The organism is Streptosporangium sp. CA-135522 (assembly GCF_050949235.1).
Lineage (GTDB): Bacteria > Actinomycetota > Actinomycetes > Streptosporangiales > Streptosporangiaceae > Streptosporangium.
Genome location: NZ_CP192026.1, coordinates 1,633,086 through 1,862,368, shown reverse-complemented (window position 1 = coordinate 1,862,368; position 229,283 = coordinate 1,633,086). Strand labels below are relative to the sequence as shown.

The following is a 229,283-nucleotide window of genomic DNA, read 5'->3' as shown; positions in this document are numbered from 1 at the left end:
ACCGGGCAGCATGAGCTGCAGGAGCTTCTGCCCCAGCGAGTTGGACCGGGCGTACGGCTCGATCCTGGCGGCGAACTCCGCGATCGAGGCACCGCACTCGTCGATCGCCCGGGTGACGAAGTCCCGGACGCCCGCCTCGTAGGCGGGGTCGGGAGCGGCCCAGGAGATCGAGGTCTTGGCCTCGCGGGCCGCCTTGAACAGGTAGTCGAAGAACCTCTCCGGGCCGATCGGCCAGGCGGCCATCAGGTTCTGCCAGGCCAGATAGTCGAGCGCCGGGTCGAAGGAGACCTTCGAGGCCCACTCCCCGACCGCCGCCGCCCACTCCTCGGGCAGCTCCGACAGCACGGCCAGCCGGGCGCGCACGTCCTCCGAGCGCTTGGTGTCGTGGGTGGACAGCGTCGTCATCGTGGCCGGCGACATCTCCCACGCGAACGCGTGGAATTCGCCGACGGCCCCGCCGAAGTGGTCCGGCTCGCCGCCCACCTCGTTCAGGCACGCCAGCGGATACCACCGGTACAGCGCGGTGTCCTCCACTCCCTTGGCCATCACCGGCCCGCAGGTCTGCTGGAAGCGGGTGACCGCCTCGGCGGGGCCGCGCAGCACCCGGTCGACGACCTCCGCGACCGGGGCGCCTTCGGGCAGCCGGGCCGCGGCGACCCGCCCGGCCGCTTCGACGATCGCGGCCGACGCCTCGGGCACCGGCTCTCCCGGCACCGCGTAGGCCCGGTAGACCGGCATCGCGGCGAGCAGCTCCACCAGTGTCTCGCGGTCGGAGCCGACGACGGCGTGCAGCCGGTCGATCTCGGCGGTGAAGAACAGGTCGAGGACCTCCCGCTTGGACTCCCGGACCACCGTGGCGTAGTCGTGCGGCATGCCGGTCTGTGCGACGAACAGCTCCACCAGCGGCTTGGCGCCGGCGGGGTCCACGAAGAGCCGGGTGATCCGGTTGAGCACGTCGTAGCCGGTGGTGCCGTCGCAGTCCCAGTCGGCGGGCAGCCGCTCGGAGCCGACCAGGATCTTCTCGGCCACGGTCCACACGCCCGAGGCCGCGCGGAGCCGGGACAGGTAACCGCGCGGCTCGGCCAGCCCGTCGGGGTGGTCGACCCGCAGGCCGTGTACGACCCCCTCCTCGACCAGTCCCAGGATCACCCGGTGGGTGGCGTCGAAGACCTCCGGATCCTCCACGCGCAGCCCGATCAGCGAGGACACGTCGAAGAAGCGCCGGTAGCCGGGTCCGGAGCGCCAGTCGACCAGCCGGTAGTGGGTGTCGGGGAAGGGGAACTCGTGGTCGTGGTAGCGCAGCACGTCGCCGTCGGCCACCGGCGCGGTGTCGTCGCCGAGCACCGGCATGCTCACCTTGCCGCCGGTCCAGTCGATGTCGAACCACGACGCGTACGGCGACGCCTGCCCGTCCTTGAGCACCGACCACAGCGGCGCGTTGCCCGACTCGGGCACCGGAATCGTCATGTGGTTGGGCACGATGTCGACGACGATCCCCAGCCCGTGCTCGGCCAGCGTCGCCGACAGCGCCCGCAGGCCCTCGATCCCGCCGAACTCGGCGCGGACACGGGAGTGGTCGGTCACGTCGTAGCCGTGCTGCGACTGCGGCACCGCCTGCAGGATCGGCGACAGGTAGACGTGGCTGATCCCCAGGTCCCGCAGGTAGGGGGCGAGCTCGGCCACCTCGGCGAACCCGAAGTCGGGGGTCAGCTGGAACCGGTAGGTCGAGATCGGCACAGTAGCCGGCGCGGTGGCCGGCGCGGTGGCCGCCACGGGTTCAGGCGCGGTGGCCGGAGCACCGGCCGGCGCGGTGGATCGCTCAGACACGCCGCAGCACCCTCACCGATCTGCCGGTCACCGGCACGTCCTCACCCGCCCGGCAGATCCGGGAGTCCACTGTGATCGGCATCGCCGTGTCGATCTCCGTCAGCCACATCTCGCCGTAGTCCTTGGGAATCGTGAATTCGATGACATCGTGGTGGGCGTTGAACAGCAGCAGGAACGAGTCGTCGGTGATCTGCCGCCCCCGGCGGTCCGGCTCGGTGATGGCATCGCCGTTCAGGAAGACCGCCAGCGACTTGGCGTAGCCGACGTTCCAGTCGGCGTCGGTCATCTGCTCCCCCTGCGGGGTGAACCAGGCGATGTCGCTGAGGTTGTCCCCCGAGCCGCGCACCGGCCGGCCGTAGAAGAAGCGGCGCCGCCGGAAGACCGGATGCTCGGCGCGGAGCTTGGCCAGCCGCCGGGTGAACTCCAGCAGCAGCCAGTTTTCCCGGATGTCGGACCAGTCCACCCAGCTCAGCTCGTTGTCCTGGCAGTAGACGTTGTTGTTGCCCTGCTGCGTGCGCCCCAGCTCGTCGCCGTGGGAGATCATCGGCACGCCCTGGGACAGGAACAGCGTGGTCAGGAAGTTGCGCTTCTGCTGCTCGCGCAACGACTCGATCGCGAGCGTGGCGGGCCCCTCGGCCCCGCAGTTCCAGGACCGGTTGTCGTCGGTTCCGTCCCGGTTGTGCTCGCCGTTGGCTTCGTTGTGCTTGCCGTCGTAGGAGACGAGGTCCTGCAGGGTGAACCCGTCGTGGCAGGTGACGAAGTTGATCGAGGCGGCGGGGCGGCGGCTGTCGTCCTGGTACAGGTCGCTGGAGCCGGTCAGCCGCGAGGCGAACTCGGGCAGGGAGGCGGGCTCGCCTCGCCACAGGTCACGGATCGTGTCGCGGTACATGCCGTTCCACTCGGTCCACCGGGCGGGGAAATTGCCCACCTGGTAGCCGCCCGGGCCGACGTCCCACGGCTCGGCGATCAGCTTGACCTGCGACAGCACCGGGTCCTGCTGGACCAGGTCGAAGAAGGCGCTCAGCCGGTCCACCTCGTGCAGCTCGCGCGCGAGAGTCGCCGCCAGGTCGAACCGGAACCCGTCCACGTGCATCTCGATGACCCAGTAGCGGAGCGAATCCATGATCATCTGGAGCACGTGCGGGGAGCGCATGAACAGGCTGTTGCCGGTGCCCGTGGTGTCCATGTAATAGCGTCTGTCGTTTTCGACGAGCCGGTAGTAGTTGGCGTTGTCGATTCCCCGCATGCTCAGCGTCGGGCCCAGGTGGTTGCCCTCGGCGGTGTGGTTGTAGACCACGTCGAGGATGACCTCGATGTTCGCCTCGTGCAGCGCCTTGACCATGGCCTTGAACTCCAGGACCTGGCCGCCGCGCTGGCCGGTGCTGGAGTAGGAGTTGTGCGGAGCGAAGAACCCGATGCTGTTGTAACCCCAGTAGTTCGCCAGCCCCCGCTCGGTGAGAACGTGGTCGGTGACGAACTGGTGGACCGGCATCAGCTCGATCGCCGTCACCCCGAGCGCCGACAGATGGTCGACGATCTCCGGATGGCCGATGGCCGCGTAGGTGCCACGGATCCGCTCGGGGATCTTCGGGTGGTTGACGGTCAGGCCCTTGACGTGCGCCTCGTAGATCACCGTGTCGTGGTACGGCGTGGCGGGCGGCCGGTCGTGCCCCCACCCGAAGAACGGGTTGATCACGATGGAACGGGGGACGAACGGGGCGGAGTCGGTGTCGTTACGACTGTCCGGCTGCCCGAAACGGTAGCCGTAGGCCGCCTCATCCCACTTGACGTCCCCTTCCACCGCTTTCGCGTAAGGGTCGAGCAGGAGCTTGGCGGGGTTGCACCGCTGCCCCCGAGCCGGGTCGTACGGACCGTGCACGCGATAGCCGTACCGTTGCCCGGGACCGATGCCCGGCAGGTAACCGTGCCAGACGTATCCCTCGCACTCGGTGAACGGGACCCTGGTCTCCCGGTTGTCGTCGTCGAACAGGCACAGTTCGACCCGCTCCGCGGCCTCGGTAAAGAGCGCGAAGTTGGTCCCCGCGCCGTCATAGGTGGCCCCAAGGGGGTAGGGGTCACCCGGCCAGATCTCGATCATTACACCGCCCTTCAGCGGTGAGAAGACATGCCCAATGCTGCCTCAGCCATGCGTGCTTTCCCACCCTCAACACGGTGACCTTCGTCCCCTTTCCCCTTTGGAAGGGCCAAGGATTCCCCGGCACGCCCCATGGAGAGCCGTGGACGCATCGAGCCCCTCCCGCACCACGACGGGTCCGGGCGAGAGACCCGACCGCGACCGCCCGGCCGGGGCGAGCGGGAGACCTGACCGCGGCCGCCCGGCCGAGGCGAGGCGAAGATCGGCGAGACACGTCTAGCCGGGGAGCCCCGCCCGCAGGGCCCGGAGCGCGGGCTCGTACACGCTCACCCCGGCGCCGCGGACGAAATCCCCGGCGGCTCGCAGGTGGGCCTCGGCCCGTTCACGATCGCCTTCCAGCAGGGCGAGCCGCCCCAGGCACAGATCGGTGACCGACCAGCCCAGCAGCCGGCCCGCGTTCGGAGCCAGCCTGCCGTACAGGAGCCGCCCGGCGGCCACGTCGCCGAGCGCCCCGCAGAGCTCGCTGACGGCGTCCGGCACGAACCGGTAGCCCAGATCGGGGCCCACCGGAGCGAAGCCGTCACGGGCGAGCTCGGCGAAGACCGCACGCGCCTCATCGGCGCCGTCCAGGTCGGTCAGGGCCAGGCAACGCAGGATCTGCCAGGGTCGCTGACCGGGGCGCCGGGCCAGCATCTCGTCGGCCACCGCCAGCGCGGCGCCGGCCTCGCCCCGCGCCCGGTGGGCCAGGAAGCGGAACACCCCCTGCCTGAGGTGGGCGTCCCCCCTGCCCAGAGCCCCCTCCGGGTGAGCCGCGCCGGACTCCTTCGCCGCGGTGAGGGCGTCGTCGAAGCGCCCGCCCAGATAGGCGTGGATCGCCCTCTGCCAGGCCGCCAGGCTCACCATCGAGGGGGACCGGAGCCGCTGCGCGGTCTCCCCGAGCCAGGACAGCAGCTCGGCGGCCCGGCCGGCCCGGCCCTGGGCGGTCAGCTCGACGTAGTCGGCCTCGCGGCCGATCCACTCGACGGCCAGGTCGCCGGTACGGCGGCCGATCTCCATGATCTCGTCGATGGCCGCCCGCCTGCGCCCGTGGTCGTGGCCGTGCCGCAGGAGGATCTCCAGGACGATCAGCGCGTTGGCCAGTGCCCGGTCGTCACCGGTACGGCGTGCCAGCCCCACCGCCTCCTGGGCGATGTCCAGGCTGCGCTCGATGGGCCGGACCGTGGAGCCGGTCATCGCGGCGGCGGCCAGCAGCCGGGCCCGCCACGGCGATTCCTCCGCCAGGTCGGAGGCGAGGACCCGGCCGACGCGCTCGGCGAGCCGGTCGATGCCGGTCATCTCCTCGTACATGGCCAGGTGGATCGGGTCGGAGAAACCCAGAACCGCCCTGGCCAGCCGGTTGTCGTCACCAAGCCCCTCGGCGATCTCCGCGGCCGCCTCCAGCGAGGTGTGGGCCGCGATGCTCATGCCCGCCGCCGCCTGTGCCTCGGCCAGATCGAGCAGGAGGTCGCAGCGGAGCGCGTCGTCGGACCTGGGGAGCCGGTCGATCATCGCGATCGCCTGTTCGAGGTTCTCCACCGCGTCCTCGTGGGCGAACTGCGCCATCGCCTGGGCCGCCGCGCGCCGGGTGTAGCCGATGGCCTTGCCCGCCATCCGGGCGGTCACCAGGCCCTCGCGGTAGTGGTGGGCGATCTCGGTGAGGCGGGTCCCGCTCCGCTCCTCCACCACCTCGGCGATCCGCGCGTGCAGCCGCCGGCGCCGCAGCGGCGGCAGCGCCTCGCGCAGCACGTCACGGACGATGTCGTGGACGAAACGGCAGGTCAGGCCGTCACCCTCGGCCAGCAGCCGGGCCCGGACCGCGGCGTCGAGGATGTCGAACACCCGCTCCTCGGGCAGCTCCACCACCCGGAGCAGGATGTCGGTGGACGCGTCCCGGCCGAGCAGGGCCGCGGCGGTCAGCACCTCCTCGGTGTCCGGCGGCAGGCCGGCCATCCGGCCGCGCACGACGTCGGACAGGGCCTGCGGGGTCTCCCCCAGCTGCAGGACCTCTCCCAGGAAGAACGGGTTGCCCGCGGTCAGTCTGCCCATCTCCGCCGCCCGGTCCGGATCGGCGCCGGCCCGGCCGAGATATTCGCGGATCCCCTCCTCCCCGAGACCCCGCAGCAGGAGCCGGCGCACGTGCGGCAGCCGTACCAGCGTGCCGAGGATCTGCTCCAGCGCCCCGCCGGGCCGTACGTCGGTGTCGCGGTAGGTCGCCACCACGGTCAGCCCCGGGCAGAGCCGGGTGGAGGTGAGGAATTCCAGCAGCCGCAGCGACGACGCGTCCGCCCACTGGAGGTCGTCGAGGACGACCAGGATCCGGCCGTGTTCGTTCAGCAGCCGGGCGAACGCCTCGTAGAGCTGGAACTGGCCGGTGGCGGTGAGCCGGGCCGGCTCGCCGTCCTCACCGGCCAGTTCCTGCGCGGCCTGCGTCCACGGCCAGAAGGGCGGCGCGCCGGTGCCGTCCCAGCAACGGCCCCACACCACCCGGCGCCCCCGGGACGGCGCGGTCTCGGCCGCCCACTCGGCCAGGCTGGTCTTGCCGATCCCCGGCTCCCCGGCCAGCAGCACCACCCGGTGGTCCTGCGCGGCGACCGCCTCGTCCAGCGCTCGGGCCTCGGCTTGCCTGCCGACCAGTTCCGAGCTCCGCCCCGCCGCCGCCCGGACCCGGGGCGTGAGCGCGGGATCCTGGGCGAGAATGCGGCGCTCCATCTCCCGCGATCGGGGATCGGGGTCCAGCCCCAGGTCCTCCACCAGGAGCCGGCGTCCCTCGGCGAGTACGGCCAGCGCGTCGGCCTGCCGTCCGGCCTGGTAGAGCGCGTGCGCGCCGAGCACGCGCAGCCGCTCTCTGAACGGGTGGGCGGCGATCGACTGGGCCAGCCCGCCGGTCAGCGCGGACCCCAGGCCGAGTGCGAGGTCGGCCTCGGCCACGTCCTCCTCCAGGGTCAGCCGGAGCTCGGTCAGGTGGGCGATCTCCTCCGACGCCCAGGGCGCGCCGGCGAAGTCGGCGAGCGGCTCCCCGCGCCACTCCCCCAGCGCCAGCCGCAACCGCCTGCCCGCGGCCTCGTGGTCGCCCGCGGCGCCCATGCGCCTTCCCTCGGCCGCGTGCTCCCGGGCCCTGGCCAGGTCGAGCGCGTCGCCGGGGATGTCGAGGGCGTAACCGCCGGGCCTGCTGACCAGGATCGTGGGAGGCATATGCCGCTGCCTGCCGGGCTCGAAGACGCGGCGGAGCTTGGAGACGTAGGCCTGGACGGTGTTGACCGCGCCGGGCGGCGGCTGGTCCTCCCAGAGCGCGTCGATCAGCCGGCTCGGCCCGACCGGGCGGGGAGCGGCGAGCACGCACAGCGTCAACACCGCCCGCTGCTGGTAGGGCCCGATGTCCAACGACGTCCCGTCGTCGGCGACCACACCGACCGGTCCCAGCACACGAAAGTCCATCCGGCCACCTCGCTCGCGAACTCGGCCGATAGTACCTTTCGTACCTGTTCGGCAGTCCTCTCCGGCCCCTCCGGCCGCTCCGGACGTCATGCCTTCGCCGTCGGCATCGGGGATTTCGGCGTTTGACCCGTGCCACGGGGGTAGTGCGGGCGTTCTCACGAGCGGAGGACGCGAAAGATGGGCGGATTCAAGAAGTTCCTGATGAGGGGCAATCTCGTCGAGCTCGCCGTGGCGGTGGTCATCGGCGCGACCTTCAGCGGCCTGGTGCAGGCGCTGGTCAAGGACCTCATCACGCCGTTGATCGCGGCGATCACCGGAGGCGACGAGCCGGACTTCTCGAAGTACGAGTTCACCGTCAACGGCGCCAGGTTCATGTACGGCGACTTCGTCAACCACGTGCTGAGTTTTCTGATCATCGCCGCGGTGATCTACTGGCTGGTCGTGATGCCGATGACCCGGATCATCACCTTCTTCGACAGGGACCGGGAGGCCACCGAGAAGAAGTGCCCGGAGTGTCTCAGCGACATCCCCCTCGACGCCAGCCGCTGCGCGTTCTGCACGGTGGAGCTGTCCCAGGTCCGCGCCGCGGACAAACCTTCCGTGTGAGGCGTCGGACAAGCCTTCCGTGTGAGGCGCGCCCCCGGCCGGACGGGAACCGCTGACGGCCGGCGCGGGAGCGGCGGCGCCGAGGGCCCGGCGTTGCCGCCGACCGCGGGAACGATCTCCGGGACCTCCTGTAGGACGATGAGACCGTGAACGTAGAACTGGCCGTCTGGCACGAGTCCGAGCCGATCACCAAGGAGCGCGCGGAGAACGTCTTCCAGGCGCTCCGCCGCGGAGAGCCCGACGCCGCCGTGCCCCATCCCGGCGTGGCGGCGTTCGCCGAGCGGCTGCCCGAGGCCGAGCAGGCCTCCCCCGCCCACGCCACGGTCGCCGTGGAGCCGGAGCGGGCCGACGAGGTGTCGGGCGAGGCCTTCGCCCTGGCCCGCGCGTGCGGGCTGGTCTGCTACGACCCGCAACGGGGGCTGGTGCACAACCTGGCGCCGCTGGGCGTCTACTCCGGCATGCAGATGCACACGGGCGACGGGATGATCGTGGTCGATCCCGACCTGCGGCTCGTCACCGACGCGCTGACCACCATGTCGCCGCAGAACCCGTTCACGGCGCTGGTCGTCTTCGGCGAGCACTTCATCCAGACCTCTCCCGAGATGACGGGCTACGAGCTGGAGTACAAGGACAGCGTTCAGGACCTGATGTTCCGCACGCACGTCCCGGACCTGGAGACGGTCCAGGACGCCTTCACCGAATACGCCACCGGTGGTCGCGCCTTCCTGGAGCGGCACGCCTGGAGCCGCGTCTGAGCCGCACCCCTCGGACGCGGACCGGCTCCTCACCCCGCCGCACGGAGCACCGGCGAAAGCCTGATCGGGGGACCGGCGGCGGGGAGACACGGGAGGACCGGAGGCGGGGAAAGCGGTCACTCGCCGGGGAAGCGAACCCCCGTCTGCCCGCGGACCTCGTCCATGACGCCCATCACGTCGAGAGTGGCCTGCCAGGGCACCAGCGGGCTCTCCAGCAGGCCCTCTCGCAGGCAGCGCATGGCCTCGACGGCCTCGTGCAGCAGGCCGTTTCCCTCGCGGGGGATGTGGAAGACCTCCGGTTCGGCGTCCCTGCGGCGCAGGGTGAAGGTGTCGGTGCAGAAGAACGCGCCGGGCAGCTCGATCCGGCCGAGCGGGCCGGAGACCGACGCGGTGACGGGGCCGTCGGTGGTGATGCCGCACGACAGCAGTGCCACCGCGCCGCTGTCGTAGCCGAACAGCATGCCGGTGTTCTCGTCCACGCCCTCGGGGGTCAGCCGGGCCCAGGACTGCACCCGGGCGGGGTCGCCGAGCATGAGGTAGGCGAAGGAGATCGGGTAGACGCCCAGGTCGAGCAGGGCGCCGCCGCCGAGCGCGGGATCACGGAGCCGGTGGTCGGGTCCGACGTCGACGGAGATCCCGAAGTCGGCGTGGACGGCCTGGATCGGACCGATCGCTCCCGCCTCGACGAGCTCCACGATCTTTCGGATGGCCGGGAGGCAGCGCATCCACATGGCCTCCATGAGGAAGAGCCGCCGCTCCCGCGCGAAGTCCACCAGCTTGGCGGCCTGGGCTCGGTTGAGCGTGAAGGCCTTCTCGCACAGTACGGCCTTGCCCGCGCTCAGGCAGGTCAGCACGGCGTCGTAGTGGGCGTTCTGCGTGTTGGCGACGTAGACGATGTCCACGTCGGGATCGGCGGCCAGTTCGGCCCAGCTCCCGTGGGCACGGGCGATGCCGTGCCGGTCGGCGAACGCCCGGGCGGACTCCACGGACCTGGACCCGACCGCGACCACCTCGGCGTCCGGCAGGAGTTTCAGGTCCTCGGTGAACGTGGCGGCGATCCCGCCGGTCGCCAGAATTCCCCACTTAATCGTGCTCATGGGGACACATCTCATCATGTACGGCGTGCAGCGGATACGGCCCGCACCGCAGGACGCGGGCCGTATCCGGCCGGTCAGCCGCGGGTGTCGGCGAGCAGGGCCTTGAGCACCAGGTCGGGATAGTCGCGCAGCACGCCGCGCATCCGCCACTCGTCGGTGAACAGCGCCAGCAGCTCACCGTCGAGCGCGCGGGTGAAGACCTCCACGCCGCGCTGGCGCGCCAGGATGGGCGCGGACTCCGCGTCGGTGATGCGGGCCAGGCTGAAGTCCAGCCGGTCCATCGCGATCTCGGTGTTGAACTCCCCGGCCAGCCGGTGTTTGACCACGTCGAACTGCATCGGGCCGACCGCCGCGAGCACCGGCGACTGGTCGCCGCGGATGTCGGAGCGCAGGACCTGGACGACTCCCTCGGCCTCCATCTGCTCGATGCCCTTGCGGAACTGCTTGGCCCGGCTGGAGTCGCGGCAGCGGGCCGTCCAGAAGTGCTCGGGCGCGAAGCTCGGGATCTTCGGGAACTCGACCGCGGAGCCGTCGTAAAGGGTGTCGCCGGGCCGCAGCGCCGTGGCGTTCACCAGGCCGACCACGTCTCCGGGGAAGGCCTCCTCGATCGTGGCGCGCTCCTGGCCGAAGACCGACTGGGCGTACTTGGTCGCGAAGGGACGTCCGGTCCCCGCGTGGGTCAGCACCATGCCCCGCTCGAACCGGCCCGAGCAGACCCGGACGAAGGCGATCCGGTCGCGGTGCGAGGGGTCCATGTTGGCCTGCACCTTGAAGACCAGGCCGGAGAACGGCTCGTCCAGCGGGCGCGGATCGTCCTTCACGTCGGGACGGGGCGACGGCGCGGGCGCGATGTCGACCATGGCGTCCAGCAGGCGGCCGACGCCGAAGTTGTTCAGGGCGGCGCCGAACAGCACAGGGGTGGACTCGTGCGCCTCGAACGCCTTCTGGTCGTGGTCGGAGCCGATCGCCGACAGCAGGTCGACCTCGTCCTTGGCGCGCTCCCAGTCCTCTCCGATCTCGGCGAGGGCCTGCTCGGGGGTGAGGTCGGTCTCGATGGCCTTGGTGGCCCCGCCGGGGGTGCGGGTGTAGCGGACCGCCTGGTCGACGACGCGGTCCACCACGCCGTGGAAGAAACCGCCGGTGCCGATCGGCCAGGTGATCGGGGTGGGCCGCAGGCCGGTCTTCTCCTGGATCTCGTCCAGGAGTTCGAGCGCCTCGCGGCCGGGCCGGTCCCACTTGTTGACGAAGGTGATGACCGGGATGCGGCGATGCCGGCAGACCTCGAACAGCTTCAGGGTCTGCGGCTCCATTCCCTTGGCCGCGTCGAGTAGCATGACCGCGCAGTCGACGGCGGCCAGCACCCGGTAGGTGTCCTCGGAGAAGTCAGCGTGACCGGGGGTGTCGACCAGGTTGAACATGTGGCCCCGGTATTCGAACCGGAGGGCGGCGGAGGTGATGGAGATGCCACGGGCCTTCTCCATGTCCATCCAGTCGGAGGTCACGCCACGGCGGCCTGCCTTGCCGTGCACCGCGCCGGCCTCGGTGATCGCGGAGGCGTGCAGAGCCAGCGCCTCCGTCATGGTCGACTTACCGGCGTCGGGGTGGCTGATCACCGCGAACGTGCGGCGTCGTGCCGCCTCCTGGATGATCGCGGTCATTTCCTGGTCTCCTAGCCATGCGTGAGGTGGGGAGCTTCCCGGCACAGTGCGGGTCGCCGAAACAGCTTACGCGCCACCGCGCCTGTCAACGGATGTGGCAACACTTCCCCAGGCCGCTTGCGTCACCATGGTGTTCAGTGGATCGTGGAACAACTCGCTTCACCCCATGCCCGTCCCAACTGCCCGAAAGCGACTCGCTCGTGCAACTCGACGTTCCAGTGGTGTGCAGATGATCACGCTTCGCTATGCGGCAGGCTCCGATGTCGGCCGGGTCCGCCAGGGTAATGAGGACGCGGCATACGCCGGCGCCCGGCTACTCGCCGTCGCCGACGGGATGGGCGGCCACGTGGGCGGTGAGGTCGCCAGCTCGGCGGCGATCGCCACGGTCGCCGCCCTGGACCACGAGGTCCCCGAGGACCTGGTCGCCGCGGCCGAGGCCGGGGTCCGCAGGGCCAACCAGCGCCTGCGCGAGCTGGTCGAGCAGGATCCGAGCCTCACCGGCATGGGCACGACCCTGACCCTGATGCTCTGGGACGGCCCGCGGGTCGCCCTGGCGCACATCGGCGACTCCCGCGCCTACCTGCTCCGCAACGGTGACCTCTATCAGATCACCTACGACCACACGTTGGTCCAGACCTTGATGGACGACGGCCGGATCACCGCCGAGGAGGCCGCCAGGCATCCGCACCGGTCGATCCTGCTGCAGGTCCTGGACGGCGGCGACGCCATCGACCCCGACCTCTCCCTGCGCGATGCCGAGGTGGGTGACCGCTACCTGCTGTGCTCCGACGGCCTGTCCGGAGTGGTCGAGGCCGACCGGCTGCGCCACGTGCTCGCCGACATCGACGACCTGGAGGCGGTGACCCGGCGGCTCATCGAGCTGGCCTGCGACGCCGGCGGGCCCGACAACATCACCTGCGTGGTGGCGGACGTGGTGGACGAAGCCGCCGGCCCGGACACCCCCGTGGTGGTCGGCTCGGCCGTGCCTTCCTGAGAGACCCCGCGGGCCCTTCAGGTCCTTCGCGACCTCGCCGGCGTCGGACCCGCGAGCCTCTTCAGGAACCCCGTGGACCTCTTCGGGAACTTCGGGAACCCCGGACCCTCTTCGGGAACCCCGCGGGGTCTTCGACGACCGGCCCGACCAGCAGTGGTGGACGGCACATCCTGGCCGCGGCGCGGGGCAGACGCTATCGTCGGATTCTCCGTACTCCTCGCCGTGCGTCGCTCCGGAAGGATGCCCTTCATGTACAAGGAATTCGCCATCGAGGCGATCGTGTGGCTCATCCCCGTCGTGATCCTCGTCGGCCTGGCCATCATGATCACTCGGCCCGCCTGACCTCCCTCCTTCGGCCAGGGAGGCGAGCTCTGCTTCCCCGGTTTTTCTACTCCGCCTGATTTATCGATATTTTTCGAATTTCAGGAACTATCCCTGTTACCTGTTCTTTATCTCTACATAGATCAGGCACGCGCGCTCGGGGGAGCGCCGCATGGCACGCCAGCAGGGGGACTCCGCACGCCGATGGGCCGACTCGTCGATGCCGTATCAGCCTTTCCGACCGTCCTGTTCACCTTTCCCCTCGTGGTGGTCATCGGCTACTGGCTGCTCACGATGGCCGGTGGCGTCGGATTCGACGGCGACGCCGGCGCCGACGGGGCCGAGTCGGGGTTCACCGGGTTTCTCGGCGGCCTCGGGCTCGGCGGGGTGCCGGCCGCCGTGTCCATCTCACTGATGGTCGCCATCGCATGGTTCGTCAGCCTGGTCGGCGGCGTGCTGTTCAGCGGCGTCCCCGCACTGGCGGGTGTGCCGGCCGTGGCGCTCGCCTGCGCCTGGGCCGGCACCCGCCTGATCGTGCCGCTGTTGCGCCGCGTCTCCCGCGGGGAGCGCGCCCCCTCCCGCACCGACTTCGTAGGCCGGACGTGCGTCATCCGCACGGGCCGGGTCGGCGGTGACTTCGGCCAGGCCGAGGTCACCGCCTCGGACGGTTCTTCCGCTCTCGTTCAAGTCCGTCAGACCGGCGATGACGCCTTCGCCGCCGGCAGCACCGCCCTGATATTCGCCTACGACCCCGCGGGCGAGTTCTTCTGGGTGATGCCGTACGACGCGGAACTCGATCCCGACCGTCCTATCTAGCCGAAGGACCACATGGACGTCATCTCCACCGGATTCGGCATCCTCCTGGCCGTCATCCTCCTCGTCGTCATCGGTTCGCTGATCGCAGCCAGCCGCCTGTTCAACAAGGTCGAGCAGGGCAAGGCCCTGATCGTCTCCAAGGTCAACAAGGTTGACGTCACCTTCACCGGCGCGATCGTGCTGCCCGTCTTCCACAGATCCGAGATCATGGACATCTCGGTGAAGACCATCGAGATCGAGCGGACCGGCCGCGAGGGCCTGATCTGCCGGGACAACATCCGGGCCGACATCCGGATCACCTTCTTCGTCCGGGTCAACAAGACCGCCGAGGACGTCGTCAAGGTCGCCCAGGCCATCGGCACCGCCCGGGCCAGCGACCAGGAGACGTTGCAGGAGCTGTTCAGCGCCAAGTTCTCCGAGGCGCTCAAAACCGTCGGCAAGCAGCTCGACTTCGTCGACCTCTACACCCAGCGCGACCGCTTCCGCGACCAGATCATCCAGGTCATCGGCACCGACCTGAACGGCTACAGCCTCGAGGACGCGGCCATCGACTACCTGGAGCAGACCTCGCTGCGCTCCCTCGACAAGGACAACATCCTCGACGCACAGGGCATCAGGAAGATCACCGAGCTGACCGCGATCGAGCACGTGCGGACCAACGAGTTCCAGCGGCACGAGGAGAAGGAGATCACCCGCCAGAACGTGGACGCGCGGGAGGCCATCCTCGAACTGGAGCGCCGCCAGGCCGACGCGGAGATCAAGCAGAAGCGCGAGGTCGAGACCATGCGCGCCCGCGAGGAGGCGGAAGTCGCCAAGGTCCGGGCCGAGGAGCGGCTCAAGGCGCAGGCCGCCGGCCTGCGCACCGACGAGCAACTCGGCATCCAGCAGGAGAACCAGGCTCGTGAGATCGCCGTGGCGGCGAAGAACCGCGAGCGGGTGATCGCCATCGAGTCCGAGCGGATCGAGAAGGACCGCATGCTGGAGGTGATCTCCCGCGAGCGGGAGACCGAGCTGTCGCGCATCGCCAAGGACAAGGAGCTCGAAGGTGAGAAGCGCTCCATCGCCGAGGTGATCCGGGAGCGGATCGCGGTGGAGAAGACGGTCGCCGAGCAGGAGGAGAACATCAAGCGCCTGCGGGTGGTGGAGGAGGCCGAGCGCACCCGCCAGGCCGTGATCATCCAGGCCGAGGCCGAGGCTCAGGAAAGCCTGGTCAAGGACATCAAGGCGGCCGAAGCGGCCGAGGCGGCGTCCCGGCACAGGGCCCGCGAGGCGCTGGTGCTGGCCGAGTCGCGGCAGCAGACCGCCGAACTCGACGCCCGCGCCAAGATCCGCCTTGCCGAGGGCGTGCAGGCCGAGGCGGCCGCGGCCGGCCTGGCCGAGGTGCAGGTGCGCGAGCGGGACGCCGCGGCGATCGAGAAGGTCGGCCGCGCCGAGGCCGCAGTCGAGCGGGAGAAGGCACTGGCGGTCGCCGAGGGCGAGCAGGCCATGGCGCTCGCGAGCGCCTCGGCCGTCGGCGAGAAGCTCAAGGCCGAGGCCGAGGGCCTGACCCGGAAGGCCGCGGCGATGGCCGCGCTGGACGACGCGACCCGCGCCCACGAGGAGTACCGCCTGCGGCTGGAGGCCGACAAGGAGGTCCGCCTCGCCGGGGTGAACGTCCAGCTCAAGGTCGCCGAGGCACAGGCCGCCGTGCTGTCGGCCGGCCTGTCCAAGGCCAACATCGAGATCGTCGGCGGCGACGACGTCTTCTTCGACCGGCTGATGGGCTCGATCAGCATGGGCAAGACCGTGGACGGTTTCGTGCGGCATTCCGACGTCGCCCAGACGCTGGCCGGGCCGTACCTCGACGGCTCGCGGAGCCTGCCCGCCGACCTGGCCGGAGTGCTCGGCTCGTTCGGCGCCGCCGACGTGCGCGATCTCTCCCTCTCCGCCCTGCTGATGAAAATGATCAACGCGGACGGACCCGACGCGGACAGGCTTCGCGAGCAGCTGGACACCGCGCGGACGTCCGACGCCACGTCCCCGGTCGCGGCCGACGCCCGGGTCGTCGCCGAGGCCCCGGCCGCCGCGCTCGACTCCGGCCGGCGGTGACGGCACCCGTGACAGAGGCCGTGACCGGGGACATGACAGCGCCCGCGACAGCGCCCGTGACAGAGGCCGTGGCAACACCTGTGACACAAGCCGTGGCAACACCTGTGGCGGAAGCCGTGGCAGCACCTGTGGCAGCACCCGTGAGACAGGACGCCGACGATCCGGCCGGCCACACCGGGCTGGACGCGGGCACCTACGAGGTGCTCCGCGCCCGGCTCGCCGACCGGGCGGGCGAGCTGGCCCGGCGGGCCGACGCGCTCAACGCCCGGCGCCTTGAGATCTTCGGCGGAGCCGAACTGCGCCTGGTCGGCACCGAGCGGATACGCACCGAGAACAACTGCGTCCCCCGCGACATCGTGGCGCTGGGCGCGACGCCCGGCCCGCGCGGGGGAACGGGCCCGGAAAGCGGGCGCGACCACCGGCGCGGGCTCCTCCTGTTCGGCTACAACGTGTTCATGGGCCTGAAGCCCGAGACGACCGTCGAGGACGTCTTCTCCACGCACACGTTCGTGCGGGGCGCGGCGGACACGGGGAGCCACTCGGGAGACGAGGCGGGCGGCGAGGCGGGCCGCGAGGCGGGCGGCGAGACGTTCCGGTTCGACCCCGCGCCGCCGCTACGCGATCCACGGTTCGAACGGGACTTCGCCGATCTCTACCGTTACTACCGGGAGACCCGGCTGCTGCGGCTGCGCCGCGTCGGCGACAAGATGCTGGCCGTCTTCCGGACGGGCCCGCAGGACACGCGCGTGCTGCGCTGGCAGGTCGGAGCGGACGGCGCGCTCGCCTACATCGACGACCGGGGCGAGCGCGACCACACCTTCCCGCCGTCGCACGACTTCGAGTGGACCCCGGCCACCCGCGACGACCACGTGCTCGGCCGCCATCCACACATCTCGATCCAGGGTGAGGTGTTCGTCGAGACCGTCGGCGGCGACCTCACCGTGAAGATCGAGGACAACACCGAGACCGGTGAGGGCGTCTACCGCGAGCCGGTCGCCGAACCGTTGCAGAGCCTCGCCGACGCCGACGTCGAGCATGCCCGGGTCGGCCCGCTGATCCTGCTGCGGGTGCGGCCCTACAACGAGACCGAGTGGCGGCACCTGGTCTTCAACACCCGCACCAAGGACGTGGTCCGCCTCGACGGCATCGGCCGGGCCTGCCGGCGCCTCCCCGACGATCAGGGGATCATCTTTCCCGGCGGCTACCACCTGTCGACCGGGGTCGGCAAGACGTTCGACACCGACGTGTCCGACCTGGAGTTCGAGCGCGTCATCCGTTCACCCAACGGTGAGGACGTGCTGTACGTCTTCCGTTCCCGGGCCGGGGGCCGGTCGCTGCTGCTGCCGTACAACATGATCCGCAAACGGGTCTCCACTCCCCTGTCCTGCCACGGCTACTCGCTTTTCGACGACGGCACCCTGATCGTCTTCAAGGCGGCCTCCGACGAACCCGTCCGGGTTCACCCGATGCAGGTCTGGCAGACGCCGTACATGTCGGACGTCCACGCGGCCGCCCAGTCGGCGGGGACCGGACCGTTGGAGCGGATCGGCAACGCGGAGCTGGTGCGCGGGATCTCCGACTGCCTCTCGGTGGCCCGGATGATCGAGGAGTCGGCGCCGTCGGTCCCGGTCTTCGAGGCGCTGATCGCGGCCTGCGCCCGGACCTTCGACCACCACCACTGGCTGGACGAGCACGGGCTGCGCGGACCGCTCGCCGAGGTGCGGGCGACCGCCGAGCAGGTGCTGGAGGAGTTCGAGAAGGTCCGCTCGCTCACCGAGCAGGCCGCGACCGCGCTGGAGACGGCCGCCGGCGAGATCTCCTCCCTGGTACGGCGGGCACGCGCGCAGGCGCCGCGCTCGGCCGAGGGGTGGATCGCCCACCTCGCCGAGCTGCGCCGGGCCCGGGGACGTCTGGTGACCCTGCGCGAGCTGCGCCACGTGGACACCGGCCGGATCGACGGGCTGGGCGTCGAGCTCGACGCCGAGCTCGACGCCACGGCGCGGCACGCGGCGGACTTCCTGCGGGGCGAGGACGCCTTCGCCGGGTACCACGGGGAGGTCGAACGGCTGGCCGGCGAGGCCGGCGCCATCGCGACCGTGGCCGAGGCCGGGCCGATCGGCGACCGGCTGACCGGGCAGACGCAGGGCCTGGAGATCGTGATCGAGACCGTCGCGACCCTCGACGTCGCCGACGCGACCGCACGGACGGCGATCCTGGAGCGGGTCGGCGAGGTGCTCGGCGGGATCAACCGGGCCCGCGCCGCGCTGGACGCGCGGCGCGGGCAGCTGCTGGCCGGCGAGGGACGCGCGGCGTTCGCGGCCGAGTTCGCGTTGCTGGGGCAGGCGATCACCGGGGCGCTGGCGATGGCCGACACCCCCGAACGCTGCGAGGAGCAACTCGGCCGGCTGACGCTCCGGCTGGAGGGCCTGGAGTCGCGCTTCGCCGAGTTCGACGACTTCCTGGCCCGGCTGGCGACCGAGCGGGAGGAGGTCCACGAGGCGTTCTTCTCGCGGCGGCAGTCGCTGCTGGACGAGCGCGCCCGCCGGGCCGACCGGCTGACCGGCTCGGCCGCCCGGATCCTGACCGGTGTGCGCCGCAGGGCGGCCGCGCTCGGCTCGCTCGACGAGGTCAACACCTACTTCGCCGCCGACCCGATGGCCGTCAAGCTGCACGGCGTGGCCGGGGAGCTGCGCGCGCTGGGCGACCGGGTCCGCGCCGAGGAGCTCGAAGGCCGCATCGCGTCCGCCCGGCAGGAGGCGGGCCGCGCCCTGCGCGACCGGCTCGACCTGTACGCCGACGGCGGCGAGACGATCCGCCTGGGACGGCACCGGTTCGCGGTCAACACCCAGGCCACCGACCTCACGATGGTGCCGTACGAGGGCCGGATGGCCTTCGCCGTCACCGGGACCGACTACCGCGCGCCGGTGCCCGACGAGGCGTTCGCCGGGACCTCGCCGTTCTGGAACCAGTCGCTGGTCTCGGAGACGGCCGAGGTCTACCGGGGCGAGCACCTGGCCGCCTCGATCCTGGCCGCCGCCGAGTCCGGCACGCTGAGCGTGGACGAGTCGCCCGTCTCCCTCGACGCGCTGCACGAGGCGGCGGTGACCGAGGGCGGTCTGCTGGGGATCGTCCGCCGGGTGGCGCGGACCCGCTACGACGAGGGGTACGAACGGGGCGTCCACGACCACGACGCGGCCGCGATCCTCGACGCCCTGCTGCGCCTGCGCGCGGGTGCGGGCCTGCTGCGCTATCCCCCCGCGGCGAGGGCGGCGGCCCAGCTCTTCTGGGCCTTCGGCGTGGACGACGCCTCCCGCGGGGCGTGGACCACCCGGGTGGCCTCGCTGGCACGGGCGCGCGCCATGTTCGGCCGGGTGGAGGCGGTGGACGAGACGCGTGGCGCGCTCGGCTCGGCCATCGCGGCCTTCATGTCCGGTCTCGGCGGGGAGGACGTCTCCGAGCTCGCCGGAGAATACCTCTTCGAGGAGCTGGCCGGCACGCCGTCCGGGTTCGTGACGAGCGCGGGGGCACGGGCGCTGCTGGAGCGCTTCGACCGGGCGCTGGGGGCCTCGCGCCGGGAGTTCGACGACGACCTGCGGGCGCTCGGGGACGACCTCGCCGGACGCCACCGGCTGGCGCAGGCGTGGCTCGGGGCGTTCGAGCCGTCGGCCGAGCTGCCCGAGGCGGTGGCCGTCCTGCTGTGCGAGGTTCCCCGGCACGACTCCTCGGCGGCCCTGACCGCCTCGGTCGGAGGCCTGCTCGGCACGCACCCGCGCGTCGTCGAACATGGGCTCGACCTGCGCCTGGACGAGTTCCTCCGCCGGACCCGGCATTTCCGCGAGCACCACGTCCCCGCCTACCGGGCCTACCAGAGGCGGCGTGAGGAGCTGGTCACCACCGAGCGCGGGCGCCTGCGCCTGGAGGAGTACCGGCCGAAGGTGATGAGCGCCTTCGTCCGCAACCAGCTCCTCGACGAGGTCTACCTCCCCCTCATCGGTGACAACCTGGCCAAGCAGATCGGCGCGGCCGGTGACGCCAGGCGGACCGACCAGATGGGCCTGCTGCTGCTCCTGTCGCCGCCCGGCTACGGCAAGACCACCCTCATGGAGTACGTGGCCAGCCGCCTCGGCCTGATCTTCGTGAAGGTCAACGGCCCCGCCCTGGGCCACCTGGTCACCTCGGTGGATCCCGCGCGGGCACCCGACGCGGCGGCGCGCCAGGAGGTCGAGAAGATCTCCTTCGCCCTGGAGATGGGCGACAACGTGCTGCTCTACCTCGACGACATCCAGCACACCTCTCCCGAGCTGCTGCAGAAGTTCGTCTCGCTGTGCGACGGCCAGCGGCGGATGGAGGGCGTCTGGAACGGCGAGGCCCGCACCTACGACCTGCGCGGCAAGCGTTTCGCGGTATGCATGGCGGGCAACCCGTACACCGAGTCCGGCAGGCGCTTTCGCATCCCCGACATGCTCGCCAACCGCGCCGACGTGTGGAACCTCGGCGAGGTGCTGTCCGGCAGGGACGAGCTGTTCGCGTTGAGCTACATCGACAACGCGCTCACCTCCAACCCGGTCCTGGCCCCGCTGTCCACCCGTGACCGCGGCGACATCCGCCTGCTGGTACGGCTGGCACAGGGCGACCCGGCCGTCCGGGCCGACCGGCTCTCCCACCCGTACTCCCCGGTGGAGCTCGACCAGGTGCTCGCGGTCCTGCGCCGGCTGCTCCACGTCCAGAAGGTGGTGCTGGCCGGCAACCGGGCCTACATCGCCTCGGCCGCACAGTCGGACGCGTCCAGGACGGAGCCGCCGTTCCTGCTCCAGGGGTCCTATCGGAACATGAACAAGATCGCCGCCAGGGTCGTCCCCGTCATGGACGACGCCGAGCTGGAGGCCCTGATCGACGACCACTATCTCGGCGAGGCCCAGGCCCTCGCCTCCGGCGCCGAGGCCGGCCTGCTCAAGCTGGCCGAGCTGCGGGGCACCATGACGGCCGGGCAGGCCGCGCGGTGGGCCGAGGTGAAGGCGGCCCACCTGCGCGAGCGGGCACTGGGCGGCGCCGGGGACGATCCGGTGACCAGGGCGGTCGGCGCGGTCGGCCTGCTGGCCGACCGGGTGAGCACGGCCATCGAGCAGGCCGCCGAGCGGCTGTCCCCCGAGCCGTGAACCGCCGCCGACCGCCGGTCCTCCCGAATCGTGAACCGCCGCCGACCGCCGGTCCCCCGAGCCGTGAACCGCCGCCGATCAGACCCTTGTTTCGAGAAGTGCGAGGTCGCCGACTACTCTGTTGCCGCCCGGCGTACCCGTACGCGATCGCGCGAGAGCAGGAAAACAGTGAAGCTTCTCCACTCCGGGAAGGTCCGTGACGTATATGAGGACCGGGGGGACATCATCCTCGTGGCCTCCGACCGCGTGTCGGTCTACGACGTGATCCTGCCCACGCCCATCCCCGACAAGGGGAAGATCCTCACCCGGCTCTCCCTGTGGTGGTTCGAGCAGCTCGCCGACATCGTTCCCAACCATGTCATCTCCGCCACCGACGTGCCCGCCGAGTTCGAGGGCCGCGCCGTACGGTGCCGGAAGCTGAAGATGGTGCAGGTCGAGTGCGTCGCGCGCGGTTACCTGACCGGGAGCGGGCTGAAGGACTACCGGGCGCACGGGTCGGTCTCGGGCGTGCCGCTGCCGCCCGGCCTGGTGGACGGCTCCAGGCTCCCCGAGCCGATCTTCACCCCGAGCACCAAGGCGCCGCTCGGGCAGCACGACGAGCCCATCGCCTTCGACGACGTGATCGCCCAGGAGGGCGCCGACGTCGCCGACCGGCTCCGGCAGATCACCCTGGACGTCTACACGCGCGGCGCGGAGCTGGCCGCGGCGCGAGGTGTCATCATCGCCGACACGAAGATCGAGCTGGGCTGGGCGGCCGACGGCACGCTCGTGCTCGGCGACGAGGTGCTGACCTCGGACTCCTCGCGGTTCTGGCCCGCCGACCGGTGGGAGCCCGGACACGCCCAGTTCTCCTTCGACAAGCAGTACGTCCGCGACTGGGCGACCGGCACCGGCTGGGACAAGAAGGAGCCCGCGCCGCAGGTGCCGGCCGAGGTGGTGGAGATCACCCGGGCTCGCTACATCGAGGCCTACGAGCGCATCACCGGCAAGACCTGGTGAACGCGGGCGGGGGCGGGCAGCCGCCCCCGCTTCGCCGGCGGGCCCGCGGCGTCAGCGCGCCAGCTTCCTGTCGGCCGCGGCGCCCACGACGAACCGCTCGGCGGAGACGGGATGGGCGCCGAAGTCGGCCACGATGCAGGTGATGTTGTCGGGGCCGCCACCCCGGTTGGCCAGATCGATGAGCCACCGGGCCGCCTCGTCGGGATCGGCGATCTCCGTCAGCGTGTTGAACAGCGTCTCCGGGCCGACCACGCCGGTCAGGCCGTCGGAGCACAGGAGGTAGCGGTCGTCCGGCTGCGCCTCGCGCAGGAAGAGGTCCAGCTCGCCGTCGCCGGTGCCCTCCAGGACCCTCAGCACCATGGACCGGCGCGGGTGCTCGGCGGCCTGTTCCAGGGTGATCCGGCCCTCGTCGACCAGCGACTGGACCAGGGTGTGGTCGTGGGTGATCTGGTAGAGGGCTCCGTCGCGGAGCAGGTAGGCGCGGGAGTCGCCGACGTGGGCCAGGGCGAAGGCGGCGCCGTCCCACAGCATGGCGGTCAGGGTGGTGCCCATTCCGCGCAACGTGGGATCGTGCTCGCTCATGTCGTGCAGCGTGTGGTTGACGTCCCTCGCCACGCCCTTCAGAGCGGCAACCAGGTCGACACCACTGTCCGGAAGACTCTCGTCCAGTGCGGCCATGGCGGTGACGGCGAGTGAGCTGGCGACTTCCCCGCCCGCGTGACCGCCCATGCCGTCGGCTATGGCGAGCAGGCGCGCGCTCGCGTAACCCGAGTCCTCGTTCGCTTCACGGCGAACGCCTACATCGGAGCGGGCCGCATAACGCAGCGCCAGTCCTTCGTTCAGTGCCATGAAGGCAGTAAAGCATTGGTTGAAGCACTTCACAAGCAAACATGTTGTAGACCGCTAAGGCACAGTGAACTACTGTGGCCCAGTATGGAGGAGAGCCAGGACATCACGGTGAACGCGGGCGACATCGCCCGGCTCGCCTCCGTCGGCCGCGCCGCCGTGAGCAACTGGCGCCGCCGCCACGACGACTTTCCCCAGCCGGTGGGCGGCACCACCTCCAGTCCGCTGTTCTCCCTGCCCGAAATCGCGGCATGGTTGCGTCGCAACGGCAAATCTTTCGAGGTTTCTCTCGGCGACCTGGTCTGGCAGCGGCTGCGGACCTCGGTCGACGACCTGCGTCTGGGCGACCTGGTGGGCAGGGTCGGAGCGTTCCTGCTGTTCCTGCATCGACGGCCGGAGGCATGGCGCAAACACGGCACACAGTCTCTCACCGGCCTGGCCGCCGCGACGAACGATCTTCCCGGTTCTCCCGACCTGCGGGTGGACGATCTGGCCCTGGTGAGGCTGGTGGCCGAGCTGGCCGCCGAACGCGGGCCGCTGGAGACCTTCGAGCTCCTGTGCGAACGCTATGCCGAGGCCCACTCCCGCCGGCTCTCTGTCACCCGGGACGACGTGGCCGCCCTCATGTCCCGCATAGCCAACCAGGACGGAGGTAGCGTCCTCGACCCGGCCTGCGGCGTCGGGACCCTCCTGTTACCGGCCGGCGTCTCGTTCGGTCAGGAGATCAATGAGACGAACGCACTGCTCACCGCGGTCCGAGTGCTGCTGCGCGGGGCCAAGGCGCAGATCGTGGCCGGTGACTCGCTACGCGAGGACGGCCTGACCGGCGAGCTCGCCGACGCCGTGGTCTGCGACCCGCCGTTCAACGAGCGCACGTGGGGCTACGAGGAGCTGACCGGCGACCCGCGCTGGGAGTACGGCCTGCCGCCACGCGGGGAGTCCGAGCTCGCCTGGGTGCAACACTGCCTGGCCCACGTCAAACCGGGCGGCCTGGTGGCCATCCTGATGCCGACCGCGGCGGCCGCCCGCCGTCCCGGCAAGCGGATCCGGGGCAACCTGCTGCGCAGCGGAGCGCTGCGGGCCGTGGTGACGCTGGGCCCGGGCGGTCCCGACCTGTGGGTGCTGCGCCGCCCCGACGGCGAGCGGCCCCCGTCCCGGCTGCTGGTGGTGGACGCGAGCGAGGACCTGTCGATCGTGGAGCCCGCCTGGCACGCCTACCGGCGCGATCCGGAGGCCGAGCTGCCCGGCGACGGCCGTACCGTGCGGATCATCGACCTGCTCGACGACGAGGTCGACCTCAGCCCGGCCCGGCATCGCCCGCAGCAGGGAGGCCCCGACTTCCTGCGCGACTTCAGCCGGACGCTGGACCGCTTCCGCGACACCTCGGCCACGCTTGCGCAGGCGCCTCCCGCCCTCGAACTGCTCGCCGAACGGCAGGACCTGCCGACCACCACCGTCGGCGAGCTGGTCAAGGCGGGCCTGATCGCGATCCTGCAGGCACCGGCCAGGATGTCGGCCGACGAGGGTCCACTGCCGGTCCTGACCGCCGACGACACCGCCATGGGCACCTCCCCCTCGGGAAGGACCACCCTCGATCCCACGCTGGTCATGATCAGGCCCGGTGACGTGGTGACCACGGCCCTGGGCGTGGTCCGGGTGATCACGCGAAGCGGCGCGGCGCTCGGGCCGCAGCTCACCCTCTACCGGGTGGACCCACAGCGGCTCGACCCCGACTTCCTGGCCGGGTTCCTCCGTTCCGCCGACGCGGCCCGCATCCATCCCAGCTCCAGCCGCCTCGACGTGCGGCGCGCGCGGGTGCCGATGCTGCCCCTCGCCGACCAGCGAAGATACGGCACCGCCTTCCGCGAGTTGTTCGCGTTGGAAGATCGGGTGCGTGAAACGACGGCTCTGGGGGAAACGCTGATCCGGCTAGGCTTTGACGGACTGGTCGACGGCCACCTTCGGCCGTGTGACCAAGGGGTGTGATTCCCGCCACGTCCATGGGAGGGTCGGATGGTCATCGGCGACCGATACGTGCTCGATGACCTCCCTCTCGCCCAGGGAGGCATGGGCGCCGTCTACGGCGGCCACGACAGGCACCTCGACCGCAAGGTGGCCGTCAAGTTCCTGCGCCTGCTCACCGGCCCGGACGAGGAGCTGACCCGGCGTTTCCTGCGCGAGGCCCGTATTCTGGCGAAGCTGGAGCACCCCGGCGCGCCGGTCCTCTACGACTTCGGCACCTTCGACCAGCGGCTCTTCCAGGTCATGCAATTCATCGAGGGCGTCACCGTGGCCGACCTGGTCAGCGAGCACGGCCCGCTCCCGATCCCCTGGGCGGCCGCGATCGCCGCGCAGGCGTGCGCCGTGCTGTCGGCCGCCCACGCGCTGTCCATCTACCATCGTGACCTCAAACCGACCAACCTGATGCTGTGTCCCGACGGCAGCGTCAAGGTCCTCGACTTCGGTCTCGCGATGCTCCGCGAGGCGGATTCGACCCGGTTCACGCGGGTCGGTCAGATTCTCGGCACCCCGGCCTACATGGCTCCCGAGCAGATCCAGCGCGGTCTGGCCGGTCCCCGCAGCGACCTCTACGCCCTCGGCTGCGTGATCCACGAGATGCTGACGGGCCGGCAGCTGTTCACCGGGCCCACCGAGTACGCCGTGTTCGAGCGCCAGGTGAAGGAGCGCCCACCCGCCGTCCCCGGCGTTCCCGCCGAGCTGAACCGGCTGATCGACGACCTCCTGGAGAAGGACCCCGACCGACGGCCCGCCGGCGCCGACGTCCTCTACGAACGCCTGCAGCCCTTCGCGGTGAACCTGCCGATGCTGCCCGGCTTCCTCAACCCGCCCTCGGTTCCCAGCCCCGGCCGGATGTACGCCCGGATGGTCGGCCGCGTCCTCGCCTGAGCCCGGCCCGGATCACCCGAATCACCCGAATCACCTGGAGGAAGAAAAGCACGACCGCGATCGCCACCGGTCCCGGCGACCGGTGGAGCGCCGCTCGGCGGACCCGCGCCCGCCGGTCCTCGTGCTGCCGGTACGTCGAGCAGACCTACGCGAGCGAACTCCTGGACTCCGGCGACGGCATCGTGGTGGGCGCCCCCATGGGGAATTCCGTGGAGAATACGGTGGCATGGAAGGTCGATGGGTGGAAGTGGCCGATCGAGTGCTGGTGCGGCGGTACGCCGAACTGGACCTGTCGGTGGGACTGGTCTTGGGTGACGGCGGCTGCCTGGTCGTCGACACGCGCGGGGACGAACGGCAGGGGGCGGAGCTCGCCGCGCAGGTGCGGCGGATCACCCGGGACCCGTGGACGGTGGTGATCACCCACTCGCACTTCGACCACAGCTTCGGCACGCGGCCGTTCCTGGAGTGCCCCGTCTGGGCGCAGGAGGGCTGCCGGGCCGATCTGGCCGCCGACGGCGCCAGGACGAAGGACGCCTGGGCGCGCCGGTACCGGAAGGAGGGGCGGCCCGACATCGCCGACGACATCGCCCGGACGGAGATCGTGCTGCCGGACCGCCTCGTGACCGACCGAGCGGAGCTGACCGTCGGCGGGCGCGGCGTCGTGATGACCTACTTCGGCCGTGGACACTCCAGCAACGATCTCGTGGTCCACGTGCCGGACGCCGGGGTGGTGTTCGCCGGCGACCTGGTGGAGAACGGAGCGCCGCCCGCCTACGGTGACGCCTACCCGCTCGAATGGCCGGCGACCGTCGGCGGGCTGCTCGGTCTGGCCGGTGACGGCACCGTGATACCCGGGCACGGGGACCCGGTGGATCGCGGGTTCGTCGTCGCCCAGCAGGCCGAGATCGCCGCCGTGGCCGGGCTGTGCGAGGAGGTGGTCGCGGGCCGGATGAGCGTCGAGGACGCCCTGCGGCTGTCGCCCTACCCGGAGGAGACCACCGCAACCGCCCTCCGGCGGGCGGGCGCCTAGCCTTCGGGCCCGTGCCGTACGGCGGGTCCCGGCGGGCTCGTGCCGTACGGCGAGCCCCGGCGGGCGTGCCGTACGGCGCGGACCCTCACAGCGCGGCGAAGGTGGGCGCGGGCCCCGGGACGAATTCCGTGTGGATGCGGTCGTAGGGCACGCCCATGCCGAGCAGTCGGCCGGTCGTGACCCGCACCATGTCGGCCGACCCGCACACGAAGACGTCCCCGTCGGGGATGATCCGGTGGTATTCCAGGGCGTCCACGGCGTTCTGCCTGCGCCACTGGTCCGGGTCGTCGGAGACCGCGTGGACGATCCGCAGGCGCCTGTGCTGGGCTCGCAGCCGGTTCAGGTCCTCCCGGTCGTAGGCGTCCTCGTTGCGCCGGACGCCGTGGAAGAGGTCGATGGCGGGGCGGTCGGGCACCCACACCGACTCCTCGATGAGCGCCTTGAGGGGGGCCAGGCCCGTGCCGCCCGCGATGAAGACCAGGTGCGAGGTGCGTGCCCGATCGAGCACCAGTGATCCGCGCGGCGGTCCCAGCAGGACGCTGTCGCCAGGGCGGGTGTGGTGCATCAGCGCCGTGCTGACCCATCCGCCGGGCACCATCCGCACGTGGAAGGTGAGCAGGTTGTCCTGGCGTGGCGCGTTGGCGATCGAGTAGGGACGCCACACGCGAGGCCAGTGCGCGCTCTGCAGGGTGGCGTACTGACCGGCCCGGAACGGATACGGCTGGTCGGGCCGGACGGTGACGACGGCGATCTCCGGGGTGCGGATCTCGTGTCCGACCACGGTGCCGACCCAGGCCGGGGGCGTGTGGGCGGCGTCCTCCTCGGCCGCCTGGATCATCACCTCGGCGATGTAGTTGTAGGCGGTCGTCCACGCCTCGTCGTAGGCGGGTCGCCAGGCGCCCCCGGCGTTGGCGCGCATCGCGGCGACCAGGCAGCTCCCGACGGCGGGATAGTGCTCGGGCCGGACACCGTACTTGCGGTGGTCCCGGGCGAGCTGGCCGAGGTAGTCGCCCAGTCCCTCGCCGTCCTCCAGGTTGAGTACCACCTGGGTGAGCGCGTGGAGCAGGCGGTCACGCTGGATGTCCATCGCGGGCGGGAACATCTCGCGGATGTGCGGGTGGTTGGCGAAGAGCCTGCCGTAGAAGTGCATGGCGACCTTGTCGGCCGCCGATTCGACAAGCGACCAGCTGTGGCGTATCAGTCCGATGTCGATCGTCATGTCGTCACCCGGCCGACTTTCCCGCCTCTTCCCGCTCCCGACCGGCGGCCCTCACCTGCCCGACCCCGAAGTAGTCCTCCCCCGCGGGCCTGCGTCCCTCCGGTCCGCGTTCCCTGCGGTCCTGCCTGACCAGCAGCGGGATGTGCTTGGAGCAGTGGATGTAGGCCTCCTCGACCTCCACCATGACCCAGCGCTCCGCCCGGCGGCCGGGCGCGGTGCGGTCCTCGTCGGCCAGCCCGTGGCGGCGGGCCGCGTCGTAGGCGGTCATGATGGTCGCCGTGCCGTTGACGTGCAGCCCCACCAGATCCTCGAAGAAGTCGACGAACAGCAGGCTGAGGTGGGCGTTCTCCAAGATGTTCCCGAGGCTGGCGAGCACGCCGTTGCCGCGGAACTCCGGATACATCAGCCTCGTGTCGTCCACCACCCGGACGAAGCCGGGCGGGCCCGCCCGGAAGGACGTGTCGCAGTTGCCCTTGGCGTCCGCGGTTCCCACGAAGACCATTTCCTGCCGGGCGACGAACTCCCGCATGTGCGGCGTCAGGCGGTCGACGACCTGCCGCTCGTAGAAGCGCTCGGCCCGGTCCCTGGTGTCGAACAGGCGCTGGAGGACGTGCTCTCCCCTGGATCCGGGAAGACCTCCGCCGTCGTCCAGACCTTCGTACGGTGCGTGCTGCCCCATCAACGTCGCTCCCATTAGTCCCGGACCCAAGGCTTGCGACATGGGCGGACAGCAGCTCGCGCAAGGCGACCCCCGGCGGCGGGACACCGACCCGGATGATCCACCCACGTAAGCGATGGAGCCTAAACCATAGCCCCTATTGCCCAAAATAGTCTTGAAACTTTTCTCTGCCAGTCATGAGGCCTGCTCAGCTCCTGACGTGACCCATGGTGACCGTCCCAAACTCCACCGCCCGCCACCGCCTCGCAAGAAGATTCGTCCTCACAGGTCGCAGGGGTTGACCGACCTTGATTGGCCCGGACCGCGGTGTAAGACTCGAATACGGGGGCAAGGGGGATCGACATGATCGAGGTGAAGAGCACCGGCAAGCCGGATGAGCGCCGCGACTTCCCGATGGGACACATCGACGTGTTCAACCTGCCGGGACTGAGCTTCGGCGTGGCCACGTTCGAACCCGGGTGGCGCTGGTCGGAATCGGTGAAACCGATCGCCGGCACCGATTCGTGCGAGGCTCATCACAACGGCTACGTCGTCAGGGGCAGGATGCGCCTGCGGATGGACGACGGCACGGAGGCCGAGGTCGGCCCCGGCGACCTCTTCGTCGCCACACCCGGGCACGACGCGTGGGTGGTGGGAGAGGAACCGGTCGTGGTCTACGACTTCGCGGGCGCCGCCGCCGACTACGCCAAGGCGAGGGAGAGCTGACCGTCCACCCACCGTCCACTCGCCGTTCAGCCGGCTCGTGAACAATGCGCGATCGGTGAGTACCCGGTTGGAGGTCATGGATGAGCGGCTCGGACGGTGACGCCCGGCGTGGCGACGATCACCGCGCCCGTCCCGTCCACCCGCTGAGAGAGGTCGCCGGGGTCTTCCTGAAACTGGGCGTGATCGGGTTCGGCGGACCGGCGGCGCACATCGCGATGATGCGCGAGGAGCTGGTACGGCGCCGCGGCTGGGTGTCCGACGAGCGCTTCGTCGATCTGATGGGCGCGGTCAACCTCATTCCCGGCCCCAACTCCACCGAGCTGGCCATCCACCTCGGCCACGACCGGGCCGGCCGGCGCGGGCTGATCGTCGCCGGGGTGTGCTTCATCTTTCCCGCGTTCACCATCGTGTTGGCACTGGCCTGGGCATACGTCCGCTACGGCCGGACCCCCGCGGTCGAGGGCCTGCTGTACGGGATCAAGCCCGTGGTCGTGGGGATCGTGGTCTGGGCCCTGGCCGGGCTGTCGAAAACCGCGATCAAGGACCGGCTGACCGCCGCCGTCGCCGTCGTGGCCCTGCCGGTCTACCTGCTCGGGGTGAACGAACTCGTCGTTCTGGCGGCCGGCGGCCTGCTCGTGACGGCCGCGCGAATCGGGAAGGACCGGCTGCCGGGCGGCTCCCCCGCCGCACTGATGCTGCCGCTCCTGGGCGAGCCGCGTTTCACCGATCCCACCGGCGGCCAGCTCGCACAGCTCTTCCTGACCTTCCTGAAGATCGGCTCGGTGCTCTACGGCAGTGGCTACGTGCTGCTCGCCTTCCTGGAGGGCGACTTCGTCGAACGGCTCGGCTGGATCACCCGGACCCAGTTGCTCGAAGCGGTCTCCATCGGACAGGTCACCCCCGGGCCGCTGTTCACCACGGCCACCTTCGTCGGCTACGTGGTCGCCGGGCTGCCCGGCGCGGTGCTCGCCACGATCGGGATCTTCGCGCCGTCGTTCGTCCTCGTCGGCCTGCTCAGCCGCGTGGTCGGCCGCATCCGCGACCGAGCCTGGTCCTCGGCCTTCCTGGACGGGGTCAACGTCGCCGCCCTGGCCCTCATGGCCGGGGTCACCCTCCGCTTGGCGGGTGAGGCGTTCGCGGACCCGCTCACCGTCTGCCTCGCCGTACTGGCACTGGTGTTGCAGTGGCGCACCCGGCTCAACACCGCCTGGCTCATCGCGGCTGCCGCCGCGATCGGCCTGATCCGGACGGCGCTCATCGGTTGACCCGGACGGCGTGGAGCGCGCCGGGCACGAGCGTGACCGCCGGACCCGCCATCGCCGGGCGGGCTCCGCTCCCACCGGGCGTCGGATCACCGCACCGGGTGCACCTCGGCTGAATGGCGGATTCCGGGCTCATGGTAGTACTTGGTACGGTCCGCGGACCGAGGGCGGGACGGGCATGAGCCTGACGGCCCTTCCCGGAGCCGAGTCGCAGACCGTCTCGGCCGCCCGGCCCGCGAAGCCGTACGACGACGCGCCATGCAGGCCGTCGACAGCGTGTTCTCCGGAGGTGCTGGTTTGAAGGTCAGAGGGCAGGCGCTCGTCTTCGACGCCGACGACACGCTCTGGGAGAACAACATCCTCTTCGAGCGCGTCATCGACGACTTCCTGCACTGGCTGGAGCATCCGACGCTCGACAAGACCGAGATTCGCGCGATCCTCGACGACATCGAAGCGGCGAACGCGGTCGTCCACGGATACGGCAGCAAGATGTTCCTGCGCAGTCTCGGCGACTGCCTGGAGCGGCTGCGCGAGCGACCGGCGACCCCGCAGGAGCTCCGCCACATCGACGAACTGGCCGCGGCCCTCGTCGAGGGCCGGGTGGAGCTGGTCCCCGGCGTCGCCGAGACGCTCGCCGACCTCGGCAGCCGGCACGACCTCCTCCTGCTCACCAAGGGCGACACGGACGAGCAGCAGCGCAAGCTGGACGTCTCGGGCCTGGCCCACCACTTCCGCGACATCCACATCGTGGCGGAGAAGGACGTCGACACCTATCGGTGGCTCGCGCGGGAGCACGGGCTGACGCCGTCGACGACCTGGATGATCGGCAACTCCCCGAAGTCGGACATCCTCCCCGCCCGTCAGGCGGGTATGAACGCCGTCTTCATTCCGAACGACAACACCTGGGTGCTTGAGCACACCGAGCTCGACCCCGACGACGCAGGGGTGCTGCGGCTGCGGAGCTTCGCCGAGCTGACGGATCACTTCTGAGCCGACGGATCACTTCTGAGAACAAAGGGAACCTCTCACATGGGTACCGCCCCATCATCGAACGATCACGCCTCCGCACGGGAGTCCGCCGCCGGGCAGGCCCGTAAGGCGCCCTCGGTCTCGTGCGTGTTCATCTGCCACGACGGCCGGGGCCGAGTGCTGTTGGCCCGGCGCGGCGCCGGCGCGCGGGACGAGCCCGGAACATGGGACTGCGGCGCCGGCGCACTGGAGTACGGCGAGTCGTTCGAGACGGCCGTCGCCCGCGAGGTGCGCGAGGAGTACTCGGCGGACGCGCTGGAGATCGAGACGATCGGCGTGCGCAACGTCCTGCGGGAGGAGCCGGCCTCCCACTGGGTCGCGGTGATCTTCGCGGTCAGGGTGAACCCCGCGGACGTCGCCATCGGCGAGCCGCACAAGTTCGATGAACTGGACTGGTTCGCGCCGGACGCGCTGCCGCGCCCCCTGCACTCGCAGCTCCCGGAGAGCCTCGGACTCTTCCACGCCTGGCAGGGGGCGTAGTCCTCGGATTCCACTTCACGGGTCGCCGCGCCGCACGTGTCGTCGCGGCCGGCGACGCGTTCTTCCGCCACGCCCGCTGAGCCGGGCGTGGCTCGATTCAGCGGACATGGCTCGGCCCAGCGGACGCGGCTCGATTCAGCGGACATGGCTCGGCCCAGCGGACGCGGTCGCCGGAAGAGTCCGTCCCTCTTAACTCAGCAATTCAGAAGTTGTCCGGGGATCTTCGCTCGGGCCATGCTTTCCGGATAGTGCGGAACGAGAAACCCATGGCGGTCGTGGCCGCCCCCTCGGCGCCGATCTCTCCGTCTCTCCGTCTCTTTTCCGTGCACAGGTTCCGCAAGCTCGGCAGTTGACGGCCGATGGCCGTACCCCCGAAGAGGACCACGGTGAAACGGCCACGGCCACTACGGCACGCCGTCCCCTTCGGGGCCTTTCCCCGAAACCTCAAGCACCGAGGAGAGCTCCCATTTACGGAAACATCGAAATCCGAGGCGCTCGCGAAAACAACCTGAAGAACGTTTCGCTGGACATCCCGAAGCGAAAGATCACCGTGTTCACCGGCGTCTCCGGGTCGGGCAAGTCCTCACTCGTCTTCGGCACGATCGCCGCCGAGTCGCAGCGTCTGATCAACGAGACCTTCACCGCGTTCATCCAGGCCCTTCTGCCCCGCTACGGCCAGCCCGACGCCGACTCCCTGGCGAACCTCTCCGCGGCGATAATCGTGGACCAGAAACGCCTGGGCGGTAACTCACGCTCGACCGTCGGCACGGTGACGGACGCCTACACCATGCTCCGGCTGCTCTACTCGCGGCTCGGCCAGCCCTCCGCCGGGCATTCCAGCGCCTTCTCCTTCAACGACCCGCAGGGCATGTGCCCTGACTGTGAGGGACTGGGGCGCGTCTCCGCCATCGACGTCAACGCACTGGTGGACCGCGGAAAGTCGCTCAACGAGGGAGCGATCCGGTTTCCGACCTTCGCGGTGGACTCCTGGTTCTGGAACATCGTCGTCCAGTCCGGATTCTTCGACGGCGACAAGAAACTGGAGGACTACACCGAGGAGGAGTGGGAGAAGCTCCTCTACCTGCCCGAGACGAAGATCAAGTTCACCACCCCCGCCGGGGTGATGAACTCCAAGTACGAGGGACTGGTCCCCAAGTTCAAACGCCTCTACATGTCCAAGGACACCGAGCAGATGGCGTCGCATCTCAAGATCGCGTACGAGAAGATCGTCACCGCCACTCCCTGTGAGATCTGCGGCGGGAGCCGACTCAACCAGGCCGCGCTCGGATGCCTGGTCAACGGCAAGAACATCGCCGAATGCGCCGCTATGGAGGTCCATCTCCTCGCCGACTTCATCCGGGGCATCGACGAGCCGTCCCTCGGCCCGATGGTCTCGGCGCTGGCCGCGCGGCTGGACAGCCTCGTCTTCATCGGCCTGGGCTACCTCAGCCTGGATCGGGAGAGCTCGACCCTGTCCGGCGGTGAGTCCCAGCGGGTCAAGATGGTGCGCCATCTCGGGTCGAGCCTGACGGACATGACCTATGTCTTCGACGAGCCCAGCGTCGGCCTGCACCCCCACGACGTGCACCGGCTCAACGAGTTGCTGCAGCAGCTGCGTGACAAGGGCAACACCGTCCTGGTGGTGGAACACAAGCCGGCGGTCATCGCCATCGCCGACCACATCGTCGACATGGGGCCGAACGCGGGCCGACACGGCGGCGAGATCGTCTTCGAGGGCGACTTCGACGGACTGCTGAAGTCGAACACGCTCACCGGCGACCACATGAGCCACCACCAGACCGTCAAAACGGCCTCACGCCGGCCCACCGGACAGCTGTCCATCGAGCACGCCACGCTGCACAACCTGCGTGATGTGAGCGTGTCGATTCCCGAAGGCGTCCTGACCGTCGTCACCGGCGTGGCGGGTTCCGGAAAGAGCTCGCTCATCCACGGATGCCTGCCGGAGCGCTACCCGGACGCCGTCCTCGTCGACCAGAACCTGCCCCGCGGGTCGAAACGCTCCAATCCCGCCACCTACACCGGCATGCTCGACCTGATCCGCAAGGCCTTCGCCTCCGCGAACAAGGTCAACGCGGCGTTGTTCAGCGCCAACTCCAAAGGTGCCTGCCCGCAGTGCCAGGGCCTGGGAGTGACCTACATGGACCTCGCGCACATGGACCCCGTGGCCAGCGTCTGCGAATCCTGCGAGGGCCGGCGCTTCACCGACGAGGTGCTCGGCTACACGCTTCGTGAGCGCAACATCAGCGAGGTGCTCGCGTTCTCCGCCGCCGAAGCTCTGGAATTCTTCGTCGAGCCCAAGATCCGGGCGACCCTGCAGGCGATGGACGACGTCGGCCTGGGCTACATCACCCTCGGCCAGCCGCTGAGCACCCTCTCCGGCGGCGAGCGCCAGCGGCTCAAGCTCGCCATCGAGCTGGGAAACCCGGCATCGATCTACGTGCTGGACGAACCCACGACCGGTCTGCACATGAACGACGTCGACAACCTCATCGGGCTGCTCGATCGGCTGGTCGACAGCGGCAGCACCGTCATCGTGATCGAGCACAACCTCGACGTGATCTCCCGGGCGGACTGGATCATCGATCTCGGTCCCGGCGCGGGCCATGACGGCGGCCGCGTCGTCTTCGAGGGCTCCCCGGCCGACCTCGCCGAAAGCCCGGCGTCCGTCACCGGCCGGTATCTAAGCCGGCACGTGGCGTCGTAGACCCCGAGGTCCGTGGCCCGGCGGTCACCTCGGCCGCCGGGCCGCCGCTCTCCGGGCGAGAGGGATCACCTCTCGTCGACGGGGAACCGGAGCGCCTGCGGGACCCTCAGCCCCGCCAGGATTCCCGGCGAGAGCGAGCACGACCAGAAACCAGCGGGAAGACCGGACAGCGTTCCCCAGGGTGAACCGAATGCGCGGGGTCGTCCGGATTCCCTAGGAGATCCACCCGAAACCCTTCGCCAGGCGGCCCGCCACGGTGATGACGCTTCCAAGAACGAAAAGATCGCATACCGCGCAGACGACATGGGCTCGTATCCGGTTTCTCATGCCGTCGGACCCCGCAGCCTTCATGCGTCGAAACGATTCACGCTGAACGGCGCAGCTTTTCACCGCGCAACCGGCCAACCCTATGATCGCGCCCACGGTCGCGTAGGTTCCGACCAGGTCCGTGACCTTCGCCCCCGCGGGTATCGGCTTGAATCCCATGAGAAGGAACACCATCAACGTGGCCCACAGGGCGCACACACCGGTTCGAGCGAGGACCGCCGCCAGAAGATTTCTTGTGATCGGGTCTTTCCCGAACTCCCCGGAAACGGTCATCGCCTGGAGCTGCGACACCAGGAGAGCGCGCACGAACAACCACACCGAGAGGAGACCGACGAGAATCGTCACATCTCCAAGCCACCACGGCGGGCTCGGACTCATCCAGACACCCGGAACAGCTGGATTCACGAGCAGGAGAAGGCTCAATGCGGCGACCAGGATGACATACGGCGACCGCATGCCGCCACTACTCCTCTGACCGCCGACACTCACCTGACCGTTGACATCAGGCGGTGAGCCGTCTTGCCGCGGCTGCTGCGCCGACCGGCGAATCGGAGCTCTCTCCTGACGTTTACGGCTCATGACAGCTCTCAAAGGGCAAGAGGCGAACGTGATCAAGAGTAACAGCCGCTGGATGGAGCCACGGTAGCGTGTGCGGTCATCGGCGTGCGGGCCAGGCGCATTCCGGCGATAGAGCCGGTCGAGGAAGCCCGTACGCCCCGCGCCGATCCCGCCCGAGCCGGTGCGCCTGCGGCGAGCGCACATCACCCGAACCCTTCACCACGTGTCGAACGCCACCGCAAGACGGCGGAACCGCGCACACGCCGGGAACGCAGAAGACCAGCCCACACGATGTGTGAGCTGGTCCTGTGTCGTGCCCCCTGCAAGATTCGAACTTGCGCTCCCGGCTCCGGAGGCCGGTGCTCTATCCCCTGAGCTAAGGGGGCCAACGAGTGATTAGATTACCAGCATCTGGAGGGGAACCGACACTCGCAGCGCGAAGTAGGTGATCTCAGGGGCGCCGGCCCTATCGGGCGAGCGTTCGGGGAGCCGGGCGGACCGCGCCGCGATAGCGCGAGCGGTAGTAGGCGGAGGCGGCGAAGTTCGTCGTCTTGACGACGTCACCGGTCTTGGGGGCGTGCACCATGACACCGTCCTTGACGTAGACGCCCACGTGGGTGGGGTCTCCGGTGCCGCCTCCGAAGAAGACCAGGTCTCCGGGGCGGAGCTGGGAGAAGGACACGCGGCGACCCTGCCTGAACTGGCTGCCGGTGTAGTGGGTGAGCGTGGCTCCCGCTCTGGACCAGGCGTGCAGGGCGAGACCGGAGCAGTCGAAGCCGCCGCCGGTCGGCCCCGCGCTCGAACCGCCGCCCCAGACGTACGGCCTGCCGACCTGGCCGAGCGCCACGGCCACCGCGGTCTGCCCCGGGGACGGGCGGAGCTGACGCCGGGACGGCGCCGAGGGGCGCCTCGCCGCCCGCGGCTTGGTCAAAGGGGCGACGGCAGGCTGGTGAACCCGCATGGGAGACGCGGCGCCGGGAAGGTCGGAGAGGTCGACGGCTCCGGCTCTGGGAGAAGCGGCGACGTCCGAAGACGCGGCCTCGGGAGAGCCGGGGACATCGGTCTGCCGGACGGCGACGCCCGCGCCGGAGGGATCATCCTCGGCGTCCGCCGGGACGGCCGGAGGCGAGAGTTTCGCGCTCACCCGGCGATCGATCTCGCAGGTGGCGGCGGACACGGCGCGGACCTCCGCCTCGAACCACCTCCGGACGCCGTCCGGCAGATCGGCTCCGGGCAGTGACCGTCTCCAGCCGTCGGCGGTATGTGGGCAGGAGCGGGTCGTGGACGCCTGTGGGATCCCCGCGAGGGAGGCGGCGAGAGCGGTGGCGACGAGGACTGTCGTGATCATGCGTGCCCTCCCTGGGCTCGACGAACGATCGAGGCCTCAGGATCCACGGAACCGGGAATCCGCCAAGGAGCCGAACTGGATTCTGTGGATAACGTTCGGATGCCCGTACACAGGGGGTTGACCTGGGGGTTTACGGCTAGGCAGCCCGAAGTTCGCGTTCTGGGCCCGTGGTTGGCCCGTGGGTTTCGTTTTCGCAGGTCAGCGCAGTGCTAGTGATCGTTTGTTCGGATAGGAGCATGCCTATCTGCGCGTTTGCCGCTTCTTCGCCGCCGTCGATCCAGTGAGCGTAGGTGCTCAGCAGCGTGCGGACAGAGTGCCCCAGACGCCGGGCGATCTCTGCTACAGGCACCCCCGCCAGGATGAGCCGTCCGCACGGCCGGGGGCATCTCTGCATTCACATACTCGGATATGAGTTCCTCCCGTGAGGCTTTTTCATCCTGACGGCCTGGTACGGCAGGCCCGCGGAGAATAGTGCCTCTACGGAGCCCGCAGGAGCGCGCAGCGAAGTGATCCACCGTCCACGGCCAATTCGCGGGGGCCGTGGACGGTGAGTTCCGCTCACCTTGATCCAGGAATGCCTCAGCACAGATAGGTGGACTCCTCCAGCAGCTGCGGCGTCATCGTGATCCCGGTGAGGCGCTCGGCCAGGAGGAACGCCGGCCCTTCGTGGGGGTCGGCGATCGGATAGACGGGGGAGTCGATCCGCTCCAGGGTCTCTGCGAGTTCGTCCGGCATCTCCTCTGAGTAGCCTTCCTGGTGCGGGAACTCGAGCTGGATCTTCCCGTCTTTGATCCAGTGGGAATAGCCTTCCTGGTGCAGGAACTCGAATCGGATCTTTCCGTCGTCGATCCAGTGGAAGTAGTCCATGCCCTCGACATCGAGGTAGAAGTGGGAGACAAGGCGGGTGCCCGCCGACAGCGGCATAATGATCTCTTCGGTGACGCCGAGCCCGCCGTTGGCCTCGACGAGGAGTACCCAGTCTCCAACGGAGACGGCACCGAAGGTTTGCCGCCGGATCAGCTCATCAAGCGTCATGCGAGAGCAGTCTTCAACCCGGACGCCGAGCCAGGTCACCAGTTCCTCAGGTGTCAGGCCGCGGACGTAGGTGAAGCAGTAGGCATCCGCCAGGCCGGGGAAGCGCTCGCGGGAGAACCAGGAGTAGTCGTCAGGAGTCGCGATCATCCCGTCATGCTCGCAGCACCCACCGACACGACAAGAGCCATTTCATCCTGAGTAGCGGCCTTCTTCCACGAGCTGCAGCACAAGGATCGCCTGCACGAGCGCGGTCGCTCGATGCGGGCAACAGCGCAGCCTGGTCAGCACCTTCCAGCCCTTCAAGGTCGCGACGGCACGCTCACCGATGGCCCGGATACGGGCGTGGGCGCGGTTGACGTCCCGCTGTCCGCGCGACAACCAGGGACGATGGCGATGCCGCTTGAACGGCGTCCGAATCGTGCCGCCCACGCCTTGGTAACCCTTGTCCGCGAAGGTCTTCACGCCGGCGCTGGTCAGGGCGCCGATCAGGCCGACCTTCCGCACGGCGGTCACATCGTGCACGGCGCCCGGCAGCGCGGGCGAGGCCCCCACCGGTCGGCCCATGGGGTCAGCCGGCAGCTGCACGTTCATTCCATGCTGCTTGTGTTTGCCGATGTAATACGGCCGCTCGTCGGCGAGGCGGTCGATCGGGATGAGAGTGCCGTCCAGGATGGTGTAGGCCAGCCGGGATGCGCGCTCGACGGCGGGGCGCACGTCGTCGGCCAGGGCGGCCAGGAGATCGACGGCTTCGCGGACGTAGCGCCAGGCCGTGGTGGTCCCCATGGCGAAGCCGGCGGCCAGGCGGGCGTAGGTGTCGCCATTGCGCAAGTGGGCCAGGACCAGTAGCGCCGCCTAGCCGCGCTGGCGGCAAACCCGAGCACCGTTGGAATCGTGATCCGGATGTCGTGCCGTGCCGCGTAGCCGGACAGGGTGACCGTCCGCGCATCGGTGACGGCATCGGGCATGCCCTCACCCGTCGCCGTCCCAAAGACTCGCCTGGCCGCCGCACTAAGGACTCCTAACAAAATGGTGGGCTTGACCTGGTCAGAGGCCGGTGTCGTGCACGAGACCGTCGGGTAGCGGGACGCGGTCAGCCGCGTAATCGCACGCGATAAACCTGGAGACGTCGGCGATCATCCCCGGGATACTGGTCGCCCATGGATGAGGTCAGAGTCGTCGTCGCCCATTCCGAGCGCGCGACTCTGCGCGTCGGTGACGTGTTCTTGAAGGTGGACGCCGATCAGGCGCGCATCGACGTCGAGGTCGAGGCGATGTCCCTCGCGCCGGTCCCGACCCCGGAAGTCCTGTGGCGCAAGCCGCCCGTGCTCGCGATCGCCGCACTCCCGGGGACGACGCTTGGGCGCCTCGGCGGGCCGTCGACCGGGTCGCCGGCGGCGTGGGCCGCGGCGGGCGCCGCCATCCGGAAGCTGCACGACGCGCCCCTGCCGCCCCGGCCGGGCCGGGCCGGGCCGGGCATCGTCGCGCTGGCGGCGGAACTCGACGACGAGTGCGAGTTGCTCGTGACGAACGGTGTCTTGCCCGCTGACCTGGTCACCCGCAACCGCCAGGTCGCCGAGGCCGCGCTCCGGCCGTGGACTCCGGCGTTCACGCACGGCGACCTGCAGATCGCGCACGTCTTCGTCGACGGCGACGAGGTCACCGGCATCATCGACTGGTCCGAGGCGGGCCAGGGTGATGCCCTGTACGACCTCGCCACCTTCACGCTCGGGCACGAGGAGCACCTCGACGACGTCATCGCCGGCTATGGCGCCGACATCGACCTCGACGTGATCCACGCGTGGTGGTCGTTGCGAAGCCTTCTGGCAGTTCGCTGGCTGATCGAGCACGGCTTCGACCCCTTCGCGCCGGGTTGTGAGGTCGACGTGCTGAGATCCCGGATGTGAGGCTGCGCGGGCCCGACTGCTACGTATGGCGTTCTGACGCATCGAGCGGGCCATCGCCTGAGGCGATCGCCCGTCCTTACGCTCAACAAAGTGCGGCGCGCAGTCGTCGCCAGCAGGTCATCCCGGAGCCGAAGCCCAGCTTCTGGGGCAGATGCTCCCAGCGGATCCCTGTGTACAGCACGAACAGGATCCCGTACAGCACCCTGCGACTATCCAGACGCTTACGACCTGGACGCCGCGGATTACGTGGGACGACCGGCAGCAGCGGCTCGATGCGCGCCCACAATCCGTCGTCGATCTCCCACGGTCTGGCAGCGGTCTTCCTCGTCTCGACTGGCTCGAACCCCCTTCGGCCAGCATCAACGAGAACTGACACACCGTCATTCCCAGAGGTCCAGAAGCCTCCTTTTGTTAGGAGCCGTAAGACCGCGACTCATTTGGCGATCTGTCGTTAGATCACTCGTAAATGCGTTCCTTTTCAGGAAAAACCGACCCAGTAAAACCTGAAGCTATTATATGAATCGGAGTTGAGATTCCAAAGGGCCCATTTCTGCCCTTTTCGCACGGGAATCGTATAGCAAGCCGGACTCCCCTTTATGCTTACAGCTACGGTCGCCGCCCCTTCGCCATCCCCTTCATAAACGAAGATGTACGGCACATCATCCCCATAGTAATTGCCCGTATACGTATTCTCGATAACCAGGATACCGTCGTGCTCTGCGTAGATATATTCTGTTCTAATGTTATCAAAAACGGGTTCGAGCTTGATCGCCTCCTCGAACAAGGCGGTGAGATTAGCCTTTCCATAGACGGTGGCGTTATGGTCCACCTGCAGGTTGGCCCGCGCGTACATGTCGCCTTGCGCGGTCAGGCTCCCGGAGACGTTGAGCGAGGACTGCGCGGCCAGGTCTCCGTTGACGATCAAACCGTTGGAACCGACGGTCGTGAGCTTGTTCGTGATCTTCAGGTCATCGAGGGTGGGATTGGTGATGTTGATGGAGAGGGTGGCGTACTGGTCGACCGTCTCGAAACCGGCGGCGTTCTTCTCGGACGCCTTCAGGGTGAAGGTGGTGTCGTTGAGGATCTTGCCGCTGGGGATGGTGTAGGAGGTCGCGGAGCCTTCGTAGAGGGTCGTGCCGTCGCCGTCGTAGAGCTGGAAGAAGCTGCCGTTGCTCTCCCAGGTGAGGTAGACCTCGTCGCCGGCGTTGAACTTCGTCCTGGGGACGGTCGGCTTGTCCGGGGCACTGGACAGGAGGTTGTGCAGGTAGAAGACGGGTTTCGCGGTGTCCCAGGTCAGTTCCTGCGGTGTCTTGCGGGTGTATTTGCCGCTGGCCGTGCCGGAGTTTTCGGTGCTCGGGCAGGTGAGCGTGCTGCCGGGGGTGGCGGCGACGTTGCCGGTGATGCTGATTGTCAGCGGTTTGTCGATGAGGTCGAACCTCGGTATGGGCGGGGCCTGGAAGATGACGTGGTAGTAGTTCGTGGCCGGTTCGAGGCCGAGTTCCTGCCCGGTCTTCATCTGGGCGGACGCGGGGCTCCATTTGCCGGTGATCGAGGATTGCGGGTTCTCGGTGAAGTATGCGCCTCCGTCGTCGGGTGCGCTGATCGGGACGGCGATTTCGATCTTGTTGCAGTAGATGTTCTGGTCGGCCGGGCTGGAGACGGTGATGTCGATGGTGTTGGCGGCGGGTTTGTCGGGGCTGCCTGCCTGAAGGGGTGCGGTGCTGGTGCTGTAGTGCAGCAGTGGGGCGTCGGACATGGGCATGGCCTCCTTGTGGGCGGGTCTCTTCCAGGTGTCCAAAGGGGGTGGGTGACCTCGATGTGTGGCGGTGCGTCCGAAACCCCCGCTGGTGACGCACCGCAGAAGATCACCCTCTAGATCCAATCGCCGGTATTGGAGCGTGGCAAGAGCCCTCCAGGAGGGGCAAGGGAGCGATTTGGTGATGTTCTCTGCGTCTTGACAAGCCTGTGGGCATCGTCGAACCCGGCGTTACGGAGATCCGCTTCATCGCAACGGAGCAGGCGGCTACAACGAGGAGCGCAGGATCAAGACCGCCGGAGGAGGCACCGTCGTAACGTCAGTGTGGGTTAACTGCCGACCGTGCAGAGCAGCGGCCAAATACCCGACAGGAGCTGACCCCCGCCGGCCTTCTGTGGAGAAACGCCGGACCGTCCACAGCCACGACGGGTGATCCAACGTGAGATCAGAGGCTTCCGGCCGTCCTGGCCACGCCGTACGGCGCGCTCGGAGACGAGCGGAGCGAAGCCTCGGGACGTCTCCGGCGCGCCGGCGGGAAACCTGCCGCCGGCGGGAAATCCACCGGAGGCGGCCGGACGTCCGTACGCATCCGCCGAAAACCGCGCACGACCCGCCTTCGAGGAGTTAGCCTCACGGCCGTGGGCGAGGTTCTGGGCAAGGTATTGGTGGTGGATGACGACGAGGTCATCCGGCAGCTCATCGCGGTCAATCTGACCCTGGAGGGATTCCAGGTGGAGACCGCCTACGACGGGCAGAACTGCCTGGATCGGGTGCTCGACGTGATGCCCGACGTGATCACGCTGGACGTCATGATGCCCAGGCTGGACGGCTGGATGACCGCCACCAGACTGCGGGGCGACGAGGAGACCCGTCACATCAAGGTGGTCCTGATCACCGCGCGGGCGCAGGAGGACGACAAACGCCGGGGGCTCGGCATCGGGGTCGACGCCTATCTCACCAAGCCCTTCGACCCGGCCGAGCTGATCCAAGTCGTCCGCGATCTGGCCCTCGCCACCCGGGGCTAGCGCCGCCGCAGGGAAGTCTGGCTCCTGGCCCGTACGAACAGGTCCGTACGAACAGGTCCGTATGAACAGGTCCGTACGAACAGGTCCGTACGAACAGGTCCGTACGAACAGGTCCGTACGAACAGGTCCGTACGAACAGGTCCGTACGAACAGGTCCGTACGAACAGGTCCGTACGAACAGGTCCGTATGAACAGGTCCGTACGAACAGATCCCGCATGCCCAGTGCCGCCGCGAGTCAGGCCACCGGATGGCGCCCCGCAGGGTGTAGCCCAGCATGACCAGAACGCGGAGCGCGGTCCGAGGGTCTTCGTCGACCTCCTAGACCAGACCTTCCCTGCGTGCCACCGCGGCGGCCTGGGTCCGTGAGGACACGCCCAGCTTGCCCAGGATGTTGGAGACGTGCACGCTCACCGTCTTCTGCGCGATGAACAGCCGCTCGCCGATCTCGCGGTTGGGCAGGCCCTCGGCCACCAGCGCGAGCACCTCTCGCTCCCGGCCGGTGAGCATCCCCGGCTGTGCCGGGGTGAATCTGGCGCGGCGGCCCAGCTCCGCCAGGGCCGTGCCCAGCGGCCGGGCGCCCAGCGACGTGGCGTCCTCGACGGCGCGCTCCCACTCCTTCAGCGCCGAGATCCGGTCACCCGAGGTGAGCAGCGCCTCGGCCAGCCGCCACCGCGAGCGTGCGACCTCGTAGACGAACCCGGCGTCGAACGCCTCGACCACCGCCCGCCACGCCTCGACGTCGGCGCGACCGTGCACGCGGTGCCACTCGGCCTCCGCGCGCGCCAGCCAGGCTCGTCCCTCGAACCCCATGCCGGGACGGGCCGCCGCCGTCGCCCGCGCGCGGGCGAGTAGTTCGTCGGCGCCCTCGGTGCGCCCCAGGTCGGCCAGCGCCCACAGCGCGACCGCGCCGATGCGGATGTTGCCCGCGTCGGCGGGGTCCATGGCGTCGAGAACCGCGGTCGCGTGCTCCAGAGCGAGCTCGGGCTCCTGCCGCCAGAGGGCGTGTTCGGCGGCCAGGCCCCGGGACATGTAGGCGACCAGGGAGTCCGACCAGAACGGCCGGAGCCAGGTCAGCCGCTCCTCGACGGCGGGCGACCCCATGGCGACCTCGATGAAAAGCGCGAAGGAGGAGAGGATGGCCTCGGGGATCTTGCCGACGCGCGTGCCGAATCCGGCGGCCGTCTCCTGCGCCCGCGCCCAGTCCCCGGCCGTGTAGTGGATCAGGAACTGGAGGAATCGCAGGTCGGTGCCGTAGGTGCTCCAGGAGAGCCCGCTGTCCTTCGCCAGCCGTACGCCCCGGTCGGCGATCACCGCGGCGGCGGCCATGGACCCGCGCGCGAACTGGACGCGGGCGTGGTGGAAGATCGCACGCAGGTCCATGGCCAGGTCGCCGGAGTCGTGGACGACGACCGAGCCGAACAGCTCCTCCGCACGGGCGAGATCGCCCTCGAACTCCGCACAGGAGGCCAGCGTGATCATCGCGCTCTTCTCCGCGTCGCTCGCTCCCGTCGCCCGGGCGACCTCCAGCGCGTGCTCGGCGAGGGGCCTGACCTCCGCGTGCCGCGGGCTCCAGCTGAACGTGCGGGCGAGGGTGGCCAACGCGCGGGCGAGGACGGGGCTGCCGGGAGGGGCCGCGGCCACGGCCGCCTCGGCGGCCACGACCGCTCTGGGCACGTCGTCGGAGTCGTAGAGATAATAGGCGAGCCGTTCGGAGGTCTCGGCCGACGGCGGGACCTCCCTGAGCTGGGCGACGGCCCGGTGGTTGTCGCCCATGTCGGCCGCGGCGGCGGCGGCGCGCAGCGTGAGGCGGACGCGGTCGGTCCCGGCCAGACGCTCGGCGTCGGGCACCCTGTCCCAGAGGGCGAGCACCTGCTCGAAGTGGCGGTGGGCCTCGGCGGGGGCACCGAGCCGCTCGGCCCGCCGTCCGGCCTCGACCGAGGCGGACAGGGCGTCGGCGAGGTCGTGGCCGGCCAGGTAGTGGTAGGCGAGCTCGGCGGCGGCCCCCTCGCGGGCGGTGAGCAGGCGGGCGAACGCCGAGTGCATCCGGGTCCGCTCGCCCGGCAGCAGGTCGGTGTAGACGGCCTCCTGGAGCAGGGCGTGCCGGAAGGCGTAGCCGTAGTCCCCGCTGAGACGCAGCAGCCCACGCGAGACGATCTCCCGCATGGCCTCCTCGAAGGTCAGCTCGTCCAGGCCGGAGGCCTCCCGCAGCAGGTCGTGGTCGACGCGCCGGCCCGCCACGGCCGCGCCCCGCAGCACCCGCTGGGCGGCGTCCGAGAGCAGCTCGGCCCGGGAGAGCAGCAGACTGGCCAGGCCGTCGGTCATGGCGGAACCCTCGGTGGCGGCCTCCAGGAGCTCCTCGGCGTAGAACGGGTTGCCTTCGGCGCGGTCGACGACCTCGCTGATCACCTGGGCGTCGTCGCCGCCGAGGGCGGTCAGGTAGTCGGCCATCTCGCCGCGGTCGAGCGGGCTCAGCTCGACGGCGGTGACCGAGGGAAGGCGTTTGAGCTCGGCGAGGACCCGGCGCAGCGGGTGGCGCCGGTGGAGATCGTCGGTCCGGTAGGTGCCGACCAGGCAGACGCGCTCGGTCTGCAGCATCCGGCTGAGGAAGACCAGCAGGTCGCGGGTGGACTGGTCGGCCCAGTGCAGATCCTCCAGGATCAGCAGCACGGGCTGTACGGCCAGGAACCCGAGCATCGAGCCGAACAGCTGCTGCTGGGTGAGACCGGAGGCGGCCGCCGAGCCGAGGTCGGTGCCGCCGGGCAGCAGCCTGCCGAGGACGGGCCGGGCGTCGATCGCCGCGCGCAGCTCTCCCTCCGCCCCGCGCAGGGCGTCCGCCAGCGGAAGGTACGGCAGCGCGTCACCGAGCTCGGCGCACTGCCCGACCAGTACGGCGAAGCCGTCCGCCCTGGCCCGCTCGCTCAGCTCCGTCACCAGCCGGGTCTTGCCGATGCCCGCGTCACCTCCGACGAGGGCCACACCGGCCAGCCCACCGGCGGCCGAGTCGAGCACGGCGGCCAAGCGACCGAGCTCTGCCGATCGTCCTATAAGAGCGCTTTGCTCCTTTTGCCACCCCACGTCGGCGAGTATGTCACGACACACCGACCTGCCAGGCACACCGACCTGCCACGGCACATCGACCCGTCAGACGCGCCGACCCGTCAGGCACATCGACCCGTCACGGCACGCCGACCTACCACGGCCCACCGACCCGTCAGACACACCGACATATCACATCTGCCACACCTGTCACGGCTGTCACGGCCCACCGGCGACGGACCGAATGGCCCACGAACCGCACCCGCGAATGGTCCTGACGGCCGAAGGCGGCGCCGTCCTAGGGTTGATCCATGATGCCTCTGTCCACATATCTGGTTTTCGCGCTGGCGTCCCTGGCCCTGGTCCTGGTCCCCGGACCGAACCACCTCTACATCGCCGCCCGGGGCATCGCCCAGGGCCGGGCGGCCGCGATGACGAGCGCGTTCGGCGTGGAGGCCGGCACCCTGGTGCACATCGCCGCGGCGGCGGCCGGACTCTCCTATGTGATCGCCCGGTCCGCCACGCTCTTCAACGTGGTGAAGTGGGCCGGCGTGGCCTACCTGGTCTATCTGGGCATCCGGACGCTGACCGGCGGGCAGGAGCTCACCGCCCGGGAGACCACGCCGCAGCCGCTGCGGGCGATCTTCTTCGAAGGCGTGGTCGTCAACGTGCTCAACCCCAAGGTGATCCTGTTCTTCCTGGCTTTCCTGCCGCAGTTCCTGCATCCGGAGGCGGGGTCGGTGCCCCTGCAGATCATCGTCCTGGGCGGCACCCTGCTGCTCCTGGGCCTGGTCTCCGACCTGGTCTACGCCGCCGGGGCGGGCGTGCTCGGCAGGCGGTTGCGCGGCCGTTCCGGCGTGCTGCGCCGTTTCAGCGGGATCGTCTACCTCGGGCTGGGCGTCGCGACCGCCCTCTCCGGCCGATCGACCTGATCGCACAGGTCGCCCACCAGACGGGCCAGGGGCCCCGGCCCCTTCAGCACGCCCAGGTGCCCGCGACGGGGGATCAGGATCAGCCGCCCGTCCCGGCAGGCGCGGAGGAAGTCGCGCTCGTTGATACGGAACCTGTCACGGGCGCCGTTCACCAGCCACACCCGTCCGGGGTAGGCGGCCAGCGCCGCGAGCTGGTCGTGCCCCGCCACGGCCTCGACGGCCTGCGGCATCACCTCGCATGACAGCCCGCCCGTCACCATCGCCGCGCCGGCGGGACCGGGCAGGAGGCGGCGCAGGAGAAGGGAGCTGATCCGGTTCGCGCGCGACGGGTCACGGGCGGCGAGCGAGGCGGCGAACCGGTAGAGGCCCACCATCGCCGCGCCTCGGGAGGTGCAGCCCATTGCCGCCAGCCCGGCGACCCGCTCGGGGAAACGCTCGGCGGTGGCGATGCCGACATAGCCCCCCAGCGAGAGTCCCACCACCAGAGCCCGGCCGCCGAGCGAGTCGATCGCGTCGGCCACGGCCGACGTCGCCGCGTCCATCGAGAACGGCTCGCCGCGACGGACACCGTGCCCCGGCAGGTCCAGGGCCGTCGCGGGCCGGTCGAGGCGGGAGATGACGGGCTCCCACATGGTCCCGCTGACCCTGATTCCGTGGATGAAGACGACGGGCAGCATCACTGACCTCCAAATGCAACGGTGCGTTGCTTTTCATTTAAACACAACGCACCGTTGCGTTGCTACAGTGGGCTCATGGCACCGCGCAAGGAACAGCAGATCTTCCAGGCGACACTCGAACTCCTCGCCGCCAAGGGCTACGAAGGGCTGACCGTGGAGGGTGTGGCCGAGTGCTCAGGGGTCAACAAGACGACGATCTACCGGTGGTGGCCGTCCAAAGCCGCACTGCTCGCCGCCGCGCTGGTCGAGGCCGACCTGCTCGCGATGGAGCCGCCCGACACCGGCAGTCTCAGGAAGGACCTGGAGGCGCTGGTCCGCGGGATGGCCGAGCTGCTCACGCGGCCCCCCGCGGCCGACGTCGCGGTGGCCGCGCTCGGCGCCGCCGTACACCACCCCGAGCTCGCCGCCGCGGCCCAGCGCTTCTTCGCCGACCGGTTCGCCCGAGAGGAGGCCGTCTTCGAGCGGGCGCGGCTGCGCGGGGAGCTGTCCGTCACGGCCGACCCGATGTTGATCATTGATCTGCTCGCCGGAGCGGTGTGGCTGCGCGCGGTCTTCCGAGGGCTTCCCCTCGACGAGGACTTCGCCACCGAGGCGGTGCGCACGGTTCTCGACGGGGCGAGCTGAACGGGGTCAGCTCCGCAGCGCGCCCGGGATACGGTCGAGGATCGGGTACGGCATGAGCCCGTAGGCGTAGAAGTCGACCGCGTCCGCCCCCGCGGCCCGCACGGCCCGGACCTTGGCGGCGAGCCGGTCGGCCGAGTCGGTGTCGGGCAGGCCGGGCCGGAGCACGACCCGCAGTTCCTTGTCCTTGCCCGTCGAGCGGCGATAGGCACCCACGTCGTCGGCGACCCTGGCGGCGTCGCGGGCGTAGGCGAGCACCCCGAGCGCGGGCACCAGGTCGCCGAGCGCGACCAGGTCCACGCCGAGCTGCCAGGAGTCGTGCGCGGCGAGCCCCGCGGGGGGCAGGCCGTCGATGTAGCCCTTGGTCGAACCGGTCGCGTCGAGGAAGACCAGCTTGGAGCCCTCGGCGGTGACGGCCGTGGAGACCTCCGAGACCAGCGAGGTCACCACCTCCGAGCGGGCCCGCGCGTAGGCGACCACCTCGGGACCGGCATAGGCGGTCAGCGCCGCCCGGGTCACCTCGCCCTGCGCGGGCGGATCGCCGTCGAGCACGCCCCCCACGATCCTGGCGCACTCCTCCCGCGCCACCTCGGCGTTGACGCCCAGGTCGGCGGCGCGGCGCATGCAGAAGTCGCAGAAGCACAGGCCGAGCAGGAAGGTGTCCATCGGCCCGAGCGGGACGAAGCTGCGCTCGTTGTGGTAGCCGCAGCCGAAGGCGCCGAAGTGCAGCGCCTCGGCGACCACGCTGTCCACCCCCTGCCTGGCCACCGCCCGGCCCAGCGCCACCGCGTAGAGGCGGACGTCCGGGTGGGAGGGGCACAGGTCGGCGGGCGAGCCGCGGTCGCCGAAGCAGTTGCGCACGGTCACGTCGGGATTGTCCAGGCCGAGCGTGGTGTTCTGCAGGAACACGGTCCAGCCGTGCAGTTTGAGACCGCGCTCGGCGGTGGCCAGACGCAGGGCCGCCAGCGGCTCCTCCTCGGCGCCCTCCTGGACGGGCGGGACCAGGCGGAGGCCGCCGAACAGGTCTTCGGGCGGTGCGAAATGCGCGCCGTCCCTGCGGACCGTCACGCGGGTGCGGCCGTGGGGGGTGACGTCACGGGCACGGTGGTAGGCCGCGGCCACGGTCACGCCCGCCACGCCGTATCCGGTGATCCGGTCGAGGACCCTGTCCAGGCCCTCCCCGCGCACGTCTTCGACGTAGACGTATAGCGAGCTGTCCAAGCCGCCGCCCTCCCACCCAGTCGATCCGACTCTAACGCGGCTTGTACGCCACGAAGTCGATCTCGACCAGGATGTCCATCAAGTCGGAGCCGACGGTCGTGCGGACCGGATACGGCTGGGTGAAGTAGGACTTGTAAACCTCGTTGTAGGCGGCGAAATCACGCTTGAGGTGCTGCAGGTGGACGGTCGACTTCACCACGTCGTCGAAGCCCAGGCCGTGAGCGGCGAGGATCGCGCCCAGGTTGCGCATCACCTGGTGGGTCTGCTCGGCCACGTCGGCGCCGACGACCTCGCCGGTCTTGGGGTCCAGGGGGCCCGCGCCCGAGGTGTAGACGAAGTCGCCGACCACGAGACCCTGTGAGTACGCGCCGACCGGTGCCGCGCCCTCGTCGGTGCGCAGCTCCTGCTTGCCGCTCATTTCACCACTCCTGCCGCTAGAAATCGTTAGAAACCGAAAAATCAGACATACGGCACACGAAACTCAGAAATAGGTAGTGATCAGATCGACGACGACGTAGTCGTCGTCGACCACCGGCATGACCCGCCACTTGTCGAAGGCGGTGCACGGGTGGGAGATGCCGAACGACACCAGATCCCCCGGCTTCACCGCCGAGTCCGGCGCGAGCCGCAGGACGGCGTGCTGGTCCTGCACCTTGAGCACCGTCGCGCCCGCGAGCGCCCCGCGTGGCACCGGCAGGCCCTCGTCGAAGGGGGCGTCCCGCTTGCCGAACCCGACGATGGCCAGGCCGGGTTCGGGAACGGACAGCACGTGCGCCCAGACCTCCAGCGCCGCCCGCAGCTCGCCCTCGATCCGTGTGTAGGGCGTGCGCTCGCGGTAGTAGCCGTCGTCATGGGAGACGTAGGCTCCGCTGCGCAGCACGATCTTGGCCTGGCAGGTCGCGAGCTCCCGGCCGATCACGTCGAACCACTGGCTGCCGCCCACCGACAGGATCGGGTCGGGCACCCGCAGGTGCTCCAGCGCCTCCAGCAGCCGGTACAGGTAGGTTCGTACCTCGCCGGCCGACGTCAGCGCCCCTTCGTAGCCGGCGACACCCGCCAGTTCCACGCCCTGCGCCGCCTGCGCCGCCGAGGCGACCTCCAGCAGATCCTCGAGCGTACGGCTGCCGCCCCGCCCGCCCTCGTGCCCGAGCTCGGCCAGCACCCGGAACGGCCTGGCCCCGGCGTGTTTGGACAACACCTCCACCCCGGCCACCGAGTCCACGAAACAGAGGAACTCGAACGACGGGTCCGCGTCGAGCTGGGCGGCGAGCGCGGCGAGTCCGGCCGGGTCGAAGACCTGGTTGGCGAGGAGAATCCGGGAGACGCCGAACTCGCGCAGGGTGAGCGCCTGGCTGGGCGTGGCGATCGTCATCCCCCACGCGCCCGCGTCGAGCTGGGCCCGGACCAGCTCGGGCGACATGGTCGTCTTGGCGTGCGGCGCCAGGAGCAGTCCGTGCTCCCCGGCGAAGGTCGCGAGCGTGGCGATGTTGTGCTCCAGCGCGCTGCGACGCGCCACCATCACGGGGAAGCTGAACCCCCCTCCGAACAACGACGAGCCGACTGCCCTCTCGGGATCGAGGATCCCCTTCACGCGATGCCCCCTTCGGTTGCTTTTGAGGACCCTATCCTCAGGGGCGCAGCGCCCTGCCGGGGGTGGCCCCGGTGGACTCTCCCCCGGTGAGGACGGGGACGCCGGAGACCAGAACGTCGTCGATGCCACCGGCCAGGGTGCGCGGGGCGGCGTAGGTGGCCCGGTCGGAGACCTCGGCGGCGTCGAGGACGACGACGTCGGCGGCCTGCCCGGCGCGGATCAGGCCTCGGCCTGCGAGACCGAAGCGGCGGGCCGGGTGGGAGGCGAGGTGGACGGCGGCCTGTTCCAGAGTCCAGTCGCCGCTCTCGCGGACGTGGTGGCCCAGCATGCGGGCGAACGCGCCGTAGCCTCGCGGGTGCGGGTGCCCGCCGACGTAGATGCCGTCGGAACCGCCCGTGTGACCGGGATGGCGCAGGATCGCGCGGATCGATTCCTCCCCCTCGGGACCCTCGTCGGGACGGGCTATCACGCAACCCGCCTCCAGCCGGGTGTCGATCAGGACACGGCGGCAGAACTCACCCGGCTCGACCCCGGCCTGGGCGGCGGCGTCCGGCAGTGACAGCCCCTCGGCCCACTCGGCCCCGGGAACGTGGGAGAAGGTGATCCTCGGCCAGAGCGTCTCGTCCCACTCGACCGGCTCGGACTCCAGCAGCTCCAGCGCCCGGCCGGTGTCGGCGGCGGGGATCCACGACGGCAGCGCGACCATCGCCAGGATCGTGCTGCCCCGCAGGTAGGGGTAGGTGTCGAAGGTGACGTCCAGCCCGTCGAGGCGGGCCTCGTCCACCAGCGGCAGCAGGGTGGACGCCGGGCCGTGGTAGTGCGAGACGTGCACGGCGACCCCCGACCGGCGGGCGATGTCGGTCACCTCGGCCATGCCCGTCTTGGCCAGCGCGCCGTACCCGCGCATGTGGGTCACGTACGGCAGGCCGCCCAGCGGCGCGCAGAGCGCGGCGATCTCCTCTGCGTCGGCGTAGCGCCCCGGCGCGTACTCCAGGCCGGTGGACAGGCCCACCGCCCCCTCCGACAGGCCGCGCTCGACACGGGCGAGCATCCCGGCCAGCTCCGCGGGGGAGGCGGCCCGCTCGGCGGCGCCCATCACGTCGTAGCGGATCGTGCCGTGCGGCAGCAGGTAGGCGGTGTTGAGCGCGGTCGCGCGGTCGTAGCCCTCCAGCAGCTCCCGCACGCTGAGCGGCCCGTCGGCCGAGGGGTGGATGCCGTTGACGGCCGCGAAGTAGCGCGTGGCGTAGGCGAAGGTCTCCGGGGTGGAGGCGGGGGCGAAGGACAGGCCGTCCTGGCCGAGGACGAACGTGGTCACGCCCTGGCGAAGCGCGGCGAGCTGCACCTGCGGATCGAACACCAGGGCGTCCCCGTGGGCGTGGCAGTCGATCAGGCCGGGCATGACGTGCCGGCCGGACGCGTCGATCACGGTCGCGGCCTGCGCGCCGGCCAGCCGGCCCACCGCGGTGATCCGGTCTCCGGTGATGGCGACGTCCGCGCGGAAGGCCGGGGCGCCCGTACCGTCCAGCACCTGGCCGCCCCTGATCAACACATCGAATGACATGGTCGAATTCAACCATTCAGGGGAATCCTGCGCACCGGTGCCCGCGGCCGGGCCCGCCCGGAGGCCGCGCCGGCGCCGGCCGTTCCTCCCGGGTTCTCCCGGGCCGCAGCGGTTCGCAGCAATTTGGGCCCCTCACCCCCTTGACCCTCACACGATGGGGATGATGACATCGTGCCCTAGTTAGGAATCTTTCCTAACTAGTTGATCGCAGAGAGGGCAGACCCTGTGCATGCGAGACCCCGTCTCCGTCACCCCTCGACCATCCTCGTCCCTGCGCTCGGGCTGACACTGATCGCGTCGGTGCTCGTCCTGGCGGCTCCGGCCGGCTTCGCCGCCGACTCCCTGCTGTCCCAGGGTCGCCCGGCCACCGCCTCCTCCAGCGAGGACTCCACGCTGGGCCCGGCCAAGGCCTTCGACGCGAACGGCTCGACCCGCTGGGCCTCCGTGGAGGGCCACGACCCCGAGTGGCTCCGCGTCGACCTCGGCCAGTCCGCCACCATCTCCCGGGTCAAGCTGACCTGGGAGGCGGCGTACGGCAAGGCGTACCGGATCCAGACCTCGGCCGACGGCTCGGCCTGGACCGACGTCTACTCGACCAGCACCGGCGACGGCGCCGTGGACGACCTCGCCCTGTCCGGCACCGGCCGCTACGTGCGGCTGTACGGCACGGCCCGCGGCACCGCCTACGGCTACTCGCTGTACGAGATGGAGGTCTACGGCAGCACCGGCGGCACTCCCACCCCCACCCCCACCCCGACGGTCACGCCGACTCCCACCCCGACGCCGACCCCGACCCCGACGCCGGGCGGCCCGGGCGTGCCCTTCGGCAGCCACACGATCCCCTACGCCTCCGGGATGCTGCGCCCCAGCGGAGACCAGGCCGCGCTCGACCAGAAGGTGATCGACTACTACAAGCGCTGGAAGACCGCCTTCGTCAAGCAGAACTGCGGCAACGGCTGGTACGAGATCATCTCCCCCGACGCCGACCACCCGTACGTGGCCGAGGCGCAGGGCTACGGCATGGCCATCACCGCCACCATGGCGGGCGCCGACCCCGACGCCAAGAAGATCTTCGACGGCCTGCTGAAGTACGTCCTGGCCCATCCCTCCTCGATCACCCCCGGCCTGCTCGCCGCCGAGCAGGACGCCTCCTGCAAGAGCGTCGACGGCAGCGACTCGGCCACCGACGGCGACCTGGACGTCGCCTACGGCCTGCTCCTGGCCGACCGGCAGTGGGGCAGCTCCGGCGCCTACAACTACCGGCAGCTCGCGGTCAAGACCATCAACGCCATCAAGGCCGGCGAGGTCAACCCGACCACCAAGCTGATGAAGCCCGGCGACTGGGCGAGCTCCGGCGACCCGCTCTACTGGATCAGCCGTTCCTCCGACTGGATGATCGACCACTTCCGGGCGTTCCGTAAGGCCACCGGCGACGCGGCCTGGGACACCATCCGCACCAACCACCAGAACCTCATCGCCTCCCAGCAGGCGACCTACGCCGCGAACACGGGCCTGCTGGCCGACTTCGTGGTCAACACCAACACCACCCCGAAGCCCTCGTCGGGCAAGATCCTGGAGGACCCCAACGACGGCAAGTACTGGTGGAACGCCTGCCGTGACCCCTGGCGGATCGGCGACGACGCGGTGACCAGCGGCGACGCCAAGTCGCTCGCCGCCGCACGCAAGCTGAACACCTGGATCAAGGGCAAGACCGGCGGCGACCCGAACAAGATCGCCATTGGCTACTCCCTCAGCGGCACGCAGATCTCCAGCGGCAGTGAGCCGGCCTACTTCGCGCCGTTCGCGGTGGCGGCGATGACCGACTCCGGCAGCCAGGCCTGGCTGGACGCCCTGTGGAACAAGATGCTGAACACCCCGTTCACCACCGATGACTACTTCTCCACCAGCATCCAGCTCCAGGTCATGATCACGGTGTCCGGCAACCACTGGGTGCCCTGACCCCCCGGCGGTGCCGCTCCCCTCGTCCGTGGGAGCGGCACCGATGGGATCGCGAAGGATCAGTCCTGGGAGGGAATGTCCAGTCGCGAGAGAGCCGGGGAGCAGGTGACGTCGCCGAGCACCGGTCGCCGCCGCAGCAGTTCCCGCGCCTGCTCCCTGGCGAGATTCCAGCCGTTCCAGGGATCGGGCGCGTCCAGGCCGTTGGCCCGGACCACGTCCCGCAGCACGCAGCTCCTGGCCGGTTCGGGCAACCGGCCCAGCGCCGGTACGGCCTCCGCTCCCAGATCGCCCAGATAGTCCTGATCGACCTGCTCCAGGGACCGGACGGTGAGCTGGGTCTGCGCGACCCTCAGATCCGGATTCCACACCGCGAACGCCAGCAGCGCCGCACCCGTCATCACGACGAGTGTCCTCGGGAACCACCCGGCGTTCCCGCGCCGCGTCAGCCGTACCGCGCCGGCCACCAGAACCAGCGCGAAGACGGCGCCCAGCCACCAGATGGCCGCCTCCACCGAGGCGCGCAACCGGGAGAACCCGTAGGCGTCGACGTACAGGTCCAGCCGGTGCAGCGCGGAGACCAGGATCACCATGGTCAGCGCGCAGAGCAGGCCGAGCAGCCCGGCCAGCAGCCACCGGTCCCGCCCGGCGAGCTCCAGCGCCCCCGAGGCGACCGCCACGATCGCCAGCACGAACACGCTGACCACGACGAGCTGGAAGAACCCCGAACGGGCGTACTCGGCGTAGGTCAGGCCCGTCGCCGACACCACCCACCGGGTGCTGCCGAACAGCACCGTCAGCTGCATCGCCACGAACACGGCGAACAGCAGGTTGAGCGCGGTGAGCGGGGTCGCCCAGAGACCGCGGCCCACCTTGATCCGCAGGTTCGGCGCCTTCGGTTCGGCCGGGGGCCGCAGGCCCACCAGTACGGCGGAGGCGACGAGGACCGCGAAGACCGCGAAGAGCAGGATCCTCAACGGCAGCGACGCCGCCCAGTCCTGCGCGGTGAACACCCGCTCGACGGCCTTGGCGAAGACCGCGTCCGCCGAGGCGAACAGCGCTCCGAACACCACCACCGACACGACGGTCAGTCCGCCGCCGAGCAGCACCGGAACCATTCGCCTGCGCAGCGGCACCCCCTTCATCGGAACCGCCAGGAACCATGGCACCGGCAGCAGTCCCAGCACCACCGACGCTCCGCCCCTGGCCACGGCGAGCCAGCCCCGCCCGGCCCCCGACAGGGCGAGCGCGGCCAGCAGGAAGCCGGCCAGCAGGAGCAGTCCGACGAGCCAGTCCGCGTCCCTGAACATCGCGACCGCGACCAGGCCGTACGCGATCACTCCCAACGTCGCCGACCAGGGGGTGAGCCTTCGGCGCGCGGCCGGCAGCACCGCCGCCCCCATCGCGACGGCGACCAGGACGAATCCCAGCCCCATGGCGCTGTCCGGCAGCGCGAGCGCCGCCAGCAGCCCCGCGGCGACGCACGCCGGCACCGCCCACCGGGGAGTGGCCGGCAGATCCGGCCGGGGGAACACCGGCGGCGCCACGTATCCTCCGGGCGGTGCCGGTGCTCCCCCGCCCCCGGCCACCGGCACGGCCCCGGGCTCGAACCCCGGAGAGACCGAGACTGCCGGCACGGCCCCGGATGCGAGACCCGGAGAGACCGAGGCTGCCGGCACGGCCCCGGATGCGAGACCCGGAGAGACCGGGGCTGCCGGTGAGAGCGCCGTGCGGTGTCCGGCGGGTGCCTGACCGTTCCGGGTCTCGCCGGAGGCGGTGGCGCCGATGACCGTGCCGACGAACCCTCCGACCAGAGTGAGACCGGCGCCCGCCAGCATGCCCAGCGCGGGCTCCACGACCGCGAAGACGATCCCCACGCCCACCCCGCACAGGAGACCGAGCAGGCCGCCGACGAAGACCCCGGCGAGCGCTCCGGCCCAGTTGCGGGTGGGAGCGCGCCCGACGACCGCCGGCGTGTGGCGGAGCACGGGTGCGGGAGGGAAGGCCGGGAGGGGCACGGGCTCCTCCCTCCCGGCCACGGCCGGCGCGGCGGCGCCCACGTGTTCCGGCGCCGGTTCCGCCGAGGAGACCGGCGTCCGCTCCGTCGCCTGTTCCGCCTCTTCGGGGCCGGACGGCGACGGCTCATCGGCGGACGGCTCACCGGCGGCTGGAGAGCGTCTGGGGAGATCATGTGCGTGCGGGGAGTCGTCCATCGTGATCCTTCCGGGGAGATCGACCACGACGCGGCAGCCGACACCCTCTTCGACATGGACAGAGCCGCCGTGGAGTTCGACGATCTCTTTGGTGATGGCCAGTCCCAGGCCGGTTCCTCCCTCGTCGGCGGCCCTGCCCGCGTCGAGGCGGGAGAAGCGCTCGAAGGCCCGTGCCCGGTCCTCCGCCGGGATGCCGGGACCCTCGTCCGTGACGCGCAGCCGTACCCCGTCTCCCTCGACGACCGCCGTCAGCATCACGACCCCGCCGTCCGGGCTGTGCCGTACCGCGTTGTCCAGCAGGTTGGCCAGGACCTGCGCCAGCAGATCGGGATCGGCGCGGACGCTCAGCTCGCCGGGCACCTCGCAGCGGGCCGTGACACCGTCCCTGGCCAGCACGGCCTCACGCAGCGCCTGATCGCACAGCGGTGCGAGCTCGACGTCCTCAAGCTCGATCAACCGGGCTCCCGACTCCAGCCGGGACAGGTCGAGCAGCTGGGCGACCAGCCGGCCGAGCCGCTCCGTCTGGGCCAGAGCCGTCTCCAGTGTCACCTGGTCGGGCGCCGAGACGCCGTCCACCATGTTCTCCAGCACCGCGCGCAGCGCGGTGATCGGCGTGCGGAGCTCATGGCTGACGTTGGCCACCAGCTCGCGTCGTTGCCGGTCCACCTCGCCCAGGTCCGTCGCCATCGCGTTGAAGGCGCGGGCGAGCTCGCCGACCTCGTCCCGGGAGGTCGCGGTGACCCGCAGGTCGTAGCTTCCCTTGGCGACGGTCTGCGCGGCGGCGGCCATCTCGCGCAGCGGTTTGGTCATCCCTCGCGCGAGCAGCTGCACCATGATCAGGGCCAGTACGACGGCCACCGCGACGCGCACGTTGCGCGAGTAACCGGCGTTGATGCCTACCTCGTTGACGACGAACGCGGCCGCCACGGCCAGCAGGATCACCATGCCGAGCTTGGTCTTGATCCGGCCCAGGAAGTCGAGGGGTCTCAATGGTCGGCGCATCCCAATGTTCGAGTGACGAAAACGGAAGCCGGTTCACCGGCGGACGAGGGCGTAGCCCACTCCGTGGACGGTCCGCACGACGCCGGGGCCGAGCTTGCGGCGCAGGGCGCGCACGTGGCTGTCGACCGTGCGGGTGGCGGCGGCCTCGGAGAATCCCCAGATGTCGGACAGCAGCCGTTCCCGCTCGAACACCTGGCCCGGCCGTTCGGCCAGGCGGCAGAGCAGATCGAATTCCGTCCGGGTCAGCTGGGCCTCGACGCCGCGCACGTAGACCCTGCGCTCGGCGGTGTCGATCTCGACCTCGCCTGCGCGGATGACCGTGTCCACCACGGCGAGCTGGGAGGCCCGCTCCACCCGCCGCAGCAGCGCGTGCACCCGGGCGACCAGCTCGCGCATGCTGAACGGCTTGGTCATGTAGTCGTCGGCTCCGACCCCGAGCCCCACGAGCAGGTCGGTCTCCTCCACGAGCGCGGTCAGCATGAGCACGGGAACCGGCCGGGCCGCCTGCATCCGCCGGCACACCTCCAGGCCGTCGAGGCCGGGCAGCAGCCGGTCGAGCACCACCACGTCGGCCCCCGTCCTCGCGTAGGTCGCGAGCGCCCCCTCGCCGTCCCCCACGATCTGGACGTCGAAGCCCTCGGCCGCCAGCCGGTGCCCTACGGCCCGCGCGATCGTCTCGTCGTCCTCCACCACGAGGACACGTCGTTGCTGAGGGGTTGTCATGTCCGGCAGCGTAGACGGGGCTTGTGCAGACGGACCTGGATGAATTGTGAAGGTTTTGCGCAGCCGCCCGCTTCCCGCGCCCCGCGAGACGGGACGCGGGACGAGGCCCCCGCCTGGGCGGAGGCCCCGTGGAGGGTCAGATCATGATCAGCCTGCGACCGACGACCCGGTAGCCGATCCGGGCGAACGAGGCCGCCATGGGCGTGTTGCCCACGTCGGTGGAGTCCCTCACCTCGGGTTCGCCCTCGGAGGTGAAGATGTGCAGCGTCTCGGCGACCAGGTCGTCGGAGTAACCGTGGCCCCGGTGGGCCGGATCCACCCCGATGTAGCCGATCGTCGCGAACGTGGAGTTACGGGTGGGCATCACGATGCCGACCAGATCGCCGGAGGCGTCGTGGGCCAGCCGCCACCGGCCACGCCCGCCGGGGAACCCCGCGACGTCGACCAGGGTCCCCTTCGCGGTCTCCCTCACCCCCTTCTCCGCGAGGGTCCGCCGGTCCCAGGCGTCCAGGCTGCCCTCGGTGATCCTGGCCAGCAGGTCCACCACGACCTCGTCGTCGTCGGCGGGGGTGAAGGTGAGCCGGGTGGACCTGGGCGGCAGGCCGTACTCGGGGATCCAGCGGAGGTTGAGCCGCTCGACGGAGTGGCGCAGCCCGGCCTTCTCGGCCGCCGTGACCCGGTCGGCGACGTCGGCGACGGCGTCCGGCCGCTCATGCCAGTCGGCCGGCAGGAACAGGTGGAAGTCGGGCCGCTCGCCGGCGGGCGACGAGTATTCGGGGGTGACCAGCGCGGCGTAGGCGGCCCTCAGCAGGGCCGCGCCGATCTCGATCCGGTCCGGGCCGGTGCCCGGGTCGAACCAGTCGAGGCTGAAGGGGTGCTCGGAGCCCGGCGGCCCCCAGAACGCGGCCCGGGCGACCACCTCGTCGCCGCGCAGCGCGACCCACAGCCAGTCCGGCCGATAGCCGAGCTTGTCGAAGGGGATGCCACGTGCGCCGACGCCGGAGGCCGGCCGCGGACCGTAGCTGTGGAACAGGTCGAACTCGCCCGCTTCGAGCGGACGGAAAAACAGATCAGACAAGTCGGAACTCCAGAAAGCGTGCGCTTCCCGGGTCTCAGGCGGCCTTTCGCCCGAGGCGGGAGCGCATGACCAGGTTGGCGAACATCTACTCCTCACCTCCTCCTGCTCGTAGGGGTGGTCAGACTATCGGCGATTTCATCCGGATATCAACCGGACAGTAAGCCGTTATGGTGACGACGTGATCGACGTTACGGCGTATCTCCGCAGGATCGGGGTCAGGATCGACGGGCCGCCGAGCGCGGAGTCCCTGCGTCTGCTGCACCGGGCACACCTGGAGCGCGTGCCGTACGAATGCCTGGAGATCTGGCTGGGCCGGCCGACGACCGTGGACCCCGTGGAGTCGGCGGCGCGGATCATCGGCGGCCGCGGCGGTTACTGCTTCCACCTGAACGGCGCGTTCTCCCTGCTGCTGGAGGCGCTCGGCTACGAGGTGACCCGCCATCTCGGCGGGCCGCAGCATCGCGTCGCGGACCCGGCGGGCGCCGACGGCGGCCATCTCTCCCTCACGGTCTCCGGCCTGCCCTCCGAGGACAACCCCGGCGGCGGGTGGATGGTCGACCAGGGCCTCGGCGACGGCTTCCACGAGCCGCTGCCACTCGTGGAGGGCGTCTACCGGCAGGGCCCCTTCGCCTACGGCCTGCGCCCTTCCCCGGCCGAGCCCGGCGGATGGCGGTTCGACCACGATCCGCGCGGCACCTTCCTCGGCCTGGACTTCCGTGCCGAGCCGGCCGAGATGGCGGAGTTCGCCGCGATGCACGAGTTCCTGTCCACCTCGCCCGAATCCGGTTTCGTGCGGGTGGCCACGGTCCAGCGACGCGACGCGGGCGGGGTGGACATCCTGCGGGGCCTGGTCCTGACCCGCCTCGGCGACCACGAGCACGCCATGACCGCCGAGACCGAACGCGACTACTTCGAAATCCTGGCCGACGTGTTCGGCCTCCCCCTGGACGACGTCACCCCCACCGAGCGGGCCAAGCTCTGGGGGCGCCTGTGGACCGCCCACGAGCGGTGGGGCGCCCCGCGCTGATCTGCCGCTCTGCCGCCCGTCGAGAACGCGGACGGCGTCCCGTCGGCCGGTAGGAGCCGATGTTCGTGCCGCCGCGGATGTTCAGGTCCCCGGCTCGGTCCGCGTAGCGCGGGTACCGCTCCTCGTCCCCGGCGACCTCGAATACGTCGCCTCGTCCCCGGCGATCCCCAACACGTCGCCGGTCATGAGATAGCGGGCGATCCGCTCTCGGTGTACAGGCGCTTCATCGTGGCTCCAGGCGCCAGGGGCGGCGCCCGTGGCACTACGAATACAGAAGCCAGGGGTCAATGGGCGAACGATGATCGCCATTCTTTGGTCCATAAGGCACTAAGTGGCTATGTTTCTGTCCGCGATGGGACATTGAACGGGGTGAGCAGGATCGACACTCGAGTGCTAGCGGGCCGCTACAGGCTGCTCAATCCCCTCGCCGAGGGCGGGACGGGCACGATCTGGCTCGCCGCCGACGAGACGCTCGGCCGTGACGTGGCGGTCAAGGAGGTACGGCTCCCGCCGGACCTCGATCCCGTCCGGCGGCAGGAGATCTGCGCCGCGGCGCTCCAGGAGGCCAACCTGGCCGCCCGGCTCAAGCATCCGTCGATCGTGACCGTCCACGACGTGATCGTCGAGCAGGAACGGCCCTGGCTCGTCATGGAGCTGCTGTCGGGCGCCTCCCTGGAGCAGACCGTCCGCGAGAGGCAACCGCTGCCGGTGCACCAGGCGGCCCGGGTCGGCGTGGGCATCCTCAGCGCGCTCACGGCCGCGCACGCCGCCGGGGTGGTGCACCGGGACGTCAAACCGAGCAACGTCTTCCTCACCAGAACCGGCCGGGCCGTCCTGACCGACTTCGGCATCGCCGTGGTCGAGGACGAGGCGACGGCCGAGCCGACCAGCCGGCTGGTCGGCTCGCCCAACTACATCGCCCCCGAGCGCCTGCGCGGCGAGCGCGGCGGCCCCGCCTCCGACCTGTGGTCCCTGGGGGCCACGCTCTACTTCGCCGTCGAGGGAACGCCCCCGCACCCGGCGGAGACGCCCATCTCGGCGATCAGCCGGGTGCTCACCGAACCGGCCAGGCCACCGGAGCGCGCGGGCACGCTGGGTCCGCTGCTGATGCTCATGCTCGCCTCCCGGCCCGAGGACCGGCCGTCCTTCGACGCCGTCGCCCAGGCGCTCGGGGAGCTCGCCCTCGGCCGTCCGGCCCCCGCGCTCGCCGCGCCGTCCCCGTCGGCGGGCGTGCTCGCCGTACCGGGCCGGCCCGAAGCGGCACCGCACTCCGCGGCGCCCGCCCCGCGCAGGGGGCGGACGGCCCTGTGGGCCGCCGCCGAGGTGGCGGTGGTCGCGGTGGTCATCGGGGCGACCATGGGCGTCACCCACCTGGCCGCCGGTCGCACGGCCCCCGACAGGCCGGCGAAGCTCGGCGAGAAGCCGGGCGCCTTCGCCACCCCGGTGAACCCGTGCAAGCTGGTCCCCGCGGCCACGATCAAACAGCTGCTGCCCGCGCTGAACACCGAGGGACAGCCGACCAACGACGGCGGCTGCCAGTGGACGACCTCCGGGATCGGCCTTGAGGTCTACCCGTCGGGCTCGAACAAACAGTGGGGCAAGAGCCCTCGCCAGGCGCACGAGCTCTTCGTGAACCAGCGCAACGGCACCCTGCCCAACGGTGAGACCGCCTGGAGCTGGTCGGGCATCAAGGCCGGGAGCCGCTCGGCGCGGGTCACCGCTCCGCTGGAGGTCAAGCCCGTCGGGGACGAGGCGTTCGGCTACGACCTGTACGAGAACCGCAAGACCGGCAGGCTTGAGAAGAGCCACGTGGTGTTCCGCGTCGACAACCTCGTCGTCGACGTCACCTACACCGTGGTGGACGGCAGCAAGGACGGCTCCGCGATCCAGGCGGGCGCCCACACCGCCGCCACCTGGTTCGCGAACGCGCTGAACAAGCAGAAAGCGACCCGATGAACCACCCAGACGTCCCCCGATCGCAGGGCAGGCACGCCGGCGGGCCCGCCGGCGTGGAGTCGGCCCTCGCCGGAGCACTGAGCCCCGCGGTACTGGAGCAGTCTTCGCTGGAGCAGGTGATCGGGCGGCTCGGGCCGATGGCGCCCCGCCAGGCCGCCACCGTCGGCCTGGCCGTGCTGGACCAGCTCGTGGCCGTGCACAACCAGGGGATGCTCCACGGCGACGTGCGGCCCGGCTCGGTGCTGCTCGGCCCGTACGACCAGATCATCCTCGGCACCCCGACCTTCCGGTCCCCGACCTTCACCGCCCCCGAAGGCGTGACGGGTCCGGCGGCCGACCTGTGGTCGCTCGGCGCCACCCTCTACACCGCCGTCGAGGGCCGCCCGCCGTCGCCCGGCGGCGCCTTCGACAACGCGGGGCCGATCGCCCCGATCCTGTTCCAGCTGCTCTCCGGTGATCCCGCGCAGCGGCCGGACCCCGGCACCCTGCGCAACGCCCTGCTCGACATCTCCCGCAACGGTGGTGAGGCTCCCGCCTCCCCGGTGCCCTCCTCACCGGCCGACCCGCAGGCCGGTCCTTCGGGGGCGCCCTCCCCGGACGCGCTGTCGGGCCCCATCGGCGCCGACGCGCTGTCCGGCCCCATCGGCGCGGGGACCGCCGCCCCGCTTTTGCCGGGCACGCCGCCGGCCGTCCCGCCGTCGCCGGCGCCTTCCGAGCCGGAGCCCATCGCCCCGGTGCTGACCGCACCGGGGGTGGCGCCCTCCGGCGCGACGTCCGCCGAACCCTCCTCGCCCTCCTCCGGTCCGGGGACGCCTCCACCCGGTCCGGGGACGCCTCCACCGCCTCCGCCCGCGTTCGACCCCGCGGACACCATGCCGCCCCAGCCCGCCTTCGACCTGTCGGCTCCCCCGGACCCCCACGGGCAGCGGCCCGTCCTCCAGACCTCCTCTTCCCCCGGGGCCTCCGCCGCCGCCTCGCGCGAGCTCGTCCCGGTCTCCGGCACGCCGCGGGAGGCTCCCGCCTCCGCGCCGCGGGGCGAGCCGACCGGCCCGACCGAACGCTCCGGCCGCCGGGCCGGAGTGCTCGTGCCCCGCTCGATCGTGGCGCTGACCGGCGTCCTGCTCGTCGGCATGGCCGTCACCATCGGGGTCCTGCTGACCACGGCGTCCGGCGATTCCGGCCAGGAGGACCCCGCCGAGCCCGTGGCCGGGGGGAAGGGCCTGTTCGCCACGGTGCCCCGCGCCTGCAGCCTGCTCGACGACAAGCAGGCGGGCCAGGTCGTCCCCGGGTTCAAGAGCTCGGAGGTCGAAACCGGCGCGTGCGACTGGCTCAACCAGCACGACTGGCGCAAGCCCAACACGGAGAAGTTCGACCTTCGCGTACGGCTGGTCGCCCAGAAGCCGGACGCCTCCGGAGTCGGGCGGGCGAAGGAGTATCTGTCCGGCAAGAGGACCGACTTCGTCAACAACGGCAAGTTCGCCACCCCCAAGCCCGCCGCGCCCCAGAACCTGAAGGGGATAGGCGAGGAGGCCTTCGTCACCGGCGTCTACAGCCCGCTCAACATCTACGGCGGCTCCTACAAGGCGACCGTGGTCTTCCGGGTGGGCAACCTGATCGCCCAGGTCGACTACGAGCGGGGCGGCGTCAAGGCAGACGGCGACGGCAAGATCGCAGCGGGCGCCCAGCAGGTCGCCCGCTGGCTCACCCAGTCCCTGAAGACCGATGGCTGAACCGCCGCTTCCCGTGCTCGCGGGCCGCTACCGGGCGGTCGAACGGCTTGGCGCGGGCGGAATGGGCGTGGTCTGGCGAGCCCAGGACGAGCTGCTCCACCGCGAGGTGGCGATCAAGGAGGTCAAGCTCGACCCGACCCTCCCCGAGGGGCAGCGAGCCGAGATGCGCGAACGCACCCTCCGCGAGGCACGGGCCGCCGCCCGGCTGACCCACCCGTCGATCGTGGCCGTGCACGACGTCATCGCCCAGGACGGGCGTCCGTGGATCGTGATGGACCTGATCCGGGGCCGCTCCCTGGCCCAGGCGATCCGCCAGGACGGGCCGCTGCCGCCACGGCGGGTGGCCGCGATCGGCCTGGCCGTGCTCGACGCGCTGTCCCTGGCGCACAGCCGGGGCATCATGCATCGCGACGTGAAACCGGCCAACATCATGCTCTCCCACGACGGCGCGGTGCTGCTGACCGACTTCGGCATCGCCACGCTGGAGGGCGACGTTCAGCTCACCTCGCCGAACGCGCTGGTCGGCTCCCCCGGCTACATGGCTCCCGAACGGCTGCGCGGCACCGGCGACGGGCCGGCCGCCGACCTGTGGTCACTGGGCGTGACCCTCTACGCCGCCGTCGAGGGGCAGAGCCCGTTCCAGCGCGGCGTGCCGGTCGCCACCCTCGGCGCGGTGCTCACCGAGCAGGTCCCCCGCCCCTCCCGGGCGGACGACCTGACCCCCGTCCTGCTCGCCATCCTGACCAAGGACGCCCGGGAGCGCCCGGGGGAGGCCGTCATCCGTACGGCCCTGCACCGGGTCGCCCAGGGGCTGCCCGCCGGCCCGATCGCCCCGCAGGCCCCGCCGCAGGAGACGGCTCCCGCCCGGCCCCGCCGTACCGGATGGCTCATCGGGGCGGGAGTGGCCGCGGCGGTGGCGGCCACGGCCGCCGTGGCGTTCGTAACGGTCTCGGGCGGTTCCGCCGACCCCGCGGCCTCTCCCGCCGCTCCCGACCCGCGGGCCGGGCGGTTCACCGCCGCCCCCGACCCGTGCACCCTGCTGACCGAGCCCCAGAGCCGGGCCGTGGTGCCGAACGCGACTCCGATGAGCATGAAGGCCGGCCAGGACCGGGAGGCCTACTGCAGTTGGGAGGGGCCGGCGGACGTGCGCCGGCTACGCGTCTCCCTCACCCACCAGGCGGCCGTGCCGGGAAAGGCCGGCCCCGAGGCGGCCCATGAGTTCTTCGCCGCCGAGCGCACGAAGACGAAGGCCGACGAGGGGACGAACCCGCTCGGCTCCGTCGGCCCGCCGAGGAACGTGGGCCGGGTCGGGGCGGAGGCGTTCTCCTACGATCTCGTCTCCCTGGAGCGGGTCAGCTCCGTCATCCGCTTCCGGGTGAGCAACCTGCTGATCGAGGTCAGCGTGTCGGAGAAGGGTGAACGCGCCGGTACGGAGCTGCGCAGACAGGCCCTGCACACCGCGCGCCAGGTCGCCGAGGAGCTCAACAGCCGTGACTGACGCGTCCCTGTCCCCCGATGTCCCCGATCTCCTCCCGGAGCGACCGGCATGACCGATCCCAGTCTGCTCGCCGGGCGATACCGGCTGCTGGAACGTCTCGACCGCGCGGGCGCCACCTGGCGGTCCCGCGACGAGTTGCTCAATCGCGACGTCACGATCGCCGAGGTACGGCTGCCGCCCCCGAGCCCGCACCGCGACTGGCTCCTCGGTCAGATCCGCGCCGCGGCCGATCTCCGGCATCCCGGTGTCGTCACCCTCCACGACGTGATCTCCGCTCCGGATCGGATGTGGCTGGTCCTGGAGGCGGTCGAGGGCCGTTCGCTGCTCCAGACCGTCCGCTCCGACGGCCCGCTCTCCTCCGAGCGCGCGGCCGAGGTGGGCCTGCGGGTGCTGGACACGCTGACCGCCGCCCACGAGCGGGGCATCCACCTCGCCGCCACTCCCGACACGGTGCTGCTGGCCTCCGACGGCCGGGTGGTGCTGACCGGCGTGGCGGCCCCCGTTCCCACCCGCGACCTGCGAGACCTGCGAGACCTGGGCGCCACCCTGTTCACCGCCGTCGAGGGCCGGGCGCCGCACACCGGCTCCCAGACCATCCCGCACATGCCGGACGGAACACCCGTCGCCGCTCTCGCCCCCGCCGCTGACGGCCCGACCGGTTCCGGCCCGCTGGCCCCACTGGTGGAAGGCCTGCTGGCAGCCGATCCCGCGCACCGCCCCGACGCCACCTCGGTCCGCCTGTCCCTGGAGAGGATCGCTCCCAAGCCGGCCGTCTCCCGGCGCAGGCCGCTCATCATCGCCGTGGCCGCCACGGCCGCCGTCGCCGTCGCGGCGGGCGCCGCCTTCTGGCTCCGGCCGCTTTTCTCGGATCCGGCCCCGACGGCCGCGCCGCGTCCGCTTCCCGCCTCCTTCGGTAAGGCCCCCGATCCCTGCGCCGTGATCTCGCCGGAGCAGGCGGCCGAGCTGTTCTTGGACACCGGCCCGTCGAAGGAGGAGGCCGGCCGGTGCTCCTGGGACAGCGCCGACACGGGCCAGCCTCAGAGCATGCGTTACCGGCTCTGGATCCAGGTCATACGCTCCTCCTCCGGAGAGAAGGCGCATGCCGACTTCACGCGCTTCTTCAAGCAGGAAAGCGCCCCGGCCACGTCGGCGGCGGGCCTGCCGGTGATCGCGACCCGGCCCGCGACGCCCCTTCCCGGAATCGGCGCGGAGGCCTACACCGTGGAGGCCACGAACAAGCTCACCTACTACACCGGGGTGGTCTTCCGCGCGGCCAATCTCGTGGTGATCGTCCAGTATCAGCGGGGCGGCGAGAGCGACCCCCGGGGCGACACCCGTCAGGGCGCGCTGCGCGCCGGCGGATGGGTCCTCGACGCCCTCAGCCGGGCGGGCTGACCAGGGAGAAGCGGACCTCGCGGCGGTGCAGCGCCTGACCGCAGGCCGTACAGAGCAGGACGGGGTCGAGGGCGGCGCCGCAGGGGCGGTGGGTGATGGCCAGGGCGGAGCCCTGGGGGGCGGGGAGTTCCCGCTGGGCCCAGTCGACCAGGAAGGCGAAGACCTCGAAGAAGGCCAGGCCCTTGTCGGTGAGGCGGTAGGAGCCGTCGGGCCGCGGGTCGAAGACGTCGAGCTCGACGAAGCGGCGCAGGCGGTCGGTGAGGACCGAGGGGGCGATGCCCAGGCCCGACTGGAAGTCGACGAAGCGGCGGGTGCCGAGGAATGCCGCGGCCAGGACGGTGGTGCTCCAGCGGTCGCCGAGGATCTCCATCGAGTCCGGGCAGTAGCCGATCAGGTCCGGCGTGGCGCCGGGACGCACCGTGCGGCGGTGCTGGCGAGGTGGGCCGATCCGGGCGAACGTGGCCAGCGGGCCGGGCTCGGTGCGGGTGTCGCGGGCGCTCATCGGCCGCCGGCACGCGCCGCACCCGAGGTACGGCGTGGCGTCGGCGCCGCACAGCTCGTGCAGGAGCGGCGGCAGCCCCCGGTCCGTCCAGTCTCGTTCCCACGAGTGAATGGCCACCAGCAACGACCACAGGCGCAGCCCCCGCTCCGTCAGCCGGTACTCGTAGCGCGTGCGCCCGTTCCGGTAGGCCGCCAACTCGAAGATCTCGTGGCTGACCAGCTCCTTGAGTCTGGCCGCGAGCACCGACTCGGAGATGCCCAGCGCGTCGCGCCACCCGGCGAAGGTCCGGATGCGCAGCAGGAACGCCCTCTGCAGGATGAGCAGCACCCAGCGATCCCCCAGGATCGCCAGTGCCTGGCCGATCGCACTGAGCTCAGCCCGCGCCGCCCCCCGCTCGGTGCCGCTCACGACCCGTCCTCCGGTGCTCGATCGAATCCGCCTGTGAAACCGCCAAACTAACCAACTTGATCTTGCCTTGAATAGTTCGGCCGCGCACCGGGGCGATCCTGACGGAACAGCCATTGACCAGCTGACTTCTTTTATCATAGCTTCCCGGATATGGCGGAACCTGTGATGGTCATCGACGAGTCAGGCGAACCGAACCCCTATCTGATGGGCGTCCACGCCCCGGTGCGAGACGAGATCACGGCCGAGAACCTCACGGTCATAGGGGAGATCCCGAAGGACCTCAACGGCGTCTACCTGCGCAACGGACCGAACCCGCGCCACCCGATGAAGGGGCGCTACCACTGGTTCGACGGAGACGGCATGGTGCACGCCGTGCACTTCGAGAACGGCCGGGCCCGTTACCGCAACCGGTACGTCAGGACCCGCGCCTTCGAGGCGGAGTCGGTCGCCGGGCGGTCGCTGTGGACCGGCGTCATGGAGAACCCCAAGGGCAACCCGTTCGGCAACACCCGCGGGCTCGGCCTCAAGGACTCGGCCAACACCGACGTGATCTTCCACCGCGGCAGGGTCCTCACGACCTGGTACCTGTGCGGCTCGCCGTACGGCATGGACCCCCTCAGCCTGGAGACGCTGGGCGTGGAGACCTTCCTCGACACGTTGACCGGCGACTTCATGGCGCACCCCAAGGTGGACGAGCGGACCGGGGAGCTGTTCTGGTTCGACTACGGGCCCCGCAGGCCGTACCTGCGCTATGGGGTGGTCGGCGCCGGCGGCCGGGTCGAACACTGCGTGGAGCTGGACCTGCCCGGGGCGCGGCTGCCGCACGACATGGCGATCACCGCCGACCACGCGATCCTCATGGACCTGCCCCTCTACCAGGACATGGACGCCGCCCGGCAGGGCCGCTACAAGCTGACCTTCGACCGGGAAACGCCCTCGCGCTTCGGGATCCTCCCCCGCCGCGGCCAGGCGCACGAGATCCGCTGGTTCGAGGCGAAGCCCTGCTACATCTACCACGTCGTCAACGCGTGGGAGGAGGGCGAGGAGATCGTCATGGACGTGTGCCGGGTGTCGCGGCCCGCGCCCGCGGGCAGCGGCAGCCCGCTGGCGCGGATGATCTCTTACCTCAAGCTCGACGCGCGGATGTACCGCTACCGGTTCGACCTGCGCACCGGCCGCACCAACGAGGAGTTCGTCGATCCCGACCACAACACCGAATTCCCGTCGATCGACGTCCGCCGGACCGGCCACCGGTCCCGCTACGCCTACAACGTCTCGGTCAAGGACGCCGACACCAACCTCTTCGACGGCCTGGTCCGCTACGACAACGTGACGGGCGCCAAGGAGACCTACCGCTACGGCGAGCACCGCTACGGCAGCGAGGCCCCGTTCGCCCCGCGCGACGGCGCCACCGCCGAGGAGGACGGCTACCTGGTCAGCTTCGTCACCGACGAGCGTGAGGGCCTCTCCGAGGTGCAGGTCCTGCACGCGGCGAACCTGAGCGCCGGGCCGGTGGCCAGGATCCTCCTCCCCCAGCGGGTGCCGCTCGGCTTCCACGCCACCTGGGTGCGCGCGGACCAGCTCAAGGGCGCGAACGCGTGAGGCCGCCACGCGGGAGCGGCCGGATCGCATCGCGCGAGCGCCTCGACGCCTACGCCGAGGCGGGCGTGGAGGAGGTGGCCCTGGTTCCCGTGGCGACCGGCGCCGATCCGGGAGGCGTCGCGACGCTCAAGACTCTGGCCGGATAATCACGATTTATCAGGAGCCAACTAAGAACGCGATCAGTGCGCTGACCTGCCAATACAGTCGTTCACTGCCTAATCTCGCATGCGTACTTAGTTGGCTCGCCTGATAATCGCCGCCCTGGGTGATAACCCGAGCGGACAGGAGAGCCATGCCCGAGCCAGCCCCCGACAACGTCGTCGCGTTCGCCCCACGCGCCCAGCGCCCCCACAAGAAACCGGCCCGCCGACCTACGCCTGACGTCCCCCCAGGCGCCGAACTAGAGCCGCTCATCGACTCCTGGCAGCTGGCGCTGGAGGCAGCCAACAAATCGCCCCACACGATCCGCACCTACCTGCGCAGTGCCCGCGCGCTCACGCGATGGCTAGCCGAGCATGGGTCGCCCACCGACGCCGAACGCGTCCGCCCCGAGCATGTACGCGCGTTCCTGGTGGCCGAGAGGGATCGCGCCAGTGCGGCCACCGCGAAAACCCATCACGCGAACCTCGGCGTGTTCTGGGGCTGGCTGATCGCTGAAGAGGAGCGCAGCAGCGCCTCGCCCGTGCTCAAGGCCGACAAGCCGCAGGTGCACGCGAAGGCCAGCAAGTATCTGTCCGACGACGAGATCCGGGCGATGCTGAGCGGATGCAAGGGGCCCGGATTCGACGACCGCAGAGACACGGCGATCGTTCGGCTGTTCAATGACACTGGCATGCGCGTCGGCGGCATGAGCGGGGCGTTGCTGGCCGGCCTCGACCTGAAGGGGCGCACGTTGCGTATCCGACTCAAGGGCGGCCGCGAACACCTGGCGCCGTTCGGCAGCCGAACCGCGCAGGCGTTGGACAGGTATCTACGCGTTCGCAAGAGTCACACGTTCGCGGATTCGAAATGGTTGTGGGTCAGCCGCAGGTCTCCCCATTTCACCGAGGACGGGATCCGGGAGATGGTGGAGCGCCGCGGCGAACAGGCAGGCGTTGCCGACGTGCACCCGCACCGGTTCCGGGCGACGTTCGCCCACGAACACCTGAAGGCCGGCGGGAGCGCCCGCGGGGCGATGGAAGTGGCCGGCTGGCAGAGTGAAGCGATGCTGCGCCACTACACCGAGGAGCTTGCGGGAGAGCGTGCCCGTGAGGAGCATGCGCGCTTAGCCCTGGGGGATCGCATCTGAGCAAAAGAAAACCCCGCGTCGGGTCTGTCGTGTCACTGATCACGCAGACCCGTTGCGGGGAACGGCCACGCGCCCGCGTGGCTGGGGTGGTGGCGCTAGACGCGTTCGGAATCCTGGCTGCTCTGCTGTGAGCGCTCCTGGTCGTATCGCTCGCGGTCTGCGTCTACACGACCCTGGCGGTAACCGATGCGGTACTCTTCGCCTCGGTGCGTGATGATCAAGAGGATGGTGGCAGTGATAGCACCCAGCACCATCAACGGCTGAGTGCTGTGGGGTATGGGGGAGGTGAACAGGATGTCGAGCAGGACGTATGCGACGTTTGCAGCCCACAAGAGAATGACAGCGGGTATGAGCAGGCGCGACATTGAGCCCCTTAGTAGTCTCTTGGTGCGTGTTCATGCGGTGTGCATCGTTGAATGATGCACTGTTACACGCACCGCGAAACCCTCTGGTTGACACAAATCGCGCACGATCCGCTAAACGCCTCAAAGCGAGACGCTCGCCCCACGTAGCACTATCGTGATTGAGCGTGCACACTGGGCGTGACAGTTCTCTCTCCCTCCGTGTCGTCGTCGTCGTCTCTGGATAGCGGCTTTCGGCCATGCTCTATCTCCCATTGAATTTCTTCCTCAATGCGCTGGATCGAGCGCCTGTAGTCCTCCCGCGCCTGGGCGAGCTGACGGTTGAACCGTTCTCGCTCCTCATCGCGGATCTGCTCAAGTCGTCTTCGGCGTCGTTCTGAAACCCCGGCTAGCAGTTCTTCCAAGCGTTCGATGTCAGCATCTGTCGCATTTAATGCGATTTCTTCCTCTGAAGCTTCCCTTTCGGGGGCCTCCGACGGATCCAGGCCGGCCAGCCGGTAGGCCTCTTTCCGCGGGATGTCGAGGACGTCGGCCAGCTTGTTGACCGTTCTCGCCAGCGGTGGCCGGCGGTTGGTCTTCATCAGGTCGACCGTGTTGCGGCCGAGGCCGGTTTGCGCGGCTAGCTCGATCTTCGTCCAGCCGCGGATGTTCATCTCGTTTATGACGCGCTCCCACAGTGCGCGCGCCGGGGGGGTGGCTGCTCCCTCGCTCATGCTTCACGTTGTACCACGATGCTCGATATCGGGCACACTCCGATCATTTAAATCACTGACAAACCGCTTGACCAGGCATGACCGAATGTCCGATCTTGCACTGCGATGCACTGTGATGTAGTTTCATTTCGCACGATGCACCACGGAGCACCATCGAACCGAGGTTTTCATGCAGCAACACATGACATTGCCTGAGGTGATGAAAGGCCTACGCGTGTCCCGAGGGACCGCGCTACGGATGATCGGCCGGGGCGACCTGGTCGGCACGAAAACCCACGACTCGCAGCAAGGCCGGTGGCGGATCACCGTCGAAAGCTACGAAGCGTTCGTCAGGCCTGAGAAGCAGGTGGGTTGATGGCCTCCACCCCGCAGCAGCGCAGCGAGGCTGCGCGCAAGGCAGTTGATATCTCTTGGGCCCGTACACCCAACTGGTCGGCCCGGACTGAGGCGGCACGCGCAGCATCGCCGGTGTCCCTCGGCTATTGGGTGAAGAAGATCACCGACGAGGGCCAGGTCCGCGAGGACGACATCGAGAAGGCCGCGAAAAAGGCATACAGCCTCTACATGCGGGAGCTGCGCGCCAAGGGCGTCCGCAAGGCGCGGGCAGCGAAGGCCGAGCGCGAGCAGCTGCGCCGCACCGCGTAGAACCGGACGCCGGCCGAGCACCCGAAGGCAGCGACTTCATCCCATCACACCTCGGAGGCCTGATGTTCCCCCCAATGATCATTGTTGACCTGCTCGGCAAGGTTCGCGCCTGCCAGGAGCAGGTCACCCTCGACGAGGCTGCCGTGACCGCGTCGCGCGCCGAACTCGCCGGGTATACCGCGCTTCTCGCGTACGCCGAGGCGCACGCCGACCCGACGCCGTCGGCCGAGCTGGTCGCCGAGGATCGAGCGACCCACGGGCCCGGCTGGTGCGACTGCGGGCTGCCCGGGACGCCCGGCGTGGTGCACGGCATCGGCCGCTGCGAGGTCGGCGAGCCCGGCCCGACGCCGAGTCTCCCCCGGCCTTACACGGAGCGGGCCCCGTTCCAGCCGTACACCCCGACCAGCGTGACCAAGCAGGGAGAGACCTCGTGATGGTCGTCTCCCTCACTCTTCTGATCGCGTTGGCCGCCGCCCTCCTCGGAGTGGCGGCGGCCCGCCGCGGCTGGTGGATCCACGCCACCATCACCGGTGTCTGCACCCTCCTCGCCGTCTACGCCGCCGCCTACCTGGCTGGGTCCCCCGTGGTCGTCACCCCGCCTGTGTGGGTGTCCGTCCTGATCGCCTGGCTGATCGTTGACGCGCTGATCCTCACCGCATGGTCTGTGCTGCGTGCCGCCGAGAAGACTGCGGAGGCCAGCCGTGGCTGACCTCGCCGCTTCCCTGCTCGCCGAAGCCAGTTGGAGCGGCATGCTCGCCGCGCCGACTGGCCGCACCTGGACGATCAGCCTGCCCGCAGGAACCCCACTCCTCAACGCAAATCAGCGCCTCCACCATGCGCCGAAAGCAAAGCTGACCGCAGCGATCCGCGAGGAAGCACGGAAAGCCACCGAGGAGGCCCGGGTGCCTGCGCTGCGGTGCGCCCACATCTTCGGCATCTTCTGCCCACCCACCAAGCGCCGTCGCGACGTCGGCAACCTGTACCCCTCGTTCAAAGCCGCGATCGACGGCGCCGTGGACGCAGGCATGCTGCCAGACGACAGCGACGATTACCTGCTCGGCCCGGACATGCGGATAGGCGAGACCATCCGCGGCGGACAGTTACATCTGCTCGTCATCGAGCTGGATCCCACGGGGGCAGCCGGATGATCCCCCTCATCTCCGAACTCGCCGCTGCCCGCCGGGCAGCCGGAATCCAGCAGCAGCAGATCGCGAAGATGCTGCGCCTCGGCGCCTCGGCCGGACCCAGCGTGGTGAGTGCCTGGGAATCCGGGGGCATGGTCCCCAATGTCGGCCACGTCTGCGGATACGCGACCACGGTCGGCCGACGTGTCATCGTCACCCGGGGCACCCAGGTTCAGGGTGACCTGCTGGACATCGTCCCCCGCCTGGGAGCACTGCGCCGTGCGACGGGCCTGACGCAGGCGGACGTGGCCGCCTGCCTGTACGTCACCCCGGCGGCCGTGGTCTCTGCGGAGCGTCACGCGGGCCCCCGAACCCGGCTCACCACCGCGAGGCAGCACCTCGGCGCGGCCGGCTACGCGCTCGCCCTGATGCCGATCATGGCGGCGACGGCATGAGGCGTGCACCGCACCCGGTCATGGCCGCGCTCGCCCGCCGGCGGCGCGAGCTCGGCGTCACCCAGGGCGCGCTCGCGCGGCGCCTGTTCGTCTCCGAAAGCGCGATCTGCTTCCGCGAAATCGGCCGAGCTTCCCCGTGCTTGGCCGAGCTTGACCAGCACGCGCGGGCCCTCGGTCTGCGCGTCGCCCTGGTCCCCCTTGGAGAAAGGAACGATGCCGCATGAGCACACCCACCACTCCCCCCATGCCTGAACCCCGATGCCCGCTCACCGAGTTGATCGTCGCCCAGTGTGGCCACTGCCGAGAGGTGCTCGACATTCCGTTCTCTGACCTTCTGCCCGCGGGGCCGGAACGCCTCGGCCCGTACGTGACCGCGCGCTACTCGGGTGAGTGCGCCGACGACGGCGAACCATTTGAGGCCGGCGACCTGATCCGCGCCGACGGGCACGGCGGTTGGCTCGCCGAATGCTGCGGGGGTGACGCATGATCCGCGGCTGGTTCCGCACCACCGCAGCCCTGACCCGCGAGTTCGACAAGCTCCGGACCCGCGTCGCCGAGCTCGGCGCGGAGCTGGAGGAGGCACGCGACGAAGCTGTCGAGCTCGCGACCGAACGCGACGACCTTCGCGAGCGGCTGGCCCTAGCCACCCGCACCGCTCGGCTGGCGCGGGAAGGCGTGAAGTTGTGGAACGCAATCGACCCGCGGCGCCGGCCGCTGACCACACCCGAGCGGGCCGAGCTGCTCCTGCTTCGCCACACTCACCGCGAACTGGAGAAGCGGCTCGCCATCCTGCAGCAAGCCAACATGGACAAGGACGTTGCTGAATGCTCGGCGTGAAGTACATGACGGCTTCCGAGATCGCAACCGCGATGCGCGTGTCCAAGATGACCGTGTATCGGCTCATCCACTCCGGCGAGCTGCCAGCTACGCGGTTCGGCCGATCGTTTCGCGTCGCCGAGGACGCGGTGATCGATTACCTGAAGGCGCACATGGGGATTTAGCACGCCTATGCATGCCCTGTAATTCACTGTCTTGCACTGTATTTACTGATGAGATAGCGTCTACAGCATCGCGTGCAGTGAATTACAGGGCATTGCATGGCATAGGAGTAAAGGGGTTCGGCGAGTGACCATCGACCCGCATGTGCAGGCGCTCGCCGAGGAGCTCGACCAGCTGATCGAGGGCGCGATCACCAACGCGCCTCGTAGCCTGCAGACCCGCATCGGACCGTCCGAGCTCGGCATCCCCTGCGACCTGAGAATCGGCTACAAGCTGGCTGGGCACCCGCCGACCAACACCGAGCAGGCCGTGAAGTGGAAAGCGTGGGTCGGTACGAACGTTCACGCGGGCATCGAGGAGCTGCTGACCAGGGCGAACTACTCGCTTCCCGGGTGGGCGACTGACGGGCAGGTCCGCTACGCCCTGGAAGAGCGCGTCACCGTCGGCCAGGTCAACGGGATCGACGTCAACGGCAACTGCGACCTCTACCTCGACCGCGTCGTGTGGGACTGGAAAATACCCGGCGGCAACCGGCTCCGCGAATACCGAAAGAACGGGCCCGGCGACCAGTACCGCGCGCAGGCGCACCTGTACGGCCTCGGCTGGGAACTGAAGGGCTACCCGGTCGAGCACGTCGCGATCTACTTCTTACCGCGCGACCAGGAGTGGAAGCAGCGCTACCTGTGGTCGGAACCGTATGACCGCAGCGTGGCCGAGGCGGCGCTGTCCCGCGCTGACGGCATCTCCAAACTCGTCGCCGCCCTCGGCCCCGACGCCTTCTCCATGCTGAAGCGCCGCGAGTCGTGGTGCGGCTCCTGCGCGTACCGCTTGCCCGGATCCAAGAACCTCGCCGAGGGCTGCCCCGGCGACCCGGACGCCATCGCCAAGGCGGCCGCCGGCCTGCAAGACCTCATCGCCTGACCACATCAACCCCAGGAGCACAGACACCGTGAGCACTGAGCACATCGACCCGAACGCGTTCCTCCTCGGCAACGGAATCCCGAGCGCGAAGTTTCCCAACCAGGCGTTCGGAACCACCGTCACCGGGACCATTTGCGCTGAGCCCGAGGTCACGCAGCAAACCGACCTCGACTCGGGCGAGCTGAAGTTCTTCGCCGACAGCGGCAAGCCCATGATGATGCTGGTCATCACGGTGCAGACCGACGAGCGCGACCCGGAGATCCCCGACGATGACGGCAAGCGCAAGTTCTACGTCCGCGCCAAAATGCAGGACGCGGTGAAGAACGCCGTCAAGGCGTCCGGCGGGAAGCTCGGCATCGGCGGCGTCCTGTCGATTACCTACACCGGCGACGACGCGGTGAAGAAGCGGGGCCACAACCCGCCGAAGATCTACAGCGCGACCTACACCCCGCCGAGCACGGCCGCCGCGAATGCGTTCCTCTCGCCGCCCGCACCCGTGCAGGCCGCGCCGTTCACGCCGCCTCCCGGGATGAGCGCCGAGCAGGCCGCCGCGTTCGCCGCGCTCACCCCCGAGCAGCGTGCACAGCTCCTCCCCCAGGCCTGAAGCCACCCCTTTACAAAGGAAGGTTTCAGCCCGTGAGCGGTCACAAGCTCAACCTGCCCAGCGCCGACACTCCGTGGCCTCGCTACGACGACGGCACCCCCGTCCCCATCGAGGTTCTCAACGAGGAGACCCGCGACGAGTGGGCCGAGGACGGCGGCCACGTCGACGACTTCGACGGCTACTACGACCCGGACGCGTCCTGACCCTCTGAACCAGCCCCTGCGCGCCGAAGGGAAGCGGCACGCAGGGGTTTGCACCACCTTTTCCCAGCCCCACAGGCAGACACCCGGATTCGAGTCCCGGGATGGGCGCGCAGCACCGAACCATTGAGAGGGGCCACATATGAGCAGCGAGAGAACGCATAACCCTCTCCCGCGCCCCAGCACGGTGGCCGCGCAGTGACCAACGCCCCCACCCTGCTCACACCCGACACCGACAAAGTCGCGGCGATGCTCGCCTACGCCGCGCACGGCTGGCACGTGTTCCTGCTGTCCGGCTCCAAGACGCCCGTGCGTAACTGTGCGCCGTGCGCCGAGCAGCACGTCACCGCCGAGCAGCGCGAAGCCTGCGAATGCCTGCAGTGCCACGGATTTTATGCGGCCACGACCGACCCGGAGCGGATCCGGGAGATGGTGCGCCGCACCCCCGGCGGCCTGGTCGCAATCCGCACCGGCGCCCCGTCCGGCATCGTCGTCATCGACATCGACACCGCCGACGGGCACGGCGTCGACGGCGTCGCCACGTCCGCCCGCCTCGACGAAGCCGGAGTGCTTCCCGGAACCATCACCGCGGTGACCGCGTCCGGCGGCGCCCACCTGGTCTACGCCCACCCTGGCGGACGCATCAAGGGCGGCGCCCACAAGCTCGGCCCCGGCGTCGATGTCAAAGCCGACGGCGGCTATTTCGTCGTCGCTCCGTCGCGGAGTCCGAAGACGCGCGTCCCGTATCAGTGGATCGGCGGCCGGTTCGATCTGCCGCTGACTCCGCTTCACCCGCGCATCGCCGCGCACCTCGCCGACACGCCCCGCGTGCCCGCGCCGCGCGCCGCGCAGCCGCACCGGCCGCGCACCGACGGGCAGGTGCATCGGCGCCTGGCCGGCCTGGTCGACACCGTGCTCCGCACCACCACAGGCCGAAACGACGCACTGAACTGGGCTGCGCACAAAGCCGGAGCGATGGTCGCGGCCGGCGAAGTCGACGAACACACCGCATACGAAGTGCTGCGCGACGCCGCATTGCACGTCGGGCTCACCCCCGGCGAGATCGGCCACGACAGCAGCCACGGAACGCTCGGCTCAGGCCTGCAGGCCGGAATGAGGACCAGGTGAGCACAGCCGAGGACATCCTGTTCGCCCACGGGGCGCCCGGATCGCAGGACGAGCGCGGCCGCCGCCGCATCGACATCACCCGCGAAGACGAAGCGCTGCTCAACATCTCGGACGCGATCAACGCCCGCGTGCTGCCCGACACCTACGTTCGCAGCGGCCAGGTCACCCAGGTAGCCGAGGTCGACCACGGGCAGGGGCCCCGGTTGATGATCCGCGAGATGGGGCCCGCGGCGTTGCGCATGCAGCTCGCCCGCCACGCGGCCGTGTTCCGCACGAAACTCGTCAAAGAGGAGCTGATCGAGACGTCGGCGTTGCCGTCGGTCGCCGCCGCCCAGTCCGTCCTGTCACAGGCCGAATGGCCCGGCCTGCCGCCGCTCGCCGGAGTGACGTCCATGCCGATGATCCGCCCCGACGGCACCACGCTGACGACACCCGGCTACGACCACGCGACCCGGCTCTACTACCGGCCCGCGTTCGCTGTGGCGCCGGTGGCTGATTGGCCGGCGCCCGCAGCTGTGGCCGAGGCGAGGCGCTACGTGCTCGACTATGTGCTCGCCGACTTCTCGTGGGACTCGGACGCGAGCCGCGCGAACTATTTCGCGATGCTCCTCACACCGATCATGCGGCTGTACATCGACGGCGTAGTGCCGTTCGGCCTCATCTCGGCCACCACCCGCGGGTCAGGCAAAAGCCTACTCATGGAGATCATGAAAGCCGTCTACGGGCTGCGCATGACCCCATGGGTGCGCAAGGAAGACGAGATGACGAAGGTCATCACCAGCATCTTGCGGGACACCACCGAGCCCGTGATCGTGTGGGACAACGTCAACACCTTCGACACGATCGACCACGGCGTCCTCGCCGCGCTCCTTACCTCCACAGAGTGGAGCTCCCGCCTGCTCGGTGCATCCGACATGGTGTCGGCGACCAACGACCGGATGTGGCTCGCCACGGGCAACAACCTCGCGGTCGGCGGCGACATGGCGTCCCGGTCCGTGCTTGCCCGCCTCGACCCTCAAATGGAGCGGCCCGAGGAACGCGACGGATTCCAGATCCGCGACCTGTGGGCGTGGCTGGCCGTCGACACCAACCGGGCCCAGCTGCTGCGCGCCCTCCTCATCCTCGTACGCGCGTGGATCGCCGACGGAGCGCCGCGCGACACCAGCATCAAGATGCGGAACTTCAGCGCCTGGGCCCAGGTCATGGGCGGCTTGACCGCGTTTCACGGCGTCGACGGGTTCCTAGCCAACAAGGATCAGATCGTCACGGGTGGCGACGAGGAGGAGACGTCCACGGCCGCATTCGTCGCGAAGTGGTTCGACAAGTACGGCAGCGCGCCGAAGCGCACCACCGAGTTGGTCGACTCGGCGCGCGGCGACCACTTCGGCGGCACCTACGTCGACCCGTGGGACGGCACGTTCCCGAGCAGCTACAAGGACGGGCGCAACGTCCCGTTCTCGTCCAAGGGGCTCGGCAAGTTCCTCGCTGCCCGCGACGGCAGGATCTTCGGCGGCTTGAAGATCGTCCGCGAGTACAACTCGGCTAGCAAGATTTTCGCGTACCGGGTGGTCCAGCATTCCCCGGAGGCGAAGGGGTGAACTCAGTTCATACGTACCCCGTTCAGTCCCGCCCGGGAGTGGACGGGGTTTACGGGTTTTACGTCCACGGCTCCCGCGGCGCCTTTCGCGCTGGTCACGATGCTGCCGCCGGGCTCATCTACGGGGTTTACGGGGTTTGGCTCGGCGAACTACGGGGTTTGGACGGGGTTTGGAATCGGACATTTTCGCTAAACCCCGTAAGCATTTTCGCAGGTCAGACTATCTGCAACACCCTTCTACGGGGTTTAACGGGGTTTGTTGTTAGGTCCTACGCATGTGTGCGCGCGCACGCACGCACGCGCACACACGTGAGAGTCCAACCGCAGCGAAACCCCGTTAAACCCCGTAAACCCCGTGGCGACTGCCTGACCAGCGGAAACACGTACGGGGTTTGGCTCGCAAGCCGGATCCCAAACCCTGTAAGCAAACCCCGTACATGCAGCCTGACCTGGGCGAATACGCCCCAGGGTTGCCTGAGCCAAACCCCGTACGGGGCGGTGGCGGCATGACTGAGCACTTCATCGACCGCCCGCTCGTGCTCGGCAGGTGCACGCGTTGCGGCGCGTGGATCCTCGCCGGCCACAACGCAGGCCTGCGCGTCCTGGTCGACCTCGACCACCTCGACGCCGCGGCCGAGCTGCTCGCCCTGGCGGCCGGCCGCCACACCTACAACCTGCTGACGCTGCGCCGCGCTGTGTGGGCCGAGTGGCGGTGCTCGTTTCGCATCGCCGCACCCAGGCGCCACCCGGTTGTCGCTTCGCACCCGTGCTGGCAACGCGGCTTTACCCCGATGCCCGCCGTTTCCGCCCCTGAGAGCCCTGTGGAGGCCACCGATGAGCGCATCCCCTTCTGAGCGTGAGCTGGCCGAGGTCGTCGCCGACCTGGAGTGGGCCATGGCCTACTGGCCCGACCTCCTCGACGCCCGGCTGCCGATGGCGACGCCGCGGCCGTGGCGTCAGCTTCGCCTGTCCCCCGAGGCGCATGCGGAGCGCGACTTCGAGGCTCGCGTCGACTGGGCGCTGCGCAGCACCCGCGCACTGGCCGAAGCCCCGGCCCCGACGGACGTCACCATCTGGCAGACCGCGCTCGACATCCTCGTGGACGCCGACGACCTCGCGGCGAAGGTGGCCGAGACTGTTGGCCTGCCGGTGCTACCGCCGCCGGGCCCCGGCGAGCTCAACGCGTGGCCGTACCTCGCGTACGCGGCCGCGCACCTGCCTGCGGAGCTCGCGGAGTGGGCGGCGCCAATCGCCCGCCGCATGCAGGAGAAGATCGCTCAGGCGCTCTGTATGGTCTACGACGGCCACACCCTCGACTTGACATGCCCCTGGTGCTCTGAGGCATCCGTGTGGCGCGTACAGACGCTTCCCGGCGGCATGATCGCCATCGTCTGTGGAGGCGTGTGCGAGCCGCCGGCCCGCGAGGTCGGCACCTGGTGGCACGGCCAACCGTGCTGGCCGATGTCGGACTGGGAGCGCCTCGCGAAGCACGTGCGCGTGGTCGAAGAGCGGGAGAGGATGGCATCGTGACCGAGCTGATCGAGTTCCTCCACGCCCGCCTCGACGAGGACGAGCAGGCGGCGCTGGACTGGCAGCGCCACAAGCGGATCCTGACGGACCAGTTCATGAACGACCCACGCAGGAAGCATGTTCGACTGCGCCGCGAGCCTGTGACGGACGCACAGCTGGCCGAGTACGCCTACGACTCCCGGTTCGATCCGGTCCGCGTGCTCCGCGAGGTCGAAGCCAAGCGGCAGATCCTGAGCGCCCACGCGCCCGGCAATAACCCATGTGACGCCCACGACGCCAGCATGCGGAGCGTCCCGTGCGACACCGTCCTCCTGCTCGCCCTGCCGTACGCCGACCACCCCGACTACCGCGAAGAATGGAAGTCATGACCTGGCTTGACAGGGGTTATCCACAGGCCCCATGATCGACGCACGCGCAGCATGCGCACACCAGCCCCGCCACCGCGCGGGGCTTTCGCATGTTCAGAGGCAGAGCCTCCGAAGGCCATGGGGATGAGCCTGCGGAAGGCGGGGAAGCAGGCGAGCGATAAGGGCTTCCATCGCTCGCCTGTGCCCGAGGGGGTGATACTCATGGCCAGGAGCAAGGGCCGTGCTGGACGCCCCTGGCGACGCGTATGGAACCAGCTGCGCAACAGCCCGGGCAGTGGCGTGTGCTGGCTATGCGGTCACATGATCGACAAGTCCCTACCCGCGCGACACCCCATGAGCTGGACAGCCGATCACGTCGACCCGATCAGTAAGGGCGGCGCCGAGCGTGACATCGCGCTACTGCGTCCCGCACACATGCGATGCAACAGCAGCCGCGGCAACCGAACAGGTGCGGCCGCTCGACCTATGCAGACGTCCGAAGCCTGGTGAGCAAGCACGGCCGATCACCGGAAACCCAAACGGCCCGAGCGTTCCTACATTTCCACAGGCCTGGACATTTGGGCAGGTCAGCGCGTTTTTGACCATGGAGTGGGGGACCCCGCGCAGCCGCTCCCGTTTCTCTCCCCGAACGGCGAAACCTGGGAGTGATCATGACCGAGCGACGCGTCCAGGGCCCCCAGGAGCGGGCCGTCCGTAAGGACATCCGGCGTCTGGCCAGCCTGGACGGAGCCGAGAGCTACGCCGCGATGGCAATCGAGCTCGCCAAGACACTGGACGCCGGAGACCTGGAGGCAGCCGAGCGTAGCCGGCTCACCTCCGAACTCCGTAAGACGATGATCGAGCTCAGCCGGACCGCTCCGAAGAAGCCCGCAACCGATCACCTCGACGAGCTTCGCCAGCGCCGCGAGCAGACCCGGGCGACGGGCACATGAGCGCGTCGATCCTCGGCGTGCAGTATCCGCGGATCCGGTCAGTCCCCCCGTACGCGCGCACCTCCGGCCCGGACGTGGCCGAGCTCGCCGAGCGGGCCGGCCTGGTCCTGGACCCCTGGCAACGGCTGTTCCTAGACGACGCCCTGGCCGAGGACGAGCGCGGCAAGTGGGTGTGCTTCGAGTGCGGCATCATCGTCAGCCGGCAGAACGGCAAGGGCGGAATCTTCGAAGCGCGCGTGCTCGGTGGTCTGTTCCTGTTCGACGAGCGCCTGATCCTCTACAGCGCGCACGAGTTCAAGACCGCGAGCGAATTCTTTCTGAGGATCAAGAGCCTGATCGACGGCAGCGACGACCTTCGCCGCCGGGTCCGGAAGGTCATCACCAGCCACGGCGACGAGGGCATCGAACTGCTGTCCGGGCAGCGGTTGCGGATCATCGCCCGATCGCGAGCGAGCGGCCGCGGTTTCTCCGGCGACTGCAACATCATGGACGAGGCGTTCAACCTCGGCCCGGCTCAGATCGGCGCTCTGATGCCCACCATGAGCGCCATGCCCAACCCGCAGTTGTACTACGGCAGCTCGGCCGGGTTCGAAGACAGTTTCCAGCTCGGCACGGTGCGGGCCCGGGGCATCACCGGCGGCGACCCGTCCCTGTGCTTTTGCGAGTGGTCGGTGCCGGACGACACGCTGTCGGCCCTGGAAGGCAAGCCACTGGCCGAGGTCAGGAAGGCACTCGCCGACCCCAGGTTGCACGCGATGGCCAACCCTGCGTTGGGCATCCGGATCAGCTCGGAGTTCGTCCTGAAGGAGCTGCGCTCCATGGACCCGGAGACCTTCGCCCGAGAGCGGCTGAGCATCGGCACCTACCCCACCGAGGACGCCGGCTGGCAGATCATCTCTGAGGAGACCTGGACCGCCCGCGAGGATCCGGAGTCGCGCCGCACCGGTCGCGTTGCCTTCAGCTTGGACATCACGCCAGACCGCACGATGGGCGCGATCGCCGTCGGCGGCCGCCGTGCCGATGGGCTGCTGCACAGCGAGGTCATCGACCACCAACGCGGCACTGGATGGATGGTCGAGCGCGCTGTCGAACTGGTGGAGCGGCACGACCCGATCGCCGTGGTGGTCGACGCTGCGGGCCCGGCCGGGAACCTGATCGCGGACCTACAGAACGCGGGGATCGAGGTTCTCGTGCCGACTGTGCGCGAGGTCGGCCAAGCCTGTACCGGCTTCTACGACGCAGTCATGCAGGATCGGGTGCGCCATCTCGGGCAGGCAGCGCTGACTGCTGCGGTGGCCGGCGCCGGCAAGCGCACCATCGGCGACGGTGCATGGGCGTGGGACCGGCGGCACGCTGCCGTCGACATCTGCCCGCTGGTCGCTGCGACCAACGCCGTCTGGGCCGTAGTGACACAGCCGGAATCCGATCCGCTGGACAACATCTGGTGAGAGGAGCTCGTATGAATCCACGCTTGCGCTCTCGCCTGGCCGCGCTCGGTGTACGGCTGGCCAGCCCGGCCGGCACCCTCGTGCGCATCGTGTCGGCCGCTGGCCCGGGCCTGCTGGGGTTGGGCTTGGTGGCGTACGGGGCGTGGTTGGCCTGGCCACCCGCCGGGCCAATGTCCGCCGGCGCGCTGCTGCTGGCCGATCAGGCCTATGCACGGGTGAGGGGCGACCGGTCGTGAGCCTGTTCTTCGGCGCCGAGCGCCGCATCTTCGACGCCTCCCTGTGGACGATCCCACCCAACAGCCAAGCCGGCACCGCGGGCACCAGCGCCAACCTGGCCTCGACCGAGGCATCCCTACAGAAGATCGCCGTCTGGGCGTCGGTGGCGCTACTCGCCGGGACCGGCGGCATGCTTCCCATCGACGCCTACACCGGCAAGGGCGCCGCCAAGCGCGAGATCGACCTGCCGAACTGGATGGAGGATCCGGCCGGCGACGGGCACGGCCTGGGCGACTGGATCTATCAGCTGATCACCTCCTACGCGCTGCGCGGCAACGGCTACGGCCTCGTCATCGGCCGCGACCGAACGGGCCTACCGACCCAGGTGGTGCTGCAGCACCCCGACGACGTCAGCGTGCGCCGCGACCAAACCACCGGAATGCCGCAGTGGCGAGTGTCCGGCGAGACGGTCAGCGCCGCCGAGATGTGGCACTCACGCGCCCATCCGATGCCGGGCCGGCTGCTGGGCCTGTCGCCGATCGCCCACCACATGCTGACCATCGGCCTGGGGTTGTCGGTGCTGCGGTTCGCCAACCAATGGTTCGACGACGGCGCCCACCCCACCGGTCTACTGAAGACCACGGGAGCCCTGGACGAGAAGAAAGCCCGGGTCGCCAAGGCGCGGTTTCTGGCCGCGGTCGCTGGCCGGCGCGAACCGCTGGTGCTCGGCGGCGATTGGGAGTTCAAGCCGATCCAGATCGCGCCGGAAGAGTCGCAGTTCCTGGAGACGTCGGGGATGACCAGCGCGGAATGCTGCCGCATCTTCGGGCCAGGCCTGGCCGAAATCATCGGCTACGAGACCGGCGGATCGATGACGTATCAGAACATCGAGCAGCGGAACCTGCAGCTGCTCATCTACGCCCTGGACCCGCACCTGACCCGCATCGAGCGGGCGCTAACGCGCATGCTGCCGCCGGGCATCTACGTGCGCTTCAACCGCGCGGCGCTGCTGAGGACGGACATCATCACCCGGTTCCGCGCCTACCAGCTGGCGATCCGCAATCACATCCAGGCGCCGTCCGAGGCCCGCGAACTCGAAGATCTGCCGCCCATGACCGACGCGCAGCACGCTGAGTTCACCGCGCTGTTGCCTGCCGCCTCTGACGACACGGCCAGCGACCCGGGAGGTACGCAGTGAACAAGAGCGACCGCGCCAAGACCGGCGGCGCCGAGCGCCGGGTCTACCCGGTGCAGTTGGAGGTACGCGCCCAGGCCGGTGGTCCTACCGTGGTGGAGGGCTATGCCTCAGTCACCGAAGAGCCCTACGCCATGTACGACATGTACGGCGCCTACACCGAGGTGATCCGGGGCGGCGCGTTCACCAAGACCCTGTCGGAAAACCCTCAGGTGCAGCTGCTGCTCAACCACAAGGGTTTGAGCATGGCCTACACCAAGGCCGGCACCCTGGTCCTGTCGGAGGATGCGGGCGGCCTGCACATGCGGGCCGAGGTCAACCCGGCCCGATCCGACGTGCGAGACATGCTGCTGGCCCTGGAGGATCGCGACGTCGACGAGATGTCGTTCGCGTTCCGGGTGCCGTCCGGCAAGAGCCAGTGGAGCCCGGACTTCGACCAGCGCGACATCCTCGAAGTCGACATGCACCGCGGTGATGTCAGCGTGGTGAACTTCGGCGCCAACCCGGCCACCACGGTGGACGCGGTGCGCGCCGCCATGTTCGACCAACTACCCGTCGACGAGGCCCGCGCGCTGATCGCGCGGCTGCAGCGCCGCCTTCAGGCGCCGCCCGAAAACCTGCAGCGGGGCTACCCGCTGTCGCTGGCCGAGGCAGAGGCCCACGCCCTACTGCTCGGCTGACACCCCTTCGCCTGCCCACCGACGCGCCGGAGCACAGCCGGAGCGCGCTTTCGCGCGCCACCACTGCCGCCACCACCGACCGGACCGCAGGCGCGACCCAACGAGAAACCGAAGGAGGACTCCCGATGCTGGAGTTCCTGCGTCAGCAGCTCAAGGACCTGCTGACCAAGCGGGCCGCGCTCGCCGCCGATGTGAGCGCCGTTCTGGACAAACCCAAGGCCGAGAGCCGCAACCTGACGGACGAGGAGTCGGCGACCTTCGCCGAGCGTACCCAGGTGCTCAAGGCCCACGACGAAGCGATCACCGAGGCGCGCGGCCGCCTGGAGGAGGCCGAGGCCGCCGAGGAGCGCGCCAAGGCCAACGGCGAGCTCGCCGCCCGGCTCGGCCAGACCGGCCCGCAGGATCCCAACCCGGGCGGCCGAGTGAAGGTCGGCGCCGAGCCGATGGTCTACGGCCGCGGGTCTGGGCACTCCTACTTCCTGGACATGGTGCGCTCCGACCTGGGCCGCGGCGATGGCGACGGCGGCGTATCGGCCGCCCGTGAGCGGCTGCAGCGGCATGCAGCCGAGCTCGCGGTCGAGCTGCCGGCGCGGGAGGCTGCGCGCGAGCAGCGGGCCCGCGAGGCGCTGCTGACCATCCCGGGTATGAGCCAGCGCGCCGCCGAGTCGGCGTTCGAAAAGCGCGTCAACCCCAACCGCACCGACGGCCAGGGCGGCTACTTCGTGCCGCCGGTCTGGCTGATCGACGAATACATCGACTACGCCCGTTTCGGCTCACCGATCGCCAACGCGGTCCGGAACCTGCCTCTGCCGGCGGGCACCGACTCCATCAACATCCCGAAGATCGCCACGCCCGCCGCGGTGGGCATGCAGACCGCGGACGCGGCCGCGGTCACCAGCCAGGACCTGACCGACACCTCGGTGACCGCGCCGGTGCGCACGATCGCCGGCCAGCAGGACATCGCGATCCAGCTGCTGGACCAGTCGCCGGTCAGCTTCGACGACATCGTGTTCGCCGACCTGCTCGCCGACTACGCGATGAAGAAGGAGATCCAGGTCATCAACGGGTCCGGCACCTCCGGGCAGCTGAAGGGGTTGCTCAACGTGTCGGGTATCAACGCGATTACCTACACCGACGCGACGCCGACCCTGCCGGAGATGTACATCCCGTGGGTTCAGTCGATCTCGAAGATCTTCACGGCCAGAAAGATGCCGGCGACGGCGACGTTCACGATTCCGGCGATCTGGTACTGGGCGGCTTCCCAGCTCGACACCAGCAACCGGCCGCTGATCATGCCGACGCAGGACGGCCCGTTCAACCCGATGGCGCTGCAGACCGGGGCCATCGCCGAGGGGCCGGTGGGCCGTCTGGCCGTGGGCGTCCCGGTGCTCCTGGCGGGCAACATCCCGACCAACCTTGGTGCCGGCACTAACGAGACGCGCACCATCACCCTGCGCACCTCCGACCACTTCCTGTGGGAGGGGTCGATGCGCACCCGGACCCTGACCGAGGTGCTCTCGGGCACGCTGCAGGTGCGGCTGCAGGTCTACAACTACGTGGCCTTCATGGCCGACCGGCGTCCGGAGTCGACCTCCGTCGTGTCCGGTACCGGCATGATCCCGACCGCCGGATTCTGATGATCGTCCCCGGGCGGCTGCGGAGTCGAGCGCGGCCGCCCGGGGCAACCACATCCGAGAGGGGAAACCCGTCATGAGTCATGACCTGCTCGCCGAGCTGACCGGCTACCAGGCCGAGCTCACAGGCCACGAGCAGCACGGACGCGACGAGCGCGCGGCCGCCGTACGAGGCGAGATCGACCGCGTGATCGAGGCGATCAAGACGCAGATCGACCAGCAGCTGGATGCGGCCGAGGGACACGAGGACAACGGTCAGGACGTGCTCGCCGCCGGCGCCCGGGTGGAGGCCAAGCGGCTGGCTCGGACCCTGCCGGACGAGCACCGGCCCGGACGACTACGCGCGCTGTACCCGCAGACGGCCGGCGCGGAGAGTGCCGACGCTGCCTCGCTGCCGGATAAAGCTGTTCACCCCAGGCGCAGCGCCAAGGCCACCACGAAGGGCGGTGAGTGATGTCTGACACCCCGTATCTGGTCGCCGCGATCCGTATGAATCCAGAGCACAGAGAGAGCCCGGGCTACCGGTCCTTTTGGCAGTGGCTGCTGAATCAGCACCTGGAGAATCAGGGCTACCCGATCGGCACCTACAGCACCATCACGGTCTACATCGATCCGCTCCAGGGAGTGATCGACGTCTACGACCTCACCGCGGCCGGTGAGCGCGTCGACGACGGCGTCGGCGGCTACGTCACCCACGAGGTGCCCGTCACGCTCGTCTCCCAGCCGCAGAACTCCGGCACCATCAACGACGCCGAATAGGGAGAGCTGAGATGGCTATCCGCTTGCCCACCACCGTCCGCAACATCGCAGTGGACGCCGTGGTGGATCTACTGGATGCCGGATCGGGAGCCGCAACGATCGAAGTCCGCACCGGCAGCCAGCCGGCCAGCGCCGACTCTGCCGCAACCGGCACGCTGCTGGCGACGTTCACACTGGCCGACCCGGCATTCGGCGCCGCCTCCTCCGGCACCGCAACACTGGCGGGAACCCCGCGGAGCACGACCGGCGCGGCCGCGGGATCAGCCGGCTGGTTTCGCGCCAAGGACAGCTCCGGCACCACGGTGTTCGACGGCAGCATCACGGCGACGGGCGGCGGTGGTGACCTGGAGCTGAACACGGTCACCATCTCGGTCGGGGTGACCGTCAACCTGACCGGCGGAACCGTGACCATGCCCGCGGGCTGACCATGGCCACCCGCCGCAATCTCTGCCTCAACCCCGCGGTCGGCGTGGCCGTCACCGGCTGGGGCGGCGGCAGCACCCCCACTCGTGTCGACGTCACCGGGGCAGGGTTCGGCCGAGATTCCGCGGCCGAGTACACCGCAGGAACCTTCGCCTCTACGGCCTCGACCGCGACCGGGGCAGTCACCGCCGGCCAGACCTACACCTGCTCGGTGTACCTGCGCACCGGCTCGTTCGCGGTCGCATCCGGCACGATCTACATCGAGTGGATTAACGGCTCGGGCGGTGGGTTCGGCTACCCGTCCGCCGGCTACTCGCTGTCGGCCGCCACGATCGGCCGCGCCTCGGTCACCGCCGTCGCGCCCTCCGGCGCCGTCGCCGCTCGAATCGTCGTCGACGGCACTAACTTCTCGATCAACTCCATGCGCGCCACGACGGCGCTGATCGAGGAATCCGGCACGCTGGGCAGCTACTTCGACGGAACGTTCCCGGCCGCGTCCTGGGACGGCGCCGCCGAGTTGTCGTCGTCTACTCTGTCCGACGCCGTGCCGGTCTCCGGCACGATCACCTCCACCCTGCCCGCCTTGACCGCAGGCCTCGCCGGTGCGGCGATCGCCAGCGGGCAACTCGCCGGCGTGCTGCCTGCTCTAGATGTCGACGCGGTCGGGGCTGTCGTAGTCGTCGGGGCGGCCGCCATGACCCTGCCTGCGCTCGGTGCGAGTTTCAGCGGCGCGGCCGTGGTCGCCGGGGCGGCCGCGGTGGTGCTGCCGCCACTCGCCGCCGGCCTGACCGGGGCGGTCGCCCCTTCGGCGATGCTGGCGGCTCGCCTGCCCGCTCTGACCGCCCATCTGGTCGGGGAGTCGGACGCTGTCGAGCTCGGCCCGGCGCACCTGACATCGGGATCCGGTGCACCGCTCTCGCTGCGGTCAACGGGATCCAGTCCGATGGTTTCGCTTCGAGGAGGTGCAACGTGATGTACGCCTTCGGCGCCGCTGCCCGCCTGTCGACGGAGGTCCGCTCCGGCGGTCAGCTCATCACCCCGGCGTCGATCACGCTGATGATCCTGCTGCCCGACGGGACGATCACGGCGCCGGTCACACCGATCAGCGACGGCCTGGGGCTGTACCACTACGACTACACGCCGACCCTGGCGGGACGCCACGTGGCCCGGTGGGTGACGGCTGGCCCGGTGGGGGCGGACGAAGAACCGTTCGACGTCGCTCCGCTATGGGGTGAGGCGGGCATCATCTCCCTGGCCGACGCCAAGCGGCAGGTCAAAATCGCACGCACCGACTCCGACGACGAGCTGGCCGAGTTCGTGCGCGCGGTCAACGAGATCTGCCAGCGCCACGCCGGGACCGTGCTGCGCACCACGGTGACCGAGCGGCGCCGCGGTGGCGGCCGCGCGCTGCTGCTGGATCACCGGCCGATCATCTCGGTGACCTCGGTGACCGTGCCCAGCGATCAGGCCCTGGCCGCCGACGGCTACGAGCTCGATGCCGAGGCCGGCGTGCTGCTGCGGATGACCGGAGACTACGAGCGGTGTTGGGAGACCGGGCGGATCACGATCGTCTACGTCGCCGGCCGCACCGAGGTTCCCGCGCACATCCGCCAGGCCGCCCGCATCATGCTCCAACATCTGTGGGAGACCCAGCGCGGACGCATGGGCGCGGTGCGCACCCCCGGCGCTGACGAGGTCTGGGATCCACGCTGGGGTTACTCCATTCCCCGCCGGGCGCTGGAGCTGCTCGGCGACAACCCGATGGGAATCGCATGACGTTGTCTTCCCGAGTGCCCGCCGTCCTGGACCGGCTGACCGCCGTGTTCTCCGGTGCGCTGCCCGTCGACGTGCTCGTGCATGACGGGCCGGTCATCACCGCTGACCCAGCCCAGGACGTGGTGTGCATCGGCTGGGACGGCGACGACGACGGCGACGGTCAGGCCGTCGAGTGGTCCCAGGTCTGGACCGGGCTGGGCGCCGGCCACAAGAACGAGGCCATCGACGTCACGTGTGTGCTTATCACCTGGGACGGCGACGATGACCTGGCCGCCACCCGCACCCGCGCCTATGAGCACTTCGCGCTTCTGGAGGCGGCGCTGCGCGCCGACGTCGGTCAAGGGTTCGCGCCGCCCACCACGGTGGCCATCACCGGCGGCCGCCTGCACCAGGAGCAGACCAAGTCCGGGACCGAGGTGCGGGTGCCGTTCACCGTCTCGATCCAGATCCGCATCTGAAGGAGGGCCGTATGGCCAAGAAGCTGACGTTGCGCAACGTCTCCGGTGATGACCTGCACCTCGGGCGCCCCGACGGGCTACCGGTCAAGGCCGGCGACGTCGTCGCGATCGAAGGACAGGTAGCCGACGAGCTCGACGATGCCTACGTCATCGGCGAGGGCGCGCAGACCCGGGCCTGGCCCAAGAGCACCTGGAAGTTGATCACCAGCGGCGCGGCCGCGACGAGCTCGAAAGGAGCTGACTCATGACGACGGGCACCGGCCTGGATAGCCAGGTAGGCATCGCCGCCGAGAGCGTGGTGGGCACCGCGGTCACGGTGACGAAGTTCGTGGAGTACACCAAGGAATCGATGAAGTACTCACCCGGCTTCCTGGAGCCGAGCACGCTGCAGGCGGGCACGAAGTACAAGCGCGCCTCCCGGGTGACCAAGAGCAGGATCACCGCCGGCGGGGACCTGGAGTTGCCGATCGCCAGCCGCGGCATGGGCCTGCTCTTCAAGCACATGCTCGGCAGCACGGGGACCGCAACACAGATCGCCAGCACGACGGCCTACCGGCAGGTACACACCCCGGTGGGCAAACTCGGCCTCGGCCTGACCCTGCAGGTCGGCCGTCCCGAACCGTCGACCGGGACGGTGCGTCCGTTCACCTTCAGAGGCTGCAAGATCACCGAATGGGAGTTCAGCCTTTCCGACAACGACGTCGCCAACCTCAAGCTGTCGATCGACGCGATGGACGAGGCGACCGTCACCGCGCTGGCCACCGCCTCCTACACCACGGCGAACCTGTTTGGCTTCCAGCAAGCCACGCTCAAGCTGGGCGGCACCGTGGCCACCACCACCGGCGTGACGGCCGTCACCGGCGGCACCGCAGTCGCCACCGTGGTCAACAGCATCTCGATCAAAGGCACGTCTCCACTGGCGACCGAGCGCTACGGCATCGGCAACGGCGGGGTGAAGTCCGAAGCGCTGGAAAACGACATCCCGACGATCACCGGATCGTTCAAGGCCGAGTTCAACAAGACCGAGCTGTATGACGTCTTCAAGGCCGGCACCGCGGTGGCGGTCGAGCTCGTGCTGACCGGCGCGGCGATCGGCGTATCCGGCAACAACGACACCCTGTCGTTCATCTGCCCGGCAGTGATCTTCAAGGAGGCGCCGCCGGTGGTCGACGGGCCCGGCGTGGTGATGATGGATGTGTCCTGGGAGGCCTATCACGACGGCACCAATCCGGTCATCCAGCTCATGACGATCTGCGCTGACACCACCCTCTGAGCCGGCCGGAGTGGGCCGATGACCGAGGTACGCGTCGCCGGAGCCGAGCAGATGCGCAAGCTCGCCGCCGATCTGAAGAAGGTCGACCGCAAGCTCGCCACCAAGCTCCGCAAGGCCATTCGGGACGCCGCCCGGCCGGCGGTGGCTGATGCCAAGACCGCGATCACCACGCTGAAGGTGACCGGCTCCCGGGGAGGCGGCACCAAGCAGCGCGCCGATCAGCACCTGCAGCGCGCCAAGGACCCCACCAACGAGCGGGCGATTGCCCGGGCCCGGGCGCGCGCCGGGCTGCGCCGCACCATCGCCGCGGCGATCAAGACCGACATCCGCGACGGCGGACGCCGAGCAGGTGTGCGGATCGTCGTCGACGCCAGCAAGCTGCCGGCCGACCAGAAGACGCTGCCACGGCGAATGAACAACCGCAAGGGCTGGCGGCACCCGCTGTTCGGCAACCGGGACCGCTGGTATGCCCAGCGCGGCCGCCCATGGTTCGAGCCATCCATCAGTCGGCACGTGAACAAGGTTCGCACCACCATCCTCGCGGCGATGGACGAGATCGCCGCCGAGCTCGACAAGTAGGAGATGACCATGGCCAATGTCCGCATGACGATCGAGGGCGAGACCTTCGAGGTCGACGTCAACAAACTCGGCCTGCACGAGGGCATCGCGATCCAGCGCGCCACCAGCCTGACCGCCACCGACCTGGCCAACGGGCTCAACAACGGCGACATGATCGCCATGGCCGCTTACGTGTGGATCGTGCTGAAGTTCCGCAAGGGCGAGGACATCTCTTGGGAGCAGATCGAGTCCGGGGAACGCTACGTCGACCTGGCCGCCATCAAGATGGAGGTCATCGAGCCGGGCCCTACCGAGGCCGGCCCGGCTCCGGAGGAGACCTTGAACGTCGCCGACTGAGCTACCTGCCGATCCTGGCGCACCTGTGCCACCTGAAACCGGCCGACGTCGACGCGCTGACCGTCGAGGAGTTCGAGGCGTTCACCGCGTTCGCCGATGAAGTGATCAAGGCCAACAAGGCCGCAACCTGATCGAGCAGCCATGGGGGGTGATTCCCCGTGGCTCAGATGTCGTTTGCGATCTTCGCCCGTGACTACGCCAGCCAGACCTTCGACCGGGTCGGTGACTCGGCCGAGCGGCTCGGCCGCCGTATCGACTCGGTCGGCAAGGCCGCCGGCGGGGTGCGCGGGCATGTCGAGGCCGCCGGCAGCAGTCTGGCCGGCCTCGGCTCGAAGATCGGCACGGTCGGGCTGTCCTTGGCCGGCACCACCGTCAAATTCGCCGGCATGGCCGCGGCCGCCGCCTCCGCGGCGTCGTCGGCGATCTCTCTGGGCGCGGCGTTGGCGCCGGCCGCCGGTCTCCTGGCCGCGCTGCCGGGCGCGATCGCCCTCGGCCAGGCCGCGATGCTCACGCTGAAGATCGCCACCCAGGGGGTGAGCGAGGCCTTCGGCGCCGCACTCGGCGACGACGTCGAGGCCTTCGAGGAGTCGATTAAGAACCTGGCGCCGGCCGCACAGGCCGTAGCCCGGGAGATGCGCGCTCTCAAACCGGAGATCGACGACCTGAAGGCTTCGGTGCAGGGCGCGCTGTTCGGTCCGCTGCAAGGTCAGCTGTCGGCGGTCGCCGCTGCGCTGCTCGGCCCGGTCAAGGAAGGCATGACCGGCGTCGCCGACGCCTTCGGCCAGGCCGGCGTGCAGGTCGCGCAGTTCCTGCAGAGCAGCCGCGCCGTCAGCAGCATCGGCGCGATCTTCAACTCGCTGCGCAACACCATCGTCGCCCTCACCCCGGCTATCCAGCCGGTGCTTTTGGGCTTCGTTCGGCTCGCCGCGGTGGGCGCCAACTTCACTTCGCTGCTCGCGCCGGGCCTGGCCGACGCCGCAGCGCGATTCGGCGAGTTCCTCACCGCGGCGGTGGAGTCCGGGCGCGCGTTCGGCTGGATGCAAAACGGCTTGGAGGTGTTGCGGCAGCTGGGTGCGATCGCCGCCGATGTCGGCGGGATCCTCGCCGGCGCCTTCCGCGCCATGCAGGCCGCCGGTGGTGGAGCGCTCGGCGTGATCGGCCAGCTGCTGGACGGCATGCATGCCTTCGTCGACTCGGCCGAGGGACAGCAGACGCTGATCACCGTCTTTCAGGCGTTGCACACCATCGCCGCCTCATTCCTGCCGGTCATCCAGGCGATCGTCACCGGCATCGGCGGCCTGGCCCCCACCGTCGCCACCCTCGCCACCGCGATCGGGCCGATCCTGACCACCGCGATCGGCGCGATCGGGCCGGCGATCACCGCGATCGGTCCCGGCATCGTCGCCGTGCTGACCAACATCGGCACTGCCGTCCAGGCGCTGGCGCCGGCCCTGCAGCCGCTCGGCGAGGTGATCGGCGCCACGCTGGCCACCGTGGCGCCGCTGTTTGCCGTGCTTGGCCAGGCCATCGCCGCGCTGGCGCCCAGCATCACCACGGTGATCGGCGCGATCGGCCCGGCCCTGACGAGCCTGGCGCCGCTGATCGCCGCGATCAGCGCAGCGTTCGCGGCGCTGGCTCCTGGCATCACCGCTGTGATCGGCGCTATCGCCACCGCGGTGGGCGGCCTGGCGCCCGCGTTTCAGCCGATCGGAGCGGCCATCGGTGGCGTGCTGTCGGCGGTGGCGCCGCTGCTGCCGGTCATCGGCCAGCTGGCGACGCTGATCGCCGCCAGTCTGGCCGGTGGCGTGCAGGCCGTACTGCCGGCGCTGAGCCAGCTGGTCGCCGCGTTCGCCGAGGGCCTGCAAGCGCTGTCACCGGTCGTGCCGCTGCTGGTCGACCTGGCCGCCGCGTTCGTCAACGCCCTGGTGCCGGCGATCGCGCCGCTGCTGCCGATCGTCGCTCAGGTCATCGCGCAGTGGTCGCAGGCGCTGATGCCGGCGCTGACGTCGCTGATGCCGGTGCTCGGCCAGCTGGTGACTACCCTGGGCGGCGCACTGATCCAGGCCTGGACCCAGCTGGCCCGGGCCATCGCGCCGCTGCTGCCGGTCGTCGCCCAGCTCGTGCAGTCCTTCATCGGCGCGCTGCTGCCCGCGATCATGCCGCTGATCCCGATCATCCGCGAGCTCGTGACGACGATCGGCGGCACCCTGCTGACCGTCTTCGCGACCCTCGTGCAGGCGATGCTGCCGCTGCTGGCGCCGCTGGGCCAGCTGGCCCAGGTCCTCGGCGGCGTCCTGGTCCAGGCGGTGCAGTTGCTCGCGCCGTTCATCGTGCAGATCGCGCAGATGATCGCCGGGCTGATGCCGGTCTTCACCCCGCTATTGGAGCTGCTGGCCCAGGTCGCCGGTCAGGTCGGGCAGATCCTGGTCCAGGCCCTCGGCATGCTGCTGCAGGCCCTGACACCACTGCTGCCGATCATCGCGCAGGTGGCCGAGCAGGTCGGCGCCGCGCTGCTGCAGGCGCTGACCGCGCTGGCGCCGTCGCTGATCACGCTGCTGGAGGCGTTCGTCTCTCTGCTGCCGGTGATCACCCCGATCGTCGGCATCGTCGGCGAACTACTGGCCGCGTTCGCGCCGCTGATCACGGCGATCCTGCCCGTGGTCACCCAGCTGATCCAGGCGCTGGTGCCGGTCGTGGTGATGATCGTCCAGGCGCTCGGCGGGCTGCTGCAGGCCATCATGCCGATCATCAAGGTCCTGGCCGATCTGATCATCGCGCTGATGCCGGTTATCACTTGGCTGGTCCAGCTGGTTTCCACCGTGCTGCAGGCTGTGATCCCGGTGATCGGGCAGCTGATCAAGTGGATCGTCGACCTCGCCGCGAAGATCATCAGTGCGATCACCCCGGCTCTGTCGTGGCTGGTGGACAAGGTTCCGGCTGCCTGGGAGTGGATCAAGGACGCGATCGGCAAGGCCGTCGACGGCATCAAGAAGGTGATCAGCTGGTTCGGCGAGCTGCCCGGCAAGCTTGGCGGCTGGATCGGCGAGGCCAAGGACTGGGCTGTGCGCAAGTTCGGCGAGCTCGTCGACTGGGTCAAGGGTCTGCCCAACATGATCCTGGGCGCGATCGGCAGCCTCGGTAATCTGCTCGGCGGTGTTGGCCGTGACCTGCTGGTGGGTTTGTGGAATGGCATGGTCGGCATGTGGCAGTGGTTCAAGGACAGCATCTATAACTTCTTCGCCGGGATCATGCCGCAGTGGGTCAAGGACGCGCTCGGTATCCACAGCCCGTCGCGGGTGTTCGCCGCGATCGGCCGCCAGTTGCCCGCTGGCATGGCCGCCGGTATCGACGGCGCCGCCAGCCTGGTCCGCTCGGCCACGGAGCGTCTGGCCCGCACGGCCCGTATCGGCGTCTCCCCCGTCATAGCCCCCGTCATGTCGCCGGCCGTGGTCCCGGTCGGCGCGGCCGCCATCGCCGGCGGCGCCGGCGGCGTCACAGAGCTGCACCTGCACTTCTCGGGCCAGCCACTGGTCGGCCGAGAGGAGCTTGCCCGGCTGGTGATCGAGGGAGTCAATGAGGCGCAGCGCAGAGGGTTCGGCCTGGGCGTGTTGGGAGCGGCGACATGACGCAGATGCCACAGGTGTGGTGTGAGATCGCGTTCACCACGGACGCCGGCGACGGCTCACCGTTGTGGGTCGACGTCTCCCCTTATGTTGAGTGGCAGCTTGGTGTGCGGATCGCCCGGCGCCGCTCGCACGAGCTCGACCAGGTCGGTCCCGGCACGATGAACCTGCTGCTGCTCAACGACGGTCGGTTCACCGTGGCGAACTCCTCAAGCCCGTACTACCCGTACGTGCTCATCAATCGGCCGATCAGGGTCCGCTCCCGCTGGCCGGTCAGCGCCAACCTGCTGCAGCCCGGCCAGGCTGCCGGGGTGGACGTGGCCCTGTTCTCGGCGACCACCGGCGCCCTGGCCGCGGACGTCGGCGTGGTCCCGGCCGGACAGACGTCCTCGATCCGGTGGACCGCCACGCTCAGCAACGGCGATTTCCTGCGAGTCGGAGCGGCCTCGACGAGCTCGCCCACCGACCAGGCCACCCCCGTGCAGAGCGGGCTGACGTACTCGCTGCAGTTCCAGGCCCGCCGCGGCGCCACCGGCAACGCCACCGTCGCGGCGATGCTGCGCTGGTACGACATCAGCGGCAACCAACTCGGCGACAGCGTGGGCACGCCGGTGTCGCTGACCACGACATTCCAGACGGTCTCTCTCTCCGCGGCCGCGCCAGCCGGCGCGGTGAGCGTGCGGGCGGTGCTGAAGAGCACGGCCGCCTCCGGCGGCTCGGTCCAGGTCTACGTCGGCGCCTGGCAGTTGGAGCAGGCCGCCGCGCCGAGCGCCTGGGCGGCCGCCGGCACCGACAGCATCCGCTACCGCGGCGTCGTCGACCAGTGGCCGATCCGCTGGCAAAACGGCGTGCTCGCCCAGAGCTCGATCAACTGCACCGACCGCATGAAGCTGATCAGCCGAGCGCGCCTGAGCACGACGCTGACCGACAACCAGAAGTCCGGCGCCCGCATCGTCGCCCTGCTCGCCGATGTGGGCATCACCGACGTCGACCGCATCGACCCGGGCCTGTCGGTGCTGCGGCTGACCGGCAACGAGGCCGACCAGCCGATCCTGCAGCTGATCCGCCAGGTCGAGATCTCCGAGGCGGGCCTGTTCTTCATCCGCCGAGACGGCAAGCCCGCCTTCCACGACCGTGCGCGTCGGCAGACGCCGGCGGTGACCGTGCTCACCCTGGCCGGCGACCAGGTCGGCCCCGACCTGTCGTTCCTGGTCGACGACGCGCTGTTGATGAACGACGTGACGGTCACCGGCTACGACGGCAGCACCTCTCATCAGGTGCTCGGCTCGACCAGCATCGGCCTGTACGGCCGCTACAGCAGGAGCATCGACACCCTGTTGCCGACCGGCACGACCGATCTCGCCAACAGGGCGAACTACCTGTTCAACGTCTACAGCGACCCCAAACCGCGCGCCGGCCAGATCACGATCGAGATCCGCAGCCAGCCGGGCCTGTGGCCAAACCTGCTCGCGCTGGAGATCGGCGACCGGGTGCAGGTCACCAGCCTGCCCGCCGAGGCTCCCACGCCGGTGCTGGACCTGTGGGTAGAGGGCATCGCCGAGACGATCACCGACCAGTCATGGACGGTCACCCTGGACCCATCACCGGCATCGGCGACGACCGCGTTCATCCTCGATGACCCGGTGTACGGCGTCCTGAACACCAACACCCTGGGGTGGTGACATGCCTTTCAAGGACTTCACGGCCGGCGACATCCTCACCGCCTCGGATGTGGACACCTACCTGATGGGCCAGGCCGTGATCGTGTGCACGAGCACGAGCCGGCCGATCTCACCGGTGACCGGCATGCGGATCTGGCAGACCGACACGCTGAGCACCTACGTCTACAGCGGCGCCTCCTGGCGGTTCCTCAACGGCCTGAGCCAGTTCGTCAGGAAGTCGGTCGACGAGTCGTTGACCAGTTCCACCACCGTCCAGGACGACGACGAGCTCTTCGTCGCGGTGGTGGCCAACGCGGTCTATCGGATCCAGACCTTCATCCGGTACAACTCACCGACCGCGGCTGATATGCGGCTGACCTGGTCCGGGCCGAGCGGGACCGTACTGCGGTGGGGCACCTTCGCGCCACACATCGCCCAGACCAACCGGGACTCGGTGACCGTCGGTTTCGGCGTCTTCAACCTCACCGACGGCGCCGATGTCGGCGGATTCGGCGGCAACGCGGTGGCGATCCCCATGGGCCTACTCACCACGAGCGGCTCCGCGGGCACGCTCCGGCTCCGCTGGGCCCAGAGCACCTCGACCGCCTCGGCCACCACGGTACGCGCCGGCTCATGCCTGTACGCCGAACGGCTCGGATAGAGGAAGGGGGACGGTATGCCGATGAAGACGTGGGGCACCGAGGTGCTCAGGGCCGACGACGTCGACACCTACCTGATGCGCCAAGCCGTCATCACGTGCACGAGCTCGACTCGGCCGGCCGCGCTGGTGGAGGGCATGCACATCTGGGAGACCGACACCCAGAAGGGATACGTCTACAGCGGCGGCGCCTGGCAGTTCAAAGAGGCGCCTGCCTCGGTGATGTTCGTCCGCAAGACCGTCGACGAGTTCGTGACCAACTCCAACACCCTGCAGCCGGACGACGAGCTGGCGGTGACCGTGCCGGCGTGGAGCCGCTGGCTGATGGAGATCTTCATCATCTACAGCTCGTCGACCACGGCCGACTTCCAGATCGGCATGGACCCGGCCTGGTCATCCTGGGCGTCCTTCGGCCCGAACACCGGTGAAACCAACAAGGACTCCTCCCTGGTGACCGTCAAAGCCTTCGTCACCCCGAGCCCGATAGCAGGCTACGGCTCGGACGCCTGCTGGAGAGGACGAGGCGTGATGATCTACAACAACGCCGCCACCCCCCAGACAACGACGTTCACCTGGGCGCAGCTGACCGCGGACGCCTCCAGCACTGCCGTCCGGGCAGGCTCTTACCTGTATCTACGGCTGGTGGATGACTGATGCCGTTCAAAGACTTCGGCATCGAGCTGGCGCTGTCGGCGGACGTCAACACCTACCTGATGAACCAGATGGTCATCACGTGCACGTCGTCTACTCGGCCGGCCGCGCCGGTCGAGGGCATGCACATCTGGGAGACCGACACCAAGGCCTTGATGGTCCGGGTGGGCTCGGCGTGGAAACTGCTGAACGCGATCCCCACCTGGGCGCAAAAGTCGACCACCGAGACGGTGACGAACTCGACGACCCTGCAAGACGACGACGAGCTGTTCGCCGTGGTCCAGCCCAACGCCACCTACCTGTGGCAGCTGTCCATCAGGACCTTCGGGCCGCCGGCCGCGGACATTCGACTGTCCTGGAGCGTCCCGTCCGGCACCGTGATGCACTGGTCGACCCAGTCGCCGCATACCGCCCAGACCAACGCGGACGCCTCGACGATCAGCGTCAACTCGCTGGAGGCCGCGACAGACGGCGCCGACATCGCTACCTACGCCACATCCCTCAACCCGGGACAGTCGATCCTCGTCGGGGCGTGCGTCGTCGGGAGCACTGGCGGCACGGTCCAGCTGCGCTGGGCGCAGACCACGGCCAACGCCACCGGGTGCCAGATAACCGGCGGGACCGCCAGCAACCTGCTGTTTCACCGCGTGGCCTGACAGGAGATATGACCATGGCTGGGATCTACAAGCACGGGTTCCCCACGAACACAGACCCGGAGCTCGCCACGGAGGCGGCGCTGCGCGCGATCCGTGAGAGCGGCGACAACGACCCGGTCCTCGGCGAGGCGACGAGGATCGAGACGGACGCGCACCGGGAGGCCGGCGAGTACCTCGTCAGGATCGTGACCGGGCAGACGGACCCGGGCGCCTCCTGACTACTGCACCTGTCAGTGGTGCCGGGTCACCTTGGCCGGATCTGACCATCCCTCAATTCCCAGGCGTGAGCCACATCAAAGATCGGAGCTCCGTGACCGACATCCTCGCCGTTTGCGTGGCCCTGGCCGTGCTCGCCGGAGGCGCCGCCGTCGTCGCCAAGCTGCTCAGTGTGATCAAGCGCGTCCACAATGCGCTCGATGACTGGCAGGGCGAGCCCGAACGTCCCGGCGTCCCCGCCCGGCCTGGAGTGATGGAGCGCCTGGCCGCAATCGAAGCGCAGCTGAAACCGAACGGCGGCCACTCGACCAGAGATGTCGTCAACCGGGTCGAACAGACAGTCCGCCAGATCGAGCACGCGCTCACCGCCCCCGACTCCACGGAGGTATGACCATGTCCAGAATGCTCAGCGCCACTTGGAAACCGATCAGCGGCAACTTCACACCTGACGGTCAGGTCGAGGTGCGCGGCGTGGTGCTGCACATCATGGCCGGCACGTTGTCCGGCACCGACAGTTGGTTTCGGAACCCGCGTGCGCAGGCGTCCTCGCATTTCGGCACCGGCAAGCAGGGCGCCCTCTACCAGTGGGTCGACACCCGCGACCGGGCGTGGACGCAGGGCCAGGGAAACCGCTCCTGGGTCTCGATTGAGAACGAGGGCAAGGGCGGCGACGAGCTGACCGACGCCCAGCTCGACCGGTGCGCACAGGTCCTCGCCTGGGCGCACCACGAGCACGGCGTGCCGCTGCAGGTGGCCATCGACCCGGACGGGCGCGGCCTCGGCCACCACTCGATGGGCGGCCGGGCGTGGGGCGGGCACCTGCAGTGCCCAGGTGCGCGGATCATCGCGCAGAAGCCCGAGATTGTCCGCCGGGCTCGGCTTCTCGTCATCGGCAGGCCCCAACCGAAGCCGGCCCCGACGAAAAATTGGACGGAGACCCTCTTGGAGGCCTTGCCCCTTCTACGCCTGGGCTGCGAGAAGGATCCGGCATTGCGCCGGCACATCAAGACGGCACATCGGCTGCTCGACGCCCGCGGCTTCCCGATCCCCGCCGGTGTGGACGACCAGACGTTCGGCGCCCCGATGCGGGACCGCGTCATGACGCTCCAGAAGGCCAAGGGCCTGGATGACGTCGACGGCATCATCGGCCCGGATACCTGGGTCGCCCTGCACTAACCCCCATTCGCGGCCGCCACCGTGGTGGTCCTGACCTCTCCGGAGGAACCATGTACGACCTGTTTCTGTCCTGGGTGCGGACCGCGGTCCCGGCCGCCGTCGGCTCCCTGATCGCCTGGCTGGCCACCAAGGGCCTCGTTCTCGACCCTGCGGAGGCGACTGGGCTGATCCTGGCCGTCGGCGGCATCTGCGTCACCCTCTACCAGGTGACTGTGTCCACGCTGCAGAGGCGTTGGCCGATCGTCGGCGTGCTGCTCGGCAGTACGAAGTTGCCGACCTACCAGTCGGGTACTTCGCAGGGCCTGCACTCGGATCGGCCACTGTCCAGCCTGTAGGATGATCACAGATGCTTTCGTCGTTTTAGCGGCCTAAGACACCGAGCGCCCGCAAGGGACTCGGCAACGTCGGTTCGAATCCGGCCGAGAGCATAAGAGCGCCCCTGCTCACCTCTTCGGAGGTGAGCAGGGGCGCTTCTGCGTTTTCCTGAAATCAGCCGATGGTCGCTTTCCACCGACCGCGCTGGAGATGGATGACGCCATCTGGGGTGATGCGCACGGTGGCCCCGTAGACGGGCAGACCACCCGTCATGCTCTGCCGGTGGCGGATCTCCTCCAGCACGTCCCACAGGCGGCGTGGGCCGCCCTGGTGCACGGTCGGCGGGTCCCCTCGGAGGCCGGTGGCCCGCGCCCATGACCCGTCCGCGTGGACCATCACCGCGGTTCGCCGGCCGTCCTGGTCACGCTCATAGTGGTGCTCGATGCCGGGGCAGACCACCTCAAGCATGGAGGCGATCTCCCATGACTCTCTGACCTCGAGCACGCCGTATCGGCCCTGGGTCACGTCCTCGCCCTCCCGTGCGCGGGCGATCGAGAACAGGTCGTCGAGGCCGGGCAGGTAGTTCTCGCCGGTGCGGGTGTTCATGAACATCGCCCAGTCCCGTTCGATGACGCCGGCGGCGCCGCCGTCATCGGTCTTCCACGCGGTGACGATCATTGACGTGTTCGCGATCACGGTGACGAGCCGGCCGCCCGGTCGCAGCGCCGTCAGCCAGCTCGCGGGGATCGGCCGGACCGACACCATCGACACGATCCGGTCGTACTCCCCGGGAATCGGGCCGGTCGCATCGACGGTGACGACCTTCGGGTGCAGCCCAACCTCATCCAGGCGTTCGGTGGCTGCCTGCACCAGGTAGGCGTCCACGTCGATGCTGGTCACCCGATGCTCCCCGAGGAGCTGGGACAGCAGTGCGGCGCTGTAGCCGGACCCGGTGGCGACGTCGAGCACGTCGGAGTCATCGTGGATTCGGCCGTACCGGAGCATCTGCACGACCAAGCTGGGCAGCGTGGACGATGACGTGGGGCGGCCCGCTGGTCGATCGCCGGAGTCGGCATGGTCGGCGTGGAGCCCTCCCACCTTGGTCACCAGCGTCCGGTCGCTGTAAGCGGCGCGAGTCCAGGCGTCCGAGTCTCCGGGGCCGTCATGCACCGCGTAGCCGTCACCATCGGAGGTGAACCAGTGGGGAACGAATACGTGCCGGGGGGTCGAGGCGACCGCTGCACGCCAACGCGAGTCAGGATGGGTGATCGCGTCGGCCAGGGCTTCGGCGTGAGAACTCCAGTCCATCAGTAGTCCGCGTCGGTCTCGGCGGGCGAGCAGTCGTTACCGTCGCTGTCAGGGTTACAGCCTGTACTACGGTGGGCCGACAAGCTCACCGGCGCCTTGTAGTCGGCGTCGGTCTGGGCGGGAGAGCAGTCGTTACTGTCGCTGTCGGGGTTGCAGCCTTGACCGCGGCGGGGGGCGGGGACGGTCGCGACTGCGGCCTTCCATTCCGGGCTAGTGACGATCTCGGGGAGAGGCTGATCCTTCACGTTTCCTATCTTCATCCATCGAGACAGGACGCACGGCCACACTTCTCCAGTCGGGCCGATCGCGGCTTTGCCTTGCCCGCAGTGTCCGCACAGCTGGGACACGTCCGGTTGGAGCCGGGTGGCGCGCCCAACACCGCGCACCTGATCGACTTTAATCTTTCCCGGTAGGACACCCAGGCCGATGATCTCGGCGCGGGCTTCCTCGACGCGCTGGCCGTCGCCCAGGTCGATGATCCCGACCCGGATCGGGATGCCCCATTTCACGGCACGGTCGATGTTGGCTCGTGTCTGGTGGTGGCTGTTGGCGCTACCAGTGATCGCGCCGTGCTCGGCCTTCCGGTCGGAGTAGTAGCTCGTCGCCAGGCTGACGTTCGGCAGCCGGAACAGTGACCACCACTCGTCGTGGATGGCGACCAGGTTGGAGAACACCTCCACCGGCAGGCCGGTACCGGCCGCGTGCCCGAGCAGCTCGCCGAACGCGGGGTGCCGGGTCGGCTCGCCGCCGATGAACTGGAGACGCGACACCCCGAGCTTGAGCGCGTCAGAGATGAGCCCGTGCCAGTCCGCGGCCGTCAGGGTGCCGTGGCCGGCGCCCGGGCCTGAATCGGCATAGCAGTGCGCGCACTGGAGTTGGCATTCACCGGTGATCTCCAGTTCGAGCCGCCAGCCGAGCATGGCCGGCGCTTCGGTCGCCTCGGAGAGTAGTACCGCTGTCATGCGCTTTCCCCTTCTATGAGTGGTCGGGTTGAGCGGTGCCCCGCGATCGGGGGTGGTGCGCGACGGCACGGGAGGCGCGCTCACCGTGCCGCCGCGGGCTCATGAGGTGGTGGTGAAGCGGTGGGTGGCACGCAGGTTGTGCGTCAGCTCGATTTGCATAGCCAACGACGAACCAAGGCGCTCGGGGGAGGAACGGACAATCACATATTTGATGCCGGCCGCTTTTTCTCGCTCGCTGATGGGTGCACGCCGAGTGGCGGTCCACCGGCCGAGGAGCCGGTCGCGTTCTATGTGATAGCCGGGATAGGTCTGCCCCAGCACGGCGAGTTGACTGGTCCCGTTGTCGCTCGGTTGGTGAGGCGCGTTATCCAACGGGGTGGTCATGATGCTCCAGGAGGACGTCGACCAGCAGTGAACCGGCGAGGGCTGCGTCGATCGGCGCTCGGCCGCATAGTTCGCGGTAGTGCTCGGCCAGCCGGACCGCGGCCGAGTCCGGTGAGGAAGCGTACGTCCACAATGGTTTACCCCGGTCCCGCGTACTGTCGGGGATAACCCACCGGATCAGCTGCCCATTGGCGCGGGCCAGCAGCCCAAACCAGATGGAGATCACGGCTTCGCTCGGGTGGAAACAGTGAACTTCGGCGGTGATGGCGTGATCACGCTTCAGCACCGCAGCGAGGCGCAGAGCCATTTGTTCGGCCGGGCTCCGGGCCTCCACTCCTGACGATGAACGCAGTGGGAAGGACACACATGTGACGTTAAGCAGTGGATCACGCACCAGGGGACACACTTTGTGTCCCCTGGTTGCGGTCAGACCAGAAGCCCGATTCGGTCGGCCAACGCGCGTGCTTGTGGCCGGAGGGACGCCGGACCGTCAATCAGCTCCATCGTCATCCGGCGGGCATATCCGTTGTACTTGATCGTGTCGGGCGCAGTTTGCTGAGCAAGCTCCAGTGTTCCGAGCACGGCCGCGTGGTCACGCTGGAGATGATGGGCGCGGGCGACCTCGATCAGATGGCGGCCTCGGCGCGGTCTGGAGGGAATCGGCGCGGACAGTGCTGGGCCGGCCTGTCGCGCGGACTCGCCACTCTGGTGAAGCTCCACAGCAATCGTGACCGCGTGTGGCGCCATGATGACCCGGGAGAAGCTCGTCCACGGCTGGTAGTAGGTCGCGGGAAGTCGCTCGGCAACCCGCGCTGCCTCTTCCCAATGCATCCAAGCTTCTCCAGCCTCACCGAGCCGGGCGGCGGTAAATGCCAACTCGAAGGACAGGGCGCCCCACATCGCTCTCAGATCCACGCTGGAGTTGTCCATGGCCGGTTCGATGGCGGCCAACCCCTGCTGGTTGATGTCCCGGGCTGCCTCGAAATCGCCGGTGTCGCGGTGGACGGCGGTCAGGAACCATACGGCACATGTGAGCGCAAGCGGGTCCTCGGACTCCTGTGCGGCCAGCAGTGCACGGTCTGCGACTCTCCACAGCAGATCCTGAGCTGGCTGATAGGCGAGGAACATTTGAGTCAGGCCGTAGGTCTCGGTGAGCAGGGCGAGCGCTCGCCGCCGATCGGCATCCCGGTACAGAGCCGCAGCGAGTTGCACATCCCGCAGGAGGTCCGGCAGGAGTTCCCCCAGGGCGGTTCGGTGGTCGGGGGATGCATGTCGTGTCTGCCAGGCAGCATCCAAGCGAGCTCGCAGGTTGGCCAGCGGCTGCACCGTGCCGGTGGGCAGGAGAGCTGTGGAGTTAATTACCGACCGCACTGCTTCGAGCGCGGGATGGCCGGGCCCGGTGAACATCCGCACCGGCATGGACTGGTCTCCTGTCAGCTCAGACAGGTCACGAACGCGGAGCGCTTCAGCGAGCTGAAGCAGGATCGGCAGTCGCGGATTCTGCTGGAGTCGTCCGCTCTCGACCTGCTTCAGCCACGACTCGGATTTGCCGACTAGGCCGGCCAGGACTTCTTGTGTCATGCCTCGTCGCATCCGTAAGGCGCGGATTCTCTGCCCGACGGTGAGTGTCGGAGTGGGGGGTTCATTGGTAGCGTTGTCCATAGGGCCCTGCACTTCCTGAAGACTCGACATCCTCAGGCTAAGCGTGCGGGGCTCATTCATGTCTAGGGCTGGACGTAAGTATTTCAGGCCGCCCTCAGGACGTTCTCGTCATCAGTACCACGGTTGTAGTTTCCCGGCGTCGAGGCGGATGCGCTCGACGGGGTGATCTGGGCGATGGCGGTCATTTTGTTCTCCTTGCCCTCTGCCAACACCTTTGCCGTATCATAAAACATGCAGTCATTGCAACTAAATAAGGGCAGTCACCAGTGATGTTACGCTGCCGTGATCTTATAGATTTAGATGCAGTCATCGCACTCTATGTAGTATGGTCGCGCCATGGATCCACAGGACATCGTTGGGGCACTGGAGATCGTCGCCCGAGCTCAGGAGGAGCTCGGCGCGGCCATTCCCATCGGCACCGTGCGCAGTTGGGAAAAGCGTCGGCGCGCGTGGGTGGACGCCGGCCGCCCGGCGCGCAGCGCGTCACGCCCCTGGGAGGAGCCGCTACCTGACCCCATCGGTACAGCCAACGGGGGAGCCATCTGGAGCTGGGCCACCATCAAGGCCTGGTTGAAGCGCACCGGCAAAGGGGCGCCCAGCACCTGACCGACATACCCCCATAAACGAAGAAGGCCCGACCAGCGCGCCAACGCCGGCCGGGGTCCTTCAAGGCCAGACATCCAAACGAGACTTGGAGTCCGAACCATGCATCACCCTATCGGGGCTGACACCCCGGAGCCCAACCCCGAAGACGTTGCCCGCGGGCTGGCCGAACTGGAACTGCACCTCGCCGGGCAGGTCCCTGCCGAGCAGCCTGCGGTCGACCTCTCCCGGGGCGAGACGAAGCGCGTGAAGGCCTTGCGCGCCGAGGTCGCAGAGGCGCACCTGCTCGCGCAGTTGCAGGACGACGACACACCGCTCCTGCTCGACACGGTCAAAGTCCGGAAGCGCCGCAAGCAGGCTGGCGAGGCCGCTCGGCTTCACCAACTCGCCCAAGACCCGACGATGCGCGCCTGGCAGGCCGCACGGATGCGGCGCCTCTTGGTCGCCGGCGCCATGGTCGCGCTCGCCCTCGCGCTCGCCTGGTCCACCGTTGGCGTGCAGAAGTTCGCCGCCGACGGGGCGTCCCTCTGGTCGCCCGCGTGGATCATCGCGTGGTTGGTCGAGCCGTTCCTGTCGCTCGCGCTGATGGTCGTCGTCGGTGCCCGCGCCTACATCGGCACCCACGGGCAGCCCATCGAGTCGCCCACGCTGGCCCGCATCGAATACCTGTTCCTGGCGCTCACGCTCGGCATGAACGCGTGGCCACACCTCGCCGTATCGAGCTTCGAAGAGTTCAGCTTCTCTCAGCTGATGCTGCACATGCTCGGTCCGATCGTCACGGTAGCCGTCGTGACCGCGCTGCCGATCATCCTCGCCGCGTTCAGTGATCTTGATCATGGGGGTACCGGTACCCCCCGTACTGGCCCGTCGTACAGGGCAAACGTCGAAGCGCTGACTGTCCGGGCGCGCGCCCTGATCGACGCCGGAGAGCTCCCCGCAGACGCGGGCGCGGGTAAGATTCGGGCGGCGCTGGGGTGCGGCATGGATCCCGCTCGCGCGGTGCGGGACGCCCTCACCCGCGGCCAGGCGTCGGGCGGTGCGGCATGAGCGCCCCCACCATCGACCGGCCCGCCGCCGGAGCGTTCGTCCGCCGGCAGACGCCTACCGAGTTCTGGGAGCGGCCTCGCGCCGGAACCCGTCCGGCCGTACGCGTCCGGATGGCTGCACGGCGCGCCGCGTCGGGCGGCGCATGGACCGCGCGCATCGCCTACCGCACGGCCACCGCGCCTGTCGACGGCACGGCGCTGCTCGCCCGCACGTACTGGCGGTGGGTCAAGGCCGACGACTACAAGGGCGCCGACGACCTCAAGTTCCTGGAGTCCGTCCGCACCCGGCGGCGCCGCACCGCGTGGTGGGTCGGCGGCGGCTACATGCTGAGCACCGCCGCAGGCGCGTATGTCACCGGCGGATCCGCGGCGCTCCTGGCCGCCGGCGCCGTCGCGACTGTCGGCACGGTGGCCGAGGTGCGCAAGCGCGTCAAGGACCGACCGGTCCCGCTGAAGTTCCCCGGCATGGGCGGCAAGAAGACGCCCGGCGAGGACATGGTGGTCCGCGCGGCCATCGCCGCGAAGCTGGGCAGGGCCGACGGGATGCGGCTCGCCTCGCCGGTGCTGGCCGAGGATGGCGGCTGGTCCACCGTCCTGCAGCTGGCGCCCGGCGACCGGGCCCGCGCAGCCCTGGGCAAGGAAGGCGCCTTCGCTTCCGCGCTTGGCGTCGGCGAATCCCAGGTGGTGTTTGAGCTGCTGCCTTCCAACGCCGGGCAGCTCAATGTTTTCGTCGCCAAGGCCGATCCGTTCCTGAAGGTCTACCCGTCGCCGCTGATCGGCCGCACTGAGCCGCTCGACTTCTGGGCAGGGATTCCCGCCGGGGTCAACGGCCGCGGCCGGCTGGAGATGCTTCGCCTGGTCGACGCATCCCTCCTGGTCGCGGGGGAGCCGCGCGCCGGGAAGTCCGCAGCTGTGAACGGCATCATCGGCGCGGCCGCCCTCGCGGTCACCCCGAAAATCCACCTGTGGGACGGCAAGGGCGCCGGAGATCACCGGGTATGGAGGCAGATCGCGCACACTGCGGAGAAGCGCAACGCGGCCGGCCTGCTCGCGCACCTCAAGCGGATGCAGGCGCAAATGGAGCACGTCTTCGACCTGCTCGACGAGGCGGGCGGATCCACCAAGCTCACTCCAGAACTGTGTCGGCAGTTCGACGTGGATGTGGAGCTCACCGTGGTCGACGAAACCCGCTACTACGTCACCTCTCCTCATGGTGAGGAGATCGTGGAGCTGATGGTGGACATCGCCAGTCGGGGCCCGGCCGCCGGGGTGCTGCTGGTCCTCGCCTCGCAGCGGATGACCGTGGACGCCATCCCCGGGCCACTCAAGGGCGTGTGCTCGCTGCGGTGGGCGATGCGCTGCCCGGACAAGACCGCATCCAACGCGGTGCTCGGCCAGGGCGCCGCGGGCGCCGGATACGACGCCTCGGAGATCCCCCGGAGCCACCGGGGCGTCGGCATCCTCGACGCAGACGGATATGACCCGTCCAAGCTCCGCTCCTGTTTCCTCGACGACCCGGACCTCGTAGCGGTGGCCGACGTCGCCTACGAGCTGCGTCGCGCCGCCGAACGGCTGCCCGTCCGGGAGACGGCGGCCGCCGTCATCGAGGAGGAGACGATCCTCGCCGCGTTCGGCGACGCCGAGCGACTGCACACCGTCGACCTGGTCGAGGCGCTCGGACCTGGCTGGACTCCGGCGCGCATCGCCGAGGCGCTCAAGCCGTACGGGATCACCCCGGGGCAGGTCGTGATCGACGGCCGCAACCGCAACGGCTACAAGCGCGGCGACCTCGAAGCGGCGCTCAACGGCTCCTGAGACGCCTCTACCGAAGCTCTATCGCTCAATCCGGGTCTACCCCGCCTCTACCGCCCCTGAGCTGCGAGGTAGGCCCGGTAGACGCTCTCGCATCACCCCCGAATACAGCCCTGAAAGGGCTGTACAGCAGAGAGGCGAGGACATGGAACTGATCCTGATCGGGTTCACGGCCGCCGTGATCTGGTGGAGCTGGGACCGGCGCCGGCACCCGCTCAAGCAATGCCAGTCATGCCGCGGCACCGGCAAGAAGATGTCGAGCTGGAATGGCAGCGCGTACGGCGCGTGCTTGCGCTGCGGCGGTAAAGGGGAGGTCCACCGGTAGCCCCGTACGATCGACACCCCACTCGGCCATCGCCGGGTGGGGTGTCGGTGTTAGTCCTGATAATTGTTCCGTACACAGTCTTAGCGCGAGCTGGCTATCCTGGGCTTCCAACATAGTCGCCCTGGGTGTAATCACGATATATCTCGGATGGAACCCCGGCGGCGCGCCCGCGCGTTGAACGGACGACGCAGAATGAACACCAGGCGGGGCGTCGGCTCCGCGTTCGGAGGATGTTGAGGATGTCGCCCATCCAGAAATACGCGGTCGGCGCCGGGATAGCGGTGGTCCTGGCATGGCTGATCCTGCCCGGCTGGCTCACCTTGCTGGTCGTCCTGGGCGTCGTCGCCGCCCCGGTCGTCGGCTACCTGATGCTCGACCCGTCCCAGCGCGAGCGGCTCAAGCGCGCCCGCAGGCGCGGCCTGGGTCGCTGACCCTCCGCCGCGAAGGCCCGATCCCCGCGGGGAGCGGGCCTTCGCGGCCGGTGGGCGGCCCGCCCTTCGCGGCCGGCGACTCAGGCCGGCACGGCCGCGAGCTCGGCCTCCACGCGGTGGGTGACCTTGCGCTCGAACACGAACGACAGCAGCGGCACGGTGCCCGCCAGCATCACGCCCACGACGTACGGCCACGACCAGCGGGCCTTCATCCCGAGGTTCATCGTGGCCACCAGATAGAGCATGTAGAGGAAGCCGTGGATCGGGGAGACGATCTTCGACGGGCCCTCGACGTCGAACTCGTACCTCAGCACGATGCACGTGACGAGGACGAGGAGCATCACACCGACGACGTACGCCAGGATGCGAAAGGGCTTGAGGGCGGATTCCACGGTCATCTACCTCGGTCTGGGAGTTCGGACACGGAAACGATATGCGGGTTCAGGCGGCCGCCGGTTCGGGGCCGGGCTTGTGCTCCTGTTCCCGCTCGGCCGCACGGCCGCGCAGGATGTCACGCACGAAGTGCCACCACATGAAGACCGCGAACAGGCCGAAGATCCACCACTGGGCGGCGTAGGCCAGGTTGCGCCAGGTGAGGCCGCCGGCCTCGGTCGGCGGGGGCGCGTTCACCGGCTTGGCCGCGACCGCCGGGGGCGGGGACTGCGTGGTGGCCACCACGAACCCGTCCCGCAGCTTCGCGCCGCGCCACACGTTGATCAGTTCGGCCGACGACACGGTCAGCACCTGTCCCTGCGGCAGTTGCCGGGCACGGCGCCGCACGCTGTCGGTCGCCTCCGACGGCTGCAACCGGCCGGTGACGGTCACCTTGCCCGCCGGTACGGCGACGGCCGGATCGTCGGCCCTGGACACCCAGCCGCGCACGATGGGGATCGAGGTGCCGTCGCCCAGGTCGAGTGAGGCGAGCAGCCACAGCCCCCCGTCCCGCTCGGCCACCAGGACCTGCCTGGACGGGTCGAAGGTCCCCTCCGCCGTCACCCGCCGGCCGGCCGCCTCACTCGTCATGTGCCTGCCGGGCCGGGTGAGGTCGCCGACCGCCACCGGGGCGGGGTCACGCGTCGCGTGGGGCCTGCCGGAATCCTCGAAGACGCCGAGCTGCCAACGGCCGAGCAGCCCGCACGCGACAAGCGCTCCGATCGCGAGCAGGTGCAGCGCCAGCACGCGAGGAGAGAACAGGATCCGGAGCATGACACCACGCTATCCGCCCCGGTCGACGGTCCTGTCCGCAGGACCGCGCCTCACGTGTGCCATCGGTCCCATCGCTCACCACCGTTCGCGAAATGGCACAAATCGGTGCCGACAGGCTTCCTCTCTCGCTAAAGTCGACCCATGTCTGATCCGCAGATTGACCCGGCCGGCAACACCCAGCAGTTCCGCGCGTTCGCGCAGCGGAAGGAGCCGGAGGCCGCGCCCCAGAAGCGCTCGCTGGTCGTGCCGATCGCGGTGGTCGCCGCGGTGGTCGTCATCGCCGCCGTGGCCGCCTACCTGATCCTCTAAAAACCGGCCGACCGACCGCGCCGACGGCATCGCCCTCGGCGCTTTTCGCGTTCCTGAAGCATACATACCGACCGGTCGGTGTGAGGCGGCTCACCCGCTCTCGGTATGGACGGCACGGTGATTCGCCGACTACATTGGACGAGACGTCCAATAGTGCGGAACACCCTTCGCCGTGGCCGAGCCGTGCGTCGGTCGCACGCCGGGGGCTCCCATACCCGTGCGCCGCCAGGAAAGTCAGCAGGGAGACCGTATGAGCATGCGTCCCGGGATAACGATCATCGGCTCCGGCTTCGCCGGGCTGGGCATGGCGATCAAGCTGAAGGAAGCCGGCTATCACGACTTCGTGATCCTGGAGAAGGCGGCCGACCTCGGCGGCACCTGGCGGGACAATACCTACCCCGGCTGTGCCTGCGACGTCCCCTCGCCCATGTACTCCTTCTCCTTCGAACTCAACCCCGGCTGGTCGCGCATGTTCTCCCCGCAGGCCGAGATCTGGGACTACATGCGGGCCTGCGTCGCCAAGTACGGCCTGGCAGCGCATTTCCGATTCGGCAAGGAGGTCGTCGGGCTGGAGTACGACGACGACGCCAACCGGTGGCAGGTGAGCACCGGCGACGGTGAGACGTTCACCACCAACGCGGTGATCTCGGGAATCGGCGCGCTGCACGTGCCGTCGCTTCCGGAGATCCCCGGCCGGGAGAGCTTCCGGGGTCCCTCCTTCCACTCGGCAGGATGGGACCACTCGGTGGACCTGACCGGCAAGCGGGTGGCGGTGATCGGCACCGGCGCCTCGGCCGTGCAGTTCGTGCCGCAGATCGCCGGGCAGGTCTCCCGGCTTCACCTGTTCCAGCGGACACCCCCGTGGATCCAGCCCAAGCCCGATTTCCCCATCTCGTCCCGGATACGGAAGGCGCTCGCCCTGCCCGGGGCGGCACGGGCGCTGCGCAACTCGATCTACTGGGTGCTGGAGACCCGCGCGCTGGGCTTCACCGTCGACCCGCGCCTGATGAAGGCGCACGAGACGATGGCCTCGCGCCATCTGGCCAGGCAGGTCCCCGACCCGGTGCTGCGCGCCAAGCTGACCCCGGACTACACGATCGGATGCAAGCGCATCCTGATTTCCAATGACTACTATCCCGCGCTGACCAGGGACAACGTAGAGGTGGTCACCGACGGGGTGGCCGAGATCCGGGAGAACTCGATCGTCGACTCCACCGGCAGGGAGATCGAGGTGGACGTCATCGTCTACGGCACGGGCTTCAAGGTCACCGATGCCCTGAACGAGCAGCGGATCGTCGGCAGGAACGGGCGGAAGATCCAGGAGGCCTGGCAGGACGGCATCGAGGCCTACTACGGGATCACCACCGCCGGCTTCCCGAACCTGTTCTTCCTGCTCGGCCCCAACACCGGCCTCGGCCACAACTCGGTCGTCTTCATGATCGAGTCTCAGGTCCGTTATGTGGTCGACTGCCTGCGCCTGCTGTCGAAGACCAAGGCACGGGCCCTGGACGTCCGTCCCGAGGTGCAGCGCGAGTTCAACGACCGTCTCCAGAACCGCCTGCACGATCTGGTCTGGAACGAGGGCGGCTGCAAGAGCTGGTATCTGGACGAGCGCGGCGTGAACCGGACGGTCTGGCCCGGCTTCACCTTCGAGTACTGGGCCCGCACCCGGAAGGTACGGCCCGAGGCCTACGAATTCATCCGCTGACGGGTTCGTGCGGCGCGGATGTTCGTCCACTGACGAGCCCGTGCGGCACGGGTGCTCCTCACCGCTTCCCGGAGCCGAGGCGATCCCAATGAGCTGACATCACCAGCGATAGGCATAGTTTTTACAAAAAAGATGGATTATTAATAAGTAAAGTTGATCAGGGCCACGTTATGGATATAGGCCCGCTGTTGTTGTTCGTCGTGGTCGCGACGGCGTTGGTCTTCGCCTTCACCAACGGCTTCCACGACACCGCCAACGCGATGGCGACGTCCATCGTGACCGGGGCGCTGCGGCCGCACACGGCCGTCGCGCTGTCGGCCGTACTGAACCTCCTGGGCGCGTTCCTGTCGCTCAAGGTGGCCGCCACGATCGCCCGGGGCATCGTGATCGGTGACGCGATCACGCTTACGGTCGTCTTCTCCGGCCTGGTGGGCGGCATGGTGTGGAATCTGGTGACCTGGTACTTCGGCCTCCCATCGAGCTCGTCGCACGCCCTCATCGGCGGGGTGGTGGGCGCGACCTTCGTCTCCGCCGGCGCCTCCGCCGTCCACGGTCACAGGGTCGTGTCGGACGTCCTCGTCCCGGGAGTCCTCGCGCCGCTGGCGGCCATGTCCGTGGCCGCCCTCGGCACCGCCCTCGTCTACACGATCACCAGGAACGTGCCCGTCCACATCCGCGACCGGGGCTTCCGGATCGGGCAGATCGGCTCGGCGTCGCTGGTGTCGCTGGCCCACGGCACCAACGACGCCCAGAAGACCATGGGCATCATCACCCTCGCGCTGATCGCCAACGGCACGATCGGCGACAACGCCTCCGCCCCGATGTGGGTGATCGTGAGCAGCGCCGCCGCGATGGCGCTGGGAACCTACGTCGGCGGGTGGCGGATCATCCGAACCATGGGCAAGGGGCTGACCGACATCGAGAGCCCGCAGGGCTTCGCCGCGGAGAGCTCGTCGGCCGTGATGATCCTGGTCGCGTCGAGCTCCGGGTTCCCGCTGTCGACCACCCAGGTGTCCTGCGGCTCGATCGTGGGCGCGGGAGCGGGCAAGCGGGTCACCGCGGTCCGGTGGGGCGTGGCGGCCCGGATCCTGGGGGTGTGGCTGATCACGTTGCCGGTGGCCGGCCTGGTGGGGGCGGCGGTGTGGAAGGGCGCCGAGCTCATCGGGGGATTCCCCGGCGTCGCCGTGATGTTCCTGGTGGCGATGGCCGGAGCTCTGGGGATCTACGTGGCGGCGGACCGCGCTCCGGTCAACGCCTCCAACGTCAACGCCACCTGGACGGACGCGGGGATCCCTCCCCCTACCTGCCTCAAGGAGCCCGTGCCGGCCGAGGAGGCGCCACCGGCCGATCCGTCGCCGGCGCCGATGGCCGAGCGGACATCGGCACGTGGGCACACGCTGACCTCCGACCAGACGCCGATGCAGGACCAGGCGTCTTCCGACGGGACCGAGCCGAGCAGGGATCCGGCGCCCTGACCGGATCCGGCGTCCTGACCGGATCGCCGGCCCGAGCCGGTGAACCCCGTTGCCGCCCGTTCGCCGGCTCGCCGGTTGAGGCCGGTGAACCCGTTGCCGTCCTCGCCTGCCGCGCGCACGGGCACGCCGGGAAAACCGCTCGCCGCCCGTCGTGCCGGTGGGCACACTGGTCCGATGGATCGAGCATCGGGCCGCACCGTCAGCGCCCTGGTCACCGCAGACGAGCGGCGGCTCGGCGTCATCGGCCCGTTTCCGGTGGACAGCCCCTGGTGGGCCGACGTCGAGCCGGTCGTCTCGCACCTGGAGCAGGCGCTCGGCGTGCCCGTGATGGTGCTGCGCCTGCTCAGTGTCGAGGGCGGCGAGGGCGCCCGGGACGGGCACGCCACCTACCACGTCGAAGCCCTGCGGCACCCCCGCCGCGAGCTGCCCGCCCCCTGGCCCGCCGGCCCCGGCGACCCGGTGGGTCCGGCCGCGCGGCGAGCCGGCTGGGCCACGGCCCCGGGGGTGCGGGCGGCGCTGGACTGGGCGGACCGCGCGCTGCGCGCTTCGGGCCGGCCGGCGAGCGGGCCGGTCGAGCAGGTCAAGACGTGGAACCTGTCGGGGCTGTTCCGGATCCCGACCTCGCGAGGCCCCGCCTGGCTCAAGACCACCCCCCGGTTCGCGGCCGGCGAGTCGGCCGTGATCGAGGCGTTCTCGCGGGTGGCCTCGGAGATCGTGCCCGTCGTGGTGGCCGCGGATCCGGCGCGCCGGTGGATGCTGCTCGACCATGTGCCCGGCGTGGACTGCTGGGACGCCGCCGAAGACGTCATCGGCGACGCGGTGACCGGACTGGTCGCGGCGCAGGCGGCGATCGCCGAACGGGGAGAAGGGATCCCTGCCGGGATCCCGGACCGTACGCCCCGCGTCCTGGCCGGCATGGTGAACGAGCTTCTCGACGGTGAGGTGGCCGCGGAGCTGAGCGCCGGCGAGCTGTCCGCGGCTCGCCGGCTGGCCGCACGACTGCCCGAACTGATCGCCTCGCTGGAGGCGTGCGGCCTGCCGTACACCCTGGTGCACGGCGACTTCCACCCCGGCAACATCCGCTCGGACGGACGGCGCACGGTCATGGTGGACTTCGCCGACGGCCACTTCGGGCATCCCGTGCTGGACGGCCTGCGGTTGCACGACTTCACGCACGACGACGGCCGGTCCGCCCTGGTCGCCGGTGTCTGGGCCGAGGCCTGGTCCGCGCGCGTCCCCGGCTGCGATCCGGCCCGCGCGCTGAGCGTGGCCGGTCCGCTCGCGCATCTGGCGTACGCCGTGCGATACCAGGAGTTCCTGGACAACATCGAGCACAGCGAACGGCTCTACCACGCGGGCGACCCCGCCGGTGAGGTCCGTGCCGCGCTGGAGTGCGCCCGGCGGACCGGCTCCTGACGGAGCCGAACCGCCGAGCCGCCGGGCCTGCGGGACAGGCCCCGAAGGACATGCCTCATGAGGCGGCCGTCAGGAGACGGGCCTCATGGGACGGGTGTCACCCCTACCGGCGCTCGCTCACCACCAGGGCGCTGCCACCGCCTCTCCTGGCGGGTTCGGCGACGGCCTGGAGCCTTCCGTCGCGCAGGAACTCCACCGCGGTGGCCGCGCCGATCTCGGGGTTCGGCACCAGGCTGTGCCCCCTGGAGGTCAGCTCGGCGCCGTAGCGGTCGATGAAGGCCGGCTCGGCCTGGGTCTGAGCGGTGTTGCGCTGGGTGGCCCGGGGGGCGGCCAGCGCGTCGGGCAGCGACATGCCGAGGTCCCAGCGGTTGACCAGGATCTGCAGCACGGTGGTGATGATGGTGGAACCGCCCGGCGAGCCCACCGCGAGCAACGGCCTGCCCCCTGCCAGGACGATCGTCGGAGCCATCGAGGAACGGGGGCGCTTGCCGGGGCCGGGCAGGTTGGGGTCGCCGGGGGCCGGGCCGAAGGTGAAGTCCGTCAGCTCGTTGTTCAGCAGGAAGCCCCGGCCCGGGACGACGATGCCGTTGCCTCCGGTGGACTCGATGGTGATGTTGTAGGCGACCACGTTCCCCCATCGGTCCGTCACGACCAGGTGAGTGGTCTCCGGGCCCTCGGCGGGCGTCGGCGTGGCCTGCGCCGGCGGCGCGGCCTGGCAGGGGCCGTAGGCGCCGTCGGGTGTTCCGGCCGGAGCCGGGTGGGGCATCGCCCGCTCGCCGATCAGGCAGGCCCGCTCCTTGGCGAACCCGTCGGACAGCAACTCCTCCAGCGGCACACCCGCGATGTCGCCGACGTACTTGTTCCGGTCGGCGAACGAGAGCCGGGACGCCTCCAGATACTCGTGCACGCCCACCTCGGGAAGGGCCTCGAGGATATTGAGCGCCTCGCCGACCGTCGAGCCGCCCGAGGACGGGGGCGCCATGCCGTAGACGTCCATGCCCTTGTAGGTCATCTTCGTGGGCGGCCGTTCGACCGCCCGGTAGGCCCGCAGGTCGGACAGCTCCATCAGGCCGGGCCGCACGTTGCGGGTGGCGCCGGGCGTGACCGGCGGGCTCTTCACCGTGGCCACGATCTCGGCGCCGAGCCGTCCGCCGTACAGCCAGTCGCCGCCCTCCCTGCCGAGCCGGCGGTAGGTGTCGGCGAGCTCGGGGTTACGGAAGGTGGAGCCGACGGGCGGCGGGGCGCCGCCGGGGAGGTACAGCTTGGCGGTGGAGGTGAAGTCCTTGAACCGGGCCGCGTTGGCGGCGGTCTGGTCGTGGAAGGTCTGGTCGACGGTGAACCCCTCGGAGGCGGCCTTGATCGCCGGCTTGAGCGCCTGCCCCAGCGAGATCGTGCCGAACCGGCGCAGGGCGAGCTCCCACTGGGCCACGCTGCCCGGCACGCCGGCCGACAGCCCGCTGGTGACCGCGTCGTCGAACGGGATGCCCTCCAGAGAGGTCGCGGTCATCGCCCGCGGCGCCGTCTCCCTGCCGTCGACCGTGTGGACCTTCCGGTGCCGGGCGTCGTAGAAGACGAGGAAGCCGCCCCCGGCCAGCCCGGCCGAGTAGGGCTCGGTCACCCCCAGCGTGGCCGCCGCCGCGACCGCCGCGTCCATCGCGTTGCCGCCCCGGCGCAGGATTCCCAGCGCGGCCTGGCTGGCGTCCACGTCGACGGTCGAGACCGCCCCGCCGTATCCTTCGGCGACGGGCTTCTTCGCCACCGGCGGCGATGCCGCCGCGGGCTGCACGAACAGGACGGAACCTCCGGCCAGGATCCCGGCGAGCGGCACGGCCAAACGGCGAGTGATCATTGTGACCTCCTGCAGACAGCTTCTCCCAGCTCGCCTGCCCTGTCAGCCCCTCCGCTACCACCGGCGTCGTAGTGCCCGCTGCCTCCCATGGACGACGCGCTGGTCAACGCGGTGAGCGTAGGGTTTCGGACGTGCGCGCCAAACCACGATGGATCGACCCGCTGCTGCCCCTGTTCGTGGGGATCCTGCAGGTCATGATGACCCAGGGAGCGCAGTGGACCCAGCGCGAGCGCGTCCCGGTGGACCCGCTCGGCAACGTGCTGCTGGTGGCCGGACCACTCGCGCTGGCCGTACGGCGCCGCCACCCGATCCTCACGCTGATCGTCACGATCACCGCGACCTGCGCCTTCATCGTCCGGGGTCACGCCTACGGCCCGATCTTCTTCAGCCCGGTCATCGCGCTCTACAACGCCGTCGTCCTCGGCCACCGGCGTGCCGTCTGGGCCGTCTCGGCCGCGACCTACGCGTTCTTCGTGGCGTACACGACCTGGCTGGCCCCGGTCCCCGACTCAGGCCTGTGGCACATGTTCGCGATAGCGGCGGTCATGGGGGTCATCCTGGCGGTGGGCGAGTTCACCCGGGCCCGCAGGGAACGGGCGGCCGAGCACGAGCGGGTGGAGCTGGAGGAGTCCCGGCGGCAGGCCAGCGAGGAGCGGCTGACCATGGCCCAGGAGCTGCACGACGTGCTCGCGCACAACATCTCCCTCATCCACGTGCAGGCCTCCACCGCACTGCACCTGATCGACGACCACCCCGAGCAGGCCCGCACCGCGCTCACCACGATCAAACAGGCCTCCAAGGACGTGCTGACCGAGATGCGCTCGGTGCTCAGCGTGCTCCGCGACGGCGCGCCCCGCTTCCCCACCGCGGGGCTGGAGCGGCTGGACGAGCTCGTCGAGCGCAGCGGCCTGCCGGTGACCAAGCGGGTCGCCGGGGCGGTCAGGGCGCTGCCGCCGGGGGTGGACCGGGCCGGCTACCGCATCGTCCAGGAGGCGCTGACCAACGTCACCCGGCACGCACCGGGCTCCACGGTCACGGTCCTGCTGGAGTACGGCTCCCGTGAGCTGCTGATCCGGGTCACCGACTCCGGCGGCGGGACCCCCGGGGAGAGCCTGGGCAGCGGTAACGGCGTCCCCGGCATGCGGGAGCGGGCGACCGCCCTCGGCGGCTCGCTGACCGCCGGTCATCATGGACAGGGTTTCCGCGTCGAGGCGCGGCTGCCGATCCCGGAGGAACCTGAATGATCAAGATTGTGCTCGCCGACGACCAGGCACTGGTCCGGGCCGGTTTCCGGGCTCTTCTCGACGCACAGCCGGGGATGACCGTGGTGGCCGAGGCCGCCGACGGCACCCAGGCCCTGCGGCTGGCCGCCGAGCACAAGCCCGACGTGGTCCTGATGGACATCCGGATGCCGGGCATGGACGGTCTGACCGCCACCCGGCGGATGCCCGCGGGACCGAAGATCATCATTCTGACCACCTTCGAGCTCGACGAATACGTCTTCGAGGCCCTCCGCAACGGCGCCAGCGGCTTCCTGGTCAAGGACACCGAGCCGGCCGAGCTGATCCAGGCCGTCCGTGTCGTGGCCGGCGGCGACGCGCTGCTCTCCCCCGGCGTGACGCGCCGCCTGATCGCCGAGTACGCCAGCCGGGCCAAACAACCCTCCTCCTCCCACGACCTCGACCTGCTCACCGACCGCGAACGCGAGGTCCTGTCGCTGGTCGGCACCGGCATGACCAACGACGAGATCGCCGGCAGGCTCTTCATGAGCCCGGCCACCGCCAAGACCCACGTCAGCCGCACCATGATGAAGCTGCACGCTCGCGACCGCGCCCAGCTCGTCGTCATCGCCTACGAAACCGGGCTGGTCCGCCCCGGCTGGGTCTAGGGACGCCCCGGCGCCTTCACCGAGCCCTCGCCCCAATGGCACGTTTACGATGCTCACCGTGCTTGCGCAGTGCCGAGCGACCCGTGAGGCGAGCCCGCGCGGCCCCGCCAGGTGGGGCCCACGCCGCCTTCGTCCCCTTGGCAGAGCGGCCCCGGGAAAACAAGTCTTGATTACCCTCCGCTTCCACGTGATTACATGCCACCCTGTGCATTGTCTGCGAGGAGGGTGACATGGGGTGGTGGCCAGGTGACCGGGAGACGACTGGTGTCTTGGTGCCCGCGCCCCGGGGCAGGGAGCACGAGACCGATGCGGACGGCGAGACCGATCTGCTGCTGGCCGCACACGGCGGCGACGCCCGGGCCGCGCACCTGCTCGGCCGCCACTTCGCGCAGCAGGGCGACCGGTCGGCGGCGCGGCACTGGTGGGAGCGGGCGGCGTCCGCGGGCAACATGGACAGCGCCTACAACCTCGGCGTCTGGCACGAGAAGCACGGCAGCCTCCGGGAGGCCGTGAGGTGGTACGAGCTGGCCGCGGGCGTCGGCGACGTCGAGGCCGCGGTGAACCTGGCGACGCTCCTGCTGGAGCAGCGCGGCGACGTGCCCGCCGCCCGGCGCTGGTTCGAGACGGCGGCCAGGGCCGGCTCCCGGACCGCCGCCCGCCGGCTCGCGCTGATCTGCGAGGACGGTGGCGAGACCAAGGCCGCCGGGGAGTGGCACCGGCGGGCGGCGACGGACGGCGATCTCGCCTCGGCCCATGACCTGGGCTTTCTGGCCTACGCCTTCGGCGAGGAGGATGAGACGCTGCGCTGGTGGGAGCTGGCGGCCCGGGGCGGCCACACCGACGCCGCCTACCACCTGGGCCTGTTCCTGCGGGCCAACCAGGATCCCGAGGGCGCCGAGGCGTTCTATCGACTGGCCGCCAGGAACGAGCATCCCGGGGCCGCGTCCCAGCTGGGCGGGATCGCGCTGTCGCGCGGAGACCTGCGCACCGCCCGCGCCTGGTTCGAGCGGGCCGCCCACACAGGGCGGATCGACGACCAGCGGACCGCCGGGTTCGTGTGCGTGGAGCTGAGCGATCCCCGGGCGGCCAGCCACTGGTTCGGCCGGGCGGCGGCCGGCGGCGACCCGGAGGCCGCCTTCAACTACGGCTTGCTGCTCATCGCCGAGCACAACGACCTGCGCGGCGGCCAGCACTGGTTCCGCCAGGCCGCACAGGCCGGGCATCGCCGGGCGGCGGCGGAGCTGGCCTCGTTGCTGTCGGCGGCCGGATTCCCCCGCGAGGCCGAGCAGTGGCTGTCGGATCCGCCGTCCCCGGCGTGGGACCGGGCGGCCGAGCCGGAGCTCGTCGCTCGCGCGGAGCTGACCGCCGCCGCGGTGGCCCGGCGGGGCGGCGCCCCCCTGAAGGCCTGCGACCTGACCGAGATCCTCGGAACCTGGGATCTGGTCACCCGGCCGCTGCGCGACCACGCCGACGTCATGGCCTGGCTGACCAGGCAGAGTGGCCTGCACCCGGGCGCGGTCGAACACCTGGCCTCGGTCCGGGCCACGCTACTGCGTCCCGGCACCGCTCCATGGCCGACTCCGGCCGAGGTCGAGCATGTCCTGGCCACCGCCCGTGACCTGCGCGCGCGCCTGGGACCACGGTAGGGCGGCGGAAACGGACGGCGCCCCGCTCCCGAGGTGACGCCGTCGGCGAGTCCGGCCCGGCGCGACAGCCCGACAGACTAGAACTTACCGGCATTATGTCCGATTCATGAAAAAGATCTTTAATTTAGCATCAATAGTCACAAATCAGACTTCGTGTTATAATTAGTAGCAATCAGCCCAATCGGCAACAAAGATGAAAGCCTTTTACATTGCTCGATCGCTATCTTTTGGTGGACCACGTTTTCATTAGTTTCGTTTTGGGATACTGTCCAAGGACAGAGGAGAGTGGCGGAGGACTTGCATGGGCGACCAGTCATTTGCCGCAGCCGACTCAAGGACGTTCTTACCTGAAGAGGATCCTCAGTCCCAGGCTGCCATCGTCGACTTCGTGGCCGAGCTGCGCAAGCGAGGCCTTGGGGTGGCCGATTGTCCTGCCCTGCTGACCGGGCCGGATGGATCTCCCCGCATACCTCTGCCTTTACCGGTCTACGAGGCGCTGCTCAAAGTGGCTGAGGCACTGTCGCACGGCTTCGCGGTGACGGTAGCCCCCCAGCACGTCACCATGTCCACCTACGAGGCGGCGGAGTTACTGGGGGTTTCGCGACCCACGCTGGTGCAACTGCTCGAAAGCGGCGAGATCCCGTACGAACGCGCGACCAACCGGCCGGGAGCCCATCGCCGGGTAAGACTCGAAGATGTCCTGGACTTTCAGAAGCGTCGGCGCGCTACGCGGAAGCACCTCCTCGATGAGCTGACCGCGGATTCGATAGAGATGGGAATGTACGACAAGCCCGCTTCCGAGTTCTGACGGGCCTATGCTGTTCGAATGCCTTTCTCCGCCGTGCTCGACGCGTGCGTGCTATACCCCAACACGCTCCGCGACACACTCCTCCGAATTGCGGAACAAGGGACATATCAGCCCTTGTGGAGTGAGAAAATCCTGAACGAGGTGCGCGGCGCACTGGTCCGGAACGGAAGGTCCGAGGAGAAGGCAGACTACGCGCTGGGATGCATGAAGGCGGCCTTCCCCGAGGCGATGGTCAACGGGTGGGAGTCGCTGGAATCTGCGATGTCGAATCACCCGAAAGATCGTCATGTCCTCGCAACCGCCGTGCGAGCGCATGCGGACGTCGTCGTCACGGCCAATATGCGTGACTTCCCTGCCAGCGCATGCGAGCCTTTCGAGATCAGTGTCCAGCACCCGGACACCTTCCTCTGCTACGAACTGGAACAGGCGCCGTACGCGATCGTCCAGGTTCTGCGGGAGCAGGCGAACGCGACGGGAAGAAGAACGCACCGCCCCATGTCGATCGAAGACCTCTTGACTTCCTTGGCGAACTGCGGGGCCCCGGTCTTCGTGTCCGCGGTCGAGAACTGGTTGCCGACCCAGCCGAATGAGACGCGGGCCACAGGCTGAGTGCGGGGCGCGAACCGGGTGAGGGCGGGTGCGGCCGTACGGTGACCGGGCCGCCCCGGCGGCAGCGGGCGGGCCGGGCCCGTCCTCCGGCGGCGACGGGCGGGCCGTACGGCGGGCCGGGCCCGTCCTCCGGCGGCGTCCCGCCGTGGCGGGTGTCCGCGGCGCGGAGGACGGGTGTGCGGCGAACCTAGGCGGCGATGACCTGGGAGACCGGCACGAACGGCAGGTCGAGGGCGATCGCGACCTGGTCGTTGGTGAGCTGACCGGCGTGGGTGTTGAGGCCCAGCGCGAGGCCGGCGTCCTGCTGGAGCGCCGACTTCCAGCCCAGGCCGGCCAGCTTGACCGCGTAGGGCAGCGTCGCGTTGGTCAGCGCGTAGGTGGAGGTGTTGGCCACCGACCCCGGCATGTTGGCCACGCAGTAGAAGATCGAGTTGTGGACCTGGTAGGTCGGCTCGGCGTGCGTGGTCGGGCGGGAGTCCTCGAAGCAGCCGCCCTGGTCGATGGCGATGTCGACGAGCACGGAGCCCGGCTTCATGCGGGAGACCAGCTCGTTGGAGACGAGCGTCGGGGCCTTGGCGCCCGGGATCAGCACCGCGCCGATGACCAGGTCGGCCTCCAGGACCTCCTTCTCGATCGCGTAGGAGGTCGAGACGAGGGTCTTCAGGCGGCCCTGGTAGATGGCGTCGATGAAGCGCAGGCGGTCGACGTTGAGGTCGAGGACCGTGACGTCGGCGCCCATGCCGACCGCGATCTGCGCCGCGTTGAGACCGGAGACGCCGCCGCCGATGACGACGACCTTGGCCGGGGCCACGCCGGGCACGCCGCCGGGCAGCACGCCGCGGCCGCCGTTGAAGCGCATCAGGTTGTAGGCGCCGACCTGCGGGGCCAGGCGGCCCGCGACCTCGGACATCGGGGCCAGCAGCGGCAGGGTGTTGCCGACCTGGACGGTCTCGTAGGCGATGCCGGTGACCTGCTGCTTGAGCAGGGCGTCGGTGCACTCGCGACCGGCCGCCAGGTGCAGGTAGGTGAACAGCACCTGCCCGGCACGCATGCGGTGGTACTCCTCGGCGATCGGCTCCTTGACCTTGAGGATCATGTCCGCCTCGCCCCACACGTCGTCGGCGGTGTCGAGGATCTTGGCGCCGGCGAAGAGGTAGTCCTCGTCCGGAAGGTGCGAGCCGAGGCCTGCGCCGCGCTGGACGTAGACGTCGTGGCCGTGGCGGACCAGCTCGTGCACGCCCGCCGGGGTGGCGGCGACGCGGTACTCGTGGTTCTTGACCTCGGCGGGCACGCCGATCTTCATAACGGTTCCTTTCGGAGATTCAACGGGGGTTTCACAACACGGGTCGAACGCGCGTGGGCGGGGGGTTGGAGCGGGCCGTACACGGCGGCACACGGCGCGCCGTGTACGGCGGGGCGCTCACAGACGGGTCCACGCCTCCGTCAGCACGGAGCGGAGAATCGACTCGATCTCGTCGAACTCCTTGGGGCCGCAGGTGAGCGGCGGGGCGAGCTGGACCACGGGGTCGCCGCGGTCGTCGGCGCGGCAGTACAGGCCCGCGTCGTAGAGGGCCTTGGACAGGAAGCCGCGCAGCAGACGCTCGGACTCGTCGGCGTTGAAGGTCTGCTTGGTGTCCTTGTCCTTGACGAGCTCGATGCCCCAGAAGTAGCCGGAGCCGCGCACGTCGCCGACGATCGGCAGGTCGTGCAGGCGCTCCAGGGTGGAGCGGAAGACCGGCTCGTTGCGGGTGACGTGGCCGAGCAGGTCCTCGCGCTCGAACAGGTCGAGGTTGGCCAGGGCGACCGCGGCGGAGACGGGGTGGCCGCCGAAGGTGTAGCCGTGGGCGAACATCTCGGTGCCGTTGCTGAACGGCTCGAACAGCCGGTCCGAGGCGATCATGGCACCGATCGGCGAGTAACCGCTGGTCATGCCCTTGGCACAGGTGATGATGTCGGGGACGTAGTCGAACTTCTGCCCGCCGAACATGGTGCCGAGGCGGCCGAAGGCGCAGATCGTCTCGTCGGAGACGAGCAGGACGTCATACTCGTCGCAGATCTCGCGCAGGCGCTGGAAGTATCCGGGCGGCGGCGGGAAACAGCCGCCGGCGTTCTGCACCGGCTCGACGAAGACGGCGGCCACGGTGTCCGGGCCCTCCATCTCGATGGCGCGGGCGACGCGCTCGGCGGCCCAGTAGCCGTACTGCTCCGGGGTCATGCCGGCGACGCCGGTGATCTCCTCGGCGCGGTAGTAGTTGGTGTTCGGCACGCGGACCGAGCCCGGCACCAGCGGCTCGAACATCTGCTTGAAGGCCGGGATGCCGGTGATCGACAGGGCGCCCTGCGGGGTGCCGTGGTAGGCGATCTGGCGGCTGATGACCTTGTGCTTGAGCGGCTTGCCGGTCAGCTTGAAGTACTGCTTGGCGAGCTTCCAGGCACTCTCGACGGCCTCGCCGCCGCCGGTGGTGAAGAAGACGCGGTTGAGGTCGCCGGGGGTCTCGGAGGCCAGCCTCTGGGCCAGCTCGACGGCCTTGGGGTGGGCGTAGGACCAGAGCGGGAAGAACGCCAGCTCCTGGGCCTGCTTGGCGGCGGCCTCGGCCAGCTCGCTGCGGCCGTGCCCCGCCTGGACCACGAACAGGCCTGAGAGACCGTCGAGGTAGCGCTTACCGTGCACGTCGTAGACGTATGCGCCCTCGCCGCGCACGATCATCGGGATCTCGGCGCCCGGGGCGGAGCTGTGCCGGCTGAAGTGCATCCACAGGTTGTCCTGCGCAGCCTGCATGAGCGAGGTCACGTCGGTGTTCTCGGGGTGAGTCATGGCTATCTTCCCTCGGTGGTCTGAGCTCTCCTCAGTGTGCATGCCCCGAGCGCGTCTTGCCAAGTGAAAACGTGGCAATAGAGTGCAAGAACTTCGGAATCCGCAAAACGACCATGTAACAACAACGAAATCCGCGACCAGAATTCGGGAGTGTCCGGGCTGGTACAGCCCTTGGTTCCGCTGGACGGAACCTCGATGTGCTGAAATCGGGATGAGCACGGCCGCATATCGGCTGTGATCAAATAGGACGACCAGATATTGAGATGCGAGGGAACGTCGTGACTCCTGACGAGATCGAAGGCGCCGTCGCCGCGGGCCTGCCCCAGGCGGTCGAAGACCTCAAGCGGCTCGTCGCCATCCCTTCGGTGGCCTTCCCCGGCCATCCGGAGGAGCCGGTGCGCGCCGCCGCCGCGGCGACCGAGGAGCTGCTGCGCAGCGCCGGACTGCCGCATGTCCGGCAGGTCGCGGTGGAGGGTAGCTTCCCCGCCGTCTACGCCGAGGCCCCGGCCCCGCCCGGCGCGCCGACCGTGCTGCTCTACGCGCACTACGACGTGCAGCCCGCGGGCGACCCCGCGCTGTGGCGCACTCCGGCCTTCGAGCCGACGGAGATCGACGGCGCCATCTACGGCCGTGGTGCCGCCGACGACAAGTCCGGCGTCATCTCCCACGTCGCCGCGCTCCGCGCCTTCCGGGGCGACTTCCCGGTCGGCATCAAGGTGATCATCGAGGGTCAGGAGGAGTACGCCGGGGAGCGCTTGGAGGCCTTCGTCGAGCAGAACCCCGAGCTGCTGCGCGCCGACGCGATCATCGTCGCCGACAGCGGCAACCCGAGTGTGGGCGAACCGGCGGTGACCACCTCGCTGCGCGGCATGGGCGCCTTCACCGTCGAGGTGCGCACCCTGAAGGAGTCGCTGCACAGCGGCTCGTTCGGCGGCGCCGCCCCGGACGCCCTCGCGGCGCTGATCCGGATGCTGGCCGCCCTGCACGACGACCACGGCGACATCCGGGTCCCCGGCCTGCCGCGCGGCAGCTTCCTCGGCTCCGGCCCGTCGGAGGAGGAGTTCCGGGCCACCGCGGGCGTGCGCGACGGCGTCTCGCTGGTCGGCTCCGGCACGCTCGCCGACCGGCTGTGGGCCTCCTACGCCATCACGGTCACCGGCCTGGACGTGCCGACCGTCTCCGGCGCCATCAACGCGGTCCAGGCGGTCGCCCGGGCCCGGGTGACCGTGCGCGTGCCTCCGGCGGGCGACCCGAAGACGACCGTGAACGCCGTGGTCGACTTCCTGCGGCAGGTCGCCCCCTGGGGCGTCGAGGTGCACGTCACCGACTACGCGCTGGGCTCCGGATACCTCGCCGACTCCGGCGGGAGCGCCCGTGCCGCGCTGAACCGGGCGATGGAGCGCGCCTTCGGCCGCCCGCCGCGCGACGTCGGCGCCGGCGGCTCGATCCCGCTGGTCTCCACGCTCGTCAAGCAGTTCCCCGCCGCGTCGATCCTGCTCTTCGGCGCCGAGGACGAGGGCGCCTCGATCCACGCGCCCAACGAGCGGGTCAACATCGAGGAACTGCGCCGTACCGTCCTCACGGAGGCGCTCTTCCTGCAGGCGTACGGCTCCGCGACGGCCTAGCGAGGTCCTTCGAAAGGACCCGTCCCATCCGGCGTGACCGGCGGGGGCGGGTCCTTTCCACATCTCTGCCGAGTTCTACCCGGCGCGCTCGCGAAGCCAGGCCATGGCCACCGTGGCGGGCTACCGAATCTTGGCCAGGTCGATCACGTAAAGGTCGTCCCCAAGCGTGTAGCTGAGGAGCCTGCCGGTCGGATCCTCGGACGGCAGATTAATGGAGGAGTCTTTCCCCCGGATGCCCAGGTAGCCCGATTTGCCGGTGTTCAGGTCGTACAGTCCCACGCCCTCGGGCTTCCTGCCGCCGTACGGCGAGACGTAGAAGCGGTCCTGGGTCGGCGGTCTCCCGGTGGCCACTCTGACCGGAACCATCTTCTGCGAGGAGCCGTCCCGGTGTCGGAAGAAGGTCTCGTCTTCCGAGGTACTGCCCAGACAGATGGTCACGCCGCAGAATTGGATCACCTCGCCGGGGTGGGTGACGGTGGTTCTGGTCTCGCCGGTCTCCACGTTCAGGATTCGGGCGAACTCGGTGCCGTGGGGCTCGCCTCCCTGCCCCGGCGTGCCGATCCACGGCCACGCCAGCAGATGCATCCCGGCGCCTCCCTCGACCGGCTCCACTGTGCCGCCCTTCAAAGGGACGGCGAAGACCCCGCCCGTGTAGAGCGAGAAAACGATTTTGCCATTGGCCACGGTGAGCGAGTCGATCCCGCTGCCGTCCCCCTCTTTGATGCTCTGGTCGGCGACGAGCTTCGCCGACCCGCCCTCCACCGGCACGGCCCAAAGGTGTGCGATGCGATCCTTCGTCACGCTCCACCACACCACGTGTCCGTCGCCCACGGCGAAGCCGTTGAAGCCATCCGTGCCCTCGGGCGACGGCAGGTCGGCGATCTTGCGTCGCGAGTTGTCGTCGAGGTCGTAGGCGTAGACGGCGGTCGGCTGGTCGAATCCCGCCGGGGCCGTCACGAGCAGCGTACGGTCGTCGATGAACGTCTGCGGTCGCCACGACGCCCCGTCGGGCCCCTTCGCCGGGACCTTCCGCACCGCCTCCGGCCAGACCTTCTCCACGTGCTCGGCCGGCGTCACGGAGTGCGCCTCCGAAGCGGGCGCGGCCGTTATGGTGTCGCCGGGGGCCATCACGGCGACGGTCCCGCCCGTGACCAGCACGACCGCCGCGGCGGCCAGCACCACCCGGGCTCGCCGCCTCCTGCGCCGGTGGATCCGTTCGAGCCGCTCGGGCAGCAGGGCGGGCAGCCGGGGCGCCTGCCCGGCGGCTTGGCCGAACGTCCTGCGGAGAGTCTCCTCAACCTCGGTCATCGTACGTTCCCCCTGGTCATCGGATTAGTCGGGACGGCGTCGCGGAGTTTGTCGAGCGCGCGGGCGGCCTGGCTGCGTACCGTGCCGCGTGAGATCCCGAGCACGGCGGCGATCTCGGCGTCGTCGAGTTGCTCGTAGTAGCGCAGCACCAGCACCGCGCGCTGCCTGCGCGGCAGGCCGGCCAGTGCCTGCCACATTCTTCGCTCGTCGCCGCTGGGCAGCGGGTCGTGATGCTCGCGCTCCGGCAGGTCCCAGGCGAGCTGCTCGCGCCTGCGTAACCGCCAGGTGGCGATGTGCAGCCTGGCCATCGTGGTACGCACGTAACTCTCCGGGTTTTCCTTCGAGCGCAATCGAGGCCAGGCTCCGCGCAGCTTCAGCAGCGCCTCCTGGACCAGGTCGGCCGCGTCATGCGGATTGCCGGCCAGCATGTAGCCGTAGCGCAGCAGCGCGTCGCCGCGTTCGGCGACGAACTCCGCGAAATGGGGATCAGCTTCCAACAGTCCTTGCCCTTCGTCATTCCTTCACCTCTGAGAGGAGCCAGGGGCGGAAACTGTTGCATGAGGGGATCCCCGTAGTAGTCGCCGAAAATCCAACGGGTATCGCCGACCGACGTCGACACGGAGCACCTGGGCGGGGTCAGCGGCATCCTCGCCCCAGCGCGCCGCATCCACCAACCGACACACCACCCCTGCGCCGCCCTCACATCGGTGGCGCGCAGGGACGCCACGCCGGAGGTCGCCATGCTCGTGAACCAGTCGAGTCCTTCGGCGCCGAACGGGGCCGGCCCGACCATGCTGACCACGCATCGGGCGGGTGTCGGGCCATCTGCGCGTACGCGCGAGCCGCGAGCGCATGTAGCGCCACGGTCGCGTGTCCTAAGGCGCTGAGGGGACTCTTCGGCCGAGCCGGTCACTCACTGGCCAAGCCGGGAGTGACCGGCTTTCGTGAGAATCGCCACCTTTGACCAGCCGGTCACCTGCATGACGCTTTGGCGTGATACTTTTTGCACTGACTGGTCAGTTTAAAGATTCGGGAGGGCGCGGTGTTCCACGGGGTCGCGGTGCACACGGTCGGTCTGTCCCTCAAAGGCGAGCACGGGTGGGTCTACCGCGGCGTCGGCGTCACCGCCGAGCCGGGCAGCCTCACCGCGGTCACCGGACAGGCGGGCAGCGGGCGCACGAGCCTGTTACTGACCCTGGCGGGACGGATGAAACCCACCGAGGGCACCCTCACCGTCGGGCGGTACGGCAAGCCGAGGGCGATCCGCCGCGTCGCCGCGCTCGGCCTGATCGACGGGGTCAACGACCTGGAGAAGGCGCTGACGGTCCGCGAGCACCTGCACGAGCGGTCGCCGGGCATGTTCTGGGGCAGGCGGCAGGAGTCGCGGGCCGGGACCGCGTTGGCCCTCGCGGGCCTGGAGTCGTCCCCCGACGACCGCACCCTCGTCCGCGACCTGAGCCGGGAGCAGCGGGTGCGCCTGGGGATCGCGCTCGCGCTGCTCGACACCCCGGGGCTGCTGGTCCTCGACAACGTGGACACCGGCCTGTCCCGGGACCGTCAGGAGGCACTCTGGGCGACTCTGGGAGAGTTGTGCGGCCTGGGACTGACCGTCATCGCGGCCTGCACGGAGAGCGACCTGGCGACGGCGATCCACCTGCCCTCCGGGAACTCCGGGAACTCCGGGAACTCCGGGAACCTCGACGACACCGCGCGCACCTCGAACTCCCCGGAACGCGCGCGACCGGCGGAGCCGGGGACCACGGCGGACGGGCGGGACGAGGAATCTCTAGCGCATGTCCTCCTGGGCCCGGCCGAGCCGGAGCCCGTACCGGACTCCGAGGAGCCCGAGGACACGGCCGACTCCGGCGGACCTCGGGAGACGGCGGACGGGCGGGACGGGGAATCCCTGCCGCACGCCGCTACCGAGCCGGAGGCCGTATCCGCCCCCGAGGGATCCGAGGCTCCGGACTCCGAAGAACCCGAAACCGTTCCTGACGCCGAAAAGCCTGCGGGGGCCGGCGAGCAGGACGGTGAGACGGTGGCGCGGGCCGTACCGGCCGAGGAGGCCGAGAAGATCGAGGAGACCGAGGAGAGGGACCGATGAGATCGTTGCGGCTGGGACGGCTGGAGCTGCGACGGTTCACCCGGTCGCGGCTGACCCGGGCCGCGCTGGCGGGCGTGGTGATGCTGCCGCTGCTGTACGCGGGGCTGTACCTGTGGTCGTTCTGGGATCCGCAGGGCAACCTGGGCAACATTCCGGTGGCCCTGGTCATGGAGGACAGGCCCGCGACCGTCGACGGCAAGACGGTGGACGCCGGCCGCGAGCTGGCCGAGGAGCTGCGCGACCGCAAGGTCTTCGGCTGGCACACGGTCGACGCCCGGGAGGCCGCCGACGGCGTCAACGACGGCAGCTTCTACCTGTCCCTGACCATCCCCGCCGACTTCAGCGCCCGCCTGGCCTCTCCCTCCGGCGACGGCACGCCCACCCCCGCCGAGCTCGGCGTCCAGGTGGACACCGGACGCAGCTACATCATGAGGACGATCTCCGACGCGGTGTTCTCCGAGGTCAAGGACGCGGCGAGCCGTACCGCGCTGAAGGACTACTGGGACAACGTCTTCGTGTCCTTCGGCGAGCTGCACGACGCCACAGTCAAGGCCGCCGACGGCGCCGACCAGCTCCATGACGGTACGGCGAAGGCCGGCAAGGGCGCCTCCACCCTGAACGCCGGCCTCGGCCAGGCCAAGAACGGCACCCACCGGCTCGCGGTGGGCCTGGGCAGCGCCAACACCGCCACCGGCAGGCTCGCGGCCGGGGCGGACAAGCTGACCGCGGGCCTGGGCACCGCGGAGAGCGGCTCGCGCAAGCTCGGCCAGGGGCTGACCAAGCTGGAGAAGGGGGCCAAGCAGGTCGCCGACGGCAACGCGCGGGTCTACGACCAGGTGCACCCCCAGGTCGCCAAGCTCAACAAGGTGGCCGACGAGGTCGTTCCGGTGCTGAAGGAGAACGGCGCGCGGCTGCAGTCGCTCGCGCAGTCCGTCGAGGAGGGCGCCAACGCGGTCGCCGACGGCGCCGGAGCGTTGCCCGGCGCCGTCCAGCAGGGCGCGGAACAGGCCCGTCAGCAGGCTCAGCAGCTGCAGAACTGGCTGGAGGCCAACCCGGACGCCGACCCGCGGCTGCGGGCCATCGCCGAACGCCTCACCCAGTCCACCCAGCAGGTGGCCGGCGGCCTGACGGGCGCCGGCGGCGGCGCCGACGGCGCGGCGGCCCGGCTGCAGCGGGACGCCCGCAGGATCGCCGAGATCGCCGGCCGCACGGCGGAGGTCGCGCCGACCGCCGGGCAGCAGCTCGACCAGGTCAGGGACAAGGTCAACGAGCTGGACGAGGGACTCGGCAAGCTGGCCGACGGCTCGGCGAAGCTGCACGCCGGCCTCGGCGACGCCGCCGCCGCCAACCGCAGGCTCACCTCCGGCCTCTCCCAGCTCGGCGACGGATCCGCCCAGCTCGGCCGGGGGCTCGCCCAGCTCGGCGGTGGAATCGTCAAGCTGAGCGACGGCGCGACCAGGGTGGACAGCGGGGTGGGGCGCCTGCACGAGGGCGCCGGGGAGCTCAAGACCGGCATCCACAAGCTGGCCGACGGGTCCAAGGAGCTGAGCGACAAGCTCGGGGACGGGGCGGAGCAGATCCCGGACTACGGCAAGGGCGAGCGCGCCGACCGCAGCGACATGATGAGCGAGCCGGTCAGGCTGGCCAACCAGGTCCTCAACGAGGTGCCCAACTACGGCACCGGGTTCGCGCCGTTCTTCGTCCCGCTGGCGCTGTGGGTCGGCGCGATGGTGAGCTACATGGTGTTGCGCCCGCTCAACCCTCGCCTCCTCGCCGGTACGGCTCCCGCCTGGCGGATCGCGGTGACCGGCTGGCTGCCCGGCCTGGCTCTGGGCTCCGCACAGGTGGGCGTGCTGCTGGCGGTGATCAGGTTCGCCCTCGGCATGGAGGCCGCGCACTGGGCCGGGATCGTCGGAGTCCTGCTGCTCACCGCGGCGGCGTTCCTGGCGATCGTGCAGGCGGTCAACGCCCTGCTCGGCGCGCCCGGACGGGTCGTGGTGCTGGCGCTGCTGATGCTCCAGCTCACCTCGGCCGCGGGAACCTACCCGATCGAGACCTCGCCGGGCTTCTTCCAGACCATCTCGCCGTGGCTGCCGATGAGCTGGGTGGTCAGCGCGCTGCGGCGGCTGATCAGCGGCGGCGACCTCACCGTGGTCTGGCAGACCTGCGGGGTGCTGGCGGTGGCCACGGCGGTGGGCCTGAGCCTGACCGTCTACGCCGTGCACAAGGGGCGCACCTGGTCGATGCGACGGCTCCACCCCGAGCTGGCGCTGTGACTACGGTTACCCCATGACGCAACAGCGGACCGGGGCCCCGAACACCGAGCGCGACCGTCGGGGCCCCGGCACGGGGGCGACCACGAAGGATCCCGGGACGGGCGCGGCCGCGAAGAGTCCCGGGACGGGCGCGGCCGCGAAGAGTCCCGGGACGGGCGCGGCCGCGAAGAAGGGGGACGGCCGCCGGGCGGAGACGAGGCTCAGGCTGTTCACGGCGGCGGTGGAGGTGATCGCCGAGCAGGGCTACACCGCCGCTACGGTGGACGCGATCGCCGAGCGGGCCGGGGTCGCCAAGGGCACCGTGTTCTACAACTTCGGCAGCAAGGAGGCGCTCTTCGCCGCGCTGCTCGAACACGGCATAGAACGGCTGGCCGCCGCGCTGGACGAGGCCGACACCGAGCGGTCCGCCGCACTGGACACGGCCGGCACCGGGCGGCTCCCCGCGCTGGACGCCCTCGACGCGGTGGTCATGGCGCAGCTGAGGTTCTTCGAGGAATACGGCGCGTTCGCCCGGGTGCTGCTCGCCGAGATGTGGCGTACGGCCTGGCAGGACGCGGTGGCCAGACTGCGCGAGCAGGCGCTGGGCGTCTACGCGGGCGTGCTGCGGCGGGCGGTGGCCGAAGGCCTGATCCGGGAGGACCTGGACGTCGACACCGCGGCGACCGCGGTGTTCGGCATGGTGCTGACCGTCTCGATCGAGCGCCGGGCGCTGCATCCGGACCGCCCGATCGAGCAGCTCCACGCCACCCTCGTCGACCTCCTGCACAGGCGGGTGTCCGGCTGAGTCCCGCCTCGGGCGATCTCCCCCGAGAACACGGCATTTATGGGAACGGCAGGTCGGCGGTGTCACCGACCCCGACGACGGCGGCATTGAACTTGGCCAGGTTTCGCCGGGCGATCTCCAGGTTCGGCGGCCATGACTCCGTCGCCGCCAGGACCGGCGGAGCGATCGGGATCGAGGCCGGTACCTCACCTCCGCCGGTCTGAATGTCGAGCGCCGCTTCGGCCTTCGCCATTCGGTCAGCAAGCAGCTTCGCGTAGCCCCGAGACGGACGTTGCTCAGTTGCGCGACCGGCGAACCAGGAGAAGTCCCAGCCCTCGGTTGGGACGGCTTCTCCTTCGGCTACAAGGTCTTCAAACGTGGACATGGGCTGAGGATTGCGGGCGGCGGTGATGCCCGCATCAAGATTACGGGGGTGTCCAGCACCAGAGCCGTCCGGCCTGAAGCGTGCCCCGCCGCGGCGCTGCCGCCTCGGTCGCCGCCTGCCGAGAGGAGACCACCCGCCTGGGCGACCCCGCATCTGGAGAAGGATTCGGTCCCGGTCCAACCGGCTCAACACTGACATCAACCGGGCGCTCCATATCGGCCACCGCCCGTCAGGCGGTGGCCGACGTGGTTTGACGATGGGGATTTCACCTGTCAGTCTTATATTACAGGTGGAAGGTCAACAGATTGTGGATGAGATTCTGACCGGTGAGAAGCTGCTGGCGCTGCTCGCCGCCATCGGCCACCCACTGCGACTGCGGATCATCGCCGAGCTGTCCGGCGGCCGGGTGCACGTCAGCGAGCTGGCCCGGCGACTCGACATATCTCGACCACTGCTCTATATGCACCTTGAGCGGATGGAGAAGGCCGGTCTGGTCACCGGCGTTCTGGAGCTGTCGACGGACGGCAAGGCGATGAAGTATTTCGAGCTGGTGCCGTTCGACGTGCGCCTGACGGTGGACACGATCCTCGGCGCGCTGCGAGCGGACGAACAGGAAGGCCCCGACGTGCAGGAGATCCAGAGATGAAAGAAATCGTCCTCCCCCTCGGGATCATCTTGATCCTCACCGTCGGCGCCGCGGTGGGCTTCATCTCCTGCTTCCGTCTTCACCGGGCGGCGATGTCGGAGTATCGGGAGGCCACCGAGCGGACGGCACGGAATCAGGAGCAGCTCAACACCCAGCTCACCGAGCTGACGACACGGGTCGCCGCCATCGAGCAGATGCTGCGAAGCGTCGGATGATCCTCCGCGTCCCGTGACGCCACCACACCACCTCAGGCGGTGACAGGCCCGGGGCGGCGAGCGGCAACTCGCCACCCCGGGAAACGAAAGTCGCGCGACCACGCCGCAAGCGGCGTGCCTTCAAGCGCACGACCTCCAAAGAAAGGAGAGCAGCTCATGCTGCTCCAACGCAAATCCCTCCGCGGGCGGATCGAACCCGCGGAGGTAGAGGCGCCGTCGTCCCGTAGCCGGACCCGGCATGAGCACGACTCCAGCGACCGGACCCGGCATGAGCACCGCTCTCGCATCCGGGCACACGGACTCGGCGGGGTGACCCGATGAGCGCACGGGCCGGAAGGCGGTCACCGACCGTACGAGTGGCGAGCTGGAGCGCCGCCCATCCATGGCGGGCGATCATCGGATGGTTCCTGTTCGTCGCCCTGTGCCTGGGGGTCGGCTCGACGATCGGCACCAACAAGGCCACCAGCGAGGACTACCGGGTCGGCGAGGCCGGCCGCGCCGAGGCGATCGCGGCCGAGGGGAACCTGCAACGCAGGCCGACGGAGCAGATCCTGATCTCCGTCAGGTCCGGCCCTCAGGACCCTGCCGCGGTCAACGCCGCCGCACGGGACATCACCGGCCGGATGAGGAAGCTGCCCGAGGTCGAGGACGTCGCCGCCCCGATCCGCTCGAAGAACGGCAGGATCCTCATGGTCGAGGTGACCATGAGAGGGGCGGAGCTGGACGGCGGCAAGAAAGTCGACTCACTGCTCGCACAGACCGCCGCCGTGCAGAGAGAGCATCCGGACCTCCTCGTAGAGGAGACCGGCAGCCCCTCCATCAGCAAGGACCTCAACAAGCAGCGCGGCGACGACCTCGCGCTCTCCGAGGCGATCACGCTGCCGATCACACTGATCACCTTGCTGGTCGTCTTCGGTTCGGTGGTCATGGCCGGTGTACCGCTGCTGCTGGCGGTGTCCTCGATCGTCGCGGCCATGGGACTGTCGATGGTGGTCTCGCACATCGTTCCGGACGCCGGTGTCGGCAGCAACGTCATCCTGCTGATCGGCATGGCGGTCGGCGTCGACTACACGCTCTTCTACCTCAAGCGCGAGCGGGAGGAACGGGCCCGCTCGGACGGCAGGCTCGACTCGGTGGCCCTGGTGGAACTGGCCGCGGCGACCTCCGGCCGGACGGTCGTGGTCTCCGGCCTCGCGGTGATCGCCTCCAGCGCCACCCTGTACCTCGCCTCTGACGTCATCTTCTCCTCGCTGGCCACCGGCACCATCGTCGTCGTGCTGGTCGCCGTGATCAGCTCGATGACCGTGTTGCCCGCCCTGCTGGTCATGATCGGCCGCAGAACCGAACGCCGTGCGGCCCGCCGTACCGCCCGGGCGGCGAAGCGGGGCCAGCCGCGCGAGCCGAAGAAGGCGAAGGCCGAGATCGGCCGGGTGTGGAGCACCCTGCTGCGGCCCGCGAGCAAGCACCCGGCGATCACGCTGTGCGTGTCGGTGCTCGTCATGATCTGTCTGGCGCTCCCCATGCTGGGCATGCAGCTGAGGGTGCTGAACAAGGACAGCCATCCGCGCGACGTCCCGGCGATACAGGTCTACGATCGGCTGACCAATGCGTTCCCGGAGCTGCGGGTCCAGCACAGCGTCGTCGTCCGCGCCGACCTCGCCCACGCTGGAGAGGTGGCCGAGGCACTGAAGGATCTCGGCCGGCGCGCCCAGGCGGACCCGCTGTTCGCCAAGAACGTGCGGCCGACGCTGCGGACTTCGGACGACGGCCGGATCAGCCTGCTCAACCTGGCCGTTCCGTTCCGGATGAGCTCCGACGAGGCGATGAAGTCGCTGACGCACATCCGGGAGGACTACCTGCCTGCCACGGTCGGCAAGATCCCCGGTGTCGAGGCGCACGTCACCGGGGACGTCGCCCGTGACGCGGACTACCTCGCCAATCAGAACGAGAAACTGCCGCTGGTTCTGACGGTCCTGCTGTTGCTGACCTTCGTCATGACGGTGGTCGTGTTCCGCTCGGTCGTCATCGGGCTGATCGGGGTCCTGCTCAACCTGCTGTCCGCCGCGGCCTCGTTCGGCCTGCTGGTCATGGCCTTCCAAAGCAGTCTGGGGGAAAGCCTGTTCGGCGCCAACGCCACCGGCGCGATCGGATCCCGGGTGCCGCTGTTCCTCTTCGTGATCCTCTTCGGGCTGTCGATGGACTACCAGATGTTCATGGTCAGCCGGATCAGAGAGGCGGCGCTGCGCGGCGTGCCCACCCGCGAGGCGGTGCTCAACGGCATCGGCCGCTCGGCCGGTGTGGTGACCAGCGCCGCGGTCGTGATGGTGACCGTGTTCGCCAGCTTCGTCTTCCTCCACCTGGCCGAGATGAAGCAGATCGGCTTCAGCCTCGCGACGGCCGTGCTGCTGGACGCCTTCGTCATCCGGGTCATGATCCTGCCGTCGGCCATGACGCTGCTCGGCCGGGCGAGCTGGTGGCCGTCACGCACGATGCGGCGCGCACAGTCCGCACGGGGGGAGGACGCGGCACCTGTCCCGGTGACGCTCTAGCCGTGTCCACGGCGGCAGACCCCGGAAACGGGTAACCCCTTGTCGGGGTAAATCGATTCTTCCTACGATCATCGGATGGCCTACTCCCCCGCACGACCTCACCGGCGAATCCTGCCTTACCTCCTCGCCGTGGTGCTGGCCATCGGGCTGATCGCCGGGCTGCGCTGGTTCTTCGGCCAGGGCGGGGAGAGCGGGCAGGACGGACCGAGCGCGTGCTCCGGCGAATCGGTGAAGATCCGGGTGGCGTCCTCCCAGGACAAGATCTGGATCCTGCGCGAGGCGGCCAAGGACTACAGCGGGCGGTCCGTGGCCGGGCGCTGCGCCGAGGTGGCCGTCGACGAGGCCAACTCCGGCACCACGATGCGGGCGCTGGCCAGGGGGTGGAAGGAGCAGACCGACGGCAAGCGGCCGGACGTCTGGTCCCCCGCCGCCTCCGCGTGGGTGACGCTGCTGCGCCAGCAGGCGTCCAACGCCGACGGCACCGTGCCGGTCGCCGACGGCGCGCCGGCCCCGATCGTGACCGCGCCCCTGGTCTTCGCCATGCCCAAGCCGATGGCCGAGGCGCTGGGCTGGCCGGGCAAGGCGATCGGCTGGGCGGAGCTGGCCGAGCTGGCGGCCGACCCGAAGGGCTGGGCGAGGTACGGTCACCCCGAGTGGGGCCAGTTCAAACTGGGCAAGACCAACCCCAACTTCTCCACCAGCGGCCTGAACGCCACCATCGGCGCCTACTTCGCCGCCACCGGCACCACCTCCGACCTGACCGCCGGTGACGTGGCCGACGCCAAGACCAGAAACTTCGTGCGGGGCGTCGAGCAGTCGATCGTGCACTACGGCGACATCTCCATGACGTTCCTGGGCAACCTGCTGCGTGCCGACGACCGGGGCGAGGCGATGGCCTACATCTCCGCGATCACCGTCGAGGAGAACTCGGTCATCGCCTACAACCGGGGCAACCCCTCGGGCAACCCGGCCACCCTGGGCAAGCACGCTCCGCCGCGCACCCCGCTGGTGGCCGTCAATCCCAAGGAGGGAACCCTCTTCTCCGACCATCCCTACGTCCCGCTGACCTGGATGGACCCGGCCAAGAAGGCCGTGGCCGACGATTTCCTGGCCTACCTGCACAGCGCCCCGGCACAGGCGAAGTTCCAGGAGTACGGCTACCGCGGTTTCGACGGCAAACCCAGCCCACAGGCCACCAGGGAGAACGGCGTCATCGCCGACGCGAAGATCACCACGCTCAGCCCGCCCACCCCCGCCGTCCTGGACAAGGTCCTCAAAAGCTGGTCGGAGCTGCGCAAGCGGGCCAACGTGCTGATCGTCGTGGACAAGTCCGGCTCGATGGAGGAAGAGGCCTCGGGCACCGGTGAGACCCGCCTGGAGCTGGCCAAGAAGGCCGCGGTCAACGCGCTGCCGCAGTTCCGGGGGGACGACAAGGTCGGCCTGTGGGCCTTCTCCACCAGGCAGGACGGTGACAAGGACTACCGGGAGCTGGTCCCGATCGACTCGGTGGCGAAGTCCGGCCGGGCGCTGCGCGACCAGCTCAACGGGCTGACCGTCGGGGGCGGGACGGGCCTGTACGACACCACGCTCGCGGCCGTCGAGCGGATGCGCGGAGCCCGGGACCCCGGGGCGATCAACGCGGTGGTCTTCCTCACCGACGGCAAGAACGAGAAGTCCGGCGGCATCGACCTGGACAACCTGCTCGGCAGGCTCAAGCCCGATGTGCGACTGTTCACCATCGGCTACGGCGAGGGCGCAGACCAGGGCGTGCTCAAGCGGATCGCCGAAGCCACCGACGGAGCCGCCTACGACTCCTCCCGGGCCGACACCATCGACCAGGTCTTCACCAGCGTCATCTCCAACTTCTGATCGCACCCCCTTCCCGGCGAACTCTGGCGGGAGCTCATTCGTCGGATAAGTACTGACACCACCGGGAGGCCGGGTTGTACCAGCAGCCGCAGCGATCGCGCAGGAACTTCGCCCCGTTCGTCATCGCGGTCATTCTGGCCGGAGCGCTGATCGTCGGCCTGCGGCTGTACGTCGGGAGCAAGGAGGCGGATCGGCCCCGAGGCGCCGGCCAGACCGCCGAACAGACCAAGGCCTGCGGCGGCGACGGGATCACCCTGACCGTGGCGGCGTCGTCGGAGAAGGCCGAGCTGCTGCGGACGATCGCGGCCGGCTACAACGGCCGGAAGGTCGGCGGGCGCTGCGCCGACGTGGTCGTCGAGACCAAGGCCAGCGGCGGGGCGATGCAGGCGCTGGCCCGCGGCTGGGACGAGCGTCAGGACGGCCCGCGCCCCGACGTCTGGTCCCCGGCCAGCAGCGGCTGGGTCGCCCTGCTCCAGCAGCGCGTCGCGCAGAGCGACGCGGCTTCCCTGGTCGCCGTCGAGAACCCGTCGATCGCCAAGACGCCGCTGGTCATCGCGATGCCCAAGCCGATGGCCGAGGCCCTGGGCTGGCCGGGCAAGGAGCTCGGCTGGTCCGACCTGCTGGACCTGGCGGCCGGGTCCTGGGCCAAGTACGACCATCCGGAGTGGGGCCAGTTCAAGCTGGGCAAGACCAACCCCAACTTCTCCACCAGCGGCCTGAACGCCACCGTCGGCGCCTACTTCGCCGCCACCGGTCTGTCGGGCGACCTGTCGGAGAAGAACGTGGCCGACCCCAAGGCGAGAGATTTCGTGCGGGGCGTGGAACGCTCGATCGTGCACTACGGCGACACCACTCTGACCTTCCTGTCGAACCTGCAGCGGGCCGACGACGCGGGAGCGGGGCTGAGCTACATCTCCGCGGTGGCCGTGGAGGAGAAGTCGGTCTGGGACTACAACCAGGGCAACCCCACGGGCGACCCGAAGACGCTGGGCAAGCACGGCAAGCCCAAGGTGCCGCTGGTGGCGATCTATCCCAAGGAGGGCACGCTCTCCTCCGACAACCCCTACGCCGTGCTGGCCGCCCCCTGGGTGGACGACGCCAAGCGGCAGGTGGCCGCCGACTTCCTGAAGCACCTGCAGGCCCCGGAGCAGCAAAGGCGCTTCGCCGAGTTCGCCTTCCGCTCCTACGAGGGGAAGCCGGGCGAGCTGATCACCGAGGCGAACGGCCTGCAGCCCGCCGAGCCGAAGACGACGCTGAGCGCGCCCGCCCCGAACGTGCTGGACAAGGTGCTCGCCAGCTGGGCCGACCTGCGCAAGCCCGCGAACGTGCTCATGGTGATCGACGTCTCCGGCTCGATGGGCGCCTCCGTGCCCGGCACCGGCCGCAGCAAGCTGGACCTGGCCAAGCAGGCCGCGATCAACGCCCTGCCCCAGTTCGGCCCGCACGACAAGGTCGGGCTGTGGATGTTCTCCACCCAGCGGGACGGCGCCAAGGACTATCTGGAGCTGGCTCCGCTGAACACCGTGGACACCGCCCAGCGCAAGGACCTGCGCTCCCGGCTCGAGGGACTGACCCCCGACGGCGGGACCGGCCTGTACGACACCGCTCTCGCCGCCTACCGGCACGTGCGCGACCGGCACAGCGGTGACGCGATCAACGCGGTGGTCTTCCTGACCGACGGCAAGAACGAGGACGCCAACAGCCTCTCGCTGGAGAACCTGCTGCCCGACCTGCGCACCGAGTCCGTCGAGGAGTCGGTGCGGATGTTCACGATCGCCTACGGTCAGGACGCCGACCTCGACGTGCTCAGGAAGATCTCCGAAACGACCAGCGCGGCCGCCTACGACTCTCGCAAACCTGGAAGTATCGACCAGGTGTTCACCGCGGTGGTATCCAACTTCTGATGTCCCGATTCATCGATGAGTTACGAGATCCTTGGGGTCTGTTGCTCGGCGCGACCGCCGGGGGCGCCGCCTGGGCCGTCAGCGTGCACCCGGCCGCCGCCGGATTCGTCGGGCTGACCGTCTGGCTCGCCAAGTCGGGAATCGCCGCCCTTCAGGGTCGTGCCGGCCGTACGGCCGCGGCCATCGCCCCCGGCAGCAAGGAGGCCTACTGGCTGCGGCGGGCCGGCTCGGCGGCGCGCGGCTTCGGCGAGCTGAGCGCCTCCATGGAGCACGGCCCGCTGGCCGAGCGCATCGCGCTGATGCGCCCCCAGGTGGACGACTCGACGGCCACGCTGGAGCGCCTGGCCGAACAGGCCTCGCTCACCGGCACCGCGCTGGCCAGGTTCGACCTCGACCGGCTCGGACAGGAGCACGCACGGCTGACGAGCGCCCGGAAGAAGGCCAAGAAGGAGCTGGTCCACGACATCGACCGGGCGCTCACCTCGCTGGCCTCCCAGCAGGCCGTGGTCGACCGGCTCACCAAGACCCGCGACCGGGTGCTGGCCCGGATGGAGTCGAGCACGATCAGCATCGAGGGGCTGGTCGCCCGGGTGGTGGAGCTGTCGGCGATGTCGGCGACCAGATCGCTGGAGTCGACCCGGATGCTCGACGAGCTCGCGGACAACCTCGAAGGGGTCCGTCAGGGCCTGCACGAAACCGAACAGATCACTCGCGACGCGCTGGATCGCTAAGGAGCCCCCCATGTTCAAGGTCATCCGTCGCGCCTGGCGCTATCTGGCCTTCGCCCTGTCCGGCCGGTTGAACGAGCTGGCCGATCCCAGGGTTCAGATCGAGCAGGCGATCCAGGAGGCCAAGGAGCAGCACCAGCGGCTGAGCCAGCAGGCGGCCGCGGTCATCGGCAACGAGCGCGAGCTGGAGATGAAGCTCACCCGTTCGCTGGAGGAGGCCGAGAAACTCCAGGCCAACGCCCGCCAGGCCGTGCTGCTGGCCGAGCAGGCGCGGGCGGCGGGCGACGAGCGCAAGGCGTTGTCCTACGAGGACTCCGCCCGAGCCTTCGCCTCCCGGCTGGTGGCGGCCGAGACCGCGATGCAGGACGCCCAGCTCATGCACGAGCGGGCCCGGCAGTCCTCCGCCCAGGCCCGCGCGGCGGTCGAGACCAACGCGATGGCCCTGCAGCGGAAGATCGCCGAGCGGATGCGCCTGCTCTCCCAGCTCGACCAGGCGAAGATGCAGGAGCAGCTCAACAAGGCCATGGGCGACCTGTCCGGCCTCACCCCCGCCGGGGACACCCCGACCATGAACGAGGTCCGCGAGAAGATCGAGAAGCGCTACGCCCGCGCCCTCGGCGAGGCCGAGCTGACCTCCAACTCCGTCGAGGCCCGGATGATCGAGGTCGAGCGTGCCGCCATCGACGTCGAGGGCGCCGCCCGCCTGGAGGCCATCAAGGAGAGCCTGCGCCGTGGCGACCGCCCCGAGGTCCCCAAGATCGAGGGCTGAGGTCAGCGGACGGGCAGATCGTGCGCCGCGACCGCCCCGAGGCCCCCAAGATCGAAGGCTGAGGTCAGCGGACGGGCAGATCGTAGACCCGGCGAACGCTGCTCGGGGCGGCGCTGAGGTCCGCGCCGTAGATGTGGAGGGAGATCGCCGTGCTGTCGCCGGTGTTGAGGACCCGGTGGATGTCCCCGGGCGGGGCGAAGCCGCTGACCTCTCCCACCTGGTTGGCCGTCCGGCCGATCTCCGTCAGGTGGTCGCCGTCGAGACGGTAGAGCGTCTCGTACTCGACCCCCTGCAGGACGCCGAACGCGCACCAGGCGATGTGGTCGTGGATCACGGTTCCCTGACCCGGCCGCCAGACCACCGCCAGGATGGAGAAGGCCGCCTCGGTGTGGAGGGTGTGACCGATGTAGTGATCGGGATCTCCCAGGCGCTCCTGCTCGGTGAGGATCTCGGGAGAGGGCAACCGTTCACGCAGCATGTCGGCCACGGCGAAGGCCGTGGTCCGGGGGGCGTCGGATCGGGCGGTCAGCTCCCGGACTCCGGCGACCAACTCCGCCAGGCCGGGACGGGCGAGCGTCAAGGTTTCCATGTCTCAAGCGTGCGCCGAACTATCCATAACGTCTAATGCCTATCTTTCCGCTTATTAATAGATAATGTTGATACATGCTTGATGTCGTACGGCTTCGTGTCCTCGCCGCCGTGGCCAAGCACGGATCGGTCACCGCCGCGGCCAGGGAGCTGCACTACTCCCAGCCCTCGGTCAGCCACCATCTCGCCCGGCTCGAGACCGAGACCGGCGCCAAGCTGATCCAGCGGGTCGGCCGGGGCATCCGGCTGACCGAGGCGGGCCGCCTGCTGGCGGAGCGGGCCACCGAGATCGTCGGCCGCATCGACTCCGCCTCCGCCGAGCTCTCTGCCCACGTGGGCCTGCGCGCGGGCCGGGCCAGACTGGCCGCCTTCCCCTCGGCCCTGGGCACGTTCGTGCCGGAGGCCGCCGCCCTGCTCGCCAGGGACCACCCCGGTCTGCAGCTGCGCCTGACCGAGACCGAGCCACCGGAGGCGCTGCGCATGCTCCGCGCGGGCTACGTGGACGTGGCGGTCATCTTCCGCTACGACGACACCGCCCCGGAGGACGACGGCATCCGGCTGGTCCACCTGCTGGACGACCCCAGTTATCTGATCACCTCCGGCCGGACCGGTGATCTGCTCGCACACCGCGACAGCCGCTGGATCGGAGGCTGCGACCGGTGCCGCAGCCATCTGCTGGAGCTGTGCGCCAGGACGGGATTCGAGCCGGAGATCGCCTTCACCACCGACGACATCGTCGCCGTCCAGGCCCTGGTGGCGGCCGGGATCGGGGTGACGGTCCTGCCCGCCCTCGCTCTGCAGTCGCACCGCCACCCGAAGGTCAACGCGGTCGAGCTGCCCGGCTCGACCCGGCACGTCTACGCCGCCACCTACGGCGAGCCCCCCGATCCCCCGGCGACCACCGCCCTGCTGGCCGCCCTGACCTCCGCGATCCGCGCGTAGGCCGCCCTCCTCGGATCGCCGAGGGCACGGGCAGGTCCCCGGCCGCCCGAGGCACCGGGACGGGCGGTGTCCGCCGGGCTTCGCCGGTTTTCGGCCGGGTACGGCGGCCGCCGTACCCGGCCGAAATTCGAAGGCGCTCAGAAAACGGCCAGGTTTATGATCCAGGTATGCCGGATCTAACGACAATTGCGCTTTTCGCCGCCGCGACGCTCGCCCTGCTGCTCGTACCGGGCCCCGCGGTCCTTTACATCGTGACCCGCAGCGTCGCCCAGGGCCGCGGCGCCGGACTGGTGTCGGTGCTGGGCATCCACCTCGGCTCCGTGGTCCACGTGGCCGCCGCCGCCCTGGGCGTCAGCGCCCTGCTGGCCGCCTCGGCGACCGCGTTCGCCCTGGTCAAGTATCTGGGCGCGGCGTATCTGGTCTGGCTGGGCATCCGCAAGCTGATGACCCGAACGGACGGGGCCGAGGCCGCCGAGCCGCCGACCGCCACCCGGTCCCGGATGTTCTGGGAGGGCTTCGTGGTCAACGTGCTCAACCCGAAGACCGCGATCTTCTTCCTGGCCTTCCTGCCGCAGTTCACCGACCCCTCCAAGGGCCCGATCGCCCCGCAGATCCTGCTGCTCGGCGCGGTCTGGATCGCGCTCGGCCTGTCCAGCGACGGCGCCTTCGCCCTGCTCTCCTCGGCCATGGCGGGCCGGCTGCGCCGCTCCGCCCGTGCCCGCCGCCGCCTCGACGTCACCAGCGGCGTGGTCTATCTGGGCCTGGGCGCCGTCGCGGCCCTCAGCGGCGAGAGCGCCAAGGCCTGACAGGCCCGCGGGCGAGAGCGCGCCCGTCGCGCCTCCCGCCTCCCGTGATCGACCGCGCAAAGAAATTCGATAATACATTTTATGGCATTTCTTGATAAATATACATATGCCATTCGGCGCGGCCGGCAATCGCCTTCGTATTCTCCGTTCACGGGGTGGCCAGGACGCCGAATACGAGCGACGATCGAACGGTGCCCGGTCCGAATCCACGGCTGACGGCCGTCTCCCCCCTGCAGGCCCTGCTCGTCTGCACCCGGCTCTGGTCCGCGGGAGCCGTGATCGACGAGGACGCGGCGGCCCGGATGCGGGAGGCCGCCCTCGTCGACAACCATCGTCGCTACGCCACCGCGATCCCCGCGTACGCCGCGCTGGTCGGCGGATCGCCCGCCGCGACGACCACCCTGACCGACATCCGCGATCGTTTCCTGGTCACCGACGAACTCTTCAAGAGCTATGACCCGGCCTGGTTGGAGGGAGGGTCGGCCGAGCTGTCCCGCTGGCTGGGATCGATCTTCATCGAGCGGCTCACCGACCTGGAGACCGACGCCGGCGACCTCGGCCGGTGGCGTGCCGCGCTGAAGCGGCAGGGGGTGTACGTCACCTTCTCCAGCGGCACCGGAGGACGGCCGTCCATCGTGCCGCGAGACCGCCCGACCCTCGCCGCGCTCCGCGCCGCGTCCGGCGTGCGCCTGCCGTGGGCGCTGGAGGCGGGCGGCTACGACTTCCTCCAACTCCTCGCCCCCGGGCTGGGCCTCGGCATCCAGTCGGGAGCGACCGGCCTGGCCGCCGGGGCGGTCCGCGTCCATCACCTGCGGGCCACCCCGTTCGACCTCCGCTCCCTGACCGGGCCGGCGCCACCCCGGCCCGTCCCCGACCACGACGCCGCCGCCGACTTCCTGGCACGGTCGGAGCGGCCCGTGCTCGTGTTCGGCACCCCCTCGGAGGTCTCCGACCTCGTCGATCACCTCTCGTCGGCGGGACGGCGGGTCCCGTTGCCGCCGGGCAGCCGGGTCGTCACCGGAGGCGGCTGGAAGGGGCGCACCGCGATCCTGCGGGAGGCCCTGGTCGAGGGGGTGGCCGGCCGCCTGGGCGTGCCGCCTGACCGGTGCGTCGACGTCTACTCCACCTCGGAGCTGAACACGGTCTTCCCGACCTGCGTCAACGGCCGCTACCACGTTCCCCCCTGCGTCGAGCCCGTCGTCGTGGACGATCTCCTGACCCCCGTGGGCGGCGATGACGCGGAGGGCAGGCTGGCCGTGCTGGATCCGTTCGCGCTGTCCTATCCGGGATTCATCGTCACCGGTGACGCCGTACGGCTCCGCCGGAGCCGGTGCGGATGCGGCCTGACGGGACCGACCCTGGCCGCGCCGATCGTGCGTGCCGCCGGCGCCGGAGAGCGCGGATGCGGCACCGTGGACGCCGCCGTGGACGCTGTGGACGGCGCCACGGACGGCACCATGGACGATGCCGTGGACGGCATCGTGCGGGGCACCGTCCCGTGATGATCGACGCCCGCACGATCGCCGGAACGCAGCTCGTCCGGCTCCCGGCCGTGGTCCGGGGAAGCGTCGTCATGCCGCCCTGGCCCCGGGTGGGGGACGTCCGCCGGGTCGTCGCCGAGCGGGAAGCGCGTCGTGCGCACGGCCCGACCGACGACGGCTGCTATCTGATCGGGCGGCCGGTGGTCGACCGCGACACCCTGGAGCTCACCGGTGAGACGCAGGTGCTCGTCCTGCCCGCCCCGGAGGCGTCCTCGCTGCTCGAACCGGATCCGGCGGGGGCTCTGCTCGAACTCGCGCGCACCCCGGTGCCGGACGTGCTCGCCTTCGTGGACGCGGTCGGGCGGGCACTGGTCTCGCGATCGGCCGAGATCGCCGAGGCGGGGGCACTGCTGGCCGCGACCTCACTGGTCACCGACCGGGCGCACCACGCCTTCCTCGCCCAGTTGCCCGCGCTCTTCGACGGTGCCGCCGTCGGCCGCATGATCGAGCGCGACCTCGGAACGGCCGCCCTCGACGCCTGGTCGGAGATCGGCGAGGGGACCGTCTCGGGGATGACCGCGCGCTTCGTGGACCACGCGTGCCGGACGCCGGCCGCCCTGCGGGCCGTACCGACCCGGCAGCTCCACCTGACCGCGGGAAACGCGCCCGTGGTCCCGGTCGTCTCCCTGCTGTGGGCATGGGCGACGAAGGGCGCCGCCGTCATCAAGCCGGCCGCCGAGGCCGCCGCGCTGATCGTCGCGCTGGGCGCGGCGCTGCGGGCCGCCGATCCCTCCCACCCGCTGGCCAGGCACACGACGCTCGCCTACTGGCGTGGCGGGGACCGGCGGGTGGAGACGGCGCTGCTGGCCGACGGAGCCTTCGACCGGCGGGTCGTCTGGGGAACGGCCGAGACGGTGGGCAGCGTGACGGCCCGCGGCGGAACCACCGACACCCTGATCATGGGCCCCCGGTTCTCGCTGAGCCTGATCGGAGCCGAACTGGTCCGGTCGGATCCGGAGGCGGCGGCCCGCCGTGCCGCGGTCGACTCGCTGATCGCCAACCAGGCCGCCTGTACCTCGTCGCTGCTGCACGTCGTGGAATGCGACGCCGCCACGGCCGACGACTACGCGCGCACGCTGGCGGGGGTGCTGGCCGGTTGGGACAGGGCGCTCCCGCATCACCCCTCGCGGCGGGCGCAGGAACGCCTCACCCGGTTGCGCAGGGGGTTGCTCGGCACCGCACGCTGGTATGTCAACGGCGACTGGCCCGAGGTGTCGTCGGCGGTCGTGCGGACCGACGGCGCCTTCGACCTCGCGCACCACCCCGGTTCCCGGCTCGTCCTGGTCCGGGCGGTCGACGACCTTCGGCACGCGCTGCCCTGGCTGGGGCCGGGCGTCTCGACCGTCGGCGTGGCCCCCGAGGAGGTCCGGCTGAGCCTGCGGGACGCCGTCGCCGCCCGCGGGGTCGACAACGTCGTCCCCCTCGGCGCGGCCGAGCATGGATACGCGGGGCGCCCGCACGACGGCATGCGGGTGCTCAGTCGGCTGGTCCGGTGGGTCAACGGCTGACGACCTCTGCCGGACCGTAGCGGCCGCTCACCCGTCACCGGAGGGCTCTCCCCCGCCGGAGATCTCCGCGCCGGCCGGGTACGGTGACCGGCCGGGGTCGGCGCCGGCGAGGTGCGCACCGACGATCTCCAGGGCGGCGCGCGGCTCCTCCAGCAGGGCGAGATGTCCCGTGCCGGGAAGGGTTCGCAGGAGCCCGCCGGGCGCCGCGGCCGCGATCGTCTCGGCGCAGGCCCGGTGCGCCGGGATCTCGCCGTCGCCCACCAGGACGAGGAAGGGCGCGGCCACCGCCGACAGCCGGGTCACCGGCTGCCTGGGCTCCAGCAGGCGGCGCATGCCGATGCCGTCGAGCTCGTCCCAGGCGTGTCGCCCGATGACGTCGGCGAGCGCGGAGTGCGCCGTGGGGCGCGCCGCGATCCCCCCGAAGATCGGACGGCACGACATCCACAGTGCGGTCATCGGCGCGTCGGAGCCGGCGTTGCGGCGCAGGAGCGCGAGATCGAGGTAGTGGCGCTCGATGGCCCGCTCCTGCGGCCCGCCCGCGTAGGACGGCGCGGCGAGCGTCCACGAGCCGAACGCGCCGGGATGGCGCAGCGCCATCTCCAGGGCGAGGACGGTGCCGAAGGAGAGGGCGACGATGTGCCGGACGCCGGCCTTCAGCGCGCGGTCCACCAGCAGGTCGGCGAGCGCGGCGCGGTCCTCTCCCGCTCTCAGCGGCCTCGACCGCCCGTGCCAGGGAAGATCGACCGCCACGTGCCCCCGATCCGGCAGGTGCCGCCAGAGCCGTGGCCATATGGCGGAGCTCATCGTGTAGCCGTGCAGCCACAGCACGCCGGCGTCTCGCCCCTGCCGGGCGGTGACGGCCAGTCCGTCCCAGTCGTCGGTGGTCGCCGGGGCGTCCCGGCCCCCGGCCCCATCGCCCGCGAGGCCGTCCTCGGTGCCCGCCGGGTGGTTCCCACCGCCGTTCCCGGTGCTCGCCGGACCGCTCCGGTCGCCGCTCATCTGATGCCGCCGAACCGGCGGCAGTACGCCCGGTAGGCGCGCACGAGCTCGTCGCCCTCGGTGTATCGGGGGACGACGGAGGTGTCGAGGTGCTCCCAGATCACCGCGTCCTGCTCGAATGCGGTGCGGCTGCCGCTGACGAGTGAGGCGATCTCCCGGACGGTCGGCGGCCCCGAGGCCCTGCGCCTGGGGACCGCGACCGTCACCCTGATCACGCAGGCGCCGTCGCTCGCGGGGGTGGCCGCGGTGATGACGACGTTGGGCTCGTCCGGCGACCCCAGCTCCGTCGCCACCAGGTTCGGGCTGAAGACCAGGGCGTGGAACCGGGCCCTGGCCGGGTCCTCCCGTGGATCGCCGGCCTGCCAGCGGTTGGGACGGACCATGTCGAGATCACCCTCGACGCTGAGCGACCCGCCCTCGGCCGGGCGGATGCTCAGCCGGGGGCGCCTGTCGAGCCCGTGGACCGGGGCGAAATGGTCGGCGTCGAAGACGTTCTCGATGACGTATTCCGCCGGGACCTTCACGCGCAACGAAAAACCCGAGACGATTCGATGGCTTTTTTGTAGGTTCGTCAGGAAATCTTCTAGCCCGGTGTCGCACGAGGGGTCAGGCAGGACGAAAAGGCCACCGGCCCGCACCATGGAACGATGACCGCCGACCCGGAAGCGCCCGGTTCCGCCGTTTCCCAAATGCACCCGATGGCCATGGAAAGGGCAAATAAGAGCATTTCCATCAATCTTTCCGCCATATCCGAGATGCGCCCCTCTGTGTGGACATGTCGCGTCATAAACCCCAAGGCAGGAGCCGTTGCGGACGGCGATCAACGGACGCCCACCGCAGTCGAGAACGGTGACGTCCTCGCCGAGATCGGATTCGAACGCCACCTGTGACCATCCCGAGGAGATCAACGATCGCCACCCCTTCCATCGATTAACGGCCGCGGCCGCCCCGCCGTAAAAATCAGTTGGAAGAATGATTATTGTTTATTGCTTGTTAAGTGTCGAGAGCTTATGGTAAGGGCACGGCGACCGACCGAGAGAGGTAATTCGAATGACCGAGAACAATCCGTTCAAAGATCCGTCGGCGGGTTCGGCGGGAGAGCCCGACGACCTCCAGCTCGGCGAGAATCTCAAGGGCAAGGAGCAGCTACGGACCGTCAGTGACCTGGGCCTGGTGACCCCCGAGCGGCTGCAGCAGCTGCCCAGGATCCGCGACCTCACGGTCCACGACCTCAACGACCTCGCCTCCGAGTTCAGCGGCATCGCCACCGGAAACGACCGCGTCTCCTCGCTGTCCCTCGACGACCTGCAGGACCTGGAGGGGGTGTTCTTCGAGTTCAAGCGCAACGTCGGCAGTGGCCTGGTCAGGCGCAACGGCAACATCCGCAGCGTCGACGTCTCGTGCTGCTGCTGCACCCCCTGCTGCTCGTGCGCCGCGGCCGACATGAGCCCGGTCTCCTAGCGCCTTGGCCACTTCAGAGCCGTTGAGCGCACGGGAGCTCCAGGTGGCCCACCTGGGCCCGGACGAGGCCATCGTTAAACGCGGGCTGACGGAGGTGCGGCTGACCGCCCCGGGAATCGGCGCCGTGCTCAGCCGGGTGATCACTCTCGCGGACGGATCGCGTTCGCCGGACGAGCTCGTCGGCGCCTTCCCACCGCAGGAGCGGCAGAGCGCCCACGAGGTGATCCTCACCCTGACGTCCCGGGGCATGCTCGGCGAAGACGCCGGGCACGACCCGATGGCGCGATTCTGGGAGAGCGTGGCCCGGCTGGCTCCGGACGGGGCGGGCGAGGTCGCGAAGTCGGCGGTGCTCGTCACCGGAACCGGCCGGGTCGCCGAGTCCCTCGCCCGGTCCCTGACGGCCTGCGGCGTGGGCCGAGTCGAGAGCCGGCCCGCGCCCGCGGCGGACGAGGACGGCTGGGACCTGTGGTGCGCCGCGGCCGACGGCCCGGCCGACCCCGCTCTCGTCGAGGTGGCGCGGCGCGCGCTGGAGGCGCGGGCCGTGCTGCTGCCCGTCTGGATCGACGACCTCGTCATCCGGGTCGGCCCGCTCACCCATCCCTTCGACACCGCCTGCCTGCGCTGCTATCTCCTGCGGACCGACTCCGATGACGTGTGGCACCAGGCTCACGCGCTGCTGCGCGCCCAGCGGTCACCCGGCGCCGGATTCCTGCCCTCGATGCCGGCGGTGGCCGCGGAGGTGGCGGCCACCGAGGCCGTCAAACACCTGTGCGGGTTGCCGGTGACCGCGTGCGGCCGCGTCATCGAGGTCAGCCTGGTGCCCTTCCACACGGCCGTGCGCCGGGTGCTGCGCGTGCCGCGCTGCCCTGACTGCAGCGGGACCGCCCGGCAGGGCGCCCCCGTGATCAGTCACGGCTCCCAGCTGGTGGAGTGACCCCGTCAGATAGGAGATGCCGATGGACCTCCTCGACGCGTGGAACGATCTCGTGGATCCGCGTACGGGCATCGTCCGCGAGATCACCGAGCTCCGGGTCGACGACGACGAACCACGGTTCGTCCACTACCTGTCCGAGGCCTGTTCCACGGAGGCCATGGGCTTCCTGAAGAACTTCGGCAACAACGGCGGTGCCGCGGCGGACCGGCGCAGAGCGCTGGCCAAGGCGATCGGCGAGGCCGTCGAGCGTTACTGCTCGGCCTGTTTCTCCTACGACGACTTTCTTCCGGCGTCCTACGACGAGCTGGGGCGGCCCGCCACCCCGCCTGCCTCCTATGCCCTCTACCGGCGCGAGCAGTACGACACTCCGGGCTTCCCCTGGCGGCCGTTCGCCTCCGGCACGCGGGTCGCCTGGACCCGGGGACGGTCCCTGGTCACCGGGGAGGAGGTCCTCCTGCCCGCGGCCTTCGTCTACGTCCCCTACCACTACCGGGCCGAGACGCCGATCGCCCAGCCCATCTCCACCGGCCTCGCCTGCGGCTCCTCCCTCCGGGAGGCCACCCTGTCGGCCCTGTGCGAGGTCGTCGAGCGCGACGCGTTCACGCTCATGTGGCAGGGGCGGCTGAGCCGCCCCCGCATCCGGCTCGGCAGCCTGCCGGCTCCTCTCACCGACCTCGTGCGACGCTTCCAAGCCGTCGGGCTGGCGGTGCACGTCGTCGACATCACCACGGACGTCGGCTGCCCGTCCGTCATGACGATCGCGGAGGGCTTCACCCCGATGTCGCCCGCGCTCGCCTTCGCCGCGGCCTCCCATCCGGACGCCGAGGTCGCCTGCCGTAAGAGCCTGGAGGAGCTGGCGCACACGCGGAAGTTCTCCGTCCAGGTGATGGACTATCTGCCACCGGTCCCCGTCGAGGTGGAGGCCGGGCATCCCGCCGTCGACGGGCAGCGGGCCCATCTGCGCTACTACTGCCCCCAGGAGTCCAAGGAGTACGCCCGCTTCGCCTGGGCCTGCCCCGACGAGATCGACCTGGACGTCTCCGCCGGCCGCGACCGATCCCTCGACGCGCTCGTCGCGGCGGTGGCGGCGACCGGCGAGGACGTGATCGCCTGCGACCTCACCACACCCGACGTCGCCGAACTCGGGCTCTCGGTCGTGCGCGTGGTCGTCCCGGGCCTGCACCCGCTGCACATGGGCCACTCCAACCGGGCCACAGGAGGACGTCGCCTGGCGGCGCTCCCCGGCTGGTCCCTCGCCGACGACAACCCCCATCCCCACCCGTTTCCCTGACGAGAGCCTGACGGGGCCCCTGACGAGAGCCCTGCCGGGGCCTTTGACGGGGCTTCTGACGGGGCCTCTGACGGGCCCCGGCGAAGACATCGCCCGACATCGCCCGACGAGGAAAGGCCGCCATGCATCCGGTCGACGCGTTCCTGATGGAGGAGAGCGAGGAGGCCGTCTGGGAGAGCTTCCACGAAAACTCCAAGACGACCCGGGCCACACCGCACCTGTACTTCGACCGGCATCCCTCCGACAGCACGGTCGTCGCGATGATGAATCGGTTGCGGGAGGTGAAGCCGTACCGCGACCGGCCTCGGATCGTCCTGCCGTACGAGCTTCCCGTGTCGGAGATCGACCTCGACGAGGCGTTGACCGGCCGCGAGTCGGCCCGGGGGTTTTCAAGCGGACCGGTCGGGCTGCCGGACGTGTCGAAGATCCTGCACTGCGCGTACGGCGTGACGCGGTCCAATGCGGACGGCGGATATCCGCGGCCGTTCCGCACGGTCCCCTCCGGCGGCGCCCTGTATCCCCTGGAGCTGTACCTGTGGGCACGCGAGGTGTCCGGGCTGGAGCGTGGGCTCTACCACTACGACCCGACCACGCACGAGCTCCACGAACTGGGCGCGTTCGAGGCCGGCGGCTGCTTCGTCCAGCAGGAGCTCGTCGCCGCCGCGTCGGCCGTCGTGCTGGTGTCGGCGGTCTTCTACCGCTCGGCCTTCAAGTACGGCGAGCGCGGATACCGGTTCGTGCTCATCGAGGCCGGGCACGTCGTGCAGAACGCGGTACTCGCCGCGTCCGGGCGCGGGCTGGCGGCGGTGCCCGTCGGCGGTTACTTCGACCGCGAACTCGACGAGCTGATGGGCTTGGACGGCCTGCACGAGTCGGTCGTCTACGGCCTGCTGCTCGGCCCTCGGGAACCACGATGAGCGATGGGTGGCCGCTGACCGTCACCGCCCCCGGGCCGGCGCGGGAAGACGCGTCCGCGCTGGCCTCGCTGGTGCACCCGCTCGACCCCGGCACGTTCCGCGCCGCCTACTGGCAGCGCCGGCCGCTGCACGTCCAGGGCCCGCCGGACCGCTTCCACGACCTGTTCACCATGGCGGACCTGCGTGAGGCGATCAGCCGCCAGCGGGAGCTCGGACTGCTCATCCGCGTCAGCGGAGACCGCGACGGCGACGGCGGGGGCGCCGGGGCGCACGTCCCCGTCGAGGCCGCCGACGTCGCCGCTCGCCTGCGCGACGGCGCCTCGATCTGCGTGGAGCCCATCGAGCGGGCCGCCCCTCGTGTCGCGAGCCTGGCCGCCCGCCTCAGGCACGAGCTCGGCCATCACGGCGACGCCGGCGTCAAGTGCTACCTCTCGCCGCACGGCTACGGTTTCAACACGCACTTCGACGCCCACGTCGTGACGACGCTCCAGCTCGCCGGGCACAAGCGGTGGCGCCTGTCGCGAACGCCGGGGGTGCCGTTCCCGCGCGGCAACGCCTTCGCCGACGCCGACGGCAACGTGCGCTACATCGGGCGCGCACCCAGCTCGGTGCGTCCGTGGGAGCGTCCGGAGATCGCGGAGGAGACCTTCGCCGAGGTCCTGCTCGGACCGGGGGACGTGTTGTGCCTTCCGGCGGGGACCTGGCACAGCGCGAAAGCGGTGGGACACTCCCTCGCCGTCAACATCGCCTTCGCCCCGGTCGACGTCCTCGCGCTCCTCACCAATGCCGTCAGGACCCGGCTGGAGGAACGGCAGGCCTGGCGCTCGGGTCTGCCCGCGTCCGGAGAGGCGGCCGGCTTCCTGCTCGACCGGCGGGAGGAGCTGATCGACGAGCTCAGAGCGCTCGCGCTGGACGACGACCTGCTCTCGGCCGCGGCCCCGGCCCACGTCCCGGCCGCTGCCCAGGCCTCCGCCCCGGCCCCGGTCACGGCCGCTGCCCCGGTCTCGGCCGGAACCGCCGCCACCCGGATGGCGGCGCTGGCTCGGCCCACCGGTGTCCCGGAGATCGACGATCGCGGCCTGCAGTGCGTACTCACGGTGGCGAACGCCGAGGTCGCCGCCGAATGGTACCGGCGAGTGCTCGGCTGCCGGGTCCTGGCGGCGATTCCGGAGTTCGGCTGGATGGAGCTGACGTCCCCGATGCCGGGGGTGAGCATCGGCCTGTCGGAGATACCCACCGCCGGGGTGGCCGGCGGAGCGGTGCTTGACTTCCGGGTCGACGATCTGGAGCGGACCCGCGAGCTGCTCGACCGCGACGCGGCGACCCCACCGGCCAGGATGCGCGCCGTCGCCGGCGTCGCGCGCTTCCTGGAGGCGTACGACATCGACGGCAACCGGTTGATGTTCTTCCAGCCGGACGACCAGGGGAGGACCTGATGGGACGGCTGGACGACAGCGTCGTCATCGTCACGGGCGGAGCCAACGGCATCGGCCGGTGGTATTGCACCGCGCTCGTCCGGGAGGGCGCCCAGGTCGTCGTCTGCGACGTCGATCGGCAGGGCGCGGCCGACTTCGCCGACTGGCTCAACGAGCGGGCGGCGGCCGAGCGCGCCCATCCCCTCGTCGTCGACGTGACCTCGCCGGAGCAGACCGCGCAGATGGCCGCCACCGTGCTGGCCAGGTTCGGAACCATCGACGTGCTGGTCAACAACGCGGGCAGCTACCCGCACGTGGCGTTCGAGGACATCGACCACGACGCCTGGCGGCAGGTGGTCACCCTCAACCTCGACAGCGTCTTCCTGTGCTGCCGGGCGGTGCTCCCGGCCATGCGGAAGCAGGGCGGCGGCGCGATCGTCAACGTGGCGACGAACCTGGTGTGGTCGGGGCTGGCGAACATGGCCCACTACATCGCGGCCAAGTCGGGGGTGATCGGCCTGACGAAGGCCCTCGCCCGCGAGTACGGCGAGCACGGGATCCGGGTGAACGCGCTGGCGCCCGGAGCGGTGGTCCCCGACCTGCCCGACCGGCCGCTCAGCCCGGCGGGCCGGGAGGCCGTGGACGAGATCCTGCAGTACCAGTCCGTGAAGCGGCACCAGCACCCCCGCGACCTCGTCGGCACCCTGTTGTTCCTCTGCTCTCCTGACTCGGGGTTCATGAGCGGCCAGGTGCTGACGGTCGACGGCGGCCTGACCATGCACTGACGGCGATGACACGGCCCGCCTACGATCCCCGCGCCCCGCAGATCCACGCCGACCCCTACCCGGCCTACCGGCTCCTGAGGCAGAGCGATCCGGTGCATCTCGTCCCGGGCGCCCGCCTGTGGTTCCTCACCCGGCATCGGGACTGCCTCGCCGTACTGTGCGATCCGCGCTTCTCCGCGCGCCAGGGTCAGCGGCTGCGGCAACGCCACACGGCACTGCCCGTCTCCATGCTGAACACCGACCCACCCGAGCACACGAGACTCCGGCGGGCCATCGCACCGGCGTTGCGGCCGCCGGCGCTGCGAGAGCACGAACGCTGGCTCACCCCTCTCATCGGCACGTGGGTGTCGCGGGTCCGGGCGGCGGCGCGAGCGAGTCGTGAGACGGATCTCGTCGCCGAGTTCGCCCGGCCCCTGGCCCTGCGGGTGCTCGCCGGTTTCCTCGGCCTGCCGGAGGAGGACCTGGCGGACTTCGGCGGCTGGGCCGGCGCCGTGGCGGGCAACCTCGATCCGTTCGCCGATCCGGTGCGGGACGGGGATGCGGCATCGGCGATGGCGGCGATGCACGACCGTTTCGCCGACCACCTGTTCGCCCGGGTCACCGCCCCGCGCCACGACGCGTTCACCGTCCTGGCCCAGGGGCACGCCGAGGGGCTGCTCGCTCCGGCGGAGGCGATGGCGACCGCGGGCCTGCTGGTCGTCGGCGGTGTCGAACCTCTCGGCGACCTGATCGTCAACGCCGCCGCCCTGCTGGCCGAACCCGGCCGGTGGCGCGACCTGGCCGATCCCGCCGCGTCATCGGAGAGAGCCGCGTCATCGGAGAGAAGGGCCATAGAGGAACTGCTGAGGATCGACCCGCCCATCCAGTTCACCGCCCGCACCGCCGTACAGGACGTCGTCGTCGGCGGCCGTTCGATTCGCCGGGGCGACGGCGTCGTGCCCCTCCTCGGCGCGGCCAACCGCGACGACGCGAGATTCGCCGACCCCGACCGGCTCGACCTGGGCCGGCGCGTCAACCCTCACCTCTCCTTCGGCGCGGGTCCGCACGCCTGCCTCGGCGCGCCCCTCGTCAGGCTGTTCGGGCGGCTGCTGATCTCGGCGGTGCGGGACTGCCCGGCCGAACCGCGTCCGGGCGAGGCCCCTGCGGTCCGCCGGCCGGGGACCGTTCCCCGCGGCTACGCCTGCCTGCCGTTGCGCTGGTCATGACCCCCCGTGCCGCCGTCCTCGCCGTCCCCCCGGTCTCCGCCGTCCTCGCGGGCCTCGTGGTCCTCGCCGCCTTCGCCGGACAGGCGAAGCGTCACCTCCCGCGCCGCTCGCCTCCCGCTCTCCAGCGCTCCCTGGACCAGGCCACGCAGGTCCGGCCGGGCCGAGGCCTCTCCGGCGAAGAAGACCGTCCCGCCGAGTTGCTCGGCCCACGCGGCGCAGGCGTCGTCGGCACCCGTCACCGGCACGCTGTAGGCGCCGCGAGCCCACGGGTCACGCCCCCAGTCCATGACGAGCACGTCGTCCACCGCTCCCAGGCGAGGTCCGAGCGACCGCAGGAGATCGGCGGTCCACCCGTCACCGCGCGCCAGACGCGCCGCCGGGCCCTTGATGTGGCCGGTCGTGAGGCGCGAACCGGCCCGGCTGGTCCAGAGCCCGCCGGGCGGGTCGGCCAGCAGGAGCCACCCGGAGCGCGGCGCGGGCCGGGCGGTGACCAGGACGACCGCGACGGCGTCGCACGAGGCGAGGACGGTGGCGGCGGCGGCCTTGCGCGGCGGCAGGGCCGGATCGAAGGTGAGCGCACCGCCGGCGACGGCCCCCGGGGGCGGGGTGACCACGGCCGCCCGCCCCCGGATCCGCGTCGAGGCGGTCGTGACCAGCACGCCGTCCCGATCCCAGCACACCCGCTCGACGGGCGACGCCGTACGGATCTCCAGGCCCCGGGCCAGCGCTTCGACCACCCGGTCGAACCCCTCCACGACCACGCGCTCGCCGCCTCGCCCTCGCCCGTGGTAGGTCGCGGCCGTCCCGGCCAGGTCGAGCAGCGCCGGGTCCTCACCCACCACCTGTTCCAGCCAGCACCGGGCGAGCTCGCGGGCGGGCGGGGCGAGTCCGGAGAGCGCCTGGTCCAGGGTGCCGGCGAGAGGGGACCCGGTCAGAGAGGACGACGCGTACAGCCCGTCCTCGACCGCCCACGGCAGCGGCCGGACCCGTGCGGCGAGCGCGGCGGGCTCCCAGTGGACGCCGTCGGAGACGACCACGAGCTCGACGCCCGTCGCCATGGGCGCGGTGCCGATGCGGGCCTCGCGCAGGAGCCGCTCGAAGGCGTCGCATCCGGCCGGGTGCACGACCTGTGCGCCGAGCTCGATCACCTCTCCCGGACCCGCCCGGAGCGTGCGCACCCTGCCGCCGATCGTGGGCCGGGCCTCGACCACCACGACACCGAACCCGCGCGCGGACAGCTCGCGAGCGCACGCCAGACCGGCGATCCCGGCTCCGACGACCACGACGTCAGCTGTTTCGGCCGTCACCGCGCGCCCCCGTCCGCCGCTCACCCGCCCCGCTGCCCACCCGCCCTGAGGAGACACCGAGGAGACAACCGTGGCCTCCATGGACCCCACCCCGACCATGCGGCTGGCCGCCGCGTTCGGCGAGCTGGCCGTACGGCTCGGCGTCCGCGACGACTCCGCCGCCACCGCGGCCGAACTGCTCAGAATCACCGGACAACCGCGCCGGCACTCCATTCTCACCGACTCCGCCGTACCGGTTGAGGTTTCCCTGAAACTCGACGAGCGGGGTGAGCCGTCCCTGCGCTGCGTCATCGACATGGTCGAGCACCGTGCCGGAGATTGGGAGGAGTCCCTGGCGCACGCCCGCTCGGCCACGGGATCCTCCACCGAGGAGCACGCCGCTTCCCTCCTCGACCTGTTCCGGACCCACCTGACCGGCGCCCCGGCCGACCTTCCGGCTCCGCTGATGCTCGGCCTGGGTTACGGGGCCGGGGGGCGCAGGCGCGGCACGGTCTACTTCAGGACCAGCTGGCTCGGCCCGCAGGAGCTCGCCGCCAGGTTTCCACTGCGGATGAAGACGCTCGCGCAGGCCGAACGCCTGCACGGCTGTGGGCTTCCCGCAACCGTCGAGGTGATGGGGTACGACCTGGCCGACGGCGAGCTCACGGCCTGGAAGAGCTACAAATGGCTGCCCGTCGACCCGGCCCGCGCCTTCGACGTCCTCGCCGGGACGCATCCCGACCTGGTTCCCGCCAGGCGGCTGCACGACCTCTTCGTCGCCGGGTCGCCGCCCAGTCCGCCCGAGCGGTCGCTCTTCCTCCAGCTCACCCACGACCGGACCGGGACCCGGCAGAAGGTGTTCTTCTTCTGCTCCGCGTGGGGCTGGGACACCCCGGAGGGGCTGGCACTTCTTCTCGGTTTCCTGCATCGGACGTTCGGCCACGACCTCGGCGCGCTCCTGGAGCTCCGCGAGGTGACGGCGGCTCACGGCATCGGCGTCAGGCTGGGCATGGTCGCGCTCGGCGGAGACTCGCGACGCCCCTGCCTCACCTTCTATTTCTGGCCCACCGGGGCTTCGGGAACCCGGTAGTCCGGGGAGCCGGAGGCTCGGGCGTACGGCTCCTGGCCGGGACCATCGACACCGATCGGACCTGCGCCGACTGCACGACGGGCGGCTGCAGCCTGAAGGCCTACCTGGCCGCCGACGATCCGGCGGTGTCGGGAGCCGGTCAGTCCCGGCCGGCCGGATCGGCGTCGATGTCCCCTGCGATGATCCGCAGTGCCTCGGCCATGTCGCGGCCCGTCGGCGCATGCTCCGGGTCGACCAGCCACTGCACCAGCACGCCGCCGAGCATCGTCTGGTAGAACGAGCCGACGACCCGCGCCCTGTCCTCGCCCTCCGCCTTGACGCCGGCGAGCTGGAACATCTCCATGAGCCCGAGGCGGGCGGCGTTCATCGAGGCGACGAACTGCTCGCGCATTTCCGGAAGGCGGTCGATCTGGGCGATGAGCTCGAACTGGGTGACCCAGATCGCCCGGTGGGCGGCGAAGGAGGCGATCACCCGGTCCCAGGTCGTCTCGAAGCGTTGTGCCGGTGTGGTGCCGGGGTCGGTGTCGGCGCTCAGGGCTCGTTCGATCTCCTCGCCCCACTCCTGCATCGCCTGGTGGAGAGCCGTGTTCAGCAGCACTTCCTTGGACCTGAAGTGGTAACCGATGGCCGCCAGGCTGACGCCGGCGGCCGTGGCGATGTCGCGCGCGGTCGTACGCGCGTATCCCTTTTCGTACAGGCAGCGTTTGGCACCGGCCAGGAGGTCCTCACGGTTTCCCATATCTGGGAGCCTACCCAATTCGAGACGACCGTCTTATGCATTTGTATCAGACAGATTTGCCAGATTTCGTACCGCCTGGGCGATAAGGCGGCAGTCCGGAGTCGAGGAACAGCATGCATGGGCTGCCGCCGACTCCCACGTGGAGTTCGGAGCGTCGTCGAAGACCGGCCTTCAGGGGCGGTGAGCTGTTGGAGTAGGAGGAACGGCGGAACGGCCGTTCCTCAACCCCGAGGTCCCCGCTAACCCCGAGGTCCCCGCTCTCACCGCCGGAGCCGGCCGCCGCACGGGGACTTGACCGGCGGCCGCGCTGACGGCCGATCCAGGCCCTGGGCGGGAGCGGGCAACAGGCGGGAACGCACCGGAGTTTCGGGAGGGGTCTTACGCGCGTGCGCGCGAGGCCTCGGCACCGGTCGACGACACCGCGCTGGCGGTGACCGACACCGGTGGGCCCGGCCGTTGCGTGGTCTATCTCAATGGCCAGTTCGCCAGTCAGCGGTACTGGCGGCGCGTCGTCGCCGAACTCGGCAGCGACTACCGGCACATCGTCTACGACATGCGGGCCCGCGGCCGATCGAGGCGGCTCGGCCCCCGCCGACCGGCCGGGCTTTCGGCTCTGTTCTGGACTCACAGGACTCTGTACGGCCGCTTCGAACTTGATAGGTATCGCCATCTTGAGCTGAAAGCCGTCCCCGTCGCTCGGAAGCGCCGTGGACGCGCACGCCCCTGGCGCTGTTGCCCCTCGCCGCCTCGCCGACGAGGGAGCGTCGGTGTGCTTCTATGGCCGGATGGCGCGGACGTAGTACAGCAGGTACGGCAGGTTGCCCTCGGCTTCGACCTCGAAGCCGGCGTCCGGGATGAAGGTGCCGAGCAGGTCACGGGGGTCGTGGCGCATGGCGGGGCCGGACAGGGCGCCGACGAGGTGCCGGGCCGCCGGGTTGGCCGGTGGGCGGAACTCGGCGAGGAGCAGCCGTCCGCCGGGCCGCAGCACCCGGAACATCTGCCGCAGCGCTTCGGGCCGGGCCGCGGCGGGCATGTGGTGTACGGCCAGGCTGGAGACGACCAGGTCGAACGAGCCGTCCGGGAAGGGCAGGTGCTGTCCTTCGCCGACGAGGTAGGTGCAGTGGGCCGGGGCGTGCCGGGTGGCGTAGGCGATCATCGCGGGGGATGGGTCGAGACCGGTGACATGGCCGCCGGGCATGACGACGGGGGCCATGATCCGGCTGAGGTAGCCGGTGCCGCAGCCGACGTCCAGGACCCGATCCCCGGCCCGTGGCCGGGCCGCGGCGGCCACGCGGGTGAAGGCGGCGCGACGGCCGCCCAGGAACGCGATCGAGCCGAAGATCTCGTAGGCGCGCGGGCGGTCGATGGTCCCGCCCGCGTCGGCGTGTTCCTCATGGTGGTGCAGCAGCTTTCCCAGCCCCATGGCAGCCTCCCAAGTTTCCGAACTACCTGTTCGGCTATGAATGATGCGTTCATGCTTAGGGAGGGTCAACGAGCAGATCTGCCGCGTTGTGCCGTACCGAACAGGGAGCGGGAAAGTGTCCGGAGATCGGCGGGTGCGACGTACGCGGCGGATGGTCCAGGAGGCACTGGTGGCGCTGATCCTGGAGAAGGGCTATGAGGCGGTGACCGTCACCGACATCATCGACCGCGCCGACGTGGGCCGCTCCACGTTCTACTCCCATTTCACCGACAAGCAGGACGTACTGCTCAGCAACCTCAACGAGCTCGCCTTCCTGCATCGGCCGCCGGTCGGCGGGTCGCGGGAGCTGTTCGCGTTCAGCCGGCCGATGTTCGAGCATGTGCGCGAGCAGGAGCGGCTGATGAGGGCGCTGCTGGGGCGGCGCGGCGGCGGGCCGGTGCACGCGTATGGCGAGCGACTGCTGGCCGATCTCGTCAGGCAGGAGCTTCTTGCCGCGGGTGCGCCGGCGTCGGCCGCACTCGATCTGCTGGTGGTCTGCGTGGTCGGGGCGTTCATGGGACTGCTGCGGACATGGGCGGACGGCGAGTGTGCCGCCTCGCCCGCCGAGTTGGACGCCGCTTTCCGCGCGGCCGTCGAGCCGGGTGTGCGCGCCGTGCTGGCTCAGCCATAGCGGAGGTCGAGGGGCGCCGTCCAGGGGCGCGAGAGCGGCCCGGCCCGAACGCGTCCGCTCCTGAGGCCGGGCTTTGGAAGCTCACTCAATCGTGGCGGGGGATGCCGGACACCTCGTGGTCGGCGTGGAAGAGCGCCTCTTTGATGAGGGAGCGGACGTGGACGTCGCGTGCCCGATACAGCACCCGGCGTCCATCCCTGCGCGTCTGGACCAGCCCGGCGAGACGGAGTTTGGCCAGATGCTGCGAGACCGAGGGGCGGGCGACCGCGATCGCCTCGGCGAGGCTGCCCACGTCATACTCGCCGCCCGACAGCAGCCACATCAGCCGCAGCCGGGTGCCGTCGCTGAGCATGCGGAACGCCTCGACGGCCGCCTCCATCTGCGCGCTGGTGGGTTGCTCCTGCACAGCACTTGCACCTGATCCGTTGTCGCGTGCATACATGGCTACATAAAATACGAGCAAACGGGTCAAAGGCAAGCGAGAGGGACACGATGAGCGAACTCGACCCCCCGCAGCACGGCCACGGTCATGGGCATGGGCATGGGCACGGTCATGGGCATGGGCACGGTCATGGGCGGGCCAGGGGGTTGCTGGCCGAGATCGCTCACGTGTTCACCCCGCACAGCCATGACAGCGCCGACAAGAGCGACGAGGCGCTGGAGTCCAGCAGCCGGGGGATGCGGGTACTGAGCATCTCCTTCGCCGCGCTCGTGGTGACTGCCATCATCCAGGCGGTGATCGTCGCCTACTCGGGTTCGGTGGCGCTGCTCGGCGACACTTTGCACAACTTCGCCGACGCGCTGACGGCCGTCCCGCTGGCTCTGGCCTTCTGGGTGGGCAGGCGGGCCGCGACCCGCCGCTTCACCTACGGCTACGGCCGCGCGGAAGACCTGGCCGGGATCGTCATCGTCGTGCTCATCGCCGCCTCGGCCGCCCTGGCCGGCTACGAGGCGGTCAAGCGGCTGATCAACCCCCAAGACGTACAGGCGCTGGGCTGGGTCGCCGCCGCCGGCGTGGTCGGCTTCCTCGGCAACGAGCTGGTGGCCCGCTACCGCATCAAGGTCGGCCGGCAGATCGGCTCGGCCGCGCTGGTGGCCGACGGGCTGCACGCCCGCACCGACGGCTTCACCTCGCTGGCCGTGCTGATCGGCGCCGGCGGCGCGGCGCTCGGCTTCCCGATCGCCGACCCGATCGTGGGCCTGCTGATCACGGCCGGGATCTGCTTCGTCCTGCGGGACGCGGCCCGGGAGATCTATCACCGGCTGATGGACGCCGTCGACCCCGCTCTGGTCGAACACGCCGAGCACATCCTGGCCGAGGTGCCCGGCATCGAGCGCGTCGGCACCGTGCGACTGCGCTGGATCGGCCACGCGCTGCGCGCCGAGGTCGATATCACCGTGCGCCACGACCTGACCCTCATCCAGGCGCACGCAGTCGCGGTGGAAGCCGAGCACCGGCTCATCCACGACCTGCCCCGGCTGCGCGCCGCCACCGTGCACGCCGACCCCGACGGCCCGGCCGGCACCGACCATCACGCCGTCCTGCTCACCCATCGCTAGAACACCAGGGCAGCGCTCGCGCCAGGCGGGACTGTCACCGGCGTTTGCGAGAATGACTGCTTATGCCCCGGTGATCTCCCGGGGACAGTTTCACCTGGATGGAGGAGAATGCGCACTTCGCTACCCGCGGCAGCGCGGACGCTGGTGTGGGTGCGCGTTCTCAACCAGCTCGGCGCCTACGCGCTGTCGTTCCTGGCCGTGCTGGCCGGGCCGAACCTGGCCGGCGCCGCGCTGGTCACCTTCGGCGTGAGCGCACTGGCCTCGCGCTGGGCGGGCGCGTTCCTACTGGACGGCTTCGCCCCTCGCACCATCCTGGCCGCCGGGCTGGCCGCCACCGGCGCCGCGCTGCTCGTGCTGACCCTCGCCCGCGGCCCCGTCCAGATGATCGCCGCGATCGCGCTGGTCGGCCTGGCCTTCGAGATCTACGAGCCCGCCAGCCAGGAACTGCTCGCCCGCGCCGCCGAAGGCGAACAGCGCCACCACACCTTCGCGGTCATGGGCGTCGCCCTGTCGGCCGCCGGCGCGCTCGCCGGGCTGCTGGCCGCGTTCCTGCTCCCGCTGGGGGTGCGCTGGCTGGTGGCCGCCGACGCGCTGACCTGCCTGGCCGCCGCCGCCATCGCCCTGGCCTGCTTGCCCCGCCAGGCCCGCCGGCCGTCCCGCACCGACACCAGGCGCGGGGCCCGCTGGAAACCGCCCGCGCGGCTGTGGCGGCTGACCGTGGCGGGCACCGCCTTCGCCATCGGCTACCTGGCCGTGATGATGTACCTGCCACTGGCCCTGCTGGAACGCGGCGCACCCACCTGGCTACCCGGCCTCACCCTGACCGGCGCCGCCCTGCTCGCGCCCCTGGCCCTGTGGGCGGCGGACGGCCTGCTGACCGGCCGCTCCCACACGATGATCCTCGCCACCGGCGCCGCCGCCCTGGGCATCCTGGCCCTCGCCATGGCCGTGGCCGGCAGCCCGCTGCTCACCATCGCCGCCTACCTGGCCAGCTCCGCGGTCAACAGCGTGCTGCTGGGCCGCTGGCAGTCGATGATCTCCGATGCCGCCCCCGAGGCGGAACGGCCTCGCTGGTTCGCCTTCCACGGCTCCTCCTGGGGTGTGGCCCAGCCCCTCGTCCCCCCGCTGGCCGCCCTCGCCACCACCCTGGTGGGCGCCGTCGGCGCCGGCGCCTTCCTCACCGCAGGCGTTGCCTTTCTCCTGGCGCCCCTGGCCCTGCGCGCCCGAACCCGGCAGAGCTGACGACGGTCAGACACCCGATGCCCAATGCCTGATGCCCGAATCCGACTGGCGACAGCGCAGCTCAAACGCTGTTTGGCGGTTCATCGCCAGGACCGCAGCCGCCTTAGGCTCGACGGACAGGCCGCCGGCCGGCGGGCGCAGTGGACGCGGTCGGCGTCCTCGCACGGCCCATTCATGTGACGAGACGGTAGCGGATCGCGTTCACACCGGTCTGCATGATCATGCATCGGGGCTGCATATTCGCCCGGAAAATCGGAATGAACCAGACAGATGGCCGCCCGGCTATCGGTGCCCCGTCTCACGCCGGGCGTTTGCACAGGTCGGGGCGTCGCGCGCCGATTGCTGTACCGGACAGAATCAATGCACTGTCCGGTATGGCCAAAGGGCACCGCCGGCTCGCCGCCCCCCGGTCAGGCGCCCTGGACTGGGTCGCCATCGGTCTCCTCCCGGACCAGACGGCCCGCTCCCTCCGGCGTCGTCTCCAGCCGCCACCCCTTCGGCCACACATGATCGGCCGCTGGATCGTCCACCACAGCCCCGTCCAGCTGGGCGTCCCCGGTGAAGGTCGTCCCGTTGAATCCGGCGTCCCCGGTAAAGGTCGCCTTGTCGAACCGGGCGTCCCTGTGGAAGGTCGCCCCGCCGAACTGGGCGTCCCCGGTGAAGGTCGTATCGTCGAAGACGGCGTTCCCGGTGAAGGTCGTCTTGTCGAAGACGGCCTCGGTGACATGGCCGCGGACCAGGTCGAAGTCGAGGAGGGTGGCGCCGGTCAGGTCCAGGCTCATCCCCTCCCAGAAGGCCGGTGCGGCCGGGAGGGTGGAGCGCTGGTCCGCGGGGCGGTCGTCGCGCAGGTGGAGGCTGAGGATGCGCTGGGCGGTCAGCCGTACCTGCAACTCGCCCTCCCGGTCGTCGCTCTGCTGCCGCGGCGCGGCCTCGGCGGGCGGGGTGACGCCGGCGCGGGCGGCCTGGTAGCGGCGCCGGGCCGCGCGCAGCGCGGCCGTGCGATCCCCCTCGGGATCCGGGGCGGGTGCGGGCTCGGGCGGGGTGTACGGCATGCGCAGGTAGGAGCAGATCACGTTCACGATGGTCTGCCGGTGGCCGGGGTTGTCCTGGGCCAGGCGCTCCAGCGCGTACAGGCCGGCCAGCCGGACGGCGGCCTTGTCGCTGCCGAGCTGTTCGGCGGCCTTGGTGTACAGCTCGGTCACCCGCCGCTCGGTGGCGTCGTGGGTGGCGTGCGCGGTGGCGATCTCCTGATGCCGCTGCCGCCGGAAGGCCAGCATCAGCGTGACGGCGGCCCCGACCCCGGCGCCGGCGGCCAGCGCGGTGCGCAAGATCTCCCCCCGCGCGGTGCCGGCCCCGGCCGGCCCGGACGGCCCCGGGGCCGGGGTGGTCAGGGCCGGGTCGGCCAGCAGCCACCACAAGGTGCCACCCACCGCCACACCGACCAGCACGATCACGGGGATGATCCACCAGGCCGCCGGGCGCGGCACGCGCATCGCCGGCGGAGCGGCAAACACGACGGCGGGACGGCGGGCACGGCGGCGCGGCGGTAACGGCATCCCTCCATTCCAGCCGCCCGCGGCCCGCATCCGACCGGACGCTACATGATCGTTATCAGGCGGGTCGGACAGTGCAGGCGCGCTGTCGGGTATGCGTCGCCGGCCCCGCACCACGCTGATCACCCGCGAGCGCTGGGAATGGGCCGCACTGGTCCCGCTCACCGAGATCGCCGGCCCGGTGACGGGCCTGCCCGCCTGGCCGCTGTCGGGGGCCCGCGCCCACCCACCGGCCCCAGAGGCCGGCCCTGTGCCGGCACCACGAGCACGGATGGAGCTGGGCCGAGCTCGGCCCGGCGACATCGGGACCTCCATCGCCGCCCAGATCACCGCGCTGGCCCGATCCACAGGGCCCCGCAGCCCCGGCGGCCTCTTGATCGCGGCCGCTGACCTACCTGCCCGCCCGACCCCTCGCACCGCTTCTCACCCCTGCGCGCCCGCCTGTACCCGGCGGCCGTGCGACTGGCTCCCCTTCCTGCCATGTGATCGGCTGCGGAGGCTCGCGGGGATCGACGGGGATCTGCGGAACCGTACGGTCACCACCGATGGCATCTGGCACTCACGTCAGCTCCGTCCCGCCAAGCGGGAATGTAGTCACATGAGGCCGCGGCCCGGCGTTGGAGGGCGAGCACGAGCCTTGGGATGTCTCACTGTTCCGGGGTTGAGGAACCTGAGGACAGCCGTTAGCGCTGAGAACGATCATGGAGCCTCGACACTGATGGGCCGGCCCGACAGTGCGTCAGCTCTGCCCGGTCTCCGGAACCGCATCGCCGCAGGTCACCGTCTCGGCGCCGGTTCTTGCACCATTCCGGTCCCGTGCGCCGCACGGTGGCCTCTCACCGAAACCCCGGCCTACCGGGGGCGCGAACCCTGCCGACAGCTCGTGGCAAAGCGGCAGGCCCTCCGCTCGGGTCGGCGTCACCAAGGGAAAAAGTAGCTCTACTCAGAACCTTTACCAGCGTTTCGCACTCAAAGTAGAGCATGATGAAGACGATGATCGGAGCCTCGCTCCTCGCCGGTTCGCTACTGGTCTCCGGCGCCGCCGCGGCGGACGCCCAGACGAAGCCGACGCTGGGCCCCCACGGTTATGGCGCCGTCACGTTCGGCATGACCGTCAAGCAGGCCACGACGACGGGGGACGTGGTCAAGAAGCTGCCGGGCAACGGCGGCTGCTCCGGCTGGGACCTGAAGAAGTTCCCGACCCCCAAGGACTCGGTCGGCATCTACATCTCGCCGAAGGTGGGACTGGCCGCCATCTTCGCCGCGAAGGGCATGAAAACCCCGGAGGGCATCAAGATCGGCTCCACCGTCGAGCAGGTGAAGGCCGCCTACCCGCGCATCAGGAAAGACGTCCACGGCCTTTACGTGATCACGGTCCCCGGCAACAAGGAGGCTTACTACACCTTCGGCGTCACGCACGGCAAGGTCACCGAGTACGGCATCGCGCTCAACAAGCAGGACTGTTTCAACTAGCGGGGCGAGTCTGCCGGGTCAGGTCCTTCGCTCGGGCCGGCGCGATGAGGCGCGAGGTAGACCCGTCTCCCCCAGGTCGGGCGCCGCGAAAGCAGCTGTCGAATTCCTTCGCCGAGCCGGTTGTCGAGGTTGGTTCCCGACCCGGGTCCTCGATGCCCACCACCTGCGACCTGTGATCTTCCGACCCGGTCACGACAAACGAAGCGGGCGGTTCACCGAGAGCTGCTTCGCCCCGGGCGGCACGGACCCGAGTGGAAGGCCCGGAAACTCCAGGGTTCCCGTGAACTCAAGGGTCGAGACCGTGCCGTTGGGATGGTTTGGGAGGCTGTGCGCCCTTGGGTTCGCCGGAACCCAAGGGCGTCTACGGTCAGCCGGTCCCGGGGCGGCACCGGGCGGTGCCCAGGACCCGGCGACCGGCCCGGCCCGGCGAGCGGTTGAGGCGCCTGAACCGGTGTACGGAGCCGACCTCCGCGCGAGCAGGCGTTCTCCGTCAGGGCGGCACTCGGCACCGGGCCGAGCCGCCCTGAACCGAACCGTCCCCGCCCCGCACGTCACCCTTCGAGTGCCATGTACAGGCGGGTGCCTTGGGGCTTGTAACCGACGCGTTCGTAGACGCGGCGTGATCCCTCACCCGAGTACTCCAGCCACACCGACTGTGCTCCCTGGGCGAGCATGGTCTCGGTCAGTGCGGCGGTGACCGAGGCGGCGATGCCACGGCCGCGGAAGGCGGGGCGAGTGCCCACGCCTGACAGCTCCGCAGTGCCCACGGCCGGTGCGGAGCAGGAGGCTCCACCGGCACAGCCGCCGTCGGGTGCCCGGATGAACCGCACCGCCCCGCCGTTCTCCTGGGTGCGGCGCAGCCGGGCGGCGCCTTGCGGGGAGGGGGTGACCTCGCCGGCGAACGCCTCGGACAAGGCCGCGTCGATCGACGCGTAGTCCTCGTCCGTGGAGGGGGTCTCCACAAGGAGCGCGGCTGTGGCCATAACCGATGTGGGCGCATCGGTGACGGGCGGCATCGTCAGCATGGCCGCAGTGCAGACCAGGTACTCGTGTACCTCCTCCACGGTGAATCCCGCCCTGCGCAGTACGGGCTCCACGGCGGGCGCGGCATCCGGCGCGAACTCGAGCCGGGGCTTGAGGCCGCGCTCGCGGAACGCCTCGATCAGCGCTGCGACATCCCGGCCGGTCGGCTGGGCGCCGGGCACAGGGGTCGCGTAGTTGATGTAGGGGCTGGTGGTGCCGGGGTCGAACCCTGCGACGAAGCCACCGGTCTGGACGACCACGGGGCGGCGACGGAGGTTGGCGACGGCGAAGCTTTGGACCTTGGTGTCCATGATGAGTTGACCTCACGTAGATGACATGGTGGAGCGCGCTCCCGCCGCGCGGGGCGGATCGGTGAGCCGCGCAGGCTTGTCAGACCCGGTGTTGGGCCAGGGCCCTCCCCGGACAGGGAAATGGGGCGGTGTATCAGGCACCGCACGTGGGGCCGCCGTGAGGAGACGGGCGTGGCATCGGTGGTGTTCGGTGCTACCGGGAGAGCAGACCGGTCAGTGCCGACGGCGGCCGCTGAAGGACGCCGGGACCATTGGCTTCAATCCTTTGCTGTGTGCATGTGCTGCAAGCCTTTGCTGTGTGCATGTGCTGCAAGGCGCGGCCAACTTTCCCACGACACCCGAGAGTGCGCAACGGGAAAGGGCTCCTCGGCGCAAAGCAGGACAGGCGAGGTGCAGCAGTACATTCACCCGGCACGTGGCTGAGTTCACCGATGGTGCCGGCCTGCGCAGAGCCGATCGTCTCAAGATGAGATCAGCGGCTCGGCTGGACGTGACCTGGCTGGTGGCCGCCGGTGAGTCCGGACGGGATCGGCCGGGTGTCTTCCCCTGACCTCGTTCCAGACGATCTGTGGAACCGGCCTGCGGCATCATCTGCCTCCGCCGCCTCTGCAGGTCATTTCGAAACAATCAGTTAGTACGACGCCGAGGGGCGGCCCCACGTCCGAGCAGGGAAAACACAACAAGATCTTTCTCGCCGCCAACGGCTGTTCCACCGTTCCTCAACCCCTGTCTTCTCTCAGTGGGGTGGCGGTGTGCTCGCTCACGAGCGGCGATCAGGTCGCCCGCACTCACATGCGTGCGGTTTCGGCTTGCACCTCAGCTATTCAGTGTTGCTACATACTAGTAGTCGGTGTTACTGTGTACCGGTAGTCAGCATCACCAAATAGCTGAAGGGGGTGTTCCATGGGCAAGCAGGTGACGGAGATGCTCAAGGGAACGCTGGAGGGCATCGTCCTGGCGACCCTGTCCGGCCGGCCCGCCTACGGCTACGAGATCACTGCGTGGCTGCGGGATCAGGGCTTCTCCGACATCGCCGAGGGCACCATCTACGCGCTGCTCGTCAGGATCGAGCGGCGCGGGCTCGTCGACGTGGAGAAGGTCCCGTCGGAGAAGGGGCCGCCGCGCAAGGTGTACTCACTCAACGCTCAAGGACAGGAATATCTCGAAGAATTCTGGAGGACCTGGAGCTTCCTCGCAGAACGGCTCGAACAGCTCCGCGAAGGAGGCAGATGACCATGTCCGACGCTGAAAAGGGCGGCTTCATCTCAAAGGTGATCGGCCCCAAGCGGCGGTGGCGGCAGTACAAGGCGCGCAGGGAGCAGCTTCCCGAGAGCTATCGCACGGCGGTCGAAGCGATCGAGCGGTACATGATGCACTTCGTGCCGACCGACGGCGACAGCAATGCGTCGATGTTCGAAGACCTCGCCAACCTGTTCGAACAGGCCGCGGCGGACGCAACGCCGATCCGCGAGATCGTCGGGGAGGACCCGGTGGAGTTCGTCGAGGCGTTCGTCCAGAACTACTCGGAGGGTGGCTACGTCCCCGCCCGTGCGCGGAAGCAGCTGACCGACGCCATCACGCGCGCCACCGGCGAAGGCACCGGAAAAGAAGACTAGACAGTCTGATAACGACGCAGCACATCGCGCCCGGGGCCGAGCACCACATTCATCGACTGTCTGCACTACGCGGCCCCGGGGTCATGCCCGGCCGGCTACTTCCCGCCGCGTGTCAGCGGCGGCGTCAAGACGGCGACAGCCGACATCAGAGCGGTTGGCGATGGCGGATGCCATGAACGGTTCAGCGATTGCGCCCTCGGGGCTGCGAACCGGGCCACGCCGAGCTCACCCCCCGACCCTCGTGCGTCGCCCGTGCGAAGCCCATGAGCGCCACGCCGTGACGAGTCTCGCAAGATCAAACACTTTGTGCATCGAACACTGCATGTAAGGAGATTCATGGTGGGAAGAGGCAATAGCGGCTTGTCCGAAGCAGGGCTGCGCAGGCTGCGTGAGGTGCTGGCACGGCATGTCGAGTCCGGGAAGATTCCCGGACTCGTCGCCCTGGTCGGCCGGGGCGAGGAGACACACGTCGAAGCGCTCGGGACGATGCGCCATGACGGTGGCGCGCCGATGCGCCGGGACACCATCTTCCGGATGGCCTCGACGACCAAGCCGGTCGCGGTGGCGGCGGCGATGGTCCTGCTGGACGAGTGCCGGCTGCGGCTGGACGACCCGGTAGATCGGTGGCTGCCCGAGCTCGCCGACCGGCGGGTGCTGAAGCGGGCTGACGGCCCGCTTGAGGACACCGTGCCGGCGCGGCGGCCGATCACCGTGCGGGACCTGCTCACTTGCACCTTCGGGCTCGGACTGGATATGACGGCGCGGACCGCTCCGATGATGGGCGCGTTCTTCGAGCAGGGGGTTTACGGCCAGGCGGATGGATGGCTGTTGCCGGCACCGGAGCCGGATGAGTGGATGCGCCGCCTTGGCACGCTTCCGCTGATGTACCAGCCCGGAGAGCGGTGGCTGTACAACGTCAGCGACGACGTGCTCGGCGTGCTGGTGGCCAGGGTCACGGGCCAGTCGTTCGAGGCGTTCCTGCGCGAACGCGTCTTCGATCCGCTGGGCATGAAGGACACCGGTTTCCACGTGCCCGCCGACAAGATCGACCGGTTGCCGCCCCTGTACGCCCCCGATCCGCAGACCGGAGAGTTCATCGTGGCGGACAAGGTTGAAGGGGGACACCACAGCCGGCCTCCGGCGTTCCAGTCCGGCGGCGGCGGACTCGACTCGACCGTCGACGACTATCACGCCTACTTCCGGATGCTGCTCAACCACGGGATGCACGGGACCCAGCGGATCCTGTCCCGGCCCGCCGTCCAGCTGATGACCACCAACCGTCTCACGCCCGAGCAGACAGCCGCCCTACAGGCCTGGGCCCGCGGCGTCGTCCATTTGTCGCACGGCCAGGGGCAACACGGCGGCTGGGGCTTCGGGATGGCGGTGCGCACCTACCGCGGCGACTACGCGCCCATCGGCCAGTTCGGCTGGGACGGCGGAACCGGCACCACGACCTACGCCGACCCGGCCAACCAGCTCGTCGGCATCCTGCTCACCCAGACCGGGATGTCCACCCCGGATTCGGCGCGGGTCATCCACGACTTCTGGACCACCCTCTACCAGGCGATCGACGACTGACCCGCCTACCTGGTCGAGGCCGGTCAGGCAGAAGACCTCGACCAGGCTCCGGCCTTCGACGCCACCACGTTCTGCGATCAGCTGCATGACCGGCTCAAGACAGTCGCTGGCGCCGCCCTCGAGGGGGCTCGGCGCCGCTGAGCGCCCGGCCCCATCGCAACAGCGAGGGAAGCCAGGCCTCAAGGGCATCGGTAACGATCATCACGCGACCGGTGTTCATGGTCGGGGTCGAGGAACGGCTGTTCCGCCGTTCCTCAACCCCGGAACAGCCCATTGCCCCTTTGGGCCTTGTCTTGTCTGCCTCCTGCACAGCCAGAACGTGCTCGAACCTCTCGTTCCGAGGGTCCTGCGGCTTGTGACCGAAAGAAGCGGGCGGTGTCGTCATCGGCGGGAAAGTACGCCTCGACGGCGATCTCTTCCAACGTGACATCGAAGGCGGCACCGAACGTCGTAACGGTGTTGATGAAACACAGCTCCGCTCCGCGATGGCGGATGCGGATGGGCAACGCGATGTCGGCGGGATCGGGCGGCGCCAGATCACCTTCCGGACCGTAGGACAGCAGTTCCTCATACAGGGCGCTCAGCTCCGCATCACCCGTCTGTGCCACCTGGCGGGCGAGCCGGGGCAGCAGGTGGGCGCGGACCTGCCCGAGATTGCGCAGCCGCGGCGCGAACCCGCCCGGATGCAGGCCCAGCCGCATCATGTTGACCGGTGGACGCAGCAGCGATGCGTCCACGTCCTCCAGGAAAACGTCGATCGCCGTGTTAGCCAGCAGCATGTTCCAGCGACGGTCCACGGCCAGCGCCGGATACGGCTCGTGTCCCCGCAGGATCTGCCCCAGGACCTTCCGGGCCGAGGCCAGGTGCGGATCGTCCAGCGGCCGCTCCCGGACGACGGGCGCGTGCCCGGCCGCGACCAGCAGGCGGTTGCGTTCCCGCAACGGGACGCATAGGTGCTCGGCCAGGCGCAGCACCATGGCGCTGCTGGGCATGGTGCGTCCGGTCTCCACGAAGCTGACGTGCCGGGCGGACACCTCCGCCTGGATCGCCAGATCGAGCTGGGTGAGCCCTCTGCGATGCCGCCACTCGCGCAGCAGTTCACCGACCGGCCGGTCCTGCGTCATGCGGGCGATTATGGCCCCGCCTCGTCGATCACCACGATTACATGGCTTGTAATCGACAGGGCCGACCGGCGGCTGCGACGGTGGCCCGCATGAGCGAAAGCAGCGAGGCCGCACGCAACAAGCAACTCGCCGTCCACGGCTTCACCCAGTTCGCGGCGGGCGACATCGACGTGCTCCGTACCCTCCTGCACGAGGACTTCATCGAGCACAGCCCGGGAAACCCCTCCGGGCGTGAGGCGTTCATCACGTTCATCACCGAGGCCCCGGTGGCCCGCGCCCGGCTCGACCTCAAACGGGTCATCGCCGACGACGATCACGTGGTGATGCACTACCACATGGCCACGGACGACGACCCCCGCGGTATCGCCGTCGTCGACATCTGGCGGCTGGACAACGGGCAGATCGTCGAGCACTGGGATGTCGTCCAGCCGGTGCCGGAAGCCGCACAGGTTCCCCACGGAATGTTCTGAGCCGACGGTACGAAGCAGATATCCACCTCGATCGAGATCAATCGGCGGGCGCCGCCGTGGTGAGCGGCCTGGTGCCGTGTTCCTCCAGACGTACGGGAGCCACCGAGGCCCTACACCGCCGCCCAGATCACCGCGATGGCCGGCCACATCCGCACCTGGGGAGTGCGGCGCCGACACCTCGATGGGCGGCTACGACGAGTGTCTCCGTGACTGAGCTGCCCGATCCCCTGCCGGCCGTCGAACGCGGACCGGCGGTGTTCGCGCTACCGCAGGGGAGCCCGATCAGGCCTCCAAAGTGGCCGGCGGGAGAGTCCGGCGACGACGACCTTACGGATCGCCATCGTGAGCGCCGCCACGGCGATCGCCGTCCATGCCTGCACGAGGGACAGACGCAACAGCCCGGCCGCGACGAGGAAATCCAGCAACACCGCCATCGCGTTCCGGGGACCGCCGCCGAACAGCAGGGCGGTGAGCGCCGCGACCAGCCCCATGGCGGCGAGCAGGGCGGCCGCCGCCCGGACCAGCTCAGCCACCCCCGCCACCCGGCACGGCACGCGGGCGAGCCTCCCCCACCCCGCGCCCCTCCCGCTCGATCTCCCTGCTCAAGAAGAAGTTGAGCGCGGTCCTGATCGCCGCGATCGCCGCCAGTTGCCCGATCTGCGTGAAGCCCGGCGAGATCGCCGTACGCAGCACGTCACCGGCCAGCTGGAACTCCAGACCCAAGGCGAGGAACCGTCCCAAGAACAGCCGCACGGCGATGAACCCGTCATCGCCCCGCCGCCGGACGGCGACCAGGAGGAAACGAACGAAGGCCACGACCGCACCGGAGAAGATGACGATCGCGCCGGCCGCCTCGACGAGGCGGACGAACAGGTCCACGACCTCCCGGAGAGTCTCCTCGGGCAGAAGATCCAGCATGTGCTGCTGTTACCCGGTGGCTTACGGCCTAAGCGGCGCCCCGCGCCCGCCGCTCCGGGAAAGCCCGCACCCGGGAGGGACCGGCCGGCGGGGAGACCTTCGGCGTCCGGGTCCCGCAGGCCGCCACCGCGGCTCACGTCAGGTCAGGACGCCGTCGACCCGGCGCGGGACGCCCAACGGGTTGTCCTCGCGCAGTTCGGGCGGGAGCAGCTCGGCGGGCCAGTCCTGGTAGGCGGTGGGAACCAGCCATCGGCGGATCGCGGCGGCGCCGACCGAGGTGTGGGCCGCGGCCGTGCTGGCCGGCCAGGGACCGCCGTGGTGCATCGCCCAGCGGACGGCGACCCCGGTCGGCCAGCCGTTCCAGATGAGCCGTCCGGCCTTCCGCAGCAGCACCTCGGCGACCTCCCCCGCCTCGCCGGGGTCCGTGGCGTGGATCGTGGCGGTGAGCGAGCCTTCCAGCCGGTCGAGTACGGCGGGCAGTTCCGCCGGGTCGCCGTAGGTCACCACGACCGCGGCGGGGCCGAAGCACTCCTCCGCGAGACCGGGAAGGCCCTCGGCGAACGTCGCGAGGTCGGTGGCGAACACCTGGGGCGTCACCGCGAAGGCGCCCTCGCCGGCCCGCCCCTCGGCCAGCGAGGTGAGCTTGCCGAGCCGGGCCAGCCCGTGCAGGAACCCGTCCCGGATCCGCTCGGTCAGCATCGGGCCGCCCACGGCGGCAGCGACCGCCTCGGAGAGGGACGTCAGCAGCTCCACGTCGTCGGGCACGAACAGCAGGCCGGGATTGGTGCAGAACTGGCCGACGCCCAGGGTCAGCGAGGCGGCGAACCCCCGGGCGAGACCGTCACGGCCGGCCGAGGGCAGCACGACCACGGGATTGACGCTGCCCAGCTCGCCGTAGAACGGGATGGGGTCGGGGCGCTCGCCGATCAGGGCCTGGACGGCCTTGCCGCCGGGGATGGACCCGGTGAACCCGACGGCCGCCACGGCCGGGTGCCGCACCAGCCGCCCGCCCGCGTCGAGCCCCCGGACCAGGCCGAGGAGCGCGGGGTCGGGCAGAGCACTCTGAATGATCTTCTGTGACAGCTCCGACGTGCGCGGGTGCCCGTCATGGGCCTTCACCACCACCGGGCATCCGGCCGCGAGGGCGGAGGCGGTGTCACCACCCGCGACGGAGAAGGCGAACGGGAAGTTGCTCGCCGCGAAGACGCCCACCACCCCGGGCAGCGGGTGGTTCATACGGCGCAGATCAGGCATCGGCGGCTCGGCCGTCGCATGGTCGATCACCGCTTCGACGTGGCCGCCGTCCCGCAGCACTTGGGCGAAGAGCCGGAACTGCCCGGCGGCCCTGGCGACCTCGCCGCGCAGCCGTACCTCGCCGAGCGCGGTCTCGGCGTCGGCCGTCCGCCACAGCTCCTCGACGCTCTCCTCCAGCGCCGTGGCGACCGCGTCGAGCACGGTGGCCCGCTCGGCCGCGCGCCAGGCGGGAGCGGCGGCGCGCGCCGCCAGGACGACGGCGTCCACCTCCCCGTCCGTGGTCGCGGCGAAGGGAGCTCCAGCGGGTTCGCCGGTCCGGGGATCATAGGAGTGGATCAACGGGAAAGCCTTTCGTCACCGGAGGCGGCCACGCCGGGACACGGGGGCCATCCCTAAAGTAAGCGCTCTCCCTGACGGGAGCCAATCCTCTCCGTGAAGATCCCGGTCGGCGCCACGGCGATCAGGTCCGGGCGGCCTGGGCGGTCTCCCTGGCCCAGCGGTAGTCGGCCTTGCCCGCCGGGGAGCGGACCATCTCGTCGACGAAGGCGAAGGTCCGGGGCACCTTGTAGCCGGACAGCCTCCCGCGGCAGTGCGCGTCGAGCTCCCGCGCCGAGGGCGTCACGCCGGGGCGCAGCTCGACGACGGCGGCGACCCGGCTGCCCCAGCGCTCGTCGGGAATACCGGTGACGACGGCGTCGAAGACCGCCGGATGCCCCTTGAGCACCGCCTCGACCTCCTCGGGGAAGACCTTCTCCCCACCGGTGTTGATGCAGACCGAGCCACGACCGAAGATCGTGATGGTGCCGTCCTCCTCGACCTTGGCCATGTCGCCGGTGAGCAGCCAGCGCACGCCCGCCCGGTCGGTCACGAAGGTCCGGGCGGTCTTGGCCTCGTCCTTGTAGTAGCCGAAGGCGATCCGACCGCTCTTGGCGACCGTGCCCAGCTCGTCCCCGCCGGGCTTGACCGGCTCCAGGGACTCGTTGAGCACGACCAGGCCGGCGGAGGCGTTGGACTGGAACCGCTGGCCCGCCTCGGGAGAGGAGCCGGGGACCGCCGAGGCGGTGTAGCCCGACTCGCTGGAGCCGAAGCTGTCAATGATCATCCTGCCGGGCAGCAGCTCCTGGAGGCGGTCACGGACGGAGCCGGACAGGATCGCGCCGGTGGAACTGATCACGAGCAGCGACGACAGGTCGTAGGTGCCCGCGGCGATCTCGTCGGCCAGCGGGCGGGCCATCGCGTCACCGGTGATGTTGACCGTCAGGACCTTCTCCCGCTCGATCGCGCGCAGCACCTCGGCCGCGTCGAACTTACGGACGTAGACCATGGTGCCGCCCATCCACCAGGTGATGAAGGTGGCCATCTGTGCCGCGCCGTGCATCAGAGGGGCGGCCGCCAGCATGTTCATCGGCCCGGAGGCCACGGCCGCCTCGATCACCTCCCCCGGCGTGGCGCGTGGCTCCCCGTAGGGGTTGCCGCCGCCGAAGGCGAAGAACAGGTCCTCGGTCCGCCACATCACTCCCTTGGGCATCCCGGTCGTGCCGCCGGTGTAGATGACGTAGACGTCGTCGCCCGACCGTTCGGGGAATCCCCGCGTCTCCCGCCCGCCCGCCAGCGCGTCCCGGTACGGCACCGCCGCCTCGATCCCGGACGGGCCGCCCACCGCGATCAGGTGCCCGAGCCGGGGAGCCCGCGGGGCCGCGGCCGCCACCCGGTCGTCGAACTCCACGTCGAACAGCAGGGCCACGATGTCGGAGTCCCGGTAGAGGTAGAGCAGCTCCGCCTCGACGTAGCGGTAGTTCACGTTGACCGGCACGGCCCTGATCTTGAGCGTGGCCAGCAGTCCCACGACGTACTCGACGCCGTTGTAGAGGTGGATGCCGACGTGCTGGCCGGGGCGCACTCCCCGGTCCGCCAGGTGGTGCGCGAGCCGGTTGGCCGCCGCGTCCAGCTCGGCGTAGGTCATGCGGTCGCCGCCGCAGATGACGGCGGTGCGGTCCCCGATCGCGTCCGCGAGCCCCTCGAACAGATCTGCGTGGTTGAACTCCATCGGCCCCTCCCGGGGGATCAGGGTTTGTCGCTGCCGACCATCCACATCGCGAAGAACTGCGCGCCCCCGCCATAGGCGTGCCCCAGGGCCCGCCTGGCCCCGTCGACCTGGTGCTCCCCCGCCATCCCCCGAACCTGCAACGCCGCCTCGGCGAACCGGATCAGCCCGGACGCGCCGATCGGATTGCTCGACAGCACCCCGCCCGAGGCGTTCCACGGGATGTCGCCGTCCAGGGCCGTGGCCCCGGACTCGGTCAGCTTCCACCCCTCCCCCTCGGCGGCGAAGCCGAGGTTCTCCAACCACATCGGCTCGTACCAGGAGAAGGGCACGTACACCTCGGCCACGTCGATCTCCCGGCGCGGATCGGTGATCCCCGCCTGCCGGTAGACGTCGGCCGCGCAGTCCTTGCCGCCCTGCGGATTCACGGTGTCCCGTCCGGCCCGGAAGATCGGCTCGGAGCGCATCGCCGTACCCAGGACCCAGGCGGGATTGCCGCCGGTGACCTTGTCCTCGGCGGACAGGACCATCGCGCACGCGCCGTCCGAGGAGGGACAGGTGTCCAGGTAGCGGATCGGCTCCCAGAGCATCGGGGTCGACTCGACCATCTTCCGGTCGATTCCGGGGATCTTCAGGTGGGCGTAGGGGTTCTTCAGGGCGTTACGCCGGTCCTTGACCGCCACCAGGTGACCGATGTGCTCGGGCGCGCCGGACCTGCGGATGTACTCGCGGATGTGCGGGGCGAAGTAACCGCCCGCGCCGACCACCAGCGAGGCGCTGAACGGCAGGTGCGTGGACAGGGCCCAGGTCGCGTTGGACTCCGACTGCTTCTCGAAGGCCACCACCAGCACCCGGTCGTGCACGCCGCCCTGGATCAACGAGGCGCCGACCAGAGCCGTGGACCCGCCGACCGAACCGGCGGTGTGCACGCGCATCATCGGCTTGCCCGCGGCGCCGAGCGCGTCGGCCAGATAGGCCTCCGGCATCATCACGCCCTCGAACAGATCGGGCGCCTTGCCGATGACGACGGCGTCGACGTCCTTCCAGGTCAGGCCGGCGTCCTCCAGCGCGCGCAGCGCCGCCTCACGGACCAGCCCGGCGATCGAGACGTCCCGCCGCGTGGTCGTGTAATGAGTCTGGCCGATCCCGATGACCGCACAAGGCCTACCCATGGTCGCTCACCGCTCCTCGCCCGCTCCGCGGGCCGCTCGTACCTCACGGACCACTGCGCTCACCACGTCGGATTCACTCCGGCCCATGGTCGCTCACCGCTCCTCGCCCGCTCCGCGGGCCGCTCGTACCTCACGGACCACTGCGCTCACCACGTCGGGTTCACTCCGCCTCATCGGTCAGGCCTCCAGCACCGTGACGAGGTTGTGCTGCAGGCAGGGGCCGCTGGAGGCGTGTCCGACGGTACGGCTCGCGCCGCCGTCCAGGATGCGCTGGGCGGCCTCACCGATCCTGATCAGTCCGGTGGCCATGACCGGGTTCGCCGCCAGCGGCCCGCCGCTCGGGTTGACGGCCGTGGCCTCGGGAAGCTCCAGCGCCTGGCGGAGGATAAGCTCCTCGTGGCTGAACTGGGCGTGGAGTTCGGCCACGTCGACATGACCCTTGCCGACCCCCGCCGCTCGTGCGGCTTCGGCGGCGGAGGCCGACCGGGCGAGGTCTCTCATGCCCAGGTAATGCGGTTCTATGCGATGGGCCAGGCCCGTTATCCACGCCGGGCGCTCGCACAGCTCTCTGGCCAGGTCCCCGGCCGCCAGCACCACCGCGGCGGCGCCGTCGGTGATCGGGGCGATGTCGTACGGCCGCAGCGGCTCCACCTCGAAGGCGTCCCCGGCGGGATCGGGCAGGTCGAGGGCGTAGGGGTTGACCCGGCCGTCGGCGCGGCTGCGCCGTACGATCTCGTCCAGCGCGGCACGGTCGGCCCCGGCCGCCGAGGCCTGGAGCGCGGCGAAGGAGACCTGGTCGAGTCCGAGCGGGGCCAGATAGTAGGGGTCGAGCTGGAGCGTCATGATCTCCCGCAGGTCCCCCTGGGAGGACTTGCCGAAGCCGTAGACGAGCGCCGAGTCGACGTCGCCGTGCTGGAGTCTGACCCAGGCCTCGTACAGCGCCCAGGCGGCGTCCATCTCCACGTGACTTTCGGAGATCGGCGGCCAGGCGCCGAGGGCGTCGAGCGCGGAGACGAAGGAGAACGGCGCGCCCGCCAGGTAGTCGCACGACCCTGAGCAGGTGAAACCGAACTTGCGCAGGCCGGTCTTCCGCCTGACCTCCTCCAGCGGGGGGAGGATCAGCTCGGACTCGCTGTGTCCCTCGTCGGTCGCGCTGTGGTGGGTCTGCGCGAACGCGACGACCGCAATCTCACGCATCTACAGCTCCGCGTCCGGCTCGCCGGTGGGGGCGAACCACTTGATGTTGTCCATGGACGGCGTCCACTCCCCCTCGGGGATCCACACGGCCCGCACCCGCATGCCCTGCCGTACCTCGTGGGCCGGCACCCCGCCGACCAGGGCGATCATGGGGACGTCCGAGCCGTCCAGCAGGATGTAGGCCGAGACGAACGGCACCTCGGGGGCGCGCGGATCGGGCAGGTTGTTGATCGCGAAAGTGGTGATCGTGCCGGTGTCCGGCAGCTCGACCTCTTCGGTGATCGTGACGCCGCACTCGGGGCAGGAGAGCCGGTGGGGCACGTAGACCTTGTGGCAGGAGCCGCACCGGCAGCCGATGAACACCCCTTCCGCGACACCCTCCAGGAAGCGGCTGAGCGCCAGGCCGGGTTTGAGGACGTACTCGCCGCGAACCGGGGAAACGATCTTGGTGATCTCGGGGACGAAGCTCTCGATGTCGGTGATCTGCCCGGTGCGCTCGGCCCGCCAGCGAGGACGGACCCGCAGGCCGGGGCGCATGGCCTTGACATCACCGGCGTCCACCGCGTGGACGAGCGCGGTGTCGGCCCCGTCCAGCCGGATCATGGCCCAGGCGAAGGGCCGGTCCAGCGGGTGACCCTTTCGCGGGGTGTGCACCCACGACCAGCTCTCGACCGTCCCCGCCGGTCCCACTTCGACGAACTCCCCGGTGACCGCGTCACCGGTGTCGGGGTCGTACTCCAGCGGGGGCACCAGCGTCCGGCCGCCGGCCGTGCGGACCCCGACGACGCGCCCGTCCCGCAACTCGGTGAGGAAGCGCCCGATCACCGGCCCCGTCGTGCGGGTGTAGCCGCCGGGGAACTCGAGCACGTGTCGTGCCTGCAGGGTCATCCGCGCTCCCCCTCCTCCACCGGGTGCCGCGGCCCCGCGGGCGCGGGACCGTCCTGATCGGGATGTCTGTCAGATCGCACGGTCTCGCCCTTCCCAGTACGGGTCGCGCAGCTTGCGCTTGAGGAGCTTGCCGTTGGGCTCGCGCGGCATCTCCTCGATGAAGTCGATGGATTTGGGCCACTTCATCTTCGACAGGCGGCCCCTGAGCGATTCGATGAGCTCCGCGGCGAGCTCGGGCGAGGGGGCGATACCGGGTGCGGGCTCGACCACCGCCTTGATCTGCTCGCCCCACTCCTCGTCGGGAATGCCGAACACCGCCACGTCTGCGATCTTCGGATGGATCATCAGCTCGTTCTCGATCTCGGCCGGGTAGATGTTGGCCCCGCCCGAGATGATCATGTCGGCCTTGCGGTCACAGAGGAACAGGAAGCCTTCCTCGTCGAGGTAGCCGATGTCGCCGACGGTGAAATGGTCCTTCAGGCGGTTGGCCTCGGTCTTGTCCCGGTCGCCCTTGTACTCGAAGCGAACGCCCGTCATCTTCATGTAGATCGTCCCCGGGGTTCCGGTCGGGACCGGCTCCAGGTTCTCGTCCACGATGAGCAGTTCGCTGATCGGCCAGGCGGTTCCGACGGTGCCGGGGTGCTTCTTCCAGCCCTCCGGGGTGGCGATCGTGCCGCCGCCCTCGGTCGCGGCGTAGTACTCGTAGATGCAGTCGCCCCACCACTCGAACATCGCCCACTTGACCGGGACCGGGCAGGGCGCGGCGGCGTGGATCATCCATCTCAGGGAGGACAGGTCGTAGCGGCTCCTGACCTCCTCGGGCAGCGCGAGCAGGCGTTTGAAGTGGGTGGGGACCATGTGCGAGTTGCTGACGCGATACCTCTCGCAGAGCCGGAGCGTCTCCTCGGCGTCCCACCTGTCCATGTAGACGAGCGTGTGGCCCATGTGCAGGGCCGTGCCGCCGAACTGGGTGACGGCGGTGTGGTAGTTCGGCGAGGTGACCAGGTGGGCGTTCTCCTTGCCCGGGGTGATGCCGAACATGCCGAGCAGGAACGTCATCATCTCGGCGGCGTCGTCCGGGTCCAGGCCGCTGAGCGGCCGGCGCACGCCCTTGGGTTTGCCGGTGGTGCCCGAGGTGTAGTGCATGGTGGCGCCCGCCGTGCGGTCGGCGGGAGCGGTGACGGGCCGGCCGCCGGTCAGCTCCGAGACCGGACGCACCCCCTCGGCCGGCCCCAGGCGCCGGAACTCGGCGAGCCGCCCGAACGCGAAGACCCGGTCGCGGGCGATGCCCGACTCGGCGACGCCGCGCAGACCTTCCTCCGCGTGACGCTCGTCGATGAAGAACGCCCGGGCCTCGCTGTCGGCGACGATGTAGCCGATCTCGGGACCGGTGAGGTGCCAGTTGACGGGTGTGTAGTACCACCCGGCCTGCAGCGCGGCCAGGTAGAGCACCAGCCCGTCGGCGCCGTTCGGAACCAGGCCGCAGAACCCGTCGCCGGGCTTCAGTCCCAGTTCCCGCAGGCCGTGCACGAGCTGGTTGGCGCGGGCGAGCAGGTCCGCGGCCCGGTGTTCGGTGCCGTCCGGGTCCACCGCGGCGATCCATTCCGGATCCGCCTGCGCCAGCCTCCAGAAGCCGAGCGTGCCCATCGGAAATCCTCTCTCGTCGAAAGGCCCCGGATCGCCGAAGTGAATCACGTTCTAGATATTTGGGAAAGACTCTGGCGGTACGGGAGGAATGGAACAAGAATCTGTTCTCGTACGCAGGGGCAGACTAACCCGTCGAGACATACCTAGCAAGCGCTTGATCAAGGATTTGGGCTCGGCCGTGATTCCGGCACCACCCCTCTCCGAACAGCCTGAATCAGCGGAGATGAACGGGCAAGGACCGCTTGCGGCCATCACCCACCCGGCCAGCACGACCAGCCAGCGCCCGCACGCACACCGCGAGTAGCGCACCTCCCCTTCGGAGGTGTGATGGACGGACGCCGGGGCGTCCACCGGACGTTCACATGACGGACAACCGAGCCGCCGTACCGCCGAGATGTCGATGGTCATGCCCTCAGGGTGGTGTCACGGTTCAATACGCTTCAACCCTTACAGCGAGCTGGCGGCGCGGGCGCGGTCGGATCTAGGATCACCTAACAAGCGCTTGCTAAAACAATGGAGGCCGTCATGCAACTGCTGCCGATCAGCACGCCGCACTGCCGGATCGAACGCGACGGCCACGTCGTCGTCGTCACGATGAACCGGCCGGAGGCGAAGAACGCGCTCTCCTCCGACATGCTGGTCGGCCTGGCCGACGCGTGGGCCTACGTCTCGGACGAACCCGAGGTCCGCGTCGCCGTGCTGACCGGCGCGGACGGGACCTTCTGCGCGGGCGCCGACCTGAAGGCCATGGGCACCCCGTCGAGCGACCCCGCGGTCCGCAAGCGCGCCGCGGAGATCCCCGACTTCCACTGGAAGGGCCTGCTCCGCGACTCCGACGCGCTGCCCGCCAAGCCGATCGTCTGCGCGGTCGAGGGCCATGCCGTGGCCGGAGGCACCGAACTGCTCGTCGGCACCGACCTGCGGGTGATCGCCGAGTCGGCCACCCTCGGCCTGTTCGAGGCCCGCCGCGCGCTGTTCCCGATGGGCGGCTCGGCGATCCGGCTTCCCCGCCAGATCCCCTACGCCTTCGCCATGGACATCCTGCTGACCGGCCGGGCCGTCACCGCCCGGGAGGCGCTCGGCATGGGCCTGGTCAACCGCGTCGTCCCGGACGGCCAGGCGCTGGCGGTCGCCCTGGAGATCGCCGCCCAGGTCGCCGAGTGCGGGCCGCTCGCCGTACAGGCCATCCTGCGCACCTACCGCGAGACGCTCGGCCTGCCCGAAACCGAGGCCCTGAAGGTCTCCGACGCCATCGGCTGGCCGGTGATCGGCTCGGAGGACGCCAAGGAGGGCTCCCGAGCTTTCAAAGAGAGGCGTCCGGCCGTCTACCGCGGCAAGTGACCCGGGGGGCGTGACCGTCCGGGATCCCGGCCGTCTACCGCGGCAGGTGACCCCGGGGCGTGACCGTCCGGGGACGTCCCGGCCGGCGGCGGGAGGAACCGGGCCTCGGAGGGAGGCGGGCCCTCACCTGATCCGCGACCGGCGACGCCGGGCCGTGATGCGACACGACGACGGCTACGGGGCGTGACTCATCGATACGGCGGGTCACTCATGCTACGAAGAACGAGTCGATCTTCCAAGCGCCCCAGGAGGCCTGATGACACTCGTTCGCGCTGGTCACGCCATTGCCCTTGCCGCTTTTCTCTTCGCCGGACCACTCATGGCCCCGGCGGCGAACGCCGACGCCCCAGGGACACCCGAGGCCAGATTCTCGGCGACCCTCGTGGCCCGGCACAGTGACAAGTGCCTGGACGTCTACGGCGGCAGCACCCGGAACGGGGCCGACGTGATCCAGTGGACCTGCACGGGCGGCCTCAACCAGGACTGGAGCCTGGTGGCGACCGACAGCGGCTACTACACCATCGAGGCCGCGCACAGCGGCAAGTGCCTGGACGTGTACGGCGGCAGCACCCGGAACGGGGCCGACGCGATCCAGTGGACCTGCGCGGGCACCCCCAACCAGCAGTGGAAGCTCGTCCAAGAGGACGACGGCTACTTCAGCGTCGTCGCCCGGCACAGCGGCAAGTGCCTGGACGTCTACGGCGGCGGCACGTCGGACGGGGCCGACGTGATCCAGTGGACCTGCGCGGGCACCCCCAACCAGCAGTGGAGGCTCGCCTGAGCCGACGGCTGGAACGCGGCACCGCCGGCACCCGCTTCCGGGTGCCGGCGGTGCCGCCGGCCGTCCGGCCGGAGACGACGCCGTCCGGACAGTGACGACGCCGTCCGGACAGTGACGATGCCAGCCGGACAGTGACGACGCCGACCTGACGATGACGCGTCACGATTCCCCTGTGACCTATGTCACCTGGATGAAAAAGGTCCCGCCGGGGAGAGGTCCGGCCGCCGAAATCCCGCACATCTTTCCTGATTTCCAATGAAGGCATGACCTGGGTTGTCGCGGCGAAAACGAGCTTCCCCGGTCACGCGTCGCCCATTTACGGTCGCGGGGCCGGTTCATAAGAAATCTCTTTTTCTATTGAATCATCAACGAGTTGGCCGAATGCGGACAGCCGTCGAGTTGCTCGATAGATATTCTCGTTCTAGCATCACGAAGCGAAAGGATCTACGGCCTACCGGCGACGGATCCTCGGCCCTTTCCTCCTCGGGATGAGGCGGCAATTCACAGATCCGCCGCCTCGTCAAACCGAATACCGCGACCGCGGTAAACATTTACTGGAGGCAACAATGCGAATCTGGCGACCCATTAACGGTCGCGTCAGGTGGCTGTCCCTGGCCGCCGTGGCGAGTCTGGTGCCGCTGCTCGGCGCCGCGCCGGCCATGGCCACCTCCTCGGCGCCGCACGACCCCGTCGGTGCCTATCTCCTGACGGTGGCCCCCGAAGACGACGCGAACACCGATCCGCTCAGGACGGCGACCCTGGTGTGCGGCCCGGACGGGGGCACGCACGTCAACCCGGCGACCGCCTGCGAGCAGCTCCGCCGCGCCGCGGGCCGAGTGGGCGGCGTCCCCGAAGAGCCCGGCCCGTGCACCCGGGAATACGCCCCCGTCCGCGTCACCGCCACCGGAACCTGGAATGGCCGGAAGCATCGATACACGCGGACATATCCGAACCGGTGCACCGCGATACGCGCCACCGGAGGCGTGCTCTTCGCTTTCTGAGTCGCAGGCCGCCGCGAACGCGGGGCATCCTTGCGACAATTCCCACGTTACCGGTGCGTGAACAACCGGTTTTTGCGCCGACGGCGCATGTTCTATTTCGTGATGCCTCGGCGCGAATTCATCAGAGAATTCACCGGCGAGCCCAGAGATGCTCGCATTCGTCGAAAGGACATGTTCATGTTGAAGCACATGGTCGCGATGGCCGCCCTGGCGGTGGCGACGATCGGCCCGGTGACGGCCTGGGCCGAAACGGCGCCGGCCGTGACCGACCTTCCGGCGGTGATGGCCGACTACGAGAAATCAGGCGGCTTCGCCGGAATCCACCACACGATCACGATAGATCGGTACGGCAAGGCCCATGGCGTCGCCGCCACCACGGCCGCCGACTTCCAGCTCACCGCGGAGGAGCTCCAGTCCCTGCGGCGCGGGCTCGGCGGCATCTCGACGTGGGACTCCTCACAGGCGGGCTGCGACGTCTCCGATCACTTCACCTACACCCTGAGCTACCGCGGCCGGCACGCCACCCGCTGTCACGAGCTGCCGTCCGACTGGCGACCCGCGATCGCCCAGTTCGAGGAGATGGTCGCCCGTCACCTCACCATCCGCTCCACGGCGCACGGCCACTGAGATCCGCGCAGGCGGACGGACGACCGCCGCAGACGGGACCGCCGAGCGCCCGTTGCCGGAGGCGAGGGCCGGCAACCGCGCACCACCCACGACGGTGGACGGCGCGCATGAGGTGATTTCCGCGGCAGGACGGTGAGCGTGCTTTCCGCCTCACCGGCGTGCGTCCTTGGAATGCGACGGTTCGGGCCCCGAAGGGCCCGGCGGTGGCGCCGCCCGGCGACCCGACCGATGATCTCGGTCTCCGTCCGGGTGGCGTCACCGCACCGGGGGACTCCGGGATCCGTCCGGGTGGCGTCACCGCACCGGGGGACTCCGGGATCCGTCCCGCCGAGGGACGGGGCCCCGTGGTCACCACCCGCCTCACGGCCAGGTGATCATTCGCGGACGGTCCGCTCGGAAGCCGCTCCGCCGCCGGTACCGGGACGGTCGGTCGACTCCCTGATCACCAGCCGGGTGGGAACCCGAAGCCCTCCCGGCTCCCCTCCGTGCAGGACATCGATGAGCGCGGCGGCGGCCACGGCCCCACGGCGCTCCGCCTCGAAACTGAGCACGGTCAACGGGACCTCCCAGTGTTTGTCCTCGGCGGTCTCGCACATGATCGTGACCAGCAGGTCTCCGGGAATGGAGAGACCGAGCCTGCGGGCGGCGCCGAGCAGTGCCTCGCCGTACGTCTCGTTGAGCCCGTGCACCGCGTCGGGCCGGTCCGGGCGTGACAGCAGCCGCTCGGCCGCTGCGGCGGGGTTCTCTCCGGGCTGGAGCGCCTCGATGATCACGGGATTGCCGTGCGTCCCGGACCAGGATCGATACGCTTTATCGGTGTCGAGGGTGTAGGAGTCGGGTTCGGTGCCGGTGAGCAGCGCGATGCGTGAGGCCCCCGAGTCGCGCAGGCGGCCGAGCAGGGTCTGCAGGGTCCGGTCGGAGTCGCTCTCGACGACGGGCACGTCGGCGAAGTCCAGGTCGAGGGGCTTGCCGTCGGCCACCACGGGTTTGCCCCGCCTGCGGCACTCGGCCATGATCGGGTCGCCGTGCGCGGGGTCCACGACGATCACACCGTCCAGGGGGACCTTGCCCCAGAGGGTGGTGGGCAGGACCACCACCGCGTGGTCGCGCTCGACCGCGAGCATGGTCGCCCCGGAGATGAACGCGGCGTAATAGGGCCGGTAGGTGTGCTCCCAATGCCGCGAGCTGACGTGCTCGACCAGGATGCCGATCACGCCGACCCTGCCGGAGGCGAGCCCGGCCGCGATCGGGTCCGGCTGGTAGCCGAGCCTCTCCGCCGCCGCCCGCACCGCGTCTCGCGTGCTCTCCGAGACCCGGCCCTTGCCGCTCAGGGCGTGGGAGACCGTCGTGATCGACAGCCCGGTTGCCCGGGCGACGTCACGGATGCCGATGCGAGTGACCATCTAGGCATAGTGCCACGGGTGAGAAAACGTTTTGGCAACATTCCTTGACTCTGCCAAAACGCTTTTGCAATGGTTCCGCCAGGCCCCCAATCCAGGAGAGATGTGCCAATGGTCACTACTCGTTCCAGCATCGTCGCCGTAGGCCTGCTGGCACTGCTGCTCACCGCCGGATGCGGCGCGTCGTCCACCTCGGCCAACACGACCGAGGCGAGCGGCGACTCGTACGGAGACTGCAAGGTCACCGGCAAGCGCGGCGAGTTCACGCTCAAGCCCGTCGTCGCGGACACGCTGAGCGTGCAGGGCGACCTGCCCTCTCCGGGCTGGTGGAACGGCGACACCGTCGCCGCCATCAAGGACGGCTACGAATACTGCATGGCCGCCAACATCGCCTACCGGGCAGGACTGTCCAAGCTGGCGATCGAGAACACGCCTTTTGACGCCCTCGTCTCGGGCCGCACCCAGAACTTCGACATGGCCCTGGCCGAGATCTCCATCACCGACGAACGCAAGAAGGTCGTCAACTTCTCCGCGCCTTACTTCGCCTCCAACATCGGCGTGATGGTGAAGAAGGGGGCGTCCGTCACCGCCGGGAACATCCGGACGCTCCGGCTCGGCGTCAAGCAGGGCACGGCGGGCGCGCTGTGGGTGGCCGGCACCCTCAAGCCGGAGCAGCAGCCCAAGGTCTTCGCCAACGACGCGGAGATGAGCGCCGCGCTCCAGGCCGGCCAGATCGACGCGGCCTTCCAGGACGTGGCCATCATGCTCGGCTCGGCCGTCAAGTCGAACGGCCTGCTCGATGTCGTCGGCCAGTACAGCACCGGGGAGTCCTACGGCGCCCTGTATCCGAAGGACTCGGTGAACGCCGAGACGATCAACAAGATCATTGAGCAGATGAAGGCCGACGGGACCCTCGACCGGCTCTCGTCGGCATACCTGTCCAAGGCCTTCGGCGGCGACCCGGGCCGGATCCCGCTCTGGCAGGCGTCGTGACGGCGACGGCCCAGCCCGTCCCGACACCGGGCTGGGGAGCGGCCCTCGCCGGGCTCGCGGCGGCGACGGTCGCCACGGTGGCCACCTGGTCCGTCGCGGCCGCCCTCTTCGAAGCGGCCGGTCCCGGCCTCTGGCGATGGACACTGGGCGCCGTCGCCCTGGCGGGCGCCGTGGCCGTGCTGCTCGTCTACCGCCCGGCGCTGGACGCCTGGCGCTGTTCGAGCCGGTGCGCCGCCTCGGCGGACGTCGTGGAGAAGCGGGGCCTGGCGGCGCGCGTGCGCGAGTCCGCCTGGACCGCGTCCGGCACGTCGTTCGCCATCCTGTGCGCCCTCGCCCTGCTCGTCTTCGTGCTCGCGAACGACGCCGCCGTGCAGCGGACGTTCTTCCAGGGCGAGCTGATCGGCACGAGCACCCTCGACATCGTCCGGGCCTTCGGCACGAACCTGTTCATCGCCGTCGTGGCACAGGTCATCGTGCTGGTCTGGGGACTGGTCCTGGCCCTCGCCCGGCTCGCCCCCGGCCGCGTGGGGCGGCCCATCCGCGCTCTGGCGATCGTCTACATCGACGTCATCCGGGCGGTGCCCGCGATCATCGTCATCTACCTCATCGGCTTCGGCCTGCCGATCGCGCAGATCCCGGTGCTCTCCGGCCTGAGCCAGACCTGGTACGCCATCCTCGCGCTGACGGTCGTCTACGGTGCCTACGTCGCCGAGGTGTTCCGCTCGGGCATCGAGAGCGTGCACCCGAGCCAGGTGTCGGCCTCGCGTTCCCTCGGTTTCTCCCATCTGGCGACGATGCGCCACGTCGTGGTGCCGCAGGCGACCAGACGGGTCGTCCCGCCCCTGCTCAACGACTTCATCGGCCTGCAGAAGGACACCGCGCTGGTCAACGTGATCGGCACGATCGACGCCTTCAACCAGGCCAAGATCTTCTCCGCGAACCACTTCAACCTGTCGTCGGTCACGGTCGTCGCGGGCCTGTTCATCCTGATCACGATTCCGCAGGCGCGCCTCGTCGACCGGCTGATCGCGCGCGACAAGGCCCGGGGGGCGTGATGGCGTTCCTTGAGATCACCGGACTGCGCAAGAGCTACGGAGAGCACGAGGTCCTGCGCGGCATCGACCTGTCGATGGAGCAGCACGAGGTGGTCTGCCTCATCGGAGCCTCGGGCAGCGGCAAGTCCACTCTTCTGCGCTGCGTCAACGCCCTGGAGACGATCGACGGCGGCCGGATCAGGCTCGACGGCGAAGTCGTCTCCGGACCCGGGGTGGACGTCAACCTGCTCCGCCGCGACGTCGGGATGGTCTTCCAGAGCTACAACCTGTTCCCGCACATGAGCGTGCTCGACAACGTCACGCTCGCACCGATCCGGCTCGGAGGGCTCTCCCGCGAGGAGGCCACGAAGAGGGCGATGGCACTGCTGGAGCGCGTCGGCCTGGCGGACCGGGCGGGCGCCTTCCCCGACCGGCTCTCCGGCGGCCAGCAGCAGCGCGTGGCCATCGTGCGCACGCTCGCCATGGAGCCCCGGGTCCTCCTGCTCGACGAGATCACCGCCGCGCTGGACCCCGAGCTCGTCGCCGAGGTGCTCGGCATCGTCCGGCAGCTCGCCGCCGAGGGCATGACCATGCTGCTCGCCACCCACGAGATGAGCTTCGCCCGGGAGGTGGCCGACACGGTCTGCTTCCTTCACCAGGGCAGCCTCCTGGAGCAGGGCCCACCCGAACAGATCTTCACCGAACCCGCAGAGGAGCGCACCCGAATGTTCCTGAAGTCGATCATCGCGGCAGGCCGCCTGTGATCCTCGCGATCCAGCACGAGGACGGCACCGGACCCGGCCTGGTCGGCGAGCGCATCGCGGCGGCCGGCGTCGCGCTGGACCTGCGGTGCCCCTTCCAGGGCGACGACCTGCCCTCGACCCTTGAGGGGTACGAAGGACTGCTCGTCCTCGGCGGCACCCCGGGCACCTACGACGTCGACATCGCGCCCTGGCTACCGCACGCCCGTGACCTGCTGCGCGAAGCCGTACGCGATCAGGTGCCCACGCTCGGGGTCTGCCTCGGCGGGCAGTTGCTCGCCGCCGCCTGCGGCGGCGAGGTCGCGGTCGCCGCGCGGCCCCAGGTCGGGCTGTACGGCCTGCGCGCCCATCCCGCCGCCGCGGACGACCGGCTCTTCGCCGGCTTCCCCGCGGACGGGCAGGCCGTCCAGTGGCACTGGGACGAGATCACATCGCTGCCCCCGGGGGCCGTGCCCCTGCTGTGGGACGCGGACTTCCCCTTCCAGGCCTACCGGCTGGGTCCGGTGGCGTGGGGCGTGCAGTTCCATCCCGAAGTCCTGCTCGACTCGGCTCGGGCATGGGCCAAGGACGAGTCGGGCAAGCTCGCACGGCTGGGAGTGGACGTGGCCGGGATGCTCTGTCGGATCGAGGCCGCCGAACCGGCCCTGCGGGCGCTCTGGGGCGGCGTGGCCGACCGCTGGATCGGCGTCGTCGGTTCTCACCCTGCCGCGCCCGGGGCCGATCATCGGGAAACCGCGATGAGGCCGGCGGAGTAGGCGATGATCACCGGCTGAACCCGGTCACGGGCGTCGAGCCTGACCGGCGGGCACCAGGTCACCGGCGTGAGATCTGGCCGGCGGGCACCAGGTCACCGGCGTCGAGCCTGACCGGCGGGCACCAGGTCACCGGTGTCAGACCTGGCCGGCGGGCACCCGGCACGGATGCCCGCCGTTCCCGGCGCGATGCGGCCCGTCACGCGGGCTGGTCCCAGATGCTGGTCGCGTCCGTCTCCCGGCGTGCGGGCGCGGACTGCTCCAGGGGCCATTCGAGCACCGAGCGCGCGTTCTCCAGGTCGTCGGTGGCGATGACGATCCGCACTCCCCCGAAGGTGGTGTAGGCGAGGTCGATGTTGACGTTCGCGTCGGCGAGCTGCCGGACCAGCTCGCCGAGCGTTCCCGGCCGATCCTCGATGTCCACCACCAGCACCGGTCGCTCGTCGGCGATTCCCATGCCGGCGCCTTCGAGCGCCTCCCGGCATCTGGCCGCGGCCGCGTCGTCGACGAGCAGGTGAACGATGCCCTTGCCCTCGCCCGTGAAGGCCGCCAGGCCCTGGATGCTCACGCCGCACTCACCGGTGACTTCCCCTAATCGGGCCAGCTCCCCCGGTTGATCGCTAAGAATGACGGCTATATCCGTGGGCATCGCCCCTCAATATTCTCATTAACTCACAAAAACGACAATCCACCCCTCGCCTGCCGTCGTCGCCCGGTCGCCGCACCGGGAGGCCCGCGGGATCCGTCTGCGCGTCCACATTTATATAAGGGCTGTTATATTAGCGCTGTGATATTTTTTGGCCCCATCGCGCCACCTGGACGACGGCAGGCGCTTCACGTCCGGCCGGCCTCCACACCGGCGGAGCCGCGCCCATGACCTGGCGCGAGCGGCTGATCGATGTCCGCCCCCTCCGCACCAGCCGGCCGTTCCGCGATCTGTGGATCGGTTCCTCCCTCGCCTCGCTCGGTCAGCAGATCGCCGTCGTCGCCGTCCTTCTGCAGGTCTGGGATCTCACTCGTAGCCCGCTCTGGACCGGAGCCATCGGCCTTGCCACAGGCGTACCTCTACTCGTCCTCGGGCTGGTCGGCGGATCATTGGCCGACGCCGTCGACCGCAGGACCCTCGTCCGTGCCACCGCCGCGGGCCAGGTGCTGACAGCCGTAGGCCTCGTGGTGCAGGCCGCCGCGGGAAACCGGTCGGTCCTGCTGCTGCTCGCCCTGGTCGCCGCGCAGTCCGGCTGCGCGGCGCTCGGGGCCCCGGCGCGGCGCACCTTCCCCGTCCGGTTGCTTCCCGCCGACCAGGTCGCCGCCGGGCTCGCCCTGCAGAACGTCGCCTTCCAGGCCTCCATGCTCGCCGGGCCCGCCCTCGCCGGCCTCGTGCTCGCGCAGTGGGGCCACCCCGCCGCGTACGCGATCCAAGCCCTCGCCGGCGTCGCTTCGCTGGTCGCCGTGGTCCGGCTGCCTCCGATGGCCGCCCCGCGCACCGGCGACGACCGGCGATCAGTGCACGGCACGCGTCGACGTCGTGGTCCGGCCCGGGGAGGCTGGCGAATCATCCTCCGGAGCCCCACCCTGTGGGGCTCCTTCGCCACCGACCTCGCCGCCACCGTCCTGACCATGCCGATCGCGATCTTCCCTCTGATCAACGAGATCCGCTTCGAGGGCAACCCCCGGACCCTGGGGCTCTTCCTGTCCGCGATCGCAGTCGGCGGGCTCAGCGCCGGCCTGCTCTCCGGGACCGTCACCCGGCTGCGCCGCGGCGGCCTCGTCCAGCTCGTCGCGGCCACGATCTGGGGTCTGGCCCTCGCCGGCTTCGGCCTGGCCGGACCCCTCTGGCTCGCCCTCTGCTGCCTGGCGATCGCCGGTGCGGCCGACACCATCGCCGTGATCACCAGGGGCGCGCTGGTCCAGCTTGAGGCACCCGACCATTACCGCGGGCGGATCTCCTCGGTCGAGCACGTCATCGGCATCGCCGGTCCCGAGATCGGCAACTTCCGTGGAGGACTCCTCGCCTCCCTCACGTCCGCACCCGTAGCGCTCGTCGCGGGCGGCCTGGCGGCCGCGCTCGCCGTTGTCACCGTCGGCCTGATCAACCGCCCCCTGCGCGATCACCACGCCCCGTCCCGGCACGAAGGCTCGCCACCGCCCGAAGTGCCGCCGGCGAGTCCCTCGCGGGAGGTGGCCTTCGCCGACGAACCACGATGAGGCGACGCCGGAGGGCGCGGAGTGCTACTCCCGGGTCAACCGGCCGAGACGCTCGGTGGCCTCGATGTAGTCCTCCACCATGCCGAACACGACGTCCTTGGCCGACCTCACCTGGTTCATGGTCCCGATGATCTGACCGGCCGGGAAGGTGGCCAGTTCGGCGGCGTCGGAGCGGCCGATCCGGCGCAGCGCGTCGGACACCAGCATGAACTGCAGCGGCATCGGCAGGGTGCCGGGCGAGTCGGCCGCCTCCCACGCGTCGGTCCACTCGTTCTTCAGCAGGCGGGCGGGCTTGCCCGTCCAGGAGCGGGAGCGCACGGTGTCACGGGAGGTGGCCTCCAGGATGCGCCGCTTGGCCATCTCCGGGGTGTCGGCCTCCTCGACGGTCAACCAGATGGACCCGGTCCACACGCCCTCGGCGCCGAGCGCCATGCCCGCGGCCATCTGACGGCCGTCGCCGATGCCGCCGGCCGCCAGCACGGGCACGTCCACCGCGTCCACGACCTGCGGGATGAGCACCATCGTGGAGATCTCGCCGGTGTGCCCTCCCGCCTCGGTGCCCTGCGCGACGACGATGTCCACGCCGACCTCGACCTGCTTGACCGCGTGCCGGGGGGTGGACGCCAGCGCCGCCACCTTCACCCCCCGGGCGTGCGCCAGCTCGACGACGTCGGCGGGGGGCGGGCCGAGGGCGTTGGCCAGGAGCGCGATCGGGTGCCTCAGCGCCACCTCGACCTGGGGCCGGGCGGTGGCGTCGGTCCAGCCGAGCAGGACCTTGCCCGCGTCGGAAGCCGACAACTCCGCGACGCCGTGCGCGGCGAGCAGGTCGTCGACGAACCTGCGGTGGCCGTCGGGGATCATCCCCTGCAGCCGCCCCACCAGATCCTCGGGAGAGTCGACCCCCAGGTCGGCTCCGGCGTAGGAGGCGGGCATGACCACGTCGACGCCGTACGGCCTGCCGTCGACGTGGTCGTCGATCCACTTGAGCTCGATCTCGAGCTCTTCCGGAGTGAAGTAGAGGGCGCCGAGCACCCCCATCCCGCCGGCGCGGCTGACCGCGGCGACGACGTCCCGGCAGTGGCTGAACGCGAAGATCGGAAGCTCGATCCCGAGCATGTCCGTGGCACGTGTCCGCATGCGCCCACGGTACGGCCGACCGTCAATAAACTGCAACGCGTTCTAGTCCAGAATATTTCGTCGGTATTGATGGGCCCCTACTCGGTATTGACGGACCCCTATACGGGCCCCGATAAGGGAAACACGTTTCACCGGGGCATTCTTCGCCAGATCGCGCGAGGCAGCACGCGCATCACCGCGAAAACCGCCCGCAGCCTCCCGGGCACCCACACGACCTCGGCCTCCGAGCGCAGCCCGGCGATCACCGCGTCGGCGACCTCTCCCGGCGTGCAGGACATCGGCGCCGGAGACATGCCCTCGGTCATCCTGCCGACCACGAAGCCGGGCCGCACCACCATCACCCGGGCGCCCGAGCCGTGCAGCGCGTCGCCCAACCCCTGGGCGAAACCGTCCAGGCCCGCCTTGGCCGAGCCGTACACGAAGTTGGCCCGGCGCACCCGCACCCCCGCCACCGAGGAGAGGACCACCAGCGTGCCGTGGCCCTGCTCGCGCAGCCGCCGGGCGGCGTAGAGCCCGGCCGACACGTGCCCCCCGTAGTTGACGGCGACCGCCTCGGCGGCGGCCACCGGATCGGCGTCATAGACGGCCTGGCTGCCCAGGACGCCGAAGGCGGGGATGACCACGTCCAGGTCGCCGACCAGCTTGGCCGCGGTCTCGATCACCTCGCCGTGCGTCTCGGGACGGGAGGCGTCGAAGTCCAGCAGGTGCACCTCGGCGGCCCCGATCACCGGGGGTGCGCCGCCGGCGCCGCGGGCCGCGAGCACGACCCGGCGGGCGCCGTCGCGGACCAGCCGCTCGACGATCGCCAGCCCGATCTCGCTGCGCCCGCCCAGCAGCAGCACGGTGTCCACCGAACCCAGGGCGTTCTTCACAGCACGAGCCTCCTGGCCAGGTCGGAGCGGAACACCCGGCGGGGGTCCACCTCGTCACGGATCCCACGCCACTCACCCAGTCGCGGATACATCGCGGTCATCGTCTCCGCCGCCATCCGCGAGTCCTTGGCCAGGTATACCCGGCCGCCCGCCTCGGCCACCCAGCCGTCGAATTCCCGCAACAGCACGGCCAGCCCGCGCCGCCCCGCCGGGATGTCCAGGGCGAGCGTCCAGCCGGGGACCGGGAACGACAGCATCCCCGGCGTGCCCGGACCGAACCGCTTCAGCACGGTGAGGAAGGAGACCACGCCCTCGGCCGACAGCCGGGAGACGATCCGCCGCAGCGTCGCCTCCTCGCCGAACGGCACCACGAACTGGTACTGCACCAGGCCGCGCGAGCCGTAGACCCGGTTCCAGCCGTCCACGAAGTCCAGCGGGTGGAAGAACGGCCCGAGATCCTGCACGAGACCGGTCCTGGGACGGGCCCTGCGATACCAGGCCTCGTTGAACGCCCGCACGGTCACCGGATTGAGCAGGCCGTTCGGCGCCCAGGCCGGAGCCCTCACCGCGGGGCCGGGGGCGAACGCCAGCGGGTCGGCGCCGCGCGGCAGCTCCTCGCGGCCCGCGTGGTCACCCCTGGTGAGCACGCTGCGGCCCATCCGGCCGCCGCGGGCGAGCAGGTCGATCCAGGCGACCGTGTAGCGGTGACGATCATCGGTGGCGGCCATCGTCTCGAGCGTCTGGTCCAGGTCACGGGTCCGCTCGACGTCCACCCGAATGCGCGAGGTCTCGATCGGGACGCACCCGAACACCGCCTCGGTGATCACGCCGGTGAGTCCCATCCCGCCGACCGTGGCCCAGAACAGGTCGCTTTCCGGCGTGAGGGTACGGCGGGCGCCGTCGGCCGTGACCAGGGTGAGGGAGCGCAGGTGCGCGCCGAAGGAGGAGTCGGCGTGGTGGTTCTTGCCGTGCACGTCGGCCGCCACGGCCCCGCCGACGGTCACATGCCTGGTGCCCGGGGTGACCGGGACGAACCAGCCCCGTGGCACCAGCGCGGCCATGAGGTCGTGCAGGCTCAGCCCGGCGGCGGCGGTCACCAGCCCGGTGTTCTCATCCAGGGACCACGAGGTCAGCGCGGTGCAGTCGAGGACCAGACCGCCGGAGTTCTGCGCGGCGTCGCCGTAGGAGCGGCCGAGCCCCCGGGCCGCGACGCCCCGGCCGGGAGCCCGCCGTACCAGCTCGGCGACCTCCTCGGCCGAGCGGGGGCGGGCCAGGCGGGCGGGGGTCGGCGCGGTACGGCCCCAGCCGGTCAGGAAGGTCATGTCAGATATATACCGATAAGGAGGGAGGAGAGCAGGAGGGCGATGAACACCTGGAGGTGCCGGTCACGCAGGGCGAGCTCTTCGGGCTCCTCCCCCACCCCCCGGTCCACCAGCAGGTTGTGTCGCAGGACGATGAGCACGAAGGGAACGATGCTGATCCCGTAGAACGGCCCGGGATGGTCGTTGAGCGCCCACAGGCAGTAGGTCACGATCATGGCGCCGGAGGACATCGCGCGGACGCCGGCCAGGTAGCCGGGGGTGTAGGCGGCCAGGATGGCCCGCGTGGAGCCGCCTCCGGAGGCGCGCAGCTCCACCTCGCGCTTGCCGGCCACGAGCTGGAGCGAGCCGAGCGAGACCACCACGAGGAACCAGCTCGTCACCGGCACGTCCACGGCGACCGCCCCGGCGAAGGCGCGGATCACGTGGCAGCCCGCCACCGCGACCAGGTCCACCACGACCTGGTGCTTGAGCCAGTAGGTGTAGGAGAAGGTCAGCGCCAGGTATCCGGCGACGACGGCCGGCAACCGCCAGTCGCCGGACAGCGCGGCCAGCGCCGGAGCCAGCACCACGAGCAGGACTCCGGCGGTCCGGGCGAGCCGTACCGGGACCAGACCCGCCGCGACCGGGCGATGGCGCTTGCGCGGGTGGCGGCGGTCGGCCTCGACGTCGGCCGCGTCGTTGAGCAGGTAGGTGCCGCCGGCGGCCAGGCAGAACGCCGCGAAGGCGATCAGCGTGTCCAGGAGCCCCCGGGGGGTCACCAGCACGCCGGCCGCCGCCGGCGCCGCGAAGACCAGGGCGTTCTTCAGCCACTGGCGCGGGCGGCAGGCCCTCAGGAGAGCGACCGGTGAGAACCTCCGGGCGGCGACCACGGCCGCCGCCTCCCCGTCCGCCGGCCGCCCGGTTCCCGGGTCCCGATCGCCCGGGCCCGTGGGGGTCCGCATCGTCGAGTCCTGGTCATCCAGACCCGCCGGACCTTGATCGTCCAGACCCACAGAGCTCCGGCTCACCAGGTCCCGGTCGCCCGGGTTCACCGGATCCCGGTCCGCCGGGCCCCGGTCACCGAAGCTCACCGCGTCTCGGTTCGTCAGGCCCGGGCCGTGCCGCGGACCGCGACGAAACCGCCGACCAGCAGGACGAGTCCCAGCAGGAGCAGGATGACCGGGATCGTCACCTTGAGCAGGGTGATCTGGCTCTTGCCGTCGGTGGCGTTCTTCACCAGCTCACCGACCGTCTGGGGGGTCATCTTGGCCGTCGCCGAGAAGGCGACGATGCTGTGCTCGCCGTCCTGGGTCTTGAGGACGTCGTGGCGCTGCTGTTCCTGCTTGACCGGCGAGCCGGTCGTGGGCTCGATCCAGAACGTGTTCTTGCCCTCGTAGAGCCGGTCCACCTGCACGTCGCCCGTCGTGTCCGTCACCCCCATGATCGAGGCGGGCACGCTGCGGGTCTCGATCTTCGTCGTTGGGGCGACCTGCTCGAACTTGTAGACCGGCAGCCCGTTGACGTTGTCCTCGCCGACGAACTTGGCGTCGAACGTCATCCCGGCGGTGGAGTTGAAGACCCGGTAGGTCTTCTTCTCGACGTCGAACGGGAACTTGTAGATCTGGCCCTCCATCTTGGCGGGCTTCTTGTCGAGGTTCACCGCGCAGCAGTCGACGCCCTCGCCGGTGTACTTGTTGAAGGCACTGCGCCGCTCGTTGAGGGCGATCATCGGGTTGTTGTTGGTCACGTCGTTGACCGCCATGACCTCGTCCCACACGACCCGGTCACCCTGGGCCTGGGACACGTCCCCGCGGGTGGTCACGGTGATGCCGAGGTTGCCGGTCATCACCTTGAGGTCCTTGGCGCTGAAGTACTGGGCTCCCTGCGCCTCCAGCTTGGAGATCCCGTACTGGGCGGCGGGGGCCGCGATGAGGCTGCCTCCGATCTGGAACCGCACGAGCGGTGCCAGCACGATGAGGAACGCCCCGACGGCTAACAGGACTGCTCCGACGACCCGGCGCATCTACCCTCCTGGGGGAACACAGCATGGGGGGTTTAGGGGGAGATTTGTGGATTAACAAAGCTACTGGCCAGTATGTTAGGGGCCGAAAGTGACCGGCGTCACCCAGGGATGCGGAAAAGTGACCGAAACAGGTTCTAGATCGAGTTCCCTCCCCCGGCAGGCGCCGCCGGAGGTCGGCGGGCACGTGGACACCCTCGACGGCGTGCGCGCGGTCGCCTCGTTCGCCGTGCTCGTCTTCCACGTCGCCAGCGAGTCCGGCGCCGCGCTGCGCGAGGGCTTCGGCGGGGCGCTGCTCTCCCGTGGCGACGTGGCCGTGCCGATCTTCTTCGCGCTCTCCGGGCTGCTGCTCTACCGGCCCCACGCGGCCTGCCTGCTGCGCGGGGACGCTCCCGTCCGCACCCGGGCCTACCTGTGGAAACGAGCCGTCCGCATCCTTCCCGCCTACTGGCTGGTGGTCGTCACGGCGATGCTCATCTGGTCGGACGGTCACCTGTCCGACGGCTGGAGCTGGCTGGCGCTGCTGACCCTCACCCAGAACTACGTGACCGAGCACTGGTGGTTCGGCCTGGGCCCCAAGGGCCTGGCCCAGATGTGGAGCCTGTCGGTGGAGGCGGCCTTCTACCTCCTGCTCCCCCTGATCGCGGCGGCCCTGGCCGCCTTCGCCCGGCGCGGCGGTGGCGACGTGCACCGGCGGGCCCGGCGGCTGCTGGCGGGCGTGGGCGCGCTGGCCGCGCTGTCCTTCGCGTGGACGCTGCTGATCTACTACCCGCAGTACCGTCCCTTCCTGAACAGCTGGCCGCCCCGATCGGCGGTCTTCTTCGCCGCCGGGATGGCCCTGGCCGTGCTCCTGGCCTGGGTGCACGCCGACCCGGACGAGAACTCCCCGGCCCGGCGCCTGCGGCGGGCGATGTCGGCCTCCCCGGGTTCGTGGTGGCTGATCGCCGCCCTGGCCTACGCGGTCGCCGCCTCTCCCGTGACCGGGACCCGCTTCCTCGGCATCGACGGCGTCTGGTCGGGCCTGTTCGAGCTGGCCCTCTACACCGTCGTCGCCTTCTGCCTGCTCGTCCCGGCCACGCTGCCGCCGCCGGGCGACTCGATCGTCCGGACCCTGCTCGCCAACCCGGTGATGAGCTATCTCGGCCGCGTCTCCTACGGCGTGTTCCTGTGGCAGTTCGCGGCCATCTACCTCTGGTACGGGTTCACCGAGCAGCAGCAGTTCACCGGCAACTTCCTGGCCAACCTGGTGCCCATCACCGCCATGACGCTCGCGATGGCCGCCCTGACCCACCGGTTCGTGGAACGGCCCCTGCGCCACCTCAACCGCCTCGTGCGCGGCTGAGCGGAGGCCTCTCGGCGACGGCGACACCGACCGGCCCTGTCTGAGGCTGGTGCCCGGGCTCGTTCGCCGCCCACGTGGTCGTGTGGCTCGCGGAACCGGCGCGCGTGGTCTTCGCGAGTGGCGCGGGGAAGGAACCTGTTTTCACCATCCGGATAAATACAGACGTGAAATCAATTGAGGCCCTCTCGGCAGGTGGTACGGCAGGGTTCGGGAGGCCGATTCCTGTTGACGACTCGACGATCATCGATGCGTCCCTGCGAGATCCCGAGCGTTTCGCCGAGTTGTTCGACCGGCATGCCGCCGTGCTGCACCGCTACGTCGTCCGGCGACTTGGCCCAGACCACGCCGAGGACGTGGTGGCCGAGGCGTTCACCAGGGCGTTCGCGAAACGGCACAGGTACGCCCTCGACCGTTCCGACGCCCTGCCGTGGCTGTACGGCATCGCCACCAACATCATCGGTAGCCACCGTAGGGCGGAGGTGCGCGGCTATCGGGCCCTCGCCCGTACCGGGGAGGACCCGGTCGCTGCGGCCTTCGACGACCGGGTGGTCGCCAGGGTCGCCGCCTCGGCCACCCGCGAACGGCTCGCCGCCGCCCTTGCCAAGCTCGGCCGGGGCGAGCGCGACGTCCTGCTGCTGATCGCCTGGGGCGACCTCAGCTACGAGGAGACCGCGCGAGCGTTGGACGTGCCCATCGGGACCGTCCGCTCCCGGCTGTCCCGCGCCCGCCGCAAGATCACCAATGTCCTTGGTGGCACCAATCCGACCGACTTGATCGAGGAGACACCGTGAACGACCTGGACCTCGTCCGCGACCTGCGCTCACAGGTACGGCTGAGCGAAGAGCACGATCTTCACGGTGCCCGGCGGCACTTGCTGGCCGCGATGGCTCCCTCGCCAAAGAGCCGCAGGACGGTACCTCGTATGGTGCTGCGTGTGGCAGCGGTCGGCGCCCTCGGCCTCGCGATCACCGCGGGCGTCACAGTCGTGCAGAACATCGGCACGGACGGCCGTGGGAAGGGAATTACCAGTGCCCCGGCGTGGCTGCCCGTCGCGAACGCGGAGATACTGGCCAAGCGGGCGACCGCGGCGGCGGGGGGAGCCGAGGATACCTATCCCCGCGCCGATCAGTGGATCTACTTCAAGAACGACATCTACTCCTCACCGAAGGCGACGCCCAAGTCGAAGGTGCCGCCCATCGGCGGAGGGAAGAGCGGCTCGCGGTACACGATGGAAGGATGGGCTCGGGGCGACGGCAAGAAGACGGCACACCGTGCTGAAGACGGCACGCTGATCACAGCAGCCGTCAATCAACCAGACCGTAAGCCACTGCAGCACGACCTCGCTTACCTACGCTCGCTTCCCTTGGAGCCCTCCGCCTTGCTCGAACGCCTGAAAAAGGGCGACACCACGAGCGGCTCTTCGCGATTGGAGGCGATCGCGGTCTTCCACCAAGCCCAAATGCTCCTCCAGGAGGTCACGCCGCCGCCCCGCCTGCGTGCCGCTCTCTACACCACTATCGCGCGTCTGGACGGCGTCGGGATGGAGGAGAAGGTGCGCGATCTGGCGGGCCGAGAGGGGATCGGGATCTACCTGGATGATCAGGGGTTCCGTCACGAGATCATCGTCGACCCGAACACGTACGCGTTCTTTGGGGTGCGCGGGCTCTATCTGAGTGGGAAGCGGACGCCGGACGGCCGCATGTTCTCGAAAGGGGAAGTGGTCTACTCAACCGCTCGCCTAGCCGACGGGATCGTGGACCACGCGGGGAGCATCCCGTAAACCAGGGTCGCAGCAGGTACAGGACCCCCTCCACCGCGGAGGATCAGCCGAAGTAGTCGTACGCCTGCCGGATCCGTCCGTTGTCAAGAGTCAGGACGCGCCATCTCTTGTACACGGGGCCATGAGAGCCGCTACCAAGGCGGGCGATCAAACGACTCGACGTGAATCCCGACGACTTCCAAGTCCTCGCCACCAAGGACCTAGGAGGGCTGCTCGCCCTCGGCGTGCGGCGCCCCGAGGGCGACGCCGGTCAGGCAGACCGGAGCCGTCGGGTCGTCCATCACGACCCGCATCCCCCTGCTCAGCGCCGTCACCGGGAAGTGGATCAATCCCATGGACGTCTTCCTGAGGCTGAGCACGATCCGTTCGTCGCCGACCTCGACGCTCACCGAGACCGGGCGGTCGGCCGTGTAGGCCAGCGCGCCCGCGGTCGCCTGGCCTCCGAAGGAGACCGCGTCGGGGAAGACGGCGGCGCCGTTGACCACCGGGATGCATCGTTCGCCCTCGCCCCGGGCGGCGAAGAAGCCGAAGACGCTCATCCGCGCCAGCCTGCCGTCACGGTCGAAGACGCGGGCGTTCTCGGACGGCTCGGGATGGGCCATCCTGACCCGCACCGCCGGGCGGGCCAGCGGAGCGAGCAGGTGGCTGCTGAGCCGCCGGTCGCCGTTGACCGGCAGCACGATGTCGGCGGGAAGCGGGGTCGGGTAGATCACGACGTCGTCCGGCGCGGCGGCGAGCTGTGCGGCGGCGGTGTCGAGGTAGGCCCGGACGCGGTCGCCGGTGAGGGTCTCCCGGTAGGTCCCGATCGAGATGACCGACAGCACGAGGTAGGCCACCGCGACCGGTCCCGCCAGGAGGAGGAGCCGGGACCGGGCGGGCGGCGGGCGGCGGTAGGCGCCGCTCTCCCCGCGGACCGGCAGCAGCGCGAGTCCCAGGCAGATCGCGAAGACCACGACCGCGTCGGCGACGTAACGGCTCTCCATGCCCACCAGCGACGTGTAGCTGCCCCGGGCGATCACCGTCGGGACGGCGTCGGCGAGGAGCAGGTAACCCCCCAGGACGACCCACGCCCGCAGCGCCCGGCGCCGGTGGACGACGCTGACCACCAGCAACGCCACCAGGACCGTCCACGCGACCGCGACGACGGCGGTGGAGGGGCTCGCCAGGCCGCCGGCCGGGGTCGGCACCCACGCGAGCGGGCCGCCGACCGCCCCGCTCGGGAACGTACGGCCCAGCATGAGCGAGACCAGGTCCACGGCCACGTCGGATCTGGGCAGCGACGCGCCCTCCCCCGGAGCGGTGTCCATCCTGGCGAGATAGGCGATCGTGTAGGCGGCCAGCGCCATCACGTGCACCGACCACAGCCGCCAGTGCCGCCGTACCTCGCCGAGCATCGACCGCGCCCAACCCGCCTTGCGGTCCCGCAGGAAGGCCGTGGTCAGGGCGAAGAGCAGGAAGGTGACGAAGACGCCCTTGGTGCTGAAGGCCATGCCGGCCACGCACCACGCCAGCGCGCGGCGGCCGTACCGGTCGCCCTCGCCGCGGGTGAAACGGACCTGGTCGGTCAGCGCGAGCACCAGGACGAGCTGGAGCGGGATCGCGTTGATGGCGGCCGCCCACCAGCCGAACGCCGGGATCGTCAGCGGGGAGAACAGCAGCAGCGCCAGCGGCGCCAGGATCGCCGGCCGGGTGCCGAACAGGGTCCGAAGCAGCCGGAGCGCCAGCACGCTGAGCAGTGCCTGCGCGACGAACGTGACACCGGCCACCAGCAGCCAGTCGTAGGGGGCGATGCGCGAGAGCACCCAGGTCAGCGCGATCGCGCCGGGCATGAAGTGGCCCTTGTGCACCCGGGTCACGAAATCGAGGGTGAGATCGTTCTCGTAGGCGTTGCCCACGAACAGCAGGTCGTCCTCGACGAAGTAGGAATCGCTCAGGACCAGCACCCGCAGGCAGAGCGACGCCACAATGATCAGGAGGGCGCCGAGCAGCACCGGACCGCGCAGCGCCGCCAGCCAGCCGGGCAGCGCGATCCGCAACGTCGGCGACTCTGGCCGCTCGGTCTCCGTGGCCTTCACCGGCCCTCTCCCTCTGATCCCGTGCTCCGGCGGAACACCCTACGAGCAGGACAAGATTGCCACCAACGCGGTGTTATGCTCCGGCGCACCTGGTTTGTTCGACCCCGCGGACACCTGATTTGTTCTACTCCGTAGAGGAGCAGCGTTGGAGACCCCTCAGGCACCGTTCCGGGCCACTCTGGGCCGGTCGGTCAGGCTGCTCGGCGCCTTTCGCAAGGAGCAGAGCGATCCGGACTTCTTCTACGGCATGCTGGCCCGCGACACGGTGGCCCAGCTCGCCTCCTACACCGAGCTGGACGGCGCGCTCGTCGCCGACGTCGGTGGCGGCCCCGGTTACTTCACCGACGTGCTGCGGACGGCGGGCGCCCGGCCGGTCTGCGTGGACTGCGACGCCGGCGAGATGATGGCCCGGCAGGGTGCCGCTCCCGAAGGGGCGGTGCTGGGCAGCGCGCTCGACCTGCCGCTGGCGACCGGTTCGGTGGACGTCTGCTTCTCCTCCAACGTGCTGGAGCACGTGCCCGACCCCTGGCGGATGGCCGACGAGATGGTCCGGGTGACCCGGCCGGGTGGCGTGGTCTACCTGTCCTTCACCAACTGGCTGTCCCCCTGGGGCGGCCACGAGACGTCTCCCTGGCACTATCTCGGCGGCCACCGCGCCGCCGCCCGCTACACCCGCAAATATGGCAAATCCCCGAAGAACGTCTACCGCACGAGCCTCCACCCGGTCTCGGTCGGCGCGGCGCTGCGCTGGGCCAGGCGGCAGCCGGACGCCACCGTCCTGGACGCGCTGCCCCGCTACCACCCACGCTGGGCGACCCCGGTGATCCACGTCCCCGGGTTGCGCGAGATCGTGAGCTGGAACCTGCTGCTCATCCTGCGCCGCCACTGACCGCCCCCTCCGCGCCACTGTTCGCGCCACCGTCCGCGCCCGCCCGGGCGCCGACCGCTCCAGCGAAAGCGCCACCGTCCGCGCCCGCCTGAGCACCGGCTACTCCGGCGAAGCCGCCACCGTCCGCGCCCGCCCGGGCGCCGACCGCTCCGGCGAAGCCGCCACCTCCGGCGCCCGCCGGGACACCGCCGTCCGGTACGGCCGCGCCGAGCACCACCGCGCGCAGGCATGCCCGGTCCCCCTGGACCGAGATCCGTACCGGCCCCGGGACGATCGCGGCCGGCAGGTAGACCCGCTCCCGGTCGGCCCGCAGCAGGACCTCGCTTCGCCGGTCGCCCCTGAGCACGGTCGCGCGCGTGTCGCGCGGCACGCGGTAGTCGAGGCGGACGACGTTGCCCTCGCGGGCGGCGGGGAGGTCGGCGACGGCCGTGCCGCCGCGCAGCGGCAGGCAGGAGCCGGCCTCGGCCGCCACGTATCCGCCGAAGACGGTGGCGGGCACCAGGTGGCCGCGATCGTCGAAGGTCACCGCGCGGTAGGACGTCCCCGGCCGCCCGACCCTGTCCCGCAGCGCGCCCTCGACCAGCGGGCTGAGCGCCCGGGAGGTCAGCCGGTCCTCGACGGCCTGCCAGGGGAACAGCATCCTGTCGGGCACGAACGAGGGATACACGCCCGTCTCGGGATCGAGCGCGGCCAGATCCGCGCGGGCCGCCGCGAAGTAGGCGCGGTTGCGCTCGCCCGGCAGCCCCTGGGCGAAGCCCGACGCCGATACGAGGGCGAGCGCCACGTAGGCGCACGCGGCGGGGAGGACGAACGGTGACGCCGCCCGCGCGGCCCCGCCCGCCCTCGGCGGATCCCGCCGCGGGATCTCGCCTCCCCCGGAGAGGTCCCGTCGCGAGACCACCGCCTCCGGTGAGCCCCGCACCGGGGCCCCGCTCTCCTCAGGACCCTCCTCGGGCTCCTCTCGCCACGGCATCAGGGCCAGCGCCAGGCAGACCGCGAGCACGGGCAGGGCGTCGGCGACGTAGCGGCTCTCGAAGGCGTGCTGGGCCGACCCCGACCTGCTGACCATGATCAGCAAGCTGTCCACGACCAGGAGGTAACCCGCGGCCAGGGCCCAGGCGGCGGACGCGGTGGGACGCCTGCGGCAGGTGCCCGCCACGACGGCGGCCAGGACCAGCCAGGCCACCGCGACCTCGACGGCCCGGTGGGCGACCAGCGGACCGGCCGTGGTCTCCTGCCCCCAGCTCAGCGGGCCGCCCACGAGCAGGGTCGGCACCGTGCCCCCGAGGAAGCTCCCCAGGTAGTCCATCGCCGCGTAGAAGTCCGGGACCGCGAACCCCGGCCCGCCGGCCCGTCCCGTGAGCAGGACGTAGCCGGTCAGATAGGCGCCGCCCACCGCCAGGTAGGCCAGCCAGAGGACCAGGTGTCTGCGCACGGCCCCGGCCACGCCGTGCTCACGCGCCAGCAGCACCGTGAGCAGCAACAGCACCGGCGGGATGAAGAGCGCCTTCTCGAAGAAGAGCAGGCCGGCGAGCGTCCAGGCGATCCCGGCGAGGGCGTGCCCGGCCCTGCCGGTACGGATCAGCAGCACCTGGGAGCACATGGCCATGAGCATGGCGATCTGCAGCGGCAGGATGTTGAGGGCCGCCGCGAACCAGGTGGCGGCCTGGAAACCGGCGGGCGCGAACAGGAAGAGCGCGAACGGGACGAGGATGAGAGGCCGGGCGCCGAAGAGCAGGCGCAGCAGCCGGTGGAGCGCCAGGGCCGCGCCCGCGTACAGCGCCATGATCACTGCCGAGACCAGGCCCCAGTCATAGGGGGAGACCGCCGTGACGGCCCGGACCAGGGCGAGCGCGCCCGGCATCAGGTGGCCGATGTGCACCCGGAGGAGATGGTCCCGGCCGAAGGGCTCGGCGACGGCCCGTCCGATGAAGACGATGTCGTCCTCGGCGAAGAAGGAGCGGCTGAGCAGCCATCCCTTGAGCGCGAGCCCCGCGAGCAGCAGGAGCGATACCGCGACCGTGAGCCCGTGCCGCCGCACGAACGGGCTCCGCGTCCACCCCGGCAGTCGCAGCTCCACCTCGATCGGGCCGTCGCCGCTCACCCGCGCTCCCGCCCGGCCCGCTCCGGCTCGCCCTCGGGCCCCGGGAGAACCGACCCGGCCTCAGGACCCCGGAGGACCGACCCCGCCTCGGGGCCCGGCGACTCCGACGGCTCCGGCGCTTCCACCGGCTTCACCGGCTCAGGCGGCTCCGGCGCTTCTACCGGCTTCACCGGCTCAGGCGGCTTCACCGGCTCAGGCGGCTCCGGCCCGATCCTCTCCGTCGCCGGCGCGTCCGGTACGGCGGGGCCGGGCCCAAGGCCTCGGGACGGTCTGCGGGAGCGGACGCCCAGGAAGGCCAGCAGAAGCCCGGCTGCGAGGAAGACCCCGGGGAGCAGGTCACGGACGAGGAGAACCCAGCGGGTGAAGGCACGCGCGTCGGCGACCTTGGCGGCGACGTCCTCCGGGGACATCACCAGGTCCGCCCGGAGGCTCATCTTGCGCTCGATCCCATCGGGGGTGCGCAGCCCCTGCCGGTGCCGTTCGCGGGTCTTCACCGTCAGGCCGCTCTCCGGCTCCACCCAGAGGGTGCGGGTCACCTCGGCGTAGCGGGAGACACCGATGGCCCTCCACTCGGGCAGGCCCAGCACTTTTCCGGGGAACTGCCCGGGGAGATCCTCGATCTTGATCGGGCCCGCCGCGTAGGCGTAGCGATACGTCAGCAGGCCGTCCACCTGCTCCTGGCCCTCGTAGCGGAGCGGAACCGCCGCCCGGAGCATCGTGTCGTACATCGGGTAGGAGCGCGGCTCGGCGCGGAAGGGCAGGCGGAAGGCCAGTCCGGACTGCCGGGCGTCGGGGTCGTCGTCGACGTACTCCTCGCAGCAGTCGACCGTCATCCCCGTCCTGCGGTCGAAGGCGGTCCTGCGCTCGTGGTAGTCGATCCGGTCGCCGGAGGCCGTGGTGAGCGAGACGAACTCCACCCACACCGCCGTGTCGCCGCCGCCGGCGCCGGCGTCCCCGCTCAGCGTCCTGGTCGACACCAGCGGGACGCCGGTGTGGGAGGTGAGCGTGCCCGTGTCGAAATAGTCGGCGTCCGCCGCGACCAGGCGGTAGGTCCGGCCCTGCTCCAGCGGCAGGACGAGAACGCTCTCGTAGACGTAGAAGCGCAGGAGCGCGGCGAGCGTGATGAGGAAGGCGCCCGCGCCCGCGAACACCGCGCGGGGAATCCCGGATCGGGTCACCGGCCCACCCCCACCGACTCGGACCCGGACCCGGACTCGGACGCTGTCCCTTTCCCGAAACCGGACCCGACCCCTGCCCCGGCGACCCCGGACCCGGGCTCGGACCCGGGCTGCCGGGTCAGGGCCCGGCCCGGTGAAGGCGGCGCGGCCGCGGGGCGCCGGGGGATCGACGCCATCAGCCACGCCAGCGTCACCAGGCAGAGCACCTGCGGCACGACGCCGGTCAGGGGCCGGGCGAGCGCCTCCGTCGCGTCGGCCCCGCCGTACAGGGTGCCGGCGGCGAGCGCGAGACCGGCCAGGCCGGGTGGCGCCAGGAGCGCCCAGGGCGTGGCCGCCGCGCCCGCCAGGCCGGGGAGCGTGCCGAGGTGGGCGTGCCTGGCCCGGGCCACGGCTCCCAGCCAGGCGAACAGCGCCAGCGCCCCGGCGGCGATCGCGGCGCCGGGGAGGCCCCCGGTCCACAGGCCGACGAGCGGGGCGAGCGGCCAGACGAAGGCCGCGCGGACCGCGGCGGGCGCCGCCGCCGGCGACCGGACCGGCCGGGAGGGGCGGATGGACGCGAGCGCCACCACCAGGAGCACCAGGGTCCAGCCGCCGAGCAGCGCCGTGCGGTAGGCGGAATCGGGCTCGTAGCGCATGGTCACGACGCCCTGCCCGGAGGGCAGCTCCCAGGCCTGCCGCCAGCCGTCCAGCCTGGCCGGCGTCAGCCGCCTGCCGTCGAGGTAGGCCTGCCAGCCGGCGTTGTGGTTCTCGTTGACCACCAGGTAGGAGGGGGCCGTGGTCGCCACACGGACCCGGCGCTCCTCCTGCCCCCACGACTCGGCGACGGCGGGTGCGGCCCTGACCGCGCGCCGGGTCTCCTCCGCGGGAGCACGCACGACCACCGACTCGATCCTGAAGGCGTCGCTGGGAGCGGCGGTGACCCGCGCCGTGCCGGTGCCCAGTTCGACCGCCTTGCAGGCGCGGTAGCCGAGCGGGCGCCCGTTGACCGCGTCGTCCAGCGTGCCGCGCACGATCTCGGTGGGCACGGCGTTGCCGTTCACGGTGAGCGTCGGGCCGTAGCCACAGGGCAGCCTCAGCGGGAACGGCGCCAGCGAGCCGGGCGGCTTCACCCCGGGGATGGTCAGCTCCGAGACCTCGATGGGCCGGGACGCCGGAGCGGTGAAACCGATCTCCAGGCGGTCGGTGCGGATCGGCGTGAAGGAGACCCGCCCGTCGGAGCCGACCCAGCCCTGCGCCGCGCGGCCTCCGCCGCGCACGCTGACCTTGACCGGCGGCTGCCCCAGGAAGGAGTCGGGGAACAGGACCATGATCTGCGAGATCGTGGTCTTCCTGCGGAGCTTTACGGTCAGGGTCGGGTGGCGGTCGAAGGTCTGGGCGTACCAGACCGTGTCCAGGTTGCCGTCCATGGCCGCGCGGCCGAGCACGGCCGGGTGGTCGGTCAGCGTGGAGGAGGCGGTCACCTGGGGATAGACGCCGGGGACGGTGGTCAGCAGCCGGGCGGAGACGGGGTCGGTGAGCACGGCCCGGCCGGTGACGGCGCGTTCCCCGCCGTCACCGACGGCGAAGGTGCGGTCGAAGCCGGAGCCGTCCTCACCGGTGATCGTCAGGGACGGCGAGCAGGTCCACGTCGAGGACCCGTGCATGCACATGGGCGCCGAGCCCTGGCGGGTCAGCAGCACCGTGCCGGGATCCTGCCTGCCGTCCGGGGGGACGACGATGCTGCGCATGGGCTTCACCCCGGGAACCGCGACCTCGGTGATGCCGACGCGGGTGCCGAGCCTTGACCGGGGCTCGGTGGCCAGCTTGGTCACCCGGATCCGCAGCCAGGAGGTACGGCCGACCGGCGGGCGCAGCAGCTGCGGGTCGGCCGAGTCCCCGACCGGCGCCAGGCGCCTTCCGGCCGCGGTCTCCAGGGCGACCTCCGCCACGGGAGGTCCCAGCGCCCCCTTCTCGAAGGCGACGGTGATCTGCGGCATGTCGATGCTCTCGACGAAGCGCACCTCCAGCCACTGCCCGACCGCGCCGTGCCAGCCGTCGGAGCGCCACCCGGTGCGCGGGTCGGCGTCGAACGCCGCGTACGGCTGCCGCCCCGGGTCGCGGCGTTCGCCGGCCCCGACACCGGACTCGGCGGAGGAGGCCCGCACGTCCTGGACGCCGGAGTAGCGGGCGGTCGCGGTGGCGCCGGTCCAGGCGGGGTCGGTGAGGTCGCTGTCCCCGCCGCGTTCCAGCGGCTGGTCCTCTGTGAGCGTGGCGGTGCCGATGCGGCGCAGGTCGCCGAAGACGATCTCACGTCGGCGCAGCGTGTCGGTCACCACCCGGTCGGCGGCCGGCGTCGTGGCCGTGCCCGGCTCGTCGCCGACCATTGTGGGCCGGTCGTCGTCGAGCAGGCCCTCCTCGGCGAGGGCCAGCGCCGCCTCGGGCGCCCCGGCGACCCGGAGCGTCCCGTCGCGGGGCACCGTGGCGACGAGCGGTGCGGGGTCGGGCACCGCGTAGATCTCCAGCGCGGGATAGGGCTGCTCGAACCAGCCGGAGGCCGTCGAGTTGGCCCTGGTCCCGATCTGCGGGCCGAAGGCGGCGACCCGTTGCAGGCCGGTGGACTCCTCGATGGTCTCGTGGACCCGCGCGGGCCAGGCCGTGCCCAGCCCCTCTCTGGCGAGATCGTTGCGGACGAGCAGGTAGGTGACTCCGATTCGGCGCAGCGCCGAGGTGAGACCCGGCGAGCCCCGGCCGGTGGCGAAGCGCTCGTCCATCGCCTGGACCAGCCGGGCGAGCCCCGGCGAGCCCCAGGGGACGTTGGTGTGGGTGGCCCAGCGCACGGTCAGCAGCGACTGCATGGGCTCGTCGATCGGCCGGCCCCACAGGTATTCGCCCCGGCGCGACCCGGGCGCGGCGAGGACCATGCCGCTGCCGGTGTTGCGGTTCAGCCAGGTCGCGGCGTCCTTCCAGTAGGAGGGCACCTCGGCGAAACCGCCGGCGGGGGTGATCCCGGCGACGGCGACGGGCAGGGCGGTGAGGGCGACGAGGGCGGCCGAGACCGCGAGGACGGGCCTGCGCAGCCGTACCGGACCGGCCAGGGGCAGGGCGGCCAGGCCGAGGGCGAGCGGGAGCCGGATCAGCGCGTCGAATTTATGCAGGTTGCGGAAGGGCGCGAGGGGGCCGTCCAGCAACGCCCGCACCTGCTCCGTCCACGGGTGGGCGAGGGCGTCGGCGTGCCCGGCGGAGACGATCACGACCCCGGCCAGCAGGCTCGCCGTGAGGAAGGTCCGCTCCGGGGTGGACCGGGCGGCGATCCCGGCGAGGCCGAGGCCGGCGGCGAGCGCGGTCAGCACGATCATCACGGGTCCGGTCGCCTGCTCGAACGCCGCGGGCAGGAACGGCTGCCCGTCCACCGGCAGGAAGGCGAGCCAGTCCGAGGTGCCCCGCAGGATGTTGATCAGCGAGGTGACGCTGGTGGTGGCGTCGGCGGTCTCGATGAACGGCAGGAAGGAGAAGATGTAGCGCCCCATCACCAGCAGGGGCATCAGCCACCACATCGACGCCGCGGCCACACAGCCCAGCCACCACAGCAGCAGGTGCCGCCTGCGGCGCCCGCCACGCCGGGTCAGCAGGTACAGCAGCGGCACGACGAGTACGGCGAGCTCGGCCACGGCGTTGACCCCGCCGGCGAACAGGAACGCCAGCGCCGACAGGGCCGCGGTCCTGCGCGGGCTCGCCTGCGGTCTCGTGCCGTGCACGAGCGGCAGCAGGATCCAGGGCAGTGCGGCGCTCGGCTGGAACTCCGAGGAGTTGACCCCGATCAGCGTGATGGCGTGCGGGGCCAGGGCGTAGGCCAGACCGGCCAGGACACGTGTGGCGGGGGTGCCGATGTCCATGGCGCGGGCCACCCGCTCGACACCGAGGAAGGCGGCGCACAGGACCAGGGTCATCCACAGACGCTGGATGTTCCACGGGGGCATGTCGAGCGCCTGGAAGAGCGCGTAGAACGGGCCCATCGGGAACAGGTATCCGTAGGCCTGGTTCTGCAGGTGGCCGAAGAACGCGCCGTCCCACAGATGCACCGCCCTGGCGAGGAAGCCGAGGGGGTTGAGCGCCATGTCGAGCTTGGTCTCGGAGATCACCTGGCCGGGCGAGGTGTTGAACGCGATCGCCCCGAGAAGGAGGCAACCCGCCAGCAGGTGCAGCCGGTGCCGCAGCCGGGCGGGCCCGGCGTCCGTGCGGTCAGGGGTCAATGCGGCACTCAAATGGGGTCGGTCTCACCTACGGCGAGACGGAGGTCGGAGGTCCGGGCCGGCGAGCCCACGGAGCTCGCGTGCCGGCGACGGCGACCGACCGGGGGGAGTTCCGTGGTGATAAGTCTGGTTATAGTAGCGCCGGTTCTTCCCCAGGTGAACTCGCTCGCCCATGACCTGCAGGCCTGCTGGATCTCCGCGCGCCGTACCGGGTCGGCCAGCTCCCCGATCGCGCGGTCCACCACGTCCGCGAGCGCCTCGCCGTCACGGACCAGCCAGCCGGTCACGCCGTCGCGGACCGAGTCGCGCAGCCCGGCGACGTCGTAGGCGACCGTGGGCACGCCGAAGGCGGCCGCCTCGATCACGGTGAGGCCCCAGCCCTCGAACTCCGAGGCGGTCACGTTCAGCAGGGCCGAGCCGAGCACGGCGTTCTTCTCCGGCTCGGTGAGGAATCCGTGCAGGTGCACGCGGTCGGCGACGCCGAGCCCGGCCGCCGCGGCCGCGAGGGCTCCGGACTCCGGACCGCGGCCCACGACGTGCACGTGCAGGCCGGGACGGCTGTCGCCCAGCTCCGCCGCCAGGGCGACGACGCGCTCGACCCGCTTGTGACCGACCAGCCTGCCCAGGTAGACCACCGCGGGGTCGCCGGGCAGGGCGTGCTGGGCGACCGAACGGACCGCGGGGCTGCCGTTCGGGACGACCTGGATCGGCGCCAGCCAGCGCAGCCGGGTGCGCAGGTCGTCCCTGGACGACTCCGAAACCGTGATCGTCGTGCGCCGTCTGTAGAGCAGCCGGGCCACCGGGCCCTCGACGAAACAGCCGATCCTGGCGAGCCACGGGCGGAAGAAGGCGTGGAACTGGCGGTCGTGCACGTGGTGCACCAGACAGATCACCGCGGTGCGGCGGCGCACCACGAGGGGAGAGAAGAAAGGGATGCCGTTCATCGAGTCGATGACCACGTCGAAGCGGCGGCGGCGCAGCAGCAACCACAGCGGCACGAGCAGGTAGACGAGGTAGCGGTTGCCCATCCTGCGCAGCTCGACGCCGTTGCGCCGCTCTAGTCGGGGCTGGCCGGGCTCGCGGCTGGTCACGAAGTGGACCGAGGCGCCCTGGGCGATCAGATATCGGCTGACCTGCCAGGCGTACTCCTCGGCGCCGCCGGCCACCGACTGCTGCGGCTCGCGGAAGTTCAGCATCGCCACCCGGACGCCGTGCAGGGGCGCCTCCGGAGTCGCGGTGACCTCCACGCTCAGGCCGGGCCGCGGCGGGTTCGGCGAACGCGATCCGGCGTTCACGCCCCCGCCGGAAAAGGCCACCGCTCCGGCCACCGCACCGGCTACCGCGTTGGCTGCTGCACCGGCCGCGGTGTCGCCCAGGGTGTCGGCCAGGGTGTCGGTCACGGTGTCTCCTCGGTCCTCTACGGCGACGCGCGCCCGACTCGGGGCATGGCGGAGCCAGACCCCGTTCTGATGACTGTGTTCAGCCCGTGCGGGCTGGGGAAACGACGTCCGAGGGACCGTCAGACGGCCCCTCGGATCACCTGTCGCCGTAGTTGTACAGCGGCCGGTTGGGCGGCTCGGGAGTGGGCGAGGCCACGTTCACCACGGCCACGGAGGCGCCGACCGCAAGGACCGCCCCAACGGCCAGGGCCGCGATCACTCGTATCACTGAGCTCTCCCTCCAGAATCCGGACAGTGTGCCGAGAGTAGAACGTGATTCATCTCATAGGCCATAGGCTTAGTGAAACCGTGACAAAGAAAGTTACCGTCGGGTACTTCCAGGAGCTGCGGGGATGCGCAGCTCAAGAAGGCGGGTCGAGGCGCAGGAGGCGGATCTCCCGCCCCTGGAAGACGGTCACGGCATCGTGAAACGCGTTATCGCTCGCCGGGCCGAGCACGTAACGGACCCCCAGCCTCGCCAGCGCCGCCGCCCGAGCGTCCGATCCGGCGCGCAGTGCCGCCTGCGCCGCGGCGACCGCCGGGTCCTCCGCGGCGACCCGCAGCACGCCTCCTCCGGGCAGGCCCACCAGCAACGCGTCGTTCCACAGCACCCGGCGCCGGAACATCTTGGTCGCGGGATCGAGGATCACCCGGCGGTCGTTCCACCCGAACGCCCGATGCGCCCCCCACGGCAGCGACAGGAGCGCGCCCGGCGCCGGATCGGCGTTCACGATCGACTGGACGCGGCGCCACTCGTCCGGGTAGTCGACCGCTGACAGCCTGCCGAACGCGCCCAGCGCGAAGGTCGGCAGGACCATGACAGGAACGGCCACCGCGACGGCCGTGACGGCGCGCGAGTTCCAGCGCGCGACGGCGGAGGCCAGACCCACCGCCTGGAACAGGACGAGCGGGGCGATATAGAGCTGTCCGTCGCGGAGCGGCCCGAACCCGGGCCACCGGGCGATCAGGCCGCCCAGCGCGCCCGGCGCGAAGGCCCCCGCCAGTGCGACGGCCAGTCCGGCTCCCGCCGCCACCGCCAGCCCGATCCGGTACGGCGGAGCCTCCCCCGGGCCGGGCCGCCCCGGCGCCGCCTGCGCCACTTCGTCCCGCGCCGCCTCCGCCGCTCCACCCTCCGCCGCTTCGTCCCGCGCAGCCTCCGCCACTCCGTCCCGAGCCGGGTCCGGCGGCTGCGTGCCGGGCAGCCGGACGAACCCCCAGACGGCGACCGCCGCGAGCGCCAGCCGGACGATCGCCGACCACCACGCCCCCTGACCGGGGACGACGGCGTTGGCGTTCCAGATGCCGCCGAGCGACAGCAGGCTGCCGACCGTTCCGAGCGGCCCGTCGGCCCTGGCCGCGAACGCCCGCGCCCCGGCGGGATCGGTCACCGCCTGGCTGAGCAGGGCGGGCGCCAGCCACGGCAGGCTCAACCCGCCCAGCACCAGCGCGACCGTCACCACCCGCCGCGCCCGCGCCGTCCGGCTGGGAGCCGGCGCGGTCGCCGCCACCGGGAGCAGCACCACCCCGGAGACCAGCATCGCCTGGAAGCCGCCCACGGCCGCCGGGAGCAGCGCGGCGGCCAGGCGCGTCCGCCCGCCGGACACCACGGCGCGCACCGCCCAGGGCAGCCCCGCGACGCCCAGCAGCAGCGCCCACTGGCCGAGCAGGAGCCGCTGGGCGAGATAGGCGTTCCAGGCGTAGAAGGCCGCCGCCACCAGGCGCGGGCCGAGGCGGCGCGAGGGCGCCAGGGCGGCCGCGCCGGACGCGGCCAGCACGAAGATTCCGATCAGGATCGCCTTCTGGACGACCTGTGCGGGCGCGATCCGGGACAGCAGGGCGACCACCAGGTCGCTGGGCACCGCCCGGGGGAAACCCGCTCCCGGCAGGTTCAGCGGCGGGTCGGGCACGAACACCATGTCGTACCTGAGCACGAACCCGGGCCCCAGGGCGGGCCCGAGGGCGAGCACCCCGAGCAGCAGGCCGAGCAGGGCGGGCGCGAACCGCTTCGCCGTCTCGACCCGCTCGCTGCGCATAGTGACCGACATTAAGGGGTGCCCGCAGTCATGACCGACTTCAAGGGGTGCCCGCGGTCATGTCCGCGGGCACCGCCTCGTATGCCTACTTGCCCGGCTCGGGATCGCGGGGCAGGCCGAGCATGCGCTCGCCGATGATGTTGAGCTGCACCTCGGTGGTGCCGCCGTAGATCGTCATCGCGCGAGTGGCGAGCACGGCGCGGTTCCAGTAGCCCGCGTCGCCGAGCTTCATGTCGGCGGCGACCACGGCGGAGGCGCCGAGCAGCCCGACCGCGCACTCCGAGACGTGCTGGGCGTGCGAGGTGGACAGGAGCTTGCGGACCGAGGCATCGGCACCCGGCTCGGCACCGGTGAGCTGCTTCAACGTCACCCGCAGGCCGAGGGCGTTGATCGAGTGCCCCTCGCAGACCACATGGGCCAGCTCCTGGCGCTCGGTGGGGGTGAGCTCGCGGCCGAGCCGACCGGCCAGCCCGATCAGGTCGGGGACCGACGAGCCGGTGCCGCCGGCGCCCGAGGAGAGCGAGACCCGCTCGTTGGACAGGGTGTTGCGGGCGACCTTCCAGCCCTGGCCGACCTCCCCGACGACCAGCTCGTCCGGGACGAACACGTCGTCGAGGAAGACCTCGTTGAACAGGTTCTCACCGGTCATCTCGGTCAGCGGCCGGACTGTGACGCCCTGGCCCTTCATGTCGACCAGGAAGTAGGTGATGCCGTCGTGCTTGGAACCCGCCGAGGAGTTGCGCGCGATGCAGATGCCCCACTCGGCGACGTGGGCGACCGAGGTCCAGATCTTCTGGCCGTTGAGCCTCCAGCCTCCCTCGACCTTCTCGGCCTTCATCTGCAGCGAGGCGAGGTCGGAGCCGGCGCCCGGCTCGGAGAAGAGCTGGCACCAGATCATCTCGCCGCTCAGCGTGGCGGGCAGGAAGCGCTCCTGCTGCTCGGGCGTGCCGTAGGCGGCGATCGACGGCACCACCCAGGCACCGATGATCATCTGAGGCAGCCTGACCCGGGCGGCCTTGAGCTCCTGGAAGATGAGCACCTGCTCCAGCGGCCTGGCGTCGCGGCCCCACGGCCTGGTCAGGTGCGGCATGACGTAGCCCGCCCTGGCCAGGGCCCGCTTCTGCTCCTTGCCCTCCAACCCGGCGATCTCGGCGATCTCCGCGCGGATCTCCTCGCGCAGCGCGGCGGCGTCGTCCGGGAGGTCGATCTCCATCTCCCGGCTCACGCCGCGCAGCGCCAGCGAGGCGACCGACTCGGCCCAGTCGGCGGAGGGGCCGAGCAGCGCGCGCAGGGTCAGCGCGCGACGGTAGTAGAGGTGGGCGTCGTGCTCGTAGGTGTAGCCGATGCCGCCGAAGATCTGTATGGCGTCCTTGGCGCACTGCACCGCGGCGTCGGGGGCGATCACACCCGCGATCGCGGCGGCATAGGCGAGCTCGTCGCCGGCGCCGTCGGTCGCGTCCGCCCCCTCACCCGCCGGCCGCTCGGCGGCACGGGTGGCGTCCCATACGGTGGCACGGGCCTGCTCCAGCGCGACGAGCATTCGGGCGGCCTTGTGCTTGACACCCTGGAACTGGCCGATCGGGCGGCCGAACTGCACCCGCACCTTGGCGTAGTCGGACGCGGCGCTCACACACCACGACGCGACACCCGCGGCCTCCGCGCCGAGCAGGACGGCGGCCAGGTTCAGGACGTCAGGGCCCTGCAGGCCGTCCAGCACCCGCCCCGCCGGCACGGTCACCGCGTCCAGCTCCACCCTGGCCACGCCGCGGGTGAGATCCAGCGACCGGACGGGGGTGACGGTGGCCTCGGAGGCGTCCAGCGCGACCCACTCCTCACCGCGGTCGGTGCTCACCGGGAGCACCAGGACGTCGGCGAGCGCGCCGCCCAGGACCGGCTCGACGACGCCACCGATGGTCAGCGCACCGTCCTCCCCGCGGGTGCCGGTGACCGAACCGGTCAGCGCGACCGCGCCGGTCAGCATGCCGTCGGCGAGGCCGGGCAGGAGCTCGGCATGAGCCTTGCCGTCGGAGGCCAGGATGGCGGCGCCGGCCAGGACGGTCGGGACGTAGGGGCCGGGGGCGACCCGCTCGCCGAGGGCCTCGACGGCGATGGCGGTCTCCAGCAGGCCGTATCCGCTGCCGCCGTGCTCCTCCGGCAGATGCAGGCCGAGCAGTCCCTGGTCGGCCAGGCCGGACCAGAAGGCGGGGCGCTCCTCATGCTCGGCCGCGATGGCCGCGCGCACGACCTCGGACGGGATGTTCCGCTCGGCCCAACCGGTCACCGACTCGCGGAGCGCCTCGTGCTCCTCGCTCAACCCGATCGCCATGACAGCCTCCAGACACGGTTCAGTGGCAGAACCATATTCTAGAATGTACTTCCATCACAACGCGCGGGCGCTTGCCACCAAGGGTGCGATATCAGCCCAGAGTTGCTTGCGCGTGTCCGGCACGGTCACGAAGAGCACGGCGGGCTTCCTGCGGCCCACATCCAGCAGGGTGAGCGCCGCCTCGGAGCTGTGCCGCTCCCCCTTCACCCGGTAGGTCACCCGATAGCCGAACATCCACCCCTTGCCGGTGGCCGGCGCTTGCGAGGCGGTCCAGGCCACCTTGCTGCCCGCCGGATAGTGGTTGCGGATCGTCCACCTGACCGCGCTCAGCGCCACCCTGCGGAAATCGGCGCCGGTCCTCGGCGCGACGGCCGGCGCCGCACCGGGAAACGGGCCGGAGGCGACCATCGTGCGCGGCAGCCGCGCCGCGCCCACCTGCTGGCCGACGGAGAACTGTGGGATGGCCCTGATCTGCCACGGCCCGCCCAGCTTGACGTAGGTGATCGCGGCCCTGGTGTCACTCACCGCGCCCAGCACCGGGCTGGGCGTGCCGGGTAACGGCTGCAGCGCCTTCACCTTGGGCACGCCGGGCAGCGTGATCGTGGGCACGGCCCGCGGGAGCATCGGCTCGGTGGCCGCGTCGGCCCGCGGCATCGGCACCGGGTCCTCGGATTCGTCACCGGCGAACAGCAGGAAGGCCACGACGACCGCGGCGACGGTCAGGACGGCGGACGCGACGCCGACGACCGCCCGGATCACCCTGCCTCCGGCGCGGGCCGGAGGGCCGGGCCGTACGGTAGCGCCCGTGTCACTCAGCGTGCCGCCGGCGCCGAACGCGCCGGTGGCACCGGGCCGTCCGGCGTCACCGAACGTGCTCACGGCGCCGGAGGGCGAGAACGGAGGGAACGGTCCACCGGCGTCACGTCGCGGGACCAGCGGCGTCTCCTCGCCGTCGCCGACGGGGAATCGCCGGGGCACCCGAGTGCCGATCATCGTGCCGTCTTCGTCACGCACGACGGGCATCGGTGCCGTGAGCGCCTCATAGGACGGGACGTGTCTCTCGCGAGAGCGCCCGGAGGAGTTTCCGCCAACGTCCGCCATAGGCGTCACATTACGTCACCTGTCCCGATCGATACACCGCGTCACAATTACACTTACGCCACGAGGTGACCATTTTCCCTGATGACGGCACGCCCCTTCCATGAACAGAATGTCGTTCTGTATGGTCGCGCCCATGAGGGGCTTCTATGAGCTCGCCGCGGCCGATCCCGGTCGCGTCGCCGTCGTCGCGGGCACCGCCGTCATGACGTACGGCGAGCTCCACGACCGGGTCAACCGGATCTCCAACGGCCTCGTCGCCCGTGGCACCCGCCCCGGCGACACCGTGGTGACGGTTCTGCCCAACGGGATCGACGCCGTCGCGATGATGCTCGCGACCTACCAGATCGGCGCCTATCACGTGCCGGTGAACTGGCATTACACCGCCGAGGAGATCGGTTACGTCATCGCCGACAGCGCGGCGCGCGTGGTGGCCGGCTCCGAGCGTCACGCGCGGACCCTGCCGCGTGGCTTCCTGGAGGTCGCCGAGCTCGCCGCGGGACAGCCCGCCGACCCGCCCGCGGAGCGCCGGGCCGGATCGATGATGCTCTACACCTCCGGCACCACCGGCAAGCCCAAGGGCGTCCGGAGACGGCTGATCGAGCTCGGTCCCGAGGATCTCCATCCGATCCTGATGCGCAAGAGCTGGCGGCACTTCGGGCTGCCGTTCGACGGCGTGCACCTCCTCCTCTCGCAGCTCTACCATTCCGCCCCGTACGGCCAGGCCATGATGGCGCTGCAGTTCGGGCACGCGGTCGTGGTGACCGAGCGGTTCGACGCCGAGGAGACGCTGAAGCTGATCGAGCGGCACCGGGTGACGAACGCGTTCATGGTGCCGACCATGTTCCACCGGCTGCTCGCCCTGCCCGCGGAGATCAGAGAAAAGCATGATTTATCATCATTGACCCACCTCTATCACGGCGCCGCGCCCTGCCCGCCCGCCACCAAACAGGCGATGATCGACTGGCTCGGCCCGGTGTTGTGGGAGTACTACGGCTCGACCGAGGCCGCCGTGGCCACCATGGTCTCCTCCGCCGAGTGGCTGGCCCGGCCGGGCACGGTCGGCCGGGCGATCGACGGCATGGAGTTCACGATCGTCGCCGACGACGGCGCCGAGCTGCCGCCCGGCGAGCCGGGTCTGGTCTACATCGGCGGCGTCAACCGCTTCGAGTACCACCGGGATCCGTCCAAGACCGCCTCCGCGATGCGCGGCCGGCTGTACACCCCGGGCGACATCGGCTACCTGGACGAGGAGGGTTATCTGTTCCTGTGCGACCGGCGCACCGACCTGATCATCTCCGGCGGGGTGAACATCTACCCCGCCGAGATCGAGGCGGTCCTGCTGGAGCACCCCTCGGTGGCGGACGTGGCCGTGATCGGCGTGCCCGACCCGGAGTGGGGGCAGCGGGTCGTCGCCCTGGTCCAGCCGGTGCCCGGCGCCGAGCCGGGTCCCGGCCTCACCGCCGACCTGCTGGCCCACTGCGCGCCCCGGCTGGCCCGGCTCAAACATCCCCGCGTGATCGACTACCGCGACCGGCTGCCGCGCACCCCCACCGGCAAGCTCAGCCGCAGCAGCCTCCGGGAGACGTATCTTCCGTCGTGAGCTGGGAAGATACCCCCGCATGGGGGGATCGACTTCACGTGTCGCGCTGTTCGCCGCCGTCGCCGTAACGCTCGCCGGCTGCGCCCAGACGGCGCGATCACAACCGTCCGTCACGACCACCGGCCCGCCCGGCGCCTCGTCCGAGGCGTCACCTGGGCAGCCGTCCGGCGGGTCGCCCTCGGCCGCGGAGGGCCCGCTCGCCCTGGAGAACAGATACGAGCAGGTCATCGTCAAAGTACTGCCGTCCATCGTGCAGATCACCACGGGGAACGGCCTCGGCTCGGGCATCGTCTACGACACCTCCGGGCACATCGTCACCAACGCCCACGTGGTCGGCCGGGGCACGCGGTTCGAGGTGACGCTCGCCAGTGGCGGCACCCCCCGGGCCGCCAAGCTCGTCGAGTCCTTCGCCATCGGCGACCTGGCCGTGATCAAGGTCGATGATCCCACCGGCCTCAAACCCGCCGTGTTCGGCGACTCCGGAAAACTGCGGGTCGGTCAGATCGTGCTGGCCATGGGCAACCCGCTGGGCCTGTCCGGCAGCGTCACCAACGGCATCGTCTCCGCGCTGGGCCGTACGGTCAGCGAGCCCACGAACGGCCAGTCCCCCGGTGCGACGATCAACGGCGCCATCCAGACCTCGGCCGCGATCAACCCTGGCAACAGCGGCGGCGCCCTGGTCAACCTCTCCGGCGAGGTCATCGGCATCCCGACCCTGACCGCCGTCAACCCCGAGCTCGGCGGCGGGACGGCGCCGGGCATCGGCTTCGCGATCCCGTCCAACACGGCCGTCGACATCGCCCAGCAGATCGTCAAGACCGGCAAGGTCACCAACACCCACCGGGCCGCCCTCGGCATCACCGTACGGACCGTGATCGGCGTCGAAGGTCAGCCGATCGGCGTCGGCGTCGCACGCGTGAGCCGGGGCGGCGGCGCCGACAGGGCGGGCATCAGGGCGGGTGATGTGATCGTCTCGATCAACGACACACCGACCCCGACGACGCAGGCCCTGTCGGAGGTCCTCGCCGAGCTCAACCCCGGCGCCGAGGTCAAGGTCGAGGTCCTGCATCCCGACGACTCCACCTCCACCGTCACCGTGCGCCTGGGGCAGCTGCCCAGCAGCTGATCGACGACCTCGGCCGCGGAAGAGGGTGCCGACCGCCTCCCGCGATCACTTGGCGGTGAAGACGATCTCGACGCGGCGGTTCCTGGCCCGGTTCTCCTCCACCGGCCGGCCGTCGATGACGTTGGGCAGCTTCGGCCGCCGCTCGCCGAAGCCGACGGCCTGGAAGGTCACGCCCTGCCCGGCCAGCAGTCTTACCAGCCCCTGCCGTACGGCCTGCGCCCGCCGCAGGGACAGCCGGTCGTTGTAGGCGTCGGCCCCCTGGTCGTCGGTGTGCCCCATGATCTTGACCACGCCGCCGGCGGACTCCGTCCTGATCCTGTCGGCGACCCTTCGCAGCCGCACCGTCGCCCTGGGGGTCAGCGCGGCCCGGTCGAGGGCGAAGAGCACGTCGCTGGTGAGCGCCAGGGTGACCGTCTCGCCCTGCTTCGACTCGCTCTCGCTGCCGTCCAGGGACTCGGACTCGGCCAGGATGTCGTCGACCGGCAGGACGAGGTCGTCCACCGGAGCCATGGCGTCGGCCGGCGGGTCCGGCTCCGCCCACGCCGCCGGCCCGCCCCCGGCGACGAGTCCCCCGGTCAGCAGCACGGCGGCCAGGACACGCCGGGCGCCCTCAGGAGATCGGGACATCGGTGAACACCCCGAGGACCGGGAACTCGACGTTGATCTTCTGGACGTCCGGCGGCGGCGCGGCGTACGTCGCGTACAGCGGGAGGACCTCCCCGGGCTCGGTGTTGACGTCGTACTCCGAGCACACGCACTTGGTGGCGCCGCCGGTGCCGGTGCGGGCGACCCGGTAGCGCTTGGCGTTGGCGGGATCGACGAGGCTCACCCCGGCCACCGTCAGGCCGAGATAGGCCGGCGTGTCCCCCAGGTTGCTGCTCATGTTCCAGGTGGTGTCGCCGGTGTTGGTGACGGTCCAGCTCAGCGTGATCAGCCGCCCCTGCCGCCGGAGACCGGTGACGTCCACGGTCAGCTCCGCCCCACCGGCCTTGACGCCACGGGTGGCGATCACCTTCCCCTGCTGCGGTGGCGCGCTCGCCTGCGACTCGGGCGGGGCCTGCTCCTGCGAGGGCTCGGACGGGGCCTGCCCTCCCTGCGACGGCGCGCGGGAGGGGACCGTCGCGTCCGCCTGCTGGGACTGGCGTTCCTGGCCGCCGCCGCCCTGCTGGCCGCCGAGCACACCGCACGCCGTCAGGGCCAGCGCCAGCCCGGGCGCGGCCACGGCGAGGGCGATCTTCCTTCGCATGCTCTGTCACCTCTGTTTGTCGGGTATCGGGTGAAATGTGAACCCGGAGTCGGATGTGACTGTAGAGGAGCGACCTTCAGGATCCATATAGGCCGACATAGGCGCAGGCCGCGGCGACGGCGCGACGCTATGGGCGCAGGCGACGGCGCGACGCTATGGGCGCAGGCCACGGTGCGACGCTATGGGTGCAGGCCGCGGCGGCGGCGCGCCTCCTGTGCGAGCTCCTGCACCTCGGCCGCCCCGCGCCGGTCACCGAGAGCGCCGAACTCCGCCACGGCACCGGCGACCGCGGCGACCGCCTCCTCGATCTCGTCGAGGTCGAGGCACGCACCCGCCAGGACGACCATGGATCGGGCGATCCCCCGGCGCTCGCCGTACTCCCTGAAGATCGCCAACGCCTCCTGCGCGGTCGCCCGCGCCGCTTCCGGCACGCCTTCGGCGCGTGCCACCCGGGCCAGCAGCAACAGGTCGGAGGCCTCGGGCAGCCGGTCGCCCAGCCGCCGGTCGGCACGCAGGGCGCGCTCGGCGCAACCACGGGCCACGGCCGGGCGCCGCCGGTCCAGGTGGATCAGGGCCAGCTCGCGCAGCGCCGCCGCCTCGCCCCGGGGATCGCCCAGTTCCCGGTAGGCGTCGAGGCTCATCGTCAGCAGGTCCTCGGCCCGCCGTACCGAACCCAGTGCGCGCAGCGCGTCCGCCCGGCCGCGGGCGTCGCCGGCCGCCTCGAACTCGGCCAGGCACTCCGACAGGCACCGCTCCGCCTCGGCGAAGTGCTCCTGGGCGGTGAGGACCAGGCCGAGCCGGTATCGCGCACGCGCCTGCTCCGGTCCGTCGGCCAGCTCCTGGAAACGGGACAGGGCCGCCTGGAGCGCCCCGGCGGCCTCCTCCAGCCGTCCCTCGATGCGATGCAGGTCGGCCAGCGCCCGCAGCAGCAGCGCCTCGCCGTGCCGGTGCCCCGCCGACCGGGCGGCGGCCAGCCCGATCCGGTTCGTCGCGTGCCAGTCCTCGTGGTGGGCGCGCAGTTCGAAGAACGGCGTCAGGTAGAACGCCAGCCGCCAGGCGGCCTCGGCCAGCCCCGCGCGGTGGAAGTCCGCGACGGCGGCGACCAGGAATCCCCGTTCGGCCGCGAGCCACCGGGCCGGCTCACGCAGCCGCGCCGTCTCCGGCGCCGTCTCCAGTGCCATCGCCGGTGCCGTCTCCGGCGCCATCGCCACCGCCGGATCCATCGCCGGATCCACCACCGGCGCCACCGCCGCGCTCCGCTCCGCCGTGCAGGCGAGGGTCCGGCCGGTGCCCGGCTCGGCCGGTAGCAGCAGGGAGCGGGCCCGCCTGACCCGCTCCAGGACCTCGCGGGCGACCACGGCCAGCACCCGCGCCGCCGTGCCCTCCTCCTCGACGAGACGTTCTGCGGCGTAGAGCCGGGTGAGATCGTGCCAGCCGTACCGCTCCTGGCCCGCGTCGTCCAGCCCGCGCGACTGGAGCAGGCCGGTGCCGGTCAGCTCCTCCAGGATCGGGTCCACCCGCAGGCCGCCGAACGCCGCGGCGGCGGCCCACGGCGCGACGTCCGGCGCCGACAGCGCGCCCAGGCGCCGCAGCAGGCGCCGTTCCTCCTCCGCCAGGGCGTGATAGCCGAGGCCGAGGCTGCCCCGCACGGCCAGGTCGCCGGCGGCCAGCTCGTCCAGCCGCCCGCGCTCGTCGCCCAGCCGCCCGGCCAGGTGCTCCAGAGTCCAGCCGGGCCGCCGGGCCAGCCGGGAACCGGCGATCCGCAGCGCCAGCGGAAGCCCGCCGCACAGCTCGGCGATCCGCAGCGCGGCCTGCGGCTCGGCTCGCACGCGCGCCTCCCCCGCGACCTCGGCCAGCATCGCCACCGACTCGGCGATGTCGAGGACGCCCAGCTCGAAGGCGCGGGAGGCCTCCAGCCCGTAGAGGAGGGACCTGCTGGTCACCAGGGTCAGGCATCCGGGCCCGGTCGGCAGCAGCGGCCTGACCTGCGCCTCGCTGACGGCGTCGTCCAGCACCACCAGCAGCCGGCGGCCGGCCGTCATGCTGCGGTAGAGCCGTACCCGATCCTCCAGAGCGGCGGGCACGGCTCCCTCGGGGCAGCCGAGGGAGCGCAGCAGATCCTCCAGCACCGCGCCCACGCCCGCCGGGCGGTTTCCGGCGCGCAGCGCGGCATGAAGACGGCCGTCCGGGAACCTCGCGCCCAGCAGCGTGGCGGCGTGGACGGCCACGGCCGTCTTCCCCGAACCGGCGGGACCGTGCAGCACCAGATGCACCGGGGCGCCTCCGGCGGCGGGCGTCTGCCTGGTGATCCAGTCCATGACCTGGTCGCGACCGGTGAAGTCGGCGATGTCGGGCGGCGTCTCCTGCGGCGTCTCCCGGGTCGTCTTACTCGGTGTCTCCCCCTGCGTCTCCCCTGATGTCCCGTGCGCGCTCTCCCCTGATGTCCCGTGCGTGGCGGCGCGCTCGTGTCCCCGGCCGGCCAGCACCTCGTCGTGGACCGCCCGCAGCTCGGGACCGGGTTCCAGCCCCAGTTCCTCCACCAGCAGGCGGCGGGCGTCCTGGTAGGCCGCGAGCGCCTCAGACCGCCGGCCGGCCCGGTACAACGCGAGGATCAGCTGTCCCCAGGCGCGTTCCCTGAGCGGGTACGCGGCGACGAGCGCGCGGAGCTCGCCGACGACCTCGCCGTGCCGTCCGAGCGCCAGGTCGAGATCGATGCGCTCCTCGGTCACGCCCAGCCGCAGCTCCTCAAGGCGTACGGCCTGCGTCCGCCGCAGCTCGCCGGAGTCGACATCGGCCAGCGCCGGCCCGCGCCACAGTTCCAGGGCGCCGCGCAGCTCGTCGGCCGCCTCGGCCGTCCTTCCGGCGTCCCGGGCCCGGCGCGCCCGCTCCACCCTGCGGTCGAAGCGGTGCGCGTCCACCTGATCGGGACCGACCGCGATCAGATAGCCGCCGGGGACCGTACGGATCGTCTCTGCGCCGACCAGGCGGCGCAGCGCGCTGACGTAGACCCGCAGCACCGGCTCGGCCGAGACCGGCGGATCCTCACCCCACACCACGGTGACCAGCCGATCGAGCGTCACGACGTGGCCCGCGCTCAGCAGCAGGGCGGCCAGGATCGCGCGGTGCTTGGCCGGGCCCGGCGTCAGGACCCGGTCCCCGTCGAGGATCTGGAGCGGCCCCAGTATGCCGAACAGCACGGGCTATCCGCCCGACGGGCGCGCGTCGAACGAGCCGAACCTCACCCGCATCACCGCGCCGCCGTCCGGTGCCGCGTACACGCCGGCCTGGCCGGGCCCGTAGGGGCCGTCGTCGACGGCCTCACCCGCGAAAGCCTCGTTGACCCACAGGCGCAGGGCGAGCTTCGACCCGTCGGGACGGCACTCGGCCACGACGCGGTTGTCGGCGGACCCGCTGATGTTCGCGTTCGCGGCGGGGCCGTACAGGACGGTGCCCTTCCGTCCGGCCTGCCGTTTGGTGATCGAGACCGTTCCGGAGCCGTTGACCGCGAACTCGTAGCGGTCGCCGCCGTCGGAGTCGCCCCGGCACCAGACGCCGAACTCCCCCGACCCCCCGATCAGGCGCGCCGAGCTGCTGATGACCACGCCCTCCTCGGGCTCGTCCGGCGCGGGCGCCGACTTCCACAGCCGCCAGCCAGAGTTCACGGTCAGGAGATAGGCCCCGCCGGTGACCTCCGCACGTCCGGCGTCGGTGGCGCCCACCGACCAGGCGTGGTCCGCGGCGCCGAAGTCGGCGTGGAACGGCCACCGCGCGTCCGGTCGCGCCACGGTCCACCACGCCGCCCCGGCCGTCGCCGCCAGAACGGCCAGACCGGCGAGCAGCGCCCCGCGCCGCCGCCGGGACCGCCGGGAGACCGGAGCTCGATCGTGCCCGGCCGCGGACCGGCTCTCCGGAGTCTTGGTCGGTGGGATCCCGGTTGACGAAGTCCCGGCCGGTGGAGTCCCGGCCGGTGGGATCCCGACCGGTGAAGTCCCAGCCGACGAAGTCCCGATCGGTGGGATCCCGACCGGTGAAGTCCCAGCCGACGAAGTCCCGATCGGTGGGATCCCGACCGGTGAAGTCCCGACCGGTGGGATCCCGGTCTGATTCCTGCTCTGTCCGGGGGTCTCCGTCTCCCCGGGAGAGCCCTCCCCCGTTCCGGGAGGCCGGCCGGTCCAGGTCCGCTCGACCACCTGGGTGGCCGTCGCCGGCGTCATGTCCCGGCCGCCGACCAGCTCGGCGAGCAGCTCTCTGGCGCTCGGCCGCCCGGTCGGGTCCTTGGCCATGGCCCGCTCGACGAAGCCGCGCATCCGCTCGTCCAGGCCGCCGAGATGAGGCCCCTCGTTGACGATCCGGTACAGCACCTCGGCCGGCGCCCCGCCGCCGAACGGCAGCCGGCCCGTCCCGGCGAAGGCGATCACCCCGCCCCAGGCGTAGACGTCGGCCGCCGGTGTGAGCGGCTCGCCGCGC

The 229,283-nt window shown here is 70.4% G+C and carries 207 protein-coding genes, 2 tRNA genes and 3 pseudogenes (2 of these 212 cut by a window edge); 133 read left to right on the top strand and 79 right to left on the bottom strand.

The window, feature by feature from the left end:
- The 3 genes from treY to ACQPYK_RS08990 form a co-directional block, all read right to left on the bottom strand.
- On the bottom strand, positions 1–1,827 hold the 5' portion of the coding sequence (gene treY, locus ACQPYK_RS09000) for a malto-oligosyltrehalose synthase (protein ID WP_433253080.1). Its footprint begins 429 nt before the window's first position; only the first 1,827 of its 2,256 coding nucleotides appear in the window; the start codon lies at positions 1,825–1,827; the stop codon falls past the left edge of the window.
- Positions 1,820–3,925 carry a glycogen debranching protein GlgX gene (glgX, locus tag ACQPYK_RS08995; protein ID WP_433253078.1) on the bottom strand — a complete coding sequence of 702 codons (2,106 nt, stop codon included), beginning with the start codon at positions 3,923–3,925 and terminating at the stop codon, positions 1,820–1,822. The genes treY and glgX overlap by 8 nt, the downstream gene beginning before the upstream one ends.
- 273 nt (positions 3,926–4,198) lie before the next feature.
- The gene (locus ACQPYK_RS08990) at positions 4,199–7,396 is read right to left on the bottom strand and encodes a BTAD domain-containing putative transcriptional regulator (protein WP_433253076.1); all 3,198 of its coding nucleotides are present in this window, start codon (positions 7,394–7,396) and stop codon (positions 4,199–4,201) included.
- Positions 7,397–7,573: 177 nt separating this feature from the next.
- On the opposite strand from ACQPYK_RS08990, the gene mscL reads away from it, so the two are divergent.
- Entirely contained in the window at positions 7,574–8,002 is a 429-nt protein-coding gene (mscL, locus tag ACQPYK_RS08985) for a large conductance mechanosensitive channel protein MscL (RefSeq protein WP_433253074.1), read from the top strand.
- A 146-nt stretch (positions 8,003–8,148) separates the two neighbouring features.
- Positions 8,149–8,757 carry a hypothetical protein gene (locus ACQPYK_RS08980; RefSeq protein WP_433253072.1) on the top strand — a complete coding sequence of 203 codons (609 nt, stop codon included), beginning with the start codon at positions 8,149–8,151 and terminating at the stop codon, positions 8,755–8,757.
- A gap of 116 nt (positions 8,758–8,873) precedes the next feature.
- Here the strand turns inward: ACQPYK_RS08980 and ACQPYK_RS08975 are convergent, their stop codons facing one another.
- Positions 8,874–9,854, bottom strand: a complete 981-nt coding sequence (locus tag ACQPYK_RS08975; RefSeq protein WP_433253070.1) for a Gfo/Idh/MocA family protein — start codon at positions 9,852–9,854, stop codon at positions 8,874–8,876.
- 74 nt (positions 9,855–9,928) lie between these two features.
- A complete protein-coding gene (locus ACQPYK_RS08970; RefSeq protein WP_433253068.1) occupies positions 9,929–11,512 on the bottom strand; it encodes a peptide chain release factor 3 in 1,584 nt (527 codons plus the stop codon).
- 229 nt (positions 11,513–11,741) lie between these two features.
- Between ACQPYK_RS08970 and ACQPYK_RS08965 the strand changes: the two genes are divergently transcribed.
- The 5 genes from ACQPYK_RS08965 to ACQPYK_RS08945 all read left to right on the top strand — a co-directional run bounded on the left by ACQPYK_RS08965 (position 11,742) and on the right by ACQPYK_RS08945 (position 21,886).
- Complete coding sequence (locus tag ACQPYK_RS08965) at positions 11,742–12,506, top strand: PP2C family protein-serine/threonine phosphatase (protein ID WP_433253066.1); 765 nt, start codon at positions 11,742–11,744, stop codon at positions 12,504–12,506.
- Between the two features lie 525 nt (positions 12,507–13,031).
- Complete coding sequence (locus ACQPYK_RS08960) at positions 13,032–13,643, top strand: hypothetical protein (protein ID WP_433253064.1); 612 nt, start codon at positions 13,032–13,034, stop codon at positions 13,641–13,643.
- A gap of 12 nt (positions 13,644–13,655) precedes the next feature.
- Positions 13,656–15,731 (top strand): flotillin family protein, encoded by a 2,076-nt coding sequence (locus ACQPYK_RS08955; RefSeq protein ID WP_433253062.1) that lies wholly within the window; start codon positions 13,656–13,658, stop codon positions 15,729–15,731.
- A gap of 140 nt (positions 15,732–15,871) precedes the next feature.
- Positions 15,872–20,887, top strand: a complete 5,016-nt coding sequence (locus tag ACQPYK_RS08950; RefSeq protein ID WP_433253060.1) for a DNA repair ATPase — start codon at positions 15,872–15,874, stop codon at positions 20,885–20,887.
- Positions 20,888–20,917: 30 nt separating this feature from the next.
- Positions 20,918–21,886, top strand: a complete 969-nt coding sequence (locus ACQPYK_RS08945; protein ID WP_433253058.1) for a phosphoribosylaminoimidazolesuccinocarboxamide synthase — start codon at positions 20,918–20,920, stop codon at positions 21,884–21,886.
- A 51-nt stretch (positions 21,887–21,937) separates the two neighbouring features.
- Here ACQPYK_RS08945 and ACQPYK_RS08940 read toward each other — a convergent pair whose 3' ends face one another.
- Entirely contained in the window at positions 21,938–22,735 is a 798-nt protein-coding gene (locus tag ACQPYK_RS08940) for a PP2C family protein-serine/threonine phosphatase (RefSeq protein WP_433253056.1), read from the bottom strand.
- 84 nt (positions 22,736–22,819) lie between these two features.
- Here ACQPYK_RS08940 and ACQPYK_RS08935 point away from each other — a divergent pair, with 84 nt between their 5' ends.
- From ACQPYK_RS08935 to ACQPYK_RS08925, 3 genes are all read left to right on the top strand, one after another.
- The gene (locus tag ACQPYK_RS08935; RefSeq protein ID WP_433253054.1) at positions 22,820–24,718 is read left to right on the top strand and encodes an N-6 DNA methylase; all 1,899 of its coding nucleotides are present in this window, start codon (positions 22,820–22,822) and stop codon (positions 24,716–24,718) included.
- 27 nt (positions 24,719–24,745) lie between these two features.
- A complete protein-coding gene (locus ACQPYK_RS08930; RefSeq protein WP_433253052.1) occupies positions 24,746–25,639 on the top strand; it encodes a serine/threonine-protein kinase in 894 nt (297 codons plus the stop codon).
- A gap of 226 nt (positions 25,640–25,865) precedes the next feature.
- Positions 25,866–26,669 carry an MBL fold metallo-hydrolase gene (locus ACQPYK_RS08925; protein ID WP_433253050.1) on the top strand — a complete coding sequence of 268 codons (804 nt, stop codon included), beginning with the start codon at positions 25,866–25,868 and terminating at the stop codon, positions 26,667–26,669.
- 85 nt (positions 26,670–26,754) lie between these two features.
- Here the strand turns inward: ACQPYK_RS08925 and ACQPYK_RS08920 are convergent, their stop codons facing one another.
- The gene (locus tag ACQPYK_RS08920) at positions 26,755–27,888 is read right to left on the bottom strand and encodes a globin domain-containing protein (RefSeq protein WP_433253048.1); all 1,134 of its coding nucleotides are present in this window, start codon (positions 27,886–27,888) and stop codon (positions 26,755–26,757) included.
- A 4-nt stretch (positions 27,889–27,892) separates the two neighbouring features.
- Positions 27,893–28,567: a pyridoxamine 5'-phosphate oxidase family protein gene (locus ACQPYK_RS08915; RefSeq protein ID WP_433253046.1), complete on the bottom strand. Its 675-nt coding sequence runs from the start codon at positions 28,565–28,567 to the stop codon at positions 27,893–27,895.
- Between the two features lie 342 nt (positions 28,568–28,909).
- On the opposite strand from ACQPYK_RS08915, the gene ACQPYK_RS08910 reads away from it, so the two are divergent.
- From ACQPYK_RS08910 to ACQPYK_RS08890, 5 genes are all read left to right on the top strand, one after another.
- Positions 28,910–29,272: a cupin domain-containing protein gene (locus ACQPYK_RS08910; RefSeq protein ID WP_433253044.1), complete on the top strand. Its 363-nt coding sequence runs from the start codon at positions 28,910–28,912 to the stop codon at positions 29,270–29,272.
- An 80-nt stretch (positions 29,273–29,352) separates the two neighbouring features.
- Positions 29,353–30,537, top strand: a complete 1,185-nt coding sequence (gene chrA / locus ACQPYK_RS08905; protein ID WP_433253042.1) for a chromate efflux transporter — start codon at positions 29,353–29,355, stop codon at positions 30,535–30,537.
- Positions 30,538–30,792: 255 nt separating this feature from the next.
- Entirely contained in the window at positions 30,793–31,524 is a 732-nt protein-coding gene (locus ACQPYK_RS08900; RefSeq protein WP_433253039.1) for an HAD family hydrolase, read from the top strand.
- 39 nt (positions 31,525–31,563) lie between these two features.
- The gene (locus ACQPYK_RS08895; RefSeq protein WP_433253036.1) at positions 31,564–32,043 is read left to right on the top strand and encodes an NUDIX domain-containing protein; all 480 of its coding nucleotides are present in this window, start codon (positions 31,564–31,566) and stop codon (positions 32,041–32,043) included.
- 466 nt (positions 32,044–32,509) lie between these two features.
- On the top strand, positions 32,510–34,768 hold the full coding sequence (locus ACQPYK_RS08890) for an ATP-binding cassette domain-containing protein (RefSeq protein ID WP_433258736.1): 2,259 nt from the start codon (positions 32,510–32,512) through the stop codon (positions 34,766–34,768).
- Between the two features lie 213 nt (positions 34,769–34,981).
- On the opposite strand, the gene ACQPYK_RS08885 is transcribed toward ACQPYK_RS08890, so the two are convergent.
- The 5 genes and pseudogenes from ACQPYK_RS08885 to ACQPYK_RS08865 form a co-directional block, all read right to left on the bottom strand.
- Positions 34,982–35,551 (bottom strand): hypothetical protein, encoded by a 570-nt coding sequence (locus ACQPYK_RS08885; protein WP_433253033.1) that lies wholly within the window; start codon positions 35,549–35,551, stop codon positions 34,982–34,984.
- A gap of 416 nt (positions 35,552–35,967) precedes the next feature.
- Positions 35,968–36,039, bottom strand: a tRNA-Arg gene (locus ACQPYK_RS08880).
- A gap of 80 nt (positions 36,040–36,119) precedes the next feature.
- On the bottom strand, positions 36,120–37,001 hold the full coding sequence (locus tag ACQPYK_RS08875; RefSeq protein WP_433253031.1) for a C40 family peptidase: 882 nt from the start codon (positions 36,999–37,001) through the stop codon (positions 36,120–36,122).
- 579 nt (positions 37,002–37,580) lie between these two features.
- The gene (locus ACQPYK_RS08870) at positions 37,581–38,183 is read right to left on the bottom strand and encodes a DUF6461 domain-containing protein (RefSeq protein ID WP_433253028.1); all 603 of its coding nucleotides are present in this window, start codon (positions 38,181–38,183) and stop codon (positions 37,581–37,583) included.
- A 42-nt stretch (positions 38,184–38,225) separates the two neighbouring features.
- Positions 38,226–38,885 (bottom strand): annotated as a pseudogene (locus tag ACQPYK_RS08865) (transposase family protein); the annotation flags it as partial.
- A 308-nt stretch (positions 38,886–39,193) separates the two neighbouring features.
- Between ACQPYK_RS08865 and ACQPYK_RS08860 the strand changes: the two are divergent.
- The gene (locus tag ACQPYK_RS08860) at positions 39,194–39,940 is read left to right on the top strand and encodes a phosphotransferase family protein (RefSeq protein WP_433253025.1); all 747 of its coding nucleotides are present in this window, start codon (positions 39,194–39,196) and stop codon (positions 39,938–39,940) included.
- Positions 39,941–40,037: 97 nt separating this feature from the next.
- On the opposite strand, the pseudogene ACQPYK_RS08855 reads toward ACQPYK_RS08860, so the two are convergent.
- Positions 40,038–40,238: pseudogene (locus tag ACQPYK_RS08855) on the bottom strand (transposase); the annotation flags it as partial.
- 180 nt (positions 40,239–40,418) lie between these two features.
- A complete protein-coding gene (locus tag ACQPYK_RS08850) occupies positions 40,419–41,696 on the bottom strand; it encodes a hypothetical protein (RefSeq protein WP_433253022.1) in 1,278 nt (425 codons plus the stop codon).
- 638 nt (positions 41,697–42,334) lie between these two features.
- Here ACQPYK_RS08850 and ACQPYK_RS08845 point away from each other — a divergent pair.
- A complete protein-coding gene (locus ACQPYK_RS08845) occupies positions 42,335–42,721 on the top strand; it encodes a response regulator transcription factor (RefSeq protein WP_433253019.1) in 387 nt (128 codons plus the stop codon).
- 319 nt (positions 42,722–43,040) lie between these two features.
- Here ACQPYK_RS08845 and ACQPYK_RS08840 read toward each other — a convergent pair whose 3' ends face one another.
- Positions 43,041–45,797, bottom strand: a complete 2,757-nt coding sequence (locus tag ACQPYK_RS08840; protein ID WP_433253016.1) for a helix-turn-helix transcriptional regulator — start codon at positions 45,795–45,797, stop codon at positions 43,041–43,043.
- A 272-nt stretch (positions 45,798–46,069) separates the two neighbouring features.
- Here ACQPYK_RS08840 and ACQPYK_RS08835 point away from each other — a divergent pair, with 272 nt between their 5' ends.
- Positions 46,070–46,690: a LysE family translocator gene (locus tag ACQPYK_RS08835; RefSeq protein ID WP_433253013.1), complete on the top strand. Its 621-nt coding sequence runs from the start codon at positions 46,070–46,072 to the stop codon at positions 46,688–46,690.
- Here the strand turns inward: ACQPYK_RS08835 and ACQPYK_RS08830 are convergent.
- The gene (locus ACQPYK_RS08830) at positions 46,642–47,367 is read right to left on the bottom strand and encodes an alpha/beta fold hydrolase (RefSeq protein ID WP_433253010.1); all 726 of its coding nucleotides are present in this window, start codon (positions 47,365–47,367) and stop codon (positions 46,642–46,644) included. The two genes, ACQPYK_RS08835 and ACQPYK_RS08830, sit on opposite strands and share 49 nt — an antisense overlap.
- A 75-nt stretch (positions 47,368–47,442) precedes the next feature.
- Between ACQPYK_RS08830 and ACQPYK_RS08825 the strand changes: the two genes are divergently transcribed.
- Entirely contained in the window at positions 47,443–47,991 is a 549-nt protein-coding gene (locus ACQPYK_RS08825; RefSeq protein WP_433253007.1) for a TetR/AcrR family transcriptional regulator, read from the top strand.
- 6 nt (positions 47,992–47,997) lie between these two features.
- On the opposite strand, the gene ACQPYK_RS08820 is transcribed toward ACQPYK_RS08825, so the two are convergent.
- The 4 genes from ACQPYK_RS08820 to ACQPYK_RS08805 all read right to left on the bottom strand — a co-directional run bounded on the left by ACQPYK_RS08820 (position 47,998) and on the right by ACQPYK_RS08805 (position 52,361).
- Complete coding sequence (locus tag ACQPYK_RS08820; protein ID WP_433253004.1) at positions 47,998–49,209, bottom strand: hypothetical protein; 1,212 nt, start codon at positions 49,207–49,209, stop codon at positions 47,998–48,000.
- 31 nt (positions 49,210–49,240) lie between these two features.
- Complete coding sequence (locus ACQPYK_RS08815; RefSeq protein ID WP_433253001.1) at positions 49,241–49,627, bottom strand: Rid family detoxifying hydrolase; 387 nt, start codon at positions 49,625–49,627, stop codon at positions 49,241–49,243.
- 63 nt (positions 49,628–49,690) lie between these two features.
- Entirely contained in the window at positions 49,691–50,800 is a 1,110-nt protein-coding gene (locus tag ACQPYK_RS08810) for an alanine racemase (protein ID WP_433252998.1), read from the bottom strand.
- Positions 50,801–50,837: 37 nt separating this feature from the next.
- Positions 50,838–52,361 carry an N-acyl-D-amino-acid deacylase family protein gene (locus tag ACQPYK_RS08805; RefSeq protein WP_433252995.1) on the bottom strand — a complete coding sequence of 508 codons (1,524 nt, stop codon included), beginning with the start codon at positions 52,359–52,361 and terminating at the stop codon, positions 50,838–50,840.
- A gap of 225 nt (positions 52,362–52,586) precedes the next feature.
- Between ACQPYK_RS08805 and ACQPYK_RS08800 the strand changes: the two genes are divergently transcribed.
- The gene (locus ACQPYK_RS08800) at positions 52,587–54,320 is read left to right on the top strand and encodes a glycosyl hydrolase family 8 (protein ID WP_433252993.1); all 1,734 of its coding nucleotides are present in this window, start codon (positions 52,587–52,589) and stop codon (positions 54,318–54,320) included.
- A gap of 59 nt (positions 54,321–54,379) precedes the next feature.
- Here ACQPYK_RS08800 and ACQPYK_RS08795 read toward each other — a convergent pair whose 3' ends face one another.
- The 3 genes from ACQPYK_RS08795 to ACQPYK_RS08785 form a co-directional block, all read right to left on the bottom strand.
- Positions 54,380–57,520, bottom strand: a complete 3,141-nt coding sequence (locus ACQPYK_RS08795) for a DUF4153 domain-containing protein (RefSeq protein ID WP_433252990.1) — start codon at positions 57,518–57,520, stop codon at positions 54,380–54,382.
- Between the two features lie 45 nt (positions 57,521–57,565).
- Complete coding sequence (locus ACQPYK_RS08790) at positions 57,566–58,255, bottom strand: response regulator transcription factor (protein ID WP_433252988.1); 690 nt, start codon at positions 58,253–58,255, stop codon at positions 57,566–57,568.
- 136 nt (positions 58,256–58,391) lie between these two features.
- Positions 58,392–59,333 carry a GNAT family N-acetyltransferase gene (locus ACQPYK_RS08785; RefSeq protein ID WP_433252985.1) on the bottom strand — a complete coding sequence of 314 codons (942 nt, stop codon included), beginning with the start codon at positions 59,331–59,333 and terminating at the stop codon, positions 58,392–58,394.
- A 178-nt stretch (positions 59,334–59,511) separates the two neighbouring features.
- On the opposite strand from ACQPYK_RS08785, the gene ACQPYK_RS08780 reads away from it, so the two are divergent.
- The 5 genes from ACQPYK_RS08780 (at position 59,512) to ACQPYK_RS08760 (ending at position 66,939) form a co-directional block, all read left to right on the top strand.
- The gene (locus tag ACQPYK_RS08780; RefSeq protein ID WP_433252982.1) at positions 59,512–60,360 is read left to right on the top strand and encodes an arylamine N-acetyltransferase family protein; all 849 of its coding nucleotides are present in this window, start codon (positions 59,512–59,514) and stop codon (positions 60,358–60,360) included.
- Between the two features lie 369 nt (positions 60,361–60,729).
- Entirely contained in the window at positions 60,730–62,316 is a 1,587-nt protein-coding gene (locus tag ACQPYK_RS08775; protein WP_433252979.1) for a serine/threonine-protein kinase, read from the top strand.
- Entirely contained in the window at positions 62,313–64,046 is a 1,734-nt protein-coding gene (locus ACQPYK_RS08770; RefSeq protein ID WP_433252976.1) for a hypothetical protein, read from the top strand. Before ACQPYK_RS08775 ends, ACQPYK_RS08770 begins: the two co-directional genes overlap by 4 nt.
- Complete coding sequence (locus ACQPYK_RS08765) at positions 64,039–65,544, top strand: serine/threonine-protein kinase (RefSeq protein ID WP_433252973.1); 1,506 nt, start codon at positions 64,039–64,041, stop codon at positions 65,542–65,544. The genes ACQPYK_RS08770 and ACQPYK_RS08765 overlap by 8 nt, the downstream gene beginning before the upstream one ends.
- 48 nt (positions 65,545–65,592) lie before the next feature.
- Positions 65,593–66,939 carry a serine/threonine-protein kinase gene (locus ACQPYK_RS08760; RefSeq protein ID WP_433252971.1) on the top strand — a complete coding sequence of 449 codons (1,347 nt, stop codon included), beginning with the start codon at positions 65,593–65,595 and terminating at the stop codon, positions 66,937–66,939.
- On the opposite strand, the gene ACQPYK_RS08755 is transcribed toward ACQPYK_RS08760, so the two are convergent.
- Entirely contained in the window at positions 66,923–67,849 is a 927-nt protein-coding gene (locus ACQPYK_RS08755) for a winged helix-turn-helix transcriptional regulator (protein WP_433252969.1), read from the bottom strand. The two genes, ACQPYK_RS08760 and ACQPYK_RS08755, sit on opposite strands and share 17 nt — an antisense overlap.
- 150 nt (positions 67,850–67,999) lie before the next feature.
- Between ACQPYK_RS08755 and ACQPYK_RS08750 the strand changes: the two genes are divergently transcribed.
- The 3 genes from ACQPYK_RS08750 (at position 68,000) to ACQPYK_RS08740 (ending at position 70,739) form a co-directional block, all read left to right on the top strand.
- Positions 68,000–69,451: a carotenoid oxygenase family protein gene (locus ACQPYK_RS08750; RefSeq protein WP_433252966.1), complete on the top strand. Its 1,452-nt coding sequence runs from the start codon at positions 68,000–68,002 to the stop codon at positions 69,449–69,451.
- Positions 69,448–69,597 carry a hypothetical protein gene (locus tag ACQPYK_RS08745; protein ID WP_433252963.1) on the top strand — a complete coding sequence of 50 codons (150 nt, stop codon included), beginning with the start codon at positions 69,448–69,450 and terminating at the stop codon, positions 69,595–69,597. The genes ACQPYK_RS08750 and ACQPYK_RS08745 overlap by 4 nt, the downstream gene beginning before the upstream one ends.
- Positions 69,598–69,743: 146 nt before the next feature.
- The gene (locus ACQPYK_RS08740) at positions 69,744–70,739 is read left to right on the top strand and encodes a tyrosine-type recombinase/integrase (protein WP_433252960.1); all 996 of its coding nucleotides are present in this window, start codon (positions 69,744–69,746) and stop codon (positions 70,737–70,739) included.
- Between the two features lie 95 nt (positions 70,740–70,834).
- Here the strand turns inward: ACQPYK_RS08740 and ACQPYK_RS08735 are convergent, their stop codons facing one another.
- Both ACQPYK_RS08735 and ACQPYK_RS08730 read right to left on the bottom strand, forming a co-directional pair.
- The gene (locus tag ACQPYK_RS08735; RefSeq protein ID WP_433252957.1) at positions 70,835–71,104 is read right to left on the bottom strand and encodes a hypothetical protein; all 270 of its coding nucleotides are present in this window, start codon (positions 71,102–71,104) and stop codon (positions 70,835–70,837) included.
- A 149-nt stretch (positions 71,105–71,253) separates the two neighbouring features.
- On the bottom strand, positions 71,254–71,814 hold the full coding sequence (locus tag ACQPYK_RS08730; protein WP_433252954.1) for a helix-turn-helix domain-containing protein: 561 nt from the start codon (positions 71,812–71,814) through the stop codon (positions 71,254–71,256).
- A gap of 169 nt (positions 71,815–71,983) precedes the next feature.
- Between ACQPYK_RS08730 and ACQPYK_RS08725 the strand changes: the two genes are divergently transcribed.
- From ACQPYK_RS08725 to ACQPYK_RS08505, 45 genes are all read left to right on the top strand, one after another.
- Positions 71,984–72,169, top strand: coding sequence for a helix-turn-helix domain-containing protein (locus ACQPYK_RS08725; RefSeq protein ID WP_433252951.1), 186 nt, complete (start codon positions 71,984–71,986; stop codon positions 72,167–72,169).
- 113 nt (positions 72,170–72,282) lie between these two features.
- Entirely contained in the window at positions 72,283–72,459 is a 177-nt protein-coding gene (locus ACQPYK_RS08720; RefSeq protein WP_433252948.1) for a hypothetical protein, read from the top strand.
- Between the two features lie 74 nt (positions 72,460–72,533).
- A complete protein-coding gene (locus ACQPYK_RS08715; protein WP_433252946.1) occupies positions 72,534–72,893 on the top strand; it encodes a hypothetical protein in 360 nt (119 codons plus the stop codon).
- On the top strand, positions 72,890–73,168 hold the full coding sequence (locus ACQPYK_RS08710) for a hypothetical protein (RefSeq protein WP_433252943.1): 279 nt from the start codon (positions 72,890–72,892) through the stop codon (positions 73,166–73,168). The genes ACQPYK_RS08715 and ACQPYK_RS08710 overlap by 4 nt, the downstream gene beginning before the upstream one ends.
- Positions 73,161–73,607 carry a hypothetical protein gene (locus ACQPYK_RS08705; RefSeq protein WP_433252940.1) on the top strand — a complete coding sequence of 149 codons (447 nt, stop codon included), beginning with the start codon at positions 73,161–73,163 and terminating at the stop codon, positions 73,605–73,607. Before ACQPYK_RS08710 ends, ACQPYK_RS08705 begins: the two co-directional genes overlap by 8 nt.
- On the top strand, positions 73,604–74,038 hold the full coding sequence (locus ACQPYK_RS08700; protein ID WP_433252938.1) for a hypothetical protein: 435 nt from the start codon (positions 73,604–73,606) through the stop codon (positions 74,036–74,038). The genes ACQPYK_RS08705 and ACQPYK_RS08700 overlap by 4 nt, the downstream gene beginning before the upstream one ends.
- Entirely contained in the window at positions 74,035–74,262 is a 228-nt protein-coding gene (locus tag ACQPYK_RS08695; RefSeq protein ID WP_433252935.1) for a helix-turn-helix domain-containing protein, read from the top strand. The genes ACQPYK_RS08700 and ACQPYK_RS08695 overlap by 4 nt, the downstream gene beginning before the upstream one ends.
- 20 nt (positions 74,263–74,282) lie before the next feature.
- Entirely contained in the window at positions 74,283–74,525 is a 243-nt protein-coding gene (locus ACQPYK_RS08690) for a hypothetical protein (RefSeq protein WP_433252932.1), read from the top strand.
- Positions 74,522–74,875: a hypothetical protein gene (locus tag ACQPYK_RS08685; protein WP_433252929.1), complete on the top strand. Its 354-nt coding sequence runs from the start codon at positions 74,522–74,524 to the stop codon at positions 74,873–74,875. Before ACQPYK_RS08690 ends, ACQPYK_RS08685 begins: the two co-directional genes overlap by 4 nt.
- Positions 74,863–75,039: a helix-turn-helix domain-containing protein gene (locus tag ACQPYK_RS08680; protein WP_433252927.1), complete on the top strand. Its 177-nt coding sequence runs from the start codon at positions 74,863–74,865 to the stop codon at positions 75,037–75,039. Before ACQPYK_RS08685 ends, ACQPYK_RS08680 begins: the two co-directional genes overlap by 13 nt.
- Before the next feature lie 124 nt (positions 75,040–75,163).
- On the top strand, positions 75,164–75,958 hold the full coding sequence (locus ACQPYK_RS08675) for a hypothetical protein (RefSeq protein ID WP_433252925.1): 795 nt from the start codon (positions 75,164–75,166) through the stop codon (positions 75,956–75,958).
- A 28-nt stretch (positions 75,959–75,986) separates the two neighbouring features.
- Complete coding sequence (locus tag ACQPYK_RS08670; protein ID WP_433252922.1) at positions 75,987–76,562, top strand: hypothetical protein; 576 nt, start codon at positions 75,987–75,989, stop codon at positions 76,560–76,562.
- Positions 76,563–76,594: 32 nt separating this feature from the next.
- Positions 76,595–76,765 (top strand): hypothetical protein, encoded by a 171-nt coding sequence (locus tag ACQPYK_RS08665; protein WP_433252919.1) that lies wholly within the window; start codon positions 76,595–76,597, stop codon positions 76,763–76,765.
- A 195-nt stretch (positions 76,766–76,960) separates the two neighbouring features.
- Complete coding sequence (locus ACQPYK_RS08660; protein ID WP_433252916.1) at positions 76,961–77,890, top strand: bifunctional DNA primase/polymerase; 930 nt, start codon at positions 76,961–76,963, stop codon at positions 77,888–77,890.
- Positions 77,887–79,488 (top strand): hypothetical protein, encoded by a 1,602-nt coding sequence (locus ACQPYK_RS08655; protein ID WP_433252913.1) that lies wholly within the window; start codon positions 77,887–77,889, stop codon positions 79,486–79,488. The genes ACQPYK_RS08660 and ACQPYK_RS08655 overlap by 4 nt, the downstream gene beginning before the upstream one ends.
- 505 nt (positions 79,489–79,993) lie before the next feature.
- On the top strand, positions 79,994–80,341 hold the full coding sequence (locus ACQPYK_RS08650; RefSeq protein WP_433252910.1) for a hypothetical protein: 348 nt from the start codon (positions 79,994–79,996) through the stop codon (positions 80,339–80,341).
- Positions 80,322–81,017, top strand: coding sequence for a hypothetical protein (locus ACQPYK_RS08645; RefSeq protein ID WP_433252907.1), 696 nt, complete (start codon positions 80,322–80,324; stop codon positions 81,015–81,017). Before ACQPYK_RS08650 ends, ACQPYK_RS08645 begins: the two co-directional genes overlap by 20 nt.
- On the top strand, positions 81,014–81,385 hold the full coding sequence (locus ACQPYK_RS08640) for a DUF6221 family protein (RefSeq protein WP_433252904.1): 372 nt from the start codon (positions 81,014–81,016) through the stop codon (positions 81,383–81,385). Before ACQPYK_RS08645 ends, ACQPYK_RS08640 begins: the two co-directional genes overlap by 4 nt.
- Positions 81,386–81,436: 51 nt before the next feature.
- The gene (locus ACQPYK_RS08635) at positions 81,437–81,874 is read left to right on the top strand and encodes an HNH endonuclease (RefSeq protein ID WP_433252901.1); all 438 of its coding nucleotides are present in this window, start codon (positions 81,437–81,439) and stop codon (positions 81,872–81,874) included.
- A gap of 161 nt (positions 81,875–82,035) precedes the next feature.
- Positions 82,036–82,317: a hypothetical protein gene (locus ACQPYK_RS08630; RefSeq protein ID WP_433252898.1), complete on the top strand. Its 282-nt coding sequence runs from the start codon at positions 82,036–82,038 to the stop codon at positions 82,315–82,317.
- A complete protein-coding gene (locus ACQPYK_RS08625; RefSeq protein WP_433252895.1) occupies positions 82,314–83,765 on the top strand; it encodes a hypothetical protein in 1,452 nt (483 codons plus the stop codon). The genes ACQPYK_RS08630 and ACQPYK_RS08625 overlap by 4 nt, the downstream gene beginning before the upstream one ends.
- Before the next feature lie 11 nt (positions 83,766–83,776).
- Positions 83,777–84,001 carry a hypothetical protein gene (locus tag ACQPYK_RS08620; protein ID WP_433252892.1) on the top strand — a complete coding sequence of 75 codons (225 nt, stop codon included), beginning with the start codon at positions 83,777–83,779 and terminating at the stop codon, positions 83,999–84,001.
- Entirely contained in the window at positions 83,998–85,179 is a 1,182-nt protein-coding gene (locus tag ACQPYK_RS08615) for a phage portal protein (RefSeq protein WP_433252889.1), read from the top strand. Before ACQPYK_RS08620 ends, ACQPYK_RS08615 begins: the two co-directional genes overlap by 4 nt.
- The gene (locus tag ACQPYK_RS08610; protein WP_433252886.1) at positions 85,176–85,856 is read left to right on the top strand and encodes an HK97 family phage prohead protease; all 681 of its coding nucleotides are present in this window, start codon (positions 85,176–85,178) and stop codon (positions 85,854–85,856) included. Before ACQPYK_RS08615 ends, ACQPYK_RS08610 begins: the two co-directional genes overlap by 4 nt.
- 125 nt (positions 85,857–85,981) lie before the next feature.
- Entirely contained in the window at positions 85,982–87,493 is a 1,512-nt protein-coding gene (locus ACQPYK_RS08605; RefSeq protein WP_433252884.1) for a phage major capsid protein, read from the top strand.
- Between the two features lie 73 nt (positions 87,494–87,566).
- Positions 87,567–87,944 carry a hypothetical protein gene (locus ACQPYK_RS08600; protein ID WP_433252881.1) on the top strand — a complete coding sequence of 126 codons (378 nt, stop codon included), beginning with the start codon at positions 87,567–87,569 and terminating at the stop codon, positions 87,942–87,944.
- The gene (locus tag ACQPYK_RS08595; protein WP_433252879.1) at positions 87,944–88,249 is read left to right on the top strand and encodes a hypothetical protein; all 306 of its coding nucleotides are present in this window, start codon (positions 87,944–87,946) and stop codon (positions 88,247–88,249) included. The genes ACQPYK_RS08600 and ACQPYK_RS08595 overlap by 1 nt, the downstream gene beginning before the upstream one ends.
- An 11-nt stretch (positions 88,250–88,260) precedes the next feature.
- A complete protein-coding gene (locus tag ACQPYK_RS08590; RefSeq protein WP_433252876.1) occupies positions 88,261–88,674 on the top strand; it encodes a hypothetical protein in 414 nt (137 codons plus the stop codon).
- A 2-nt stretch (positions 88,675–88,676) separates the two neighbouring features.
- The gene (locus ACQPYK_RS08585; protein ID WP_433252874.1) at positions 88,677–89,645 is read left to right on the top strand and encodes a hypothetical protein; all 969 of its coding nucleotides are present in this window, start codon (positions 88,677–88,679) and stop codon (positions 89,643–89,645) included.
- Positions 89,642–90,448 (top strand): hypothetical protein, encoded by an 807-nt coding sequence (locus ACQPYK_RS08580; protein ID WP_433252871.1) that lies wholly within the window; start codon positions 89,642–89,644, stop codon positions 90,446–90,448. Before ACQPYK_RS08585 ends, ACQPYK_RS08580 begins: the two co-directional genes overlap by 4 nt.
- Positions 90,445–90,906 carry a hypothetical protein gene (locus ACQPYK_RS08575; RefSeq protein WP_433252868.1) on the top strand — a complete coding sequence of 154 codons (462 nt, stop codon included), beginning with the start codon at positions 90,445–90,447 and terminating at the stop codon, positions 90,904–90,906. The genes ACQPYK_RS08580 and ACQPYK_RS08575 overlap by 4 nt, the downstream gene beginning before the upstream one ends.
- A gap of 11 nt (positions 90,907–90,917) precedes the next feature.
- Positions 90,918–91,154 (top strand): hypothetical protein, encoded by a 237-nt coding sequence (locus ACQPYK_RS08570; RefSeq protein ID WP_433252865.1) that lies wholly within the window; start codon positions 90,918–90,920, stop codon positions 91,152–91,154.
- Positions 91,151–92,179 carry a phage tail tube protein gene (locus ACQPYK_RS08565; protein ID WP_433252862.1) on the top strand — a complete coding sequence of 343 codons (1,029 nt, stop codon included), beginning with the start codon at positions 91,151–91,153 and terminating at the stop codon, positions 92,177–92,179. Before ACQPYK_RS08570 ends, ACQPYK_RS08565 begins: the two co-directional genes overlap by 4 nt.
- 18 nt (positions 92,180–92,197) lie before the next feature.
- The gene (locus ACQPYK_RS08560; RefSeq protein ID WP_433252859.1) at positions 92,198–92,758 is read left to right on the top strand and encodes a hypothetical protein; all 561 of its coding nucleotides are present in this window, start codon (positions 92,198–92,200) and stop codon (positions 92,756–92,758) included.
- A 9-nt stretch (positions 92,759–92,767) separates the two neighbouring features.
- Complete coding sequence (locus tag ACQPYK_RS08555; protein ID WP_433252856.1) at positions 92,768–93,094, top strand: hypothetical protein; 327 nt, start codon at positions 92,768–92,770, stop codon at positions 93,092–93,094.
- Positions 93,095–93,375: 281 nt separating this feature from the next.
- Positions 93,376–96,720: a hypothetical protein gene (locus ACQPYK_RS08550; RefSeq protein WP_433252853.1), complete on the top strand. Its 3,345-nt coding sequence runs from the start codon at positions 93,376–93,378 to the stop codon at positions 96,718–96,720.
- Positions 96,717–98,399, top strand: a complete 1,683-nt coding sequence (locus tag ACQPYK_RS08545; protein WP_433252850.1) for a hypothetical protein — start codon at positions 96,717–96,719, stop codon at positions 98,397–98,399. Before ACQPYK_RS08550 ends, ACQPYK_RS08545 begins: the two co-directional genes overlap by 4 nt.
- A gap of 1 nt (position 98,400) precedes the next feature.
- Positions 98,401–99,039: a hypothetical protein gene (locus ACQPYK_RS08540; protein WP_433252847.1), complete on the top strand. Its 639-nt coding sequence runs from the start codon at positions 98,401–98,403 to the stop codon at positions 99,037–99,039.
- A gap of 15 nt (positions 99,040–99,054) precedes the next feature.
- The gene (locus tag ACQPYK_RS08535) at positions 99,055–99,690 is read left to right on the top strand and encodes a hypothetical protein (RefSeq protein WP_433252844.1); all 636 of its coding nucleotides are present in this window, start codon (positions 99,055–99,057) and stop codon (positions 99,688–99,690) included.
- A complete protein-coding gene (locus ACQPYK_RS08530) occupies positions 99,690–100,343 on the top strand; it encodes a hypothetical protein (RefSeq protein ID WP_433252841.1) in 654 nt (217 codons plus the stop codon). Before ACQPYK_RS08535 ends, ACQPYK_RS08530 begins: the two co-directional genes overlap by 1 nt.
- A 14-nt stretch (positions 100,344–100,357) precedes the next feature.
- A complete protein-coding gene (locus ACQPYK_RS08525) occupies positions 100,358–100,561 on the top strand; it encodes a hypothetical protein (RefSeq protein ID WP_433252838.1) in 204 nt (67 codons plus the stop codon).
- Positions 100,562–100,653: 92 nt separating this feature from the next.
- Positions 100,654–100,950, top strand: a complete 297-nt coding sequence (locus ACQPYK_RS08520) for a hypothetical protein (RefSeq protein ID WP_433252835.1) — start codon at positions 100,654–100,656, stop codon at positions 100,948–100,950.
- A gap of 2 nt (positions 100,951–100,952) precedes the next feature.
- The gene (locus tag ACQPYK_RS08515) at positions 100,953–101,735 is read left to right on the top strand and encodes a peptidoglycan recognition protein family protein (protein ID WP_433252832.1); all 783 of its coding nucleotides are present in this window, start codon (positions 100,953–100,955) and stop codon (positions 101,733–101,735) included.
- Between the two features lie 50 nt (positions 101,736–101,785).
- Positions 101,786–102,070, top strand: coding sequence for a hypothetical protein (locus ACQPYK_RS08510; protein WP_433252829.1), 285 nt, complete (start codon positions 101,786–101,788; stop codon positions 102,068–102,070).
- A gap of 13 nt (positions 102,071–102,083) precedes the next feature.
- Positions 102,084–102,163, top strand: a tRNA-OTHER gene (locus ACQPYK_RS08505).
- A gap of 61 nt (positions 102,164–102,224) precedes the next feature.
- Here ACQPYK_RS08505 and ACQPYK_RS08500 read toward each other — a convergent pair.
- From ACQPYK_RS08500 to ACQPYK_RS08480, 5 genes are all read right to left on the bottom strand, one after another.
- A complete protein-coding gene (locus ACQPYK_RS08500) occupies positions 102,225–103,358 on the bottom strand; it encodes a methyltransferase domain-containing protein (RefSeq protein ID WP_433252826.1) in 1,134 nt (377 codons plus the stop codon).
- A complete protein-coding gene (locus ACQPYK_RS08495; protein WP_433252823.1) occupies positions 103,358–104,320 on the bottom strand; it encodes an SPASM domain-containing protein in 963 nt (320 codons plus the stop codon). The genes ACQPYK_RS08500 and ACQPYK_RS08495 overlap by 1 nt, the downstream gene beginning before the upstream one ends.
- A gap of 99 nt (positions 104,321–104,419) precedes the next feature.
- A complete protein-coding gene (locus ACQPYK_RS08490; RefSeq protein WP_433252820.1) occupies positions 104,420–104,704 on the bottom strand; it encodes a hypothetical protein in 285 nt (94 codons plus the stop codon).
- Entirely contained in the window at positions 104,685–105,068 is a 384-nt protein-coding gene (locus ACQPYK_RS08485; protein ID WP_433252817.1) for a hypothetical protein, read from the bottom strand. The genes ACQPYK_RS08490 and ACQPYK_RS08485 overlap by 20 nt, the downstream gene beginning before the upstream one ends.
- A 62-nt stretch (positions 105,069–105,130) precedes the next feature.
- Positions 105,131–106,366, bottom strand: coding sequence for a helix-turn-helix domain-containing protein (locus tag ACQPYK_RS08480; protein WP_433252814.1), 1,236 nt, complete (start codon positions 106,364–106,366; stop codon positions 105,131–105,133).
- 336 nt (positions 106,367–106,702) lie between these two features.
- Here ACQPYK_RS08480 and ACQPYK_RS08475 point away from each other — a divergent pair, with 336 nt between their 5' ends.
- From ACQPYK_RS08475 to ACQPYK_RS08455, 5 genes are all read left to right on the top strand, one after another.
- Positions 106,703–106,972 (top strand): hypothetical protein, encoded by a 270-nt coding sequence (locus ACQPYK_RS08475; protein WP_433252811.1) that lies wholly within the window; start codon positions 106,703–106,705, stop codon positions 106,970–106,972.
- A 99-nt stretch (positions 106,973–107,071) separates the two neighbouring features.
- Positions 107,072–108,016, top strand: a complete 945-nt coding sequence (locus ACQPYK_RS08470; RefSeq protein WP_433252808.1) for a hypothetical protein — start codon at positions 107,072–107,074, stop codon at positions 108,014–108,016.
- Positions 108,013–109,830 carry a hypothetical protein gene (locus tag ACQPYK_RS08465; RefSeq protein ID WP_433252805.1) on the top strand — a complete coding sequence of 606 codons (1,818 nt, stop codon included), beginning with the start codon at positions 108,013–108,015 and terminating at the stop codon, positions 109,828–109,830. The genes ACQPYK_RS08470 and ACQPYK_RS08465 overlap by 4 nt, the downstream gene beginning before the upstream one ends.
- Before the next feature lie 142 nt (positions 109,831–109,972).
- Positions 109,973–110,152 carry a hypothetical protein gene (locus ACQPYK_RS08460; protein ID WP_433252799.1) on the top strand — a complete coding sequence of 60 codons (180 nt, stop codon included), beginning with the start codon at positions 109,973–109,975 and terminating at the stop codon, positions 110,150–110,152.
- A gap of 239 nt (positions 110,153–110,391) precedes the next feature.
- Positions 110,392–110,583: a hypothetical protein gene (locus ACQPYK_RS08455; RefSeq protein WP_433252796.1), complete on the top strand. Its 192-nt coding sequence runs from the start codon at positions 110,392–110,394 to the stop codon at positions 110,581–110,583.
- Between the two features lie 80 nt (positions 110,584–110,663).
- Here ACQPYK_RS08455 and ACQPYK_RS08450 read toward each other — a convergent pair whose 3' ends face one another.
- On the bottom strand, positions 110,664–110,981 hold the full coding sequence (locus ACQPYK_RS08450; protein ID WP_433252793.1) for a DUF3817 domain-containing protein: 318 nt from the start codon (positions 110,979–110,981) through the stop codon (positions 110,664–110,666).
- A gap of 43 nt (positions 110,982–111,024) precedes the next feature.
- On the bottom strand, positions 111,025–111,789 hold the full coding sequence (locus ACQPYK_RS08445; RefSeq protein WP_433252790.1) for an SURF1 family protein: 765 nt from the start codon (positions 111,787–111,789) through the stop codon (positions 111,025–111,027).
- Positions 111,790–111,930: 141 nt separating this feature from the next.
- Here ACQPYK_RS08445 and ACQPYK_RS08440 point away from each other — a divergent pair, with 141 nt between their 5' ends.
- The 4 genes from ACQPYK_RS08440 to ACQPYK_RS08425 all read left to right on the top strand — a co-directional run bounded on the left by ACQPYK_RS08440 (position 111,931) and on the right by ACQPYK_RS08425 (position 116,697).
- The gene (locus ACQPYK_RS08440; RefSeq protein ID WP_433252787.1) at positions 111,931–112,098 is read left to right on the top strand and encodes a hypothetical protein; all 168 of its coding nucleotides are present in this window, start codon (positions 111,931–111,933) and stop codon (positions 112,096–112,098) included.
- A 250-nt stretch (positions 112,099–112,348) separates the two neighbouring features.
- Positions 112,349–113,806: a flavin-containing monooxygenase gene (locus ACQPYK_RS08435; protein ID WP_433252784.1), complete on the top strand. Its 1,458-nt coding sequence runs from the start codon at positions 112,349–112,351 to the stop codon at positions 113,804–113,806.
- 170 nt (positions 113,807–113,976) lie between these two features.
- On the top strand, positions 113,977–115,281 hold the full coding sequence (locus ACQPYK_RS08430; RefSeq protein WP_433252781.1) for an anion permease: 1,305 nt from the start codon (positions 113,977–113,979) through the stop codon (positions 115,279–115,281).
- A 174-nt stretch (positions 115,282–115,455) separates the two neighbouring features.
- A complete protein-coding gene (locus ACQPYK_RS08425) occupies positions 115,456–116,697 on the top strand; it encodes an aminoglycoside phosphotransferase family protein (protein ID WP_433252778.1) in 1,242 nt (413 codons plus the stop codon).
- Between the two features lie 103 nt (positions 116,698–116,800).
- On the opposite strand, the gene ACQPYK_RS08420 is transcribed toward ACQPYK_RS08425, so the two are convergent.
- Positions 116,801–118,546 carry a gamma-glutamyltransferase family protein gene (locus tag ACQPYK_RS08420; protein WP_433252775.1) on the bottom strand — a complete coding sequence of 582 codons (1,746 nt, stop codon included), beginning with the start codon at positions 118,544–118,546 and terminating at the stop codon, positions 116,801–116,803.
- 131 nt (positions 118,547–118,677) lie between these two features.
- Here ACQPYK_RS08420 and ACQPYK_RS08415 point away from each other — a divergent pair, with 131 nt between their 5' ends.
- The 5 genes from ACQPYK_RS08415 (at position 118,678) to ACQPYK_RS08395 (ending at position 123,497) form a co-directional block, all read left to right on the top strand.
- Complete coding sequence (locus ACQPYK_RS08415) at positions 118,678–119,790, top strand: sensor histidine kinase (protein ID WP_433252772.1); 1,113 nt, start codon at positions 118,678–118,680, stop codon at positions 119,788–119,790.
- A complete protein-coding gene (locus ACQPYK_RS08410; RefSeq protein ID WP_433252769.1) occupies positions 119,787–120,434 on the top strand; it encodes a response regulator transcription factor in 648 nt (215 codons plus the stop codon). Before ACQPYK_RS08415 ends, ACQPYK_RS08410 begins: the two co-directional genes overlap by 4 nt.
- Before the next feature lie 230 nt (positions 120,435–120,664).
- Entirely contained in the window at positions 120,665–122,080 is a 1,416-nt protein-coding gene (locus ACQPYK_RS08405; protein WP_433252766.1) for a tetratricopeptide repeat protein, read from the top strand.
- 301 nt (positions 122,081–122,381) lie between these two features.
- Positions 122,382–122,888 (top strand): helix-turn-helix domain-containing protein, encoded by a 507-nt coding sequence (locus ACQPYK_RS08400; protein WP_433252763.1) that lies wholly within the window; start codon positions 122,382–122,384, stop codon positions 122,886–122,888.
- 18 nt (positions 122,889–122,906) lie between these two features.
- Positions 122,907–123,497, top strand: a complete 591-nt coding sequence (locus tag ACQPYK_RS08395; RefSeq protein ID WP_433252761.1) for a PIN domain-containing protein — start codon at positions 122,907–122,909, stop codon at positions 123,495–123,497.
- A 187-nt stretch (positions 123,498–123,684) separates the two neighbouring features.
- Here ACQPYK_RS08395 and ald read toward each other — a convergent pair whose 3' ends face one another.
- Together ald and ACQPYK_RS08385 are read right to left on the bottom strand one after the other, a co-directional pair.
- On the bottom strand, positions 123,685–124,800 hold the full coding sequence (gene ald, locus ACQPYK_RS08390) for an alanine dehydrogenase (protein WP_433252758.1): 1,116 nt from the start codon (positions 124,798–124,800) through the stop codon (positions 123,685–123,687).
- A gap of 117 nt (positions 124,801–124,917) precedes the next feature.
- Positions 124,918–126,312 (bottom strand): aspartate aminotransferase family protein, encoded by a 1,395-nt coding sequence (locus ACQPYK_RS08385; RefSeq protein ID WP_433252755.1) that lies wholly within the window; start codon positions 126,310–126,312, stop codon positions 124,918–124,920.
- A gap of 278 nt (positions 126,313–126,590) precedes the next feature.
- Here ACQPYK_RS08385 and ACQPYK_RS08380 point away from each other — a divergent pair, with 278 nt between their 5' ends.
- Positions 126,591–127,937: a M20/M25/M40 family metallo-hydrolase gene (locus ACQPYK_RS08380; protein ID WP_433252752.1), complete on the top strand. Its 1,347-nt coding sequence runs from the start codon at positions 126,591–126,593 to the stop codon at positions 127,935–127,937.
- Between the two features lie 120 nt (positions 127,938–128,057).
- On the opposite strand, the gene ACQPYK_RS08375 is transcribed toward ACQPYK_RS08380, so the two are convergent.
- Both ACQPYK_RS08375 and ACQPYK_RS08370 read right to left on the bottom strand, forming a co-directional pair.
- Positions 128,058–129,245 (bottom strand): hypothetical protein, encoded by a 1,188-nt coding sequence (locus ACQPYK_RS08375; RefSeq protein ID WP_433252749.1) that lies wholly within the window; start codon positions 129,243–129,245, stop codon positions 128,058–128,060.
- Positions 129,242–129,742, bottom strand: a complete 501-nt coding sequence (locus ACQPYK_RS08370; RefSeq protein ID WP_433252746.1) for a SigE family RNA polymerase sigma factor — start codon at positions 129,740–129,742, stop codon at positions 129,242–129,244. Before ACQPYK_RS08370 ends, ACQPYK_RS08375 begins: the two co-directional genes overlap by 4 nt.
- A 545-nt stretch (positions 129,743–130,287) precedes the next feature.
- Here ACQPYK_RS08370 and ACQPYK_RS08365 point away from each other — a divergent pair.
- From ACQPYK_RS08365 to ACQPYK_RS08355, 3 genes are read left to right on the top strand one after another with little or no spacing between them, the layout of a single operon-like run.
- Positions 130,288–131,349, top strand: a complete 1,062-nt coding sequence (locus ACQPYK_RS08365) for an ATP-binding cassette domain-containing protein (RefSeq protein ID WP_433252743.1) — start codon at positions 130,288–130,290, stop codon at positions 131,347–131,349.
- On the top strand, positions 131,346–133,625 hold the full coding sequence (locus ACQPYK_RS08360; protein WP_433252740.1) for a YhgE/Pip family protein: 2,280 nt from the start codon (positions 131,346–131,348) through the stop codon (positions 133,623–133,625). Before ACQPYK_RS08365 ends, ACQPYK_RS08360 begins: the two co-directional genes overlap by 4 nt.
- 13 nt (positions 133,626–133,638) lie before the next feature.
- Entirely contained in the window at positions 133,639–134,409 is a 771-nt protein-coding gene (locus ACQPYK_RS08355; RefSeq protein WP_433252737.1) for a TetR/AcrR family transcriptional regulator, read from the top strand.
- A 37-nt stretch (positions 134,410–134,446) separates the two neighbouring features.
- Here ACQPYK_RS08355 and ACQPYK_RS08350 read toward each other — a convergent pair whose 3' ends face one another.
- Positions 134,447–134,641, bottom strand: coding sequence for a hypothetical protein (locus ACQPYK_RS08350; protein WP_433252734.1), 195 nt, complete (start codon positions 134,639–134,641; stop codon positions 134,447–134,449).
- Positions 134,642–135,080: 439 nt separating this feature from the next.
- Between ACQPYK_RS08350 and ACQPYK_RS08345 the strand changes: the two genes are divergently transcribed.
- The 7 genes from ACQPYK_RS08345 (at position 135,081) to ACQPYK_RS08315 (ending at position 143,453) form a co-directional block, all read left to right on the top strand.
- Positions 135,081–135,419, top strand: a complete 339-nt coding sequence (locus ACQPYK_RS08345; protein ID WP_433252731.1) for an ArsR/SmtB family transcription factor — start codon at positions 135,081–135,083, stop codon at positions 135,417–135,419.
- Entirely contained in the window at positions 135,416–135,634 is a 219-nt protein-coding gene (locus tag ACQPYK_RS08340; protein WP_433252728.1) for a hypothetical protein, read from the top strand. The genes ACQPYK_RS08345 and ACQPYK_RS08340 overlap by 4 nt, the downstream gene beginning before the upstream one ends.
- A 317-nt stretch (positions 135,635–135,951) precedes the next feature.
- A complete protein-coding gene (locus ACQPYK_RS08335; protein ID WP_433252725.1) occupies positions 135,952–138,183 on the top strand; it encodes an MMPL family transporter in 2,232 nt (743 codons plus the stop codon).
- A gap of 75 nt (positions 138,184–138,258) precedes the next feature.
- Positions 138,259–140,052 carry a substrate-binding and VWA domain-containing protein gene (locus ACQPYK_RS08330; protein WP_433252722.1) on the top strand — a complete coding sequence of 598 codons (1,794 nt, stop codon included), beginning with the start codon at positions 138,259–138,261 and terminating at the stop codon, positions 140,050–140,052.
- 74 nt (positions 140,053–140,126) lie between these two features.
- Positions 140,127–141,956 carry an extracellular solute-binding protein gene (locus ACQPYK_RS08325; protein ID WP_433252720.1) on the top strand — a complete coding sequence of 610 codons (1,830 nt, stop codon included), beginning with the start codon at positions 140,127–140,129 and terminating at the stop codon, positions 141,954–141,956.
- Positions 141,956–142,687 (top strand): hypothetical protein, encoded by a 732-nt coding sequence (locus tag ACQPYK_RS08320; RefSeq protein ID WP_433252717.1) that lies wholly within the window; start codon positions 141,956–141,958, stop codon positions 142,685–142,687. Before ACQPYK_RS08325 ends, ACQPYK_RS08320 begins: the two co-directional genes overlap by 1 nt.
- Before the next feature lie 10 nt (positions 142,688–142,697).
- Positions 142,698–143,453 (top strand): PspA/IM30 family protein, encoded by a 756-nt coding sequence (locus ACQPYK_RS08315; RefSeq protein WP_433252714.1) that lies wholly within the window; start codon positions 142,698–142,700, stop codon positions 143,451–143,453.
- Between the two features lie 64 nt (positions 143,454–143,517).
- Here ACQPYK_RS08315 and ACQPYK_RS08310 read toward each other — a convergent pair whose 3' ends face one another.
- Complete coding sequence (locus tag ACQPYK_RS08310; protein ID WP_433252711.1) at positions 143,518–144,042, bottom strand: cysteine dioxygenase; 525 nt, start codon at positions 144,040–144,042, stop codon at positions 143,518–143,520.
- Between the two features lie 74 nt (positions 144,043–144,116).
- On the opposite strand from ACQPYK_RS08310, the gene ACQPYK_RS08305 reads away from it, so the two are divergent.
- The 4 genes from ACQPYK_RS08305 to ACQPYK_RS08290 all read left to right on the top strand — a co-directional run bounded on the left by ACQPYK_RS08305 (position 144,117) and on the right by ACQPYK_RS08290 (position 148,838).
- Positions 144,117–144,983 (top strand): LysR family transcriptional regulator, encoded by an 867-nt coding sequence (locus ACQPYK_RS08305; RefSeq protein WP_433252708.1) that lies wholly within the window; start codon positions 144,117–144,119, stop codon positions 144,981–144,983.
- A 167-nt stretch (positions 144,984–145,150) separates the two neighbouring features.
- The gene (locus ACQPYK_RS08300; protein WP_433252705.1) at positions 145,151–145,789 is read left to right on the top strand and encodes a LysE family translocator; all 639 of its coding nucleotides are present in this window, start codon (positions 145,151–145,153) and stop codon (positions 145,787–145,789) included.
- A gap of 191 nt (positions 145,790–145,980) precedes the next feature.
- Positions 145,981–147,291, top strand: coding sequence for a hypothetical protein (locus ACQPYK_RS08295; protein WP_433252702.1), 1,311 nt, complete (start codon positions 145,981–145,983; stop codon positions 147,289–147,291).
- The gene (locus ACQPYK_RS08290) at positions 147,291–148,838 is read left to right on the top strand and encodes an acyl-CoA reductase (RefSeq protein WP_433252699.1); all 1,548 of its coding nucleotides are present in this window, start codon (positions 147,291–147,293) and stop codon (positions 148,836–148,838) included. Before ACQPYK_RS08295 ends, ACQPYK_RS08290 begins: the two co-directional genes overlap by 1 nt.
- A gap of 27 nt (positions 148,839–148,865) precedes the next feature.
- Here the strand turns inward: ACQPYK_RS08290 and ACQPYK_RS08285 are convergent, their stop codons facing one another.
- The 3 genes and pseudogenes from ACQPYK_RS08285 to ACQPYK_RS08275 all read right to left on the bottom strand — a co-directional run.
- A complete protein-coding gene (locus ACQPYK_RS08285; protein WP_433252696.1) occupies positions 148,866–149,837 on the bottom strand; it encodes an alpha/beta fold hydrolase in 972 nt (323 codons plus the stop codon).
- Positions 149,834–150,361 (bottom strand): hypothetical protein, encoded by a 528-nt coding sequence (locus ACQPYK_RS08280; protein ID WP_433258734.1) that lies wholly within the window; start codon positions 150,359–150,361, stop codon positions 149,834–149,836. The genes ACQPYK_RS08285 and ACQPYK_RS08280 overlap by 4 nt, the downstream gene beginning before the upstream one ends.
- A 213-nt stretch (positions 150,362–150,574) precedes the next feature.
- Positions 150,575–150,721, bottom strand: a pseudogene (locus tag ACQPYK_RS08275) (Rieske 2Fe-2S domain-containing protein); the annotation flags it as partial.
- Between the two features lie 166 nt (positions 150,722–150,887).
- Between ACQPYK_RS08275 and ACQPYK_RS08270 the strand changes: the two are divergent.
- The 7 genes from ACQPYK_RS08270 (at position 150,888) to ACQPYK_RS08240 (ending at position 157,845) form a co-directional block, all read left to right on the top strand.
- Complete coding sequence (locus ACQPYK_RS08270) at positions 150,888–151,298, top strand: hypothetical protein (RefSeq protein WP_433252693.1); 411 nt, start codon at positions 150,888–150,890, stop codon at positions 151,296–151,298.
- 4 nt (positions 151,299–151,302) lie between these two features.
- Positions 151,303–152,232, top strand: coding sequence for a TOMM precursor leader peptide-binding protein (locus ACQPYK_RS08265; protein ID WP_433252690.1), 930 nt, complete (start codon positions 151,303–151,305; stop codon positions 152,230–152,232).
- Positions 152,233–152,254: 22 nt separating this feature from the next.
- On the top strand, positions 152,255–153,523 hold the full coding sequence (locus tag ACQPYK_RS08260; protein WP_433252687.1) for a YcaO-like family protein: 1,269 nt from the start codon (positions 152,255–152,257) through the stop codon (positions 153,521–153,523).
- Between the two features lie 122 nt (positions 153,524–153,645).
- Positions 153,646–154,440 (top strand): SagB/ThcOx family dehydrogenase, encoded by a 795-nt coding sequence (locus ACQPYK_RS08255; RefSeq protein WP_433252684.1) that lies wholly within the window; start codon positions 153,646–153,648, stop codon positions 154,438–154,440.
- A complete protein-coding gene (locus ACQPYK_RS08250; RefSeq protein WP_433252681.1) occupies positions 154,437–155,876 on the top strand; it encodes a JmjC domain-containing protein in 1,440 nt (479 codons plus the stop codon). Before ACQPYK_RS08255 ends, ACQPYK_RS08250 begins: the two co-directional genes overlap by 4 nt.
- Positions 155,876–156,640 carry an SDR family NAD(P)-dependent oxidoreductase gene (locus tag ACQPYK_RS08245; RefSeq protein ID WP_433252678.1) on the top strand — a complete coding sequence of 255 codons (765 nt, stop codon included), beginning with the start codon at positions 155,876–155,878 and terminating at the stop codon, positions 156,638–156,640. Before ACQPYK_RS08250 ends, ACQPYK_RS08245 begins: the two co-directional genes overlap by 1 nt.
- 5 nt (positions 156,641–156,645) lie before the next feature.
- Positions 156,646–157,845 (top strand): cytochrome P450, encoded by a 1,200-nt coding sequence (locus ACQPYK_RS08240; protein WP_433252675.1) that lies wholly within the window; start codon positions 156,646–156,648, stop codon positions 157,843–157,845.
- Here ACQPYK_RS08240 and ACQPYK_RS08235 read toward each other — a convergent pair.
- A complete protein-coding gene (locus ACQPYK_RS08235) occupies positions 157,815–159,233 on the bottom strand; it encodes a flavin monoamine oxidase family protein (protein WP_433252672.1) in 1,419 nt (472 codons plus the stop codon). The two genes, ACQPYK_RS08240 and ACQPYK_RS08235, sit on opposite strands and share 31 nt — an antisense overlap.
- Here ACQPYK_RS08235 and ACQPYK_RS08230 point away from each other — a divergent pair.
- Positions 159,223–160,221 (top strand): hypothetical protein, encoded by a 999-nt coding sequence (locus tag ACQPYK_RS08230; RefSeq protein ID WP_433252670.1) that lies wholly within the window; start codon positions 159,223–159,225, stop codon positions 160,219–160,221. The genes ACQPYK_RS08235 and ACQPYK_RS08230 overlap by 11 nt on opposite strands.
- Positions 160,222–160,360: 139 nt before the next feature.
- Here the strand turns inward: ACQPYK_RS08230 and ACQPYK_RS08225 are convergent, their stop codons facing one another.
- Together ACQPYK_RS08225 and ACQPYK_RS08220 are read right to left on the bottom strand one after the other, a co-directional pair.
- Entirely contained in the window at positions 160,361–160,960 is a 600-nt protein-coding gene (locus ACQPYK_RS08225; RefSeq protein ID WP_433252667.1) for a TetR/AcrR family transcriptional regulator, read from the bottom strand.
- Positions 160,961–161,735: 775 nt separating this feature from the next.
- Positions 161,736–162,383 (bottom strand): class I SAM-dependent methyltransferase, encoded by a 648-nt coding sequence (locus tag ACQPYK_RS08220; RefSeq protein WP_433252664.1) that lies wholly within the window; start codon positions 162,381–162,383, stop codon positions 161,736–161,738.
- 133 nt (positions 162,384–162,516) lie between these two features.
- Between ACQPYK_RS08220 and ACQPYK_RS08215 the strand changes: the two genes are divergently transcribed.
- The gene (locus ACQPYK_RS08215; RefSeq protein ID WP_433252661.1) at positions 162,517–163,053 is read left to right on the top strand and encodes a TetR/AcrR family transcriptional regulator; all 537 of its coding nucleotides are present in this window, start codon (positions 162,517–162,519) and stop codon (positions 163,051–163,053) included.
- An 85-nt stretch (positions 163,054–163,138) separates the two neighbouring features.
- Here the strand turns inward: ACQPYK_RS08215 and ACQPYK_RS08210 are convergent, their stop codons facing one another.
- Positions 163,139–163,459 (bottom strand): ArsR/SmtB family transcription factor, encoded by a 321-nt coding sequence (locus ACQPYK_RS08210; RefSeq protein WP_433252658.1) that lies wholly within the window; start codon positions 163,457–163,459, stop codon positions 163,139–163,141.
- A gap of 86 nt (positions 163,460–163,545) precedes the next feature.
- On the opposite strand from ACQPYK_RS08210, the gene ACQPYK_RS08205 reads away from it, so the two are divergent.
- Entirely contained in the window at positions 163,546–164,613 is a 1,068-nt protein-coding gene (locus ACQPYK_RS08205; RefSeq protein WP_433252655.1) for a cation diffusion facilitator family transporter, read from the top strand.
- Between the two features lie 108 nt (positions 164,614–164,721).
- A complete protein-coding gene (locus ACQPYK_RS08200) occupies positions 164,722–165,855 on the top strand; it encodes an MFS transporter (protein WP_433252652.1) in 1,134 nt (377 codons plus the stop codon).
- 410 nt (positions 165,856–166,265) lie between these two features.
- Here ACQPYK_RS08200 and ACQPYK_RS08195 read toward each other — a convergent pair whose 3' ends face one another.
- Positions 166,266–167,411: a pentapeptide repeat-containing protein gene (locus ACQPYK_RS08195; protein WP_433252649.1), complete on the bottom strand. Its 1,146-nt coding sequence runs from the start codon at positions 167,409–167,411 to the stop codon at positions 166,266–166,268.
- Positions 167,412–168,401: 990 nt separating this feature from the next.
- Between ACQPYK_RS08195 and ACQPYK_RS08190 the strand changes: the two genes are divergently transcribed.
- On the top strand, positions 168,402–168,881 hold the full coding sequence (locus ACQPYK_RS08190) for a hypothetical protein (protein ID WP_433252646.1): 480 nt from the start codon (positions 168,402–168,404) through the stop codon (positions 168,879–168,881).
- 551 nt (positions 168,882–169,432) lie between these two features.
- Here the strand turns inward: ACQPYK_RS08190 and ACQPYK_RS08185 are convergent.
- Positions 169,433–170,215 carry a GNAT family N-acetyltransferase gene (locus ACQPYK_RS08185; RefSeq protein WP_433252643.1) on the bottom strand — a complete coding sequence of 261 codons (783 nt, stop codon included), beginning with the start codon at positions 170,213–170,215 and terminating at the stop codon, positions 169,433–169,435.
- Positions 170,216–171,118: 903 nt separating this feature from the next.
- Here ACQPYK_RS08185 and ACQPYK_RS08180 point away from each other — a divergent pair.
- The 3 genes from ACQPYK_RS08180 (at position 171,119) to ACQPYK_RS08170 (ending at position 173,409) form a co-directional block, all read left to right on the top strand.
- Positions 171,119–171,448 (top strand): PadR family transcriptional regulator, encoded by a 330-nt coding sequence (locus ACQPYK_RS08180; RefSeq protein ID WP_433252640.1) that lies wholly within the window; start codon positions 171,119–171,121, stop codon positions 171,446–171,448.
- On the top strand, positions 171,445–171,831 hold the full coding sequence (locus tag ACQPYK_RS08175; protein WP_433252637.1) for a DUF1048 domain-containing protein: 387 nt from the start codon (positions 171,445–171,447) through the stop codon (positions 171,829–171,831). The genes ACQPYK_RS08180 and ACQPYK_RS08175 overlap by 4 nt, the downstream gene beginning before the upstream one ends.
- Before the next feature lie 360 nt (positions 171,832–172,191).
- Positions 172,192–173,409 (top strand): serine hydrolase domain-containing protein, encoded by a 1,218-nt coding sequence (locus ACQPYK_RS08170; protein WP_433252634.1) that lies wholly within the window; start codon positions 172,192–172,194, stop codon positions 173,407–173,409.
- Between the two features lie 254 nt (positions 173,410–173,663).
- On the opposite strand, the gene ACQPYK_RS08165 is transcribed toward ACQPYK_RS08170, so the two are convergent.
- Entirely contained in the window at positions 173,664–174,533 is an 870-nt protein-coding gene (locus ACQPYK_RS08165) for a helix-turn-helix domain-containing protein (RefSeq protein ID WP_433252631.1), read from the bottom strand.
- Between the two features lie 89 nt (positions 174,534–174,622).
- Between ACQPYK_RS08165 and ACQPYK_RS08160 the strand changes: the two genes are divergently transcribed.
- Positions 174,623–175,003: a nuclear transport factor 2 family protein gene (locus tag ACQPYK_RS08160; RefSeq protein WP_433252628.1), complete on the top strand. Its 381-nt coding sequence runs from the start codon at positions 174,623–174,625 to the stop codon at positions 175,001–175,003.
- A 263-nt stretch (positions 175,004–175,266) separates the two neighbouring features.
- On the opposite strand, the gene ACQPYK_RS08155 is transcribed toward ACQPYK_RS08160, so the two are convergent.
- The 8 genes from ACQPYK_RS08155 to ACQPYK_RS08120 form a co-directional block, all read right to left on the bottom strand.
- Complete coding sequence (locus ACQPYK_RS08155; RefSeq protein WP_433252625.1) at positions 175,267–175,536, bottom strand: hypothetical protein; 270 nt, start codon at positions 175,534–175,536, stop codon at positions 175,267–175,269.
- Positions 175,529–175,921, bottom strand: a complete 393-nt coding sequence (locus ACQPYK_RS08150) for a DUF1622 domain-containing protein (protein ID WP_433252622.1) — start codon at positions 175,919–175,921, stop codon at positions 175,529–175,531. Before ACQPYK_RS08150 ends, ACQPYK_RS08155 begins: the two co-directional genes overlap by 8 nt.
- A gap of 138 nt (positions 175,922–176,059) precedes the next feature.
- Positions 176,060–177,514 carry an aldehyde dehydrogenase (NADP(+)) gene (locus tag ACQPYK_RS08145; RefSeq protein WP_433252619.1) on the bottom strand — a complete coding sequence of 485 codons (1,455 nt, stop codon included), beginning with the start codon at positions 177,512–177,514 and terminating at the stop codon, positions 176,060–176,062.
- A 121-nt stretch (positions 177,515–177,635) separates the two neighbouring features.
- Positions 177,636–179,222: an acyl-CoA synthetase gene (locus ACQPYK_RS08140; protein ID WP_433252616.1), complete on the bottom strand. Its 1,587-nt coding sequence runs from the start codon at positions 179,220–179,222 to the stop codon at positions 177,636–177,638.
- 17 nt (positions 179,223–179,239) lie between these two features.
- Entirely contained in the window at positions 179,240–180,391 is a 1,152-nt protein-coding gene (locus tag ACQPYK_RS08135; protein WP_433252613.1) for a thiolase domain-containing protein, read from the bottom strand.
- A gap of 177 nt (positions 180,392–180,568) precedes the next feature.
- Complete coding sequence (locus ACQPYK_RS08130; protein WP_433252610.1) at positions 180,569–181,588, bottom strand: thiolase domain-containing protein; 1,020 nt, start codon at positions 181,586–181,588, stop codon at positions 180,569–180,571.
- A complete protein-coding gene (locus ACQPYK_RS08125; protein WP_433252608.1) occupies positions 181,589–182,476 on the bottom strand; it encodes a Zn-ribbon domain-containing OB-fold protein in 888 nt (295 codons plus the stop codon).
- Between the two features lie 69 nt (positions 182,477–182,545).
- On the bottom strand, positions 182,546–184,123 hold the full coding sequence (locus tag ACQPYK_RS08120; RefSeq protein WP_433252605.1) for an acyl-CoA synthetase: 1,578 nt from the start codon (positions 184,121–184,123) through the stop codon (positions 182,546–182,548).
- 525 nt (positions 184,124–184,648) lie between these two features.
- Here ACQPYK_RS08120 and ACQPYK_RS08115 point away from each other — a divergent pair.
- The 4 genes from ACQPYK_RS08115 to ACQPYK_RS08100 all read left to right on the top strand — a co-directional run bounded on the left by ACQPYK_RS08115 (position 184,649) and on the right by ACQPYK_RS08100 (position 187,873).
- On the top strand, positions 184,649–185,464 hold the full coding sequence (locus ACQPYK_RS08115; protein WP_433252602.1) for a crotonase/enoyl-CoA hydratase family protein: 816 nt from the start codon (positions 184,649–184,651) through the stop codon (positions 185,462–185,464).
- A 256-nt stretch (positions 185,465–185,720) separates the two neighbouring features.
- Positions 185,721–186,245, top strand: coding sequence for an RICIN domain-containing protein (locus ACQPYK_RS08110; RefSeq protein WP_433252600.1), 525 nt, complete (start codon positions 185,721–185,723; stop codon positions 186,243–186,245).
- A gap of 566 nt (positions 186,246–186,811) precedes the next feature.
- Positions 186,812–187,246: an SSI family serine proteinase inhibitor gene (locus ACQPYK_RS08105; protein WP_433252597.1), complete on the top strand. Its 435-nt coding sequence runs from the start codon at positions 186,812–186,814 to the stop codon at positions 187,244–187,246.
- Positions 187,247–187,423: 177 nt separating this feature from the next.
- On the top strand, positions 187,424–187,873 hold the full coding sequence (locus ACQPYK_RS08100; RefSeq protein WP_433252594.1) for a hypothetical protein: 450 nt from the start codon (positions 187,424–187,426) through the stop codon (positions 187,871–187,873).
- A 374-nt stretch (positions 187,874–188,247) separates the two neighbouring features.
- Here the strand turns inward: ACQPYK_RS08100 and ACQPYK_RS08095 are convergent, their stop codons facing one another.
- Positions 188,248–189,276, bottom strand: a complete 1,029-nt coding sequence (locus ACQPYK_RS08095) for a LacI family DNA-binding transcriptional regulator (protein WP_433252591.1) — start codon at positions 189,274–189,276, stop codon at positions 188,248–188,250.
- Between the two features lie 108 nt (positions 189,277–189,384).
- Between ACQPYK_RS08095 and ACQPYK_RS08090 the strand changes: the two genes are divergently transcribed.
- The 4 genes from ACQPYK_RS08090 to ACQPYK_RS08075 are packed head-to-tail and all read left to right on the top strand — an operon-like array spanning position 189,385 to position 192,816.
- Entirely contained in the window at positions 189,385–190,266 is an 882-nt protein-coding gene (locus ACQPYK_RS08090; protein WP_433252588.1) for an ABC transporter substrate-binding protein, read from the top strand.
- Positions 190,263–191,321 carry an amino acid ABC transporter permease gene (locus tag ACQPYK_RS08085; RefSeq protein ID WP_433252585.1) on the top strand — a complete coding sequence of 353 codons (1,059 nt, stop codon included), beginning with the start codon at positions 190,263–190,265 and terminating at the stop codon, positions 191,319–191,321. The genes ACQPYK_RS08090 and ACQPYK_RS08085 overlap by 4 nt, the downstream gene beginning before the upstream one ends.
- Complete coding sequence (locus ACQPYK_RS08080) at positions 191,321–192,064, top strand: amino acid ABC transporter ATP-binding protein (protein WP_433252582.1); 744 nt, start codon at positions 191,321–191,323, stop codon at positions 192,062–192,064. Before ACQPYK_RS08085 ends, ACQPYK_RS08080 begins: the two co-directional genes overlap by 1 nt.
- On the top strand, positions 192,061–192,816 hold the full coding sequence (locus tag ACQPYK_RS08075) for a type 1 glutamine amidotransferase (RefSeq protein ID WP_433252579.1): 756 nt from the start codon (positions 192,061–192,063) through the stop codon (positions 192,814–192,816). The genes ACQPYK_RS08080 and ACQPYK_RS08075 overlap by 4 nt, the downstream gene beginning before the upstream one ends.
- A 196-nt stretch (positions 192,817–193,012) precedes the next feature.
- On the opposite strand, the gene ACQPYK_RS08070 is transcribed toward ACQPYK_RS08075, so the two are convergent.
- Positions 193,013–193,381, bottom strand: coding sequence for a hypothetical protein (locus ACQPYK_RS08070; RefSeq protein WP_433252576.1), 369 nt, complete (start codon positions 193,379–193,381; stop codon positions 193,013–193,015).
- 305 nt (positions 193,382–193,686) lie between these two features.
- Between ACQPYK_RS08070 and ACQPYK_RS08065 the strand changes: the two genes are divergently transcribed.
- Entirely contained in the window at positions 193,687–195,018 is a 1,332-nt protein-coding gene (locus ACQPYK_RS08065) for an MFS transporter (RefSeq protein ID WP_433252573.1), read from the top strand.
- Positions 195,019–195,042: 24 nt separating this feature from the next.
- On the opposite strand, the gene ACQPYK_RS08060 is transcribed toward ACQPYK_RS08065, so the two are convergent.
- The 5 genes from ACQPYK_RS08060 to ACQPYK_RS08040 all read right to left on the bottom strand — a co-directional run bounded on the left by ACQPYK_RS08060 (position 195,043) and on the right by ACQPYK_RS08040 (position 200,351).
- Positions 195,043–196,155, bottom strand: coding sequence for an NAD(P)H-dependent flavin oxidoreductase (locus tag ACQPYK_RS08060; RefSeq protein WP_433252571.1), 1,113 nt, complete (start codon positions 196,153–196,155; stop codon positions 195,043–195,045).
- Between the two features lie 128 nt (positions 196,156–196,283).
- Complete coding sequence (locus ACQPYK_RS08055; RefSeq protein WP_433252568.1) at positions 196,284–197,027, bottom strand: SDR family NAD(P)-dependent oxidoreductase; 744 nt, start codon at positions 197,025–197,027, stop codon at positions 196,284–196,286.
- The gene (locus ACQPYK_RS08050; protein WP_433252565.1) at positions 197,024–198,349 is read right to left on the bottom strand and encodes an FAD-binding protein; all 1,326 of its coding nucleotides are present in this window, start codon (positions 198,347–198,349) and stop codon (positions 197,024–197,026) included. Before ACQPYK_RS08050 ends, ACQPYK_RS08055 begins: the two co-directional genes overlap by 4 nt.
- Positions 198,346–199,290 carry a decaprenyl-phosphate phosphoribosyltransferase gene (locus tag ACQPYK_RS08045; RefSeq protein WP_433252562.1) on the bottom strand — a complete coding sequence of 315 codons (945 nt, stop codon included), beginning with the start codon at positions 199,288–199,290 and terminating at the stop codon, positions 198,346–198,348. The genes ACQPYK_RS08050 and ACQPYK_RS08045 overlap by 4 nt, the downstream gene beginning before the upstream one ends.
- A gap of 143 nt (positions 199,291–199,433) precedes the next feature.
- Complete coding sequence (locus ACQPYK_RS08040; protein WP_433252559.1) at positions 199,434–200,351, bottom strand: DUF3068 domain-containing protein; 918 nt, start codon at positions 200,349–200,351, stop codon at positions 199,434–199,436.
- Between the two features lie 118 nt (positions 200,352–200,469).
- On the opposite strand from ACQPYK_RS08040, the gene ACQPYK_RS08035 reads away from it, so the two are divergent.
- The 3 genes from ACQPYK_RS08035 to ACQPYK_RS08025 all read left to right on the top strand — a co-directional run bounded on the left by ACQPYK_RS08035 (position 200,470) and on the right by ACQPYK_RS08025 (position 203,470).
- Positions 200,470–201,690 (top strand): acyltransferase family protein, encoded by a 1,221-nt coding sequence (locus ACQPYK_RS08035; RefSeq protein ID WP_433252556.1) that lies wholly within the window; start codon positions 200,470–200,472, stop codon positions 201,688–201,690.
- A 164-nt stretch (positions 201,691–201,854) separates the two neighbouring features.
- Complete coding sequence (locus ACQPYK_RS08030) at positions 201,855–202,481, top strand: RNA polymerase sigma factor (RefSeq protein ID WP_433252553.1); 627 nt, start codon at positions 201,855–201,857, stop codon at positions 202,479–202,481.
- Entirely contained in the window at positions 202,478–203,470 is a 993-nt protein-coding gene (locus ACQPYK_RS08025) for a CU044_5270 family protein (protein WP_433252550.1), read from the top strand. Before ACQPYK_RS08030 ends, ACQPYK_RS08025 begins: the two co-directional genes overlap by 4 nt.
- A gap of 200 nt (positions 203,471–203,670) precedes the next feature.
- On the opposite strand, the gene ACQPYK_RS08020 is transcribed toward ACQPYK_RS08025, so the two are convergent.
- Entirely contained in the window at positions 203,671–205,545 is a 1,875-nt protein-coding gene (locus tag ACQPYK_RS08020; protein WP_433252547.1) for a hypothetical protein, read from the bottom strand.
- Between the two features lie 145 nt (positions 205,546–205,690).
- On the opposite strand from ACQPYK_RS08020, the gene ACQPYK_RS08015 reads away from it, so the two are divergent.
- Positions 205,691–206,434 (top strand): class I SAM-dependent methyltransferase, encoded by a 744-nt coding sequence (locus ACQPYK_RS08015; RefSeq protein ID WP_433252544.1) that lies wholly within the window; start codon positions 205,691–205,693, stop codon positions 206,432–206,434.
- Here the strand turns inward: ACQPYK_RS08015 and ACQPYK_RS08010 are convergent.
- The 8 genes from ACQPYK_RS08010 to ACQPYK_RS07975 all read right to left on the bottom strand — a co-directional run bounded on the left by ACQPYK_RS08010 (position 206,415) and on the right by ACQPYK_RS07975 (position 220,757).
- On the bottom strand, positions 206,415–208,538 hold the full coding sequence (locus ACQPYK_RS08010; protein ID WP_433252541.1) for a hypothetical protein: 2,124 nt from the start codon (positions 208,536–208,538) through the stop codon (positions 206,415–206,417). The genes ACQPYK_RS08015 and ACQPYK_RS08010 overlap by 20 nt on opposite strands.
- On the bottom strand, positions 208,535–209,716 hold the full coding sequence (locus ACQPYK_RS08005) for a DUF3068 domain-containing protein (protein ID WP_433252538.1): 1,182 nt from the start codon (positions 209,714–209,716) through the stop codon (positions 208,535–208,537). The genes ACQPYK_RS08010 and ACQPYK_RS08005 overlap by 4 nt, the downstream gene beginning before the upstream one ends.
- The gene (locus ACQPYK_RS08000) at positions 209,713–213,945 is read right to left on the bottom strand and encodes an alpha-(1->3)-arabinofuranosyltransferase domain-containing protein (RefSeq protein ID WP_433252535.1); all 4,233 of its coding nucleotides are present in this window, start codon (positions 213,943–213,945) and stop codon (positions 209,713–209,715) included. Before ACQPYK_RS08000 ends, ACQPYK_RS08005 begins: the two co-directional genes overlap by 4 nt.
- Positions 213,946–213,953: 8 nt before the next feature.
- Positions 213,954–215,345, bottom strand: coding sequence for a glycosyltransferase family 4 protein (locus ACQPYK_RS07995; RefSeq protein ID WP_433252532.1), 1,392 nt, complete (start codon positions 215,343–215,345; stop codon positions 213,954–213,956).
- Between the two features lie 136 nt (positions 215,346–215,481).
- Positions 215,482–215,613: a hypothetical protein gene (locus ACQPYK_RS07990; RefSeq protein WP_306858894.1), complete on the bottom strand. Its 132-nt coding sequence runs from the start codon at positions 215,611–215,613 to the stop codon at positions 215,482–215,484.
- 133 nt (positions 215,614–215,746) lie between these two features.
- Positions 215,747–217,417 carry a hypothetical protein gene (locus ACQPYK_RS07985; protein WP_433252529.1) on the bottom strand — a complete coding sequence of 557 codons (1,671 nt, stop codon included), beginning with the start codon at positions 217,415–217,417 and terminating at the stop codon, positions 215,747–215,749.
- An 85-nt stretch (positions 217,418–217,502) separates the two neighbouring features.
- Positions 217,503–219,743 carry an acyl-CoA dehydrogenase gene (locus ACQPYK_RS07980; protein ID WP_433252526.1) on the bottom strand — a complete coding sequence of 747 codons (2,241 nt, stop codon included), beginning with the start codon at positions 219,741–219,743 and terminating at the stop codon, positions 217,503–217,505.
- A 54-nt stretch (positions 219,744–219,797) separates the two neighbouring features.
- Positions 219,798–220,757: a hypothetical protein gene (locus ACQPYK_RS07975; RefSeq protein WP_433252523.1), complete on the bottom strand. Its 960-nt coding sequence runs from the start codon at positions 220,755–220,757 to the stop codon at positions 219,798–219,800.
- Between the two features lie 220 nt (positions 220,758–220,977).
- On the opposite strand from ACQPYK_RS07975, the gene ACQPYK_RS07970 reads away from it, so the two are divergent.
- Positions 220,978–222,444 (top strand): AMP-binding protein, encoded by a 1,467-nt coding sequence (locus tag ACQPYK_RS07970; protein ID WP_433252520.1) that lies wholly within the window; start codon positions 220,978–220,980, stop codon positions 222,442–222,444.
- Positions 222,445–222,463: 19 nt separating this feature from the next.
- Complete coding sequence (locus ACQPYK_RS07965; RefSeq protein ID WP_433252517.1) at positions 222,464–223,570, top strand: S1C family serine protease; 1,107 nt, start codon at positions 222,464–222,466, stop codon at positions 223,568–223,570.
- 45 nt (positions 223,571–223,615) lie between these two features.
- Here the strand turns inward: ACQPYK_RS07965 and ACQPYK_RS07960 are convergent, their stop codons facing one another.
- The 4 genes from ACQPYK_RS07960 to ACQPYK_RS07945 form a co-directional block, all read right to left on the bottom strand.
- Positions 223,616–224,197 carry an OmpA family protein gene (locus tag ACQPYK_RS07960; protein WP_433252514.1) on the bottom strand — a complete coding sequence of 194 codons (582 nt, stop codon included), beginning with the start codon at positions 224,195–224,197 and terminating at the stop codon, positions 223,616–223,618.
- Positions 224,181–224,816 carry a hypothetical protein gene (locus ACQPYK_RS07955; RefSeq protein ID WP_433252511.1) on the bottom strand — a complete coding sequence of 212 codons (636 nt, stop codon included), beginning with the start codon at positions 224,814–224,816 and terminating at the stop codon, positions 224,181–224,183. The genes ACQPYK_RS07960 and ACQPYK_RS07955 overlap by 17 nt, the downstream gene beginning before the upstream one ends.
- A 179-nt stretch (positions 224,817–224,995) precedes the next feature.
- Positions 224,996–228,013: an AfsR/SARP family transcriptional regulator gene (locus ACQPYK_RS07950; RefSeq protein ID WP_433252508.1), complete on the bottom strand. Its 3,018-nt coding sequence runs from the start codon at positions 228,011–228,013 to the stop codon at positions 224,996–224,998.
- Between the two features lie 3 nt (positions 228,014–228,016).
- A protein-coding gene (locus tag ACQPYK_RS07945) for a protein kinase domain-containing protein (protein WP_433252505.1) crosses the window boundary here: on the bottom strand, positions 228,017–229,283 show its 3' portion. The gene runs 557 nt beyond the window's last position; only the last 1,267 of its 1,824 coding nucleotides appear in the window; the start codon falls outside the window, past its right edge; it ends in the stop codon at positions 228,017–228,019.

Bases quoted from the DNA above. Each gene is read 5' to 3' on its own strand.
- glgX (WP_433253078.1), bottom strand. From the start codon at position 3,925: ATGATCGAGATCTGGCCGGGTGACCCCTACCCCCTTGGGGCCACCTAT.
- ACQPYK_RS08990 (WP_433253076.1), bottom strand. From the start codon at position 7,396: ATGGACTTTCGTGTGCTGGGACCGGTCGGTGTGGTCGCCGACGACGGG.
- mscL (WP_433253074.1), top strand. From the start codon at position 7,574: ATGGGCGGATTCAAGAAGTTCCTGATGAGGGGCAATCTCGTCGAGCTC.
- ACQPYK_RS08975 (WP_433253070.1), bottom strand. From the start codon at position 9,854: ATGAGCACGATTAAGTGGGGAATTCTGGCGACCGGCGGGATCGCCGCC.
- ACQPYK_RS08970 (WP_433253068.1), bottom strand. From the start codon at position 11,512: ATGACCGCGATCATCCAGGAGGCGGCACGACGCCGCACGTTCGCGGTG.
- ACQPYK_RS08965 (WP_433253066.1), top strand. From the start codon at position 11,742: ATGATCACGCTTCGCTATGCGGCAGGCTCCGATGTCGGCCGGGTCCGC.
- ACQPYK_RS08960 (WP_433253064.1), top strand. From the start codon at position 13,032: ATGGGCCGACTCGTCGATGCCGTATCAGCCTTTCCGACCGTCCTGTTC.
- ACQPYK_RS08955 (WP_433253062.1), top strand. From the start codon at position 13,656: ATGGACGTCATCTCCACCGGATTCGGCATCCTCCTGGCCGTCATCCTC.
- ACQPYK_RS08940 (WP_433253056.1), bottom strand. From the start codon at position 22,735: ATGGCACTGAACGAAGGACTGGCGCTGCGTTATGCGGCCCGCTCCGAT.
- ACQPYK_RS08935 (WP_433253054.1), top strand. From the start codon at position 22,820: ATGGAGGAGAGCCAGGACATCACGGTGAACGCGGGCGACATCGCCCGG.
- ACQPYK_RS08930 (WP_433253052.1), top strand. From the start codon at position 24,746: ATGGTCATCGGCGACCGATACGTGCTCGATGACCTCCCTCTCGCCCAG.
- ACQPYK_RS08925 (WP_433253050.1), top strand. From the start codon at position 25,866: ATGGAAGGTCGATGGGTGGAAGTGGCCGATCGAGTGCTGGTGCGGCGG.
- ACQPYK_RS08920 (WP_433253048.1), bottom strand. From the start codon at position 27,888: ATGACGATCGACATCGGACTGATACGCCACAGCTGGTCGCTTGTCGAA.
- ACQPYK_RS08915 (WP_433253046.1), bottom strand. From the start codon at position 28,567: ATGGGGCAGCACGCACCGTACGAAGGTCTGGACGACGGCGGAGGTCTT.
- ACQPYK_RS08910 (WP_433253044.1), top strand. From the start codon at position 28,910: ATGATCGAGGTGAAGAGCACCGGCAAGCCGGATGAGCGCCGCGACTTC.
- chrA (WP_433253042.1), top strand. From the start codon at position 29,353: ATGAGCGGCTCGGACGGTGACGCCCGGCGTGGCGACGATCACCGCGCC.
- ACQPYK_RS08900 (WP_433253039.1), top strand. From the start codon at position 30,793: ATGCAGGCCGTCGACAGCGTGTTCTCCGGAGGTGCTGGTTTGAAGGTC.
- ACQPYK_RS08895 (WP_433253036.1), top strand. From the start codon at position 31,564: ATGGGTACCGCCCCATCATCGAACGATCACGCCTCCGCACGGGAGTCC.
- ACQPYK_RS08885 (WP_433253033.1), bottom strand. From the start codon at position 35,551: ATGCGGTCGCCGTATGTCATCCTGGTCGCCGCATTGAGCCTTCTCCTG.
- ACQPYK_RS08875 (WP_433253031.1), bottom strand. From the start codon at position 37,001: ATGATCACGACAGTCCTCGTCGCCACCGCTCTCGCCGCCTCCCTCGCG.
- ACQPYK_RS08870 (WP_433253028.1), bottom strand. From the start codon at position 38,183: ATGATCGCGACTCCTGACGACTACTCCTGGTTCTCCCGCGAGCGCTTC.
- ACQPYK_RS08860 (WP_433253025.1), top strand. From the start codon at position 39,194: ATGGATGAGGTCAGAGTCGTCGTCGCCCATTCCGAGCGCGCGACTCTG.
- ACQPYK_RS08850 (WP_433253022.1), bottom strand. From the start codon at position 41,696: ATGTCCGACGCCCCACTGCTGCACTACAGCACCAGCACCGCACCCCTT.
- ACQPYK_RS08835 (WP_433253013.1), top strand. From the start codon at position 46,070: ATGATGCCTCTGTCCACATATCTGGTTTTCGCGCTGGCGTCCCTGGCC.
- ACQPYK_RS08830 (WP_433253010.1), bottom strand. From the start codon at position 47,367: ATGCTGCCCGTCGTCTTCATCCACGGAATCAGGGTCAGCGGGACCATG.
- ACQPYK_RS08825 (WP_433253007.1), top strand. From the start codon at position 47,443: ATGGCACCGCGCAAGGAACAGCAGATCTTCCAGGCGACACTCGAACTC.
- ACQPYK_RS08815 (WP_433253001.1), bottom strand. From the start codon at position 49,627: ATGAGCGGCAAGCAGGAGCTGCGCACCGACGAGGGCGCGGCACCGGTC.
- ACQPYK_RS08805 (WP_433252995.1), bottom strand. From the start codon at position 52,361: ATGTCATTCGATGTGTTGATCAGGGGCGGCCAGGTGCTGGACGGTACG.
- ACQPYK_RS08790 (WP_433252988.1), bottom strand. From the start codon at position 58,255: ATGACAACCCCTCAGCAACGACGTGTCCTCGTGGTGGAGGACGACGAG.
- ACQPYK_RS08770 (WP_433252976.1), top strand. From the start codon at position 62,313: ATGAACCACCCAGACGTCCCCCGATCGCAGGGCAGGCACGCCGGCGGG.
- ACQPYK_RS08765 (WP_433252973.1), top strand. From the start codon at position 64,039: ATGGCTGAACCGCCGCTTCCCGTGCTCGCGGGCCGCTACCGGGCGGTC.
- ACQPYK_RS08760 (WP_433252971.1), top strand. From the start codon at position 65,593: ATGACCGATCCCAGTCTGCTCGCCGGGCGATACCGGCTGCTGGAACGT.
- ACQPYK_RS08750 (WP_433252966.1), top strand. From the start codon at position 68,000: ATGGCGGAACCTGTGATGGTCATCGACGAGTCAGGCGAACCGAACCCC.
- ACQPYK_RS08740 (WP_433252960.1), top strand. From the start codon at position 69,744: ATGCCCGAGCCAGCCCCCGACAACGTCGTCGCGTTCGCCCCACGCGCC.
- ACQPYK_RS08735 (WP_433252957.1), bottom strand. From the start codon at position 71,104: ATGTCGCGCCTGCTCATACCCGCTGTCATTCTCTTGTGGGCTGCAAAC.
- ACQPYK_RS08730 (WP_433252954.1), bottom strand. From the start codon at position 71,814: ATGAGCGAGGGAGCAGCCACCCCCCCGGCGCGCGCACTGTGGGAGCGC.
- ACQPYK_RS08725 (WP_433252951.1), top strand. From the start codon at position 71,984: ATGCAGCAACACATGACATTGCCTGAGGTGATGAAAGGCCTACGCGTG.
- ACQPYK_RS08715 (WP_433252946.1), top strand. From the start codon at position 72,534: ATGATCATTGTTGACCTGCTCGGCAAGGTTCGCGCCTGCCAGGAGCAG.
- ACQPYK_RS08700 (WP_433252938.1), top strand. From the start codon at position 73,604: ATGATCCCCCTCATCTCCGAACTCGCCGCTGCCCGCCGGGCAGCCGGA.
- ACQPYK_RS08695 (WP_433252935.1), top strand. From the start codon at position 74,035: ATGAGGCGTGCACCGCACCCGGTCATGGCCGCGCTCGCCCGCCGGCGG.
- ACQPYK_RS08690 (WP_433252932.1), top strand. From the start codon at position 74,283: ATGCCTGAACCCCGATGCCCGCTCACCGAGTTGATCGTCGCCCAGTGT.
- ACQPYK_RS08685 (WP_433252929.1), top strand. From the start codon at position 74,522: ATGATCCGCGGCTGGTTCCGCACCACCGCAGCCCTGACCCGCGAGTTC.
- ACQPYK_RS08680 (WP_433252927.1), top strand. From the start codon at position 74,863: ATGCTCGGCGTGAAGTACATGACGGCTTCCGAGATCGCAACCGCGATG.
- ACQPYK_RS08650 (WP_433252910.1), top strand. From the start codon at position 79,994: ATGACTGAGCACTTCATCGACCGCCCGCTCGTGCTCGGCAGGTGCACG.
- ACQPYK_RS08645 (WP_433252907.1), top strand. From the start codon at position 80,322: ATGAGCGCATCCCCTTCTGAGCGTGAGCTGGCCGAGGTCGTCGCCGAC.
- ACQPYK_RS08635 (WP_433252901.1), top strand. From the start codon at position 81,437: ATGCGCACACCAGCCCCGCCACCGCGCGGGGCTTTCGCATGTTCAGAG.
- ACQPYK_RS08630 (WP_433252898.1), top strand. From the start codon at position 82,036: ATGACCGAGCGACGCGTCCAGGGCCCCCAGGAGCGGGCCGTCCGTAAG.
- ACQPYK_RS08625 (WP_433252895.1), top strand. From the start codon at position 82,314: ATGAGCGCGTCGATCCTCGGCGTGCAGTATCCGCGGATCCGGTCAGTC.
- ACQPYK_RS08620 (WP_433252892.1), top strand. From the start codon at position 83,777: ATGAATCCACGCTTGCGCTCTCGCCTGGCCGCGCTCGGTGTACGGCTG.
- ACQPYK_RS08605 (WP_433252884.1), top strand. From the start codon at position 85,982: ATGCTGGAGTTCCTGCGTCAGCAGCTCAAGGACCTGCTGACCAAGCGG.
- ACQPYK_RS08600 (WP_433252881.1), top strand. From the start codon at position 87,567: ATGAGTCATGACCTGCTCGCCGAGCTGACCGGCTACCAGGCCGAGCTC.
- ACQPYK_RS08595 (WP_433252879.1), top strand. From the start codon at position 87,944: ATGTCTGACACCCCGTATCTGGTCGCCGCGATCCGTATGAATCCAGAG.
- ACQPYK_RS08590 (WP_433252876.1), top strand. From the start codon at position 88,261: ATGGCTATCCGCTTGCCCACCACCGTCCGCAACATCGCAGTGGACGCC.
- ACQPYK_RS08585 (WP_433252874.1), top strand. From the start codon at position 88,677: ATGGCCACCCGCCGCAATCTCTGCCTCAACCCCGCGGTCGGCGTGGCC.
- ACQPYK_RS08575 (WP_433252868.1), top strand. From the start codon at position 90,445: ATGACGTTGTCTTCCCGAGTGCCCGCCGTCCTGGACCGGCTGACCGCC.
- ACQPYK_RS08570 (WP_433252865.1), top strand. From the start codon at position 90,918: ATGGCCAAGAAGCTGACGTTGCGCAACGTCTCCGGTGATGACCTGCAC.
- ACQPYK_RS08565 (WP_433252862.1), top strand. From the start codon at position 91,151: ATGACGACGGGCACCGGCCTGGATAGCCAGGTAGGCATCGCCGCCGAG.
- ACQPYK_RS08560 (WP_433252859.1), top strand. From the start codon at position 92,198: ATGACCGAGGTACGCGTCGCCGGAGCCGAGCAGATGCGCAAGCTCGCC.
- ACQPYK_RS08555 (WP_433252856.1), top strand. From the start codon at position 92,768: ATGGCCAATGTCCGCATGACGATCGAGGGCGAGACCTTCGAGGTCGAC.
- ACQPYK_RS08545 (WP_433252850.1), top strand. From the start codon at position 96,717: ATGACGCAGATGCCACAGGTGTGGTGTGAGATCGCGTTCACCACGGAC.
- ACQPYK_RS08540 (WP_433252847.1), top strand. From the start codon at position 98,401: ATGCCTTTCAAGGACTTCACGGCCGGCGACATCCTCACCGCCTCGGAT.
- ACQPYK_RS08535 (WP_433252844.1), top strand. From the start codon at position 99,055: ATGCCGATGAAGACGTGGGGCACCGAGGTGCTCAGGGCCGACGACGTC.
- ACQPYK_RS08530 (WP_433252841.1), top strand. From the start codon at position 99,690: ATGCCGTTCAAAGACTTCGGCATCGAGCTGGCGCTGTCGGCGGACGTC.
- ACQPYK_RS08525 (WP_433252838.1), top strand. From the start codon at position 100,358: ATGGCTGGGATCTACAAGCACGGGTTCCCCACGAACACAGACCCGGAG.
- ACQPYK_RS08515 (WP_433252832.1), top strand. From the start codon at position 100,953: ATGTCCAGAATGCTCAGCGCCACTTGGAAACCGATCAGCGGCAACTTC.
- ACQPYK_RS08510 (WP_433252829.1), top strand. From the start codon at position 101,786: ATGTACGACCTGTTTCTGTCCTGGGTGCGGACCGCGGTCCCGGCCGCC.
- ACQPYK_RS08500 (WP_433252826.1), bottom strand. From the start codon at position 103,358: ATGGACTGGAGTTCTCACGCCGAAGCCCTGGCCGACGCGATCACCCAT.
- ACQPYK_RS08495 (WP_433252823.1), bottom strand. From the start codon at position 104,320: ATGACAGCGGTACTACTCTCCGAGGCGACCGAAGCGCCGGCCATGCTC.
- ACQPYK_RS08490 (WP_433252820.1), bottom strand. From the start codon at position 104,704: ATGACCACCCCGTTGGATAACGCGCCTCACCAACCGAGCGACAACGGG.
- ACQPYK_RS08480 (WP_433252814.1), bottom strand. From the start codon at position 106,366: ATGGACAACGCTACCAATGAACCCCCCACTCCGACACTCACCGTCGGG.
- ACQPYK_RS08475 (WP_433252811.1), top strand. From the start codon at position 106,703: ATGGATCCACAGGACATCGTTGGGGCACTGGAGATCGTCGCCCGAGCT.
- ACQPYK_RS08470 (WP_433252808.1), top strand. From the start codon at position 107,072: ATGCATCACCCTATCGGGGCTGACACCCCGGAGCCCAACCCCGAAGAC.
- ACQPYK_RS08465 (WP_433252805.1), top strand. From the start codon at position 108,013: ATGAGCGCCCCCACCATCGACCGGCCCGCCGCCGGAGCGTTCGTCCGC.
- ACQPYK_RS08460 (WP_433252799.1), top strand. From the start codon at position 109,973: ATGGAACTGATCCTGATCGGGTTCACGGCCGCCGTGATCTGGTGGAGC.
- ACQPYK_RS08455 (WP_433252796.1), top strand. From the start codon at position 110,392: ATGTCGCCCATCCAGAAATACGCGGTCGGCGCCGGGATAGCGGTGGTC.
- ACQPYK_RS08450 (WP_433252793.1), bottom strand. From the start codon at position 110,981: ATGACCGTGGAATCCGCCCTCAAGCCCTTTCGCATCCTGGCGTACGTC.
- ACQPYK_RS08445 (WP_433252790.1), bottom strand. From the start codon at position 111,789: ATGCTCCGGATCCTGTTCTCTCCTCGCGTGCTGGCGCTGCACCTGCTC.
- ACQPYK_RS08440 (WP_433252787.1), top strand. From the start codon at position 111,931: ATGTCTGATCCGCAGATTGACCCGGCCGGCAACACCCAGCAGTTCCGC.
- ACQPYK_RS08435 (WP_433252784.1), top strand. From the start codon at position 112,349: ATGAGCATGCGTCCCGGGATAACGATCATCGGCTCCGGCTTCGCCGGG.
- ACQPYK_RS08430 (WP_433252781.1), top strand. From the start codon at position 113,977: ATGGATATAGGCCCGCTGTTGTTGTTCGTCGTGGTCGCGACGGCGTTG.
- ACQPYK_RS08425 (WP_433252778.1), top strand. From the start codon at position 115,456: ATGGATCGAGCATCGGGCCGCACCGTCAGCGCCCTGGTCACCGCAGAC.
- ACQPYK_RS08420 (WP_433252775.1), bottom strand. From the start codon at position 118,546: ATGATCACTCGCCGTTTGGCCGTGCCGCTCGCCGGGATCCTGGCCGGA.
- ACQPYK_RS08410 (WP_433252769.1), top strand. From the start codon at position 119,787: ATGATCAAGATTGTGCTCGCCGACGACCAGGCACTGGTCCGGGCCGGT.
- ACQPYK_RS08405 (WP_433252766.1), top strand. From the start codon at position 120,665: ATGGGGTGGTGGCCAGGTGACCGGGAGACGACTGGTGTCTTGGTGCCC.
- ACQPYK_RS08400 (WP_433252763.1), top strand. From the start codon at position 122,382: ATGGGCGACCAGTCATTTGCCGCAGCCGACTCAAGGACGTTCTTACCT.
- ACQPYK_RS08395 (WP_433252761.1), top strand. From the start codon at position 122,907: ATGCCTTTCTCCGCCGTGCTCGACGCGTGCGTGCTATACCCCAACACG.
- ald (WP_433252758.1), bottom strand. From the start codon at position 124,800: ATGAAGATCGGCGTGCCCGCCGAGGTCAAGAACCACGAGTACCGCGTC.
- ACQPYK_RS08385 (WP_433252755.1), bottom strand. From the start codon at position 126,312: ATGACTCACCCCGAGAACACCGACGTGACCTCGCTCATGCAGGCTGCG.
- ACQPYK_RS08375 (WP_433252749.1), bottom strand. From the start codon at position 129,245: ATGACCGAGGTTGAGGAGACTCTCCGCAGGACGTTCGGCCAAGCCGCC.
- ACQPYK_RS08360 (WP_433252740.1), top strand. From the start codon at position 131,346: ATGAGATCGTTGCGGCTGGGACGGCTGGAGCTGCGACGGTTCACCCGG.
- ACQPYK_RS08355 (WP_433252737.1), top strand. From the start codon at position 133,639: ATGACGCAACAGCGGACCGGGGCCCCGAACACCGAGCGCGACCGTCGG.
- ACQPYK_RS08350 (WP_433252734.1), bottom strand. From the start codon at position 134,641: ATGGCGAAGGCCGAAGCGGCGCTCGACATTCAGACCGGCGGAGGTGAG.
- ACQPYK_RS08340 (WP_433252728.1), top strand. From the start codon at position 135,416: ATGAAAGAAATCGTCCTCCCCCTCGGGATCATCTTGATCCTCACCGTC.
- ACQPYK_RS08335 (WP_433252725.1), top strand. From the start codon at position 135,952: ATGAGCGCACGGGCCGGAAGGCGGTCACCGACCGTACGAGTGGCGAGC.
- ACQPYK_RS08330 (WP_433252722.1), top strand. From the start codon at position 138,259: ATGGCCTACTCCCCCGCACGACCTCACCGGCGAATCCTGCCTTACCTC.
- ACQPYK_RS08320 (WP_433252717.1), top strand. From the start codon at position 141,956: ATGTCCCGATTCATCGATGAGTTACGAGATCCTTGGGGTCTGTTGCTC.
- ACQPYK_RS08315 (WP_433252714.1), top strand. From the start codon at position 142,698: ATGTTCAAGGTCATCCGTCGCGCCTGGCGCTATCTGGCCTTCGCCCTG.
- ACQPYK_RS08310 (WP_433252711.1), bottom strand. From the start codon at position 144,042: ATGGAAACCTTGACGCTCGCCCGTCCCGGCCTGGCGGAGTTGGTCGCC.
- ACQPYK_RS08305 (WP_433252708.1), top strand. From the start codon at position 144,117: ATGCTTGATGTCGTACGGCTTCGTGTCCTCGCCGCCGTGGCCAAGCAC.
- ACQPYK_RS08300 (WP_433252705.1), top strand. From the start codon at position 145,151: ATGCCGGATCTAACGACAATTGCGCTTTTCGCCGCCGCGACGCTCGCC.
- ACQPYK_RS08290 (WP_433252699.1), top strand. From the start codon at position 147,291: ATGATCGACGCCCGCACGATCGCCGGAACGCAGCTCGTCCGGCTCCCG.
- ACQPYK_RS08285 (WP_433252696.1), bottom strand. From the start codon at position 149,837: ATGAGCGGCGACCGGAGCGGTCCGGCGAGCACCGGGAACGGCGGTGGG.
- ACQPYK_RS08270 (WP_433252693.1), top strand. From the start codon at position 150,888: ATGACCGAGAACAATCCGTTCAAAGATCCGTCGGCGGGTTCGGCGGGA.
- ACQPYK_RS08260 (WP_433252687.1), top strand. From the start codon at position 152,255: ATGGACCTCCTCGACGCGTGGAACGATCTCGTGGATCCGCGTACGGGC.
- ACQPYK_RS08255 (WP_433252684.1), top strand. From the start codon at position 153,646: ATGCATCCGGTCGACGCGTTCCTGATGGAGGAGAGCGAGGAGGCCGTC.
- ACQPYK_RS08250 (WP_433252681.1), top strand. From the start codon at position 154,437: ATGAGCGATGGGTGGCCGCTGACCGTCACCGCCCCCGGGCCGGCGCGG.
- ACQPYK_RS08245 (WP_433252678.1), top strand. From the start codon at position 155,876: ATGGGACGGCTGGACGACAGCGTCGTCATCGTCACGGGCGGAGCCAAC.
- ACQPYK_RS08240 (WP_433252675.1), top strand. From the start codon at position 156,646: ATGACACGGCCCGCCTACGATCCCCGCGCCCCGCAGATCCACGCCGAC.
- ACQPYK_RS08235 (WP_433252672.1), bottom strand. From the start codon at position 159,233: ATGGAGGCCACGGTTGTCTCCTCGGTGTCTCCTCAGGGCGGGTGGGCA.
- ACQPYK_RS08225 (WP_433252667.1), bottom strand. From the start codon at position 160,960: ATGGGAAACCGTGAGGACCTCCTGGCCGGTGCCAAACGCTGCCTGTAC.
- ACQPYK_RS08220 (WP_433252664.1), bottom strand. From the start codon at position 162,383: ATGGGGCTGGGAAAGCTGCTGCACCACCATGAGGAACACGCCGACGCG.
- ACQPYK_RS08205 (WP_433252655.1), top strand. From the start codon at position 163,546: ATGAGCGAACTCGACCCCCCGCAGCACGGCCACGGTCATGGGCATGGG.
- ACQPYK_RS08200 (WP_433252652.1), top strand. From the start codon at position 164,722: ATGCGCACTTCGCTACCCGCGGCAGCGCGGACGCTGGTGTGGGTGCGC.
- ACQPYK_RS08195 (WP_433252649.1), bottom strand. From the start codon at position 167,411: ATGCCGTTACCGCCGCGCCGCCGTGCCCGCCGTCCCGCCGTCGTGTTT.
- ACQPYK_RS08190 (WP_433252646.1), top strand. From the start codon at position 168,402: ATGATCGGAGCCTCGCTCCTCGCCGGTTCGCTACTGGTCTCCGGCGCC.
- ACQPYK_RS08185 (WP_433252643.1), bottom strand. From the start codon at position 170,215: ATGGACACCAAGGTCCAAAGCTTCGCCGTCGCCAACCTCCGTCGCCGC.
- ACQPYK_RS08180 (WP_433252640.1), top strand. From the start codon at position 171,119: ATGGGCAAGCAGGTGACGGAGATGCTCAAGGGAACGCTGGAGGGCATC.
- ACQPYK_RS08175 (WP_433252637.1), top strand. From the start codon at position 171,445: ATGACCATGTCCGACGCTGAAAAGGGCGGCTTCATCTCAAAGGTGATC.
- ACQPYK_RS08165 (WP_433252631.1), bottom strand. From the start codon at position 174,533: ATGACGCAGGACCGGCCGGTCGGTGAACTGCTGCGCGAGTGGCGGCAT.
- ACQPYK_RS08160 (WP_433252628.1), top strand. From the start codon at position 174,623: ATGAGCGAAAGCAGCGAGGCCGCACGCAACAAGCAACTCGCCGTCCAC.
- ACQPYK_RS08150 (WP_433252622.1), bottom strand. From the start codon at position 175,921: ATGCTGGATCTTCTGCCCGAGGAGACTCTCCGGGAGGTCGTGGACCTG.
- ACQPYK_RS08140 (WP_433252616.1), bottom strand. From the start codon at position 179,222: ATGGAGTTCAACCACGCAGATCTGTTCGAGGGGCTCGCGGACGCGATC.
- ACQPYK_RS08135 (WP_433252613.1), bottom strand. From the start codon at position 180,391: ATGGGTAGGCCTTGTGCGGTCATCGGGATCGGCCAGACTCATTACACG.
- ACQPYK_RS08130 (WP_433252610.1), bottom strand. From the start codon at position 181,588: ATGCGTGAGATTGCGGTCGTCGCGTTCGCGCAGACCCACCACAGCGCG.
- ACQPYK_RS08125 (WP_433252608.1), bottom strand. From the start codon at position 182,476: ATGACCCTGCAGGCACGACACGTGCTCGAGTTCCCCGGCGGCTACACC.
- ACQPYK_RS08120 (WP_433252605.1), bottom strand. From the start codon at position 184,123: ATGGGCACGCTCGGCTTCTGGAGGCTGGCGCAGGCGGATCCGGAATGG.
- ACQPYK_RS08115 (WP_433252602.1), top strand. From the start codon at position 184,649: ATGCAACTGCTGCCGATCAGCACGCCGCACTGCCGGATCGAACGCGAC.
- ACQPYK_RS08110 (WP_433252600.1), top strand. From the start codon at position 185,721: ATGACACTCGTTCGCGCTGGTCACGCCATTGCCCTTGCCGCTTTTCTC.
- ACQPYK_RS08105 (WP_433252597.1), top strand. From the start codon at position 186,812: ATGCGAATCTGGCGACCCATTAACGGTCGCGTCAGGTGGCTGTCCCTG.
- ACQPYK_RS08100 (WP_433252594.1), top strand. From the start codon at position 187,424: ATGTTGAAGCACATGGTCGCGATGGCCGCCCTGGCGGTGGCGACGATC.
- ACQPYK_RS08095 (WP_433252591.1), bottom strand. From the start codon at position 189,276: ATGGTCACTCGCATCGGCATCCGTGACGTCGCCCGGGCAACCGGGCTG.
- ACQPYK_RS08090 (WP_433252588.1), top strand. From the start codon at position 189,385: ATGGTCACTACTCGTTCCAGCATCGTCGCCGTAGGCCTGCTGGCACTG.
- ACQPYK_RS08080 (WP_433252582.1), top strand. From the start codon at position 191,321: ATGGCGTTCCTTGAGATCACCGGACTGCGCAAGAGCTACGGAGAGCAC.
- ACQPYK_RS08065 (WP_433252573.1), top strand. From the start codon at position 193,687: ATGACCTGGCGCGAGCGGCTGATCGATGTCCGCCCCCTCCGCACCAGC.
- ACQPYK_RS08060 (WP_433252571.1), bottom strand. From the start codon at position 196,155: ATGCGGACACGTGCCACGGACATGCTCGGGATCGAGCTTCCGATCTTC.
- ACQPYK_RS08050 (WP_433252565.1), bottom strand. From the start codon at position 198,349: ATGACCTTCCTGACCGGCTGGGGCCGTACCGCGCCGACCCCCGCCCGC.
- ACQPYK_RS08045 (WP_433252562.1), bottom strand. From the start codon at position 199,290: ATGCGGACCCCCACGGGCCCGGGCGATCGGGACCCGGGAACCGGGCGG.
- ACQPYK_RS08040 (WP_433252559.1), bottom strand. From the start codon at position 200,351: ATGCGCCGGGTCGTCGGAGCAGTCCTGTTAGCCGTCGGGGCGTTCCTC.
- ACQPYK_RS07985 (WP_433252529.1), bottom strand. From the start codon at position 217,417: ATGCGCAGCGAGCGGGTCGAGACGGCGAAGCGGTTCGCGCCCGCCCTG.
- ACQPYK_RS07980 (WP_433252526.1), bottom strand. From the start codon at position 219,743: ATGGCGATCGGGTTGAGCGAGGAGCACGAGGCGCTCCGCGAGTCGGTG.
- ACQPYK_RS07970 (WP_433252520.1), top strand. From the start codon at position 220,978: ATGAGGGGCTTCTATGAGCTCGCCGCGGCCGATCCCGGTCGCGTCGCC.
- ACQPYK_RS07965 (WP_433252517.1), top strand. From the start codon at position 222,464: ATGGGGGGATCGACTTCACGTGTCGCGCTGTTCGCCGCCGTCGCCGTA.
- ACQPYK_RS07960 (WP_433252514.1), bottom strand. From the start codon at position 224,197: ATGTCCCGATCTCCTGAGGGCGCCCGGCGTGTCCTGGCCGCCGTGCTG.
- ACQPYK_RS07955 (WP_433252511.1), bottom strand. From the start codon at position 224,816: ATGCGAAGGAAGATCGCCCTCGCCGTGGCCGCGCCCGGGCTGGCGCTG.